Source organism: Sporosarcina sp. GTC18466 (assembly GCF_055389225.1).
The window spans coordinates 1663178-1893863 of record NZ_AP044037.1 but is presented as its reverse complement, the minus strand read 5'-3'; the positions used below and the strand labels follow the sequence as shown (position 1 = coordinate 1893863).

Here is a 230686-nt window from a genome sequence, read left to right as displayed (position 1 = left end):
AGAAATACTCGATCATCCCGCTTATTTTTCAAGTATTTTAGTGTTTTTGAAGCAGGCAGGCAGTGATTGCTACAAGGAGGCAATGCCGGTCATAGGATTGCCCGAGAACACATTACCTCCCTTTACATATGAATGGCTCGAAGAATTGTTGACAGGGCTTCTATTTGCAGATGAAAGAATCGAGGATGTTTCCAATTTCCGGAAGCGCTTGAAACAGCGGTTGTGGCAAATTGGTGCCATCGAGAGAAGAAGGGTCAAGCTGCGTGCCACAGAAAGCATGAACAGGAAGCTGACTCATAGCATTTCCAAGCTGACGGGCATTTGTGAAATCGTGAAATCGGAGAAAGACCTGCTGCAAGAGAAGCTGCGGATGGTTATCCTGGCCGATTATATCCACCTTCAGGACTTGCCTGCTGCTAGCGGAGATGAAATGCCGCTCCGTCGTATCGGGGTTGTACCGATCTTTGAGAAAATCAGGCGGGAGCTTGGCGATGATGTGAAAATAGGGATTCTCACGGGCTCGCTGGTCGTCCTGCCGAAAAGCGGGTTGCGGATCGCGGAGGATAGAGCAAAGCACCATGGGGTAGAAATCGTATGGAAAGAGATGGCGCATGATCCCTCGTATATGCGTGCCGATCTGACGGCCGGAAATCGCCAAAGAATCGTGGCGGTCATGACGGACATCTTCTCTTCAGGCGGCGTTCATGTCTTGATCGGAACAGCGGCATTGCTTGGAGAGGGCTGGGATGCGCCTTGTATCAACTCGCTGATCATCGCGTCCTATGTCGGCTCCTTCATGCAATCGAACCAGATGCGCGGGAGGGCCATCCGGGTAGACAGGGAGAACCCGGGCAAGACCTCGTCGATCTGGCATCTCGTCTGTGTCGACCGGGACGCGGACGATCCGGGGCATGACTATGCGCTGCTGTCCCGGCGGTTTCGCTCGCTTGTCGGGGTGAGCGAGAAAGAGGATGTGATCGAGACGGGGCTGTCGAGACTGGATCTTGAAGAAGCGCCTTATACGCTAGATGCCATCCAGTCAATGAATGAGCGGACACGCGAGAGGGCGACTGGGCGGAACCGGCTATTTGAAAGGTGGCAGCGCTCCATAGCAAAAGGCATCGGGATGGAGATGGAAATCCGTACAGAGCGACAATCGCTGCCCCGGCCTTACTATCTGCCTCATTCCCTGAAAGCGATGACCTACTTGGCAGGCTTCGCGGTGGCAGGCGAACTGTTCGATGCGGTGCGTTTTTTTATGAATTTCCGGGACATTCCGATAGGCGCCGGGTTATGGCTAGGTCTGATTGTCGGGATGGCATTTGGCCTTCCGTCCATAACGAAGGTCGTAAAATTATATATGAGACATCCGTCTGTCGAATCCAGCATGGCGGAAATCGGCAAGGCGGTCTACGTGGCACTCCATCATGCCAAAGTGGTGCACACCCCTTTTTCGGAAGATATGGTCCGCGTGACAGCAGACCGGATGGGTGCATACACGTGCTGGCTGATGGAAGGGACGGCGCATGAGAAGAACGTGTTCATGAGTGCCTTGCAAGAGTTCATCGACCCGATTGAAAATCCGAGATATCTCATCGTCCGCCGTACAGGGGGATTGCTGAAACGTAAAGACGTTCACGCTGTCCCGTATGAATTAGCAAGGAAGAAGGAATACGCGCAGTTCTTCCATGCGGAATGCGAAAAACGCCTGGGCGATTGCGAATTGATCTATACAAGGACATTTGAGGGAAGACAGGACCTGCTGCGCGCGCGGGTGGGTGCCTTATCTGCGGCGTTCGTGAAGAAAGCGGAACGGATTAGTGGTTGGCGGTAAATGAGAACAGTAAATGCGTTCAGGGATTACTGCCTTACATAAATAGCCTAAACGGGGGATTGTACATCTGATAACACATAGAGGGTATGGTGAAGTGATAGTATCGGTTTAAAATCAGAAGCAATATGTGAAGTGAGGTCTACCACATGAAAAAACTACTGCTGCTCATCCTTCTTCTCCTAATCAGTATAGCAGGCTGCTCAGGTGAACCGATGTACACAGAGGAAGAGCTGTCGACCAGTTCCATCCGCTATGGTCCGGCTGACCCGCAGTATGTGATCGAGGCGGACTATGACGATGTGGCGCACCAGGTAGATGCGCGCATGGAAGTGAGTTGGAAGAATCAGCTTGATCAGCCGTTACAAACAGCAGTCTTCAATCTGTGGCCGAATGCGGTTGATGGCGGAGAAATCGAGGTGCAGAACGTCTTTTTGAATGGAGAGGAAGCAGAGTTTTCGACCAGTGACACGTCCATGACCATATCGGGAATTTCCGTAAAATCCGGTTCCCGGGCGGCTGTAGAGATGGAATTCACCGTCATCCTGCCTGAACTGAAGTACCGGTTCGGCTGGTCGGGGCGGCAAGTGTCCCTAGGGAATTGGTTTCCAACCCTTGCAGTACATGACGGTAAGGGCTGGATCACGCATCCGTATTTCGAGACAGGTGAATCCTTCTTTTCCGTGGCAGGCGGCTTTGACGTGACATTCCGCGCACCGGCCGATTTGGAGATTGTTGCAACCGGTGAACGGCAATCGACTGAAATCCAACAGGGCGTACGGGCAGTCCGGTTCACAGCGGAACGCGTACGTGATTTTGCTATGCTGCTGAACACGCCGTACCAGTCCGTCCACGAGAACATCGGCGGAACAGCCGTCACTGTCTATTTCCGTGAAGGGGAAGAGGAGGCGGCGTACATCATGATTGATGCTGCCAGGAAGGCGTTCCCGGCATATGAAGAATGGTACGGCGAGTATCCGTGGAAGACGCTCGGCATAGCCAGCGTCGACTATGGCTCCGAATTTGACGGCGGCATGGAATACCCGCAGCTCGTCATGATCAACACGCCGCATATCGAGGACGCGGAGGAACTGGGCGTCACAATTGCACACGAAATCGCCCATCAGTGGTTCTACGGAATCGTCGGAAGCGATCCCTCAAGTGAACCTTGGCTCGATGAATCACTGACCACGTACGCCTCCTACGAAGCCTATTACGGGCAGGATGGCCTAGGATGGCTCAAAGACAGTGGTTCCGCCTACACCATCACTTCGTCGGTCAACGATTTTGAAGAGGAGGACCTGGAGCAGTACGGCGATGTCATGTATGATGACGGAGCAAAGATGCTGCTCGACCTGCGCGAGCATCTCGGGGAAGAAGTGTTCATGGAAGGGCTGCGAAAATACGTCGATGACAGGCGGTTCGGTATCGCTACCACTGCCGATTTCATCCGTAGCATGCAAGAGGTGTCAGGGGAGAACCTGAAACCGTTCTTCACGGCGCATCGTGTAGTTTTGGAGGAGACGAAGAGGGAGTAGACTCGTGGAGTCGCTCCTTTTTTTGTTTACCACCGAGTTGAGGGGCGTTACCAACGATTTAGTTGAGTTTACCACCGCCTCTATCGAAAAGGTACCTGTTCGCGATTGAATTCAGATAATACAACAAAACTACATATTTGAAGACGAGTAAACGCTTCTTCACTGATGTGAACATTTTTTCGTTGTATAGTTACCCATTGAGCTGAATTGACATAAAAGCACCTTGCTCAGGTACCGATCACTATCCGACAATCCTAGTGACAGGTACCACCCCTCCCACCTTAATCTCCTGCGTAAACAAACAGTACTGAATAATATGTTTAACCCAGACAATACAACACAATTGTATAAAGCCCCTAAATGAAATGAATGGTATAATGTATATAACGAAATAAAAAGTAGAGAATGATCGGGGAATTAGAATGTTAGAGACATTTCAAGTATGTTATCATGGCACGGTAGATATCAAGGGATTGATGATCCGCAACCATGGAATAGATCTTTCCATTCCGGTACCTGGAACTGATTTTGGACAGGGGTTTTATCTTACAAATAATCGAGAGCAAGTTGAAGAATGGGCACGAAATAAAGCTCGAGACGCGAACGATCGGAATAACTGGATCAATGCCAAACCAGTTGTACTGCGGTATCTATTGGATATTGATAAGCTTTCAAATCTCGTTGGAAGGAACTTTTCTGCTGCTGACCAGCAATGGGGAAAATTCATTCTGAATAATAGGCAAACATCACAAATGTATTATGACTTGCCTTATGATTATGCAGCTGGCCCCGTGGCGGATGGTTATATGAGAAGCTTACTGAATGCTGTAAAGATAAATTTGATTTCCAAAGGGGAATTTTATAAGGAAATTGCACCGAAAGGCAGTATGTCGGCATACAATCAACTATCGGTACATTCAGTGGAAGCAGTGAATTGTCTTACATTAGAGGAGGTGGAGTACATTGAAGAAGTATGAAGACTACGACCGGTTAGAACAAATGTTTTTTGATGAAATTTTAGAGGTTGTGCGAAAGAAGCATGGCGGTGAGCCAAAAGAAATGATGGAGGCATCGACATTTTTCAAACGGTATGAGGAAAATCCGAAATACGTCCAACATTACCCACCTGTTTATTGGGCAGATTTTATTATCGATCAAATGTCTCATAGCCGTCCAAATTGGGAAGACCGTGGGGAATCCGCTTTCTTTTAAACGGTTACCTATGCACGATCGAATTCAGACAATACACTGAAAATGCATATATGAAGCCGATTAGCCGCTCAAAGCAAGTGTGAGCGGTTTTTTGGTGTATAGATTTAGTTGAGTTTACCACCGCCTCTCAACCAGTTACCACCGACTCGCCAAAATAAAGTCCAAAACCCCCACATTCCCCTTCGAAAAATGAAACCAATATCCATATTGACACGTATATCATTAAACGATATACTCCACTCATTGATATATCACTTAACGATATATGGGAGGAAGCTATGGCGAGAAGTCGTTCTTTGGAAATGGGAGAGCTTACTGACACGGCGTATTATATTTTGCTGTGTTTCGTGGAAGAGAATCATGGATATGTCGTCATGCAGACGGTAGCGGAGCTGACGGACGGCCAGTTTTCCATCGGGCCGGCTTCGTTGTACTCGACGATTCAGAAACTGGAGTCCGCAGGGTTGATTGAGATGACGGCGCTTGGTGATAAAAAGAAGAAGACGTACCGGGCGACGGAAGAAGGGCTTTGCTTGCTGCGGCAGGAAATGCAGCGCAGGCGGGAGATGGTGCAGCATGCCGAGGAGATGTTGAAGAAGGCGGGGAAAGAATGATGACGGAGACCAAATACATTAACAGCGGGGGGCTGGCATTCACGGAGCAGCACGACATGGAGCGCTTGCGCCAGCTTGCGAAAGAGGGTTGGATCCTTGATCGCATGCAAGGTCTCGGCTATTTGCTGAAGAAAGGCGAGCCGCAAGACATCGAGTATGCGCTGGATTATCAGAAGGCGCCGGATGAGGATTATTTCGCCTACTTCGAAACTGCCGGTTGGACACATGTCTGTTCCGGGGGGAATGAAATCCATATATTCAGCGCGCCGGCGGGAACAATGCCCATTCATACCGATCCGATGACAATCGTGGACAAATATCAAGACCAAAGAAAGCGGGTGGGCAAAATCGCGCTGCCTGCTCTGTGTATCACAATCGTGCTATTCATCCTGTCCGCCTTCGGCAATGCCGGCATACTTCCTGTGTTTATCGGAAATACGGCAACTTTTCTCAGCTACGTGGCAATGATCGTACTCGTATTCACCGGTTTGCCATTCATCGGCTACTGTTATAAATTGAGCAGGCTTCAGAAATAAACGAATAGATAAGGGAAATGGGAGGGGTTCACAATGGAAACGGTTCTGACTGTGACAGGTCTAGGCAAATCATTTAAGAAGAAACAGGTGATCGAGGATATCTCCTTTGAGGTGAGAAAAGGGGAAATCATGGCGGTGCTAGGTCCGAACGGGGCGGGCAAGTCGACAACCATCCGCAATATCATGGGCATCATGTATCCGGACGAAGGCACCGTACAGTTCCACGGGTGCCGTCCCGGCGACATTCCGCGCCAAAAAATCGGCTATCTGCCGGAAGAACGCGGACTTTATAAAAATGTGAAAGTGATGGACATGATCCTCTATTTGGCGGAGCTGAAAGACTATCCAGTCAAGAAAGCCAAGCAGCGGGCGCTTGCCTATTTGAAGAAGCTTGGGCTTGAAGGGAAAGGGAATGTCTCGGTGGAGGAGCTGTCCAAAGGGATGGGGCAGAAAGTGCAGTTCATCGGCTCCATCATCCATGAACCAGAACTGCTGATTTTGGATGAACCTTTTTCCGGCCTCGATCCGGTCAGCCAGGAAGTGTTCAAAGAGGAAATTCAGGAACTCGCAAGAAACGGCACCGCCATCCTGCTCTCTTCCCACCAGATGAACATGGTGGAGCAAGTATGCGACCGGCTGTTCATGATCCATCAAGGCAAGAAGGTCATTTACGGATCGCTGGAAGAAGTGAAAGATGCATATGCCAACTTCAAATGTACGATCCGTGGGCGAAACGAGATGGGCATCCTGGAACGGATTCCGCACGTCGCGCGGGTGGAGACGAGAGAAGGGGAAGCTGTGCTGTATTTGGACCAGGACGTCCACCCGGCAGCCTGGCTTCGCTCGTTGCCGGAACAACTTCAAATTCAGGAACTATCCATAGACAGGATTTCTTTGCACGAGATATTCATCGACGTAGCGACGGGCCGTCACGCACAAACGGGAACTGGGGAAGGGGCTGGCGTTTTGGGATCAGGAGGAACTTGAATTCACGGAATTAGCGCATCCACTCCTTGAAAATCCGGTGCGGAATTCCGCGGATCTGGGCAAAACCATTTTAATCACCGGCTCCAACGCGTCAGGGAAATCGACATTCATCAAAGCCGTCGCCATCAATGCGATTCTCGCGCAGACGATCCAGACGGTTCTGGCTGACACGTGGACCATGAAGCCAAGTTACGTCGTTACCTCCATGGCCATCCAGGATAGCGTGCTTGAGGGAGACAGTTATTTCATTGCGGAAATCAAATCCCTGAAGCGCATCATCGCAATCAGTGAAGAGAAGAAGCCCGTCCTTTCGTTTATCGACGAAATCCTGAAAGGAACCAACACGATCGAACGCATTGCCGCTTCCGCCGCCATCATGGAAAGACTCGCCCAAAATCCCGGCATGACCATTGTGGCGTCCCATGACATTGAACTGACGGAAATTGCAGGAGCTAAGTATCGCAACTACCATTTTAGAGAATCGATTACAGACAACGCCGTCTCCTTTGATTACCAAATCCATAATGGTCCGTCCACGACGAGAAACGCCATTAAGCTTCTCGACGTGCTCGCCTACCCGAAAGGCGTGACCGCGAAAGCGAATGAGCTGGCAGAGAATTTCACGGAGAAGCGGGAGTGGGGAGTTATTGGCGCGCGATAAAATGAAGGCCTGCCCAGATAATCAGGGAGAACTGATTATAGACAGCCCTTATGTGCCCAGGGAACTGAATTGTCATAAAAGCACCCTGCGCAGGTATCGATCACTTCGTGTCCAACTAGACTTGCACAGGCATGTAACGTTGTAAAATAATAAATTAATTGGAAATTTGTGTGGTATGATGAGCTCATTACCTAAGGAGGTCCAATCATGAGTCTGTATTGTGCTCTTGTAGCAAACGAACCGTTGCAGGAAATCGATCATTCTGGGATTGAAGAAGTGACGGTGGGGGAATTAAAGAAGTTATATCCTATTGCTGAAGCGACAGTTGAACAGCCTTGGCATTCAATGGACGATGATGTGCGGATGTTACATGTGCCGGATCAATCCGCGTTTGGCCGTCTGAGCATATTTAAATGGAATAATCCTCCGTATGATTTGGAAGATTACAGTGACAAGAAGTACAGATATGGGGTTGAAGGCAACTGGGACTCCGAATTCTTACAGGACTTGTATCATTATCTCAAAACAACGCTTACACAAGACCGGAAAGCTGAGCTCATTCGGTTTTGGACGGGAGATATGGAAGCTGATCGATCGCTAGTTGAACGGAAATTGTCTATTAAAGACCTTGAATTATCACACTTGGAGAGCGTACAGGATGAAAGGTATTTACGTCTGGTTTTTGAGTGAAAAAGTATGTGACTAAGGGAGTTTTGAACAACTCAACACCTGCGCTAAGCCGAGAGTTTAGCGCTTTATTTGTTGAAATAAGTGCCTGATAAAATCCATGGTAAACTCTCGCGGCGTTACCACCGACTTATCCCACTGCAGCCTCGTACCTGCATTTTGGCTGAATCAAAAAACGAGAGCCTCCCATCCAGGCTCTCGTTTCTTTTATTTCAGCGGCAGCTCCACGACTTGATCGACATACTCCGTAATCATGTACCCATCAATCATCAGCATAGCAGGGATGAAGTCGGTGGAATCCTGCCCCATCAGGCTGAGCTGGGATTCCGTTGAGTACATGATGGGCTCTTCCAATTCATCGAGACGGTAGAAGACGTCGGAGGCTTTGTAGCGTGCTCCGTTTTTATCGACGACCACGCCATCGCTATTCCCCGATGAGGAGGGGCCCGTACCTTCTTTATCCGCGAAGTGGTAGTTCAGGACTTGGTATTTACGTCTCTTGTCCATAGATTCCGTCATGGTAAGTTCAGTGGGCTGGCCAATCTTCACGTCTTCGATGGTAATGGTGGTGCCCAAGTATTCAAATGACTGCGGAAATGGCTTGGATAGATCAATCGGATATTCGGCTTTCTCCTGGACACTATAGGATACATTTCCAAAATGGACTTTTACGTCGGCCGGATCCTCGAAATAGAGCGATTCAAAGGTGGCGTTCACTTCGTTCCATCCTGAACCGCCTGAGGATGAACTGCCGACCCCCGCTAACCCGAATGTGCCACCTTTCACGTAGGTGCCTTTTTTTGTCTCGAGCCCGTCAATCCCAATGTGCATCTGGTTTGGCCGATCATCGAGATCCATCTTTTGATATCGGTACGTCAGCACAGTCACGGTCGGCGCGATCATCAGCTTGTCGAAGATGACCCGATTTCCTTCGTATTCCGTCTCCACATGCAAGTCATGGACGATGGCTTTGTGCTTTTTCACAGGGATCTCGAATGTCCAGTCGCCGTCGATGAACTCAGGTGCTTCCGAATTCGCAACAATCTTTTGTGCTTTTTTCAAGGAGAGGTGAATGCTGCCTTGTTCTGATTGGAGAGGCGCCATACCGAGCCTTCCCTTTGTCAGATACCCCTTCTCCACAGGGAACGTCATTTGACTGGTCACAGGATAACCATCTTCTGAACCGAAGATGTCCTTTTTATTCTCTACTGAAAGGCCATTGGTATAATTGATTGCGTATGCATGCTGTTTTTTGAGATCCTCCACTTCATAGTAGACGAGCGTCTGCATATCATCCGCCACCACGTTCGTGATCGTGATTTTGACACCGTTGCTTTCAGCAGACACATTCACCTTGTCCCCGAGGCCTTGCTGCACAATATGCTCCACTTGTTCCTCTTGTTTATTGCCGAAGTCCTTCCACCAGTCTATAAACCCTGAAAATCCGTTTGTCGCGATGGCGGTCCCCACAAAAACTGTGAGGAAAACCGCTGCGGCTGCTCCGATCAATGGGAGTCGTCGAAATGGCTTGCCTCTTCTTTTTTGAGAATTCTTCACGGACGCCCGTACGTTTTTCATGAAATGGCTTGGCACATGGATGGCGTCCGATTCCTCCTCCAGCGAGGTGATCACTTGCTGGAATTTCCGGTATTCCTCCCGGCACGCCCCGCACGTCTCCAGGTGGCGTTCCATTTCTTGCTGTTCATCCTCGTTCATCGTGCCTTCCAGGTAGTCGATCAGCTGCTCCTCGAAATGCTTACAGTCCATTCCCCTCACCGCCTTCCAGTAGTTTCCGAAGCTTTGCCAGGCCCCGGTACAGCCTCGATTTCACTGTCCCGACCGGTACGCCCGAGATGATAGCGATCTCCTGCTGGGAGTAACCTTGGATATATTTCAGCAGGATCGCTTCCTTCTGGTCGCTGTCCAGCTTCTCCATATGTTCCATAAGCTCCAGTCTGCTGCCTGCCGGACTCTCCTCTGCCGCGTCAGGCGGATCTTCCATGACATGCCTGCCCCGCTTCCTATAGATCGCCCTGCATTCATTCAAAAATATGGATGTCACCCATGTCTCGAAGTACCTGTCCTGCTGCAGCTGGCCGATGTTGTCATGGACTTTGAGGATGGCGTTGTGAAATACGTCCTCTACATCATGATGATCTTTCAAATAGGCCCAGCCGATTTTATAAAATTTGGACTGTCTCGCGTCGAACCAGTCCAGCAATGCCTGCATATCTTGCTTTTTAATCCGTTTGAGGAGGACTGGCTCCTGAATTGTCGTCTCCACGAATACGGCTTCCCCCTTTCCGAGCGGCTCTTCCCCAATTAGAGCAGCGGGGATGCCGAAAAGTTCCCCGGTTTCAAATTAAATACGATTCGTCTCCCTGATTGTATACAATTGGATGACTCTGGCAAGCATGGATAGAAAGCAATTAGTCATTTGAGGAGGCATACGACATGACAGAAAAACAGACGGATCCAAAAACAAACGGCATGAGCCGGCGGGCATTTCTGAAGAATTCAGGTCTCGTGGCGGGCGGTCTCGTCGGAGGCGGCTTGATTGGCGGATTATTGACGAACCAGGTGCAGAAGAAGCCGGAGGTGGCGCCCGCCCATGAAAGCGGCGGACCGCAGGAGGCGCGGGTATTTTTCAGCCGGGGCGAGGACTTTGACATTCTGTCAGCTGCGACAGAGCGCATATTCCCGAAGGACGACCTGGGGCCGGGAGCGATTGAACTCGGCGTTCCGTATTTCATCGACAAGCAGCTGAATACGGACTGGGGCAGCAACGCAAAGGAATATATGAAAGGTCCGTTTGTCCTGAACATGAAGGATGCCGGCAATCATAATAGTTCGAAGGATCAGGACAGCCAGGGGCCGAATGCGGATACGCAGATACCGGTACCGTCCCCGCGCTACCAGACGAAGATGACGCGTGCGGAAATCTTCACGCTCGGTCTGCGTGAAATGGACCGTGTTTCACAAGAGTCCTACGGCAAGCGGTTCGTGGAAGCTTCTCCTGAGCAGCAAGACGAAATCCTGACCGACTTTGAAGCCGGCAAATATGCGCTCGCAGGTGCAGGTTCTCAGAACTTCTTCCATCTCTTGCGGGCCTGCACGATCGAAGGCGCGTACTGCGACCCGGTCTATGGAGGCAACAAGGACATGATGGGCTGGAAGATGAAGGAGTACCCAGGTCCGCGCGCAAGCTATGCCGCACAGGTCGAAGCGGAGGAATTTGTCGTACTGGATCAGCAAAGCTTGCGGAATTATCAAGGACATTAAGGGGAGGCATTTGACATGGTGACGAAACTGAAAAAAGTGGATGTTGTAGTCGTTGGGACTGGCTGGGCCGGCGGAGTGGTCGCGGCGGAACTTTCAAAAGCGGGCTACAAAGTGGTCGGACTTGAGCGCGGGAAGAATATTATCCGGGAAGATTATGTCGGCGTGAAAGATGAGCTGCGTTATACGAACCGATATGAAATGATGCAGAATTTGAAATCTGAAACCGTCACATCACGCAATTTTTTGGATGAAGTGGCGTTGCCCGTGCGGACGCGTCACGAATTCATGGCAGGGACGGATCTCGGCGGAGGCAGCGTGCACTGGGCCGGCGCAACATACCGGTGGAAACCATATGATTTTGAGATGCGATCGAAGACCATCGAGCGGTACGGGAAGGACAAGATTCCGGAAGGCATGACCATTCAGGACTGGGGCATCACGTATGAGCAGATGGACAAGTACTACGATAAATGGGAAAAGACGGCGGGCATCTCAGGCGAACCCGATCCGCTCGGGCCGGAGCGCTCCAGCGACTATCCGAATCCGCCGATGAAAGAATCCGTACCGATCAAAATGTTCAAGGAAGCGGCAAAGAAACTTGGCTACCATCCGTATCAAGTGCCGGCAGGAAACCTGTCGCAATCGTATACGAACCCGGATGGCGAAAACATGAATGCGTGCATGTACTGTTCATTCTGTACACAGTACGGGTGCGATTTCGGCGCGAAATCCGATCCGCTCGTCACCGTGTTGCCGACCGCGACGAAGACGGGTAATTTTGAAGCGAGAGTTTCATCGAACGTTCGCAGGGTCCTTTATAAGAATGGGAAAGCGACAGGCGTCCTCTACGTCAATACGATGACGGGTGAAGAGTTCGAACAGCCGGCGGATGTCGTCGTGCTGGCGGGATTCTCCATCACGAACAACCGCCTTCTTTTCCTGTCGGAGATCGGCGAGCCGTATAATCCGAACACACGAAAAGGCGTCATCGGACGGAACTTCAATGGGCAGTTCGGCAACACGTTCCTTGGCGCGAGAGGCTTCTTCAAGGACAAGAAGTTCAACTACTATGCGGGCGCCGGTGCACTTGGCGGCACGCTCAGCGATTTCGCGGGCGACAACTTCGACCATACGAATCTGAAGTTCCTGAATGGCGGCGGTATTGAGATGCGCCAGTATGGACAAGGCGCCATCGCCGGCAACCATGTGCCGAAAGGGACGCCGGGCTGGGGTGCGGAATTCAAGAAGAACTCCATCTTTTATACGAACCGGACGCTGATTGTCTGGTACACCCAGGCGGTCATGAGCTGGTGGCATAACTATACAAGCCTCGATCCGACCTATAAGGATGACTACGGCGATCCATTGCTCCGCATCACGAACCGCTACACCGAGTATGACAAGGAAGCGGCCTTGTTCGGCATCAAGAAGTGCCGCGAGATCATGGAAGCGATGGGTGCAGACATTATCGATGAAGATGAATTCCCGGAACAATTCGATCACGTCTATGACGGCGGCCATTATGCGGGAGGCGTCATCATGGGCGCGGACCCTTCCACATCCGCCGTCAACAACTACTTGCAAATGTGGGACGTCGACAACCTGTTCGTCGTTGGCGGCTCAGCCTTCCCGCAATTCGGCGGCCACCATCCGACCGCAACGATCGGCGCACTCGGCTACCGCGCAGCAGAAGGCATTGAATTATATTTGAAGAACGGCGGCCAGCTGGTCCAGCGTTCGTCGGAAAGCCAAATCGTATGACATGTGCACACTTCCTGAGGGGAGTGTGTTTTTTTGTATCGAGTCACAAGAAGTAAGTTTGATTTTTCTGAAGTTGCGATAGGTTTTGGCTCGGCAAGAATGGTACACTAGTGGAAAGAGAGGGTCGGCTTGACTGACGAGGGGGGAGAATATGAACAACTGGATGTATTCGCTGTACGCCCTGTTACTGGGGATCGTTTCGTTCTTTACGGGTGAGCTTGTCACCTTCATCATGCTTGGTTTCATATTGATTGCGTTATTGAATATCAATAATACGCTGAAGAGGATATTTTTGAAGAATGGCAAGGGAGAGTTTGAAAAGTGAAAGGTAAGAAGATCGTTCGGCTATCGTTTATCGCAGGGGGAACTGCACTGCTGGCACTGAACCTGTTGCAGGGGATGGATACGCTTAGCGACCAGATCAGTATAGGGTTTGTATCTTGGTTTTGGCAATAGGGCTACTTGTTCCGATCGGTGTGTTTAAAGATGATTCTGTACCTAAGTGAATGTGTTGTTGGAGGAGAAGTAGATGAAATATAGAGCGCTGTCCGCATTCTTGTTGGTTGTCCTCCTTCTGACCGCGTGCAGCGACCGTGAAAGAGCCGCGGGGAATTTGGAGGAACTCTATGCCCTTGCCCTGGATTCCATTCTCGAAACCGATGAGGAACTGAACAGCGGCTTGGACTTCATCGCGGTGGATATGAGTCGTCTTGACGGGGTGAAAGACGAAGGGAAGCAGGAAATCTTGAACAACTTAGAAACGAAATATGGCGTCAAGGCAATGGACGCAACGATGGAGACATTGAAGGAAAACGGGCTCTATGGCGAAAATACGCTATCAGATGGCATCCTCTTGAAGATTGATACGATTACCATCAAGTCCACTAACAAGGTCATAGTCGAAGGATCGAAATATAAGTCATCAAAAGGGGCGGTCGGCGTCAAAAGTACCCTTCATTATAAGAATAAAAGGTGGAACATTAAAAGAACGGATATTGTTTGGCAAAGCTAGATGCCAGGAAGGGGCAGGCGGATGAACAGCATAGAAGAGTGCATATATCCCGACTGCCCGGCCGTCACTCGGACGGTTGAAATCGGCGGTCATACAAAACAAGAGCTTCTGCAAAAATTACACCAGTATGCCATCTCCGTGAATGAAATGGGGGATCGGCTGCTAAAAGATGAGAGATTCGCTGTGTCAGGTACAGCATATAGCGTAACCACCGTGGAACTCAAAGTCCGTCATCTTGGATTTCCGGAAGGCGCCACGATACCGGCCGTCTATCAGAAAGCGGAGCAGCTTGGACTAGGTGTGTGTCCGCTAGAGCTTGGCCCTTACTTGCGGCTATCATATCCGGATCAGCCGGAAGGAGCTGCAGGAAAGCCCGTACGACAGCATCGCTCCCCGTACGGAGCCATTACAGTCGCAACGGCCAAATTGTCCGAGGACATCAACTTTCCAAGGGGTTTTTATTTACGGAAAATCGACGGTGTCCTCTGGCTGCGCGGGTACATCGCAGATGATCTGCATGTGTTGGATCCGGATGACTGCCTGGTTTTTTGTCGAACATAATCGGCAAAGGGGATGGTGTTCATGAGATTGCCCTGCTGGTTTTGGTCAGTAGGAAATGTTACAAGAATGAAGGATGATATATGAAGCTAACGACTTATATGAAAAATCAATTCCCCGGCTTACGTTTAAGGCCACCCCTGTTTTACTCGTGGAACGCAAGTATTCGGTTTGAACTCGGGGTGAACGAAAGCTCTGTGGGTATCCATAAAAACCCTTTCTATTTGCTAGGAGCATACCGGCGTGCGGTCACTTTATTCGAAGCCTTGCACACGCCAGAGGATGAACTTTATCTGGTGGTCGATGTCCATGACTTCGGTATTGGTCATACCCTGCCGCATAAGTTGAATATCTTTAAGAAATATGTGAAGGACTATTCCGTACTGCGTCGGCTGCAGCATGAAAACTTGCCGTATGTGTACCCGGAAGAGGATGAGAACGGAACGTATCGCACCCATCGTTTCAGCCTTCCATGCAACCGAACGGATTTCAGGTATGTGGCGCTTCTAAAGGCGATTTGCAACCGGGATATGGGAGTGCGTCCGAGCCTTCACTATCCTGTCTACTTTGTGAACCGCACGAAAGGGACAGTTTATTACGTATATGACGATAGAGGCTGCGATTTGCTGGGAGTAAATCCAGAATCGATTTGCTGGATGTATGAGCAGTTCAACGATTGGATTCTGGATTATGACCGGGCGGAAATTGATCAGGTGTTTACTGGCACCAGCTTATTGCGCCATGTAGAGGAGTGAACATATGGGCGTATGGGGAGTAGCGATATTATCCGATGATATTGCGGAGGATGTCAGCTTTAGATACAAGGATTTATTGGGAGACAATTATTCAAATGAAGAAGCCAGCAAGATAGTGATTAAGGAATTTCACAATGAGTTAGATGGTGAAAAAATTATAGTCTTTTGGTTGTCATTCGCTTTGATACAGTGGAAATTAGGAAGACTGCAAGAGGAAGTTAAAACGAAAGCAATTGAAATGATTGAGAGTGGTGTGGATCTTGAACGTTGGAATGAAGATCCTAAACTACGTAAGAAACGTGAAGCTGTTCTTCTGAAACTAAAAGAACAATTACAGTCCCCGCAACCCCAAGCTAAAAAAGTACCAAAGAGGTTTGTCATGGATACGTATTTAAAAACGGGTGATGCAATTAGCTATGAATTAGGTTCAGGGGATTTTATTATCCTTAAGGTCATCGGAATTATTGAACAAGGGACTGGAGACAGATATCCACTCTTTGAACTATGCGATTGGATAGGGAAAGAGATTCCTTCAAAAGAACAGATCAATGCAATGACATTAAAAAAGTGGACGTGGGAAAACGGTACGCAAGAGCTGAACGCACTAGCTATTTTCCCAGCTGGCAAGAAAGATGACCCTCTAAAAAGGATACAAGTGGTAGCCGAAGGAGTGCAAATCGAGATGGCTATGGAAGACTCCTTCATCGCATTAACGTGGAAGGCATTCGATGATAATTTAAAGAGGTTTTATTGTTTCGAATGATGCTTCTTACGTTGTCATGGACTATGTTTTAAAGTTATTTTGTGATAAAAATATAATGAGAGTAGTGAATGGAAGTGTTTGTGTGTATTGTGGATTTTGCGCAGAAGGAAAGACGTTCACTTTAAAAGTGGAAGGTGACGTTGGCGCAGACGCTATCTGGTGTGATGAGTGTTTGTGTAATTTAGACATATACGATTTTCCAATTTCAAAGAGTTTGAAGAAACAACTTATAACGTGGGCACAGCAGTATGGGGAATGGATGGATTGGAGTAACGATCTGCTATATTCGAATGGCGTTCAAATGGAGGAAGAACATAATAAAAAGGGTGAATTGCTTACTGCAAGAGTCCGTAAAGAGCTTGGAGAAGAATGTAAAGTGAGGTTTTCACCGTCTTCATCCGCAAGAATGTATGCTAACCGAGATTGTTAAAGAACTATTTTTGCATTGTAAGGGAAGGGAAAGATCATATGACTGCGTTCAGTTTCTTTATACTGCCTGAAAAAAGTACAATGATTGAGAAAGATAGATTTCTTAAACATGCCTTTGTTAAAACCGAAGGAAAGTACTATATTTTTGCCCGCCCGCACGCAGGGGGACTTATCGAAGGCAAAAGACTAAGTCCAGATTATTTTAGTTTCGTTTGTTCCATTGCGGATGAAATGGAATCCGCCATCTATCTTGTAGTGGAAGAACTTAAGAATAAGGAAGGCGAACAAGATTTTTCTATTAAGAAACACTTAAACTCCATCCAGACTATAGACAGTGAGAAGGCTTTCGTTTTTAACAAAGAGACCGTGCTATCTTATGATAGATTGTATACGTTTCCATTTAGTAAAGAGGAATTTGAAAAGAACCGATTTTGATCTGTGCTACTGCTTATGAAATGGAAACACAAAGTCTGAAACCACCTCCTCCCTGCATACATATAAGAAGTTCGCGCTTCGAAAGGAGGGAAGGGGATCAACGTCCGCATGCTGCTGCTGGGCGAGCAGCTTTGGAATGGGTATTGGCTCGTGGGCATAGTTAGCCTCGCTGCTGTTTACGTGTATCTTGTCCGCCGGTTTGCCAGGCGGGAAACGGGCCGCTTGCAGCGGATCTCCTTCCTTCTTGGGTGTCTGCTACTGGTAGTCCTTCTGGGCAGCCCGTTCGCTGTCTTGAGCCATTTGTCGTTCGCGCTGCATATGACGCAGATGAGCCTGCTCTATTTCTTCGTGCCGCCGCTGCTGATGCTCGGCATCCCGGAGAAGGCTCCGCCGCTTGTGGCTATATTCCTGAAACGTCTATCCCTGCGCACATTCTCGATATCCCCTCGCGTATATCTCAGCTCGTTCGCCATCCTATTTTTCGCCTACCATCTGCCACAGATTCTCTCCTTTCTCGTTGCCCATCCGTTCTTCCGCATTACCTATCTGGCCCTTCTATTCGTACTTGCGTTTGGCATATGGCGTCCGCTCGCTTTTCCTGATCCGCTTTTTCGTCTCTGCTTGTGCAAGATGAAGCGGTTTGCGTGGTGGAGCGGTGTTGCAATTACGCCGGCGTGCTTACTTTTTCTGCTATCGGCACTTTTCGAGGGGCAGACAAACCCCATGGCCACCCAGTTCGTAGTCCATCTTTGCGGACCTGAACTCGCCAGACAACTGACCGATTCGATTGGTATCCCGGCGAAGCTTGACCGGGTGTTGGCCGCTTTGTTCATGCTCGTTCTGCATAAGGCGTCACTCGTCCTGATCGTGTGGCTGCAAGGCCGTGTCTCCAAAAAGTTTTATGAGGAAATCGGAAAATGTGCACAAAAAAACCTTCCGCTATAACGCGCGGAAGGTTATCTTATTTTATTCGTTATCGTACGCCTGCTTTTCGGCAATCAAGTCTTCCAGTCTTTCTTTCTGTGCTACAAGCTCTTCGATGGAAGGGGCAGACGGGTTGCCACCGCCGAAACCGCCGAAGTCAGCTGCAGGTGCTTGCTGGATCAGTTGCTTCAATTGGCCGCTGTTTTGTTCATAGAGACGGTAGCCGACTGCACCGACGACTGTACCTGAAACGAATCCCATTAGAAAGTCCTTGTTTAGTGCCATGCGTGATCTCCTCCAATTATACGATGATAGGTTTGTTTTTCACTCTGATTATATCACTTACAACCTCGATGAGATTCACAACCCACGTCAAAAATGAGATTTTCAAAATGTTTTGTGCGCCGAGGGATACCATGGAAATGATGCCCGTCAAGACATCGGGGTGGCTGAGCCGGTTCTTCCCGTGGGACAGGACCGTGTACGATGTTGAGATGACGACCAGGTAATCAAACACATCAGGACGCAATGCTCCCGTTTTCCGCGTGAATGCGACGAGCAGCAACAGTCCGGAGATGATGGATTTAAGCAGGTCCCCGCGCAGGCTCCCCGCCTCGTCACCCGCCACTTTCATATCTTCCGAGATTTGATGGAAGAAGAGGCCGACGTTCCGCAGTACGACCCGCTTGTCGATTTCGCTTGGATCATACTGGATGACCATCGTCTGGATGATAGGTTCTATTCTAACATGATGGACCCCTTTAATCGATTCAAACAACTCTGATATTGCGTCGTACTCCTCCATTTCCGATAGGATCGGAATGGCGAGCCGGAGCCGCCCGGGGATGGCGTGCACGACCCTGTATTTGAAATACATATAGGCGTTCTCCTCTCTGCCTTAGAAGGCCAGCGTCTTTTTCTTGTTTGCAGGATCATTTTTGACAAGCAGCTTGGCGCTGTTCAGGACGACTCCGATCGTAGCGGCGTTATGGACGGCGGCGCCGACGACAGGCGGGATGATGCCGAATGTACCGAGCACGATGGCGCCGGTGTTGATCAGCAGCGTCGTCGTGATGTTCTGCTTGATGACCCGCATGGCGTTCTTCGATAGTTGGACAGACTCATAGATGAGCATCGGGTTATCAGAATGGACGACGACATCAGCCGTTTCCATCGCGATATCCGTCTTTTTCGCACCCATCGTCAGGCCGATGTCCGCATAGGCGAGGGCAGGTGCGTCGTTGATGCCGTCGCCGACCATCATGATCATCCGCTTGCCGTCTTGTTTCAGTGATTTCACGAAGTCTGTCTTATCCGCCGGCATCGCGTCCGCAACAAAGTGATCGATGTCGGTCTCTTCCATCACTTTTTTCGCAGAGTCCTCATTGTCGCCGGTCAGCATGACACATTCTTTGAGGCCGTCCTGCTTCATGCGGCGGATGAGCGGATTGATGCCGGGGCGGACTTGGTCTTTAATCTCCAGGATGCCGATCAGCTGCTTCCCTTTGGCGAGGTACACGCCGCTCGGTGCCTCTTGTGGAACGGAAATGTCATGCTCTGCCATGAAGTTCAAGCTGCCGGCCAGGATGTCCTCCTCGTCAATTTTCACCAAGATTCCTTTACCGACATAGTTCTCAAGCGTTTCATCCTGATGAGGAAACGGCTCGATGCCTTGCTCTTCCGCCTCTTCCAGGATGGCGTGTGCAAGCGGGTGGGTCGAATGTTCTTCAACAGAAGCTGCATACGCGAGGACGTCACGCGTTGTGTGCCCGCCGTATGTGTGGATGTCTGTCACAACCGGGCGGCCCTCTGTGATAGTACCCGTCTTATCGAAGACGATCGTATCGACTTTCGCGAGCTTCTCGAGTGTCTGGCCGCCTTTGACAAGAATGCCCTGCTGCGCGGATTTTCCGATGGTCGCGGAAATGGCGGTCGCTGTCGACAGCTGGACGCCGCATACATAGTCGATGACGAGCATGTTCAGCACCCGGTTCCAGTCGCGTGTCAGCAGGAAGATGGCACCCGCGAGAAGGAAGGACATCGGCACGACCTGTTTTGTGAACTTATCAGAAATCGTCTGGATGGATGCCTGTTTCTCTTGCGAGTCTTCGATGAGTCTGATCATCCGGTTGACGGTCAGATCCTCCCCGACTTTATCCACGCGAAACGCAATTTTCCCTTCCGTGACGACGCTTCCAGCAAACACGTAGGAGTTCTTCTTCATATGGACAGGAAGATATTCGCCTGTGATCGCCGACTGGTCGACTTCTGCTGCATGATCTGTCACTTCACCGTCAAACGGTACTTTTTCCCCTTGGAATACCATCACCAAGTCGCCTGGCCGAACCTCTTCGACGGGCACTTTCTTTTCAGAGCCCGATTCTGTGATCCGCCATGCAAATTTCGCATCGACTTCCATCATGTCGCGGACGAAGCCGCGGGTCTGCTGGATCGTGTACTCGTTCAGCAATTCACTGACCGTCGACATGCCAAAAATGATCAGCGCCGAACTCGGGCTTCCTTTGAGCAGGGAGGCGAGTAGGGCTGCGGTCGTCAACGTATCTTCATTCGGCTTGAAAATCGACCGCAAGCCGTTTTTGATAATATCCCGGCTCGCATATAAAGTCGCGAGCGAAATCGGTCTCAGCAACGTCATATAGCCGATCGGCGTCGTGCTGAACAGCAGTTTCTGCGCGATAGCGGAAAGAGCGACGAGCTGCAGGTCCTTCATCTTCGGGTGATGCAGGATCAGCTCCCTCGCAGATGGCCGAGATCCTGTTTCGGCTGGCTGCAGCCCCTTGACATAGGCTTGCCAGTCGACAGCGAGCGACCGGCCCGTGTGATGCAGGACAGCCGTGCCGGTCACCGGTGAATAGACAGCGGAATAGACGCCTGGAATGGCGCGCAGTTCCGACTCAAGGGAGGCTGCGCGTTGAAGGCCTGCCGGCAGCGAAATACGGGTGCGCCCTGGCACGGAATGGAGAATCATGCCCCTATTCAAAAGTCATCACTCCCTTTTCCGTTTTACGTGTTTTGCCGTTTGATGAGCGAATATGCCCAATACCACATGCTTGCGGCGAAGGCTGGGTTGACCGGCAGAGTATTGACACCGCCGATGATCAAACCGAGCGACAGCAGTGCGTCCAGATCCAAGTGTCCGCCGCTCTGCTTTTTCAAAGTCACATCAACCGTACGCACAGAGTTCTGAAGGACACGGTCTAGGCTGGACGGCAGCTCCTCGAATGTCGATACGGATGTCTGGACCGCCTTTTTAATCAGGGTATCAAACTGCTCTTCCGTCAATGTCGGTGTGTTGAACTGAAGGAGCAGGCTTCCTGTCACAGGTGAGGTCTGCACACTTCTGACAATCGGGATGCCAGAAAAAACGACTTTCAAGTTCCGCGCGGTCGGCTCATTTTTCCATTTATCACACTGCAGCCGAACGCGCCCTGGACTTGCATGGACGACACGCACTTTCTGGTCGGTGACGTTGCTCATGATTTTTGGCGCGAGCATGGTGGCGCCGAATGCGACGAGTGTATTCATAGTGGGACCTCCCCTTTGCGTTCATCCGAAATAATGGGTGAAAATTTTTTGCCAGCGTGCAAAAGTCGCTGGCTCCGTTATGGCTTCTTTTTTGTAATGGATGAGAATGGAACCTGTTTCCTCCGTAAAGGCGACAGAGTCGATTGCCGCATCCTCCTGGATGTCATCCAGCAGTTTCATGAGTAATCCGCGGTTCTCTTTCCAGTTATTGATCCGTACCCGCACTCTCCCGGGAACATGGTGCAAGACGTCCAATTGATACTGTTTCGCGAGGGAATGCACCTTACGTTCAATCACCGCGTTCTTCAGCATTGTCAGCAATAACCCCACCTGCCTTACATTATCCTATTCAACTATCATACGAATTCAGCAGCGGCAATTCAACCTGTAGCCTTATGCAATGGCATAATCTTTTAGAGAAGCGGAGCCGGTTTCCTTGTCATTCCAATTTAAGTCGTGTACGATTTAATTAACAATAAAACAGGAGGGGTCAAGATGACGTCAGTATATGATTTTGAAGTGAAGAAGACGGATGGGGAAACGGTGTCATTGAAAGAGTATGAAGGGCAGCCGCTGGTCATTGTCAATACGGCCAGCAAATGCGGATTTGCACCACAGTTCGGCGGACTTCAGTCGCTGTATGAAAAGTATAAGGACGACGGGCTGATGGTGCTCGGGTTCCCGTGCGACCAGTTTAACAACCAGGAATTTGACGACAGCCGCAAGGCGACCGAATTCTGCCAGGTCAATTACGGGGTGACGTTCCCGATGTTTGCAAAGGTAGATGTGAAAGGGGAGCAGGCAGATCCGCTTTTCGAACATTTGGTTTCTGAGAAGAAAGGACTTCTGACGAACACCATCAAGTGGAATTTCACAAAGTTCCTTGTCGATAAGAACGGGAATGTCGTAGAACGCTATGCGCCGCAGACCGATCCAGAGAAAATTGGAGACGACATCGAAAAAGTGCTATGAGCAGCGGGTACCAGTCATTAGATAAACAACTGTGTTTTGCCGTGTATGAAACAGCGAGCGAATTCACGAAACTGTATACAAGCGTGCTGCAGCCGTTCGGTTTGACATATACCCAATATACGGTGCTTCTGGCGCTGTGGGAACAAGACGGGGTGCCGATGAAGGAGCTGGGTGCGAAATTGAACCTGGGTACAGGCACGCTGACCCCGATGGTGAACCGGATGCAGGAAAAGGGATGGCTTCGCAAAGAGCGTTCCGCGGAGGATGAACGGAAAGTGATCATTCATCTGGAGGAGAAAGCGGAGCGGAAGAAAGACACCATCCTGCAGCGGGTCGAGGAAGAGATCCGGCTTTGCCATATCAGCTTGCCGGAATATGAGGAAATCATGGCAGGCCTGAAGAATCTATATACAAAATTGACGGCCCGTTCTAATTGAAGAGAGAGTCCCGGCATAAGGCCGCGGACTCTCTTTGTCATTGGAAAAGGTGATGGAGCAAGCGGTCTTTGTCCTCGAAAAATTGCTTCATGACCTTGTAATGGTCTGTTTCTTCCAGTGCTGCTTCTTGAATCCCCTCTTCTGTAATCTGGATGATGGAAGAAAGGGGATGCGCCATGACAATCGGCGAGTGGGTGGAGATGATGAACTGGGACCCCTCGTGAACCAGTTCGTTCATGCGCGCAAGCAGGGAAATCTGCCGGAGCGGGGACAGGGCGGCTTCCGGTTCGTCCAGGATATACAGGCCGTTCCCTCTGAAGCGTTCTGTAAAGACGGCAAAGAAGGATTCGCCGTGCGATTGCTCATGCAGGGAGACGCCGCCGAATGAATCGATAATCCGCGGGGAGTTGGCGGGTTCTCTGTCCAGTTCCTCGATATTGGTTGCCACGTTATAGAACGATTCAGCGCGGAAGAAGAAGTGATCGCGAGGCCGCTCCACGCCTTTCACGAGCCGGATATATTCGTCCAGCTTGGAGTGGGAATCGTAACTCGCGAAATTGAAATTCAATGTGCCGCCCTCCGGATTGAATCCGTATGCGATGGCAATCGCTTCAAGAAGTGTCGATTTGCCCATCCCGTTCTCGCCGACGACATAGGTGATATTCGGATGGAAAGGCAGCTCATCCAAGTTGCGTACGAACGGAAGGGTGAACGGAAACGCGTCGTCTCCCGGCATCTCCTCGCGCTTCAGACGCACGGAGCGTATGTATTGAGTGGCGGATTCTAGCAGCGTCATAGAATAATGACCTCCAGTCACATGCAGTTGTGTACTAGTATAGGTGACAGCCAGAAACCTTTCCACAAAAAAACCGCACTTCCCTATGAAGATGCGGTTTCCTGATCACTGATCGATGACTTTCAGCAGTTCGCGGATGTCTGTGCGTTCTTTAGGCGCCGGCACATGTTTCGGATACCCGATCATGAGCGTCGCCACCACTTTTTCACCCGGTTTTGCTCCGATGGCTTCGCGGAAGACGGGATCGTATACCCAGTCATTCGTGCGCCAGATCATTCCGATGCCGCGTTCCCAGGCGGCAAGCTGGAAATTCTGGATCATTGTCGAGACGGCGCCGTAATCCTCGTCCCATCTTCGCTGACGCGGGTCTTCAGGCATCAGGACGACAAGATGGATCGGAATCTCGCGGAAGTATTCCGCCTTGTTTTGTACCCGGTCCGGCACCTCGCCATCCTTGGTCTTTTGCGAATCGACATAGGCCTGAACAAATTTGTTCTTCCCTTCTCCTGCGTACAACTGGAAGCGCCAAGGTTCCGTCAATTTGTGATTGGGCGCCCACTTCGCCACGTTTAGAAGCTCGATGATTTCGTTTACCTCAACCGGATCCGGCTTAAAGGATTTGATGGTCCGCCGTCCGATGATATTCTGTTCCACCTCGTTTTTCCCTTCGTATTCCAAGTCTGCATACCCCTTCCGATGTTTTTGATTGAAAATGAAACTCATTATCAATGATAGCATGAATTCGAGATACGTGCAGACCACATGAAAAACCACTGCAAAGGATGAAACCGTTACAGTGGTTTTAGAAAACTAACCGATTTTATCCTCTTCCACGATATCTGTCGGTTCTTCTGTCAGATAATACTTGCCTTTCGTCATCATGGCGATGACAACTGTCAAAACAGATGCCAGCACGGCGGCAAAGAAAGCGGCTGTGGATTCAAGGAACATGCCCATATAGCCGAGAGCCGCAACCGTGCCGAGAAGGCTTGCGATAATGAGCGAAACACTGCCGACCGGATTCCAGCGATGTAAGTACTCCTGACGAGCAACATAATACGTCGGCCCGATTTTCAGCAGCTTCTTGACGACTAACGCATCCGTCACGAGGACAGCCGCCCAGGCGAGCAGGAATACACCTTGGAACGTCATCAGTTTATCGACATGATCCGTAATGTTCAGCAGCATCAGAACAATGGCTGTAATTCCCGTGAACACGACCCAGAACCTGCGCCCAGGCGTGAAATGGAAGATGTTCTCGAAGAAATTGGACAGCGAGAGCGAACTGCTGTAAATGTTCGTCACATTGATGCGCAGCTGTGTCAGCATCGTAAAGAGCGCACCGCCGATGCCGAGCAAGAGAACGATATAAACGCCCGGATCCGACTCCAAAAAGCGGACGCCGAACCAGATGCCAAGTCCTCCCATGATCCCGAAGCAGAAGATCTGCGGAATGAAACCGATTGCAACAGAACCGACCTTGATGTCGGACGGTTTCAAGAAACGAGCATAGTCTGAAGCAAGCAGCGCGGTCAATCCCATGATGCCGTGGTGCATGCCGATGCAAAGTAAAAGTGCTTCACCGCCGATATGAACGCCATCCGGCATATAGGTGAAGACGGAGCCTTGGTAGATGGAAGGCTTATAGAGGGAAACGGCAATCGCCGTCAGCAGAAAAATAATGAAAAGAGGAAGTGACCATTTCTGCAATTTGTCCAATTGGTCAATTCCAAACCAGTTGAGAGGGATAACAATCGCTCCAAAAAAGACGATAAGCGTCCATTTCGGTATAGAAGGGAGAAAATGATGAACCGCAGAAACTAAAATAAGCCCTTCGAACGCACAATACATAATAAAATTTGAAGCGTAAATCAAAGACGTCAAGGACGATCCGATATAGCCGAATCCGCCTCCCCGAGAAAGAAGATTGACATTCATCCCGGATTTCGCCGATAAATAGGCGATCACTGTCCCGAGCAAGCCTGCGACTACAATCGCATAAGCAGAAGAAATCATCGCATTGATGGCTCCGAACTTGAGTGCCATGACGCTCCCCATCTGGAAATAAAAAATGGCGGTTGCAATCCCGAATGTAATATTCGTAATGCTCAACCAGCCTTTGGTCCGGTCCTTCCGTGGAACACGGTCCAATGAATAATCATTAGTAGGTGCAGCAGTCGTCGTATTATTTTGTTTTTCAGTCAGTTGGATACCCACCCAACTCCTTTCTGATTGAGTGTCAAATCAATGGTTTTCTATAGTCGCGACTAAAAACCGCCGTTAACTAGCATAACAATTTAATCGAATAAATTCAACCTTTCGGCCTACGAACTACATAATTTGGAGTTGATTTATCAAGAGGGGAGGGATGAATACAGTAATAAAATAAGGTAAAAACACTAGTTTAAAACATGGCAGGCCATCATCATATAAGTATTGTACCTGCATTTGCTGTTTTTAAACATGATGGCTGGCGTGAGCGGGAGGGATGCCGGAGATGAGGGCTTGGCAATGGATGTTTGATGGCAGATGATGGGCAGCTGGTTGTAGGGACGGATTGTCCTGACGGGGTAACGGTCGTTTGCACGGCTGAATGGATTGATCGGCTGGCTGGATGAATCGGTCATATAGCTAAGTGAATTGCTTTGCGAATAAATGGCTTGTTCCCCAAGTTAAATGAATCGTTCCCGCGGTTAAATGATTCGATAAGGTGGCTAAATGGATCGTTCCTCCGATTAAATGATTCGATCGGGTGATTAAATGAATCGATCTCTTGACTAATCGGTCGTTAGTGAGGCTAAACCAATCACACCGTCGCCTAATCGGTCGCTTGCGAGGCTAAACCGATCACTCCGTCGCCTAATCGGTCGTTAGTGGATCTAAACCGATCACTCCGGTGCCTAATCGGTCGTTTGTGGGTCTAAACCAATCACTCCGTCGCCTAATCGGTCGCTTATGGCTCTAAACCGATCACACCGCCGCTTAATCGGTCGTTAGTGAGGCTAAACCGATCACGCCGTCGCTTAATCGGTCGCATGCGGCACTAAACCGATCACACCGTCGCCTAATCGGTCGTTAGTGAGGCTAAACCGATCACACCGTCGCCTAATCGGTCGTTAGTGGGGTTAAACCGATCACACCGCCGCTAATCGGTCGCATGCGGCACTAAACCGATCACACCGTCGCCTAATCGGTCGTTAGTGAGGCTAAACCGATCACACCGTCGCCTAATCGGTCGTTAGCGAGGCTAAACCGATCACTTCGGCGCCTAATCGGTCGTTAGCGTGTCTAAACCGATCACACCGTCGCCTAATCGGTCGTTAGTGAGGTTAGACCGATCACACCGTCGCCTAATCGGTCGTTAGTGAGGCTAAACCGATCACACCGTCGCCTAATCGGTCGTTAGTGAGGCTAAACCGATCACACCGCCGCTTAATCGGTCGTTAGCGTGTCTAAACCGATCACACCGAAATCTAATCAGTCGCCAGCCACCTGAATTACCATCTATCGCCAGCCGCCTGCTCTATGGTACGATGTGCTATAAAGTGCGGCGAGGGGGCGGTCATCATACATATTCATCAGACGTTCGAAAGGCACCGGTTTTGGATTCTGGTCCTCATCGTGTCGGTTGCGGGGTTTTCACAGGGAATGCTGCTGCCGCTGATCTCGACAATTTTTGAGCGGGAAGGGCTCTCCAGCACGCTCAACGGGTTGAATGCGACCGGCTTGTACATTGGCACGCTGCTCATCTCCCCGTTCATGGAGGCACCGCTCCGGAAATACGGATACAAACCGATTATCATTCTCGGCGGCATCTGCTTGACAGTCTCTTTGCTTGCGTTTCCGCTTTGGAAAAGCGCAGTGTTCTGGTTTATCCTCCGGATGATTGTCGGCATTGGCGACCATTCGCTTCATTTTGCGACGCAGACCTGGCTGACGAGCACTGTGCCGCAAGAGCGGCTCGGCCGCAGCATTTCGATTTATGGATTGTCGGTCGGGCTTGGGTTTGCGGTGGGCCCGCTGTTTGTTCCGCTCGTTGATATATTTGAAGGGTTGCCGTTTATTTTGTCCGCGGGGCTTAGCCTGCTTGCGTGGTCGACGGTATTCTTGCTGCGCAATGATTTTCCGGATATCCTGCCAGGGGACGCCGCAAAAAGCAGGCCTGGCTCCAATTTCAAAGCCGCGCTTCTCATCGCCGGCATTGCGTTCCTCGGCCCATTCGGCTTCGGGTTCCTGGAATCGTCGCTGAATGCGATGTATCCGGTATATGCACTGCGGAGCGGCATCCCGCTTGCGATGATCTCTATGATTATCCCCGCCTTTGCGCTCGGCGGCATCATCACCCAGCTTCCGCTTGGCATATTGTCGGACAGGCACGGCAGGAAAAAAATTCTGCTAATCGCCTTTGCGGGCGCCAGCCTTTCCTTCTTCGGCGCGGGCCTTGCGGGTGACCACGCGGCGGCTGTTATGGTGATGTTTTTCATCGCCGGCATGTTCGCGGGCTCGATTTTCTCTCTCGGCGTTTCCTATATGTCCGACTTGACGCCGAAAGCCCTTCTGCCGACCGGAAATTTGCTGTGCGGCATCTTCTTCAGCATCGGCAGCCTGTCCGGCCCGATTCTGGGCGGCCTTTATTTGGAAATGAACAGCGGGCTGAGCTATCTGTACATATTTGCACTCGTGCTCGGCATACTGTTTCTCGCCACGCTTTTTGGAAAGACATCACATGCAAAAGAAGCCTAGGTATATAAAGGTTTTAACATTGGTTTGGGATGTTCAGTAGCCTGTTAGGCACCTTAACGCCAGAGCTTGGGATGTTAAGAAGTTCCTTTGCAACATTCACGAGCCTCTTCGCAACGTCAGCAGAAAAAAGCGTGGCTTCCGAAACGGAGGCCACGCCATTCCTTATGAAATCAAGCTCTTAACAACCTTCGACATCGTCGCGCCGTCTGTTTTACCAGCGAGGAGCGGCTTTGCGATCTTCATCGCGTCGCCCATGTTCATGCCTTTTGTGACGCCGGCTTCCGTAAGAGCAGCAGAGACTTCCTCTTCGCTCATCTGTTTCGGCAGGAAGGTTTTCAAGAGGGCCAGTTTCTTCTCCTCGGATTCGATCAGATCATCGCGGCCCGCTTGCTTCGCGCCTTCAAGTGCCTGGTTTGTCTGTTTGATCTCCCGGTTGACGATCGCTGTCTCTTCTTCAGGCGACAGCTCGGCGCCTTTTTCCTTTTCGGCGAGGTCGAGTGCCGATTTGAGGAGGGTGAGGACTCCTTTTGTGAGGGAATCCTTGTCTTTCATCGCTTGCTTCAGCTGGCTGAACACTTCAGTTTTGAGCATCCGTAACGCCTCTCTTTCAAAAACATTTTGTGTAAAAAGTATAGAAGAGCCACATCGGAAAAGCAACTGTATAAACCCGATTGTAAGTGACCAGGCTATTTGGTATAGTAGTGATAATATGGAATCCATGAAGTGGCCCAGTAGATGGAAATTGTGATACAGAAAGCATAGTGCGTGCTGAGAGCTATGCCACCGCTTTTCATTGAACCCTACCACGGAGATGTCATGCAAACATGACCGGCACCGCCACGTTATTGGCGGCTTGAGGGCTTATGCAAATAGGCCGAAGTAAGGTGGTACCACGTCGATTCAGCGCGAAGACGTCCTTTTATAGGGACAGCTTTGCGCTTTTTAGTATGCAGAAGGAGGAAACATGATGAGCAATCAGCAGAATGATTTCACAAAATGGTATATCGATACGATCCAGAAAGCGGATTTGATGGATTACACGCCGGTCCGCGGCTGTATCGCGTTCAAGCCGGACGGGTTCGAGATCTGGGAGCATATCCAGGAGGAGATGAACCGCCGTTTTAAAGAGACGGGCCACCGCAATGCGTACTTCCCGATGTTGATTCCCGAGTCGTTCTTCCAGAAGGAAAAGGACCATATCGAAGGCTTCTCGCCGGAACTTCCTTGGGTGACGGAGGCGGCAGGAGAGCAGCTGGAGGAACGGCTTGCGCTCCGTCCGACGTCCGAGACGATGATCGGTCATCTGTATTCCGATTGGATCAAGAGCTACCGCAATCTGCCTGTTTTGATCAACCAATGGGCGAACGTGTTCCGCTGGGAGAAGAAGACGCTGCCGTTCATCCGGACGTCCGAATTCCTCTGGCAGGAAGGGCATACGGCGCATGTGGATGAGGAAGAAGCACGTCACGAGACGATGCAGATGCTGAACATCTATAAGGAAGTCGTCGAAGAGCTGCTTGCGATTCCGGTCTATGACGGGCAGAAGACGCCGTCCGAGCGTTTTGCGGGAGCAGTCGACACATATTCCATCGAAGCGATGATGAAGGACGGCAAGGCAGTGCAGGCGGGGACGTCGCATTACCTCGGCACGAAGTTCGCGGAAGCGTTCGATATCAAGTACTTGACGAAAGAGAACCGCCACGAATTCGTCCATACGACATCTTGGGGTACATCGACGCGCCTCATCGGCTCCGTCATCATGGTGCACGGGGACGAGCAAGGGCTCATCTTGCCGCCGCGTATCGCACCGACGCAAGTCGTCCTGATTCCGGTCGGTCCGTGGAAAAAGAACCCTGCGATCATGGAGAAGCTCGACGAAGTGTTCGCACAGCTGAAAGCGAAAGGCATCCGCGTCCGACTCGACGATTCCGACCAGTCGCCAGGCTTCAAGTTCAACGAGTGGGAACTGAAAGGCGTGCCGGTCCGCATCGAGCTTGGACCGCGTGACTTGGAAAACAATCAGGCGCTTCTCAAAGCACGCGATGAAGCTGAAAAGATCGCAGTCGATCTTGCGGATGTCGTCTCACGCATCGAACAGGAACTCGAAACGATGCAGACACGCCTGCTTGAAAAAGCACGCAAATTCCGCGACGAGCACAGCCATACGAACATCGACACGCTGGACGAGCTGAAGCAGCATATCGAAAGTTCGCAGGCAAACGGCGAAATCCCAGGCTGGATCCTCGCTGGCTGGTGCGGCGACGACGCGTGTGAAGAACACGTGAAAGACGAAACGAAATTTACGACACGCAACATCCCGTTCACCCCGCCAGTTGAAAAGCACACATGCATCAACTGCGGCAAAGAAGCGAAGCATACGGTTTGGTTTGCGAGAGCGTATTAATAGGGAAACAGGCAAGCTTCCTGGCGGTGGGTCCGCTGGGGAGCTTGTTTTTTGTATTGGTAGAAAGGAGTTGAGGAGAAGACTTGTCAGACAAATGGTCGCGATTGTTGATCCTTCTGAAATCTCTCTAAACCACAAAAATAAAAAAAGAGCGAAACCTGACTGGACAGAGTCAATATCAGCTTTCGCACTTCCCAATTATACTGATCTATTCGGATAGATTCGTTTTATGTCAGCTTGTTGCTTTAATATCTTGTGTAACGTTCTTTGAATGAATTTTGTCTTCTTGGTAGCATATCTCGGATGTGCTAGATTTTCTTCCTCGAGCGGGTCATTTGTGAGGTTATAGAGCTCGTATTGTTCCGTCGCCGGTTCTGTTTTGGTGGTGGTTATGCGGAGAGATGCTTGATTGTGGTGTGGCAGATGCAAGGATTGCTCTTTAATGGTAATCTCATCGCTTTCTCCGGGGCTGCTCCAAAATTGAGGATTGTCATAGTAACGGCTGAACTTCCAAATCTCTTCTTCGTTGGCTTTTCCGGTTTTCATCTTTACGATGACAGTTTCTACATGATTAGGCTGGATCACCGGTTCATAAGGACGCCCCGCCAGTGTCTGTTGATGAAGCCCTTTTGAGAATTCATCATCTGTCATGAAGAATAAGGGGTCATTTACCAAGGTTGATTCCATTGTACCGTTTACAATTGACGACAAGTCCCTTCCCACAAACGGGTGAACCTCTGTGTGGTCCTTTTTTAGTTTTTCTTGAACGTCCTGTATGTTGATGTCCGCTAAACCTAATAATGTTGGAATTATATCAACATGACTCGACAACATTGACGTTTGCCTTCGTTTTCTAATAAGTTTTGGATTGTGGATGATAAAGGGAACATGAATGGACTCCTCATAGGCGTTATGCCATTTTTGAAATAATCCGCCATGTGCACCCAGCATATCGCCGTGATCTGATGTGAAAACGATGATCGTGTTATCGTAAAAGCGAGACGCCTTCAACGCTTGGAATACTTTATTCAACTGCTGGTCTACTTCTTTTTGCAATGAATAATAGAGCCTCCGCATGTCTTCGGTGTCTTTTGTCGGCTGTAACGCCTTCTGATACACGTCCCTGTAGCTTTTCTGAGCCGACGGTTTTGTGTTGAGTGTTTCTTCTGCAGTGGGAGCTTTAGGAATGTCAGGAACCGTCTCATCTATCGAAAAATCGAATGCAGGTAAATGTTTTGTCACTTCTCCATATAGTGTGATGTCATGCGGATTGACAAATGAAGATACGAGTAACCATGGAGCACTTTCTTTCGATTGCGCGCTTTCAAGTTCTTTTAATAACGCGATTACATCTTCTGCATAGATTTCGTCCCGCCCTTTTACGTCAGTTGCTGCAACTGATCCTGAGTTTCTTGGATCAGATCCATGGGGCTCAGGGCCGATCCAGCCTGAAAAACCGAACTCTTCTAAACGATTCGCGTTATGATAGATTTCTTCTTTTTGTGAATCTCTAGCGCCGGTCTTCACATTATAACTATTCAATGCATCTTTTGTGCCAGGCACTAGAATATCTTCATCTGAAATATGCCATTTGCCTTTCCAGAATGTCTGGTACCCGGCCGCCCGGAAATAATCGCCTAGTGTCGGCACCGTACTGGGATCAAGCCAAAATAAATCCGCGTCAAATGAACCCTTTGCAGCCCCTGGGGTCTGTGTTACGCCATGCAGGGAAGGATACTGCCCTGTGAATAGAGTGGTCCGGCTTGGTGAACAAGCGGAGCTGCCAATATAATGATTTTCGAAACTGAGCCCATGATCCTTCAGAAGCTCCTGTGTGCATAAGTTATGCTTTCTCCATTCCTTCAGCTCTGCATTGTCATACACCATCGGAGCTCGCTGTTCATCTACCATGAGAAATAAAATATTCGGCCTGTTTATATTATTTTCCAACACATTCCCCTCTTACGTAATAAATTTGGATACAGTAGTGTATGATGTCAGTCAGTGAATGGGTACGTGTCAGAAAAGGTGCCATCTATAAAGGAAAAAAGGCAGCCAGCGCTGCCTTTTTTGATTCCGCCATATCACCCATAAAAATGCAACCACGCCTCATGAATACCTGCAGCACACGGCGCCTTTGCCCGGTACAGCTTCGGATGGTCTGCCATCGCGATCAGCTCTTCTTGGGCGTTGCCGACGATGACGGCAGGATGGCCGAGCGCCAGCATGTCGATGTCGTTCCCCGAATCTCCTGCAATCAGGACGCGCACATCGCTTGCGGCAAAGGTGTCAAACACATAGCTGAGTGCCTTTCCCTTTCCCGCTCCCTCCGGCAGCACGTCGATATCCCTTCCGGAACTGTAAACAAAGGAATGCCAGATGCCTTGGTCCAGCAGAGCGTTCTTGAAATCTGTGACGGCCTCCTCGTCATCTGTCACTGTAAACGATATGCGCTTTTCATCGGGGAGATTTTGCCGGACGAGCGCAGGGAACTGCGCCGCGATCCCCAGAATCCGATCAGGCGCCCAGTTCTCCTCCATCTTCGCCTTCCACTCCGGATCCTCGCAGCCGTTCACGTAAATGGCCGTGCCGACGTCCGTTACGAGCAGGTCAGGCTCCGGCAGGTTCTCCGCCTTGATCAATCCCCGGGCTGAAGCGAAATGGCGACCCGTCACATAGACGAGGGCCACGTCTTCTGGCGATTCGTCGTAGTGACGGAGCAGCCTGCGCAGCCCTTCTTCATCGCCGACGAATGTTCCATCCAGATCAGTCGCCAGCATATACTTTTTGCGTTTCACGTCTGACCACCTCATAGATCGAGGCCATCTGTTTTGCGATGGCTTCCCAATTGAATTCCTGCTTGGCGCGTGCTGCCGCCTTTCTGCCGAGCAGCCGCGCGAAGTCTTCGTTGGCTGCCAGGAACTTCATCGCAGCCGCGAGACTCCTGTCATGGTCCACTTCCACGTGAAGTCCTGTCTCACGGTGCCGGACGACATCCTGCAGCCCTCCTACACGCGACGCAATGACCGGACAGCCGCACGCCTGCGCTTCCGCGGCTACCATTCCGAACGATTCATATGTGGAAGGGACGATGACGGCCGTCGCCCGGTTGAATAACTGCGCAAGTTCCGCCTGGCCCTGTCCGCCGATGAACTCGACGTGTTCCTCGATATCCTGGATGGCCGCTTTCAGTTTAGGCGTTGTCGGCTGCTTGGCAACGGGGTCGACTTGGTCAGCACTGCCGCCAGCAATGATAAGTTTAGTGGAAGGAGGAAGGTCGTTGTGCTTCATGAGCTTCCGGAAGACGCGCAGCAGCGTGAAAAGGCCTTTGGTGGATTCAAGCCTGCCGGCAAATGCGAATAGGGGCTGCCCGGAAGCCGGCTTATGCAAGTCAGGTTGGAAGCTGTCATCTACGCCGATGGAAACGACGCGGATCGGAGCCGGTTCTTTGACAAACTTGCTGATGAGGGATTTCTCCGTCTCCGTCGTAGCGATGACCACATCTGCATGGCTAAGGATATATTTTTCCGCCATGATGCGCTTCTCTTCCCGGACGCCAGTCGCCTGTTCCTTTGCCACGCCGAGCGAGTGGGACGTATGGATCCAAGGGATGGCATAGTTCTGCTGAAGTTTGGCCCCGAGCAGCCCTGATAGCCAGTAGTGTGTATGGATGAGCTCATATCCGCCTATGTCCAGCATCTCTTCCATCTCATCATAAAAGTCATATAGCATCTGATAGAGCTTGCTCTTCTGTACGAATCCCTTATGGCCGGCTGCAATCCGGATGACGCGGCATTTATTGCCGAACGTCTCGGTGCGAGGAGTGTTCTCATCCGCCCAATGGGTTGCTACGTCGACTGTATAGCCTTGCCTGTCGAGCGCGAGAGCCAGTTGTTTCACATAATTGTTTTGTCCGCCCGCCTGTTCGCTTCCAAGCGGCGCAAGCGGGTCGCCGTGATCGGAAATGAATAAAATTCTCTTGTGCACTTGATAACCCCTTTTCCCGTTTTGGAATCTAGCGAACTTCTTCTAATAACTTTAATTACCCTCTTTCTTGCTTTGTTATTATTACATTTCTGTTAAATTTCATTATCGGCTCTAGAGGGGAGTGATAAATACCTCTATTTTTTACAGAAAAAAACTAGAGTTGCCCCGCTTGGTAATGGGTAGAGAAAGAAAAGATAAATCTAGGCAGGGAGGATTGTGTATGAAAAGATCAACTGGATGGGTGCTCGGCCTCTTATTTGCAGGTTCTTTGGCAGTCATATTCTTGATGGCGCACCGGCTGGGCACGGTAAGTGAATTGGCTGCTGGCGGAGAAACAGTCCCTGCCGGTGAAAATCCGGCTGCGGAAGAAGGGGCCGTTTCCCATAACCCGCCATCCATGGATGATGTGCCGGAAGGGCCTCTTGGAGATGCGATCCTCCGCGGGCATGAACTGGTGAACAACACATCGGAAGCTCTGCGGGATGAAGCATCATCGACGGCGGAAGGGGAAGCGATGGTGAATGAACTGTCATGCGCCAGCTGCCACGCCGGCGCAGGTACAGACGAAAAGGCGCTGTCTCTCGTTGGCGTATCGACCGTCTATCCGCAATACAACTCACGTGCCGACAAGGTCCTTACTCTCGAGCAGCGGATCAACGGCTGCATGGTGCGGAGCATGAACGGCCAGGAGCTGGATGAAAAGGGCGAGGATATGGCAGCCATGATTGCCTATATGAATTACATTTCAGAAGACGTGCCTGTCGGAGCAGACCTTGCGTGGAGGAAAGGGAACGAGATGAAGGATATTCCAGAGCCGAACGTTGCGGACGGCGAAGCGCTGTATCAACAGTCCTGCATTGCCTGCCATGCTGCGGACGGTGCAGGCACCGGACCGAACTCGGGTCCCGCCCTTTGGGGAGAAGGTTCTTTCAATGATGGAGCCGGCATGGCCCGCATGTCCAAAATCACAAGCTTCATCCAGAAGAACATGCCGCTCGGCCAAGGCGGGACATTGACAGACCAGGAGGCGGCGGATCTCGCTGCATTCATCTTGTCAAAGGACCGGCCGGAATGGAAAGGGCATGACAAAGACTGGCCGAAAGGCGGCCGCCCGTCGGATACGATGAACAAGCAGCGCAGGGATGAGATCAAAGAAGGGACGATAGATTGGGATCAGGTGCTAGGAAAGGAATAAGCAAAAGGCAGCCCCGTACTATCAGATACGAGGCTGCCTATTTTTTGTTACTGGCCGGCTGCAGTTTCCAATCGTCTCAGCAGCTCTTCCGCCGATAAGGTCCGTTCACCGCCGCCTTGGACGAAAGCATCATTGCCGCCGCCTTTCCCGTTGATCGCAGGAAGGACGGCTGCGGACAGCTCTTTCATGCTTCCAGCTGCTGCGGCTCCACGGGCAGCGACGAATTGCAGCTTATCTCCATTTTCAGAGGAAAGCAAAACAATCACTCCATCATCTTCCGCAACGACAAGCCGGGCAAGCTTCTGGAGTTCCTGAATCGTACGATCTATGAATGATGCTTTTACAATAGTATTTCCGCTTTGGATGAGTTCCTTCGCTTCATAGCCGAGAAGAGTGCCTTTCGCGTCTTCCAGCGCTTTTTCAAGCAGGTGATTCGTTTCCAGCAGCTTTTCGATCGCTTCACTGGCACCTTCCTCGGGTGCGCTGAGTAGCTGTGAAGCGCGACGCAGCCTGTCGTTTTTCGCATGGAGCTGGGCGAGCACCCGGCCGCCGCAGACAAAGTGGATCCTTGTCTTCTTTTTCTGCCGTTCTGTCTGCAAAATACAGATGGAACTGACTTGTCCGGTCGTATCAGGGTGCGTACCGCCGCATCCGTTATAATCGTATTCAGGGATGATGACTAGCCTGATTTCATCGGTGACAGCTAGTTTCTTGCGGAGCGGGTACTGGTCGATCTCTTCCTCCGATACCCATTTCGTCATGATTGGACGGTTCTCCTGGATGATCAGATTTGCCAGGCGTTCCGCTTCCGCCAGTTCATCCTGTGATACCTCCTCGACTTCGAGATCAATGGAGACTTCCTCTTTTCCCAGATGGAAACTCACCGTCTGGTAACCGAACAGCTCGACGAAGGCGGCCGTCAGAATATGCTGACCCGCGTGCTGCTGCATATGATCGAAGCGGCGCTGCCAATCAATTTCCCCGCAGACAATGCCGCCAGCCTGCAGCGGTTGTTCCATGTAGTGCCGGATCGCACCGTCCACTTCCTCGACATCGATGACCTGTATCCCGTCGATCGTACCGGTATCATGAGGCTGGCCGCCGCCTGTCGGATAGAATGCCGTGTTCTCAAGAACTGCGTAGGGACGCCCTTCCACGTCTGCGCCCGTTTCCACGATTTCTGAACGGAAAGCGGTCTTGTATGTGTCTTGATAATAGTATCTGTTTTGAAGCGCCACGATTGTTCCACTCTTCTTTCTTTTTAAATTTGATTCCATTGTAACGCGCATACCGGTTGAAAGAAAGACGAAGCAGCCCCGAGCGGCAGAAACAAAAAACCATGCCGCCCGCGAAGGGACAGCATGGCAAGGATCAATGGAATGCCTTTTCGCGTTTCAAGGAAACGATCCGATTGACGATCTGGTCATATTGCGTATGCCAGAAGCGCTTCATGGCAAATGTCAGGAACAGGACAAAACCGATCAGGATGACGGAAGCAATCGCGGTGATTCGGAAGAATACCAATTCTCCAAAGCCGCCGAGCCCTGCTGCGATCAATACGCTTGTGACGAAAGTGAGCAAAAGTGCGGGCAATGTCTGCATGACTATATCGAAGTTTCGCTTTTTCATGGTTTTCATTAAGAGCGGCGTTAAAAAGCCTATAAGTGTTATGTACAGCAGTATGATGAGCGTATTGAAAAATATCATGATGACGTCCATCACTGTACCTCCTTTTCTTGGTGAATGTGAGTATACATATCAATCTATACCCTAACTCACTTGTATCTATGCATAATCTTTGTATTTTCATATTGTATGCAAGACAATGGCCGCATGTCTTACCCTACCTGTTATACTGGAAGGACAAGTGAGCAGGCCGGAGGGATTGGATGAGAGAAGATAAGAATGTGCTGATATACGGAGATGTTTTTGTGGATCATATTGCGGATGATCCTACGAACACGGCATTCACCGCCCATGTCGGCGGGACGACGGTGAATGTAGCTGCTGGGATTGCGCGGCTCGGAGGAAAAGCATCTTACATCACAGTGACAGGGGAAGATGCGACTTCAGATGAAGTGCGGCGGGTTCTGCGCGCTGAAGGGATCGATCTCACGTATGCGAAACAGGTTCCTGAGAAGAGGGTCAATGGCGTCATGGTCCATCTACAAGCGGGAAACGAGCGGGTCTTTCATTCGTATATTGACGAGACGCCACATATCCAAGTGAAACCAGGTGATTTGGAAGAGAAGGCATTTCAGCAAGCGGCCGTCTTCCATTTGGCTTCCGGCACGATGTTCCATCCCGTGGCGCTTGAGACGACCCGCTTGGCGGTCCGCTACGCCAAGCGTTACGACGTCCTTCTGTCTTTTGATGCGAATATCCGATTGGCCCGCTGGCCAGAGGAAGAGAATTGCAGAGAGACGATCCTGTCCTTCCTGCCGGATATCGATCTGCTTAAAGTGACCAAGGAAGAGCTTTTCTTCCTGATGCAGACAAGAGGAATGGAGGAGGCGCTTGCCAAGCTGGCCGCATACCAGATACCGGCTGTTTTCGTGACGATGGGGGAAGCGGGCACGCTTGCTGTCATTGGAACGGAATCTCATCAAATCAGCGCACTTCCTGTAAAAGCGATCGATACGACGGGAGCGGGTGATGCGTTCATGGCGGCACTGCTTCAGCAAGTGCAGGAAAAGGGAAAGCCGGTATCAGCGGAAGGCTGGTATCGCTATACACACGTTGCCAACCGGGCAGGCGCCCTTGCTGTTACGAGGCAAGGGGCGCTATCCGCAATGCCGGCACGGGAAGAGCTTCTATCAATGGAAAAATGTGAAGCGAGGGAAGACAGTGGATATTAGACAATTGGTTTCAACAGACGCGGAGGCGTACCGCTCCATCAGACTGGAGGCCTTACAATACAGTCCGGCCAGCTTCGCCTCGAGCTATGCAGAAGAACGTGAACAGGATGCTGAAAAATACCGCAAACGATTCACGAGGCCTTCTCATACATTTACATTCGGTGCTTTTGAGGATGACCGCCTGATCGGAGTCGTCACATTGATCAGGGAGCAATTGCTGAAGCTAAGCCATCGGGCAACGATTGTTGCGATGTATACATTCCCTACAAGTCGCAGATCAGGCGCTGGGAAGGCGCTTTTGCGAAAAGCGATTGAAAAGGCTGAGACGCTTGAAGGCTTAGAGCAAATCCATTTAACTGTTGTGTCGTCGAATACCGCAGCCAAACAGCTGTATCTCTCACAAGGTTTTCAAGTATGCGGCATAGAGAAGAAAGCTCTGAAAGATGAGGGTACCTATTATGACGAGGAGCGTATGGTACTATTTCTGTAAGCATAGATAGGAGGAGTTCACGTGTTGGTGCTGTTTGTCATCATCATTTTACTTGTTTTTGTCTTTGATTTCGCAAAGATGCGAGAACAGAACAAGACGATCATCGAGCAAAATAACAGGATCATTTCTCTATTGGAAGATTTTAAAGACAAGTAGGGTGCTGTTTTCAAGGAGAAGCCGGCAATCTGCAAACAAAAGCAGCACCCGAAATCGGATGCTGCTTTTTATTCAACCAGGAAATTTCTCTTCCGTGGACGAATCACTTTTTGTCTTATGGTGATTTTCCTGCTTTTCTTCATTCCACTCCATTTTCGCATCTTCCAGCGGAACGGTATCGACCGTCTGCATATCTTCATGCATATCGTAAATGCTTTCTTTATCCGTTTTCATGTTTTCTGGATTGTCCATATAAGGACCTTCAGCGTCTTTCCGGTCTTCCGCAGTGAAGACTTTCCTCTTGTCAGCTTTCTCCATGGAAACATACATCCTTTCGTCTGGATTATGCTTGCCGCACGAGCTTTAATAGCATGTGGGCAAGCGCGTGCTGCTCCTCCTTGTCGCCGGAGTCCCAGAGCGCCTGCAATAGGTATTGCTCCCGGTTTCGCGGCTCTTCGTGTTTCGCCAAGTAATTTGCTACGAATTCAGTCGTTTTGGCGAGCTGTTCTTCGCTCATACCGAGACTTTCGCCTTTGCTCACTTTATCCGACAAAAACTGTTTGAAGCGATTGAAGTTCTCAAGGATTTCGTCCTTTTTTTCTTCGCCCATATTATTCAATTCACTGTGTACCCGATCTTTTGCATCCACTGCAAGCACCTCTTTCCTTATGATGGGCTTAGTATCTGCGAAAGGAGCGCAGACATACATGGATGTGTGATCCGCCCGCTGCGGGGGTACAGTGTTAGAAAACAAGCAAAGGAGCATGCATATATGAGCAAAAAATACTTAGGAACTTTTCATTCCATTGATTCCGCCCTTTATAAGATAACGGAACTCACGTCAAACGGCTGCCCGGAAGAGGACATCCATGCAATCGCCAATACGGATGATGAAATCGCCCAGCTTCGCAATCAATCCTCCGTGGCTCTCGATGGACAAGGGGACAGCGGCTTTCTGAAACGGTTCACCGCCGATACGACTGGTACAGTCAATGCACTTGCCGAAATCGAAGGCATGGGATTCTCCGCTGAAGAATCAGGTTCGATCGTCGAAGAGATCCGCCATGGCGGCATTGCCTTATTCGTGGAAAGCGAATCCTATCCGACAAGTGGCGATCTTGCAGATGAACGGGACAGCCGCGCTTATATGACCGGCAGCGGGGAGCCGCTTGAAAATAGCGATGATCTAGAGCCGCGCAATGAAAATGAAGGGACCGTCCCCCGGCTCAATACGGACGGATTGTAAGGAAAAGGCCTTCCCTGCGGCGGATCGTCGCCGCGCGGGAGGCCATCCGCTTACCATTCTGTGCGATTGACATCGTCATTCCGATAGCGTTCTTCCATTTCGCCTTTCTTCTTTTGCGCCTCGCCTCTCGCTTTATCATACTGGCCTTCCGCTTGAAGCTCTGCATCATCCATCAAGTTGCCGAATTGATCTTTCATTTCACCTTTTGCCTTGTTAACGCCACCCTTGAACTTTTCAGAGAAACTATTATCATCTTTTTTCATATTGTAAGACCTCCAATTTAAGTTGTTGTAACTATATACCCGGTGCACGGATGCATAAACGCACACGGCATTTGGCAACTGGTTGGATTCAAAAAAGCGAATGGGGGGAAAGGACTATGCAAGCGCCTGGAAATATGCCTTACCAAACGTATATATTGAATTTTTATTCAGGTATACTAGAAGAAAGGGCGTAGAGAGGTGATGGATGATGATCCGGAAAGGACGCTACGCGATTTGGAACGGAAAGGAATATGAAATCGTCTCCCAAAAAAGGCAATATTATTTACAGACGGAAGATGGAACAGAATCGGCGAATGGATTTCAGCGCATGGGCGGCAGGGAAACGGTCTGGCACCGTCCCGTCACGTTGCAGGAACTGGAAGACGCCTTTGAAATCTTTCCGTATGCGATGATCAAAGGGTACCGCTTTGCCATCGAGGGGCAGAACAGAACGGACGGAGCAATTACGCTTATCACGAATAATCCCTTCGTAAGAGAGAAGATTGATGTCAGGCCTTACGGCAAGGATGAATACAAGATTGAATTGCCTGGGGATCAGGTGATTGTGCTGGAAGACAGGATCCCAATCCTTGGGTTTGAAGAATATGGCATATGAACCGGACGACGGGCTTTTATGAAGAGCCGTGTTGTCCGGTTTTTCCTTATGCAGTAATCTCTGTACGTGCATTTCGTAAGAAAAATGAGACAGCTGGTATAAAGAGGGCCGACATCATACAGACTTGATGAAAAGGCAGTTACCTCAAGTCAGGAGGAAGGCAAATGAATTTAGCAGCAATCGGTGTTCCCGGATTGATCATCATTTTAGTGATTGTGCTGATCCTGTTCGGCCCGCGCAAGCTGCCGGAAGTCGGTTCGGCAGTCGGTAAGACGCTGGCAGAGTTCAAAAAGTCGGCAAGAGACATCATGGACGAGGAAGAGAAGAAAGAGCAGCCGAAGAAATCGGATCAGGCCTAGGAGGTCGTTGCGGCATGGATCCAAAAGAGCAGCAAAACTCGAAAAACCCCGTCCCGCTTGAACAGAGACCGGAGGCGGGCAGGCCGGCTGATTTGGAAGGCCAAAAGGATGCAGCTGAGCCGGGAGACGTGCAGCCGGCTGGCAATCCCACTCTCACAGAGCATCTGACTGATCTTAGGAAGCAGATGGTCAAAAGCGTCGCTGTGTTTCTACTTTTTTTCCTGGCGGTGTTTTCAACAATCAATTACTGGTTTCCGTTCATGACAAGAGGGCATGAACTCATCGTGCTGGGGCCGCTGGAAGTGGTGACGTTCTACATGTCCCTTGCGGCAGCGCTGGCGTTCGGTTTATCGCTGCCGTTCTTATGCCATTTCCTCTGGCAGTTTGTCAAGCCGGGCCTCAACGAGCGGGAAAGCAGATTTCTGAGTCTCTACTCCCCTGTCATGTTTCTGTTGTTTCTGGCCGGGCTGGCGTTCGGTTATTTTGTCGTCAATCCGCTCAGTTACAATTTCCTGATTTCCATCGGAGCCGTCAATTTCTCGGTCATGGTGTCTGCTCAGGAATATGCCCGCTTTTTGCTGATGACGACCATGCCTGTCGGGCTGCTGTTCGAATTGCCGATTGTTGCGATATTCCTGTCGACGATCGGCATCCTGACCGCGCAGACGATGAAAAAAGTGCGGAAATGGTCATATGTCCTTCTCGCTGTCATCTCGGGGCTGATCACGCCGCCTGATTTTGTCAGCCAGCTGATTGTCTTGATCCCGATGATCCTGTTATATGAGGGAAGTGTATTTATCGTCATGCGGCTTGAAAAGAACACGGCCTTGCAAGATGCAACCGTCGAGTGAATAGGAAAGGACCGGAGAATCCATCGACTCTCCGGTCCTTTTTTGACGTCCTTATTGGGTTTTCATTCCCATTTTGTCCGTCAACGATCCAAATTGCTTCATCAGCTTGCTACGGGCATCCTTGCTGCGCATCAAATACGCCGCTCCCAATCCAATCGCGGCAATCGCCATCTTATTCATGGGGTGTTCGCCTCCTCGCCTCTGATTTTTGAATCGTTATAGATTGTGCAGTTTGCTGTTTACTATCCATCTTTGGATTAAAAAAACGTTAAAATTATTATACTTGGCCGATAAGAACCGATATATATAGCATGATTTATAAGGAGGATATTTTTATGAGAATGACAATTCGATCTAAAATGATCATTATTACAGCCATTCTCCTCATTGTGCCAAGCTTGACAATCGGTGTGTCAGGTTATGTAACAGCGAAGAAGAACTTGGATGATGTCGGATCTGACGGTTTGAAGAATAATGTCATGTCGGCCTTGTCGATGATTGATGTGCTGAATGGCGAGGTGGAAAAAGGGAATCTGACGCTGACGGAGGCGCAAAATCAAGCAAAGGAAAAGTTGATTGGAGCGCTTCAATCCGACGGCACACGTTCAATAGACAGCCGTGTCGATATGGGCAAGTATGGGTACTACTTCATACTGGATCAAGCTGGAAATGCACTCGGCCATCCGATGATGGAAGGGAAGAGCTTATATGATAGCCAATCTCCTGACGGAAGGTATACGACACGTGAAATGATTCAAGCGGCTGAAAATGGAGGCGGCTTTGTCACTTTTGATTTCAAAGTGCCTGGTGAGGAACGGATTGCTCCGAAGATCGTATATACGGAACAAGATCCGGACTGGGGCTGGATTGTCGTCTCGGGCGCTTATTTAATGGATTTCAACAGCGGGGCGAAGGCGCTTCTCTGGACGCTTGGAATTGTCTTGCTCGTATCTCTTATCCTTGGCGGAATTCTCATCATCTGGTTCTCAGGCCACCTGACGAAACCGATCCGGAGCGTCTGGACACATGTCGGAAAGATTGCGGAAGGCGATCTTTCTGCGCCTGCTCTCTCGGTGCGCAACAAAGATGAAATTGGCACGCTCGCTGAAGATGTCAACCGGATGTCCGGAAATCTGAAAGCGATGATCACCCAGGTGTCGAATGCGTCCATGCAAGTGGCTGCTACCTCTGAAGAGCTGTCTGCAAGCAGCGAAGAGACAAGCCATTCTGTCGAGCAGGTCGCAGGCTCCATCCAGGACATGGCCTTCGCTTCCGATAAGCAAATGGATAAGATGACCGAGTCGGACAATGCGATGACCCGCATTGCAGGTGACTTGTCGCAACTCGCAGCCGCTATGGAGCAGACGAACGAAACATCCAGGCATACGGCAGAAATCGCGGATAACGGTTCAGGCGTTATTGAACAGACAATCCATCAGATGCAGACAGTACAGCAGGAGACAAAATCCACCGCTGTTCTCATCAATGATCTGGGCAGCCAGTCCGCCGAGATCACTAATATCCTTTCCATGATCACGGATGTCGCGGAACAGACAAATCTGCTTGCGTTGAATGCGGCAATCGAGGCGGCTCGTGCAGGCGAACATGGCAGAGGCTTCGCCGTAGTGGCGGATGAAGTGCGTAAACTCGCCGAACAGTCGGCAGAATCTGCAAAACAGGTCGGTACGCTGATCCAGACGATCCAGCGGGGCATCGAGCATTCGGTTGTCGCCATCAACAAAGGCAATGAATCTGTCAATGAAGGATTGTTGCTGGTGAATGATGCCGGGCAGGCCTTCCGGGAGATTACAGAAGGGGTCGACGCCGTCCTGACTCAAATCGGCGATGTGGCAGCTACGTTGGAACAGAACGTAAATGCATTTGGCGGGGTTGCCACCCTGATTGAGGAAGCGTCGGCCATCTCAGCCGACTCGGCTCTCCATACACAGACCATCGCAGCCGCAGCAGAAGAACAGACCGCATCTATGGAAGAGATTGCGGCTGCATCCGAAACGCTTGCGAAAATGGCGGAGGATCTGCAAGAGACAGTGAAGACATTCCGACTATGAAAAAATGGAGAGAGGCAGCTGCCTCTCTCCATTTTTTTAGCTAAACATGCTGCCGAGCAAACCTTTCCGCCTGTCGGACTTCTCCGATGTGTGCGAGCTCTTCGATTTTTCTCCGCGCATTGGAGACGAACCGAATGAGTCGAACTGATTGGAAAGTTTTTCACGCGCTTCCTTGTTCCGCATCAAATATGCGGCGCCGAGACCGAGTGCAGCGAGTGCCATCTTCTTTTTCATGAAATGTCTCCTCCTTGTTTGTTTCGCAACGATGTGACCGTACTTTTCCCGGTTTGTGGAAGTCTAAACGTTTCACAATCCGCTGGCGCCCTCTCATACCTTACAAATAGAGGAGGAGGTGCGAGATGCTGCGGATTGAAGTGATCGTCTCAACAAGGCAATTAAAATTGTTCGATGGCCGGAAACTGATCAAGACATATCCGGTGGCAGTGGGCAAGATGGTGACAGCCACTCCGATTGGCACCTACAAGATCATCAACAAACAAAGGAATCCAGGGGGGCCGTTCGGAGCATTCTGGATGGGTCTGTCACGTCCCCATTACGGCATCCACGGGACGAACAACCCGGCATCCATCGGGAAAGCGGTGTCGCACGGGTGCATCCGGATGTATAACAAAGATGTGCTGGAACTTGCGGCGAAAGTGCAAGTGGGAACAGTCGTGAAGATCCGGCAAAGCTGAGGGGAACTTCAAGGTCGGTTTCCTTAAGGTGAGGGGGAACTGATAGAGAAACGGGCGTATATAGGAGTACAAAAGCGGCCCGGCAACATTGCGGTCGGCATCTAAAAAATAAAAAGGGAGCACGGAAACTGACGAGGTTCCCGTGCTTTCTTTGTGGGTAAAGCAAATTGTGGAACTTTCTTTCGACTTGTCTCGTAAGAAACCGTATACTTGTATAAAAGAATCTCCATTCGAAAGGAAGTGAGTCCATGACAAAAAAAGTTTGGTTCCAAGTCGGGGTCGGCACGCTCTTAGCCATCCTGATCATCAAGTATTTCATGGAAATCAGCTTTATCTTCTCACCGATTGTCGTCATCATCAAGACGATTCTCTTGCCGCTCTTGCTTGGCGGGGTGCTCTTTTACATAACCGAGCCGGTCCAGCGCAGACTGGAAGCGAGCAAAGTGCCGAGATGGGGCAGCATCCTGATCATCGTTGTCTGTCTCGCAGTCGTCATCTGGGCGTTCGTGTCCCTCATCGGACCGGTCATCACAAAGCAGGTGAACAATCTGGTCGACAATGCGCCGGCACTTGCAGAAGACCTGAATGACATGAAGGACAACATCTTATCGCACAAGGATGATCTGAAGCTCCCAGACCAGCTTCAGGATTCGGTCGATGGGGCACTCAAATCATTGCAGTCATTTGCCGTCAAATTCGGCTACTGGATCGTGCAGTTCCTGCAATCCTTTGTCCAGGCCGTCATCCTGCTGGTGCTCGTCCCGTTCTTCTTCATCTTCATGCTGAAGGACCACGAGAAATTCGCGCCGCGCATCTACAACCTTTTCTCCGGCACTCGCCGCGAATGGGTGAAGAAGACGCTGCATGATATCGACCATGTCCTTCGTTCGTATATCCAGGGCCAGCTTCTCATCAGTACAATCCTGGCAACGATCATTTTCATCGGCTACTGGATCATCGGCCTGAAGTATGCACTGCTGCTTGCGATTTTTGCACTGTTCATGAACGTCATTCCGTTCATCGGCCCTTGGATCGCCTTTGCACCGGCTGTCATCATGGCAGTCCTGCAGGATCCGAAACTCGTCATCTGGGTGTCTGTTGTCACACTTGTCGCTCAGCAGACCGACAGCCATCTCATCACGCCGAACGTCATGGGGAAAACGCTCGATATCCATCCGCTCACCGTCATTACAGTTTTGCTGACAGCCGGTAATCTTGCCGGTTTCCTCGGCATCCTGCTTGCAATTCCGACTTATGCGGTCATTAAGGTAATTGTGCTGAATGTCTATGAAAGACGGAAAGAGATTAAGCGGGCGGCGACGAAGACCGTCTAGCGGAATGTAGGAGAGACTGTCCAGAAAGCCGACATTTGCCGGTTCTTCTGCGACAGTCTTTTGCCGGAAAGACGCAGATTCGAAACCTTTTGGTGGTAAAAATCGTACTTCATGGACGATTAGGAAACCGGGGGTGTGATTCATGAAAAATAAAGCAAGGCGTCTGCCGACAGAGGAACAGAATAGAAAAGGATTGCGTCTTGTGATCCGCCTGCTCATCCCCTTTGGAGCATTTGTATTGTTAGGGACCGCTTTTATTACAGGAAATTGGTTTGTGAAGGATCTGTATACAGCATTTATTGTGGAGTTTATTGGGACATCATTTTTGTATGCTGGCGGCTTGATGCTGCTTTTCTTTTTCATCACCACATCCGCAATTATTGTTTTCAAGAATCCGCAGCAGATTAACAGCGGCTCGCGTCTGAATTTCGCCATCCTCGGATTGGGCTGTCTGATTCTTGCAGTTTTGTTGGCTTGGTTCAGTGGCAATGAAACGAAAAAAGCGGTTCAGGATATTAAAGCATACTCTGAAGGTGACTGGCATATTGAGGATTTGCAGGTTATCTCTATTTATAGGGGTTCAGATGCCTCGAATGGGATTCTGATCGAGACGGAAGCGGGTGAAATGTATGTACCTAACGAAAAGTTTTGGTTATACAAGGGGGAGACATACCGCTTCACCTATTTGGATAAGACAAGGACGGTTATTAACGTTGAGTCCATGCCAAAATAACAATTTTCAGCAAATCAGTTGATGATTTGATCATAGAGCCCACTTTTCAAAGTAAAGCTCCCAGTGCAGTCCGCAGCCTGGATTGAAAGACGCTTTGCAGGCAGGACATTCATAGAGGCAGTTTCTGTAATCATGGATGGATAATCCATGTCCGCAAGCGCCGCAAAGGATCGCTTTTTCATCGAATTTTTCGCTTGGCCAGACGGCAGGATGCCCGCAGCCGGATTCTTCATGGCACTCATAACATGGATAGTATTCGCCGCAGCAATAGAATTTGATGGCGATGATATCGCGTTTTGAATGATAATGGGCACAGCGCGTTTCATGATCTATCACGGTACCTTTTACATCATGTCCATGGCATTTCATATTTTTTGTCCCTCCCCGCATAAATTTCCGGTATCGCCGCATCCTACGTCTCAAAAAGGACTGATGCTGTTATGCTAACGGAATTTCCGACAATCCACACAAACATTTGGGATGCCATCTGGGCGGTGCCGGTCATTTTGATCGTCGTGTTGCTGGCAAAATGGGTGTTCAAGGTGCCATCGACCTGGCTCTCCACCGTCTCGACTATTTTTGCTCTGTTCTTATCCGTTTTTATCAGCCATCCGGGGAATCTTTCAGCAGGGATCTTCATGGGCTTCTTTTATAGCGCGGCTGCCATCGGCCTGCTGTATTCGCTCAAACATAGCTATCTGGCTTATCGGAAAGTGTAATGCGTGCGGAATCCTCTGACGGGGATTCCGCTTTTCATTTGAGCGGGCAATAACCGCATTGCATGAGTCCTGGCACATCCTTTGAAAAACAGCATGTTGTCCGGACGGTCGTGTTCAGCAAATCGGACGGCTCCGAGCCATTCAAGTATTTGGCGAACCGTGAATAAGGTGCGATGCCTTCCCAGGCGGCATCATCTTTCAGAATATCCAGACTTTCCCGAGCTTCATCTGAGGTAGCCGGATTGTTCAGCATGACATGATATTCCCAGAGCAGAAAGCCGAAAATATTCTCCCACAAGGTCAGCGGGGAGACGGGGGCGGCCGTGCGGATCTGGCGGATGAGCGAGTCCGCTTCCAGCAAAATGGCCCGGATGGCGTCTCGCTGGCTGTCCGCCGGCTGCCAGTCGGCTGCCTGGACGAACGTGCTGACGGTTTGATTGCCATATTCAGTGAGAGCTCCATAGACAAGCCGCTCTGGCGTCCCCTGCCATGTCTCCTCGTACGTCACCAGGTTCACGAGCTGCATACTGGCGAACATGCCGTACCGCCGCATGAAGAACGAGGCGGCCACGACATCATTCGGACTCTGGCTCACCGTTTTGACAACAGCCAGGCAATCTGCCGTCTTGCCCGCATCCAGCAGATCATGCAGCGTGAACACGCGGTGGGCCGGCGCTTCCGTATAAACACTGTAACTGTTCAGTTGTCTGATTTGCTCATTTGTTAGATTTCCCATGGCACCATTATAAGAGTTTCATAAACTTTCAACAAGTTGAGCGGGTGCGCGGTCGGGGGGGTCCCTTTTTACATGCGCGTCAGTTCCCCATCCGTGGCACTATGTAACAGACTGCCAAATCGCCTACATTATATGCAGCCCGCCCGGCGCTTGCCCATGGACGCCTGTAGGCAGATACATATGATTAGGTGAAGGGGTGGTGAAGTTGGAGCAGAAGGAAGTCAATGTGAAGCAGGACCCGTTTGAGATAGAGCGGCAGGAGTGGAGACGGAGCCAGTCGAAGGAGCGTTATAAGCAGCTGCTGACGATCGCTTCGCCCATCTTCCTGCTGCTGGTGTGGGAGCTGTTGTCGCGGACTGGGACGATTGATACGCGGTTTTTCCCGCCGCCGACCGCGATTCTTGGAACGTTTGTGGATATGGTGACGGACGGCGCGCTTGTGAAGCACGTCGGTGTCTCGATGTACCGGATTTTCGGAGGTTTCCTGGCAGGTGTCATTCCCGGCGTCATCATCGGCCTTTTGATGGGGCTGTATTCGCCGATCCGGCATTTCATGCAGCCGATTGTCATGGCGCTGATGCCGATTCCAACGCTGGCTTTACTGCCGATCATCATCATTTTATTCGGCATCGGGGATTTGTCGAAAGTCGTGACAATCGCGGGCAGCGTATTCTTCCCTGTCGTCATCAATACAGCGGCGGGCGTGATGAATATCGACCGGATTTACTTGGATGTCGCGGAGAATTACGGGGCAGGGAAACTTCAGTTCTTTATGAAAATCGCTCTTCCTGGGGCGCTGCCGGTCATGCTGGAAGGGATCCAGATGGGGCAGGCGATTGCCTTGCTTACGATTGTGGCGGCGGAAATGATGGGGGCGACGTCAGGGATCGGCTATTTGATCTGGACGTCGTATAAGGCGTTTTTGCTGCAGGAGATGTATGTCGGTCTCATTCTGATCTCGTTCTTCGGCTATCTGTTCTCGATCCTTCTGCGCGGATTCCAAAAAAAGCTGCTGCCGTGGAGGTGAAGAAATGGAGCAACCCGCAAAGATTGAAATACATGATCTGACGAAGGCGTTTTTTAAGAAGCAGGGCAGTGTGACGGCGCTTGATAACATATCGTTATCCATTGAAGAAGGGGAGTTTGTCTGCATCGTCGGACCGAGCGGATGCGGCAAGACGACCCTGCTCCGGATTTTAGCGGGACTTGAGCAGCCGAGCGTCGGTTCGTTCAGCATTCGCGCGGATGACGGGGAGGCTCCTCTGCAGTCGATGGTCTTCCAGGAGAGGGGTGTTCTGCCTTGGCTCACCGTCCGGGAAAACGTAGCTTTCGGCCTTAAGATGCGGCATGTGCCCAAACAGGTCATTGCAGAACGGACGGATTATTACCTGGAGAAGACGGGGCTTGCCCAGTTTGCGGGATTGTACCCGAGGGAACTGTCCGGCGGGATGAAACAGCGGGTGAGCATCGCGAGGGCATTTGCGAATGACCCGGAGATCCTGCTGATGGATGAACCGTTTGCAGCACTTGACGAACAAAACAAATTCATCCTGCAGGAAGAGCTGCTGTCGATCTGGTCGGAAACGAAAAAGACCGTGCTGTTCATTACGCACAGCATCGATGAGGCGCTGCTGCTAAGCGATCGGATCCTTCTGATGAGCGCACAGCCAGGGAAGATCATCAAGGAGATCAAGGTCTGCACGCCGCGCCCCCGCTCCATCGAGGACATCCGGAAAGATCCCGAGATGGCGGAGCAGTTCATTGAGGTGTGGCAGCATTTGCAGGAAGAAGTCCAGCGGTCAAGGCAAGGATAGAGGAGGATAGCCGATGAAAAAGCGGTTGAAGATAGGGTGGATTATGCTGCTGAGCTGTGTTTGGATTCTCGCAGCATGTACCAAGAATGAAGCGGCTCCTGTGAAAAATGAGCCGGTGAAGGAGCCGGCGGGCGAGGCGGCTGCAGGGGAACTAACGCCGCTTGAAACACGCACAAAAGTGCTCATTGCAGAAGACGGCGCGGCTTCTGGAGCGGGTTTCTATATCGCGAAAGAAAAAGGGTACTTTGAGGAATTCAATATTGAAGTGGATTTTGCGGATTTTGCAAACAGTGATGACATGCTGCCGGCGCTTGCTGCGGGTGAAGTCGATATCGCAGGAGGCGTCTCGACAGCCTCTTTCTTCAATGCGATCGCGCAAGGCATCGACGTCCGGATCATTGCAGATAAAGGCCATAACGTGCCGGGCAAATCGTATTTCACCTTCGTCATCGGCAACCATATGGTCGATGAAATCAAAGAGTACAGTGACTTTAAAGGGAAGAAGATTGCCGTCTCCTCCCGCAACTCGATTGACGGGTATATCTACGAAGAGATGCTGAAGCATGCCGGCTTGACGGAGGACGACGTCGAGTATGTGCATATCGCAGACTTTGGCGCGATGCTCGGCGCCATTAATTCCGGTACGGTCGATGCGGCCCTCAACATCGAGCCGCTCATTGCGCAAGGCGTCGATAATGGTTTCCACGTACGCTTCAAGGATGCGACGGACTATGCGCCGGAGTCCCAGATCGCCATGGTGCTGGCATCGCCGAAGTTCATGGCGGATGAGGACTTGTCGCTTCGGTTCATGGTCGCCTACCTGAAAGGATTGCACGACTATAACGATGCCTTCTTCAAGGATATCGGCAAAAAGGAAGTCGTCGATATCATGGTGAAGCACACAGCTCTGAAAGACCCGGCGCTTTGGGATAAAGTGAATGTCACCGGCTTGAATCCGAACGGGGATATGTATGTCGACGATATCAAAAAGCAGTTTGAATCGTACAAAGCGAATGGTGCCATCCTCGGAGACATCGATTTCAATGTGGCGATCGATACATCGCTCGCAGATAAGGCTGTGGAGATTTTAGGCGAATATGAGTGACCGAAAGCCCGCGGAAAGCGGGTTTTTTTAGGCAGGACAAGCTGCCCGGCAGGAACTTGCACATCGATTACCGAATAACAGGGAAATGGATAGTTGATGTGCTGGCTAGTGAAATTCTTGTTTCTTTATAAATAAATGAAAGACAAGAATCTTGGGTGGAGATTCCTGTCTTTTTTTTCTTCAATGCTGCCATACTCTCACTGTCTTTTTCTCTGCGTCCACTTCAACCTCCCCGCCGATCGGGAACGTGAATGTAGGCTGGGTATGGCCGAAATCGACGTCATACAGGACGGGGATCTCCTTTAGCATGGGATGTTTGCCAAGGATGAAATGCAGCTGCTCCTCCGTGATGTTCGACTCTCGCTGGAACCGGCCAAGGACCAGGCCCGCGATGGAAGATGTGTTTTGCATAAGAGATGCCAGATCCCTCGCGAATGTTTCGGGTATGCTCATTCCATCGTCCTCCAGAAAAAGGACAGCCCCCTCAAGATCCGGCATGTATGGGGTTCCCTGCAGCAAGTTCAGCGTACAGAGATTGCCGCCCCACAGCTGCCCTCGCGCGGTGCCGGCGTTATATGTCTTCCAGGATGTCTTTGTGAAATTCCGGTTCTCCTGATCCAGGTACCAGGCATCGTCGCTCCACTCTGCAGATGGCCGAAGATCGAGCGGTCCCACCTTCGTTACACAATCCAAGAAGCACTCCATCTGATACTCATTTTCCTTCTCCATTGAGAAGCTGGAAAAATGAAGGCCCGAATACGTCACAAATCCTGCCTGCGTCGCAATGGCTGTGCCGATTGCTGTAATATCGCTGTAGCCGCAGAAGACTTTCGGGTGGTTTGTAATGAATTCATAATCAATATAAGGCAGCAGCTCATTTGAGTTGAATCCGCCGATCGCGGTTAGAATGCCTTTCACCTGCGGATTCCGGAAGGCCTCGTGGAGATCATCCAAACGCTGCTGGATGGATGAAGAATTATGCAAATCCATGTCAAAGAGATGTTCGCCAAATGATACAACGAACCCCAGCTGCTCCAGCTGTGCTTTTGCATACTCCACGCCTTCCTCAGATAAGATACCGCCACTGCGGCTGGGCGCGATGATCCGCAGTTCGTCGCCTTTTTTTAATTTCTCGGGTATGATCATTGCTTTCCTCCTCCTTTCATCCGGATACCGCTTCCTGTTTCCGTCCCGCCAGCGCAGTCTGATAGCTATGCAAGCCCATGCCGATCACGATGACGGCGATGCCGGCGAGGGAAAGCGAACCGGGCAGTGCGATGTGAAGAATGATGATTTCACCGATCATCGCGAAGATGAGTTCTGCCGACTGGGTCGCTTCGACGGCTGCGAGTTTGCCTTGATCATCTTTCACTAGATCGGTCGCCATGAAGAACAATGTGGTCGCAATGACGCCTGAGCTAATGGCGACTATGAAAGATTGGCCGATTTGGCCGGCGGAGGGCGGCCCGGCGGTCAATAGCGCGTAGCCGGCAAGCAATAACCAGATCGGAAGCGTCATCAGCGTCATCCCAAGAACCCGCTGAAAGGTGTCGAGCCTGCCGCCGAGCAGGTCCATCATCTTCCGGTTGCCGAGCGGATAGGCGAATGCCGCGATGACGACCGGCAAAATGCCAAGAAGCAGGGTACGCATATCAACGCTCTGCGCATTCGGAATTTGGATGAGGACGACGCCCATCAGGATGATGAGAGAGATGCCAAGCGAGCGGAGCGGAATCCGCTGCCGTGTTTTTGATTCGCATGTATCGGTCTGGACGACCAGGACGAACAGCGGGGCTAGCAGGACACCGGCAACAATGGTGAGCTGCCAAGTTCCCGCAAGCAGCCAGCCGGGACTATAGGCGGCTGCAAAGGTGAGCGGTCCGTAAAAGAGGACGAATGCCACCATGCTCCAAAGGAAGAAAGGTCCCGGAGATCTGGTCATTTCGCGTGTCATTGAACCAAGTCCCTTGCGGCTGGCAACGATGATCACTAAAAAAGGCACCATGAAAAAATAACGGAGGGAGGCGCTCCAAAGCCAGCTGCCTCCCGAAAGTTCCATCGACCGGTTCAAGACGAACGTCACTGCAAAAAAGAGGGACGAGAGGATGCCGAGCCAGATCGCTTTCATCTGAGGGGCCCCTTAACCGCGTTGTTCGTACAGCTCTACAGCCTTGATGATGACATCTGTCGCCTTGACCATATTGTCGATCGAAATGAATTCATATTTTCCATGATAATTTTCGCCGCCTGTAAAGATGTTCGGCGTCGGCATGCCCATGTAAGAAAGCTGGGAACCGTCCGTACCGCCGCGCACGGGCACGATATTCGGCTCGATATCGAGCTCTCTGAATGCATCCCCGATAATATCGACGATCTCCATGACAGGTTCGATCTTTTCCCGCATGTTGTAGTAGGAATCTTCCATCTCAAGCTCCACTGCATGGTCACCATGCTTCTCTTTGAGTGCCGCTGCAGTATCCTTCATGAGCTGCTTGCGCGCCTCGAACTGCTCGCGGTCGAAATAGCGGATGATGTAGTCGAGCGTCGTCTTCTCCACAGATCCACTGACGTCCATCAGATGGATGAACCCTTCATAGCCGTCCGTCTCCTGCGGAATCTCGTGTGGCGGCATCGCAGCCTGAAATTCATTGGCAATCAAAATGGAATTGACCATCTTGTCTTTCGCAGACCCCGGATGCACATTCGTCCCGCGGAACGTCAATTTCGCGCCAGCCGCATTGAAGCTCTCATATTGCAGCTCGCCAAGCGGGCCGCCGTCCATGGTATATGCATATTTGGCGCCGAATGCTTCGACGTCGAACTTATGAGGGCCGCGGCCGATCTCCTCGTCCGGCGTGAATGCGACGCGGAGTTTACCGTGTTTAATCTCCGGGTGGGCAATCAAATACTCCATCGCTGTCATGATCTCCGCAATACCCGCTTTGTTGTCAGCACCAAGCAGCGTCGTGCCGTCTGTCGTCATCAGCGTGTGGCCGATATAGCTTTTGAGGTCCGGGAACGTTTCCGTGCGCATGACCGTGTCTTCATTCAGCTGGATGTCCTTGCCGTCATAATTCTCGACAAGCTGCGGCTTGACGTTCTTGCCCGTATAGTCGGTTGCCGTATCGACGTGCGCGAGGAAGCCGATGACCGGCAGATCCTTATCCGTGTTCGCCGGGAGTGTCGCGAACAGGTAGCCGTTCCCGTCCAGCGTGATGTCTTCCATGCCGATCGATGCCAGTTCTTTTTGCAGTTCGTGGAGCAGGTCCCACTGGCCGGGCGTCGACGGGGTCGTCGTGCTCGACGCATCAGATTGCGTGTCTATTTTTGCATAGCGGGTAAGCCGTTCAATTAATTTGTCTTTCATTCCAAGACCTCCTGAAAGTTGTGTCGTGATTCTTTTATCTTATCAAATTGTTTAGACATACGGAATAGATGCGCCGTAATTCTCCCGGCAGGCGGGGTGGTAGATTACTGTTAATCAGGCGGTCGCATGTCTGGTCCGGCTGGCAGAATCGTTCGGGCGTTTAATCGGTCGCACGCCAGGCTAAACGGATCGCTCCGTCGTTTAATCGGTCGCGCGTCCGGCTAAACGGATCGCTCCGTCGCCTAATCGGTCGTATGTCCGGCTAAACGGATCGCTCCGTCGTTTAATCGGTCGCACGTCCGGCTAAACGGATCACTCCGACGCCTATTCGGTCGCGCGTCCGGCTAAACGGATCACTCCGTCGTTTAATCGGTCGTTCGTCCCGCTAAATAGTCGTTCAGTCCATATAAATAGGCGTTCAGCCTTGCCGGATCCTCACCCGCCGTCATGCGGGGAGGCGAGTTCATAATTTTGCAGAAGATCGATGAAGACTTGCTGCGCTTTTGTGCGGAACGGGCTGCCGGTGACGATAGAGAAGGTGCGGGTGTAAGGCATGCCTTGCACGTCAAGTACGGCCAGTTCGCCATGTTTCAGCTCTTTTTGGATGGACCAGTACGACAGCAGGCTGATGCCGAGCCCTGCTTCCACGGATTCCTTGATGGGCTGCGTGCTGCTGAAGCGCATCATGGAGGATGGCGAAATGCCTAGTTTACGGAAGACCGCATCTGCGGCTTCCCTCGTCCCGGAACCGTGCTCCCGGACGATCCATGTTTCATGTTCCAGGCGGACGGGCGAAATGGGACCCTCCTCGGATGCCAAAGAATTTGCGGGCGAGCAGACGATGACCATTTCATCGTGGGCGAGTGTTTCTGTAATTAATTCAGAACGGGAAAAAGTCCCTTCCACGATGCCGACATCGAGTTTGTGGCTGGCGACGTAATCGGCGATGGTCGCGGTATTGCCGATCGTGATCGAGGGTATGATAGCGGGGAACACCCGCTTCATCTCCGCGATGATGTGGGGCAGCACGTACTCGCCGAACGTATAGCTGGCGCCTATTGAAATTTTTCCAGCTGCCTTGTTGGTCAGGTCATCGAGCAGGCGCTGCATGTTGTCGTATAAGGCCAAGATATCTTTCGCATGGTGATAGACAATTTCTCCGGCTTTGTTCAAACGCACATATTTGTTCGTCCGTTCCAGCAGCTTGACGCCGAGTTCCTCTTCCAGCGCCCGGATGTATTGGCTGACCGCAGGCTGTGTCATATGATGCGCTTCCGCAGCGCGGGAGAAGCTTTTCTTTTCAGCGACTGAGACGAAAATTTGCAGATGCTGGTCCATGGTCAGACCCCTTTCTTATAATGGTTTGCTTATCGTAATCATTATTATAATTTATTTTACTTATCGTTTGGAAGGGATTACCCTAGATACAGGAGGTGCAGTTCTATGACGAATAGAAGAACCATGTGGATGGCGGGTGTCGCATTTACTTTTTTTATAGCACTTTTAGGATTTTATCTGGCGAAGGTTCCGGGCTTTGACCATATCGGGCAATTGGCGAGCGCCATCATCATCGCTGTCGCCTATCGGCAGTTTTTCGGCTATCCGGAAGCGATCCGGCAGGGAATTACCTTCTCCTCGAAGAAGCTGCTCCGTGTTGCGATCATTCTCTATGGATTAAAGCTGAACATAGATGTCGTTTTCCGTGACGGCCTTGGACTGCTTGTGCGGGATGCTTTCATCATTGCGCTGGCGATCACTCTCACTGTGCTCATCGCAAAATGGCTGAAGGCGGATGAAAACATCTCCCTTCTGCTAGGCGTCGGGACAGGTGTCTGCGGGGCGGCGGCCATTGCTGCTGTCGCGCCGATTTTGAAGACGAAGGACGAGGACACGGCAATCGGCGTCGGGATTATTGCCATGATGGGGACCGTTTTTGCGATCGGTTACACATTGCTGCGCCCGATCTTGCCGCTCATCCCGACGGATTACGGCATCTGGTCGGGCATGAGCCTGCATGAGCTTGCGCACGTCGCCATCGCGGCGGAACCGGCAGGAGAAGATGCGCTTGCCATCGCCTTGCTCGCTAAACTCGGCCGGGTCTTCCTGCTTGTGCCGCTCTGTTTCATATTCATTTACTTCATGAAGCGGAAAAGCAAAGGGACGGCAGAAGGAGGGGAAAGCAAGGTCGAATTCCCTTGGTTCCTCCTTGGGTTCATCCTGCTCAGCGTGCTCGGCAGCTACGTTCTTGGCCATTCCATCCCGGTATCGGAAGGATTTACGACCGGTGTCAATACGCTGACAACATGGCTCTTGACCGCGGCCATGGTCGGCCTAGGCCTGAATGTCAGCCTGCGCGATCTTCGTGAACGCGCCATGAAGCCGCTTCTCGCCATGACGATTACGTCAATTGTCGTATCGGTGGTTGCATATTTTATTATCTGAATCAGAGAGGAGCTGTCCAGAAAGTCAGTGAAAACTGAGTTTCTGTGGCAGCCCTTTTCTTGTTGAAACGATTACCCGACGAGAGCTCTCCGAACCCGTTGCTTTCCGTTCCAGGCGGACGCGTTCCTGGGGGCGTGCGGTGAGCCTCCTCGTCGCTGCGCTCCTGCGGGGTCTCACCTGACACGCTGATCCCCAAGGAGTCGCCGCCTTGCACTCCAAGCAACTGGCGACCCGTGTAAAAGACTACAAAAAAATCGCCCTTTCTAGTAAGATGAAGTCACCACAACCCATCAAAGAAAGGACGATTCTTATGTGTAACCCGAAGATTACTTGTGATGAGTATACCACAAAACAACTCCACTTTTCCATTGAAGAGACAGAACCTATTTCCCCGCAATCAAGCGTACGTACACGGACGTTCAAACCCTACAATAACCGTCAGGCATTCGCCATCTTCGATGTCGAGGGACTTATTCCGGCACATCATGTCGCGCGAGTGGTCGATGAGATGATCGAATCCATCCCGGACGAGCAGCTTTTCGCCTATTACTCCGGTGGAGGGAGAAGCCCCTTCCACCCGAAGATGATGCTTAAGGTCATCCTCTACGCCTATTCCCAGAAAGTCTACTCCAGCCGCAAAATCGAGACGCTGATCCAGGAGAACCTGCCTGCCATGTGGCTGGCCGCCTGTCAGACACCCGACTTCCGTACACTCAATGAGTTTCGGAGTGTACGCATGGCCGCGATGATGGATGAGTTATTCGAGACGATGATCCTAAAGCTGATCGAGGAGAACTATATCACAATGGAGAACTATTTCCTGGACGGCACCAAGATGGAGGCCAATGCCAATAAGTATTCGTTCGTCTGGAAGAAGTCGACAGAGCGGTACGAAGGGAAACTGAAGGAGAAGATCCAGGAGACACTCGCGTCCATCCATGAAATCGCGCAGGCAGAGGGCATGGAACTTGGCGAATTCCCCAAGGAAGAAGCGAAACCGGAAGAGCTCCAGCAGCTGGCGGAAAGACTGGAGGAACAGGTGGACATCCTGACAGCGGAAATTGAGAAGACAGAGTCGGTCCCCGATCGCAAAGCGCTTCGCAGTCGACGCAGTCTCCTACGGAAGCCGGCCAAACTGATCCGGGAAGATTTCCTGCCGCGTCTACAGAAGTATGCCCGTCATCATGACCTCTTCGGTGATCGCAACAGCTTCTCGACAACGGACCCGGACGCCACGTTCATGCGGATGAAAGAGGACCATATGAAGAACGGCCAGCTGAAGCCTGGCTATAATGTACAGATGGCGACCGAGAATCAGTTCATCGTGTTCTATACGATACATCAACGGCCGACCGATACCCGCTGTTTCGTCCCGCATCTTGAGAAACTTGCGGCATCCCGGCTTCCGATGCCGACACGTGTGGTGGCCGATGCCGGCTATGGCAGTGAAGAGAATTATCTATACGCCATCGGCGAGGAGAAGGAATCCCGTTTCGACTTCCTGATCCCCTATTCCACGTATCTGAAGGAGCAGACGCGGAAGTACAAAAAAGACATCAAGAATGCGAAGAACTGGACCTACGAGGAAGCGGCCGACCAGTTCATCTGTCCGCAGGGACGCCGTGTCCCCTTCAAGAAATACCAGGACAGGAAGAATGCATCCGGCCTTGTGCAGAGCTATAAGATCTATGAATGTGAAGATTGTGCCGACTGTCCTCTTAAAGCGCAGTGTACAAAAGCGAAAGGCAACCGGCAGGTCCATTGGAATCCAATCTACGAAGAAATGAAAGCGAAAGCCAAGACAGCCCTTGAATGTGAGACGAACAAAGACATCTACGCCAAACGGAAAGTGGAGGTCGAAAGTGTGTTCGGTCATATCAAGGGCAATCGGTCGTTCCGCGGATTTCTCTTGCGAGGCCTCGAGAAGGTCAACGCGGAATTCGGGATCGTGGCACTGGCCCACAACTTCCTGAAAGTGGCTGGCATCCGCCAGCCGCTTTCAGGAGGACCGGATGGAAAACCAAAAACAGGTGGAGAAAAACGATTCGTTTTTCTCCACCTGTTTTATTTTAGGGACTTATTGGACAGCCCCTTTTTTTCTCCATTCATCCGAACGTTCAGAAAGATTTTTGTTTTTCCTCTTGACTTTCAAAATATGAGTCTCTATACTGTTCAACAAGATGAAAAACTGAATTAACCCATACTCTTATCAAGAGCGGCGGAGGGACTAGGCCCTGTGATGCCCGGCAACCGGCAAGTGACAAACTTGCAAAGGTGCTACTTCCTACAGAACGTGCGAACGGTCTGAAAGATAAGGGGAGGAATACGCGTAAGCATACCCCTCTTCCTTAGCGAAAGGGGTATTTTTTATTCCAATTAACCCCTGAACGCCTCCGCACAGCAAGCCTGCTGCCTTTTTCATCTGACTACTACATTTTTGGAGGTCATTCACATGTCAAACAACCCACTCAAACCCGAAACACTACTTCTTCACGGCGGCCAGCAGCCGGATCCTGTCACAGGTTCCCGCGCAGTGCCGATCCACCGCACTACATCCTTCGTGTTCCGCGATACGGAGCATGCGCAGAATCTCTTCGCGCTTGCCGAGGCGGGCAACATTTATACGCGCATCACCAATCCAACTGTCGCTGTGTTCGAAGAGCGGATTGCCCTGCTGGAAGGCGGGACGGCTGCTGTCGCGTTGTCATCCGGCATGGCGGCGATTGCATTTTCCATTTTGAATATCGCAGGAGCGGGCGATGAAATTGTTGCTGCCAGCAATCTATACGGCGGCACATACAATCTGTTTGCGGTGACGCTGCCGCGTTATGGCATCACGGTGAAGTTCGTCGATGCTACGGACCCTGAAAATTTCCGGGCAGCGATCACGGATAAGACGAAGGCGCTGTTCGCCGAAACGATCGGAAATCCGAGCCTCCATGTCCTTGATATTGAAGCGGTCGCGAAGGTGGCCCATGAGAATGGCATCCCGTTCCTCATCGACAGCACATTCGCTTCCCCATACGGAGCGAACCCGATTGAGCACGGTGCGGACGTCGTCATCCATTCCGCGACAAAGTGGATCGGAGGGCACGGGACAACGATTGGCGGTGTCGTCGTCGATGCCGGCAAATTCGACTGGACGCAAGGGAAATTCCCGGGCTTCACAGAGCCGGATGAAACGTACCACGGACTTCGTTATGGCATCGATACGGCAAACGCCGCGTTCGCCACAAAGCTCCGCGTACAGTTGCTGCGCGATTTCGGCCCTTGCCTCGATCCGGACAGCGCGTTCAACTTCCTGCAAGGCCTGGAAACACTTCATCTCCGTGTAACGCGGCACAACGAGAATGCGCAGAAAGTGGCGGAGTTCCTGCGTGACCATCCGGCCGTCGACTGGGTGACATATGCAGGATTCGAAGACCATCCATCAGCCGCTAATGCGAATAAATACTTGAAAAACGGGTCAGGCTCCATCATCGTCTTCGGCATCAAAGGCGGACGGGAAGCAGGCCGCAAGGTAATTGACAACGTGAAGATCTGGTCACATGTGGCAAACGTCGGCGACGCGAAATCGCTCATCATCCACCCGGCTTCGACAACCCACCAGCAATTGTCTGCCGAGGATTTGAAGAACTCTGGCGTCTCGGAAGAGCTCATCCGCTTGTCCATCGGCCTCGAGTCTGCTGACGACATCATCGAAGACTTGAAGCAGGCGATTGAAAAAGCAGTGCCTGTTGCTGCAGGAAAGTAAATTCTTTTGTTGGCAGGAAGTCCGGACGGATGGATGAGGCCTCATTCGGCAATCGGGCTATCTCATTCGATAGCCATCCGACCGGGTTCATCGATTCAGAGTTGATTAATGTTTGGAATAGGTGTTCTTAGTTGTAAGTAATGGATTGATCGGCCGGCTAAATGAATTGATAGGCTGGTAAAATGGATTGTTCGGCAGGTTAAATGGTTCGAACAGCCGGTTAAATGAATCGCTCGCCGGGTTAAATGAATCGATCTGCCGGCAAAATGGTTCGCTCACCCGGTTAAACGGTCGCTCATCTGCGATTACAAGGATGCGAGACTAGCGGGATGCGGCGGAAAACAGTTTCATCGTCCGAAACGGGCGCTCGAAGGTGGTAAATAGGCGTTCATCAGCCGAAACGGGCGCTCGAAGGTGGTAAATAGGCGTTCATCAGTCGAAACAGGCGCTCGCGAGTGGTAAATAGGCGTTCATCAGCCGAAACAGGCGCTCGCGGGTGGTAAATAGGCATTCATCATCCGAAACAGGCGCTCGCGGGTGGTAAATAGGCATTCATCATCCGAAACAGGCGCTCGCGGGTGGTAAATAGGCGTTCATCATCCGAAACGGGCGCTCGCAGGTGGTAAATAGGCGTTCATCATCCGAAACAGGCGCTCGCGGGTGATAAATAGGCGTTCATCAGTCGAAACGGGCGCTCGCGGGTGGTAAATAGGCGTTCATCAGCCGAAACAGGCGCTCGCGGGTGGTAAATAGGCGTTCATTATCCGAAACGGGCGCTCGCGGGCGAGAAATAGGCGTTCATTATCCAAAACGGGCGCAACCAAATAATCAACAGGAATATGCAAGCATCCGGCCGTCTCATTCGACTGCCGGTTGCTTCGTTGCTGGCAGTATGAGGAAAGGAGTGGTGGTATGCCGTCCATCAAGGTGGCGCTGCTGGGCTTCGGCACAGTTGGAGAGGGCGTTTATCGAATATTGCAGGAGAAGCGGGAGCAGATCCGTGCGCATACCGGATATACGATTGAGGTCGATGCCATTTTGGTGAAGGATGTGGCGAAGAAGCGAAAGGCGGCGTCTGGGGTCCTCGTGACGGATTCAATTGACGAGATCCTCGCGAGACCCGGCATCGAGGCTGTTTTCGAGGCAATTGTCGGCGAGGAACCGGCGTATACGTATGTATCTCAAGCGATTGAAGCCGGGTGTCATGTCATTACTGCGAATAAAACGATGTTTGCGAAACACGGCCCAGCCCTGTTGAAGCATGCCGAATTCCGGGATTTGACGGTCGGATATGAGGCGACTGTCGCGGGCGGGGTGCCGATCATCCGGACAATCCGCAATTTGCTGGCGGGCGATCGGGTGCGCCGGATCCAGGGCATCGTGAATGGGACGTCGAACTTCATTTTGACGAAGATGCGGGAGGATGGCATTCCGTTCCATGGAGCTCTTAAGGAAGCGCAGGCGCTAGGTTATGCGGAGGAGGACCCGGCGGACGACGTGAGCGGGATGGATGCGTTCCGGAAAGCCATGATCCTCAGTTCCCTTGCGTTTGGCCGGCAGCCGGAATGGGAGCGCGTCCAGGCAGCCGGCGTGGACCACATTAGCATCGAGGATATTGTGGAAGCGAGGGAAAGCGGCTTGCGGTATCGGCATATCGCGGATATTTGGACGGATGATGATGGGAAGCCGCATGCCGAGGTCGGCCCTGTCCTCCTCGGTCCCGATCATCCGCTCTACAGCATCGATGGCGTCGATAATGCGATCATCACGGAAACCGAGTATCTTGGCGCTCTGACGCTCGTGGGACCGGGTGCCGGCATGTACCCGACCGGGAATGCGATGGTCAGCGACTTGCTGCATGCCATCCGGATCAAAGAAGGGGCCGCGGTACTGGCATAATCAATCATACGAAAAGGCATTGCACGGATGACCGGTGCAATGCCTTTTTCTTATTGTTTCTTTGGTTTGGTAATCGGAGTTTCGTTGTTCAGCGCCTTGAGAAGCGATATGACCATCAGCAGCATGACGAACGAGAACGGCAAGGCCGCGATGATGATCGTATTCTGCAACGCATCCAGGCCGCCGACTGACAGCAGGATCAAGGCGATGGTCGACTGGATGACACCCCAGACAATCTTGACGTTGTTCGCTGGTGTCAGGGAGCCGTATGTCGACTGCATGCCGAGTACGAATGTCGCAGAGTCGGCACTCGTGACGAAGAACGAAGCGATCAGGACAATGGCGATCACCGAGATGATGAATGACAATGGCATCTGGTGGAACATCTCAAAGACGACAAGTTCTGTTTTGGCGCTTGCGATATCTGCCACGCCGTTTCGCTGCATGTCGATCGCAGTCGTCCCGAATGTCGAGAACCAGAACGCACAGAGCAGTGTCGGCGCAAGCAGCACACCGACCATGAACTCACGGATGGTACGGCCTTTCGAGACCCGCGCGATGAACATGCTGACAAATGGCGCCCAGGAAATCCACCAGGCCCAGTAGAAGATCGTCCAGCCATCGAGCCACTCCCGGTTGCCTTCGTTAAGCGGCGCCGTGCCGAAGCTCATCTGGATGATATTGGCCAGGTAGCCGCCGATCGAATCCGTGAACATGTTCATGATCAGGAGCGTAGGCCCTAAGATGACGACGAACGCAAGAAGCAAAACAGCCAGGATCAGATTGGTATTGGATAGATACTTGATGCCTTTGCTTAGCCCTGACCAAGCCGACATGATGAAGAGGACGGTGACTACTGCAATGATGTAAAACTGCGATAGTGTTCCGATCTTCAAGCCGAATAGATAATTCAGCCCCGCATTAATTTGAACAGCACCGAAGCCGAGAGTAGTGGCGACGCCGAACGCAGTTGCAAAGACAGCAAGGACGTCGACGAGAATACCCCACGGACCATCCATCTTCTTGCCAAAAATCGGCTTCAATGTTGCTGAAATTAAACCCGGTGCATCTTTTCGGAATTGGAAATAAGCAAGTGACAGTGCGACGATTCCATACATCGCCCAAACATGAAGACCCCAGTGGAAGAATGACTCACGCATCGCTTCCTTAAAGGCAGCAGCTGTATTCGGATCCTTCGTCGCTGGCATGACCGCATAGTGCCACAGCGGCTCCGCAGCACCGTAGAATACGAGCCCGATCCCCATTCCAGCTGAAAACAGCATGGCGATCCAAGTGACAGTAGAAAAGGCTGGCCGGTCGGTATCCTTGCCGAGCCGGATCTTTCCGAACGGGCTGAAGATCAAGAAGATGCTCAGCAGCAACAATACAGACATCAGCAGCATGTAATACCAGCCAAACGACGATGCAACAAAGTTCTTGATGTTTGTCGTGACTGCCTCGAAACTATCCGACGCAAGTACTCCGTAGCCGACTGCTACGATAATGAGCGCAATCGTGATGTAAAAGACACTAGAAATTTTTTTCATGGTTCCCCCTTGGTAAAGCAAAAAGTTTTGTCAAACGACTATCAACTATACCAATCCTATTCAGTGAACGCAAAAGGGATGAAAATAGAAAAAGAGTGTAGAATCTCGAGTTTTATTTTTTTATAAACCTCGCTGAACATAGACTGTCTATAAGCTGAGCAGGGGATGAGGATGCTGGTTTTTTTCTGAATTCTACTGGCGTTGAATAAATTAATTGAGCCCTTATACCTAATGAAAGCGCTATCTCAGTCTTCATCCTTGATATCCCGGTCAGGAGGGATCGGCTCGTTCCAATACTCTGCCATCTGCCGCTTTGCGAGCTCCAGTTGTCTGAAATAGGAGGCGAACTGATCTTGATTCACCAGAAACTGCTCGCCATCATGCACACTGCGAATGCGTCCTTCCAGCACGTAGCCGCGCACCTGGGATTCCGGCATGCCGAGGTATTCGGCGGTTTGTTGAATGGTCATATACATACCAATATCTCCTTCGAATTGTTGAGATGAAAAAATTTCAAACTGTGGGGCACTCTAAGTGTACCAAATTTTAAATGGAGGTATCAGGTTGTATGAATGAATCGAATGTAAATCATGTTCGGGCCATCATGATAAAAGCTGCCATGATTTTTCCGGTTGTCTGGATTGTGTTGACATGGATTTACAATGTGTCGTTCCTGTCTTCCACTGTGACTGGAATTGCTCTGTTAGTTGTTTCGTACGTGCTTGGGGATCTGATGGTATTGCCAAGGTGGGGCAATATCGCGGCGACTTCATCTTACTAGAAAGGGCGATTTTTTTGTAGTCTTTTACACGGGTCGCCAGTTGCTTGGAGTGCAAGGCGGCGACTCCTTGGGGATCAGCGTGTCAGGTGAGACCCCGCAGGAAAAGCGAAGCGTTAGGAGCACCGGATGCCTTAATTTCTGCAAACAACGCAGAAATACGGCAAAGCGAACCCTTTGCTGTTCGCTTGGCTCACCGCACGCCCCCAGGAACGCGTCCGCCTGGAACGGAAAGCAACGGGTTCGGAGAGCTCTCGTCGGGTAATCGTTTCAACAAGAAAAGGGCTGCCACAGAAACTCAGTTTTCACTGACTTTCTGGACAGCCCCTTTTTTATATGAGTTTATCCAACTGAAGGCGTTTGTTCAGCGCAGCCATCACCGGAATGCCGACCAGCATGACGACAAACTCGCCAACCGCGACAAATCCCCAAGTGATCAGGAAGGGCAGTTCCAGAGCGATGTTCAATTCCCAGGCGATCAAGAACATGGTCGCCGTGAAAACCAGCGTGTTGACCAGCATCCGCTGGTACATCCCCTTAATGAACCTCGCTGAAAAAATCGTAATCGACAAGGCGATGACCGATTGGCCGACGCCGAAAACCAGGTCGATTGGCCCGAGCTCCGAGAACAGCAGATTGGCGACAAACACGCCAAGCACAACGCCGATCATATACTTTTTGTTGAATACCACAAGGTGGTTGAACATTTCCGACAAGCGGAACTGGACGTTCGTGAAGCCGAACGGGGCAATCAAAAACGTCACAGCGACATAGAGCGCAGCAATGATCCCGCTCGTCGCCATCGTTTTTACTTTCATATTCTCTTCTCCCTTAGTTTTTTTACGTGGGATGGTCGCGAACCACGTGGCATGGAAGCCGGCTAATAGTATAGCACGGCCGTGGCTTGTTGTCAGCAGGAAATGAAAGAGTGGATGACGGAGATGGGAATGCGTTTTGGGACGCGCATGGGTATGGGACACTCACTGGAACGCTGGCGGATCCGAAAAGCGAAAGAGGGATTGGATTTTAATTTCCAGTAAACGGGGTATAGGGCAATTGTTAGCTCTTATTATAGAAGGGAGGTGGATGAAAGTGCACCCTGAAGAAACGGCTGAATATGAAGTCGGCGCGAATTTGCGGAAAGGGATCGAGTATGTCGGCGGTCTGTTGACCCTCACGAACGAAAGGCTGCTCTTCCAGCCGCATGAAGTGAATATCCAAAAGGGGGACGTTGAGATTCCGATGAAGGATATTGAACAGGCCGAGATGTCGAAGAGTCTCGGAGTGGCTCCCAATGGCATGAAAGTCAGGACGGTGGTTGGCAAGACGTATACGTTTGTCATTGAAGTCGCCTGGATGAACAAGCGGGAACGGCTAGTAGAGTTCATCAATAGCCAGTCTGCTTAGATGAAGGCAATTTGTTGTATACTTGGCGTATAGCCTTATGATCGGGATGATAGGTCATGAGGCTTTTCCTATGGAGAAGGAGAGAAACAATATGCGTAATATAGAAAAGCAAATAGAAGTGGATATGGCGATTGAAAAGGTATGGCCATACGTCTCCACAGCAGAAGGGATTGGCGCCTGGTTCATGCCGAGTGATCTGGAGCCGGTTGTCGGGTCTTCATTTGAATTGCAGGCAGGCCCGTGGGGGAATTCCAAGTGTGTAGTGACTGCCGTCGAACCTGGAAAGTGCTTTGCGTTTGACTGGGGCAAGGATTGGAATTTGTCATTCCAGCTGGAAGATAGAAGCGGCAAAACAAGAGTAACTGTTGTCCATTCGGGATGGCGTGATGGTGGAGAGACGGAATTCGGCCAGGCGCATGAGGTTGTCCAGCCCCGCATGGACGGCGGTTGGTCAGGGCTCATCCAGAAGCTGAAGCAAGTGGTGGAAGAGTCGCGGTAAAACGGCCGGCAGACCCATATACCAAATCCCTCCAGCGTGCTATAGTCAATGGAAAAGGGGGAGGGATTTCCAATGTCTCAGCGGCTTGCGTATGCATTCGTGCTGCTTGGTGCGATGCTGTGGGGAACGACCGGCACGGCCCAGACATTCATGCCGCAGACGGTGCATCCGCTGGCAGTGGGTGCATCCCGTCTTGCGGTCGGGGGATTTGCATTGCTCATCATCTTATTGCTGATGAAGAAAATCAGTTTCCGAGGATGGCCCTGGAAGGCGACCTTGTGTGCGGCCCTCGCCATGGCGGTCTTCCAGTATTGTTTTTTCACCTCTATCCGGCTGACAGGCATTGCAATCGGCACGGTTGTGGCAATCGGCAGCGCCCCGATGTTCTCGGGCGTCATCGAGTGGCTGGTGACGAGGCGGAAACCGTCCCGTGTCTGGCTCTTAGCGACGACGCTAGCGATTGTCGGCTGTGTGCTCTTATTCTCGAATAAAGAGGGGATTACCGTTAATCCATCGGGCGTCCTTCTGTCGCTATGTGCCGGCATGCTGTTCGCCGTGTACACGCTGTTCAATAAACAGGTCCTCGAAAAAGCGGACGCCATCCCATCCGTCGCCGTCATCTTCTCCGTGAGTGCGGTCATGCTGCTGCCGTTTTTATTCATTTTCGAAACGGAAGGGCTGCTATCGGGGCGGGGCATTGCGTCGGTGGTGTTCCTCGGCATCGCGACGACAAGCGTGGCGTACACGTTGTTTTCATACGGCCTGCGGAACATCCCTTCCTCTTCTGCGGTCACTTTGTCGCTGGCGGAACCGCTCACTGCCGCTGTCCTGAGTGTCGTGGTGGTCGGGGAACGTCTCGATTTGATCTCTTGGACAGGAATTGTGCTGCTGGTCGGCGGGATTTTGGTGCTGACGCTGGGCGGGCGTGACAAGAAGCGGACGGAAGAGATGATTGCGTAAGTGGATTGCTGTCTTGCAGCTGTTTATTGCTTCGTATCAAAAGAGTCTTGCTCCGTTTGCAGATGAGTTGCTTCTATTCTTAATACGATTGCTTCGTTTGCTGATTGCATTGCTGCCAATCACGGGCAAGTTGCTTCCGTTTGGTTGCCCGCAAACAAAAAGGCCTTCCCGCACTAGAGGGGAAAGCCTTTTATTTGTTAGGCGGCCGGCTTCATCTTCACATACAACCGGGTCGCAATAAATCCGAGAACGATCAGCAATGTCGCAAGCAATCCGCCTTCAAGTCCGAATGCCCCGCCGGTGAGCCAATCGTTGCCGCCCTCGACGGAGACATTGTAGATCCCGTATGGGGTCGTGCCGCTCACTGCGAATCCAAAAACATTCCCCTGGAAATAATTCCAGGTAATATGATAGCCAATTGGAAGCCACAAGCTGTTTGTCTCCATGAACATATAGGCGAACAGGACTCCGACGAGCATGATGTTCAAGAGTCCAAGCCAGCTGACATTCGGATTCAGTCCATGCGCCAAGCTGAAAACGACGGCCGAGACCACGTAGATCGCCCATTTCGGATTGCCGCGGCTGTGCATGGTGGACATGACATAGCCGCGGAAGAACATTTCTTCGGACAGTCCGACAAGGATGAAAAGCAGCAGGTAGGCGGCGGTATGCGCCGTGAATTCCGGCGCGCTGAACGAATTAAGCATTGTTACATTCCCAGTCGAGAGCAGGAGGAAGAAGATGATGGCGATGGAAGCTGCTCCGAGAAACAGTCCATATGCCAAATCGGACATCGACCAGCGGAAACCGAGGCTTCTCAATGATCCTTTATTCATAAAACGCCAAAAAATGTAAGTTACGACGATGCTTCCGAAGACTGCCCCGCCCTGTGTGAGGAAGAACAGCCATGGGTGGCCGTCAAATGCGTTCATGACATCGATTTCATAGGAATCTCGCATGCCAGGAATTTCCTGGACCAGCAACAGGATGGCCCCGGGCAGCGAAAAGATCTGCTGCGCTGCAAGCATGGCGAGAAACGCAAGAAGGATGAGCCATCCCGCGCGGATTTGTCCGTGTTTATTTCTCAAGTGAGTGAGTCTCCCCTTTCGATAACGAACGTTTCTTTGGGCACGTTTTTCCGAATGCTATGGACGAGGACCAGGAAGCCGATGTCCATGAAAAGAATGGCGATGCTGCTGGCAAACAGCAGCCATTTTGCCGTTTCAAATGACAGATTCGGTTCGAATGCAATCAGCAGCAAAGTGACGAGATGGATCAGCAGATACAGGCGGAACAGGAAGTCAGTGCGGCTTGCAAGAAGCGCTTTTCCAGGTTCCTTCATTACAATCGCCTTAAGGACGCCAAATAGATAGAACGTGACGATCAACTTCAGCACGAGCAGCAAGGTGGTATAGCCATCCAGCAGCCGCCCCTCAGGAAACCAGGCCAATACAATTGAGGGAAGGGCGATTAGGATTCCGGCACCCGCAAAGACTCTCGCTTTCCGCGCAGCAGGGTGGATGTCAGCGAGCTGCGTAACTCCTCTGTAAATGAACAGATAGCCGATTGCGTCGGGCAGCCAGTCGATGAGCAGGTTGAAGCTGAACCAGATCATGAAATAGCCGATGAATAGATCTTTCAGCGCTTTGTTCATTGTCCGCGGACCCCCTTCCGCTTGAGGATCGCCTGTACGTCTTGCTCGGTCAAGTAGGGCTGGATATAGAAATTAAAGCCCTGCCGTGTAAATGATTCGCCGCCGGCTGTCGCGCCGGAAAGGTCATAGCCGCCTTCGATGAAATCGACGGACTCCTTGGAGAGACTGTGGCTTCTGATCTCGAATTTTTCACCTGGCTCCATCGAGAAAGGGAAAACCGCATCTTCAAGAGGCATCCATGTATCCCCAGCCGATTGCCGGTCCGGTTTCACTGCGGACAATTCAAAGGTGTACAAGCCGAGCAGCCGGTCCGTCGTCACGCCGATGGAATGAACTTCAAGCTTCTCCGTCGCATGCAAACGCTCCGTGTGTACGCCGGGATTATCATAGCCGGTCGTATCCGGGCGAAGAGGAAAATCCTTCGGCCGCTGTTTTCGTACAGTGACCTTGCCGATCTCCGCTTTCACATCCCGATACCCTTCGAAGAAAACATCCATCTCGGTGAACGTGAAGTCTTCACCTGCCGAAAGCTGCTCAAGCGCGCCTTCATTCGGCATCACTTCCACTTTACGCAGGACATAGTGCCGGAATGACTGCACATCTACTGGCCGGGCAGTCGCAACGTTATAGTCGGTGTCCGCGTATCCCGAAACTCCATCCATATTGACATAACTCACCCTCGAATTGTCGTCTTTGTCGGTTAGATAATAAAACGTCAATACGCCGGGCAGTGTAGTTTCCACGTAATGATCCAAAAAAACGGGCCCATCCAGCCGCTTCGCATCCGCATATAGGAAGTTCGCCAGCCATGTGGCGGCAAACACGCCGATGCACACCCAAAACACTCTTTCTTTCATCCTGCCACCCTCTTTTCCAACCATTTCCTTACGTTAATTGTCTCAGAGAGTTTAGTGAATTGCACGAGTTTTTTACAGGGCAGCCGTACCTTTCTCGAGAAGTACACCGGCAGCCGGGATTCCCTGAATTGGAGCCAAGCGGTGATAAATTTGCGTTACCCGGTGATAAAGTACTTCCAAGCGGTGATAAAGTCACTCCAGCCGGTGATAAAGCGCCGCTACCCGGTGATAACCTCCTTGTAAGCGGTGATAACGCCTAAATAGTTCAACCTCCACCTCGCAAGAACAGCAAAAACCCCGCCCCTATCGTTAAATAACGATTAGGACGGGGTTTCGGGAAAACGCATGGGAACGATTGAAAATTTATCCATTCACCGGCGGACGCTGCGGATCGGTTTTCCCCTTTTTCTGCGGTTGTGGTTTCTGCTTTTTTGCCGCATCATTCTGACCGATCACGTCCATATCATTCGGACTGATATCAAATCCATACCCGAATTCCTCGCGGTCAAGGGTGTTGCTCTTTTTGATTTTCTTTTCATTTGCCAATGAAAACACCTCCTCTAGATGAGTTTGTACTGGCGAAGAAAGGTTATGCTAGTACATCTTAAGAATTTCTTCAGATTTCCACTCTACAGTTGTTAAGATTTACGCCCTATACTTGGTATCATAGAGAAAAGCGAGGTGCGGGCAGTGGCGAAGTTTACGGTTGTCGTGGCGGATGACGATAAAGAGATCCGGGATGGGATCGAGATCTATTTGAAGAACGAGGGCTATGAAGTGCTGAAGGCGGCAGACGGGCAGGAGGCGCTGGATTTATTGCGAAGCCAGGAAGTGCATCTGCTTATTCTGGATATCATGATGCCGAACTTGGACGGGATCTCGGCAACGTTCAAGATTCGCGAGGCGCAGAACGTGCCGATCATCATGCTGAGTGCCAAAGCCGAAGATACGGATAAGATCCATGGTCTGTCGGTCGGCGCGGACGACTATGTGACGAAGCCGTTCCATCCGATGGAGCTGATGGCGCGTGTGAAGTCGCAGTTGCGCCGGTATGTGCAGCTCGGGACGTACGAAGGGCAAAAGCGCATTGAAATCGACGGGCTTGTGCTCGATGAAGATGCGAAGGAATTGACGGTGGATGGGAGCCCTGTCAAGCTGACGCCGATCGAATACAAGATCACCGAGCTGCTCATGAAACATGCGGGGCGCGTGTTTTCCATTAATGACATCTACGAACGCGTGTGGAATGAAGAGGCGTACAACGCAGAGAACATCGTGGCGGTGCATATCCGGAAAATCCGGGAGAAGATCGAGGCGGATCCGAAAAACCCAAGATACTTGAAGGTGGTGTGGGGCATTGGCTACAAGATCGAAAAGTAAGTGGGCCGTGTGTGCATCTGTCGCTTCGCTCGGCGTTGCAGCAGTGAGTATCGCCTATTGTTTCCCTTCCATACTGGAAATGGGTTCTGATTTCTGGGAGCGGTCCTCGCGTACAGTCGCCTTTTTCACACGCATCATCACAGGAGGAACAGCATGAGAAAACATCGTGGTTTTTATATGATCTGGGTGGCGCTTGCAGCAATCATTCTCATCGCCATCCCTTCCTTCATCCGTCTCGGACCTGAATTGATCGGTAAAAAGTTCACGGATTCACATGAATTCCAGTGGCAGATGGACGCTTTCTACCGGTATGTGGGCCCGAATGTGCTGAACCCGCTCGACCGCGAGGAAGCGGCCAAGAAAATAACGGTTTCCGAAGCGGAAATCGAGGAACACCGGGCACGCTTCGGGACACTTTCTGATCAGCTTGCCAGTATTCAAGATCAATACGACGAGCCAATCCGGGAGGCGAAAGAGGCGGGGAATGAAACCGTGCTCCAGGCGCTTGTGAAAGAACGGGACATGAAACTTGCGGACATCCAGCAGAATTTCGAGGACGATTCGCACGTGGAAGCAAAAATCCGTAAAGAGAAAACGCAGACGCTGAATCAGTATTTGGATGAAATCATGCAGGAGCGGCCGAATATCCCCGTCTACTATAAGCTTGTCGATGTGGACAGCGGCCAGGAATACGCAAAAGGGGATATCGACGTTCCTGCCCTGTACCGAATCAAATTCGGTCCCGCAAACCTCTACCAGGCCAGGAGTCTTCCTGCCGGCATGGAAGACTCCGAGTATATCAACTACGGAGACAGCTATTTTGACCTGAAGACATCGGTTCTGCAAAATCCGGTAAAGGAATTTGAAGGCGTTATCGTCGTACCGAAGACCGTTATTTCGGAAGGCGGCCCGCTGGTGTATGACTACAAGCGGTTCACGAGGTCAGCCTATATGATGTATGCATTCTGGGCCATTGCCCTTTTGGCGCTGATCCTTTTGCTGACAGGTTTGAAGTTCAGGAAGGACTGGGTTCTGGACAATCGCCTGTCGGATGCATATGACCGGTTGAAAATTGATGGAAAGGCTGCCATATTCCTTATCGCTCTTTTGTTGTTCGGTGATTATCTGGATTCCATTTCCTCAAGCTTAGCGAATGTCTTGTCCTCTTTCAGGCTGGAGTTCTGGACAATGGCAAGCATCCGCTTCGTGCTTCTGGGAATGCTTCCGATAGGCATCATTGTATTTCAGATTATAAGCGGCATCGAACGCTGGAAACAGCCCGGCAACTTTGCGAAAGACGCAGCAGAAAGCTATACCGCTCAACTCTTCCAAGCTTTTCAGAATATGTTCCTGAATGCGAAAATCGGCACGCAGGCGTTCATTCTGCTGATCGGATTTTTCCTTGCAGGCATCGGCTTTGTCGCGAGCTTTATAGACCCGATCTTTACAGTCCTGTATATATTGTGCGTCATGTTCCTAGGATTCCCGGCACTCTTCCTGTTCGTCCGGAATTCCGCGTACCTGAGCAAAATTCTCGTCGCAACCGAAGCGATGGCAGCAGGCAGGCTGCATGAGGACATCAAGGTCAAAGGAAAGTCGCCGCTCGCAGAACATGCGCGGAACTTGAACAATCTGCGGGAAGGCGTGCGCGTCTCCATGACCGAACAGGCGAAAAGCGAACGGCTCAAGACGGAATTGATCACAAATGTCAGCCATGATCTCAGGACACCGCTTACGTCCATTATCACCTACACGGACTTATTGAAGAATGAAGCATTGTCGCCGGAAGAGCGGGCACAATATGTGGATATTCTCGATAAGAAATCGCAGCGCCTCAAGACACTCATCGAGGACTTGTTCGAAGTGTCGAAAATGGCGAGCGGCAACATGGAGCTTACGAAACAGCGCGTGGACCTTACGCAACTGCTGCAGCAGGCAATGGCAGAACATGCGGAAGACGTCGTGAAGTCGAATCTTGACTTGCGGACGGATCTGCCGGAAGAGCCGGTGATCGCCTATGTGGACGGCCAGCGCTGGTGGCGCGTTCTCGATAATCTGATCGTCAATGCGATCAAATATTCACTCCCCGGCACGCGGGTCTACGTGACTCTGCGCAAAACAGGGGGCGAAGCGGAATTTGTCGTGAAGAACATCACCAAATACGAGCTCGGCGCCAATGTCGACGAGCTGTTCGAACGGTTCAAACGAGCAGACGCGGCGCGGCACACCGAAGGCTCCGGCCTCGGCCTCGCCATCGCCCAATCGATTGTTGATATGCACCACGGCACGATGCGAATTGATCTCGACGGGGACCTGTTCAAAGTGACTGTAACAGTTCCCGTTAGCTGATTAGCACCCTGGAGAAATGTCTCCAGGGTGTTTTGGGCGTAATTGGCGCGCCGTCAACTGGCACTTCCAGCTTGGGCTGCGCCATTTACTTCCAACTACCTGCACGCTGGTTTGCGCTTGCCGGCAAGGTGGAATACTGAAAGAAAAAAGCGGAGGCGGTCGTGTGCTGAAACGGTGGTTGGATATTCAGATCAGGTACAGGCGCATTCTCATCATTATCGGCATCACCGCATTGCTGCTCATCGGATCGACTATCGGTTTCATGCATCTCGAAGGGCTGTCCGCATTCAATGCGTTTTGGATGACCGTCGTCTCCATCATGACGATCGGCTATGGGGATATTTATCCGACCACGCAGGAAGGCCGGTGGTTCGCGCTTCTTTTGATTCCCGCAGGGGCAGGGCTTGTAACGTATGCGCTCGGGGTCGGGGCTTCGTATCTGATTGAAAATCAATTATCGAAGAAAGTGTGGAATCGGCGGATGAAAAAGCAGATCAGCAAACTGGATGACCATATTATCGTCTGCGGGTTTGGGCGTGTGGCGCGGCAAGTGTATAAGCAGCTGCTCGAAGAGGATGAGGAAGTGGCGGTGCTCTATATATGTGAGGACGAGAGTGATATGCTCGAGATTGTAGAGCAGGGGACGCTTCGCCTGATCGGGGATCCGACGGACAAGGAGATGCTCATAAAAGCGCGAGTAGACCGAGCGAGAGCACTGATCGCGGCGCTTCCGAAAGATGCAGACAATGTGTTCATCACCTTGACCGCGAAAGGGATGAATGAAGACATTGAGATTGCTGCACGTGCACAGCGCGAGGATTCGGAGGATGTCCTGAAACGGGCGGGCGCGACACATGTCATCAATCCGTCGAGCATCGGGGGACGGGAGCTGGCGATGTCAGTTTTGAAGCCGAAAGGGACCAAGTATATCAATGACCTGATCCGGTCGGAGATGAAAGAATTTACAGTGGAGGAAGCAGTGATTGCGGCAGATTCGCCGTTGATCGGGAAAACGGTGGAGACGGCTGATATCCGCAGGACGTATGGGGTTACACTGGTTGCCATCATGCGCGGGGAGCGACTGCTCAGCAATCCGGATTTCGAGGAGATGTTCCGAGCCGGGGATACGCTGATCGCCATTGGAGACCCTTCCCGAATCGAGGAACTTCGCGAAGCCGCCGGCGAGAATCCGTGATGTACATAGTTTCGAACCGGCTGGGGACTCTATAAATGCCGGTTTTTTTATTTTTTTTTGGTTTGCATGTTTCGTAAGTGGCAAAAGAGGGAAAAGAATAGGACTACTCTCGCGGCTACGCGCGGGGAACAAGGAGGAATCCGTTATATGACAACCATCGACGGTAAGTATCCTAACAAAAAGGACCTGGAACCTAAAATCCTATTTCCCGGAAAAGGAGTCGCTCCGACGCATGAACTGCCTCTAGCGGATCCGGCCGACTCGAATTGGACAAAAGAATTCCGTAAAAACGCGGAAGACAAGACGGGTGAACACGCACCGTCCGCCTATGGAAAGAACAAAAAAGGCAGTACGAACTATCATGTCCTCAAGCCTGGCGAGCGATTCCCTTTTGGCGACCAAGAAAAATATAACCGTGAATTCAACAAGGAAGCGCACGAACGTTGGAATGCACATAAAAAGAAACCGGCAAATCAGAACGCCTAAACGGCGCCCGCTTTTTGGGCGTCGTTTTTTGCTGTAAGGCTTTCCGTACGGGTTCCCAATTGCGAGACTAATAGGTTTAATCCCCTCCATTAATAGGAATAGAGGAACTAGACTATTAAGCGATTGGAGGCTATGCCGTGTATAGGGATTTATATGTAACGAATATGATGAGTTGGCTGCCGGAACTGCTCCTAGGCCTGCTGGTCCTGCTCATCGGGTTTATTGTCGCAAAGGCTGTAGAAAATGCAGTGTACAAGCGGCTGAGGAAGTCACGTGTGAATGAACGGCTTGATATCAAAGACTCGAAGTGGAACATGGAGAAAATCATCGGCAAGGTCGTGTTCTTTGGCATCTTGCTGCTCGCGTTCTTGCTGTTCTTCAATATCATGAACGCATCCATGATCGCTGCGCCGTTCATGTCGATGTATTCAGGTATCGGCCATGCGGTCCTTGGGATCGTGAAAGCGGGGCTCATCCTTCTGCTTGCATGGGTACTCGCAACTGTCGTCAAAAAAGTCATTATGATGGCAGGCAACAAGCTGAATTTGCATAAGTATGTCGAGAAGGCGGTTGCATCGCCGGGAGATGTGAATAAGACAAAGTGGATCGAGACGGCTGCGAATATCGCATTCTATATCATACTTCTTATGTTCATTCCTGCCGTATTCCACGCACTTGGCTTAAGCGGAATCGCGGGGCCGTTCGAGGGCATGCTCGCCAGCATCATGGCGTTCTTGCCGAAATTGATCGGTGCTGTGCTGATTTTCCTTGTCGGCTGGCTGGTCGCCAAAATCGTGCGGACCATCGTCACGAAGCTGCTGGAATCCGTAGGTGTGGACCGTGCTGCCCATAGGCTGAAACTTTCTTCTTATGTGAAAGGCACAAGTGTTTCCGGTGTAATCGGCACCATCGTCTTCATCCTCATCATGATTCCGATCACCATTTCGGCGCTTGAAGTGCTGGACCTGGAAGGCATCTCACAGCCGGCCATCGCCATGCTGAATGATATTCTAGTCATGATTCCGCGGATCGCTGTCGGCATCTTGCTGATCCTGATCGGCGTCATGGCGGCGAAGTGGGTCAAGAACATCGTCGTTTCGCTGCTCGATAATCTTGGCGTGAATTCCCTGTTTGGCAAGATGGGCGTGCGTACGACGGGTACCGCCGTGCCGTCGCTTTCGCATATTATCGGTACAGTCGTGCAGATCATCATCATCCTGCTGTTTACGGTGGAGGCACTGCAAATCGTCAACCTGCACTTCATGGTGACACTAGCGACAGCGATCTTCGCCTACTTGCCGATGGTCATCGCTGCGCTTCTCATCCTGGCGGTCGGCTTCTGGCTCGCAAATCTTGCTGAGAAGTTCGTCGGCAGCATCATGACGACGAAAGCGGGCCACCCGCATGTGCTCCGATATGTTGCGAAGTATGCAATTCTGGCATTCGCCTTCTTCATGGCGCTCAGCCAGCTCGGCATTGCACCAGCGATCATCAATGCTGCGTTCATCCTGATCCTAGGCGCTGTCGCACTCGCATTCGGCCTGGCATTCGGTCTAGGCGGACGCGACCATGCGGACCGTTATCTGTCGAAGATGGAAAATAGCCTCAAGGAGGCAGGTGTGACCAAGGAGAAGTGGGAAGCGAAGAAGGAAGAGATGAAACAGGAAGCGAAGCAGAATATGCGCAAGGCGCAATCTGCTGTAGACGAGGCGGCCCGTGATAACGATCCATCCCGCCAGGCCGGAACGACCGGCCCTGTTGAACCGTATCCGGGAACAGGCTTCCCGTCTGAACCGGCCGGAGGGGGAACGCATTCATCCGAGCCGTATCCAGGCACGGGCTTCCCGTCTAAGCCGGCTGATCCGAACCAGACTGGAAGGCCGTATCCAGGAAACGGATCTGCACCACATGGCAATCCGACAGAGTTCAACGAATCGACCCGCTATAATGATCCGTCTCAATTTAATGGCGGCCAAGCGGGGTACGGAAATCCAGGCAATCACGGACAGTCGCCGGGCTTGGGAGATCCTGGCTACACTGGCCCGGCAACCGGTCCTATACACCAGCCAGGACCAGAGTCATATGGCAATCAACCCGGCCAGAATCCGGGAGATCCAGGCTATCCGCCAGGCTATGAAAACCAAGGTCCTGCCCAGCCGCCAACCTATCCTGATCAACAGAATCCAGGAAACCAAGGTGCTCCAGGTGCCCCAGGTGCCCCGGGCGCTCCAGGGAATCCGGGTGCTCCAGGCAATCCAGGCGAGCCAGGCAATCCGCCAGGATACGCAGGTCCGACCCGTTCGGAACGCCACCGGGAAAACCCGGATCCGACCAAATTCAATCAGACAAACCAGGACGGATACAATGACACGGAACCGGGCGAAGATTATCCATTCGATCCGAACCGCGGCAACGATCCGAACCGGCCATAACACAAAACAAGCCAGCCCAGACATCCTGGGCTGGCTTTTCCTATGCCAAGTAAGCAATGAAGAGTGGAAAGTAAGCAACGAGCAATGCCAAGTAAGCAATGATGGGTGAAAAGTAAGCAATAAGTAATGCCAAACAAGCAACGATAGTCGGTAAATAAGCAATGTAAGGTGAATAGTGAGCAACACAAGGCGGAATGCGGTGAGAGGTGCCAAGTAAGCAATGAAGGGCGGAAAGTAAGCAACGAGCAATGCCAAGTAAGCAATGATGGATGGAAAGTAAGCAATAAGCAATGCCAAGCAAGCAACGATAGTCGCTAAGTAAGCAATGTAAGGTGAATAGTGAGCAACACATGGCGGAATGCGGTGAGAGGTGCCAAGTAAGCAATGAAGAGCGGAAAGTAAGCAACCAGTCCGCCAGAAGAAGCAATCGTCATGGAATAACAAGCAACACGGTTTGATTCACAAGCAATCAAGCATTGGAATGAAGCAATGATGCCCGTTATGTAAGCAATGCTTGTGCCCTTGGCTAGTAAAAGTCCTTGCCGCATCCCCGTCAAGCCCAGACACGTACCACAAAGCTGGCGGTCTCGCGCAAAATCAATCACTACACCCCGCCATCCGCCGTCCCGCCAGCAAAAAAAGCCCGCTCACGGCGGGCGCAGGACTGAATTCTATTTCACCAATTCATGCTGGAACGCATAGATGACTGCCTGGGTGCGGTCCTGCACTTCCAGCTTGGACAGCAGGTTGCTGACGTGTGTTTTCACGGTTTTCAGCGCGATGAACAGGTCGTCGGCGATTTCCTGGTTCGTCTTCCCTTTGGCAAGCAGGAGCAGGATCTCCATCTCACGCTCCGTCAATTCATCGTGGGGATGCCGGGCGTTGCCGGTGCGCATTTTCTGCATCATTTTGCTCGTCACTTCCGGCTCGAGGACGGTTTGGCCTTTGAGCGTCTCCCGGATGGCTTCGGCAATGCGCTTTGCGTTGGAGGTCTTGAGGATATAGCTGATTGCTCCGGCTTCGAGCGCCGGGTACACTTTATCATCATCGAGGAAACTGGTGACGACGACGATTTTCGCCTCGGGCCATTCCTTGATGATGGCAGCAGTGGCTTCGGCCCCGCTGAGTTCCGGCATCACCATATCCATGAGGATGATGTCCGGCCGGAGTGCGAGCGCCTTTTCCACCGCTTCTCTGCCGTTCACCGCTTCCCCGATTACTTCCATGTCAGGCTGTGTCCCTAAATAGGCGGATACCCCAATCCGCACCATTTCATGGTCATCCGCCAGCAAGATCCGTATCATCTGGTTCCTCTCCTTTCCGTGCGGGCACTTTCACTTCGACAATCGTCCCTTGCGACGGCACGGAGACGATTTTGCAGGTGCCGCCGATTTCAATCGCCCGCTCTTTCACGTTCTGCAATCCGTACGATCCGCCGCTCGTGCCGTCTTCGTCTTTGAAGCCTACTCCGTTGTCCTGCACGCGAAGGATGACGAGGCTGTCCCGCTCGACGAACAATACATCGACTTCGGTCGCTTGCGCATGGCGGAGCGTGTTCGACAGCGTCTCCTGGGCGATTCGGAATAAATGATCCTCGGCGCCTTTGGAAAGGGACACTTCTTCCAAGCGGTAACGGATATCAAAGTTCACTTTCTCTTTTAATTCAACAAGCAAGTCCTCAAGCCCTTCTGTGATGGACTTGTCATGCAGCGCGGCGGGCCTTAGGTGGAGGAGCAGCGCACGCATTTCGAGCTGCGCCTGCTGCACCATCTTTTCCACTTGGAGAAGCGGTTTCTGCGCCGGTGCTTCCCGGTCCGCCTGTTCGTTCACCGCAGACAGCAGCATGGAGGCGGCGAACAGCTGCTGGGAGACGGAGTCATGGAGTTCCCGGGCGAGCCGCTGCCGCTCCTTTACGAGCCGTTCCTGGATGATTTTATCTTGTGCTTCCGCCCGTTCGTCCGTGATCCGCTGCAGGCTCTTCCGCTGGGTGACGAGTACGTTGGAGACGTCTTCGATCGTCCGGTCGATCCGCGGCGGGAAACGCCTGGACGGTTTGACGACCTCCTCGGAAATCATGAGCTGCTTCAATTGCCCTTCGAGCGCCTTGTCTTTTGAACGTCCGATGGAGCCCATCCAGAAGGCCAGATAGCCGCCGAGCAGGACGCAGCTTGTAATGATCCACACGCCTAACGGGACCTCCGCATAGGAAATATCGACAAAGATATGCCAGCTGTCTTCTAATGGAAGGCCGAGGAACAGATAGAAAAATGCCGCAGTAATGGCCGCAAACAATAGGACCAGAAACAGGAATCTGCCGATGAATGCCCTCATTTCCGGTTCACCTCGACATCCCCGATCCAAGTGGTGAGCGAAATGATCAGTTCCGGACCATCCTGCGCGGCGGTCTCATATCCGTCCTTGAAATGAAGCGTTTCATTGACCATCCGCTTAGGAGTCAAATCGAACACTCTTGCTTCCCCGAGCAGCGTCGTGTAATGAAGACGGATGGGGATTTCGTATGGAATGTCGATTTTCACACGGCCGATCCCCTGGCGGACGGCAATGAGAGATGTGTCTTTTGGCAGGACGGTATCCGTCACATCGACATGGATATCGCCGATAAACCCTTGAATATGGACGTCCTCCCACTCATAAGCAGAGAACGGAGAGGACTGTACCGAGAAGAATTTGTTCTTCCAGATGCCGTTCGGCGTCGGTGTTTTCAAGTCTTTCAGCGGCCGCATGATCGTTTCGGCCGGCACGCCTTTCCACAGCTTATGGAGGACATACGCGAGCAATGCCAGGATCAGCAGGCGCAAGCTCCATAGGTTCAACAATGCCGTTATGATGAAGACGATTCCGACAACCGCCAGCCATTTCGACCGGCGCTTCACTCCGAAATAAAGCCCTCCGGCGCCAAAAAAGAGGAACATAATATTGCCGTTATGCAGGAACGCTGCTTCGATGAACACAAGCAGCCCGAACGCCACGATCCAAAATGCCGTCCGGTTCGTATCTGGATGCCTCATTTGCTGTACCCCTTCCTTGATGCCGGAAATGAAATGAATGGCCGGCAGGAACCTGCCTGCCGGCGAGTGGTCATCATTCTTCTAGTTTACACAATTTCCGCGTCTTGTGGCCGGTTTTTCTCAAGCATATCCAGCCGCTGCTCCATCGAGGACGCGGTTTCCGGCTCGCTCGATGTCCGCTTGCCGCCGAGACCGTCGATATATGCTTTCATTTCATCTGTATTCGTGATGTCAACCCCATGGCTCGCAGGAGAGATGACCTGATCCATCCGGCTGTTTGCACGGCGGACATTCTCTTTCCCCATGAGCTGAAGCTGGCGGACTTTCATATCTTTCACTTTGTGTTTCATTTCTTCGAATTTGCGTTCCAGTGCGCTGAGTTCATGCGCTGCTTCCTCCACGCTGCGGGACAGTTCTGCGGTGCGCAGTTCGTATGTCCGGACTTCCGCTTCTGCGAAGGCAGTCAGATCTTCTTCGCCTGCCTCGCGGGCAAGCTCCAGCTGGCCGCTCCGCTTTTCCGCCATCCTGCGCGCTTCATCCAATTCTTTTTGCAGTTCCTCTTTCAGTTTCCGCTGGCGGTCGAGCAGCGTGCCGATGGAATCTGTCTGTTTCTCCGCTTCTTTCACGTATTGATTGAGCAGCTTGATGGGGTTTTTCTCTTCTTTTTTATCAAGCAGACTCTCAAGATCCGCCTGCACGGCATATTTGAACCGGTACCATAGTGAGTTCATTTCGGTTTCCTCCTTATTTCGTGATGTTGTGCCATTCGCGTTCGAAGTTTACAAATGGGTCATCGCTTTGTTCAATGACTTTATCTTTCCCCGGACGCTTATCCCAGTTGCGCCAGACCCAATAGATCGCAAGGATTGCGACGATGCCGATGAAGGCAGGGATGTTTGTGAGCGCAGTGATCAATCCGATGATCACAACCATTCCCCAAAACAGTTTCAGGAATGTGGAATCTGATTTCCTGTAATAATGGATGCCGGCGAAAGCGATAGCCGCCGAGATGGCGAGACCGATCATGGATCCCAGATTTCCGAGGACAACGATCGCAGCGATGATGCCTAGCAATGCAAGTGCAAATTTTTTCATGTTGTTGTTCCTCCTTTCGTGATGTCTTTATCTTATGGGATAAACCGTTTCTGCCAAACCGGCGAGGAGCGGATTTCCCTCTACGACTTTAGACCGATTCTGCCTCAGCCCCGATGGACGCATAAAGCGCTTTCATGTAAACTGTTAGTATATGAAAAGTTGCTTAATTCAGAAGAATGAGGTGGGACCATGAGAGAAGTAGTCATAGTGGAAGGTGTCCGGACCGCTGTTGCGAGGAGAAAGGGCGGGTTTTCCGGCTATCGACCAGATGAGCTGGCAGCTAGGGTGCTGGATGGGCTTGTCAGGCGGGCCGGTATTGAAAAAGGAGAAGTTGAGGATGTGATCCTGGGCTGCGTCACGCAGGCGGGCGAGCAGGGCGGAAATATCGCTAGGACTGCCGCGCTTATCGCAGGGTTTCCGGTCCATGTGCCGGGCGTCACGATCGACCGGCAATGCGGTTCAAGCCAGCAGGCGGTCCATTTTGCATCGCAGGCAATCGCATCAGGAGATATGGATATTGTCATCGCAGGCGGTGTCGAAAGCATGACCCGCGTGCCGATGTTCTCGAATATGGGGGAGTCGAAACCAAGCAGCCAGCTGACAAGCAGGCATGAAATCATCAACCAGGGATTATCGGCGGAACGAATTGCAGCGAAATGGGGATTGACCCGGGAGGAACTGGATGCGTTCTCCTATGACAGCCACCAGAAGGCGCTTGAGGCGATTGCATCCGGCCGTTTCGACGAAGAAATCGTACCTATCGAAGTGACAGGCGAAGACGGGACATCGCATCTTTTATCCAAAGACGAGGGCCCCCGTGCTGATACGACGAAGGAGAAGCTTGCGGAGCTGAAGACGGTTTTCGATCCGGAAGGCGTCATCACGGCAGGAAACGCGAGCCAGATGAGCGACGGAGCGTCCGCTGTTCTTCTCATGTCCCGGGAGAAGGCGGAAGCGCTGGGCCTGAGACCCGTGGCCCGCATAGTTGCCCGGTCTGTCGTCGGATCGGATCCGACGCTCATGCTGACGGGTCCGATTGAAGCCACGCGGAAGGTGTTAGAAAAAGCGGACCTCTCTATCGATGATATGGATACGTATGAAGTGAATGAAGCATTCGCACCTGTCCCGCTCGCATGGCTGAAAGAGACGGGAGCGGATCCCGCCAAATTGAACCCGAACGGAGGGGCGATTGCGCTCGGCCATCCGCTAGGGGCAACAGGGACGAAGCTTCTTGTTTCCATGATGAATGAACTGAAGAGAACGGGCGGCACCTATGGCCTGCTCGCCATCTGTGAAGGGATGGGAATGGCGAACGCGACAATTATTGAAAGACTTTAGAGAACGGCAGCATGATTGGGGGAGAGACAGATGGAGATGAAGCAGGTCTTCGCAATTGTAACTGGGGGAGCTTCGGGACTTGGGGAAGCGACAGTACGCCGGATTGTGACAGGAGGAGGCAGAGCGGCGATATTCGATCGGAACGAAGACCGGGGCGAGTCGCTGGCAGAGGAGCTCGGTTCAGAAAACGTACTCTTTCTGAAGACGGATGTTTCGGATGCTGCTGAGGTAGAAGCGAATGTGGCGCGTGTCGTTAAGGCATTTGGCCGGCTTAATGTCGTCGTCAATTGCGCTGGCATCGCGACGCCTGGCAAGGTCGTATCGAAAGACGGACCACTGCCGCTTGCCGAATTCGAACGGGTTCTCAAAGTGAACCTCGTCGGCACATTTAATGTCATCCGCGTGGCGGCGGCTGCCATGCAGGAAGGGGAACCGGACGAGGATGGGGAGCGTGGCGTGATCATCAATACCGCATCCGTCGCGGCATTCGAAGGGCAGATCGGCCAGGCGGCCTACAGTGCTTCGAAAGGGGGAGTCGCAGCAATGACATTGCCGATCGCCAGGGAATTTGCACGATCGGGAATCCGCGTCATGGCGATTGCTCCTGGGCTTGTCGAGACACCGTTATTCGCAGGTTTGCCCGAGCCAGCCCGTGCGTCGCTGGAAGCACTTGCTTTATTCCCGAAGCGTCTTGGAAAGCCCAGCGAATACGCGCAGCTCGTACAGAGCATCATTGAAAATCCGCTGCTCAATGGCGAAACGATCCGTCTTGACGGCGCCATCCGGATGCAGCCGAAGTGAGGTGGAACCATGAAGCGCTATCGATTTGAAACTGACGAACACGAGCTGTTCAGGGAGACGTTGCGTAAATTCCTCGAAAAGGAGGCGGTGCCCCATTATGACGAGTGGGAACAGGACCGGATTGTCCCGGTTTCATTCTGGAAAAAGCTTGGGGAGTTGGGATTCCTGTGTCCGCAAGTCGATGAAACGTACGGCGGTCTTGGACTGGATTTCAGTTACGGGGTCATCATCGGGGAGGAACTAGAGCGCGTCGGTGCAGGGCTGACGGGTGTCGGTTTGCACAATGACATCGTCGTTCCCTATATCGAGTCCTATGGCAATGAAGAGCAGAAGGCGAAGTGGCTGCCGGGCTGCGTGACCGCAGACCGCATCACGGCTGTCGCGATGACGGAACCAGGGGCGGGTTCTGACCTCGCAGGCATCAAGACGACTGCGCGGAGAGACGGGGACCACTATGTTGTGAACGGCCAGAAGACCTTTATCACAAACGGCATCAACGGCAATCTCTTCCTCGTCGTCGTCAAGACGGATCCGAAGGCGGAACCGAAACATAGGGGCATCAGCCTGCTGATGGTTGAAGAAGGCACTCCCGGATTCACGAAAGGACGCAAGCTTGATAAAGTCGGCATGCATTCGCAAGATACGGCGGAACTCTATTTCGAAGACTGCCGGGTACCAGCCGCGAACCTGCTTGGCGAAGAGGGCAAGGGCTTCCGTTATCTGATGGAAAAGCTGCAGCAGGAGCGGCTGATTGTCGCATTAGCCGCCCAGACGGCTGCAGAGGATATGCTTGACATGACGATTGAGTACGTGAAAAGCCGGGAAGCATTCGGCGTGCCGGTCGCCTCGTTCCAGAACACCCAGTTCAAGCTCGCGGAAATCGCAACCAAAGTGGAACTCGGCAAGACGTTTCTGGAATCGCTCATCGAGGACCATCTTGCCGGCAAGGACGTCGTCAAAAAAGTGTCCATGGCAAAATACTGGATCACCGAGACGGCGCAGGAAATATCGGTCGAATGCATGAAACTGCATGGCGGATACGGGTATATGGAAGAATACAAGATTGCTCGGCGCTTCCGGGATATACCCGTCGCATCGATCTATGCGGGGACGAACGAAATCATGAAAGTCATCATCGCGAAACATTTGGGGCTCGGCTGAATGCGCTGCTGCTGGGGGGCATATGATGTAGCGTTTGCCGGAAACAAAGGTACAAGCTTTACAAAATAAAGGGAAGAAAAGGGGAGCGGTTCACATGATGCAAACACCATTACTTTTATCGTCGTTCATTAAGCGGGCAGAGCAATTTTTCCCGGATAAGCTGATCATCTCGCGCACAGCGCCGGAAACGATTCACCGGATCACCTACCGCGAATTCGCGAAACGGACTAGGAAACTGTCAAATGCACTAGAAACGCTCGGCATGACGAAGGGCATGAAAGTAGGTACGTTCGGCTGGAACCACCACCGCCATCTGGAAGCCTATTTCGGCGTTCCCAGCACAGGCGCCATCCTGCATATGGTCAATATCCGGCTGTCACCTGAACACTTGGCATATGTCATCAATCATGCGGAGGATGAGATTCTCCTCGTTGACGACAATCTGTTCCCGCATCTCGAGAAGCTGGCGCCGCTGCTGAAGACGGTGAAGCACTATGTCATCATGGGCGACAGCAAGGAAGTACCGGAGACGTCCCTCGAGAATGTCCATTCCTATGAGGCGCTGCTCGAGGCGGCTTCCGATGAATACGATTACCCGCAAGACCTTGACGAGAATGCGCCGGCCGGCATGTGCTATACGTCTGCGACGACCGGCAACCCGAAAGGCGTCGTCTACTCGCACCGGGGCATCGTCCTTCATAGTTATGCTTTAGGGCTGGCGGATGCGATGGGCCTGAACAACCGCGATGTCGTCATGCCAGTCGTTCCGATGTTCCACGTCAATGCATGGGGACTGCCGTTCGCCAGCGTCTTCTTCGGCGCCACGCAAGTGTTGCCGGGACCGGGCTTTACGCCGCAGCTGCTGCTGGATTTGATCGAACAGGAAAATGTGACGATTACAGCAGGCGTTCCAACCATTTGGCTGGCCGTGCTGAATGAACAGGAAAAGGATCCGCGCGACCTCTCCTCCTTGCGCGCCATCGTCTGCGGCGGCTCCGCTTCGCCAAAGGGACTCATCCGCGCATTCGAAGAGAAATACGGCGTGCCGTTCATCGTCGGCTATGGGATGACCGAAACGTCGCCGCTCGTCAGCCTGTCCGTCTACACACAAGGCATGGAAGACCTGCCGCTTGAGGAACGGATCGATATCCGTGCGCTGCAAGGCCTCATCATGCCGGGGCTTGAGGTGCGGGTCGTAAATGAAAACGGAGACGTGCCGTGGGACGGGCAGACAATGGGCGAGCTCGCCGTCCGCGGTCCATGGATTGCGGACGAATACTACAAAGACGAGCGCACGGAAGAAGCATTCAAAGACGGCTGGCTGTTCACAGGTGACATCGCCGTCATGACGGAGTTCGGCTATCTCAAGGTGACCGACCGGACGAAAGATCTGATCAAGAGCGGCGGCGAATGGATCTCCTCCGTCGATCTCGAAAACTCGCTCATGACCCATGAAGATGTCTTCGAGGCGGCCGTCATCGCTGTGCCGCACGAGAAATGGCAGGAGCGCCCGCTCGCATGCGTTGTACTGAAAGAAGGCCGTACGGCGGACGATGCCAAGAAAGCCGAACTGCTGTCTTATCTGGAAAGCCAATTCGCCAAATGGTGGGTTCCGGACGATGTCGTCTTCCTGAACGAAATCCCGAAAACCTCCGTCGGCAAATTCCTGAAAGCCGCCTTGCGCGAGCAGCTGAAAGAGCATCAGGTCGAAGTGTAAGAGAAGATGGAAATTGAGTGCGGCCGCTATCTCGAAGGAGATGGCGGCTTTTTGAGGTTGGCGGGTGTTTGCGGCGGTAAATGGATCACTCGTCCGCCTAATCGGTCGCACTCCGCGGTAAACGGATCACAATGCCGTCTAAACGGTCGCTCCTCGTGGTAAACGGATCACTCGTCCACCTAATCGGTCGTTCCCTGCGATAAACGGATCACTCTGCCGCCTAAACGGTCGCACCGCCAGCTAAATGGATCTTACCTCCATCCAATCCGGTCGCCCCACATGCTAAACGGGTCGTTGGTGAGGGTAAATGGATCGTTCGATCGGCAAAATGCATCATTCGAGTGTTTAAATGAATCGTTGAAGCGGCTAAACAGATCATTCGTACAACAAAATGCATCGTTCGCGTTTCTAAATGAATCGTTCCCATGCCAAACAGCCTGCCCGAAAATTCTAATGCTTGATTCCATAAAAAACGGGAATAGGGTAGAAGGGCTCAAAATCGGGTTTGCGTTCAATACTAGGAGGAAGTGGTCCTAGCTACATATTATTTGGGAGGTTTTACAATGCCGACACCTATTTCTACGTCGAATGCAACAGCTTGTTCACTTACTGTTTATAACGATGGATTTGCGCTGGTGAAAGATACGCGGAATGTGCCGGAGGTGAGCGAGGATGGCATGATCCATTTCAGTGACGTGGCCAGGCGCGTGAAGACGGATTCGATCATCGTGGAAGGAATGGATGTTTCGGAGCTGGAGTATTCGTTCGATCTGTTCGATCAGCAGCGCCTGCTGGAAAAGTATATCGGGCATGAGGTGAATGTATATACAGGACCAGGACAGCCGGGCAGGCCGTATCGGCTTCTTCGCGCGGGGGCGCATCTGGTCATGCAGGACGTGGAGACGCGGGAGATTGTGCTGGATCCACGCGGAGAGATCCGCTTTCCGGAGATGAAGGAGGATCTGCATCTGAAGCCGACGCTTGTCATGAAGGTGGCGGAGCAGCGGGGGCCGCATGTGTGTGTGTCGTATTTGACGGAGGGCGTTGAATGGGAGGCGGACTATGTCATTTCGCTGCATGGCGGCAAGTTCGATCTGTCCGGCTGGCTGACGATGACGAATTCGTCGGGCGTTGCGTATCAGGATGCGACGCTCCGGCTGATTTCCGGCACGCTCGGCAAAGCGGGGAACGAAGACGGGGGGAAGTCGAATGAGGTGCTGACGAACGGGGAGAAGCGGAGCGAGTCGTATTCCGATTTCCATACGTATACGTTCCCGACGTCTGTCACGCTTGAGAACCATCAGAAGAAGATGCTGCGCCTCTTGTCGTCGGTCGGTTCGCAGGCGCGAATCGTCTATGAAGTGAACGGCGAGTCGAAGAATCCGGACATCTATATCGAATTCGATAATACGGAAGAGAATGGTCTCGGGTTCCCGCTGCCGGAAGGCGTGTTCCGGATGTACCGGACGAATCCTGATGACGGCAGTGCGGAGTTCATCGGCGAGGACCATATCAAGCATACGGAGCCTGGCCAAAAGGTGAAGCTGAAATCAGGCGAAGCATGCGATATCAAAGTTGAGAGCAAAGAGGCGGGCAAGTATAAGGAAGGCGGGTATGAATACACCGAGTATCAGTACAAGATCTGCAATACGAAAGGCGAGCCGATTGAGGCGCTCATTCGCCAGCAAGTGCCGGGCAGCCTGTGGACAGTCGATGAATCGACCCATGAATGGGAGAAGAAGAAAAATAACATCCTTCTTCCGGTGAAAGTGGCGACCGACAAGGAAGAAGTCGTGAAATTTACGATCCGCCACGACCGGGCAGCGCGCCGGACGATCGGATTCTAATAAAAAAAGGGACGGGCAGCGGCTTACAGCCGGGCACCGTCCCGTTTTTATTCGGCAACCTTGATCAGTTCATCCAAAAGTCTCAGCACTTCGTTTGACGCCTGTTCGAGCTGCCTCAAATCATCTTCGGCGCTTGTCATGTTGCCGGCTGCATAGTGCTGGGCCGCCCGCTTAGCAGACACATGCACCCGCTCATGGTGGCTGTCGAGTTCCTTGAATTCCGGCAAGCTGCCAAAACGCTGCTGCGTCGCACTGTTGGTATACCATTTGCCGAGCCGGCAGGCGGTATGGGCGGCGACATCTTCCGGTTTGATCGTCTCAAGGCCGATCAGCATGTTGTAAATGCGCCATTTCCACAGGATATGATCCGTTTTGGACAGATGCAGCAAGGTGGAAGGCGACAAGGTGGTGGCATTCTCCTGCACAGCCCGAAGCCGGAAGCTGTCGATCTGCTTGCTGAGATCATGCAGGGAGACGGATGTCTGCTTGCTGAGCGTCCGGATTTCCTCTTGCAGGCGGGCCATCGTCTCCATCCGTTTTGCGATGCCATCGATGGCGGCGGCCTGCTGGTGAGATGCCTCCGCCATGCCTGTCATGTCCGAATGTACCCCTTCTGTCGACTGTGCGATTGCGGCCAGCATCGGCAGGGAGGATTCCGCTTTTTCGGTTGCCGATGACAGGATGGCGTTCGTTTCGTCAATGGACTGGGAGACGCCATCCGTGTAGGACTTTAGGTAGCGTACATTATCCGATACATCGGTCAGCGCGGATACAGTGTGCTCCGCCAGTTTTTTCACTTCCTGCGCGACGACCGCAAACCCTTTGCCGTGCTCACCGGCGCGTGCGGCTTCAATGGAGGCGTTCAGCGCCAGCAGATTTGTCTGGGAGGCGATATCGTTGATCAAGGTGACGACATTGTCGATGTCGTCGACACGCTTTTGAAGAACGGTGAACGACTCGACAATTGCGCCGAATGTGTCACTTGTCTTGAAGAAATCACGGATCGTCTGCTCGAGCGTCTCTTTGCTGCGAGTCGCTTGGGACGCGGCCTCTTTGGTCTTGTCCGCCAATTCAACCGTGGAGCTAGCAGTTTCAAGGATGGAAGCGGAAATGCCTTCTGTCGCTGACGTCGTTGACGCCACCTCCTCGGACTGCTGGTCAAGTTCTGACAGCAAGTCCTTCATATACATGATCTTCGTGTTCGAATCCACCAATGAATAGATATCCTTTACGACATTGCCGACGATATGCTCTGAAATGCCGTCGACGAACAGCTGCTGCTCTACACTGATCCCTGCCTGCAATGATTTGACGAACCCCCACGATTTCGCAGGCTTCCGGCCAAACCGGTTCCAGATCAGAGTTGCTGTGTAGAAGGCGAATTTATTATAAAGAATGACGACAGTTCCTGAGTCGATCTTCTGTTTGCGAAGCAATGTGAAAAAAGCCTGTGCTTCCTCTTCATACATGGAATCGCGGGATTGCGTGAAGAAAAGATCCAGATAGGCTGTTGTATCTGCATGTGAAATTGCCCCTTCGGCCAATTCGGCCAAAGAGTCATGGAAATGACCCGTCATCTCCTCCCATTGATCATCCAGCTCCTCTCGGAGAATCCGTAAATTTGTCCCATCTTCATCACAGAAATGATTGGCTTGCAAAATCCGCCTGAACTGGCTGGACGTATCGATATCTGTCCCTTGTTTATAAATCAAGGAGCCGTCCCGCTTGGTTTTAAAGAGAACCATTCGTATCTCCTTCCTATTCTAATATAGTTACTTTAGTCTATCTATAAAAATTATGATTAGTTCCTAGTAATCATAACATTACCCATTCTATGAGGCAATACGAAATACACATGTTGATAACTTTAATTTCCAAAACCGAAATTTCGGACTTTATGAACAGATATTGCAAGTTGCGCACAGATAATTGTGGATAACGTCGTATAATGCATATTTATCCACAAGCGATGGCTTACATATTCCTCGGCTGGCAGGCATAGAGTGGAGAAGTGGGGAACTCGGACGCCCCAAACTGCGTCTACGAGTAAGGGAAATGCGCTTAAGCAGTGGATAAAACAGAGCGCCGGGGGTGTTATGGAAAACTGGATCACTGATTTCATGTCCCATTATGGATCTGCGGGTATTTGTTTTTTAATTTTACTAGAGAATGTGTTTCCTCCGATCCCGTCCGAGGTCATCTTGACGTTCGGCGGTTTCATGACGACGTTTTCTGGCCTGACGGCGCTTGACGTCATAATCGCGGCGACAGCCGGCTCCGTCGTTGGAGCGATGGTGCTGTACTGCATCGGCACTCTATTTGACGTGGAAAAGCTAGAACGTCTTGTGGACAAGCGGGGGCGTCTTCTTCGGATTTCCCGTAAAGATATACACAGGGTCGATGCGTGGTTCCGGCGGTTTGGTGTATGGGCCGTGTTCTTATGCCGCCTTGTGCCGCTAGTGAGAAGCCTGATTTCCATTCCTGCTGGGATGGCGAGGATGAATTTCCTGCTGTTCATCCTTTTGACGGCGCTCGGCAGTCTCATCTGGAATACAGTTCTGGTCATGACAGGCGTGAAACTTGCGGAAAATTGGAATACAGTCCTTTTGTATATGGACGTCTATTCTACAATTGTGTATATTATTTTAGGAATTAGCGGTTTGGCGGCCGTGATCATGTATGCCCGCCTCCGCAGAAAGAGAGCTAATTGACGCATGGATTTATTTGAATTTCTTAAAGCGCTCATCCTCGGCTTCGTCGAAGGGATGACGGAGTTTGCGCCGGTTTCTTCGACCGGCCATCTGATCATTGTGGATGATATGTGGCTGAAAACGGAGGAGTTTCTCGGCAAGTATCCGGCGATCACCTTCAAGATCGTCATCCAGCTAGGTTCGATCCTCGCTGTCGTTGTCGTCTTCTGGAAGCGGCTTCTGAGCCTGGTCGGCCTGTACAATGTCAATGGCAAGAAAATGAGTAAAAGCTTCAATCTATTGCACGTCATTATCGGTATGCTGCCGGCAGTCGTGATCGGGTTCGCGTTCAAGGACCTGATCGATGATTATCTGTTCGGCGTCAAGACGGTCATCTTCGCCCTCGTCGCAGGGGCGCTCCTGATGATTGCGGCGGACAGGTTCGGCCCGAAACGGCCGCGCGTGCAGACGCTTGACCAGATTTCATACGGGCAGGCATTCGTCATCGGTCTCGTCCAATGCCTCTCCCTCTGGCCAGGTTTCTCCCGGTCGGGGGCGACCATTTCAGGAGGGGTGCTGTTCGGCCTTAACCACCGGACAGCAGCAGACTTCACGTTCATCATGGCGGTGCCGATCATGGCAGGCGCCAGTCTCGTCTCCGTGATGAAGAACTGGGAATACATGTCGATGGACCATATCTCGTTCTACATCGTCGGCTTCCTGAGCGCTTTCATCTTCTCGCTCATCTCGATCCGCTTCTTCCTGAAGCTGATCTCAAAAGTGAAATTGCTGCCGTTCGCCATCTATCGTATAGTGCTGGCGATCATCCTTGCGGCCATTGTCTTCCTATAAGACATGAATGGACCCCTTTGCAGAAGCGAAGGGGTTTTTTGCATGCAAATTTCATTCTCATCAATTTCTAATACTTCTCTTCCTATCTTCTCAGATTGCCCGGGTAGTATAGGAGTAAGACAATACGAGGTGGAAGGAGTGAATGCTTCTTGAAGAAGTGGATGTTGATTCCCGCGTTGGCGGGGGTTGTGGCAATCGGCGGCGTGGCCCTGGCGGATGGAACTTCTTCCGCGCCGAGCGGAACTGCCGCGAAACAGATGCTGACGCTTCAGCAGGCAAAGGAGCTCGCGATCCAGGAAGTCGGCGGATTCGTAAAGGAGATCGAGCTGGATAAACGCAAATCAGGTCCGGTGTTCGAGGTGGAGATCGATTCCAAAGGCGTGGAGTACGAACTGGATATCGACGCGCTTTCAGGCAAGGTGACGATTGTGAGCCAGGAATCACAAGTTTCAGATTCCATCAAAGCCAAGCTCATATCTGAGGAGCAGGCGCAAGCAGCAGCAAAACAGATGGCTGACGGAAACGTAGTCAGCATCGAACTCGATGATGATGACGATCATTACTATTATGAGACCAATATGAAAGACAGCCGATTCGTCTATAAGGTGAAAGTAGACGCGGTTTCCGGTGAAGTTGTGAAATTCGACCGCCGTTCATTGAAAGCCCAAGAAGAGCAGCAGTCATCCAAGACACTCACTGCTGATGAGGCGCTGGCCATTGCGAAAAAACGGGCGGCAGGCGATGTGGAATCCATCGAACTGGATCGGGAAGATGGCAGACGTGTATATGAAATTGTCATGCGGGATGATCAGTATGAGTACGAAATGACAATCGACGCAGCGACGGGCGAGTGGATGGAGTTTGAGAAAGAACTTGTCTCGACAAAAGAGAAGCGGGTGCAGGCGGTCAAGCCGGCTGCAGGCAATACTCTTCAAGTGACGCAGACGCCAGCTACGCCTAATCCGGTAGTTTCTGCGCAGCCGCCGTCCCAGCCGCAGAAGCAAAAGCAGGAAGCGAAGCACCACGAAAAGCAAGAGAAGCAACAGGAGAAACAGTATAAGAAACACCAGGAAAAGCTAGAGAAACAACAGCGTAAGCAACAGAAACAAGAGCAGAAGGCTGCGAACAAGAAAGCGGCCATCTCCAAAGACCAGGCCATCGCCATCGCCCGCCAGCATGCAAGCGGCAAGGTGACGGACATCGAGCTCGATGATGGTGTCTGGGAGATTGAAATGGAGGACGGCGACGTGGAATACGAGCTTGAAATCAACGCTTACACGGGCGCGCTCCTGTCTTTTGAAATGGATGATTGACCAACAGCTGCAGTCAGCTGGCGAATTGTTATTTAATGAAGGCCTCCCATCCTTCATTGAATATAAATGAAATAAGCATAAGCATGATGCATGCCCGGCAGGCGATAGCCGGGCATGTTTCCTTCGTTATAGAGGGAGGAAGCCTGATAGACTGCACTGGCCAAGTCCGGTAGAATAAGAGGAAAAACAGACAGGTGAGCTGCATGAAAGAACGGATATTGGTCATTGAAGATGAAGAGAGCATCGCGCGCGTTTTGCAATTGGAACTGGAATTTGAAGGGTATGAAGTCGGCATCGCCTATACCGGCACTGACGGGCTTATCACGTACCGCGAGCAAGAGTGGGATCTCATCCTGCTCGACCTGATGCTGCCGGGGCTGAACGGCCTGGATGTCTTGCGAAGGATCCGTGCGACGGAGGACGCGACCCCGGTCATCTTACTGACTGCGAAAAGTAACGTCGAAGATAAAGTGGCGGGGCTCGACCTCGGGGCGAATGACTATGTGACGAAGCCGTTCGAGATCGATGAACTGCTGGCCCGCATCCGCTCCGCCTTGCGGAATGCAAAGCGGGGAAGCGCGTCTCCTGCCGCGAAGGAAGAACAGCATCTTTTCGAATACGGCGGCCTTTCCATCCATGACCAGACCCGCGAAGTGAAGCGGGACGGCGCGCCGATCGATTTGACGCCGCGGGAGTATGACTTGCTGCTGCATCTATTGAAGCATCCGAACCAGGTGTTGACGCGCGAGCAGCTGCTGGACGCGGTATGGGGGTATGATTATTATGGCGACACGAATGTTGTCGATGTATATATCCGGTATGTGCGTAAAAAAATTGACGATGGCGATCCCGCTACCTCGATGATCCAGACGGTGCGCGGGGTCGGTTATGTATTGAAGGAAGCCATTCAATGAAACTGAAGACGAAGATCCACCTTTTTTCCACTCTTCTCATGCTGGTCGTGCTGATTGTGGCGAACAGCGGCATCTACTTCCTGTTCGAGAAGATGTCGCATACGACGGAATACAAGCAGCTGCTCAGCCGGTCGAAAGAACTGACGACCGCGCTCAGCGGCATCGACGACGAAAGGGAAGTCGGCATTGTCCTGAGGGCTTACATCCCGGCGAACGGAGCGATCCGCATCAAGAACGGAGCGGGGGAAGTCACGACGTTCATCCGGTCGGTTGAGACGCTCGCGAAAATCCATTCTGTCCCGGAACCTGACGAAAAATATGCGATTGGTGAATATGATGGATTTGATGCGCTGACCATCGACATACCGATCATCTGGCCGGGAGGCGAGGTCGTAACGCTGGAGATGACGCAGCTGCTGACCGACGTGGCCGCCAATTTGAAGACATTGAAATATGTCCTTTTCGGCGTGACATTCCTCGCGATGCTGGTCGGCATCCTTTCCAGCATGACCCTCAGCCGCATTGTCATGCAGCCGATTGAGAAGCTGCTGGCGACGATGTCGGAAAGCCGGAAGGAAGGGACGTATGAAAAGATCCATACGTCTGCAAAAGGGAACGACGAACTGGCTCTTATGGAGCGTTCCTTCAATGAAATGATGGAGCAGCTGGAGCGCAATTACCTCCAGCAGGAGCAGTTCGTCTCCGATGCGTCCCATGAACTGAAAACGCCGCTCACCGTCATCGAGAGCTATGCGCGGCTGCTGAAACGGCAGGGGTATGATAATCGGGATGTGGCACTTGAAGCGACGGATGCCATCCTGAATGAAGCCGTCCGCATGAAAGAGATGATCGCCCAGATGCTGGAGCTTGCAAAAAGCCATAAGGACCGTACCTTCGACAGGCGGCCGATTCATCTGCTCGCTTTGCTGGAGTCGGTCGTCCCGCCGCTGCAGCAATCGTTCAACCGGAACATACGGATCGAGGCAGGCGGCGAGCTGATCGCTGTGACGGATGAGAAGTATCTTCGGCAGCTGCTGTTCATCTTCCTCGACAATGCAAGGAAATACAGCGACGGGGAGATCATCGCTGGCTTGCGGCGCACTGAAGGCGGCAATGAAATCTATGTGGCGGACTATGGACGGGGCATCCCCGCGAAAGACATTCCCAATCTGTTCAACCGGTTTTACCGGGTGGAGACGGACAGGAGCCGGAAGACAGGCGGTACGGGCCTCGGGCTTGCCATCGCAAAGGAGATTGCTGATGCACTCGGCATCGAATTGACAGTGGAAAGCATCGAAGGGCTGGGGACGACATTCCGCCTGACTTTTCCCGAGCCTGAGAAAGACGGAAGGAGGGAACATGCATGAGACAATGGATACGGAAGCCTTGGTTTCTGCCGATCCTGTTGACCCTCGTCATCCTGGCAGGCAGTGAGCTGTATACAAAGACTGTCATGTCAAAGAGCGATCCGCTCTCAAAAGAGGAAGTCAAAGATCAGCTCGGCACGATGTATGGCAGCCGCGTCCTAGGTGTCGAAGAGCGTGACGGCGTCTTCGAAGTGGAGTTATCGAGAAAAGGGGCCGAATATACGGCGACGGTCGATCCGGATACCGGACAGGTCCTTGAATTGATCCAGACGAAGGAAGTGGCGCGGGCGGACAGCGGGAGCCAGCCGCAAGCTGATGAAACAGAGAAGCCGAAAGCTGAAAAACCGCAGGAACCGGAAGAACCGGCGAAGAAGCCGGATGCTGGAGCGACGAAGCCTAGTGAGAAGCCGAAAGACCAGGCAGGCACTGCAAAACCTGAAAAGCCGGCCAGCAAGCCGGCTGCACAAACATCATCGAAACCTGCGCAAAAGCCGTCTGCCCCGAAAAAGACCGTCCTGATTTCGGAGAAGATGGCTGCGCAAATCGCGGTCTCCCAGCTGAAGACAAGCGCCCCGTATGAAGTCGATGACATCGATTTCGTCAAGACGGAAGGCGGGGGGTATTATCTGGTCAATATCGAACTCGATACGGATGACGACCGGGACGAAGTGACCTATCAGATCCATGCCATCTCAGGAGCTGTGATGTCCGTGGAATGGGACGATTAAAATGATGAAACATGCATCCATTGTGCCGGATGCATGTTTTTTCACACGGTATACGTTTTCCCGGCTGCTGCCAGCTCGACCGGCCCCGTAAAACGGGACGCGGCCGCTTCCCGGATCTCCTCGAGCGATCCATATTGCGGAAGATGGGTGAGAATCAGCCGCTCGGCGCCTGCCTCGTCTGCCAGTTGTCCGGCCTCGCTGCCCGCCATATGCCCTGGTGATTTGCCGATGTGTTCCTCATGCAGATTCGCTTCCGAGACGAGCAGATCCGCGCCTTCAGCAAATGCGGCCAGTTCATCGGACCACTCCGAATCCGCAGTGAAGACGACGGTTTTCCCTTTTGCCCTGAGCTTCATTGCCAGGCAATATACCGGATGGATGGTCGGGCAGAACGTTGCCAGGAATGGGCCGATCCGGACGGCGGAGTCCCCGGTGATCTCCAGCGCCTCGGTCTGCCCCTTATAGGTAAGTTTCTCAAACTGCTCTGCGTCTTCCTTATGACCGTAAATCGGCAAAGCGGGCATCGGGTTCCCGGTATAATAGTTGATCAGCCTGCTGTATTGCAGGCTGCCGATATCTGCAATATGGTCGGCGTGGTAATGACTGATGACAACAGCATCCAGCTTTTCGAGCGGCAGATAGTTCTGGAGGGATGCAAGTACGCCGCTGCCGCAGTCGAACAGCAGATGGAACCCGTTCTCTTCGATCAAAAAAGAGGACGTCGCACCGTTCGCTTTCGGATACCCGCCCCAAACGCCGACTGTCGTAATATTCATGGAAGCACCTCCGGAAGTAAGTGAGTTCCCCCCATCATACTCCGTTTTTCAGGTTCTTGCAGTCAATACCATCTCTGATACGACTGCATGAGCTGCGTGATCTGTTCCAGGATGAGCTCAGGTTCGCTATCTTCCGGCGCACCGGTCAGCCGGTCCACATAGGTCTCCAGTGTATGGATCAGTTCGCGCTGGGCTTCGGTCAGCTTTTTCTCGTTGCTGAGCGCCAAGCGCAGGCTTTCTTCGGTTTCCGTTGCTGCTTCCTGCCGCTTCATGATTCCGAGAAGCTCGTCCAGCTTGCGGTTTGCATTCTCTGAGCCGGGTATCAATGCCTCCAGTCCTTCCGGAACACCCACCGCGAGTCCGCCACTCATCCCTTTCGCAAGGCTGCTGAGCAGCAGATGCAGTTCGTTGCGGATTGCATGCAATCGGCTGGTTTCCATTTCCTTCTGCTGGAGCTGTATATCCCGAGCGCGCAGCCTTTTCTCATACAGGACAAGCCGTTTCTCGAGTTTCCGGTTCGTATGCTGCAGCTGCCTTAGCTGCTCGAGCAGCCGGTCATGTTCCGTTTCCAGGCCGGCGAGAAGGGCAGCGGCGGAAGAAGGGTCATTCTTTCTGTATTTATTCAATTCGGACCGCAGATAAATGATTGTCTGCTGCAATTGTACGGGGTCGCTCTGCTGCGTCAACCGCATCCCTCCTCTGTCATTTCTTCAAGCCATCTAAAATCTCCGTGAACACCGTCTTGTTCTCTTCGATCATTGTCTCAATCTCGTCCACGAGCGTTTTCTGCAGGACGGCAGGCATGTTGCGGTTTGCCTGTCTCGTAAGCTGCAGCTCTTTATTCATCAGAATATAGAGAAGGACCAGATTGATGGTCTTGCTGTCGAGATACATGTAACTGCCCGAGTCCTCGGATAAAGGCTGCCTGGACGTGTGCAGGCTTCCAGTGAGCTCGCCTAGGACTTGTTGCAGTGCTTCGCTTACGTTGAATGGTTCCGTCACGCAAGTTCCCCCATTTCCGGCAGGCTGCCGTTGATATTGATGGAAGTAAGAGCTGGAACGCCATCCGGATATTCATCACAGAAGACGGCCGCTGTCAGGCTGCCCGCATATTCCGCGAGGGGGCGCCAGGTCAATTGGAAGTTTGTGAATGAAAGACTGCCGCCTGGTTCGATGGACGTGACTCCGATCGGCCGCAAGTGGAAACGGGAACGGTCCGTCCGGTCGTTCAGCCGTTCCCAGCCGTTTGTCAGCTGGGAGGGACGGGCGGACTCCTGGTGAAAGAACTTTCCGTGCAAGGAGAAAGGGGCGCCTTCCGACATTGTCAGATGGATCACCGGATTCGTCAGCGGCCGTGCGCCGGTGTTCCGGATGTGAAACGACCCGAGTACAAAACTGTCCTCTTCCGCCTGGTGCGCAATATGAATACCATATGTAAAGTGGCTGACGCAATGCGGTTCCTGCGTGCGGGGCGGCAGCACTTCTTTCAGTTCAAGCAGAAATGACTGCGTTGCCTCGTGCAGTTCCTTTAATTTCTCTTCTATTGGGTTCATCTGAAAACCTCCTGATACAGCAAAATAAAGGGAGAGGCGTCTGCCTTCTCCCTTCATGGTATGTGCCTACTTGTACAAATAGCACTGTCGGTAGTCCTTTTCTCAGTCCGGGAAGATGACCGGGCATTGCGGCGGCATAGCTGGAAGCGGGCAGGACCCGATCGCAAGCTCAGCACGCGGCTCGCAGAAGTCTGCGAGGAATTCGACAGTGACCGGGAATGTGGATTGGATGCTTTGACAGATGGACACGGTGACAACGAGGCCGGAGAATGTGACATTGCGTCCGCCTGGTACCTGACTGTCTGTAACCGCTCTGCCGGAACTGACGAAGCAATCAAGGTCAGTGTATGTGACAGTCACTTCTGTTTCGTCTGGTGCGCACATGATGACTTGTTCTGACCCGGATACTGGAATTTCGGCACTGCGATGTACTGTCCCATTCGGAAGTGTAAGGATTACACGGATCACGAAATTCTTGCGGATGGTCAGCTGCTGCAAGCAGACAGTCTGGCCATCGATCGTAAATTGACGATTCTCTCGTCGCAAAATGACGACCGGGTCCATTTCCGCTGGACGCACGCGGCAAGTGATTTCTGCAGCGCGTAGTTGATCGTCATCTATATTGTGTACGCCAGGGAAGAAAATTGGACTGCTGAGCGGAAACGTGAACGTATTCTCTTTCATCACCCAGTCATACACCTTGTCGACATTAATGCAGATCAGTTCCTGTGCGGGAAGTTGACGATTTTCTTGCATTAGTATCACCTCCATTATTTTATTGCCTTGCATACGTAGCATATGTGCCGAGGACTGCGCCGCGTAGGCAAAGGGAAGGCTTGCCTTCATTTTACAGAGTGGTTTTTCGCGGATGGGCAAGCTTCCTAAGTCACCACATGCTTTTTATGGCAATAGGATAGAAAGGAGAAGAACAAGGGGGAAGAGGTGTTTCAGGTGGATGAGACAGCCCGGGAAGTGGAACGTCTCCAAAAGAAGATTGAGCGGTATCGCGAAGCCCTTTCGACGATGAAAGAAGAGGTGGTGGAGGGCGATGGCCAGCTGCGTAAGAGGGTGGCAGAGGTGGAACGGAAAATGGGACGGATGGAAGGAGAGTTCCATGAGCTGGTCCTCTTAATAGAAGAAAGTCTGGCAAATCTGCGTGAGCAAGCGGTACGGCGCGAGGATGTGCAGGTGAGGGGAACCCCACAACGTTCACGCCCGCAACAGTTGGAACCGCCGCGCCGCCAACATACGCAGGCGGCACCATCCTTTAGAAATTTACAGAACTTAGCGGGCCAGCCGATCCAAAGCGGCATGGCAGGCAGAAACAAGACGCCGCTCTTCCAGCTGCCCGCTCAATCGTACGGGGAATCGTTGCCGGATCAGGCGGCTGACCTGCCGGAGACCCCGGCAGAGTCACCGAAGAGTCAGGCAAAACCCGCCCAGCAGCCGCCAGGCATTGAATCCCCTTCCGAAACTGCGTTTTGGAAGCGGTTCAAGAAAAAGTAATACCTCAGAAGGCTGTGCATTCCGGCAAACATGGTTGCCAGCCCGTCCTTCTCCCATTCGAATGAATAGAATAACGGAGAAGGGAGGTGTTCCTATGTCTTGCTTCCACCGTGGCGGATGCGGAGGCTCACATCATTGCCATTGCCACCACTGCCACCACCACTGTCATTGCCACCACCATAGAAATTGCCGTCGGTTAGGTCCGTTTGTCGCAAGGGATGCCGAGTGTATGCATCATCATCATCATTATCCGGCACCGCCGCCGTATCCATGGCCGCGATCTGCTGCCGAAGAGACTGTAGAAGGGTGAGAAACCCAGTAGAATTGCCCACTTTTTTTTAAGGTGGGCACTTTTTTTGCAGGCGACTAGACAAGCCGTGAACGGGAGAAGGATGCCGGTTGTCTGGTGGGTGTTGCTGGCCAGGACTCGAGGGGGGATAACGTCTTTCTAAGTAATGATAAATCCACTGACTAGCTGCTGAAGAGCTTTGAGTTGTAGCCAGGCGGTGTTAAACACGTGCTAGCCGGTGATAACCTCTGCGCAGCCGGTGATAAACCTCCTTTACCCGGTGATAAAGTGCGTCTAGGCGGTGATAAACCCCTTTTACCCGGTGATAACCCTTGCCTACCCGGTGATAACACCCCATCACCATCCAAAAATCCCCGCCAGGCGTCCTCGCGCGGGGCGGGGATTCCTTCCATAAGACGCCTGAGATTGTCACAATGGAGTTCGCTGCAACGCTTAAAAACTTTGCGTTCTCGTATTCGAACGGGATGCTTGTGCTCGGAGTATACACGGTTCTACTGCTCATACTCGCATATATATTCTCGAAAATTGAGTACAAGAGACAGAGTTAAGGGGGGATTGAAATGATTGTACATGTTAGCGGTTTGAAAAAGCGATATAAGAAACAAGAAGTGTTAAAAGGGATTGATATAGCAATCGAAACACCGCGCATCATCGCGCTGGTCGGGCCGAATGGGGCGGGAAAGACGACGCTGATGAACTGCATGATGAACTTGCTGCCCTTCACTGAAGGGAGCGTGGAGCTGCTTGGGAAGAAGCATACGGATCCTTCCATTTTCTATGATGTCTCCTACTTGCAGGACAACCGGATTTTATATGGCGACCTGACGGGGTACGACCATTTGAAATTCATTTGCAATGTGCAGAAAATCCCCCTTTCCAAAATAACAGCAGTCACGGACCGGGTCGGCATGACACGCTATATGAAGAAGCGTGTCCGCAATTACTCGCTCGGGATGAAGCAGCATCTGCTCCTCGCCATGGCGATCATCAACGATCCGAAACTGCTGCTGCTGGATGAACCGCTCAATGGGCTGGATCCGACGAGCGCCATCAATATGCGGAATATCTTGCTGGAGCTTTATAGGGAAGGGACGACGATCATCTTATCGTCTCATAATCTGGATGAGATCGACCGGTTGACCGATTTGATTTATTTCATGAAGGACGGGGCCCTTCTCAAAGAATCGCTTGAAGATTTTTCGACAAACCATTACTTTGTGAAGGTCGACCAGCTGGAAAAGGCGGATCGCATCTTGCAAGCGGCAGGCATTCCGCATGCGGTAAGCGAGGATGGACGGATTGCATTTTCGGAGTCCGAAGTCGTGCTGCAGCGCTTTCTGGATGTGATGAAGACGAACGGCCTTACCATCCAACAGATCGAAAACAAGAAGCTCGGGGCGGAAACGCGGTACCAGGAACTGTTTGCGGAGGAGAAAGAACATGAAGCTGTTCGTGTTTGAATGCAAAAAGCTCTTTTTTAGCAAAAAGTTCCTTTATCTTCTAGTGCTCCTAGCCGCAGGCGTCGCCCTTCTCTTCACCCGCAATGTCGTCTTTCAGCCGTACATCCAGAAGGAAGCCATCCAAGCGATTGAAACACAGATCAAAAAGAGCCAGAGCAATTCGAATCTCCATCAATATGCGCTGGAACGGGATCCGAAGGACGAAGAGCAGCTCCGCCTTCAGAAGATCAACGAAGGAATGCTATCAAAGTTATATGAGCTTTTCACCATTGCGCCAGCCGATGACTGGCAATCGAAACTGAAACTGCAAAATGAGATCTATGCAGATACGCTCGCCTATAAGGAAGCGGGCGGCGATCATCCGCTGTCTGAGGAGGAGATCGCGCAGACGATGGCGATGAACGAAAAGCTTCTTGCGACTGGCATTCCGCCTGAGCATCCGGTGTACAGCATCGCATGGCCGAACTTCATGAAACAGATTGTGGACTTGCTGATCCATTTCGGGGCGCTCCTCATCCTGCTCATGATGATCGGGGAGTCCATGTCCGGAGAATATGAAAACCATTCGATCCACATGCTTTTCACGCAGCCGCTCAAGAAACGCTGGATTGTCGTCAGCAAGTTTTGGAGTGCTGTGCTCCTCTATATTGTCATGATGGGGGTCGTCCTGCTTCTGGCAGCTGTGGCGGGGTTCCTTTTCGGCAAGGGCGGATCGCTTCACTATCCTGTTTTGATTGAAAAAGGCGGAGTCTTTGAATTTATAACGATAGCGGATTATATGGGGAAAGGCTTGCTCCTCGCGACGGTCACCATCCTGCTCGTCATCCCGCTCTATCTATTGTACAGCCTGCTGTTCAAGCAGACGCTACCAACACTCGGGATGCTGCTATTGACATTCGGCGCAGGTTACTTGCTTTCCACCTTTGTGCCGATCGGTTTCTTCGCTTGGGTCAATCCGTTCATGAACTTGCTGCCTGGTGACATGATCCTCTTCCAGAACGATTATATCTGGTATCAGGCCATTCCGGTGACGCTCGTTCTTGCGGGGGTTCTGTACCTTCTTTCGTCATGGAAGATCAATACGGCGAAAATCACCTGACGACAGGCCTGCTGGTACTCCCAGCGGGCCATTTGCCATGCGATTTATCGAAAAAGGTCGTGATGATTACAGTACTTGTTCCCGGTACAGCCGCTGGAACGTATGGTACAACCCGACATCAGCAAAGCGGGAGATCGGTCCTTTGTCAAGAACCGTTCCGCGGTCCAAAAACAGCACTTCGTCTGCAATCAACCCGGCGGTATGGAGGTCGTGTGTCGAGAAGACGACGGTCTGAGACGCAGCCAATGCGCCAAAAGATATCGGCTGAGGCGGATTTTACCGTTCTCTTTTGATAGCGAACGATAATAATCGTTTTGTATCTTTACATGGTAATTGACCCAGAAAACCCAAAAACCAAAAAAAATTAAATCTAGAAGAACAAAAAGTGTTAGATTGTTTTCGTTATAAAAGATGGTAACTCGGTTGGTTGATAACAAATTGAATAAACTTCCACTCGTTAGGAGTAGCCATTGATATACACTCAAAGTAAATCCATGCCAAAGCACAGTTAGGGGCAATAGTAATCAGATAATGCATGAAAGCCAATGAGAGGCATGCAAGGACAAGCTGTCATTTTTTATGCAGGCTTGAGATGGAAGAGGCTAGGAGAATTCCAGACAACGGATGATCTCCTAGCCTCTTTTTGTTAATCTAAGCTAGCGTAGAAAAAGCCAAACTAAAAACTGAGTTGTTTACGGAATAGAACATTCTATCTCGGGCTATTAATATACGAATTCTATTGATTCAAACAATCCAGAGGTGTATGAATCCGAATAAGATAAATTATATTTAACTCCCTTTTTCGTAAAATCGTATCCATACTGCGTTTGATGAGGTAAATATACAGCAATATATTCCCCAGGTGCTGAAGGTTTAAGAATACCATAGTAATTATTTACTGAGACGATTCCCTGACTGCAACCTATACATTGGTATAAATTCCCAAAGTAATTTTTACCGTTTGTAAGTGGGACTTGCCCCTTTCCGCGTCCTGTCATTTGATGTTTTCGACCAGTTCCCTCACAAGGAATATATAAAGGATTTATTTCGCCATCTTGCATTGATAATTCATCCGTGTGCGAATGAGCCGATTTATCAGCTTTAGACTGTGATATTTCATCATTTTGTGAATTAAGAATGGCTGTTGATGCACTTGCTGACGAAACATAAATAATATTGAACAAGAAAATGACAGCAACTAAACTTAACAACTTTTTCATATTACTCTATCCCTTCATATATCATTTTGTTCTAAGAGCGTTTTTGCCAGTTAATCATGTTTCCTCCTCTCTACAATACATGGATAGGCTACACTTAGTTGGACAAAAAAAATTAAGGTCTTGTAGAATACATCTACCAGAAACGGAGAGATCTACAATGACTGAAAAAAGACTGAGACGAACATATACGCAAGAGTTTAAAAAACAAATGGTTCAACTTTATGAAAATGGTAAATCGAGAGCAGATATTATACGTGAATACGATTTGACCGCGTCAGCCTTCGATAAATGGGTGAAGCAGTCTGCAACCACAGGTTCATTCAAGGAAAAAGATAACCGGACACCGGAAGAGAAAGAGTTGCTTCTACTCCGAAAAGAAAACCAGCAGCTGCGGATAGAGAACGATATTTTAAAGCAAGCAGCGTTGATCATGGGACGAAAATAGATGTGATCCGCAATAACGCTCACCTCTATTCGGTATCAGCAATGTGCGACGTCCTCCAAACTTCAAGAAGTACCTATTACGCCCATCTTCAGGCTGAGACCCAAGTGAAAATAGAAGAAGATGAACAAAAACTGGTGAAACTGATCCGTGAGATCTTCTTTACGAGCCGAAAGAACTTCGGTACTCGAAAGATTAAAGTTGAACTAAAAAAGAAAGGTCATATTGTCTCCAGAAGGCGGATTGGCCGGATCATGCACGAGGAAGGGCTTGTTTCAAATTACACGATCGCCCAATTCAAGCCGCATAAAAGCAAGTCTAATGAAGAAAAAGTGGAAAACGTTCTGAACCGGGAGTTTAACGGGCAAGAGGAACTGGCTGTCGTTGTCAGCGACCTGACATACGTCCGGGTCGGCTACAGGTGGCATTATGTTTGTCTATTCACCGACCTTTTTAACCGGGAAATCATCGGCTATAGTGCCGGTCCACATAAGGATGTCCAGCTTGTCTATAAAGCCTTGTCACGTATTGATCGTCCGCTCAATTCCATTCAACTGTTCCACACCGACCGTGGGAGTGAATTTGACAATCAACTCATCAGCGAAGTGCTGGAAACATTCAACATCAAGCGATCGCTGAGTATGAAAGGATGCCCTTATGATAATGCGGTCGCTGAGGCAATGTTCAATGTGGTAAAGACGGAATTTATCAAGCAAATGCGTTTTGAAGGCCAGCAGCAATTGGATCTGGAACTTGATGATTATGTGAACTGGTACAACAATTTTCGCATACACGGCACCCTTGATTATCTGACGCCAACGGAATACCGTAAGGCGGCCATAGGGAGCTAAGCGGATATCGTGCAAGGGGCGTTGCGCCTTTACAGTGAGGGGCAGGCATGATAGCCTTGGGGGCTTGGCCAGATACCTTTGAATCTGGCGTCCTGGCCGGAAAGTCATGCCTGCAGAGGCTCGCTGTCAAGTCGCAACATCAAATGGGCAAGGACCTTAAAAATTTTGTGCGGTTTAGTGTTGACAATCCATACAGTATTCTACAAACTAAAAATTTTCAAGCAGAAAATCACGGACAATACAAACTTGAATCCTTTTTTATGAAAAATAAGTATAATGTAATAGGAGGTGTTATTATGATAAAAAATATCGTGAAAGCTCAGGTTTTGAATTTATTATTCTTAAGTTTGATACTACTGTCGGTGCTAGTATTGTCTGCTTGTTCAAAGGATAAAGCAGAAGACGTAAATGGCAGTATTGTAAAAAAAGTTCTCGAGCTTCAGTTCAATGGGCCAGACCCAGAGTTTATGGGACTTCTTCACAATCCAACATATACGACTGTAGTAGACAATCAAGAAGTGAACAAGGAGTTGGATGAGTATGTGTATAAGGTTTATGGTCCTTATTTTACAGAGTTCTATCTCAAAACTTTTCTCAATACAACTGGATATCATTATCCTGTTTCCGCTTATACATATGGCTATAAGCTGAATTTGAAAGATGTGACGGTTGAAAAGCCTAAAGGGGATTCTAATCGATATACTTTCACAGCAACGGTTGGTTATCGGAAAGAGGGTGAGAAGGAAAATACAGCAGATGTGTCAGGTGCGGTTCTATTCTCAACAAAGGAAAAAGGGAAGATCGGCAAGTTTGAGTACATTGACGACACTGGATTGTCAAATGAACTACTGAAATGACGCACAACTATAAAATGTAAAAGCAGGCCTTTACTATTAAAGAAGAAAATGAGACGAAAAAACAATTTTCGATGAAAACAGGTATTGAACTACGAGACGCAGTATAGGGAGAGGAAGACTAGCGACAAGTTGATGAAATAGGTTTAATTCCCGGGCGTGCTGACATTTGGAAGCCTGCATGAATTTTCTTTTTGAGTGGTTTTATCCGTTAAACTGTTTAAACGCGAGAATCGTACCTTTGGTAATACCCCTCAATCGTCCATGAGGAAGGAATATAAACAGGGTTTCAAGAAATAAAAGGGGATGATATCTGAAAGAGAGTTAAATCGTGAGGTGAATACATCAAGTGAGAACCATCGAAGTCCTGCCGTATTCAGATGAATGGCCACTTGCATTTGAAAGGGAAGCGGATCAGCTTCGTGCTGTATTCGGTGGGGAGCTGCTTGCAATGCATCATATCGGAAGCACGTCGGTGCCGGGTCTCTCTGCGAAGCCGATCATTGATGTCATGCCTGTCGTGCGGGAGATAGCGGCGGTTGATTCCCTGACTGATAAAATGAAAGAACTTGGCTACGAAGCAAAAGGGGAGAACGGGCTGCCGGGGCGCAGGTATTTTCAAAAAGGCGGCGATGCCCGGACGCACCACGTGCATGTATATGCGGAAGGGGCAGATGATATCGAGCGCCACCTCGCGTTCCGCGATTATTTACGGATGCATCCAGAGCGAGCAAGGGAGTACGGGGAATGGAAGGAGCGGCTGGCGAGGCGGCATCCGGCTGATATGGCTGCATACATACGAGGGAAGGATGGGCTCGTGCGTGAAATAGAGAAGGAAGCGTTAACGTGGAGGGATATGTGGAATGACAGCGGAAAATCTTGAGAAATATGCAGATCCGGAACTGTATGATCATCTGTATGATCGGTATCAAAAGGACTTGGACCTGATTGTGAAATGGGCTGGGGAGAGTGAGCGGATTCTGGAGCTTGCATGCGGAACGGGCCGGCTGACGATTCCGATGGCTCGGATGGGCTACCGGATGACAGGCATTGATCTGCATGAAGGGATGCTGGAACGGGCGAGTCGGAAAGCGGAAGAGGCCGGACTGTCTATTGAATTCTTTCATCAGGATTGCGTGCAGCTGAATTTGCCGTCCCGGTTTCCTGTTGCATTCATGACGGGAAATTCATTCCAGCACTTTCTGACGAATGAAGCACAGAATGCCTTGCTAGAGGCAGTGCAGAGGCATTTGGAGAAGGATGGAATATTTATTTTCGATACTCGGAATCCTGTGCTCCGGGAGCTTGCGGCAGTGGAAGAGTATGAAGAGCGTTTCAACGATCATGCCGGCAATGACATCGTGGAGGCGCATTGCGATACATATGATCATCTGACACAAATTTTGGACTGCCGGACGACGCGGCAGGTTTTGAAGAATGGCGTTTTCCTTCGAGCAGAGGAAGACAGTATCCGGCTCCGCTATTCATTCCCGCAGGAGATGGCGCGGCTGTTTGAGGAGAACGGATTTGAGATCGCCCGGCAGTACGGCGATTGGGACGGGAGCGCGCTGCATGCGGAAAGTGTGTCAATGGTCTATGTGGTGAGGCGGATTTGAAAATCTTCATAATGGGCATCGTCGCGAGCGGGAAGACGACGTATGCAAGACAACTGTCCGCAGAACTCGACTTGCCGTTCATTGAATTGGATGCGGTCGTGTACCATGAAGTGGACGGGGAACGGGTGAAGCGGCCGCCGGAGGAGCAGATGGAGGTGATTCGCGCGTTTGACGCGGCGGGCGGCTGGATCATGGAAGGGGTATACCGCCCGTCGTATCATGAGCTGTTTGAGATGGCCGATTTGGTTGTATGGCTCGATCCGCGGCTTGCTTTGAGGAGGTATCGGATTTTCAAGAGGCACCTGAAACAAGTGCTGGGACTGGAGAAATGCGCATACCGGCCCGATTTTCGCATGCTGCTGAATATGTATAACTGGACGGATGACTTTGAGCGGAAGCGGCCTGTTTTGCTGGAGCAGTTGAAGCCCTATCAGCCGAAGTTGGTGGTCGTTCGGGGGAATCCGGCGGGGGATCGGAAACTGCAATGTCGTTTGACTGAATGTTTTAAACTTGGTAGAGTGTGAATGTAAGAGCAGAAAGGGTGATGGCATTCATACACAAACAGAGAAGGGTCCCAATTTTGTTGGAAGGGTTGGCAGCCGCGATCCGGCGCTTGCCGGAATATCACGAAGCATTGCCAGTTTTGCAAACGAAGCTGGCAGTCGTCAAAGCTGGTTTTGGCGGGGAGCAAGAACTCGATAAGGTGTTAGAAAGATATTCTTTTTCAATGAATCACGCCGTCTTACAAGATGTCTCTCTCGTCTCCAGTGCTCCCTTTCAGATCGACACGCTATTTCTAACCCCCTCATTTGCAGTGATCTTTGAAGTGAAAAACATCGCGGGCGAGCTGACCGTCACTGAAAACCCGCCGCAGCTCACAAGGTTGTCGGAGTCAGGGAAAATCAGCCGCTTCCAAAGCCCGCTCGTTCAGCTCGAAAGCAACAGCCGCCTGTTCGAAGACTGGCTAAAGCAGCGCAGATGGACACTTCCCGTATACGGAGCAGTGGTGCTCGCTTACCCCAAGCAGCACATTCAAGTGTTCAAAACAGACATTCCGATCTTATTCCCTAATGCGGTCCCCACTTTCATCCGCAAATTACCTCTTTCTCCAAATGTTCTTCCTGCCCCAGAATTCCATGACTTACTCCATCAAATAACAAACGCGCACCAGCCGTTTGTGCCAGCGCCGATCTGCACCGCCTATTCGATTCCTCGGAACGATATCCGCACAGGCGTCATCTGTCCAAATTGCGGTCGCTTCGGAATGGCGAAATACATGGGAGGCTGGCGGTGTAACGCATGTAACAGTACAAGCAGTAACGCACACGAACAGGCTTTGCGAGAATGGTTCCTCCTGTTCGGCGGTGGCATGCGGAATCGTGACTGCCGCCACTTTCTGCACCTTGATCGTCAACAGACGGCACATCGGCTGCTCACCTCCATGCCGCTCAAAAGAGATGGCGCCTGCCGAAATCGGACATACACCATAGATTTGACGATGGAAGACAAAAAAAGCACTTAACCGTGCGTTTTTTTGATGTGTGGGCGGACGAACCGGCGGTAACGAGTGCCGAGTCGGTGGTAAGGAGTGCCAAGCCGGTGGTAACGAGCCGAACGTCGGTGGTAAGGAGTGCCAAGCCGGTGGTAATGGCCCGAGTCGGTGGTAAGGAGTGCCAAGCCGGTGGTAACGGCCCGCGTCGGTGGTAACGAGAGCCAAGCCGGTGGTAAGGAGGGCCAAGCCGGTGGTAAAGTCCCACGCCGATGGGAATCGGCCAAGCGCCAGCGCCACCCGGCCGATCCCGCAGCTCAGCCTCTCCCCACCTCACGCAGTTTCTCCGCCACCCGCCCCAAATCCTCCACGAGCAGCTTGTACAAATTCGGACGGCGCCGGACGGCCAGGGGATGGTAGCCGACTGTCGTCTCGATGCCATTCACATCGTGCCAGCTGCCGCGCAGCCCTTTGACATCCACTTCGCTGTCTCTGAAATACGATTGGACCGCAACGTTGCCGAGACAGATCATGAGCGCCGGCCTGTGGCGTTCGAACTGCTGGCCGAGGTGCCGCAAGCAGATCGTACGCGTTTCCTCCTTGTCATACGCACGGACAGGGCGGCGTTTTACGACATAGGTCACATAGAGATCTTCTGGATGCAGACCGGCTTCATGGGCGGCCTGCTGCAGAGATTGTCTCGTGCCGCACAGCATGGGCTTCCCTTCTTTATCCTCAAGGGCACCGGGGTTGTCGAGCAGGATCATGACGGGCGCTTCCGGGTTTCCTTCTCCCCACACCATACGGGTCCCTTGTCTGTAGAGACCGCAGTCTGTGCAATCAAGTTCACAGGCAGGCACAGGATCTTCGGGCCAGCGCACTGGGCAAAATTCGTCCATGCGGAAACCTCCTTCCTCCATAGAATACCCCTATTCGCGAAGGCCAATCGGATTGCCGGTAGCTATCTAAAAGCAGGGCAATCGGGGTACAGTGGTAAAAGGACCTTATTGAAAGGGTGTGACCTATGCAATTCTTGAAAAAACAGGCGAGGGATCTGTTCCCTGGTTATTTCGCGCTTGCCATGGCGACAGGCGCCTTGTCGATCGGCTCATCATTGCTGGAAATGAATGAAATTGCCAAGGCACTGCTTTATATCAATATCGCGGCGTACCTCATCTTATGGATTCTTACCTTCATCCGCCTGTTCCACTTTTTCCCGCGTCTTCAGGCAGACTTGATGAGCCACCGGAAAGGGCCGGGTTTTTTTACGCTTGTCGCCGGGACTTGCGTATTTGGCAGCCAGCTAATTGTTGTCGGCGGGCATTACAAAGTCGCAATGGGATTATGGGGACTGGCCATTTTCCTCTGGCTGCTGATCATGTACACCTTTTTCACAGCTGTCACGGTGCGGCGGAATAAGCCGTCGCTGGCAGAGGGGATCAATGGCGCTTGGCTGATCGCTGCGGTCGGCACCCAATCCCTCTCCATACTCGGCACTCTCTTTGCGCCTCATCTGGAAGCGGGCCGTACGGTCATCCTGTTTTTCGCGCTGTGCATGTATTTCCTCGGGTGCATGCTGTATCTGAATATCATCACGCTGATCTTTTACCGATTTACGTTCGTCAATTTTAAATATGACGCACTGACGCCCCCGTATTGGATCAACATGGGTGCGGTCGCCATCACGACGCTTGCCGGGTCGACATTGATCCTGCATGCGGAGTACTGGTCGATGCTCGTAGAGATCACGCCATTCCTCAAAGGATTCACATTGTTTTTCTGGATCACCGGCACCTGGTGGATCCCGCTGCTTTTCATCCTCATGATCTGGCGGTATTTCGTGCATCGTTACCCGCTCAGCTACGATCCCCAGATTTGGGGGATGGTGTTCCCGCTGTCCATGTATACGACCGGCACCTTTCAGCTGTCAAAAGCACTTGGCGTTCCCTTTCTGGAGATGATTCCGAAAGCGATGGTATTTGTCGCCCTTGCGACTTGGCTTGTGGCGTTTGGGGGATTGCTGCACCGGATTTATTCCAAAGTGAAGAAGGAAGTCTAGCGGGCCGCCGCGAATAGGGTAGGAAAAGGGGGAATTATAGATGGAAGCGCTGCTGGTCATCGATGTACAGAATGGGATTGTAGAGAACGGAGATTTTACGGAGGAATTAGCGAAGATCGAGAAGATGATCCTTCATTTTAAGGAGCAGGACAAGCCTGTCATCTTCATCCGGCATTTCGACCGGGAGGAAGGCAGCCCCTTGCATGAAGGGTCGAGAGGGTCGGAGCTTCACGAATCCATTGCGAAATATGCCGGCCCGGTCATTGAGAAGCGGACGCCAAGTTCGTTCCATGGAACGGATCTCGCGGAGAGGCTGAAAGAAAACGATGTCGATCATCTGTATATCACGGGCTTCATGACGGAATTCTGCTGCCTGTTCACGTCCATCGCGGCGTTCGACCGAGGCTATCAGGTGACGTTTGTGGAAGATGCAACCGGCACGACGAACAGCGGGGAGACGTATGAGATGGCGGACCTCGACATCCGGGATTTTGTCGGGACGGTGCTGCATTGGTCTGACGTCGTGCGTGTTGTGGATTTTGAAGAGCTTGGGGTGTGACGATGAAAGATGCTTATTGGCTGACAAATGTGAGACTCGAAACAGGATGGATCCGTGAAGGCGGACAAGTCACCGGGACGGAAACGGGTCTCTTCCATATCCTGGTGGCCGGAAAAGAGTTCGCTGAGATGATTGCGGCGGATCAGAAAAGGGAATGCGGCCTGCCGGTTTATGACTGCCAGGGATCGCTGATGGTCCCGGCCTTCGAGGAAGCCCATATCCACTTGGATAAGACATATTTCGGAGGGCCTTGGAAAGCGGTCCGCCCTGTGTCCGGCTTAGGCGGACGGATAAAAGAGGAGCGGCACCTGCTGCCGGAGCTTTTGCCGACGTGCCAGCAGCAGGCCGAACATATTCTGCACACCCTCCAGCAATATGGGACAGCGCATGTCCGGGCGCATTGTAATATTGAGCAAGTCAGCGGGCTCCGCAGACTGGAGGCGACCCGCCAGGCGTTTGATACATACCGCGGACGGCTATCCGGTGAACTGGTCGCATTTCCGCAGCATGGTTTACTGGGCGGGGATGTCCCGCGCCTGATGAAGGAGGCCATGTCGGCAGGAGCCACCCATGTCGGCGGCCTGGATCCTGCGGGGGTGGACGGTGATGTCGAGAAGTCGCTGAATCTCACGTTCGAGCTTGCAACCGCGCATAATGCAGACATCGATATTCATCTGCATGAAGCAGGCGAAGCCGGTGAGCGCGTATTGACGCGAATCGCCGATTTGACGGAAGACGCGGGGCTGCAAGGAAGAGTGACAGTCAGCCATGCGTTCTGGTTTGCGGGTGCAGATCCATCAGAAGCGGAAGAAATGGCGGGCCGGCTGGGTTCCCTTGGAATATCGGTCGCCTCCACCGTGCCGATCGGCCGCAGGGTCATGCCGCTGCCGATGCTTAGCCGAAACGGCGTGCGCGTGAAGCTCGGAACGGACAGCCTGACAGATCACTGGTCGCCCTTCGGCAATGGGGACCAGCTGGAGAAGGCCGGGCGGTACGCGGAGCTGTATGGCTGCTCCGATGAAATGTCACTCGCCCGAACATTGCAGTTCATCACAGGGGGACGGACGCCTCTGAGTGAAGACGGAAAGAAGATCTGGCCCCGGCCAGGAGATGCGGCGACGTGTGTGCTTGTTGGGGCCAGCTGTTCCGCGGAAGCGGTGGCCCGGAGGTCTGCGCGGAAGGCTGTGTTGTTTGAGGGGGAGCAGGTTGTATGGAAGTTTAACAGTTCCGACGATTCTATGGTAGACTAGGAGGAAACGGCAGATAGGGGTTGATGTCATTCATTTGTAAAAAAAGAAAGGCGCCGCTCATGCTGGAGGGACTGATGGCGGCGGTCCAGCGGCTGCCTGTGCATCATGAGGCATACCCGGCCGCCTCAGCCAAACTGGCCGCTGGAAGAGCTGGCTACGGCGGCGAACAGGAGCTGGACAAAGTGCTGGAAGCCTATCAGCTGCCAATGGAGCATCGCATCTTCCACGACTTGTCGCTGTATTCCCATACCCACTTCCAAATCGATTCCCTTTTCGTCACCCCATGGTACGCCGTTGTCTTCGAAGTGAAGAACATCTCCGGCGAACTCACCGTCCTGCACAACCCTCCCCAGTTGATCAGGACGAACGAAAGCGGGCAAGTCGCCGGCTTCAAAAGCCCGATTGCCCAGCTCGACAACAACTGCGAACTGCTCCGCGACTGGCTGCATGCCCGGCATATGGCGCTGCCTGTATATGGCGCGGTCGTCCTTGCATACCCCAAGCAGCGCATCACTCTTCCTGATTCCAACACCCGATTTCTGTTTCCTAGTAATGTGCCAAGCTATCTGCGTTCTCTGCCGCGGGAGGACACGCCCTTTCTGGAAAGGCATGAGCTGGACGCCTTCTCAGCCGAACTGCTCCGCGGGCATCGCGACTATATCCCTGCGCCGATTAGTGAGATGTATAGCATTGCGAGACGTGACATCCGGCCGGGTGTGGCTTGTCCGGAATGCGGGCGGCTGGGGATGGAATGGTATCTAAAAGGGTGGAAATGTCCTGCCTGCCTCTGTACAAGTCGTACTGCACACCACCAGGCAATCCGTGATTGGTTTCTTTTGTTTGGCGGCAAGATGAGAAATCGGGATTGTCGAGAGTTCTTAGGGATAGAACGGCAGCAAACTGCCCACCGTCTGTTAACAGCAATGGATTTGAAAAGAGAGGGAGCCAATCGGAATAGAACATACACCTTGGTTTTGGGTGAGGGAAAGCACACATGATTGTTTGTGTGCTTTTTTAGTGTCTATATTGTAGTCAAGCGGTGATAAATTCAGTTTAGCCGGTGATAAAGTGAGGTTACCCGGTGATAAGAGTGATCTAGGCGGTGATAACTGGCGTCTACCCGGTGATAACCAAGGATGGATGTGTGGAGAGCTATCACGCTGCGGCATTATCGAGCCAACAGGCGGGGGAAACCGTCTGAATTGTAGCCAAGCGGTGATAAATTCAGTTCAGCCGGTGATAAAGTGAGGTTACCCGGTGATAAGAGTGATCTAGGCGGTGATAACTGGCGTCTACCCGGTGATAACTGGCGTCTACCCGGTGATAAAGCCGCCCCGCGCGTGCATGCCCACCCCGCCCCACATTTCCGCTATACTATCCCTATAGACAAGGGGGACGGGCTGATGGAGATGAAGATTTTCATAGTGGAGGACGATGAGGCGATCTACAATTCACTGCGGGAGCGGCTTATGCAGTGGTCGCTGAAGGCGGTGCGGCCGGAGGATTTCCATGATGTGATGGGGGCGTTCATCGAGGAGGCGCCGCAGCTGGTGATCCTTGATGTGCAGCTGCCGGCGTTTGACGGGTTCCATTGGTGCCGCGAAATCCGCGCGGTCTCAAAGGTGCCGATCATCTTCCTGTCATCGCGGGATCATCCGCTGGATATGGTGATGGCGATGCAGCTCGGGGCGGATGATTATGTGCAGAAGCCGTTTCACCTCGATGTGCTGCTTGCGAAGATCCAGGCGATGCTGCGGCGGACGTATGCGTATGGGGAAGAGGCGGCGGATGTGCTGGAGTGGAACGGGGCAGTGCTCGACTTGAAGCGTGGCGTTATCCGGCGCGAGGGAACGGATGTCGAGCTGACGAAGAACGAGTTCTTCATTCTCACGGTGCTCGTGGAACTGAAGGATACGATCGTCTCCCGCGATGAATTGATCCGCAAGCTTTGGGACGACTCGCATTTCGTGAATGACAACACATTGACGGTGAACATCACGCGACTGCGGCAGAAACTCACAGAGATCGGCCTCGGGGACGCCATCGTGACGAAGAAGGGGCTCGGGTATATGGCGGTGACGGTATGAGTTCGTTATTTGCAGGGTATGTCAAAGACCGCGTCAGCTGGATTCTGCTGTTCCTCGTCAGTCTTGCCCTCACCGACGCGCTCATCTGGCTCGACAAAGGGCTCAGCTTGTCGCCCGCTTCACTCCTTTACTTGAACGGACTGCTGCTCATACTGTTCGCCGGCTTCTTCGCCTGGCGATACCGAGCGGAGACGGCTTATGTGCGTGCGCTCCGAACCATCCAAGAAAATCTCACGGCGGACTGGCAGGAGTCTCTCCCGCAGCCGAGTTTCGAAAGTGAGCGTCTTGTGAATGAAGTGCTTCGCGATGCCGCTGACTCAAATGCCGCGAAGCTATCCGATCAGCGCTCGCTCAGTATGATGGAAGCCGACTATATGGCGTCATGGGTGCATGAGATGAAGGCGCCGCTCACCGCAATGAAATTGACAATTGACGCACACCGGAGCGATCCCCGGATGCGCAGGCTGGAGTCGGACTGGCTGCGGCTGCATCTGCTGCTCGAGCAGCAATTGTACATGTCGCGCTTGCCGGCGATGGAGGCGGATTTTGTCATTGAACGGACAAGCCTTGCGGAACTGGCGATGGAGGAAGTTCGTGAACTCGCGTCGTGGTGCCTGGAAAAGAATATCGCCGTCGAAATCGATGGGACAGGTGATGCGCTGACAGACCGGAAATGGAGCCGATTCCTTATCCGCCAGCTCCTGACGAACGCTGTGAAATACAGTCCGCCAGACGGTATGATTACGATTGCCGTCAAACCGGATACAGCGGGGCGGATGACGATGTCCGTCCAGGATGAAGGTCCTGGAATTCCTTCCCATGAGCTGCCGCGGATCTTCGACAAAGGCTTCACGGGCGGTACCGGGCGCTTGCATAACGCAGCGACGGGTCTCGGGTTGTACCTGGCGAGACGGATCGCGGAGACGATGAATATCCGCATCCAAGCGGAAACCGAAGAGGGTATCGGTACCCGCATGGTTCTCGTGTTTCCGCATGAAAATGAATTTGACATGACCCGAACATGACGACATTGTCACATTGCACCCCTGTTTTGTCATGAACTTCGAACGACCCGTGCGCCGCTCCGGGTGTACGATGAGGGTACGAAAAAACAGGGAGGCTACTATAAATGGAACGAAAAACAGTGCTGCACGCGGAAAATGTCCGCAAATCATTCGGGACGCGCGGGAATGTGCAACAAGTATTGAAAGGGATCGATCTCCGGGTGATGGAAGGGGAATTCGTCGGAATCATGGGTTCGTCGGGTGCCGGAAAGACGACGCTTCTTAACGTTCTCGCGACCATCGACCGGACGACGGAAGGCTCCATCCGGATCGGCGACGCAGATATTTCGAAGATGAAAGACCGGGAGCTGTCTGCATTCCGCCGCGACCAGCTCGGGTTCATTTTCCAAGATTACAACTTGCTCGATACGCTGACGGTGAAGGAGAACATCCTGCTGCCCGTCTCGCTCGGCAAGATGCACAAGCGCGTGGCGGAGGACCAGTTCAAAAGCATCGCGGGCATTTTGGGGATCCAGGACCTTGCGGATAAATACCCACACGAATTGTCGGGTGGTCAGAAGCAGCGGACATCCGCCGCGCGGGCGCTCATCAACAAGCCATCCCTCGTCTTTGCGGATGAACCGACAGGCGCGCTTGATTCAAAATCGGCATCCGCTTTGCTTGGGACGCTTGAAGATGTCAACGAGCAGCGAGGCGTCACGATCATGATGGTGACACATGATCCGGTCGCGTCGAGCTACTGCAGCCGCGTCGTCTTTTTGAAAGACGGGAAGCTATACACCGAACTGTACCGCGGCGATAAGACGAGACAGGCCTTCTTCCAGGAAATCCTGAAAGTGCAAGGCGTGCTCGGGGGTGACAGTGTTGACGCTCTTTGATCTCGCGCTGCGCAGCATGCGGAAAAACATCAAACATTACTATCTATACTTTTTCGCTCTCATTTTCAGCGTCGTCCTCTACTTCGTGTTTGCGACGCTCCAGCATGATTCGGCGATCATGGACGCGACCGGCGCATCGGCCAATATGGCGTCCTCCTTCAAGGCGGCAGGCATACTGCTGATCTTTATCGCGGGTATTTTTATCGTCTATGCAAACTCGATCTTCCTGAACAGACGGAGCCGGGAAATCGGACTGTATCAGCTGATCGGCTTAACCAAAGGGGCTGTCGCGCGCCTTCTGTTCATGGAAAACATCGTTCTCGGCGCAGGCGCTTTGCTGTCCGGCATCCTGATCGGCATGGCAGTATCCCGGCTGTTCCTTCTGCTCTTCATGAAGCTGGTCGGCTTCGAAGGTGACATCACCCTCAGCTTTTCGGCAAGCGCAGTCGTGCAGACAGCAATCGTCTTTGCGGTGCTTCTTCTGCTCACAACCGTGCAGATGATCTTCAAAGTGCGCCGCAGCACACTGCTCGGCTTGTTCAATGCGGAAAAGGCGGGCGAGCAGCCGAAGAAGCCGAAGACCGGCATCTCCGCCCTGCTTGCCGTGCTGGGTGTCGGACTCATCCTCTTCGGCTATTGGCTCTCCGGCCGGATGCTGAATGAGCTGCTGTTTGTCAACATGCTTGTCGTCCTTGCATCGACCATCCTCGGAACATACTTGGTGTTCCGCGTGACGATCGGTTATGCGCTCTACCGCATGCGGACAGGGAAAAAAGGGCATCTTGGCCTGACTGGCAGCCTGTCGATCGCGCCGCTCATGCACCGGATGAAAGGCAACGCGAACTCGCTGACAATCATTGCGGTCATGTCTGCGGTCACCCTGGCGATGATTGCGGGTGCCTACTCGCTTTATTATTCAACGGAGAAAGATACGCAGAAGATCATGCCGTTCTTCATGACGGTGGATGCTTTGAATGACCAGGAGATGCAGCAGTTCTCCGCATACGAAAAAGCGCTGGATGAGAAGGGCATCGGCTATTCTGCGCATCCGCTCAATATGCTTCACATGAATGGGACGATCGACAGTGGCGATTTGAACCTTCTCATGGCAGGCAGCATCAACGAATGGGGCACGATGATCATGAACCGCTCCGAATTGGATGCCGCCGGATTCCATGAACAGGACGGAGCTGCCGTTCTTCACGATGCTTCACTTGAATGGATGCTCCGGGACATCCAAACGCCGTTCCCGATTAGACTCACATCGGACGGGGGGAAATCTGCGGAAGTTCAAGTGGAAGCGATGGGCAACGGGAATGCCCTCAATTTCCCTGCGCCGGGCATGCAGCTCGTAGTGGAAGAAGGAGTGTTCGCGGACCTTGCGGAGAGCCTGGATGGATCAGCTGTACCCATGCAATTCACAGCGCTTGTACTGGATGAGAAGCATGACATGGCCGCTGCCTCCGCCTTGCGGCAAGAGCTGCGCTTCGAGCAACTGCCGCGTGATTACTACGCAGAGTACAGGCGCTCGATGCAAGACAACGGCCTGCTTATCTTCATCGCCGGCTTCCTCGGCCTTGTGTTCCTGATCTCAACGGGCAGCATCCTGTACTTCAAGCAGATGACGGAAGCCGAGCAGGAGAAGCGCAGCTACCGAACATTACGCCAGCTTGGTTTCACCGTGCCTGAGATCATGAAAGGCGTCACGCGCAAGCAGCTGTTTGTCTTCGGCCTGCCGCTCCTTGTCGGCCTGGCCCACTCGATTTTCGCCGTAAAAGCCGCGTCGTTCATCTTCATCTCAGACATCAAACTGCCCACCGCCATCGCGATGGGCGTGTACATCCTCATCTACCTGGTATTCGCCGTCTTGACCATCGGCTACTACCGGAGAACGGTGAATGAAGCACTATGATAGAAGGAACGGGCCGAGGGGAACTATCCTCTCGGCTTTTTCATTTGTATCAGCCAGGAAAGCCCGAATTGTAGCCGAGCGGTGATAAATTGACGCTACCCGGTGATAAAGTGCGTTTACCCGGTGATAAACCCTGGCTAGCCGGTGATAACCGCTGATTACCCGGTGATAACTGACGCCCACCCGGTGATAACTGCGCCAAAAGCGTCTTCCCCCTAGATCCTTCCATTGATGCCACCGTCTCAAAATGATAAACTTCTTTAATCAAGTAACGCAGTAATTCGCAAGATGATGTATGAAACGGGGCTGTCCGGGTAAAGACCTAGTGTATGTATTTAGTTAGAAGGGGAGTGGATCATGTGAAGGTGCTCGAGTGGCTGGTTGGACCAGCGAATAATTTCATTTGGACGTACATATTGATCGGATTCTTATTGTTGATCGGGTTTTATTTCACCTTCCGGACGAAGTTTGTGCAGTTCCGGCTGTTTGGCGAGATGTTCCGGCTGATTACGGAGAAGAAGGACAGCAATGATGGCGTGTCGGCGTTCCAGGCGTTCACGATCAGTGCAGCGTCGCGTGTCGGTACGGGGAATGTGACGGGGGTCGCGCTTGCGATCGGCATCGGCGGTCCCGGGGCGGTGTTCTGGATGTGGGTCATCGCGATCATCGGTATGGCGACGGCATTCGTTGAGAGTACGCTGGCGCAAGTGTACAAGGTGCGCGACGGCGACACGTTCCGCGGCGGACCGGCGTATTACATGCAGAAGGCGCTTGGCATGCGGAAGCTCGGAATCGTATTCGCGATTTTGCTGACGCTCTGCTTTGGATTCATCTTCAATGCAGTGCAGTCCAACACGATCAGCCAGTCATTCCATGATGTGTTCAATATTCCGTTCTGGCTTGTCGGGCTGCTCCTTGTCGTCTTGACGGCCATCATCATTTTCGGCGGCGTGAAGCGGATTGTCAAAGTGACGCAGGCGATTGTGCCGGTCATGGCGGTGTTCTATCTGCTCATCGCGTTGTTCGTGCTGATCGTCAATATCAAGGAAATTCCAGGCATGATCGCGCTAATCTTTGAGCATGCGTTCGGCATTAAGGAGATGGCGGGCGGCGGTATCGGCGCTGCAATGATGCAAGGCGTGCGGCGCGGGCTGTTCTCGAACGAAGCCGGTATGGGTAGTGTGCCGAACGCGGCGGCGACGGCGAATGTGTCGCATCCCGCGAAGCAGGGTCTTGTTCAGAGTCTCGGCGTGTTCTTCGATACGATCATCATCTGTTCGGCGACGGCGTTCATCATCATTCTGGCGGGCCTCTATGACAAAGGGGAGGAGAGCGGTATCCTGTTGACACAATCCTCATTTGCCGAGCATGTCGGCTCATGGGCGCCGTATTTTGTCGCGATCGCAATCCTGTTCTTCGCCTTCAGCTCCATCATAGGCAATTACTATTATGGCGAGACGAACATCGAATTCATCAATGCCCATAAAGCATGGATGTCGGTCTACCGGATCCTGGTGCTTGCGATGGTCATGTTCGGCGCGATGGCGAAGGTGCAGGTCGTCTGGGATATGGCGGATCTGTTCATGGGCTTGATGGCCGTGCTCAACCTTGCAGTCATCCTTGTCCTTGGCCGGGTCGCCTTCAAGGTGCTGGATGACTTCACGAGGCAGCGCAAAGCCGGCAAGAATCCTGTTTTCAAAGCGAAATCCGTGCCGGGCCTAAAAGGGGCGGAGTGCTGGGAGGATGAACGGCGGTAACTGAAATGTATATACACCAAAAGCATTCCACTATTCGGAATGCTTTTTTAATGGTTGTTTTCTTAGAATAACTATAAAAAGGGCTAGGTCTTCCGATATAAAAAGTATATGGACTTTTGGGAGGTTACACCTATTGAAGAAGCAAAAGAGCATCGCGCGGAAGCTCTCCGCAATCATCATCGGCCTATTTGTTGTGCTGTTCGTCATCTATGCCGCCGCGACCAGCACGATTCTGCGTGCCAGCAGCATTGATGATGCCGAAGACTTCGCGATGGAGAACACGCGCTACAACGCGACGCTGTTAAGTGAGCGTTTTAACAAGACGAATGAAATGCTGCGGACGACGAAACGCATGTTTGAGACATTGAGCGCAAGCGGCGACCTGACGCCTGACGAAGTGATCAGCGTCATTACAGCCAATCTGAAAGGGAATGAAGACGCCATCGGCATGGCGGCCGTTTTCGAGAAAGGCTCAATTCCCTTGGACGGCTTGTCCCGCAACAGCCTGACCGACGCGGCTGACCGGTTCATCCCCTATTTGTATGAGACCGATTCGACCGTGGAAGTCGAAGCACTCAGCGGATATGAGAGCGAGGGCGAAGGGGATTGGTATTTGATTCCGAAAAATGAAAAGCGGGCTGTCATGACGGAACCGTATGATTATGATTTAGGCGGCACGACAATCCAGATGACGACGATTTCGGTGCCGCTGATTGACGGATCAGGCCAGTTCTTTGGCGTCTTGACGACGGATATTTCGATCGACTTCATGAATGATCTGACGCAGACGATCAAACCGGATGGCGGCTATGCGGCAATCATCACGGATCGCGGAGTTGTCACCGCCAACAGCATCAAACCGGGAATGAACGGGTCCAATATGAAAGACGCCATCGACTGGCAGCCGGTGAAAGAGAAGATCGACAGCCACGAGATCGGCACACTGTATGTCAATTCCCAGAGTCTCGGGGAGCTGTCATTCAACGCGATTGCACCGATTTCGATGACCGATATAGATGAGGTATGGGCCGTGCAAACTGTATTGCCGCAGTCGCAAATCCTATCTACATTCAATACGATCCTCTGGACGACCATCATCGCTGGCCTCGTCATGATTGCGGTCATGGCCGGTGTGACGGGCTGGTTCATCTACAGGCAGCTGAAGCCCCTGTCGGTGATCAAGTCTTCGATCGAGCAGGCCGCTTCCGGCGATATGACCGATTACGTGGACGCCCGGTATTTGAAGAACGATGAAATCGGAGCAGTCGCTAGCGCCTACAACGATATGCTGCGCCAGACGAACGAAGCGCTGCATGCGGTGAAAGGCTCCTCCGCGGAACTGAATGAGTCGTCTGGCCGCGTCCATCATGCATTCGAAGAGATTGTGGCATCCAGCGAGGAAGTGTCGCTGGCGACGAACGAAATTGCGCAAGGCGCTTCCAAGCAGTCGGAAGATACCGAGGAGACGAGCCGGATCATGGCAGATCTCGCGGAACAGATCAACGAACTGTCGTGCCTCGCTGAAAACATGGATGAGCTGTCCCGGATGACGGTCGAGTCGACGGAGAACGGCATGCATGAAATTGCGACGCTGCGGAATCACAATGAGTCCGCGAACGAGATGAATGCCAAGGTGCAGGCCCAGATGGATGCCTTGTCGAACCGCATCGAAGCGATCAACCAAGTGATTACATCGATCCACGACATCACCGCGCAGACGAATTTGCTTGCGCTGAACGCAAGCATTGAAGCGGCGCGCGCCGGGGAGCATGGCAAAGGTTTCGCGGTCGTTGCGGAAGAGGTGCGGAAACTTGCTGAGCAGTCGCGCGTCGAGACGGAAGTGATCCAGCAGACCGTCAGCGAAATCCTGGAAGAGTCCAGGCAGACTGTCGCTGTCGTCGAATCGAACCTCAAGACACGGGAAGGCATCAATGCATCGTTCACAAGCACGGAAGAGGCATTCGAGCAGAACGCGGAGCTGACCGGCAAAATGAGCAAGGCAATCGCCAAGCTGAATGAAGAGCTTACGCAAATGCTGACGAACAAAGATGAAGCGATGATGTCCATCCAAAGCGTCTCCGCTGTTTCGGAAGAGACCGCTGCCTCCGCCGAGCAGGTGAGCGCATCCTCTGTCGCCCAGCAGACGGAACTCGAACGTGTCGCGGATTCCACGACACGCATGAAGAATATTGCAAATGAACTCCAGGAGATCGTCGACCGCTTCACTTTGCAAGCGGACTGACGACGAAGAGCCTGCCCATCAACTGACGGGCAGGCTCTTTTTCACATCTCTTCAGGCGCCTGCATGCCGAGCAGCCGCATTGATTCGGCGAGCACGGTCGCGACCGCTTCGACCAATGCCAGCCGGAACGATTGGTTGGCGGAATCGGACAAGATATGGACATTGCCATAGAAGGAATTGAATGACTGGGCGAGGTCGATCGCAAATCGGGCGACGATGGATGGATCGAGCTCTGATGCAGCCCGGCCGATTGCTTGCGGAAATTGTTCAAGCTGCTTAACGATCTCCCACTCCAGGTCATTGACACCTTCTGCTTGGAAATTACCTTTTGTGCCTGCTTTTCGCAAAATCGAGTGGGCACGCGCGCATGTATACTGCAAATAAGGTCCCGTCTCGCCTTCCGTCTGCAGCATTTTGGCAAGATCGAACTCGATGTCATGCTTGCGGTGCTGCTTCAGGTCGCTGAACAGGATCGCACCGACGCCGACTGCTTTTGCCACATGCTCCTTGTCGGCGAGATTCGGGTTTTTCGCCTCGATGTTTTGCTTCGCTAGCTCGATTGCCTCGTTCAGCACTTCTTCCAGTAAGACGATCTTCCCTTTCCGCGTCGACATCTTCTTGCCGTCTTTCAGGATCAGGCCAAACGGTACATGTTCGATCGCATCCGCCCATTCATAGCCCATCTTGCCGAGCACTTGCTTCAACTGTGTAAAATGAAGGCTCTGCTCGTTGCCGACGACATAGATCGATTTGACGAAGTCATACGTGCGCTTCCGGTCGATCGCAGCGGCGAGATCCCGCGTTGCATACAGTGTGGCGCCGTCCGACTTGGTGATCAGGCAGGGCGGCATCGAATCGCCGAGATCCACGACGCGGGCGCCATCTGATTCGGACAGCAGATCTTTCTCTTCCAGCTCTTCGACGACCGGCCCCATTTTGTCATTGTAGTACGCTTCGCCGTTATACGAATCAAACGATACGCCGAGGAGCTCATAGATCCGCTGGAATTCCTTCAGCGACTCCTCCTTGAACCATTTCCACAGCGCAAGAGCCTCCGCATCTCCATCTTCCAGCGACTTGAAAGCGGCACGGCCTTCATCGTTCAAGGACGGATCTGTTTCCGCTTCTTCATGGAACTGGATGTACAGCTTGAGCAGCGTCTCGATCGGCGCCTGCTCGACCTCTGCCTGGCTGCCCCATTTCCGGTAAGCAGTCAGCAGCTTGCCGAACTGCGTGCCCCAGTCACCAATGTAATTGATCTTCACGGGGCGGTAGCCGGTCTTTTCGAGCAATAAAGCGATTGAGTTCCCGATGATCGTCGAGCGCAAATGGCCCATTGAAAATGGCTTCGCGATATTCGGCGACGACATATCGATCGTGACAACGCCCCCATTGCCGATATTTGCCGACCCGAAGCCGTCTTGCTTACTCAGGATCTCTTCAATAACCGGTTCTGCCATCTGCCCTCGGTTTAGAAACAAGTTCACATAGCCCCCAGCCGCCTCTGCTTTCTGGATGGCAGGGTGCTTCACACTAGCTGCAATTTCCTGTGCGATTAAAGCGGGAGACTTGCGCAGCTCCTTTGCGAAGGGAAAACAGGGCAGCGCGAAATCGCCCATCTCTGCGTGCTGCGGCCGTTCAATCATCTGCTCTGAGACAGCGACCGGGCAAACCGGCGCCAGCGCTTCGACAATCATCTTTTTCATTCCGACATCCTCCTCCGAAATACAAAAAAGCTCCCGTCTCAATTCAATGAGACGGAAGCTCGTTCCGCGGTACCACTCAAATTGCCCCTTGCTTGAAGAGGCCGTCTTCCTCCTAACGGCGAGACACCGGCTTTTCCTACTGCAGTTCGAAAAAGCATCTCGGAAGTGCGTTTCATGCATCCATTTCCGCCAGGCTTCCACCATCCCCGGCTCGCTATCAGGAAAGAAAGAGCATTACTCTCTTCGTCAACGATATTGAGACTGAGTGTAGCAAAGGGGGAGGCCGGATGTCAATGGGCAAATGCCTCATCAGTTTCCCCGCAGCCTGCTTACCCTTCGATCAACCCTTTTTCAATGAGGAATTCCTTTGCGACCCGTTCCACCATCATGCCGTCGTTATCGACTTTGGCATTCATCTTCTGCATGGCCTCTTCGTCAATCTGGCCTTCCAGCTGCCGCAGGATGCCTTCGACTTCCGGATATTCCTCCAATGTCTCCTTCCGGACGAGCGGGAGGGCGTGATACGGAGGGAAATAGGACTTGTCATCTTCAAGGACGCGCAAATCGAATTCCTGAAGCTGCCCGTCTGTCGTGTAGGAATTGATGACATCCACTTCATCCGCGTTGATGGAGCGATACATGATCCCGTGATCCATTCCTTTGACGTTCTTGAACTTCAGTCCATACTCTTTCTGGAAACCGGGAAGTCCATCGGGACGGTCGATGAATTCAAAGACGGCGCCAAGCCTGAAATCCTGTGAGTGCTTTGCAAAATCGCTGAACGTCACCACGCCCAGTTCCTCGGCTTTCGATTCGTCGAGCGCGAGCGTATAGGTGTTGTTGAAGCCGAATGTATTGAAGGCGATCACTCCGTCACCGTCTACGAGCTCTCTTGTCAGGGCCAGTGTCTCATCTGCGTCGCCCGGCTCCTCATGATAGTAATTGACGACAATGGTTCCCGTGTAGTCCGGGACGACGTCGATCAATCCATTTTTCACCGCATTCCAGACAACATTCGATCCTCCAAGATTCTCTTTGTACATGACGTTGATGTCGGATTTCTGCTCAATCAATTCCCCCATGATATGGGATAGGATGATACTCTCTGTATTGTTGCGGGATCCTAACACTAAAGAGTCCTTCTCGTTGAAGATGCAGCCGGACAGCAGGACCATCGCCATGCCGAGGGTCAGGAAGAACAGGATGGTTTTCCTCATTCCGTTTTCAGCCCTTTCGGCGTCGTCCAGCGTTCCACGGAACTGAAGAACACCTCGAGCAAGATTGCGAGCAATGCAGCCGGGATGGCGCCGAGCAGGATCAACCCGTCAATGCCGCGTGTGATGCCGAGGAAGATGAAGTCCCCGAGCCCGCCAGCACCGATGAAAGCTGCCAGTGTCGCATTACCGACGTTGATGACGGCAGCAGTCCGGATGCCGGCCATGATGACCGGGATGGCGAGCGGCAATTCCACTTTGAACAGGATTTGCGCACTGGTCATTCCCATCCCTTTGGCCGCCTCCCGCGTTGCCGGGTCGACGTCACTGATCCCCGCGTACGTGTTGCGGGCGATCGGCAGCAGCGAATAGAGGAAAAGAGCGGCGATGGCTGTTTTGACGCCGATCCCGAAAATAGGGATCATGAAGCCGAGCAGGGCGAGGCTCGGAATCGTCTGCATGACTCCGGTCCCTCCAAGCACGATGGTGCGCAGTTGCGGGACCCTTGTAACAAGGATGCCTAGAAAGACGCCCAGGACGATGGCGATCAGCATAGAGAAGAACACGAGCTGGATATGCACGGACGTCGCCTCCAGCACTTCCTTCCAGCGCATTTGGGACTGATCCACCAATTGGCTCCAGATGGACATGTTATTCATATGGCGACCACCTCTGCTTCCGTCCATTGGCTGGAGAGGGCGGATAATAAGGATCCGCGTGTCACAAGTCCTGTCACTCGCTGATTCTCATCAACGACAGGCAAGAGGCCGAACGGCGATTCTTCCATCATGATGATTGCATCTTTGGCGGAAGAAGTGGTCTGCAAGTAATGATTCACTGGCAGCATGACCTCTTCAATCATTTGGATGGATGCCATTTTTTTGATGACATCGTAGGCAGACACGATGCCGAGCAATTCCTTTTCTTCATTCACGATGATGAGATCGGTAATCTTCTTTTGACGGATATGGTTGATCGCTTTTTCAGGAGAAGATTGGGGAAGAGCCGTGATGACCGACTCCGACATGATATCCTGGACCGGCATCAGTTCTGGGTTCTGGATGATCCGGTGTTTCCCGATGAATTCTTCGACGAAGCCGTGGGCGGGTTCATGAAGCAGCTTTTCTGGAGTGTCCAACTGAAGTAGCTTTCCGTCTTTCATAATGGCGATCCGGTCGCCCATTTTGAGTGCCTCATCCATGTCATGCGTTACGAAAATGATCGTCTTATTCAATTTTTTATGCAGTGAAATAAGTTCTCCCTGCAATTGTTCTCTAGTAATGGGATCGAGCGCACTGAAGGGCTCATCCATCAAGATGATGTCCGGGTTCGAAGCAAGGGCGCGTGCAATGCCGACCCGCTGCTGCTGGCCTCCGGAGAGTTCTTTCGGATAGCGTCCCGCATAAACGGCAGGGTCCAGTCCGACCAAGTTCAGAAGTTCCTTCACCCGGGCTTTGATTGCCGCTGGGTCCCATCCATTCAGCTGGGGAACCGTCGCAATGTTTTTTTCAATCGTATAGTGCGGAAACAAGCCGATCTGCTGGATGACATATCCAATGCTCCGCCGCAGCTCCGACGCTACATATGAATTATTGTCTTTCCCGTCAATCAGAATAGTCCCGCTTGTATGCGGTTGCATCCGATTGATCATTTTCATCGTTGTTGACTTTCCTGAACCACTCGGTCCGATGAGTACAAGCAGTTCACCTTTCGCAATCTCAAGACTGATCGAATCGACCGCCTTGAAACCGTCTTCATACACCTTGCTGACATTCTGAAACGTAAGCATACATACCTCCTAATATTTTTCATGATATTTTTTGCCGATAAATCAGAGTGAAAAAATCAAATATCGGCAAAAAAAGTAAGACATTCCGGTTTCCGAAAAGTCCGGAAGCCGTGTCTCTATTTACTAGTATACCATATTCAGTGAAAGATGCAGCTATTCTTCTGAATTTCATGAATTGCACCCGTGTGGTGATAAATTCAATCTACCCGGTGATAAACTCTTCCCAGCCGGTGATAAAGCAGCTTTATCCGGTGATAAACTCCTTCTAAGCGGTGATAAACAGGCTCCAGGCGGTGATAACCTCTCTACGCCGTTTTCCCGCCACTCTCCTGGGTATGCTACAAGTAGAGAGGAGTGACAGGAATGTCGAAGAAAATGAGGGCGGCGATCGGGGAACATGGACTGCCGCTGGATGAAACGTCGCTCGCTAAAGTGGTCCAAGCGGCTTCGGATGCGGAAGTGGTGATGATCGGCGAGGCGACGCACGGGACGAAAGAGTTCTACGAAATCCGGGCGGAGCTTTCGAAACGGCTGATCGAGGAACATGGTTTCACCGCTGTTGCCGTGGAAGGCGACTGGCCGGCCGCCGAAGAGGTCAACCGGTATGTGAAAGGGTATGGCGACGGCGGTTCCGCGCGGGACGTGCTGCAAGAGTCGTTTAACCGCTGGCCGGAGTGGATGTGGCGGAACATGACGGTCGCGAATTTTGTCGAATGGATGAAAGACTACAACAAAACTGCGAGGCAAAAAGCCGGTTTCTATGGCATTGATATGTATAGTCTGTACGAATCCATCGATGAACTGCTCGGCTTCCTTTCAGAAAATCCGCAGTACGGAGCCGACCTGGATCTTGCGAAAAAAGCGTTCTCCTGTTTCGAGCCATACAACCGGATGCCGGAACACTATGCCTTATCGACGGCCCATTTCACGGATGAGTGCATCGGGGAAGTGTCCAAACTGCTGTCATCCATCCGGGGGAATGAAGAAAGGTATGGAAGCGAACACGAGGCAGACCTGAATGTGGTCATGAATGCACTGGTCGCTAAAAATGCGGAGGCGTATTATCGGGAGATGCTTCAGGATGACGCCGTCTCTTGGAATACCCGTGACCTTCATATGGTCGAAGCGATCAAGGAACTCAAAAACTATCATAACGGCGCAAAATTGATCGTTTGGGAGCATAACACCCATATCGGTGATGCGTCCGCAACGTCCATGAAGGATGAAGGCATGATCAATGTGGGTCAGCTGATCCGGGAGCAGTATGGCAAGGACAAAACGTACGCAATCGGATTCGGAACATACGAAGGGGAAGTCATTGCAGGGGAAAGCTGGGACGCGCAGTTTGAGCGGATGACGATCCCGCCCGCCAGGCTGAATACATGGGAAGGGCAGATGCATGCGGCGGGAGCGGAGGATAAGGTTCTGCTGTTCACAGATGAAAACCGGCAACTGTTCAATGAATGGATTGGGCACCGGGCGATCGGCGTCGTCTATAATCCGGAGTTTGAAGCGTATGGGAATTTCGTCCCATCAAAAGTCGGCAGCCGGTATGATTCATTCATTTTTATCGACCGGTCTTCCGCACTTGAACCGTTTTGATGGCCGTGTCGAAAGATAGAATATTATGTGTTGGGCCGTCTTTATTCACACCGTGATGGCAAAGTCCTATAATGGAAGTAGCGAGCGGCCGTTCCGACGGCCGCTTTTTCCATTCCCTGATTTTCAGGTCGAAAAACTTGACAACGTAATTTAATCTTTTAGCCCCTAGACGATTAGAACACAACATGTTAGGGTAGTAAGAGTACATAAGACACTATATGTAGTGTTAGCCCGCCAGGCGGCTCAATGCAGCTTGATGGCGGAGATGAGTGGATTTGAACCCCTGCAAGCTCTGTATAATACCCAATTATCCATGAGACCCTGCGATCGCCCTCTATCAATAAGGGCATCGCTATTATAATAAATTCCACGAGAGGAGCCATGAGGCATGACGTTGATTCGTGAAAAAACGACAGTAAATGACATTGTAGGACGATTGAAGGAGGAATTCGGTGAAAGCAGGATTGCTCCGCTTCTTGAAGCGAGTGCAAAATGGCAGGAGCGCAACCCGGAAGGCAGCAAGGAGAGCTGGACGAAAGCGATGATCCTTGAGGCACTCAGCCAGATTGACGAAGCATCGACGCATTGGACATTTGTCGCTTCCCGCATTTATCTTGATTCCGTATATGAGCAGCAGCGCTCCATCCGCGGCAAGGAAGTGTATACGGATTTCGCAGGTCACGTTCATCGCCTTGTCGGCGAAGGCCTCTACACGGCGGACCTTATCGATGCATATTCGAAAGAAGACTTGGACGCAATCGGTGCTCTACTTGAGCCGGAGCGGGACAAGCTGTTTACATATATCGGCCTGAAGACGCTCATGGACCGCTATGCGGCAATTGATTTTAATAAAAACGCGGTGGAGCTCCCGCAGGAACGCTGGCTCATCATCGCGATGACGCTCATGCAGAAGGAAACGGAGAACCGCATCGGCAAAATCGCTGAAGCCTACTGGGCGATGAGCAATCTCTATATGACGGTCGCGACACCGACGCTTGCGAACGCTGGGAAGCCGCACGGACAGCTGTCCAGCTGCTTCATCGATACGGTCGATGACTCGCTGCAAGGCATCTACAACAGCAACACGGACATCGCGAACTTGTCGAAATACGGCGGCGGCATCGGCGTCTATATGGGCAAGGTCCGCTCCCGCGGCTCCTCGATCCGTGGTTTCAAAGGCGCGTCAAGCGGCGTCCTTCCATGGATCAAACAGCTGAACAACACAGCGGTCAGCGTCGACCAGCTCGGCCAGCGCCAAGGCGCAATCGCGGTGTATCTTGATGTCTGGCATAAAGACATCTTCACGTTCCTAGACCTGAAGCTGAACAATGGGGATGACCGGCTTCGTGCACACGACATTTTCACAGGCGTCTGCCTGCCGGATCTGTTCATGGAGCAAGTGGAAGCGCGCGGCGACTGGCACTTGTTCGATCCTCACGAGGTTCGTACGGTTCTCGGCTATTCATTGGAAGATTTCTATGATGAATCCAAAGGGAACGGTTCATTCCGCGAGAAATACGAGGAGTGCACAAACCACCCTGAAATTACAAAAGAGACGGTCCCGGCGATCGAGATCATGAAGCGAATCATGCGCAGCCAGCTTGAGACTGGCACGCCATTCATGTTCTACCGCGACGAAGTGAACCGGAAGAACCCGAATAAGCATGAAGGTCTTATCTATTCAAGTAACCTCTGTTCAGAAATCATGCAAAACATGAGCCCGACGCAGTTCGAATCGGTCTCACTAGAAGACGATCTCGTCGTCACTCGCACGAAGCCGGGCGATTTCGTCGTCTGTAACTTGTCGTCCATCAACCTCGGACGCGCAGTTCCGGCGGATGTGCTGGAGCGTTTGATCAAAATCCAGGTGCGTATGCTCGACAATGTTATCGAGCTCAATAAAATCCCGGTCGTCCAGGCGCAGCGGACGAACTCCCGCTACCGGGGAATTGGCCTCGGCACATTCGGCTGGCATCACCTGCTCGCACTGAAGAACATCCAGTGGGAGTCCGATGAAGCTGTCACGTATGCGGACAAGCTATATGAAAAGATTGCATTCCTGACGATCCAATCTTCCATGGAGCTTGCGAAAGAGAAAGGCGCGTTCCCGCTGTTCGAAGGGTCCGACTGGCAGAACGGCAACTACTTTGAAGTGCGCGGCTACGAGTCGGATGCGTGGCATGAACTGCGCAAAGAAGTGGGCGAGAACGGCATCCGGAACGGATATCTGATGGCGGTTGCACCGAACAGCTCGACATCGGTCATCGCGGGATCCACCGCTTCGATCGATCCGGTCTTCAAGCCGTTCTACCATGAAGAGAAGAAAGACTACAAGCTGCCGGTCGTCGCGCCGGATCTTGATCACAATACGTACGATGTGTACCGCCGTTCCGCGTATATCGTCGACCAGCGCTGGTCGATCAAACAGAACGCGGCGCGCCAGAAACATATCGACCAATCGATTTCATTCAATATTTATGTACCGAATAATATCCGTGCTTCCGTTCTGCTCGACCTCCATATGAAAGCGTGGGAATCCGGCATGAAGACGACGTATTATACGCGTTCGACCGCATCGGACATCGAGGAATGTGAATGGTGTCATTCCTGATCGCCTACGCATCATGGAGCGGTAACACGGAGGAAGTAGCGGAATTGATTCAAGAAAACCTGGAGAGGGCAGGGGTCCGGACGGCCATGCACCGGATCGGCCTCGGCCCGGTGCCGGATCCACGCGAGTTTGACGCCATGCTCGTCGGCACCTTTACATGGGATAAGGGAGCCACGCCGGACGAAGTGAAGGATTTCGTATTGGACGTCGGCTACAAACCGGACGACGTCTATGTGTTCGGTACGGGAGATACGCAGTTTGGTGGAGACGATCTGTTCTGCCATGCTGCGGTCAAGCTCGCCCGGTTCTATGCATCGAATTATCCGCCGCTCAAGATTGAACAGAGTCCGCGCGGCACCCAGGAAACGAACGTTATCGAATGGACGAAAGGAGTCTATGAACATTGGTTACACTTACACGAGTTAAAGTGCTGAATCCAGCAAACCCGAACAAGGCGACAGCGATTTTTGGCGGCAAGGCGAGCGGCATCCTGAACTGGAACGACCTCGCGCACCCGCATTTCTATACACTCCGGCAGCGGATCCGTTCGCTGTTCTGGACGGCGAATGAAGTCGACATGACACAGGACGTGAAGCAGTTTGCGAACCTCTCGAAAGCCGAGCAGGACGCATTCCTGAAAATCATCGGCCTCCTCGCGACACTCGACGGCCCGCAAACGGTCGTGGCGATGAAGATCGCCGATTTCGCAACGGACCCGTCCGTCAAATCGATCATGGCGACAATCGCGGACCAGGAAAGCGAGCATAATCATAGCTACGCGTACGTCCTATCGTCCGTGACGACGCTCGACAAGCAGAACGCTGCATTCGAGATGGGCCGTTCCGATGAAGTGCTCATGAAGCGCAACGAGCGTATCGTCGACATCTACAATGAATTCGCGGAAAACCCGACAATTGAGACAGTGCTCAAGGCGATGGTCTATACGACGCTGCTCGAAGGCCTCTTCTTCTACAGCGGTTTCGCGTTCTTTTACAACTTGGCGCGCCACCAGAAGATGGTCGGCACATCGACGATGATCTCATACATCAACCGGGACGAGCTCCAGCACGGAAAAGCGATCAGCGATATCTTCCGCGCAGCGCTTGCGGAGAATCCGGAATACAACACCGAAGAATTCACCGAGTGGATCTACGACCAATTCCGCCACTCCGTCGAGCAGGAAATCATCTGGAGCCGCTATGTCCTCGGCGACATCGATGGCATCGACCTCGACGAGATGGCAGGTTACGTGAAATACCGGGCGAACAAAATGCTCCGCATGCTCGGCCTCAGCGAAATCTATCCGGAGTTCACCGACAACCCGATGAAATGGATCCGCGCGTACGTCGACAACTTCGACGACACGAAAACAGACTTCTTCGAACAGACCTCCCGTCAGTACACGAAGACGAGCGATTTGAACGGGTTTGATGATTTGTAAGTAATGTGTGGCGAACTTAATAAAAGGCCATCCAGAATCAGTGGTAATTGATTCTGGATGGCCTTTTTGTATTATGTAGAATGGTTGTTTACTGCTATCAAGACAGTACTCTATTCTTTATTTGAAATTCATTTCTAAAGCCTAGCAAATTCCCCCCTGGTGTGGAGTACATATTCTACTAATAACTGTTTGTTTTCATTTCCCCGCCAGCCGCTCACTTGTATCTACCTCGTCACCCGCCAGCCGTTTCGTAAACGTCTTCCGCCAGCTTCCTGACAATTCGGCGACGTCCAGTAACCTACGAATTCCTTCGTAATCCTCCTTGTCATGATGCATCAGCCGGTTTGCTTCCGCTACGGTGATTTTGCTTGGATGCGGCTCATGCGGCTGCAGTTCATCGGAAGGGGAGACAAGCCCCTCTTTGAGGACTCTGAAATAAAACCCGGTGTAGCCGGAATCCTGTACAAGCACTGGCATGTCTTTGCGGCCGTACAGCAGTCCAAGTTTGAAACAGGGCTGGCGCGGCTGGCTCACTTGTACGACTGCTTCTCCGATCGTGAATATATCGCCGATGCAAACATCCTTTTCTGTTAAGCCGGACAACGTAAGATTTTCACCGAAGGCACCTAGTGACATAGCATGACCAAGCGTTTGCTCCCAATACGGATAATGCTCAAACGGATACACGCAGACCGCCTTGTCGATGCCTCCGTGGTGTTTCAGGTCACCTTGGCCATCACCCTCGAAATTCAGCTGCGCCAAAAAAACCGGTGCATCCACCGGCTTTTTGCGAATGCCTGTCAGTACTTCTTTGTTTCCGAACTTTACGTCCTCCGGCTTGCCGACGTTCAGTGAACGGATTTCAATACGTCCCATTCCTATCACTCCTGACCGTTGTTGGTTGTTTCTATTATCGGCCATTCAGAGATCGCTGGCAATTTCTCAGCTGAAAAACATCTTAAACATGAACACAATAGCAATGCCCGCTAGAAATCCTAAAAACATGCGTCCGAATTGTTTCATTGAAGTTTCCCCCATTCCTTTTAGTCCATCGTCCGTTTTCGGTACACCATGACCGCAACTGTTACCATGGCAATGCCCCAGGCTGCAATTACGGCAAGCGGGAGGAGGATATCTCCGAACCCTGCGCCCGTTTCCACTTTCGTGCCAATCTCTAGAAGCTGGATGTTCGGCAAGTATTGCAGCGCCTTCAAAATCGGATATTTATCAGCGATTAACGGAATGAATGTACCAAATGAGAAAAGAAGAATTACTGGTGTCACATAAAGCGACGCTTCCATGACGGATTTCGCATACAGACCGAGCATCGTTCCGAGTCCAATATAAAAGAGTGTGGACAACAGGATGGCGATGGCGATGATTGCAATATTCGCCGGGTTGTAGCCTGCGAAAAACATGCTGAGCAGAACTGTGAAAAGTGTCAGCACAAACGTCAGCGAGCTCTTTCCGACGAGGATTTCTGTTGTACTGGCAGGGGACAGCATCAGCCCGCGCAGCGTGTTCTTCTCTTTTTCCTCTGCGATCAAGCAGCTTTGGACGAATGCGGCGACCATGGCCAGCGCCATATTGATCAGCATGATGTGCGAATCGATGGAACCGCCCATCCGGCCGTACAGGGCTGCTAAAGCAGGCGGCATGAAAATGATGATGGATACCGCCAGATTCCGAGAGAAGTCCTTGTAGTCTTTCATAAAGATTGCATTCACGCGTTTCCAAGAAAATGTCATGCCAGTTTCCTCCCTGTCACTTGAATGAAAATATCGCCGAGTGTCGGCTCGTTTGAATGGATGGTCGATACCTGATCACTGTTCATCAATTCATAAAGCTGTGCGGCTCCTGCTGTTCCCGCTGGAATAATGACCTTTTCCTCGCTCGCCAATTCCACAGTGATAGTAGAGTCCGAGTACTGCTTCTTCAGTCTGTCCGGGCGATCGAGCAGCTGGATGCTGCCTTTATCCAGAAAAGCGACACGGTCACAAAGTGTTTCAGCCTCCTGCATGTCATGGGTTGTCAGGAAGATTGTCGTCCCTTTTTTGTTGAGCGCCCGGAGCCCTTCATATATATGAAGCGTATTCACGGGGTCCAGGGCTGATGTCGGTTCATCCAGGAACAGCAGCTCGGGCTCATGCAGCAATGCGCGCGCTAGCGTCACCCGCTGCGTCATCCCTTTTGATAAGGCGGACACCCGCTTTTTCTGGTTTTCCTTTAAATTTACAGTTTTTAACACTTCGTCAATCTTGTCATAGGGGACATCATAGAGGTCGCAATACAGCTTCAGATTGTCATAAATCGACAACCTGCCGTATAGGCCGCTGTTGTCTGTCAGAACGCCGAACCGCTTGCGGTATGCAGGCTGCTTCAATTTGGTGACGGACTCCCCGAACACTAAGGCATCTCCGCTCGTCGGCACCAGCTGGCCGGTCAATATTTTAATTGTCGTAGTCTTACCTGATCCGCTAGGGCCGAGGAAACCGAATATCTCGCCTTTCCTGACTGTGAAATCGACATGCTCCAGTGCTATTTCATTTCCGAACAGTTTGGCAAGACCTTTCACTTCGATAATGTTTTCCATTTTCATCCTCCTGTTATTGAAGTCGCTGTTTTGTATTTGCATCTTCAGATTACTAGGGAATCGGGAAAGGGGCATTATAATCCGGTTGAAAAGAGTATCAGCAGCCTTAAGTGGAGCTATGGCCGGTTGAATGGAACATGAAAATGAGTGGAAGACATCATTTTGAAGACCGGAAGCCACGGGCGGGAAGCTGAGTTAAGAAAAGTAAGGCGATCGCACACGCAATCGAAGCATTTCCCGCTTGGACAAGCGAAAAAAGCCGAAATATTTCCGGGGAAATAATCGGTCATTCTACATTTTTCGTGTTTATTTCAATCCTAGCATCTCTTTCAACTCCGTCATTTTAGATTTGGAGAGGGGGATAGTAGACTTCGCGGCATCCTCTAGAACGAGACTATAACTATTGCGTGTCCACGTAATCACTTCGCGCACTTTTTGCAGGTTCACAATGTAAGAACGGTGGCAGCGGAAAAATCCGAAGGGCAATAGTCTTTCCTCCAGTTCAGAAAGCGTAAAGACACAAGGAAAATGCTCTCCCTTTATATGTAAATTAGTCTGCCCTTCACTGCTTTCAATATAATCAATTTCGGGTGGATTGAATAACACAATCTTTTCGTTCACTTTTGTTGGAATCTTTTCGAAGCGTACGGGCTGCACCTGTTCCGTGTCATCTTGGCCCGTATTCTGCATCGGCTCGTCCGTTTCCATCTGGATGAGTTGCAAGCCGTTATCATCCAGCTTGCAAACGAGATCTGCCGCAGTGACAGCACTTTCCATGTTTCCTGTCAACAGGAGTATGCTTTTGCCTTCCCTTCGAAGATGCTGCAAAATCGCTAGATAGATCCGTTTTGATTCAAGATCCATATTCTGGTCGGGTTCCTCAAGAATATATATGGAGGGGTTCTGTATGAGCAAGCAGGCGAGCTGCACTCGCTTCTTCTCTGAATAAGACAGCTCTTTAATCTTTACATTCTGCTTGGCGGCGAGCTGCACAAGCTCTAGTACGCCGTCCGGTGTAATCTCGGAGCTATGGAGCCGCTTGGTGAAACGGATCATTTCTTTGATGGACAGCCGTTCATACAGGCCATGATGCAAAAAATAAAAGCCGGGCCGGCCCGTTCCGTTCAATTTCACTTCGCCATGTGATAGAGATGTTCTGCCGAGCAGCAGCAGGATGAGCTGCTCACGCACATTTACGCTTGAATGTACGGCGACGACTTGGCCTCTTTGAACGGACAAGTCGAATGGCGGGAATATTAATGAATCATGAAGGCGTTTTTCAGCTTGAATAAATTCCAGTGCCAAGTAGCAGTCCCCATTTCCGTAATAGTTTGTCTACTGGCATTATACCAGTCTATTTGCTATCGTGGTTGATTCCAAAGAAACAACTGGCGCCCAAAAACGTCATACCTATGTCATACTGGAACTATCAAAACGAATATGCAAGGAGAAGGCAGAGATGGACGAACTCACAAAACAATACATGGCTGGATTCCGCAATGTCGGCAATGAACTGAAGCGGTTTTCCATGGTCTATAAATTCGCGCTGGATGAGATGAACACGAAAATCAATATTTTGAAAGAGGAATTTCTTCATATACATGACTACAATCCAATTGAACATTGCGGATCACGGCTGAAGTCGCCTGAGAGCATCCTGAAGAAAGTGCACCGCAAAGGTATCGGGTTTTCCCTTGCCGCCATCAAGGAGAATATAAAAGATATTGCAGGCATCCGTATCACATGCCCGTTTGTATCGGATGTGTTTGAGATTAGCAGGATGATCGGCAACCAGCAGGACGTGGACGTAGTGGAAGTGAAAGATTACATCACGAATCCAAAGCCGAATGGCTATCGGAGCCTTCATTTAATCGTAAAAATTCCGGTCTTCATGTCCGACCGGGTGGAGGATGTCTATGTTGAACTCCAGATCCGGACAATTGCCATGGATTTCTGGGCCAGCCTGGAGCACCGGATTTTCTACAAATACGAAAAGGAAATCCCCGAGCGCATCAAAAAAGATTTGAAAGAAGCCTCCGATGCCGCGACGGCGCTTGACCGTAAAATGGAAAGCATCAATAAAGAAGTGGCGATGATCAAACGGAGAAACAGTGAAGAGTTGTTTCCAAGCGATACCTTGAACATCCCAAGCGCCATGCTCGAATCAATGCTGCATGGATTCTTGGATGCTGAAGATGAAGTGAAAGGCCAGCCGGTCAGAAATAAATGACAGAAACACGCACAGAACAATTGTGCGTGTTTTTTTGATTGGTGAAATCAGCGACTGAGTCCAGCCGATCAGTAAGTGGTGATGGGGGCAGCGTAAAGTAAGCAATCTGACGCTGCAAGTGAGCAATGCAGTCCGCAAAGTAAGCATGTCCTATCAAAAGTAAGCAACACGGCTCTGAAAAACGCAATCTTCGCCCCGTAAGAAGCAATCATGTCACGAAAGTAAGCAATGTCCGCACCCGCACCTCTTAAACTGCTGCCCGAATATCTAGAAAGCCGAAACAAACTTAGCGAAAGTGCACCAAACCATCGCAATCTCCACTCATTCCAGCACGCCAAACAACCGAAATAGGGAATTCCCTATATATAAATCTATGAAAATAAGGGTATGCCACAGCATAGGGGCATGAACTTAACGTAATAGGGATTCCCCTTATGGTTAATTGTGTGATTACTCGATAACATTAAGGGTATAGGGAACAAAGGCAGTTTCTATTGTTTTTTTATCATTACAAGAGAAGGAGTGGGAATCGTGGCGCAGAAATTCGGTATGAAGTACTTCAAGCCGGTCGAGCGGTATTCGGGCAACTGGTCGGTTCTTGAGGAGAAAAGCAGGGATTGGGAGAATATGTACCGGCAGCGGTGGTCCCATGACAAGGTTGTCAGGACGACACACGGCGTGAACTGTACAGGGTCGTGCAGCTGGAAAGTGTTTGTGAAGAACGGGATCATCACGTGGGAAAACCAGCAGATCGACTATCCATCCTGCGGCCCTGATATGCCGGAATTCGAACCGCGCGGCTGTCCGCGGGGGGCTTCGTTTTCGTGGTATGAGTACAGTCCGCTTCGCGTGAAATATCCATACATACGGGGGAAATTGTGGCGTATGTGGAGTCAGGCTCTATCGGAATTCAAAGATCCGCTGAAGGCCTGGACAAGTATCGTGGAAGATCCGGCGAAGATGGAAGAATACAAGAAAGCCCGCGGAAAAGGCGGTCATGTGCGCATTCATTGGCGCGACGCTTCGATGCTTATTTCGGCGCAATTGATCTATACGATCCGTAAATACGGACCGGACCGGATTGCGGGCTTTACGCCGATTCCTGCGATGTCGATGGTCAGCTATGCGTCCGGCGCCCGTTTCATTTCGCTGCTCGGCGGCGAGATGCTCAGTTTCTATGACTGGTATGCGGATCTTCCGCCGGCTTCGCCGCAAATTTGGGGGGAGCAGACGGATGTGCCGGAGTCGAGTGACTGGTTCAATGCCGGCTATCTCATCATGTGGGGATCGAACGTGCCGCTTACCAGGACGCCGGACGCCCACTTCATGACGGAAGTGCGCTACAAGGGGACGAAGACGGTCGCAATCGCGCCGGATATGGCGGAAAACACGTTCCATGCGGACAACTGGATCGCCCCGCATCCGGGAAGCGACGCTGCACTCGCACAGGCGATGACGCATGTCATTCTTGACGAATTTTATGAGAAGAAGCAGGAACCGATGTTCATCGACTACGCCAAGCAATATACCGATATGCCGTTCCTCATCACGCTTGACGAACACGAAGGCGCGTACAAGGCAGGCCGTTTCGTGCGGGCGAGCGATCTCGGGCAGGAGAGCGAGCATGCGGACTGGAAGCCAGTCATCTTCGACAAGACGAAAGAGGAGATTATGGTTCCGAACGGCACGATGGGGCAGCGCTGGGAGAAGGATGTCAACTGGAATCTGATCCTTGAAAACGAGGACGGCACGAAAGTGGAACCGTCGCTTACTGTGCTGGAACACGGAGGCGAGTGGCAGGATATCCATTTCCCTTATTTCGATAACAATCAAAACGGGATCTTCACGCGTTCCATCCCAGCGAAGAAAGTGGCGTTCGCTGACGGCACAGAGCGCCTCGTCGCAACCGTCTATGATGTCATGATGAGCCAGTACGGCGTCAAGCGCCCCGGCAGTACACATCATGCGAACGGATATGACGATTCGGATTCTTTGTACACACCTGCATGGCAGGAGAAAGTCACAGGGGTCAAACAGGAGCTCGTCCTCCAGATTGCACGTGAATTCGCACAGAACTCTGTCGATACGGAAGGCCGTTCCATGATCATCATGGGCGCCGGCATCAATCACTGGTTTAATAGCGATACCATCTATCGGGCGATTTTAAACCTCGTGACGCTCACGGCTTCCCAAGGGAAGAACGGCGGCGGATGGGCGCATTACGTAGGACAGGAGAAATGCCGTCCAATCGAGGGCTGGAGCACCATTGCGTTCGCCCGCGACTGGCAGGCGCCGCCACGGCTTCAGAATGGAACATCGTTCTTCTACTTTGCGACAGATCAGTGGAAATACGAGGAAGGCAATATCAGCTCGCTGCATTCGCCGCTCGGCAGTACACCGCGATATGAGCATCCGGCAGACTACAATGTCCTCGCGGCCCGTCTCGGCTGGCTTCCGTCCTACCCGCAATTCAACCGCAACAGCTTGCAGGTGACAGAGGAGGCGGCAAAAGCCGGCAAGACGACGACGCAGGAAATCGTCGAGTATACAGTGGATCAGCTGAAGACAGGCAAAATGAATTTCGCCGTGGAGGATCCGGATGCACCGGAAAACTTCCCTCGCTCGCTCTTCGTCTGGCGTTCGAATCTCGTTTCGAGTTCTGCGAAAGGCCAGGAGTATTTCATGAAGCATCTCTTCGGGGCTTCCTCGGGCTTGCTCGCACAGCCGAACGAAGACATGAAACCGGAAGAGATCGTCTGGCGGGATGAAGTCCAAGGCAAGCTCGATCTGCTCGTCGCTCTCGATTTCCGGATGACGGCGACGCCGCTGTATGCGGACATCGTGCTGCCGGCTGCCACGTGGTACGAGAAAGTCGACTTGTCTTCAACCGACATGCACCCGTTCGTCCACCCATTCAATCCTGCGGTCAATCCGCTCTGGGAATCGAAGTCGGACTGGGACAGCTTCCGGACGCTTGCGGAGACGTTCTCCGAGATGGCAAAGACTTATCTTCCTGACATTTACAAGGACATCGTCGCCACTCCGCTCGCGCATGACTCCGTCCAGGAGATCGCCCAGCCGTTCGGCGAGGTGAAGGACTGGAAGAAGGGCGAAGTCGAAGCGATTCCGGGCAAGACGATGCCGGGCATGACGGTCGTTGAACGGGATTACACAAAGGTGCACGATAAATACATTACGCTTGGACCGCTTCTTACAACCGGAAAAGTCGGCGCACATGGCGTCTCGTTCTCCGTAGCAGAAGAATACGAGCTCATGAAAGGCATCAACGGCGTCTATTCGGACGGGTCGATCAAGGACGGCCTGCCGAAGCTGGAGACGGCAAAGCAGGTGGCGGAAGCGATGCTGACCCTTTCCTCGGCTACGAACGGCCGTGTCTCGCAGAAGGCATTCATTTCTGCCGAGAAGGACACGGGTGTCGAGCTGAAGGACATTTCAGCAGAGCGTGCTGCGGAACGGTTTACATTCGCCGGCATCACAGCGCAGCCGCGGGAAGTCATTCCGACTCCGGTGTTCAGCGGCTCGAACAAACAGGGACGGAGATATTCGCCGTTCACGACGAACATCGAACGCCTTGTGCCGTTCAGGACATTGACCGGCCGCCAGCATTTCTACTTGGATCATGAACTGTTCCTCGATTTCGGGGAATCGCTGCCGGTCTACAAACCGACATTGCCGCCGATGGTGCTCGGCCCGCGCGACCGGAAAGTCGAAGGCAGCGAGGATGCGCTTGTCCTCCGGTATTTGACGCCGCATGGCAAGTGGAACATCCACTCGACATACCAGGATAACCAGCATATGCTCACGCTCTTCCGCGGCGGCCCGACTGTCTGGCTGTCGGATCTTGACGCAGCGGATCACGGCATCGACGACAATGCATGGCTCGAAGTCTACAACCGGAACGGCGTCGTGACGGCGCGCGCGGTCGTCAGCCACCGGATGCCGAAGGGCACGATGTTCATGTATCACGCGCAGGATAAGCATATCCAAGTGCCTGGTTCCGAGATCACGGAACTCAGGGGCGGCAGCCATAACGCACCGACCCGGATCCATATGAAACCGACGCAGATGGTCGGCGGATATGCGCAGCTCAGCTATGGCTTCAACTACTATGGCCCGATCGGAAACCAGCGGGACGAATATGTCGCGGTACGGAAGATGAAGGAGGTCGACTGGCTTGAAAATTAAAGCACAGATCGCAATGGTGATGAATCTGGATAAATGTATCGGCTGCCATACGTGCAGTGTCACGTGCAAAACGGCATGGACGAACCGGGAAGGCGCCGAGTATATGTGGTTCAATAACGTGGAAACGAAACCGGGGATCGGCTATCCGAAGCGGTGGGAAGACCAGGAGATCTACAAAGGGGGCTGGCAGCTTGCGGACGGCAAGCTGCAGCTGAAATCAGGATCCAAGCTTTCCAAGATTGCGCTCGGCAAAATCTTCTATAACCCGGATATGCCGGAACTGAAAGATTACTATGAGCCCTGGACGTATGATTATGAGAAGTTGACAACTGCGCCGGATCAGGAGCATACGCCTGTAGCGCGTGCGAAATCCGTAGTCTCCGGTGAATACATGGATCTTGAATGGGGCCCGAACTGGGAAGACCAGCTTGCAGGCGGTCATATCACAGGTCCTGAAGATCCGAACATCAAGAAGATCGAAGAGGATATCAAATTCAACTTTGAGCAAGCGTTCATGATGTACTTGCCGCGCCTTTGCGAACACTGCCTCAACCCGAGCTGCGTCGCATCGTGCCCAGCCGGCGCGATCTACAAGCGCGACGAAGACGGCATCGTCCTCGTCGACCAGGAAGCCTGCCGCGGCTGGCGCTACTGCATGACAGGATGCCCGTACAAGAAAGTGTACTTCAACTGGAAGACGAACAAAGCGGAGAAGTGCACATTCTGTTTCCCTCGAATCGAAGCCGGCATGCCGACTGTCTGCTCGGAGACATGCACAGGCCGCATCCGTTATCTCGGCGTATTGCTCTATGACGCGGACCGTGTACTTGAAGCGGCATCGACGCCTGACCCGCAGGATCTCTATAAAGCGCAATGCGATCTGTTCCTTGATCCGCATGACCCGGAGATCATCGAACAGGCGCGCAGGGATGGAATTTCTGAGGATTGGATTGAAGCAGCGAAGAACTCGCCTGTCTATAAGCTGGCCATCGAATACAAGTTGGCATTCCCGCTCCATCCGGAATACCGGACGCTGCCGATGGTCTGGTATGTGCCGCCGCTCAGCCCGATCATGAACTACTTCGAAGGAAAGGATTCAATCAAGAACCCTGACATGATCTTCCCGGCGATTGAAGAAATGAGAATACCGATCCAGTATCTCGCGAACATGCTTACTGCGGGAGATGCGCAGACGGTGAAGGAAGGATTGCAGCGTATGGCAATGATGCGTTCCTATATGAGAGCATTGTCATCCGGCAAGGATTTCGACGAATCGAAACTTGAGCGTGTCGGCCTCACGGCGCAGCAGACGAAGCAGATGTACCGCCTGCTCGCAATCGGAAAATACGAAGACCGCTTCGTGATCCCGACAAGCCACAAGGAAGGCCAGATGAACGTCTACCGTTCGCAAGGATCTGCTGGGTATGGCGACCAGATGGGAACATACGGCGGCAGCCCTGCGGATACAGGCGGCTACAATTTCATGATGGGAGCAGATGGCGGCTGTGACGGCTGCGGACCAGCAAGTCCGGGCGCGCCGGTGAAGTCAGGCAAGGAAATCTACGAAGAGAACTTCTATGGGGGGATCTGGCGTGATTGATTTGAATCGGCTATATGACGAGAAATCCGTCTTCGGTTTTTTCGCACACCAGCTTTCCTATCCGGAGAAGCTGACGTTCCATCCGGATGTGCTATCTGACATGGTGGCGCCGTCCGACCCTTCATATCCGCATGTGAAGAAATACTGGGAGCTGATGCATGAATACAGCCTCGATGAGATCCAGGAGATGTATTCCGCCACATTCGACTTCCAGAAAGACAGCACGCTGTATATGACATACGTAAAATACGAGGACTCCAGGGAGCGCGGGCAGATGCTTGCCCGCCTCAAGGTCCTCTATGAAATGTTCGGCCTGAACATGGAGGATACCGAGCTGTCGGACTTCCTGCCGCTCATGTGCGAGTTCATCAGCATCGCGGAGTGGCGCGGCGACCCGCGGGCGGAGCAGAGCTTTTCCATGCTGCTCGCTGTGCTTGAAGACGGTTCCTACCATTTGATGAAAGCGCTCGAGAAGCACAACAGCCCTTACTTCCATCTTGTCAAAGGGATGAGGGAGGCATTCAAGGCTTGTATCAAGCAGGAGGTCTCAGCCAATGATTAACCAATTCCTATGGGTCATCTTTCCGTATATTTGCATCGCGGTGTTCATCGTCGGCCATATTTTCCGCTATCGGTACGACAAATTCGGCTGGACGGCAAAATCCAGTGAATTCATTGAGAAAAAACAGCTCATGGTCGGCAGTCTTCTGTTCCACCTCGGCATCATACCGGTCATCCTCGGCCATGTTGCGGGTCTTGGCATTCCGAAAGAATGGACGCGTGCGCTTGGCGTAAGTGACCATATGTATCATATGGGGGCTGTCTACGGCGGCGGTTTCTTCGGTGTCGTGACGCTGGCCGGCATGTTCATCCTGACAAGCCGCCGGATCACTAACAAGGATGTGCGCCGGCTTTCTTCCGCTTCCGATATGATCGTAAACGGGCTTCTTCTGTTCATCGTCTTCATCGGTGTTTATGCATCTTTGATCACGAACAACGTGGTGCCTGGCTTCGACTACCGGGATTCCATCTCGATCTGGTTCCGTTCGCTTCTGACATTCCATCCGGAAGCGGGGTATATGGGTGCGGCACCGATCACGTTCAAGCTGCATATCCTGGCCGGGTTCCTCATTTTTGCGATGTGGCCGTTCACGCGGCTTGTCCATGTGTGGAGCGTTCCGTTGAATTACGCAGGCAGGAGTTATATTCTGTATAGAAGATCGCCGGGCCGCACGCATAAACGGGAAAGGGTCCGGTAACTAGTAGAATAGGAGAAATGTGTATGGAAGACCGGATCACGTTCAACTTCCAGCGTGAAATTGAACGGCTGCGTTCCTTATGCGGCGCCGACTATGTGGCGCTGGCGACTGTGCAGCCGGCGGAGCGCCGGTTCGAATTGAAATGGACCCATGTGGCGGGCAATTTGACTGACCGGCACCGCCGCATCAAATTGCAGTCAGGCAAAGGGGTCGCGGGCCTTGTCTTTAAAACAGGGAAAGCGCTGTTCGTCGCGGACGCCGAAATGGAACTCGGCAAAGAGAACCTTTACCAGTATCCGATCACGGTGGCTGAAAAGCTTGTAAGCTTCGGTGCCATTCCACTCTATAAGTATAACCGGGTCGGAGGTGTCCTTTTGATCGGTTCACGCAAGAAAGACGGGCTGACGGAGGAGCATTTCCGGGAATTCAGGGATCACGTCGGAACGGAATTCGGCCCGTTCTATAGTAAGGAGATGGTGAAGGAGTGAATGAGAACCTGCTCGGTTTCCTTGAAAAGCTGTATGACAACTCAAGCGAAGCCATCTTCTTCTTCAATCAAGAAGGAAAAACACTTTACATGAACGAGGCCGCGAAATCGATCATGGCGGCAGACGTCTACGAGCAGCTGCTTGCGGGCAGGGAGGGCGCCATCTGCAGGATCTGCCGCGGGTTCACGAGCGAGGAGGAGCAGAGGACGTGCGTCGCCTGCTATATGTCCGACCCTGCGATGGAAGTGAGTTCATTCCAAGTATACTTCGAAACAGAGGGAAGAGGGATGATCCCATATTCCGCGAGCATCGAGACGATCGATGAAGAGAGAGGCATCCGTGTCTTCATGCTGCGTGATTTGACGGAGCAGCAGCGGACGCAGGAGGAGCTGCATCAGAAACTCATGCTCAAACGGGTCATCAAGGCGCAGGAGGATGAGCGGAAACGGATCTCCCGTGAGCTTCATGACAGCGTCGCCCAGGAGATGCTCAGTTCGCTTGTCGATCTGCGTGTTCTGAAATACATGAACCTTGATGAGGAAGCGATGAAGAAGCTGCGCCAGACGGAAGGGTCGCTCATGCGGCTCCTGGATGACATCCGCCATCTCTCCGTCGAGCTGCGGCCGGCGACGCTTGACGACCTGGGACTCGAAGCCGCGTTCCGTACGCATTTCAAATCCATTGAAAAAAACTACGGAATTGCGGTCCACTTTCATCCGGAACTGGAATCGAAGCGATACGACAGCGAAATTGAAACGGTCGTCTACCGGGTCTGTCAGGAGGCCGTATTCAATGCTGTGAAATATGCGGGCGTCGACGAGATCATTGTCCGGCTGCATGAAGCAGATGGATCCCTGCATTTGCGGGTAGCAGATGATGGAGTCGGCTTTGACGTAGAGGACGGGACACCAATTGGCACCGGGCTCGGCCATTATGGCATGCGCGAGCGGGCGGATTTAGTCGAAGGCAAGCTTGCGATCCGGTCGGAACCTGGAAAAGGTACTGTCGTCGAACTGGCGGTTCCGGTTGAAAGGGAGGATGGAAGATGAAGATTGTGATCGCGGACGATCATGCTGTCGTCCGCAGCGGATTTATGCATATTTTGAATTTCCAGCATGATATGGAAGTTGTCGCGACGGCTGCAGATGGCCTCGAGGCGTATGAGATGGTGGCAAAGCATCATCCCGATGTCCTGCTCATGGACCTCAGCATGCCGCCGGGCGAGAGCGGCCTGATTGCGACAGGGAAGATCAAAGAGGACTTTCCCGAAACGAAAATTGTCATCTTGTCGATGTACGATGACGAGGAATACCTCTTTCATGTTTTGAAGAACGGTGCGTCCGGGTATGTGCTTAAAAACTCGCCAGATGAGGAACTGCTCACGGCCATCCGGACCGCGTACGACGGCGGTACATACATCCACCCGTCCATGGCGACATCCCTCGTCCGTCAATTCGTGACAAAAGATTTCGAGGAGATGGAAAAGGATCCATATAAGATCCTGTCAAGACGGGAAATCGAAATCTTGCCGCTCGTAGCCAAAGGATATGGCAATAAGGAAATTGCCGAAAAGCTGTTCATTTCCGTGAAAACGGTAGAAGCGCATAAAGCGAAAATGATGGAGAAGCTCGGGCTGAAAAGCAGGCCGGAACTTGTCGAATATGCATTACGCAAGAAATTCCTGAATTTTTGATAAGGAAGGAAGGTGACAGTCATGGAAACCCCTGTGAAACGGTTCAAATTCGACCTGCCGGCACTGCGGGTGCTGGAAAATGAACACCAGTACCTGTCCTATCTGATGGACGGCTGGCATGCGATCGTCCTCGGCTTCGAGCGGGATATCTATACAGAGGTCGAGGCGCGGGAAGCGCTCGGCACGCTCCGCAAGATGCTCATGGACTTCATCGAACCGCTGAAGAACCATACAGAGAAGGAAGAAGAGCATCTGTTTCCGCTGCTGGCAAAATACGTAGGCGACGAACAGGGCCCGGTCCTAGCAGTAGAAGAGGAACATGAAGAGATCGACGCCTACATCGGCCACTTCTTCCACCACACGATGGGCAATCTGGCAGATATGTCGCTTGCATATATGAAAGCAGTCGTCAAAGACGCCGGCGAAGCGTTTGAAGTGATCACCATCCACTTCGTCAAAGAGGAGTCAATCATCTTCCCGATGGTCCTGAACATCCTCCGCGCAGCGGAACAGGACCAGCTGTTCGAAGATCTGTATACGCCGATTGTGTAACAGTATTCTATTACTCTCAGAAACGGACTGATGACAATGATCAAAAAAGCGCAGTTACCACTGCAAACGGCTAACCTGGTCGTCGGATTCATGGTGTGGGTCCTGCTGTCCTCCCTGCTGCCGTTCATCCGCGAAGACATCAATATCCCGCCTGAGCGGCTCGCAATCGTAACCGCAGTGCCTGTCGTGCTCGGCTCGATTCTCCGGCTCCCGCTCGGCTACTATGCGAACATCTTCGGAGCCCGTATCATATTCATGATCAGCTTCATCCTGCTTCTCTTCCCGGTCTATTTCATCAGTGAGACGGCTTCTTTTACCGGTCTCATCATCGGGGGCACGTTCCTTGGAATCGGGGGAGCGGTATTCTCGGTCGGTGTTACGTCGCTGCCGAAATACTTCCCGAAAGAGAAGCATGGCCTTGTCAACGGGATCTATGGTATGGGGAACGTCGGAACCGCGGTCTCGACGTTTGCAGCGCCTGTCATTGCAACCCAGATCGGCTGGTCTTCGACAGTCAAGCTGTATCTGATCTTGCTCCTCGCGTTCGCCGCGCTGAACTTCTTCCTCGGCGACCGTAAAGAGGTCAAGGTGAAAACGCCGATGTTCGAGCAGATCAAAGGTGTATACAAAAATGAGAAGCTATGGTTCTTCTCCCTGTTCTACTTTATCACGTTCGGTTCGTTCGTCGCGTTTACGGTCTTTTTGCCGAACTTCCTAGTCACCTATTTCGAGCTTGAGAAGGTCGATGCAGGCATCCGGACGGCGGGCTTCATCGTTGTGGCAACAATTTTGCGTCCCGTCGGCGGATGGCTTGCGGATCGCTTCCAGCCGCTGTTCCTGCTGATCGGCTGCTTTGCAGGACTTACGGTCGCCGGAATCATACTCGCGTTTTCCCCGGACATTGCGCTATACACGGTCGGCAGCATGCTGATCGCATCAATGGCGGGAATCGGCAACGGGGTCATCTTCAAGCTCGTGCCGTTCTATTTCAATAAACAGGCGGGCATTGTGAACGGAATCGTTTCGATGATGGGCGGACTCGGCGGATTCTTCCCGCCCCTCCTCTTGTCGACAATCCATTCGATGACCGGCTCGTATTCGATCGGGTTCATGGCATTCTCGCAAGTGGCGCTCGTCAGCCTGGTCCTCGTTGTCTGGCTGTATTATATGGACCGCGTGGCACTCTCGAGGGAAGTGTTCGATTCGACAGGCCAGGGCATTCTCGTAACAGATCCAAAGGGGACCATCTTGTCGGTGAACCCTGCATTTACACGCCTGACCGGTTATACTGAAGAGGAGATCGTCGGAAGCAATCCGAACGTCCTCAGTTCTGGCCGCCAATCCAAAGACTTCTATACGACGATGTGGAATGTGATCGGCGAGAGGGGTTCGTGGCAAGGCGAAATGTGGAATAAAAAGAAGGACGGAGAAGAATATCTGGAAATGCTGACGATCAATGCGGTGCGCGATGAAACAGGCGAAGTCGTCCGCTACGTCGGCACATTTGTCGATATCACTTCTCCTGAGGGCGTCCGGTCTTGACCGGAAGCCCTCGCTTCATTACATAAAGAGGTGCAGGAATGGATAACCGGTATTCACGCCAGACGCTCTTTCAGCCGATCGGCGAAGAGGGGCAGCAGAAACTGAAGGAATCGCATGCGGTCATCATCGGCTGCGGGGCGCTTGGTTCACCGATTGCGGAAACGCTTGTACGTGCCGGGATTGGCAAGCTGACAATCGCGGACAGGGATTACGTGGAAGCATCGAATCTCCAGCGCCAGCAACTGTTCACCGAGCAGGATGCAGCAGACGCCATGCCGAAAGTGGCAGCGGCAGAGCGCAGGTTGAAGGAAATACGAAGCGATGTCGAGATCCGCACAGTGCTCGACCATGTCGACGGGCCTTTGCTGGAAGAGCTTGCAGAAGACGCAGATCTCATCATGGATGCGACGGATAATTTCGAGACGCGCCTGCTGATCAATGACGTAGCATATAAGCGCGGCATTCCCTGGATTCACGGTGCCTGCGTCGGCAGCTCAGGGACCGTCTTTCCGTTCATCCCGGGAAGAAGCGCTTGTTTCCGCTGTCTCTTGCCTGTCCTGCCTGCCGTGAATGAAACATGCGACACTGCGGGCATCATTGCGCCTGCAGTCCAAGTGACGGCGGCCCGGCAATCGGCCGAAGCGCTCAAATGGCTGACGGGCAACCGGGACGCCATGATGACAAAACTGCTGCACTTTGATATTTGGAATAATACGCAAGTGGAAGCCGGGATTTCCCGGATTAGGCGGGATACGTGCGAAACTTGCGGGCATGAGCCGACCTACCCGTCGCTCTTTCAAGCGGAAGGGACGAATTATGCGGTCCTGTGCGGCAGGGAAACGGTTCAAATCATCCCGGACGGCGGCCGCTCCCTGACGATTAAAGACGGCGAGCGCATCGCCCGGCGGCTTGGCAGCGAATGGCGTACGACGCCGTTCTTTGTCGAATTCCAGGCGGAGGGCTATCGCTGCGTTCTATTCCAGAACGGGCGCCTGCTGATTCATGGGCTTAAAGATATGAACAAAGGAAGGAAGCTGTACCATCAACTGTTTGGTTAAGGGGGAGCGGTATGTCTGAAGTAGTGAAACTTGCGAAGGGGAAACGGCTTGGGGTCAGCATTCTGACAGTAAGCGACACGAGAACTCTGGAGGATGATAAAAGCGGATCTGTCATTCAGGATCTCGCAGAATCGGCAGGGTTTACTGTTCACAAGCGGGATATCTGCAAGGATGACCATGAAGCGATCGAGGGTGTGCTGGAGAATTGGCTGCAGGAACCTGGAGCCGACGCGATTATCTTGACAGGCGGAACTGGGATTAGCACGCGGGATATCACCATTGAAACGGTCACGCCCTATTTCACGAAACCAATTGACGGATTCGGCGAGCTGTTCCGCTTTCTCAGTTATACAGAGGATGTCGGGTCGAAAGCCATGCTAAGCCGGGCCGCTGCAGGAGCGGCTGGAGAGAAAGCGATGTTCGCGCTGCCGGGTTCGTCGAAAGCGGTGAAGCTGGCAATGGAGAAGCTCATCATCCCGGAGCTTCCCCATATTGTCTTCGAGCTGACCAAGCATAGGGCGCAGCAGGATTAATCCTCGCTGCCCCGCTTGTAATCGCCGTTCTTGCCCCCTGTTTTTTCGAGAAGCATCGTCGGTCCGATGACCATGTCCTTGCCGGCCGCCTTGCACATGTCGTAAATGGTGAGGGCGGCTGCAGATGCGGCGGTGAGCGCCTCCATTTCGACACCCGTGACGCCTTTCGTCTTTACTTCTGCTTCGATTTGAACAACATAATGGTCCATTTCCTCATCGATGTCCCATTCGAAATGAACATTGACCCCGGTGAGCGCAATCGGATGGCACATCGGTATGATGGAGGATGTGTTTTTCGCGGCCATGATGGCGGCGACTTGTGCAACAGCGAACACATCGCCTTTCTTGTTCGTCCCTTCTGTGATCTGTGAATGGATGGTTTCATTTACCGTGATGGAAGAAGCGGCGACCGCTGTTCGGGTGGTCACGGATTTGTCGGATACGTCGACCATTTTGGCACGTCCCTGTTCGTTAAAATGGGTAAGTTCAGTCATGAGAATCAATCCTTCCTGGGTAGTCATGTTATGATGAATACAGTAAAAAAGAACGTTTCTGTCAGTATATCAAAGAGAGGGGCAGGTTCACATGGTGGAGATGAGAAAACCGATTCTTGTAGGAGAAGCGGTGCGGCAAGTCATGCAGCATGCAGAGCGCCTGGGTACAGAGAAAGTACGGCTGGAAGAAGCGTATGGCAGGGTGCTGGCTGAACCGATCATTGCAACAAATGATGTACCGCCTTTTGACCGATCGCCTTATGATGGGTTTGCCATCCGTGCGAGTGATTCCGCCGGCGCTTCTGGAGACATCCGCATTCCGTTTCGCGTTATTGGCGAAATCGGGGCAGGCCATGTCGCAGGCGAGCCGATCGGTGAAAAGGAAGCATATCGGATCATGACGGGAGCGCAGATTCCAAAAGGCGCTGATGCGGTCGTCATGCTTGAACAGACGGTGGAAGGGGATGAATCGTTCACACTGCGCAAACCGTTTGAACCGGGCGAAAATATCTCATTCCGAGGAGAAGACGCGAAAAAAGGCGAAGAGCTGATTGAAGCGGGCAGTCTGATTCACCCGGGGACGATTGCGCTGCTTGCGACATTCGGCTATGCGGACGTCTCCGTCGCGAAGCTGCCTAGAGCGGGTGTACTGTCTACGGGCACTGAATTACTTGATGTCAGCGAGGAGCTGGTGCCAGGCAAGATACGGAACTCGAACGGCCCGATGATCAAAGCGCAGCTAAAGCGGATGGGCATCCCCTATCATTCTTACGGACAGCTGGAAGACGATCTGGATAGTTGCACAGCCCTCGTTGAAAAAGCGATTGAGGAAAATGATGTCCTGCTGACGACGGGCGGCGTTTCTGTCGGAGATTATGATCATCTGCCCGCAATTTACGAACGCCTTGGCGCAAAGGTGTTATTCAATAAAGTGGCGATGCGCCCGGGAAGTGTGACGACAGTCGCCGTCCTCGGAGATAAACTATTGTTTGGACTTTCCGGCAATCCTTCCGCCTGCTTCACTGGTTTTGAGCTGTTCGCGCGTCCTGCACTGCTTACGATGATGGGCGGGAATAGGCCGTATATGCCGCGGATGCGCGCAACGCTAGGAGAGGATTTCACGAAGCCGAACCCGTTCACCCGATTTGTACGTGCCAGCTGGTCTTTAAGAGGAGACAGAGTAATTGCATCTCCGGCCGGATTCAATAAATCGAATGCCGTCTCTTCGATCGCACGCGGCAACTGCATCATTGTCCTGCCGAGCGGGACGCGCGGGTACACGGAAGGTGATGAAGTGGACATCTTGCTCCTTGGCAGTGAGCAGGGCGCAGCGGAATGGGAATTGTGAAGACGCTGCACGTAGTCGGCTATAAGAACAGCGGCAAGACAACGCTCATTGCGCGGTGGGTGCGGCTGCTGAAAGCCGCAGGAAAGACGGTTGCTGTCCTGAAGCACCATGGCCACGGCGGACAGCCCCAGCTGCCGGATGACGGTACGGACACAGGCAAGTTCATGGCGGGAGGGGCGGACGCCGCACTGGTCGCTGGAGGCGGCGCGCTGCAGTTCGTCTGGAAAGAGGAGCCGGGATTCCGGGAGTTAAAGGAAATGGCTTCACGCGGGAATCCGGATGTCTTACTCATTGAAGGGTATAAAAAGGAACAGGGAGATAAGGTGATCCTTTTGCGAAGCGCGGAAGACTGGTCTTCCCTGCGAAAACTAGAGGACCCGCGGCTGGTCATTGGCTGTAAGGAAATTAAGACAGAGTGCAGGCATATTGATTCCCGGGAAAAGGAAGCGGAACTGGACGAATGGTTCGTGAGTTGGCTGGAAGGGGAAGAGTCTGATGAAACAATATGAGATCGTGGAAGAACCGATTGATGTGAAAGCGTATATGGACTATGTGTTGCATCCTGCAGCGGGTGCGGTGACAGTTTTCACAGGGAATGTACGCGAGTGGACGCATGGGGTACGGACGCTCTATCTCGCATATGAGGCGTATATTCCGATGGCAGAGAAGAAGCTGGCGGAAATCGGGGCGGAGATGGAAGAGAAGTGGCCGGGCGTCCGCGTTGCGATGGCGCATCGGATCGGCGAGCTCCACATTTCTGACATTGCGGTCGTCATCGCCGTTTCCTCGCCTCACCGGAAAGCGGCATATGAAGCGAATGAATATGCGATCGACCGTATCAAGGAAGTCGTCCCGATCTGGAAGAAGGAGATCTGGGAAGACGGGGAAGAATGGATCGGTGCGCAGAAGAAATATCCATCAAAAGGGGTGAAGTGAATTGATTACACTGAAATACTTTGCAAGATTGCGTGATGTGACGGGGAAACAGGAAGAGACGATTCAGAGAGAGGGCATGACGGTCGCCGAACTGCTTGAATGGGCGGATAAGACATATGACGGTTTTGGCGCAGATACAGTGCAAGTCGCTGTAAATGAGGAATATGCGCTGAAAGACGATAGGATCCAATCTGGGGATGTCTGTGCTTTCATCCCCCCAGTGAGCGGCGGCTGATGAAAACGGCAGGCATTGTCCTTGCGGGAGGGCTTTCGAGCAGGTTTGGGTCCCCAAAGGCGTTTGCAGAATTTGGCGGCCGGCGGTTTTATGAGATTTCGCTGCATGCTCTGTCCGCTGTCTGTGATACATGTGTCATCGTGACGAGACCGGAGCTCGCCGCCCTGTTTCCGGAAGGCCAACACGTGATTACAGATATTGAAGCATTTCAAGGGCAGGGACCCGTTGCAGGCATCTTGTCCGCAATGGAAGCACTGGAAGCGGACCGGTACGCCGTGCTGCCGTGCGATATGCCGTTCATGGAGCCGGAAGTGATGGAACGGTTGGCGGCATTGCATGCGAAGGGCGTGACGGCAGCCGAGCTTGACGGGAAGCTGCATCCGCTCGTCTCTATCTGGGACGGCGGGGAATCTGTCCGAATCGAATTGCGGAAGTCGCTCGAAAACGGAAACAGACGGGTGATGGCTGTCCAGGAAAGAATCGGCGTCACTTGGATGGACGGCCGCAAGCTTGCGACGGATGCAAAACACATCTTAGAGAACGTCAATACACCGGATGTATTGGAAAGGAGAGGATCACATGGAACCGATCATCGATAAGCTGGGCAGGCCGATACGGGATTTGCGGATCTCTGTCACCGACCGTTGCAACTTCAGATGTTCATACTGCATGCCGAAAGAGATTTTCGGAGACGATTATGTATTCATGCCGAAGGATCAATTGCTGTCATTCGAGGAAATCGAACGGTTTGCGAAGATTTTCGCATCCCTTGGCGTGAAAAAGCTCCGTCTCACAGGAGGCGAGCCGCTCATGCGCCGCAACTTGCCGGAGCTGATCGACAGCCTGACAAACATCGAGGGCATCGAGGACATCGGTTTGACGACAAATGGCGTGCTGCTTGGGCAATATGCACAGCCGTTGTATGACGCGGGACTCCGCCGGCTGAACATGAGCCTCGATGCGCTCGACCCGGAGCTTTTCGGGGAAATGAACGGCCGCGGTATCAAGCCGGATCTCATCCTTTCCAATATTGACCGGGCGCAAAAGATCGGTTTTGAGATCAAGATGAATATGGTCGTCCAGAAAGGCGTCAACGAAGGGGAAATCCTCCCGATGGCCGCCTATTTCAAAGAGCGCGGCATCACGCTTCGTTTCATCGAATTCATGGACGTCGGCAATGATAACGGGTGGAGCTTCGAGAAGGTAGTGACGAAAAAGGAGATCTACGACATGCTGAGCGCTGAATATGATCTCGAACCGTCTGAAGAGGCATACTTCGGCGAAGTTGCAAAACGGTATCGCTACAAGGATACTGGAGCAGAAGTCGGCTTCATCACGTCCGTATCGGAATCGTTCTGTTCCTCATGCACGCGGGCCAGGCTTTCGTCGGAAGGAAAACTGTACACGTGCCTGTTCGCTTCCAGCGGGTATGACCTCCGGGAACTGATCCGCAGCGGATTGACGGATGAAGAACTGCGCGAGCGGATTGTTTCTGTCTGGGAACGCCGTGGGGACCGGTATTCGGACGAGCGGACCGAACAGACCGCGAAGAACCGGAAGAAGATCAATATGAGTTATATAGGCGGATAAAAGCATCCTATCGGGTGCTTTTTTTATTTGCTTATAAATGAGTCAATTTCATAATTGCTCTTTTTAAAAATGCAAAGACTTTCCCGATGAGAATTTTGCATTTCAAAAAACAGAAATCATGCGACTTTTTGTTGTTGTAACGATACGTTAATACGATCGGCTGCTAGCTTTGAGGCATTATAAATTAAGACAATGGCGTCAAAATGGACTTTCGCTCGTTTTCCAGTTCGATACCGTACATTGTTAAGTTGATAGAATTCTTTCAGATAGGCATTGACACGTTCAACCGCAGTTCGGCGGGCGAAGACTTTCTTCCAAGCTTTTGATCCGCGCGCTGGCACCGTGTACTTGCGAAGGTCTGTGGCACTTTTAACCTTATATACTTTCTGGCATTGGCCTTGGTTGGCGAGGGGACAATCTTTACACTCGAGTGGTTGCGTGTATTTCAGGGTTCCATATTTCGGGTCATAGCTGTCATAGCGATAGGAATGCTCCCTAAAACAGGTCGGTGCAAAGTGTTCATCATAGCCGATCATTTCACGTTCGTTTCGCTTATTATAAGCAATGTTTGACTGATGTCCCATCCGATGGATTTGCTCATAAATCGGTTCAAAGTCATAACCGGCATCCATGGAGTGATGTTGAATGGTAGACAGCTGGAACTGCGCCAACCCTTTCAACAGCGGAATGGCCGCTTTTCCATCATTCAAATTCCCAGAGGACAGAATGGACTGCAGGATGTATTGACTGGTCGCACCCACAGCTAAATGGCCTTTGTAGCCAAACCAAAAGACATTTTTCCCTTCGCTGTTCTTTTTAATGCCCCATTTAGGGGCTTGAGGTATTTCTGAGCGTAACTTATGAAGAGGCGCATCAAGCTGAGCTTCAATCTTCTTTTCATAAAGAGACAAATTCGCTTCCTCTTGGGCCTTGTCTGCCAACCATTGCTCGCGCTCTTCTTTCTTTTTTCGTCCCCGTTTTTTGGGCGTTTTCTTGGTATCTGCCTCCTTCGGAGGCGCCTGGTCCCGAGCTTCAAAGTGAGTGGCGTCAATTGCGATTGTTTCATCGGCAATAAACCCTTCGCAGATGGCTGTCTCGATGACTGTTTGTTGCACGCGCTCCAAGATATTTGATTCACTTAACTTTGTGAGAAGTCGGCTGTAGGATGCTTCGGAAGGAATCGAATCGGACACCTTGAAACCGCAGTCCAGTTTAAATGATAGATCCCGTTTCAGCCGTTTTACTAAGTCGGCAATCGTAGGAATTCGTTCAACGTACCGAATAAAAAAGCTGACAAGCATAGCTCCATAATTCAGCTCTACAGGCGCACCAAGACTGGATTTCTTATTGATCGCAAAGAAGATTGCATCCAGATCGAGCGCACTTATAATCTCTTGATATTGTTGGGTAGGTTCCATGTCGTATAATTCTTGGATGCCAAATAGGCTTTGTTGTCGTATAATGGTCAAAGGGAGTACCTCCAGTCTTTTGGGATGTTTTAGTCGACTACCATTATACAAGACTTGGGGAGGTACTTCTTTTTTGATGTCTTGAAACCCTTGATAGATAAGGGCTCGGAATTATGAAATTCACTCAAATGACTGAATTATGATACGATAGATACAAAGAATGGGGGACTGCTCAATGAAGCCAGGCGTATTCATTACGAGAAAATTGCCGGATGAGGCAGTGGAGCCGCTGCGGCATGACTATAACGTGAGGATGTGGGAGTCGGAAGATAAGCCGGTGCCGCATGAAACGCTGCTTACGGAAGTCCGGCAGGCGGCTGCTCTTTGGACAGTTGTCTCCGATCCGATAGGCGAGGACGTCATCGAAGCGGGTGAAAACCTGAAAGTGATTGCAAATCTTGGCGTCGGTTTTAATAATATCGCGATTGAAACAGCACGTAAGAAAGGGATTGTGGTGACGAATACGCCTGATATCCTGACAGCTGCGACTGCTGATTTGTCATTTGCCTTACTGCTGGCCACTGCCCGCAGGCTGAATCAGGCGGAGGGCGAGCTGCGCAGCGGGGGCTGGCAGTCCTGGTCGCCGCTCGGATTCACGGGAATGGACGTATCCGGTACGACGCTCGGCATCATCGGCATGGGCCGGATCGGCGAAGCGGTCATGCGGCGGGCAAAAGGGTTCGACATGAAGGTGCTGTATCATAATCGGAGCCGCAAGATGGCGACGGAAAAAACATATAGATGTGAATATGCGGATCTTGATTCATTGCTGGAGCGGTCGGACCACGTCCTGATGCTTGCGCCATTCACTGAAGAGACTGCGGGAATGATCGGAAAGAGGGAGCTCGGCCTCATGAAAAAGACGGCGACGCTCATCAGCATGTCAAGAGGGGGCATCATCGACGAAGCGGCGCTCTATGATGCATTGAAAGAGGGAACGATCTTCGGTGCGGGCCTTGACGTGTGGGAGAAGGAGCCGGTCGCTGCGGATCATCCGCTTTTGACACTGAAAAACGTGACGGCGCTGCCCCATATCGGCAGCGCCACGCTAGAGACGCGAAAAGCGATGATGCGGATGAATGCAGAAGCGATCATGGACGTGCTGGCGGGCAGAGACCCGAAGAACCGGGTAGTCTGAATGAAAAAGGGAGCTGCTTTCGCTCCCTTATCTGTTCATAAAACCCGCAATTGCTTCATTTACAAAGTACGCCCCAAGCTTCTGAGTACGTCCATTCTCGTCAAGCGGCGGGCTCACTTCGGAAATATCGAAGGAGCCGGTTCTCGGATGGGACACGACCTGGCGGATGATGGCGCGCACTGCCGAGGGATCGAGCCCGAAAGGCGATGGCGCGCTGACGCCTGGGGCAAATGCGGCGTTCAGGACATCTGCGCACAGGGTCAGCATGATTGTGTCGTGACGTTCCATGAATTGCTCAAGCGAACGGAGGGTATCTTCCAGATTGCCAAGTGGATGGATGTTTTCCTCCAGTTCATATCGGACGCCGAGCTGATCGGCTCGGTCGAATAATTCCTGCGTATTCCCGTAACGCTGGATGCCAAGCACATAGTAGCTGGCGTACGGATCACTTTCAAGGATCTGACGGAACATTGTGCCTGACGACGGCTGTTCATCATACGGACGGAGGTCGAAATGTGCGTCGATATTGACGATGGCGATTGACGCATCTGGCCCGTGCTGTTTGCGGATGCCGAGATAGTGGCCATATGCCGTTTCGTGCCCTCCTCCTAGGATGATCGGTGTGCTTCCGGCTGCCAGAATGCGCTGGACCGCGCCGCCCAGTTCTTGCTGGGCGGTTTCAAGGCGGTCGCCTTCACAAGCAACATTTCCTGCATCATATAAGCGACGATTTTCCGAAAAGCGCCAGGCGAGCTTCGCAAGTTCAGAACGAAGGGCATTCGGGGCCTCGGCAGCACCGAGTCTTCCCTTGTTCCGCCGCACGCCTTCTTCACATTCAAAACCGACGATGGTGCAGGAGTCAGGTGTAACCCCTTCAATATCGGCAATTTCAACGACTTGATGATAGCGGAACGCGGCCCGGTCTTCCGAGTGGTCGGTCCGGCCTGTCCAAATAGTGCGGTCGACTGCTTTCATAGGAATCATCCTTTCTGAAATGAAGGAGCTGTATTGTAATTAGTATAAAGGTTGTCGGGCAATTTCGCCAATTTGCAGGGTGGTTGCAAGCGAATGACGATGCGACAAGAATTATAGACAGGAGGCTCGCAATGAACATACATATGCTGATCCAAGACCAATTGGAAGGCCAGGGGATAAAATGGCTGCTGACCTCACAATGGAATGACGTCCAAGTAAAACTGATTGCCACGCCTGGGAGCTTGGATTTTGATCATGCTGATTTTTACATAATCGACATGAAATTCATTTCGGAAGGGAAGGTGGCGGTTCCGCGTCATGTAGAGTGGCTCGGCCTATCGTCGGAACGCACTTTCCGGACCATCTACCAGGCGCTGTCCATGAAAGCGGAAGACGTTTTGTTCAGGCCACTGCAGCCTGAACGGCTCATTGCACATGTTCAGCAGCTCCGCTTCCGCCTGCGCAATCGGGCAACACCGCTCAAGCAACGGGATGTGGGCGCATCCTCTCTTGCGTATGAGGATTTCTTGGTAGGCAATACCTATCCGGAAACAGCCATCTTCTATAGCCTGATCGTCCCTTCACAAGAAACGGGAATCAGCCGGCTCGTAGCCGAACTGGAAGCCTGTGATTTCCCGCCCCACATGGCCATCTTCCCCTTTTCCAACTTTGTGCTTGCGGTCCATCCTGCTGAGGACAAGGATAGCTTGTCTGAAGCGTACCGTGCCTTTTTCAATGAATGGAAACGGCAGTCTGATGTGCTGCTTGCGATTTATTTGTATAAGGGCAGTAAAGGGGACAGCTACCGGCAGCACTATAAGACGATGCGGCGCTTTTATGAGCGGGTGTTCTATGACGGGTACGATATTCTTTCCTGGGAAGAGGAGGACATCGGCTGGCAGGAAATCGATCCATTCCTGTCACCGCTGGAACAGCGGAAATGGATTGAAATGCTGGAGAAGCGGCAGGCGGCTGAAATCCGTGGATGGATGGAACAGGACTTCCTGACCCTTGCGGCTCCATATCCGAACCCGGAAATGGTGCGGGTGCGTTTGACGAGCATCTTGGCGCAAGTCCGGCGGTATATGTCCGCGAACTCACTTGCCTCAGGCGGGACAGAGGAGGCCTACCATGCGCTGTTTGAGACAATCGTCCGCGAGCCGGTCGTCTACCGGATTGTCGAGACATTCATATCATATATTACAGAGCTGTTTGGATCGGTGCGGGCAAGTTCTGATATGGCCGCTCGGTTTGGAGAGAAAGTACGAGAACGGATTGCCGCGAATTATTGGGATTCCACTTTCAGCCTCGCTGCTTGCGCGGAGGACATGAAGATCCATAAAAGCACGCTCAGCCGTAAATATACGCAAGAAACAGGAGAATCATTCACGGATTCGTTGCTTAAGAAACGGGTGGAAGAGGCGGCGCGGTTGTTAAAGGAGACGGACCTCTCGATCAGCGATGTGGCTGCGGCAGCAGGTTTTACGCATGCAACGTATTTCAGCAAGCGGTTTAAGAAAGTAGTGGGAGTGACGCCGTATGGGTATCGGCATCTGTAATCCTTAGAAATAGTACAGCCGAGAGATGCAATGAAAAAAGTCCGGCTCACGGCCGGACTTTCGGAGATGCATAGTGTTCTCATAACTTAAAAGTGGATACTTGTGTATTCAGTTCACCTGATAGCTGTGCCAGTTGCTCCGCACTGTTTGTAATCTCCATCATGGAACTGCTGGACTGCTGCGCAGAAGCGGCGACTTGCTCGATGCCGGCTGCAGATTCCTCAGCGACAGCGGAAATCTCTTCAACAGATTGATTCATGTCATCGCTGCTTTCAGCAAGCTGCTGCAAATGGGCAGATATATGTTGTACCTTCTCGACAACTGATGAGACTGATTGGTTGATGACAGCAAACGTCTGACCTGTAGAACGTACCTTCTCCGCACCTTCTTCGACTTCTGCATAGCTGGATTCCAGTGCGTTCACGGCTTGATCCGATCCGCTTAGAACGCGTTCCACAATGGTAGTGATCTCCCCTACAGATTCGGATACCTGTTCGGATAGTTTCCGCACTTCAGATGCCACGACCGCAAATCCTTTTCCGTGTTCGCCTGCCCGTGCCGCTTCAATCGCCGCATTCAAAGACAGTAGATTCGTCTGTTCGGCGATGCTTTGGATGACTTGGATCAATTGTGGAATATCGTTTGTCTCTTTGCTCAGTTCCTTGACACTTCCTACAGCCAAGCGGACTTTTTGATGGATGGCCTCCATTTGCGTGACCGAGTTATCCATCAGCGACTTTCCTTCTTCAGTCATGGTCAAGACCTCGATGGCCGCTTCGGAAATCTCCTCGCCATTCCGGTTGGCTTCCACGATTTTTGAGTTGAATTCACTCATCGCATCCTTCAGCTGCCCCGCGTTCAAGGCCTGTGTTTCTGATCCGGTCGCAAGTTCGCTCATCGTCAAGGCGATTTGTTCACCGCCTATATTGACCTCCGCTGCAGTCTTCGTAAAGCTGTCACTTTGGTCAGTTAAGATAGCCGACGCATGGGACACGTTTTCGATAATGGCCCTCAAGCTTTCTTTCATTTGGTCCATGGCTATAGAAAGCTGTCCTACTTCGTCTTTGGAACGGATCACAACTGATTCTTGTGATAAATCTCCTGCAGCCAGCTGATTCATCTGTCCTGTCACAAGCCGGATCGGTTTTGAAATATAGTTGGCGAAAAGCCAGATGATCGCAGTTCCGACCAACAATGAAATCCCTGTAACGATGGCGACGAGGCTTAGGATCTGCTTCGCTTGCTGGTTGAAATCCATCTTGTATGTGCCGGCTACGATATTCCATCCCCAATGTGGATCGCGGTTGGAATAAGCGACCTTTTCACCGATCCTGCTTTCATCGTTTGGCAATGTCCAATAAAAATAGGTGAGTCCACCACCGTCTTGTGCGGTTTTAATGATAGCCTGTGTCGATAGGAAGCCTTTCGGATCTTTGGATTCCCAGTTGTTCTTGCCTTCTGCGCTTGGGTGCAACAGCAATGTACCGGTATCGTCAAGAACAAAGATATAGCCGTTTTCCCCTAGATCAATTTGAGGGTTCAGCGCACGCTTTCCCGATTCATCTTTCTTATCAAGCAGAAGCTCTTTCACTTTTTCCTGAGCTTTCTCAAGTGTCAGATGGCCGTTTTCCACTTCATCATTCAGCACATCGATGAATTGAATGGTCATTTCAACACTGCTCTTTAAGTTGTTTTCTCCTAATTTATCAAGGCTGTCCGTACTCTTGTTATACGAAAGCGTCCCCAGAATAAGCAGTGGAATGGATAATAGCAAAAATGAGATCGTTATCAATTTTGTTTTGATGGACGATTTAAAGGTGAACATTGAACGGATGCGCGACAAGTTGATTCTCCTCTTCAGTTATCAATTCTATAGTCGGTTTTTAAAGTCAAGATAAATAGGTAATATATTCCGCATTAATGATCCCTAAGAACTTTATTCAAAATAGCATACTATAGTACTTTAATATTAATATATTAGAGTCCTTATGACTATACCTTTTTATATCAATTTATTAAGTGAAATACTTTTTATTTCAGCTAATATTGTTTAGTGAAGTATAATTCCGTCGTCAACAAAATATATATGTAACAAAAAAGTATAAACAAGTAACTGAACATTACCTATAGAATGAAAGTATCGAAAAGGGGGTTGCTGAATATGAAAGCGGTTGCAGCAGATAAGGTCGTTCAGTATAGGGGTTCGGAATTGAATACGAAAGGGTGGCAGCAGGAGGCGGCGCTGCGGATGTTGATGAACAATTTGCATCCGGACGTGGCGGAGCATCCAGAGAATCTGGTGGTCTATGGGGGGATCGGCAAGGCGGCGCGGAACTGGGAGAGTTTTGACGCGATTGTCAAGTCGCTGAAGGCGCTGGAGAATGATGAAACGCTCCTTATCCAGTCCGGAAAACCGGTCGCTGTATTCAAGACGCATGACAATGCGCCGCGCGTGCTGATTGCGAACTCGAATATCGTGCCGGCGTACGCCAACTGGGATACTTTCCATGAGCTTGATAAGAAGGGTCTCATGATGTATGGCCAGATGACGGCGGGCAGCTGGATCTACATCGGATCGCAAGGAATCGTGCAAGGGACGTATGAGACGTTCGCGGAACTTGCGAAGCAGCATTTCGGCGGTTCGCTGAAAGGCACGATTACCCTGACGGCAGGTCTTGGCGGAATGGGCGGCGCGCAACCGCTTGCGGTCACAATGGCGGGCGGCGTCTGTATCGGGGTGGAAGTCGATGAATCTCGGATCGACCGCCGGATTGATACACGCTATACCGATGTCAAGACGGATTCACTTGAAGAAGCGATCCGCCTTGCAGAAGAGGCGAAGGCCGAAGGGAAGGCACTGTCGATCGGGTTGCTCGGCAATGCGGCAGATGTGTTGCCTGAAATGATTGCACGCGGCTTTAACCCCGATGTGCTTACCGATCAGACGTCCGCACACGATCCGTTGAACGGATATATCCCGTCAGGCATGTCGCTTGAGGAAGCGGCAAAGCTCCGCGAATCAAACCCGGAAGAATACGTGAAAAAGTCGAAGGACTCGATGGCGAAGCATGTCTCCGCCATGATCGAGATGATGGATAAAGGCGCAATCACATTCGACTACGGCAATAACATCCGGCAAGTGGCAAAAGACGAAGGGGTCGGACGGGCATTTGATTTCCCTGGATTTGTCCCTGCTTACATCCGCCCGCAATTCTGCGAAGGGAAAGGGCCGTTCCGCTGGGTGGCGCTGTCCGGCGATCCGGAAGATATCCGGAAGACAGACGAAGTGATCCTTCGTGAATTCAGCTATAATACGCATCTTTGCAACTGGATCAAGATGGCGCAGGAGAAGATCCAATTCCAAGGGCTTCCGTCGCGGATCTGCTGGCTCGGCTACGGGGAGCGTGCGCGGTTCGGAAAAATCATCAACGACATGGTGGCAAGCGGTGAAATCAGTGCGCCGATCGTCATCGGACGCGATCATCTTGACTCCGGCTCCGTTGCGTCTCCGAATCGTGAAACAGAAGCAATGAAAGATGGGTCGGATGTTGTATCCGACTGGCCGATCCTGAATGCACTCGTGAACGCAGTCGGCGGTGCAACATGGGTGTCCGTCCATCACGGAGGCGGCGTAGGCATGGGGTATTCGCAGCACGCCGGCATGGTCATTGTCGCGGATGGCACGAAAGAGGCGGAAGCGCGACTCGAGCGTGTGCTGACGACAGATCCGGGCATGGGCATCGCGCGCCATGTTGACGCAGGATACGATCTCGCGATCAAGACGGCAAAGGAAAAAGGTGTACAAATTCCGATGTTAGAAGGTGAGAATTCTTGAAACCGGTTTGGATCAAACATGCAGCACAACTTGCAACGATCCGCGGAGAAAACAGCCCGCGGAAAAAGGAGCAAATGTCGGAGCTTGGCATCATCGAGGACGGCAGCGTCTGGATCGAGAATGGTACGATCCAAGCAGTCGGCACGACAGAAGAACTCGAGCGGGACTTCGGACATCGCTCCAGTGAGGCGGAGGTCGTCGATGCTACAGGGAAACTGGTGACGCCAGGCCTCGTCGATCCCCATACCCATGTCGTCTATGGCGGCAGCCGGGAGCGGGAGTTTGAAATGCGTCTTGAAGGCGCGACCTATATGGACATCATGAATGCGGGCGGCGGCATCCACGCGACAACCCGTATGACTAGGGAAGCTTCGGAGGATGAGCTGGTCGAACAGGCTACGCGCCGGCTCGACTCGTTCCTCAAGCACGGGGTAACGACCGCCGAAGGGAAAAGTGGCTATGGGCTGGATCTTGAAACGGAACTCAAACAGCTGCGAGCCATGAAACGGCTGAATGAATGCCACCCGGTGGATCTCGTTCCGACGTTCATGGCGGCGCATGCCGTTCCCATGGAGTATAAAGGCAAGGAAGACGAATATATTGATAGCATCATAAACGATATGCTGCCGGTCGTCGCGGAAGAGAAGCTTGCGATGTTCAATGATGTGTTTTGTGAAGTCGGCGTGTTCACACCTGAACAGTCAAAGCGGATTCTAGAGGCGGGAAAGAAGCACGGGTTGATTCCGAAAATCCATGCTGATGAAATTGAATCATATGGTGGAGCGGAACTGGCTGCTGAAGTGGGTGCGATATCAGCGGAGCATTTATTAAAGGTATCCGATCAGGGAATCAAGGATATGGCGGAAGCGGGTGTCATCGCCTGCCTGCTGCCGGCGACCGCCTTGTTCTTACGGGAAGAGGCTGCGAAAGGGCGGCAGATGATTAATGAAGGAGTTGCGGTCGCTATTTCGACGGACTGCAATCCAGGGTCATCACCGACGACATCCATGACGCTCGTAATGAACCTCGCGTGCATCTCGATGCGCATAACGCCTGCGGAAGCACTTGTCGCAGCGACGATGAATGCGGCGTGCGCAATCAGGATGGAGGAGAAGGTCGGCTCACTTGAAGTCGGCAAGCAGGGCGATATTGTTCTATGGGATGTATCGAGTTATCAGGAATTGCAGTATTTATTCGGCGTGAACCACGTCCGGTCTGTTTGGAAAAAAGGGAAACGGGTTGTCGGCTGACAGGATGCCGTGAATGCGAGAAGCCATTCACGGCTTTCTTGCAACGAAAGTAGTGGGAATATTCAAATGAGGGGTGAGAGGTATGGCTCAGTTAAGGGAAGATGTGAAAACGAAATCGACGCCGGGTATGTGGAAGTTCTTTGTGTATAGCGCAATCGGTGCATTTATGTTCTTCGTGCCGGTGACAATTGGGGAAAAGAACTCAATCATGCTTGACCATATGGTAACGTGGCTGCAGACGAATGTGAGCGGGGCGCTGCCGTATTATGCACTGCTTGTCATTTTGGCGGGGGCGGTGTATCCCTTTGTTTCAGGCACATGGAAAAAATCCAATGTCAATATGGTCTTTTCATTCTTTAAAGTAATCGGTTTGATTGTCGGGATCATGCTCGTATTCGATTTTGGACCTGCATGGCTATTTGAACCAAGCATGGGACCGTTTTTATTGAATAAACTCGTCATTCCAGTCGGGCTGCTCGTGCCGATCGGAGCGGTTTTCCTAGCAATGCTCGTCGGTTATGGCCTGCTTGAATTCATCGGCGTCCTTGTACAGCCCATCATGCGGCCGATCTGGCGCACGCCGGGCCGTTCCGCGATTGACGCGGTCGCGTCGTTCGTCGGCTCCTATTCTCTGGGGCTGTTAATCACGAACCGAGTGTATAAGGAAGGGAAGTACACGGCGAAAGAGGCGGCCATAATCGCGACAGGCTTCTCAACGGTCTCCGCTACATTCATGGTTGTCGTCGCAAAGACGCTCGATCTCATGAGTATTTGGAATCTGTACTTCTGGGTGACATTGCTTGTGACGTTCATCGTGACAGCAATTACCGTCCATCTATGGCCGCTTCGGTCAATTAAAAACGAATACTATGAAGGTTCCACGCCGCAGCCCGAGATGAAACCAGCAGGGAAACGGTTCCCGGCTGCATGGGGCGAGGCGATGGAGACAGTATCGAAGTCTCCTGCAATCGGTCCGAACATCGTAATGAATGTTCGCGACGGATTGCTCATGGCAATGGCGATTTTGCCATCTATCTTGTCCATCGGCTTGCTTGGCCTTGTGCTTGCTGAATTCACGCCTGTCTTTGACTGGATCGGTTATATTTTCTATCCGTTCACATGGGCACTGCAGCTGCCGGAACCGATGCTTGTCGCGAAAGCGAGCGCACTCGGTATCGCGGAAATGTTCCTGCCGGCGATGCTCGTCGTGGAATCGGCGCTTGTCGTCAAATTTGTCATTGCAGTCGTGTCGGTATCGTCGATCATCTTCTTTTCGGCTGTTGTACCATGTATCGTCTCGACGGAAATTCCGATTTCCATTCCGCAGCTCATCGGCATTTGGGTGCAACGTGTCATCCTCACAATCATAATTGTGACGCCGATCGCCTTTTTATTATTGTAGAAACCATGCATCCGGATGCCTGAGCGCATCCGGATGTTTTTGCGCGTGGTCCAGGGTTTGGTAAGATGGAGACAGTACATACAGAGGGGGACGGCGAGATGGTGAGACGGAACGATCCTTGCCCATGCGGAAGTGGCAAGAAATATAAAAAGTGCTGCGGTAAGGAAGGGACAGACCTACTTGAATTGATTGCCAATGAAGAACTTGAGCAAGTGTTATCGGGGTTCTTTGAACTGCGTCTGCCGCGTGAGAAACAGGAACAGCTCACGCGGATGATCCGTGAATGGCTGGATCGGCTGGAAGGCATGTGGAACAAGGAAGATATCGAAGAGGCGGCAGCAGAGCAGTTTTTATTCGTGCAACATCCAGAGAGATGGAACGCATATGTGCAGGAGCGAATGCGGCTGGCGGGCCGTGAGTCCGTGCGCGAGGTGCTGGCGGCATGGGGGCGGCCTGTGCAGCTGCTTGCGGAAATTACCGGGTTTGACGAGAAGACACTGACCGTCCGCCAACTGTTTTCTGAGGATGAATACCGCCTTGTGCGCATTGAAGGCATGCCGGCTGAAGAAGGCGGGCTGCTGTTCGGACTTGCCCTGCCTGACCCGCGGAAAGGGGAAAATACGGTTGCACCAATTTCGTCGATGATGTTCCTCGCGAAGTGGAGCAGGCAGACGAAACGGTCTCTTGTGAAGATGGACGATGAGCTGGACGGGCTTTCGGCGGACGGCCTTAACGGGGAGCAAGCGCTTGCAATCTACGAGCTGTTCGTTTCCCGGAATATGGCGAGCCTTGACGAAATGGTGAAAGAGGTGCTGGATCCGCTGCAAGTCGAGTCGCTTTCGCTGCTTGAGACCGCACTCCGGGAGCTTGGCCAGGACGCAGATGCGCGGGAGATGCTGCATAAGCTTTCCGTCGCCTATTTCATGAATGAACCGCGTGAACTCAAGTCGGCCGGCGATTTCGTTGCAGCAGCGCTATGGGCGGGAAGCCAGACCGGCATTGTCCGGGATCTGCGCACGGCGGAAGTGGAACTCGCGGAAAAGCACGGAGCGGAGCCGGGCAGCATGCAGCTGTTTGCGCGTGACTTGGCCGTGCTGTATGACGAGATGCTTGTCGGTTTTGATGAGCAGGTGGCGGAACGTGCCTATGAAATCGGTACCGACCCGCGCGAAACGGAGAAGGAACTGTGGGAGACGGCGATGACGACGGCGGGCGTCGTGCAGCCGGAGCGCAAGCCGGGCATTGACGCAGCACGGGCGCAGCGGATCGCGTATGAGGCGTATGCAGCGGAGTCTGATGATGTCCGGCACATGCTTGTGGAAAAGGCGGCGGAACTGGCACCGGAACTTCCGGATGCCATCCTGCTGCAAGCGGAGCGCATGGAGGGTGACGCGGCATCCAAGCTGTATGAAAAAGCCATCCGCGAAGCGAGTAAGACATTCGAGCCTGGCGACAACCCATGGATGAACATCCCGAACCGGCCATTCATGCGCGCCGCATTCGCGTATGGGGTCCATCTGTTCATGAACCGGGAATTCAGCGAAGCCGCCGATGTCTTCAAAGACCTTGTGCGGATGAACCGGACGGACAATCAAGGCGCACGGTATGAGGCAGTCGCGTCCATGATCCATGCAGAAAGGTATAACGAGGCAGCCGAACTGCTTGTGCGTTATGGCAAGGGGGCGGAGAGTGACGCTGTCTACCTGTACCTGGACTGGAAGCTCGAGGAGGCGGCTTCGGGCGGAGAATCGGAAGAAGCGGCAGCGATGCTGGAAACGGCAAGTAAAGCAAACGGGCATGTGCGCCATCTGATGACTTTCAAGGCCAAGCCGATCCCCTACCCGCAGCATCTCTCCATCCAGCCGGGTTCAGTGGAGGAGGCGCGGTATATCTGGCTGCTGCTGCAGGGGCCTGATGCATAGGAGCCGGGCGGATTGCGCTGTTTCCGGCAGGTGCTGCGCAGAACTTGAGAAAGCTGCTTCTTAGAAGGGGCGGATTGCGTCAAACGAGATCCGGTTGCTTGTTTGCTGGACTGCATTGCGCGTTAGTGCGTGCGGATTGCTTTTTTTGCAGGCTGAGCTGACGTGCTTCACCGATTTACGTGGCAGGATACTTCGGCAGTCTGCTGTTTCACCACCGCGCTGCATGCAGTTGACATATAAAGTGGTTTCCAGGAGGGCGGCGTGCTTTATGATGCCGTCCTTTTTTGATTGCCGCCTTACGTCCGGAGTGCAATATGAAAAAAGGGAACCGCGCGCGGTTCCCTTCATTCACCCATCACATGATCTACATATTCCCACAGCATTGAAACAATTTCATTCACCCGGATCGCCTGGCAGGAGCCAGTGAAGGCTTCGCGGAAGGAGCGGGCGACGGCTTCGATGATGAACCGCTTCGGCTTTTCCGCCTGCAGTTCATCAAGAAGATAGTCGATATACTCAAGTCCCGCTTGCTGTCCGTCTTTTGCAGCAGCTTTCCGGAACTTCTGCAAGGCATCGATCAATTCGGCCTTCAGCTTCTCGCTAGGCACGGAGGCCGTGTGGACTACGGCGAGGATGTCGGCGCCGAACAAGGTGTCCTCATGCTCGATCATATCGTAGATCATCGCATCGACCCGGCGGATGGTGAAGTGGACGAGTTTCTTGATATCCGGCGCTTCCTGGTTCTGCGACGCCCAAAAATGCAGCAGCTGCTGGATGACGCCGAGAATCATGATCGCACAATCGAGTGCATACCGCTCCGCCTCCTCTCCGTACACATCGGTAAGCCGGCTCGTCAGCCACTCGAGCTCCTTCATATGATGACTGGCGACAAATTGGCGAAGTTCCGCATCCCCCGAGTAGAAGACCGCTTCATAGATGGGCAGCAAATTCTGTTCCCGGTTCACTTGCATGCGCACGAGAATCTGCTCGGCCAGGATGTTCTTATCGTCTTTCGGCTGGCCGATGAGCAGCTCACGGCGCCGGATGGTCGAGACTTCGTATGCATTTTCCATAATGGCGATCAGGCATTCATTTTTTGATGTGAAATAATTATAGAAGGTCCCTTTGGAGATCTTCGCTTCATCGAGTATGTCCTGAATGGATGTCGCGGTAAATCCTTTATCGGTAAACAACCGCTGGGCGGTCAAAATGACTTGCAGTTTTCGTTCATTCATTCCTGGTAACTCCTTCATCCCAAATGGAAGATTACTGTTTTGGACTGCCAGTACAATTTTATACTACAAATAAAACGCCTTAGAATCAATGATAAAAACTTTTTTTATATGAAAGCGATTTCCAATATTGATTAATTTGGACTGTCGGTATAAAATGGTGAACATGTTGTTAAAAAGAAGGAGGACACAACATGGAGATGGATATCAAGAAAATGCATGAAAAGCCGCCGTATGGCATGATTGCCATCCTGTTTTTCGGGGCTTTCGTTGCTATTTTGAACAATACATTATTAAATATTGCACTGCCGTCCATTATGAATGAATTTGAGGTGAAGCCGTCCGCTGTCCAGTGGCTGACGACCGGTTTCATGCTGGTGAACGGAATCATGATTCCGGCGAGTGCGTTCTTCGTACAGAAGTTTTCAAACCGCAAGCTGTTCATAACGGCAATGATTCTGTTCTCGGCAGGTACAGGACTTGCGATTGTTGCCCCTTCGTTCGGCCTGCTTGTTGCTTCCCGGATGATCCAGGCGTCAGGCTCCGCGCTTATGATGCCGCTTTTGATGAACGTCATGCTTGTCGCATTCCCGATTGAAAAACGGGGATCTGCGATGGGACTTTTCAGCCTCGTCATGTTCACAGCACCTGCGATCGGGCCAACGCTGTCCGGCTGGGTTGTCGAACATTACGACTGGCGCATGCTGTTCAAGATCGTCTTGCCATTCGGCATCCTGTCGATCCTCATTGCCATCTTCAAGCTGAAAAACATCACACCGAATCGCAATGTCGGTCTCGACTTTGTGTCGCTGATCTTCTCCAGCATCGGATTCGGCGGACTCTTGTACGGTTTTAGTTCGGCAGGGGATAAAGGATGGGATTCTGTATATGTCTACGGAACCATCGCAGTCGGTGCCGTATCATTGCTCATTTTCATCTTCCGCCAATTGCGGATGAAGGATCCGTTGCTCGATTTCCGGATCTACAAGCATCCGATGTTCGCCCTTGCGTCCGTCATTTCGATCATCATGAGCGTCGCGATGTTCTCCGGTATGATCTTGACGCCGCTTTACGTACAGAATGTCCGCGGCATTTCGCCATTCGACGCGGGGATTCTCATGTTGCCGGGTGCGATCATCATGGGCTTCATGTCGCCGATCACAGGTAAGATCTTTGATAAATACGGACCAAAATTGCTGTCCATCACAGGCCTTCTGATCACGATCGGCAGTACGTATTATCTCAGCCGCCTGGAATTGACATCAGGCTACTATTATCTGATGGCCCTCTATACGGTTCGGATGTTCGGGATGTCGATGGTCATGATGCCGATCATGACGAACGGCATGAACCAGCTTCCGATGAAGTCAAACCCGCACGGTACTGCCATCAATAATACGATCCAGCAAGTGTCCGGTGCAATCGGTTCTGCACTTCTGCTGACTATCATGACGAAGCGTATGGAAAAATCCGGTGCGGAACTTGCGCAACAGGCAGCAGCCAGCGGCCAAATGCCGACAGATCAGACGGCAGCTCTCCAGATGCAGCAGGAAATCGGTCTGCAGGCGATGCTTGACGGCATCAACCATGCGTTCTTCATCTCGACATTGATTGCGGTGGGCGGCCTCATCTTGACGCTGTTCATCCGACGTGTCAAACCGCCGACATTCAATGTCGAGGAAAAGCCGGCTGTCAAAGAAACGTTCAATGAACAAGCGAAAATCCCCGTCCAGGAATGATTCCTGGGCGGGTTTTTTCTTGGCAGCAGGGAATTGGAGGCGTAGTGTAGAATATAGAAATAAGCATATAGAGTGAAGGATGTGGGGAAATGATCGGGCGGAATGATCCTTGCCCATGCGGCAGCGGCAAGAAGTATAAAAAATGCTGCGCACAAAACGAAACAGTATCGAGCGATCAGCTGGTCAAGGAAGAGGCCGAACGTGTCATTGGGAGCTATTTTGAAAACGGCGTCACCAGTCATGCGGATTTTGCCGATTTTGAGCGGTATGAAAGGGCATGGAACAGCACGGTCGGCCCTGAGTTGAACAGGCAATACTCGAAGAACGCCATGATTGATGCATTCCTGTTCATCGAGCGGAACGATCTATGGAACCGTCACTTGCTGAAGTCACTGAATGGCCCACTTCGTTCCGGGACGCGCGAGGTGCTGGAAGGGTGGCGTGAGCCGGTCGTGCTGCTTGCGAAAGTGAGCGACGTACAGAACGGGCGGATAATCTGTGAGCAGCTGCTCGACCATGGCGTCCACGAATTTGAAATGATGTCCTATATGGATGCGCCTCCTAAGAAAGGCGAGTATGTGCACGGATTTGCGCTTCCGGACAAGTCGCTGTCGGAACGGGGCGTGCGCATCATCAATACGCTTCAGCTGTCCCGCCATCCGGAAGGGATGCTGGAAGAGCGGCTCAGCAGGCTTGCCGAGGAGAGCGGGCTTGCGAGCAGCCGGGACTTTTACCGGAACTTTGCGGCGGAGATATACCGGCTGTTCAATGAAACGATTGAACTCGATGTGCAGGAACTGCTGACACCGCAGCAACAAGAGGCATTTGCGCTCCTTGAAAACGAGATCCAGAAGCATGGAGGCGACAGGCTATGCGTGGAATTTGCGGAAAGCCTGATGGCCGGCTATTACCAAGAATATCAGCCGAATGTCAGGAAGCATGAAGGCGTAGCCGCGGCCATCTTCCTCCTGCTGAACGAATTTGGAATGGTATCAGGCCGCCCGATGACACAAAAAGAGATCGCCGCGCTGTTCGGCGTCTCGGTATCGTCGATGACGAGGCATCTCGATCCGCTGGAAGAGATGCTCGAAGAGGCGGAGCGAGAGACGCAGCATATGGAGGGGCCGTCGGACAGCTATTATGTCGGACTGGATCCGCGACCGACTGAACGGGTCAACTGGGAGATGAATCAGAAGATGGCGGGAAGGGTCTTCCAATCGGATGAGGAGGTGCAGCGCTTTTTCATGGAAGAGGCGAACAAGCCCTTTTTCCCTGAAACAGATGTGCAGCGAGCCCAGATGCTCTGTTATAACGGGTTTGACGCACTGGACGATGAGAAAAAGGCGGCAAAATTTGCGCGGCAAGCACTCGAGCTGGATCCGGAGTCAGTCGATGCGCAGCTTCTGCTGGCGGAACTCTTGCATGATGACACTGGAAAGGCGGAGTTCCATCTGGAAAAAGCGGTGCGGCTTGGTGAAAAGACATTTGAGCCTGCTGAAATCGCCTGGGCGCTTGTGACGAACCGTCCGTATATGCGGGCACTTCTGGCCCTGGGCGTCTTGCGATACGAAGAGGAGCGCTTCGGAGAGGCGGCGGAGTTATTCGAGAAATTGCTTGTGCTGAACCCGTCCGACCATCAGGGAGCCCGCTATCTTGCCATTAGTTCCCGGCTGAAAAACGGTGATCTTGAAATGGCGGAAAGCCTGCTTGCGTTCCATCGGCCTGAAGGAGAGGATGCGGCGCATGCGTTCCTGACTTGGAAGCTCGCTGACCTGCAAAGACGCCCGGAGGCACACCGCCTCTTCGAGGAAGCAGGCATGCAGAATCAGTTTGTCTCCACACTTGTTGAGAACGGGCTGCCGAAACTGCCATACCCGAATGAAATGAGCGTAGAAGCCGGAAGCATCGAAGAAGCGATGTACATCTGGACGCTGCTGTAAAAATGACGGAGAAAGGGACCTCTCGTGGAGCCTTTTCTCCGGTTTTTTTATGCGGGAGCTCTTTTATCATTTATTTCAGAAATAAAAGAAGGATTTACCGCGTTCGTGTCGAATAAGAGTAGTTGTAAGCGGTTCCAGAACGTTTTGAAGGGAAAGGGGAAATGGTGCAATGCAATTGAACAATTACATCGGAGGTTCTTGGCAGGAATCAGGGGGCGGAGAGTACACAGCTGTCACAAACCCGGCAACTGGAGAGAAACTGGCGGATGTCCGTCTTTCGACAAAAGAAGATGTCGCCCAGGCGGTGGAAGCGGCAAAGAAAGCGCAGAAGGAATGGGCGCTTGTGCCGGCTCCGAAGCGGGCGGATTACTTATATGCAATCGGGAACTTAATGAAGGAAAAGAAGGAACACCTTTCACAAGTGCTGACGAAAGAGATGGGGAAGGTAATCGAGGAAGCTCGCGGAGAAGTGCAGGAAGGCATCGACATGGCCTACTATATGGCTGGCGAGGGGCGCCGTCTGTTCGGAGAGACTGTGCCATCCGAATTGAAGGATAAATTCGCCATGAGCGTCCGCGCGCCGATCGGGGTCGTCGGACTGATTACGCCGTGGAACTTCCCGGTCGCAATTGCCACATGGAAGTCGTTCCCGGCCATTGTCGCGGGGAACACATTCATCTGGAAGCCTGCGACGGAAACGCCGATGATGGCGTATGAGATGGCGCGCATCTTCGAGGAAGTGGGACTGCCTTCGGGGGTTGCGAATATCGTGTTTGGCTCCGGCTCCGAGGTCGGAACAGCGATGATCGAGCACCCTGACGTGCGGGTCATCTCCTTCACGGGTTCAACGGAGACGGGCCGGCATGTGGCTGAGCTTGGAGGACGCCATCTGAAGAAAGTGTCGCTGGAGATGGGCGGCAAGAATGCGGTCATCGTCATGGATGATGCGGACCTTGAGCTTGCTGTTGAAGGCATCCTGTGGAGCGCATTCGGAACAGCCGGCCAGCGCTGTACGGCATGCAGCCGGGTCATCGTGCATAAAGATGTCAAGGAGGAGCTGGAGCAGAAGCTGCTAGAAGCGATGAAAGATCTTTCCATCGGTAACGGCTTGGACGAGTCCGTCAAGATCGGGCCGGTCATCAACGCGAAAGCCCTTGAAAAGATCGAGAAGTATATCGGTATCGGCAAGGACGAAGGGGCGAAACTTGCGGCAGGAGGCAATGTGCTGAAGGACGGCGACTTTGCAAACGGCCATTACTTCGAGCCGACATTGTTCACGGATGTAAAGTGGGACAGCCGTCTTGCGCAGGAGGAGATCTTCGGGCCGGTCGTGTCATTGATCGAAGTCGGCAGCCTGGACGAGGCGATCGAAGTGAACAACAGCGTGCTATACGGCTTGTCGAGCTCGATTTTCTCGCGTGACGTGAATACGATCTTCAAGGCGCAGCGTGACCTGGATACGGGGATCGTCTATGTGAACGCGGGTACGACGGGCGCGGAAATCCACTTGCCGTTCGGCGGAACGAAAGGCACGGGCAACGGACACCGGGATTCAGGCGTCGCGGCTCTCGATGTCTTTACAGAGTGGAAGAGCATCTACGTCGACTTCAGCGGGAAATTACAGCGCGCACAAATTGATACGGAGTGATTTTGGGGGAAGTTGCCTGCATCAACGGGAATTCATACAAAAGGGGATGTTCATATGAAAGTGGTCGTACTAGGCGCTGGTCTTATGGGGAAAGAGGCTGTCCGGGATCTTGTGAAAAGCGATAACGTGGAAAAAGTGTATTTAGCGGACGTGAACACGCGGCAGGCGGAGGAGTTCGCTGAGAACCTCTTTTCCGATAAACTGGATATTCTGCAGCTTGACGCAACGAACGACTTGCAGCTTAAAGAAGTGATGGCGCTTGGGGACGTCGTCATCAATGCGCTGTTTTATTCATTCAATGAAAAGGTAGCGAAGACGGCTGTTGAAATCGGCGTCCATTCCGTTGACCTCGGCGGCCATATAGGCGGAGCAACGGATGCGGTGCTTGGCCTCGCCGAAGCGGCGAAAGCGAAAGGGGTCACGATCATACCGGATCTGGGCGTTGCGCCAGGGATGATCAATATCCTCGCGGGTTATGGAGCGAGCAAGCTCGACAAGACGGAAAGCATTAAGCTGTATGTCGGGGGAATTCCGGTCAAGCCGGAACCGCCGCTCAATTACAATGTCGTCTTCAGCTTGGAAGGGGTATTCGATCATTACACGGATCCGTCCCATGTACTCCGCGGCGGCAAACTGCTTGAAATTGACTCGCTTTCCGAAGTGGAACCGATCCATTTCGAAGAATTCGGCGAGCTGGAGGCATTCCATACATCCGGCGGCACGTCCACACTTTCGAAAACGTTCCCGGATATCGAGACGCTGGAATACAAGACAATCCGGTATAAGGGACATGCGGAGAAATTCCAGCTGCTTGTCGATCTTGGCCTGCTTTCGAAAGACAGCTTCGTGGACATCGACGGAAAACAAGTCAGTGTCCGGGAAGTCATGCACAAACAGCTGTCTCCTCAATTGAAGCTTGGGGATAAAGTCGATGCTGTCCTGCTTCGCGTCATCGTCAGCGGCGAGAAGGATGGCGAGCCTGTTACGTATGAATACAATCTAGTGACGGAAAAAGATCAATCAGTCAACGAAACCGCCATGGCTCGCGCGACAGCGAACACGATTTCCGTCGTCGCCCAGATGATCGGTGACGGCAGGATCACAAAGCGCGGCGTCCATCCGCCGGAAACGATCGTGCCGGGTGCTGCGTATATCGAGGAAATGAAAAAACGCGGCGTGGAAATCAACGAGACGGTGAAAATGCAAGAAGCGCATGTGTGATCAGGGGGAGGCGGACGCCTCCCCTTTTCCAGAAAGGAAAGGGGATTGGGAGATGAATTTCGAATTCACGGAAGAACAGAAGATGCTTCGCAAGACGGCACGGCAGTTTGTGGATGAAGAAATCATGCCGCATATCCAGAAATGGGATGCGGAAGGCGGCTTTGACCCGGCCATATGGAAAAAGCTTGCGGATCTCGGCTTCATGGGCGTCTGCCTGCCGGAAGAATACGGCGGCAGCGGCATGGACTATAATTCGCTCGCCATCCTGTGCGAGGAACTGGAACGCGGGGACACAGCGTTCCGGACAGCGGTATCCGTCCATATCGGATTGAACTCGCTCACTCTTCTGCAGTGGGGGACGGAAGAGCAGAAGCAGAAGTATTTGACTCCTCAGGCGGAAGGCAAGAAGATCGGCGCATTCGGCTTGACGGAACCAGGCGCTGGCTCGGATGTCGCAGCGATGGCGACGATTGCAGTACTGGATGGCGACCATTACGTCATCAACGGGCAGAAGACATGGATTTCCCTTTGCGACGTCGCAGATCATTTCCTCGTTTTTGCCTATACCGATAAATCGAAGAAGCACCACGGAATCAGTGCGTTCATCGTGGAACGGACATACCCGGGCTTCTCCTCGAAAGCGATCAAAGGGAAGTACGGCATCCGCGCCGGCAACACAGGCGAGTTGTTCTTCGAAGACATGCGTGTGCCGAAAGAGAATCTGCTCGGCAAAGAAGGAGAAGGGTTCAAGATTGCGATGGCGGCTCTCGATAACGGCCGTTTCACAGTCGCGGCTGGTGCCGTCGGGCTGATCACCGCATGCCTTGAGGAAAGCGTTAAGTATTGCCACGAGCGGGAGACATTTGGCAAGCCGATCGGCAAGCACCAGCTCGTCCAGCGCATGCTCGCGAACATGGAAGCCGGCTATCAGATGAGCCGCCTCCTCGTCTATCGCGCAGGCGAACTGAAGAACAAAGGGGTCCGCAATACGCGTGAGACATCGCTCGCGAAGTGGCAGGCATGCGATTTCGCCAATCAGGCGGCAGACGATGCATTTCAGATCCATGGCGCCTACGGTTATTCCGACGAATACCCAGTCGCGCGTTTCCTTCGCAATTCGAAAGCGCCTGTCATCTATGAAGGCACGCGCGAAATCCATACGATCATGCAGGCGGAATACGTCCTCGGCTACCGGGAGGACAAACCGCTCAACCACATGCTGCCATCCTGGCCGTTTGATGAAAACTAATTGATCCACGCCAAGAGCTTAAGACTCTTGGCGTTTTTTGTAACTTTTCATCCGTTCATCCGGACTACTGGATAAGGAGGATGAGGCATATGAAGAAACAGGCAATTGCCATCATGCTTGGCGTCTCCCTGCTCGGAGCCCTTGCCGGCTGTGGAGCGGATCATGACGAAGGACGCCTTGAAGTTTCGAAAGACGTGGAATTTGGGGAAAAGGACTATGAACGCATTGTCGGCGGGGTCAACGAACTCGGCTTCAAACTGCTGCATGAGGTGGATCCTGATGAAACAGGCAATCTATTCATATCGCCGATGAGCCTGATGATGGCGCTCGGCATGGTCTATAATGGAGCGGAAGGTGAGACGAAAGAGGGTATTGCAAAAGCGCTGCAGCTGGAAGGGATCGACCCGGCAGACTTAAACCGGGCGAATGCCTCGCTGATGAATGTCTTGGCGCAGAAGAAGGACGGAATCCAGCTGTCCGTTGCGAATTCTATCTGGCTGAATGACAGCTACCAATTCCAGGAGCAGTTCGCTGCGCGCAACGAAGACTATTTTAATGCAGAACTGCAGGAAATTGATATTCAGAGCGACGACGCTGCACAGCGCATCAACCAGTGGGTCAGCGATAAGACGAACAAGAAGATCAATAAGATGGTGAACAGTCCGCTGGATCAAGACCTTGTCTCCTTGCTGCTGAACGCAATTTATTTCAAAGGGGACTGGGCGTACCCGTTCAAAGAGGAAGATACCGAAGAACGGACCTTCCACACTGGGGACAGCTCAATCGAGGTGCCGTTCATGAAGCTTTCCGAACGCCTGGACTATATGGCTGGTGATAGGTTTGAAGCGATCCGCCTCCCATATGGGGAAGGTGAGATGAGCATGACTATCGTCTTGCCGGATGAGGACACCGACTTTGCGGAATTCCAGAGCACCTGGGATGGGGAAGGGTGGAAATCGCTGAATGACGGACTCGAGAAGAGGGAAGGGACGATCCTCATGCCTAAGTTTAAAATGGCATATGCGACGGAGTTGAATGAGACCCTCCAGGCCCTTGGAATGGACCAGGCATTTCAGGACGATGCAGACTTCAGCCTGATGGTGGAAGGGGATGCGTCTCTTGCAATCTCCAAAGTGCTGCAGAAAACCTATATAGATGTGAATGAAAAAGGGACGGAGGCAGCAGCAGTGACAGGCGTCTCAGTCACGGAATCTGCGCCGGCTGAGGAGCCGTTTGTGATGGAAGTGAACCGCCCGTTCTGGTTCGCTATCCAAGATGGCCAAACAGGCACCATTCTCTTTACCGGAGCTATTCGGGAACCCGTCATAGAGTGAGGACATGTAACCGGCAGGAGGGCTCTTGCCGGTTTTTTTATGGAACGAGGTTGCAGTTTCTTTTTGATTGGTATATGATATTGACTTAATGACCGTATCTGTTTTTCAGTCACACGATGCAGGAGGTGAAGAAGTGGATCGGAGACAGGAGATATTGGAGGCGGCGGCGAAGTCGTTTTCCATGTTCGGATACAAGGCGACGACCATGGACCAAGTGGCGAAGATTGCAAACGTCGGCAAAGGGACGATCTATACGTTCTTCAAGAACAAAGAAGAACTGTTCAATGCCATTGTCCTGAAGATGATGGAGGAAATGCGTGCTGCATCGAATGCGGCAGCGGTGGAAGGCGGTACATTCGAACAGAATGCCCACGCCCGCTTGATGGAAATGCTGAAGTTCCGCAACACCCATCATTTGTACGCGAAACTGATCGACGAAGAAAACGAGCTTCGTACGCCTGCCGTGACGGAAGTGCTAATGCAAATCGAGAAAGAGATCGTTTCGTACATACGCCAGAAGATCGAAAAGGCTGTCGAGAAAGGTGAACTCAAACCTTGCCAGCCGGAGCTGGTCGCGTACCTGCTGTTCAAGTCCTACATGGCGCTGATCGTGGATTGGGAAAAGACGCATGACGAGGAATTGACAGAGGAACAGATTGCCACGCTGCTGAGCGATACGATCTTTAAAAGTCTCTTGCAATGAGACTTCTTTTTTAGAATTGAATGACCGTTTGAGAGAAATGGTCAATACGTTTTAGGAGGAGATGCAACATGAAAAACGGAAAGACGATGACGGGCGCGGAATGGAGGCAGCTGCTGACATCACGGAAAATGCTCGTGCCCTTGATTGCGATCTTGTTCATCCCGGTATTATATGCAGGCATGTTCCTATGGGCATTCTGGGATCCGTATGATCATCTGAAGTCCCTGCCGGTCGCTGTTGTTAATATGGATGATGGCGCTGAACTTGATGGCGAACAGCTGGCTCTTGGGGAAGAATTGGTCGATAAATTAGTCGACAGCAAGCAGTTTGATTTCCAGGGCGTGACAAAAGAGCAAGCAGAACGCGGCCTGAAAGATCAGAAATACTATATTACTATTGAAATACCGGAAAACTTTTCACAGCATGCGACAACACTGCTTGACGAAAATCCGGAGAAGCTGACAATCATTTATAAACCGAATGAGGGCTATAACTTCCTCTCCGCACAGATCGGGGAGACGGCAATGGGCCGGATTCAGGCGGAAGTGAATGAACAAGTGTCCAAAACCTACGCTGAGCAGATGTTCGCGTCCATCGAAAAGATGGGTGAGGGTTTCGGCGATGCTGCTGAAGGTGCAGGCAAACTACATGAAGGTACTGTCGATCTCGCGAATGGCGCGGATGACATGCAGGGGTATCTGGTGCAGCTCGCAGCAAGCACGGTGACACTCAAAGACGGCACAAACAAGCTTGCGCAAGGAGCACGGGATGCAGCAAAGGGAGCGAACGATCTTAACAAGGGCGTTGGCACAATTGCTTCCGGCGCTGCCGATCTCCACCAAGGCGCTCAAAAAGCGGCGAGCGGTGCAAACGATCTGCAAGCCGGCGTATCAGAGTACACGGCATCGGTAGCCAAGTTGAAAGACAGTTATGCAATGATCGGTCAGAAGGAGACGGAATTTGGAGCGTCTCTTGGAACATTGCACCAAAAAGCAGGTGAATTACATGGTGCGGCAACAAAACTGACAGATGGCGCGCAAAGCGTCAATACAGGACTCGCTAATCTGTCCGACCAGCTCGCACCAATCCTCTCATCGTTGCCGGAAGAACAGCAGGCCGGGCTGAAAGGTGCACTGGCGCAGCTTCAGCAAGGCAGTGCGCAAGTCGCCGGCGGCATGAAAGAACTTTCGGCCGGCACAGCTGCACTTCAAGAAGGGGCAGGCCAGTTGAATGGAGCGGCAGGACAGCTGCGTGACGGCCACGCCCAGGCGCTTGCCGGTCTTGATCAGCTAAACAGCTCTTCTTCGAAACTGCAAGCCGGTGCTAGTGCACTTGCGGAAGGCAATGGCGCGCTGAATGCGGGCCTTGCGAAATTGTCCGAAGGGGCAAACGCCGCAAAAGCCGGTGCTGGCAGCCTCGCTGCAGGGTTGAATGAATTGAACACGGGTTCCGGCACTCTCGCGTCGGGAACAGGCACGCTTGCTTCAAAATCCCGTGAACTGGCAGACGGCTCTACGAAGCTGACGGACGGTGTCCAACAATTGAAGGACGGTTCTTTGACGCTTCAGGAAAAACTTGCGGAAGCGAACGAAACCGCAAGTGAAGTGAAGCCGACCGACAAGACATATGAAATGGCGGCAGCTCCGGTAGATGTCGACAAGGAAGGCATCAATGAAGTGCCGAACTACGGAACCGGCTTCACGCCGTACTTCTTATCCCTCGGCCTGTTCGTCGGTGCATTGCTTCTGTCGATCGTCTTCCCGCTCGTCCAGCCGGCCATCAAACCGACGGGTGCGTTCAGATGGTTCGCGAGCAAAGTGTCTGTCTTGGCTGTTGTAGGTCTCATCCAGGCTTTGGTTGCCGTTGCGATCATCAAATGGGGACTTGGACTTGAAACAGAGAATCTGGGATTATTCGTTTTGACGGCGGTCATTACAAGTTACACATTCATCGCTCTCGTCCAATTATTCGTCTCCGTTCTCGGCGACGCAGGACGTTTTGTCGCGATTCTGGTTTTGATCATGCAATTGACAACGAGCGCAGGAACATTCCCGCTCGAATTGATCCCGGAACCGCTTCAAGTATTCAACACTCTACTGCCGATGACGTATTCCGTCCAGGCATTCAAAGCGGCGATCTCGACAGGCGATATCGCTCATCTCTGGGCAAGCAACGGCGTCCTCCTCGGATTCCTCGCCGCCTGCCTCATCCTTACATTCGGATACTTTGCGCTCCTGTTCAACAAGCGCTATTCGAAAGGTATGCCGGCTGAAACTGCCGAAGCATAAGAAAAAAGCGTTCCACGGGCTTCGGCCTGTGGAACGCTTTGTTTTTTGGTCCAAAGTAAGCAATGGATGCTCCGTAAGAAGCAATCATGCCGTCATGGTAAGCAACAGTTCCGTCTTATGAAGCAATCAGCTTCTCTTACGAAGCAACGACGCTTCTACAAGAAGCAACACCAGTCTGTTAATAAGCAATCCAACTGCGCACTGCCATTCACGTCAGCAAAACGCTGTCCCGGGCTCGTCCGTTCCGTAGTCCACAACGACCTTCTTGCACGCCTCACACAAATACGCATCCGCGTAGTTAATGGAGAAACGGCTTTGGCCGGACAATAGGACGGCGCCGGGGATCATGCTCGGCTCTACGGTCAGTTTGGATTTCTTCGGAACCCAGGCAAGCCGCGTCCCGCTCTGGATATAGCCTTTCCGCATATCACCCTCGCAGAATGGACATGAAAGATTCATCTGGCCAGTCATTATGATCCGACGTAGTCTCCGCCGTCGACGTGGATCGTCTGTCCTGTCATATAGCTCGAATCGCTGGACGCGAGGAATACATAGGCAGGCGCATTTTCAGCCGGCTGGCCGCGGCGCTTGACCGGCGTGTCGGAGCCGTGCTGTTCCACTTTCTTCGCATCGAACGTCGCAGGAATGAGTGGTGTCCAGATCGGACCAGGTGCGACAGCGTTCACCCGGATCCCTTTATCTGCAAGGTTCAGAGCGAGAGAACGGGTGAATGTCGTGATGGCGCCTTTAGTCGCGGAGTAATCGATCAGGCCGGGCGAACCGTTGTATGCAGTGACAGAGGATGTATTGACGATGCAATCGCCGTCTTTCATATGGGCGAGAGCGGCTTTCGACAGGAAGAACATGCCGAAGAAGTTGGTCTCGAACGTCTCCCGCAGCTGATCCCCTGAGATGTCCGCGATATCGTCCTGCGGGAACTGCTTTCCGGCATTGTTCACGAGAACATTCAAGCTGCCGAACTCGGAGACGACTTGGTCGATGAGCTTCTCGCAATTCTCCTCTTCACTAATGTCGATGCGCACTTTCAACGCCTTTCCGCCGTAATTCTTGATGAGTTCGACCGTCTTGTCGGCGTCTACGTCCTCTTCCTCATCCAGATAGGCGATGGCAACGTTCGCACCCTCTTTCGCAAAAGCTACCGCGACTGCACGGCCGATTCCGCTGTCGCCTCCTGTGATGAGCGCATTCTTGCCTTTCAGTTTCCCGGATCCCCTGTAGTTTTCATCGTCAAAAATCGGAGCCGGATCCATTTCGGCTTCGACGCCGGGCTGGTGGCTCTGCGTTTGCGGTGGAACTTTCTCATCCACTTTTTCAAATTTATCCATAATCATCTATTCCTCCTTCATAACCTATGCTATAGTGAATCATTCCCTGCAAACGCGCGAATAAACGCGGAAGTTATGCTTGAAATCTAGTAGAATAGGGGAATGGAAGAATAGATAGAAAGGTGGGATGTTGGATGACTAAAGGAACCTCCGTCTTCAGGCAGTGGCAAATGCCCGCGGCCGCCCTCGTCTGGCTTGTGACAACGCTTCTGCTCATCCTATTTACATACAATGAAATCAACCACTATGCCTATGCGGCGCTGGGGCTTCTCGTCCTTCTTTTCTTTGCAGGCACTGACAGGCTGGCGTTCTTTTTCTATGTGCTGCTGACGATCGGCACGGTCTTCAGCTTGTTGTTCCTTGCGTTCCGGGGGGAATGGAAAGCGATGGAGCAAGCCGCCGCAATCGGCCTTCATTTCCTGTTCCTTGTGCATCTTTTCGCCCTGTATTCAATTGCAAAGTATGTCTATCAGTACAGGACGGAGAATGAAAGACTGCGTGAGCAAGTGCTGTTATTGGAAGATTACATTTCCGAGGAAGGCGTGCTGACGAAACACGAATTTGAAAAGCAGGCTGCCAGCATCCTGTCCATGATGAGACGGCGGAAGGAACCGGGCTACTTTATCAAAGTGGATCTGTCCGGCGTCCCGAGACATGCACTCAAGAAAGCGATGCTGACAACAGGGAGTGCACTTCATCAGGCCATCCGGAAGTATTACGACATCGCGGGCCAGTACGACAGCAATACTCTGATCATCCTCGCCCAGAATACGAACCGGGACGGGCTGCAAGTGATCGAGCGGCGGATCAAAGAGAAGCTGTCGGAGCGTCTTGAAGAGAAGACCATCGCGAAGCTGCGCTTCATGGTCGAGGAGGCGGATACGGAGCGGACGGTGGAAGAGCAGGTGATGTCCAGGTGAAACCTAGAACGATCGGCCTCCTCGCAGGGTTTGTCCTGTTCATCGTATTGATTATTGCAGCAATCATTTACAATGTGGTGTACCTTCTGCTGTTTACGACGATTCTGTTCCTGCTGCTGCTCGGCTACTACTCGCTGCTCATGCTAGCGGGCCTGTATAACCGGCTGAAGATCGACCGGATACCCGAGCTTGAGCATTATCCGGGCGTCGATATCCTCATTCCGGCACATAATGAAGGGATTGTCATTAAAGATACGATTGAAGCAATGGTCGCGCTGAAGTACCCCGGCGACCTGCAAATTTACGTCTTGAATGACAATTCGACGGACGAGACGGCGGAAATCGCCCAGGATTTTGACGATACCTATAAGAATGTGCATCATATCAAAGTGCCGCCGGGCGAGCCGAAAGGGAAATCCCGCGTCTTGAACTACGGGATCAGCATTTCGGGCAATGAATACTATTGCGTCTATGACGCGGATAACCAGCCGAATCCGGATGCCTTGAAGAAACTTGTCGCAGTGTCGGAAACGAATCCTAAATCTGCGGGCGCGGTCGGCTACGTTCGGACGTTGAATGAAGACGCAAGCTGGCTCACCCGCATGATTTCGATCGAATTCCAAGTGTTCCAGCTGCTCATGCAGTCGGGGCGCTGGCAGCTGTTCAAGACAGGGTCACTCACCGGAACAAACATGCTTGTCAAACGGTCTGTCATCGAAGAACTGGGCGGATATGATCCATATGCCATCGCGGAAGATGCCGAATTGACGCTCCGTATCACACAAAAGGGGTATTATTTGCCGATTGTCCCGTCATCGATCACCTGGGAACAGGAGCCGGAGACACTGTCCGTCTACCTGAAACAGCGCACACGCTGGCTGCAGGGGAACCTGTATATCGTGGAGAAGACTCTGACGGAACCCGGCTATTTCCGCGGAAAGCTGCTTGTCCACTCCATTCATCAGCTGATGGTCTATGTCATCTTCTGGCTGTTCCTGATCGTTTCGTACATCTGGTTCCTGCTCGGCATCCTGAACATCTTTTCGGTCCAGTACACCTATCCGCTGCTGTTCATCTGGTACGTCGCCTATATCGTTTATACGGCGCAGCTGTTCGTCGCCCAGTCGACGCAGCGGACCTTCACGCCGATCAATGTGTTCATCAGTATCATCATGTACTTCACCTATGCCCAGCTCTTCTCATACCTGTTTGTCCGCAGCCTCATTCTGTACTTGAAGGCGAAGAAGAACCGCCAAGTGATCGGCTGGGACAAAACACAGCGCTTCAAATCGAAGTGACAGTGTTATAATGGGGCAAAGGGGGATGAGGAGATGAAAACATTACTGCTGACGGGGTTTGAACCGTTTTTGAACTACCCGGTCAATCCGACGGACCGGATTGCGCGCGAACTGCACGGCCGGACGATTGGCGGATATACAATCCATAGTGAGATTCTCCCCGTCGATTTCAGCGAGTCGGGGAAGCAGGTGCTCGCGCACATCGAGAAGATCCGGCCGGACGCCGTGCTGTCACTCGGTCTTTCCGGCGGCCGCTTCAAGATCACACCCGAACGCATTGCCATCAACGTAAGCGACGGTCCAGTCGACAACAATGGCTACAAGCCGGTCGACGAACCGATCGCTGAAGACGGAGCGGACGGCTACTTCACCAACATGCCGATCCGGAAAATGGTAGACGCACTGAAAGAAGCGGGACTGCCTGCCGACATCTCCAATACGGCCGGCGCCTATCTCTGCAACAACGTCATGTACCAGGCGCTCCATTATGTGAATCAACAGCGGCCTGACATGCTCGCCGGATTCATCCATATCCCGGCATCCCACGAACTCGCGGCCCAGCACGGCAAAGTGCCAAGCTGGTCGCACGAAGACCTGAAGCGCGCGATCGAAATCTGCATCGATGTGCTGGAAGGGGAATGAAAATGGAAAACCCGCATGGCTGGAGGCCGATGCGGGTTTTTGTTATTGATGTTTTATATAGTCTTAGCTGTTCTCAATGCGGCGAATTTGTAAATCGTGAAGGGCAGTTTTTTGATACGTGAACTCAATATCTCCGCTTATGATGTCCAGCTTCTTGTATGTTTCTTTGAACCGTTGAGTCAGTTCTTCCCGGAAACCCTGTTGTCCTGTATGGAGAATTACCAAAGATGTATTTGTCTCTTCCCGGAACTCTTTCAATTCTGTTCCAATGGAGGTAACACGTTTATCCAAAGACGCGGCACGCATATCCAAAGACTCGACGTGCTTATCCAAAGACTCGACGCGTTTATCCAGAGAATCAACACGTTTATCCAGAGAATCGACCCGTTCAAAAAGACGTGAAACATCAACTTTAATTTCCTTGATTTCATGTTCAATCCCAGTTAAACGATGATTAGTTGTTTGGATCTCTTCCAGGATTGTGTGCAAAAGTTTTTCCATCTGTTACACCTCCCGTATACTGGTAGAATAGCTGGGGAATTTAGTATCAAACAGTGATTGGGGTTAATAAAGAGGTTGACTATATGATACCACAAACAGATCCTGCCCACACGTTGTCTTTGGATTTTAAAGATAAGCAGATGGATACGTCAGCACACATACATATGGTTGTAACAATTTCTTGAATGTTGTAACTAAACCGTTTCTGATGAGTCTAATCGGATAAGAAGGCAAATTGGAAAGGGTTGGTTCAATTGAGGAAAACATACGGTTGGCTGGCGGTTGCCGGGCTGATTGCTGCGGTTGTGCTGGTGTTCGCGTTTCTCATAGAGAAAGTGGAGGTGGCGGCTTCCGGTTCGGCGGCGGAGAAGCATGGGTGGGTTGCCTATTTTTCATCACCTTTAGCACAGAAAGCGATTACAGATGGAATCGTATTTGTGGCAGACCGCGATGGAAAGAGAGTGGAGGCGAAACTGGCTCTCGAACAGGATGGCAAGCAGCTGCGCGTGCAAGGACTGGCGCCGGGCAAGTATACGCTCCATGTAGAGGATGATGCGCTGAGCAGGACTTTCCTTTCTTCCTTGAAGCAGAATAAGCTCGACTTTACGGTGTATCAATCCGTTCACTCCGTCACGTCTGCAGAGGAGTTGAAATCCTATTTTGAACATGCGAAAGCAGCGCTTCAGAAAGGAGGCGGCCCTGAATTCTACAGCTCTGCGGGGGACGCTACAGAAGAAAGCTCGGATAAGGCATCGAGCGGCGGCAGTGCCGATCATTCCACAACCAATCATCAGGTCGACGGAGTGGATGAAGGGGATCTCGTCAAAACGGATGGCGATTTCATTTATTCCATCATCGACGGCAGCAAAGTGGCTGTGACTGATATTCGCAGAGGGAAGCTGGCACAGGCCGCTTTCATTGATGAAGATCAGTCGTTTTATCCATCGCAGCTTTATTTGCATGGCAAGATGCTTATCATCGTCGGTGACCGGATGATGGCCTATGAAGAGGAACAAGAGGCCGCGGACCGGATTATGCCGCTGGAAAGCATGACAGCGGTCCTGTTCTATGATGTGTCAGACCCTGAAAAACCGGTGCTTGTCCGTGAAATTAGGGCGGAAGGCTATATGAACAGTTCCCGGAAGACCGATGACACCTTCTATTTGGTGACGAATATGCATCCAAGGCTGTGGGCGATCGATGAGATCGAGGGCGATGCAATGCGGCCGCGCCTGTTTGATTCCACTCAGGGGGAATCGTATATGGCGTACAGCGAAATCGGCATTCTGCCGGGCAGCGAGGAGCCGTCGTATACGATTGTGACGTCAATCGATCTGGGGTCGCTGAAGACGGGGAACGTGGAGACAAAAGGCTATCTCGGCAGCAGCGGGCAGCTGTATATGTCGAAAGAGAACCTGTATCTGACAGCGGTCGACTATGGAAATCCGGCTGCAGGAGGCGCGAAAATCGCCTGGAATCCTGGAGATCTGCAGACGCAGTTCTTTAAATTCAGCCTGGACGGCACGAAGGTGAAGTTCACAGGTTCTTCGGCGATGAAAGGCATGGTGCTCAATCAGTTCTCCATGGATGAACATGACGGTCATTTCCGCGTCGTCATGACTGAAGGGGAAGCCTGGAACCGGGAAGGGGAGCCGTCCAAGAACCATCTGTACATTCTTGATGAAACCATGTCACTCACAGGCTCGGTCAAGGATCTGGCGAAAGGCGAACGTATCTATTCCGCGCGGTTCATGGGTGACAAGGCGTATATGGTGACGTTCCGCGAGACCGATCCGCTCTTTGTCATCGACGTGGCAGATCCTGCGAAACCGGAAGTGCTCGGTGAACTGAAGATTCCAGGGTTCTCCAACTACTTGCATCCGCTCGGTGAGAATCATCTGATCGGATTCGGCTATGAGACAGAGGTGCAGAAAAATCCGTCCGGCGGCGAGCCGCTGATCCTGACTGGCGGGATGAAGATTTCGCTCTTCGATATTACCGATTTTGCGAATCCGAAAGAGGCCGACACGGAAATTATTGGCGGAAGGGGCACGTATTCCCCGATCCAGTATGACCACAAGGCACTGCTCGTGCATCCTGGCAAGAATCTGTTCGGCTTCCCGGTCAGCTTGTATGATGAAAAGAGCGGACAGCGGATTTCCTTTACTGGATCGGGTGCAGCTGTGTATGAAATCTCTCCTGAAAAAGGGATTGTCCTGAAGGGCGACCTGATCGAGAAGCCGGCGAAATATCAGCAATACGAAGAGTGGGAGACGCAAATCCAGCGGCTCGTCTACAGCGGCGGCCGGCTGTTCACCATTGCACCTGGCGAAATCAACAGCTACGACCTTGCAACGTTCAAAAAAGCTGGCCAATTAAAGATGAAATAAGCGAAAAGAGTCTTGCCGCACGGGCAAGGCTCTTTGGCTTTGAGCATGAAAGAAGCAACACGTCCTCGAAACGAAGCAATGCAGCGCCCGAAAGAAGCAACAGGCAACGGAAAAGAAGCAATCAAGCCAACAAACGAAGCAACGCTGCCTGAAACGAAGCAATCCTATGCTGAAAAGAAGCAACGACTCTCCCAGCCGCGTGCAGCGACTGCCATGCCGAACGAAGCAACACGTCCTCGAAACGAAGCAATGCTGCGCCCGAAAGAAGCAACAGGCAACGGAAATGAAGCAATCAAGCCAACAGACGAAGCAACACTGCCTGAAACGAAGCAATCCTATGCTGAAATGAAGCAACGCCTCTCTCGGCGGCCGCGTGCAGCGAGTGCATTGCCGAACGAAGCAACACGTCCACGAAACGAAGCAATGCAGCGCCCGAATGAAGCAACAGGCAACGGAAAAGAAGCAATCAAGCCAACAAACGAAGCAACGCTGCCTGAAACGAAGCAATCCCGCGCTGAAATGAAGCAACGCCTCTCTCGGCCGCCGCGTGCAGCGACAGCATTGCCGGAAGAAGCAACACGTCCTCGAAACGAAGCAATGCAGCGTCCGAAAGAAGCAACAGGCAACGGAAACGAAGCAATCAAGCCAACAAACGAAGCAACGCTGCCTGAAACGAAGCAATCCCGCGCTGAAACGAAGCAACGCGCTTCTCAGCCCCCGCCCGCCAAAATGAAATTGTGTTTTCCTCGCACCTCCGATAAGATGGAACTACGAATGACGAGGGGGTACGACGCAAGATGACGGATGAAGAATTAGCGTACGAGTGCTGCCTGCTTGCCGGGAGGCTGATGATGGAGGCGGGGGCGGAGACGTACCGGGTGGAAGACACGATGGACCGGATGGCACGGTCGCAGGACTTGCCGGCTGCCCACAGTTTTGTCCTGCCGACCGGCATCATTCTGTCGCCGGGCAGTCCGCATCACTCCAAGCTGATCCGCATACCAAACCGGTCGACGGACCTCGAGAAAATCGCGCGGGTCAATGCGGTGTCCCGCCAGCTGGCCCTTGGCGACATCACGCTTCCGGTCGCCTATGAGCGGCTGCAGGAGATTGAGACGGCAAATGAGGCGTTTCCGCTATGGCTGCAGATTGTGGCGGCGGCGATTGTGGGCGGTTCATTCCTCATCATGTTCGATGGCGTATGGGGTGATCTGCTGCCGGCGTTCATTGCGGGCGGTGCAGGCCACCTGTTTGCATATCTGGTACAGGAGCTTACTAAGGTCAAGTTTTTCGCGGAATTCGTGGGGGCGCTGGCCGTGGGGCTTGCCGGGTTCCTAGCGGTCCAAGCAGGGATCGGCACGGAACTCGACAAGATCATCATCGGCGGTGTCATGCCGCTTGTACCTGGGCTGCTGATCACGAATGCTGTCCGGGATCTCATGGCGGGCCACTTCATGTCGGGTCTTGCCAAAGGAGCCGAAGCATTCTTGACGGCCTTTGCGATTGGCGCGGGAGTTGCGCTTGTTTTATCTTTTTAGGTGGTGAACGTGATGATATGGATTGTCCAGGGGATTTTCAGCTTCTTGGCGGCGGTCGGCTTCGGCGTCCTGTTCAATGCGCCGCGCAAGATGCTTTTATATTGCGGCATTGCGGGAACAGCGGGATGGCTCATTTATTACTATAGCGATATGCTGTCGGGGGATGTGGTGAAATCCTCGTTCCTCGGTGCGTTTGCCGTCGCGTTTGTCGCGCATCTATTCGCGAAGCGCTATAAGACGCCGGTCATCATCTTCAGCGTCGCCGGCATCATCCCGCTTGTTCCGGGGGGCACGGCCTACAGCGCGATGAGGTATGTCGTTGAAAATGATTATTTGCAAGCGATCGCTTTCGCTTCCAAAGCGCTCATGGTTTCAGGCGCGATTGCGATGGGTCTCGTATTTGCCGAAGTGATCATCCAGCTTGTCTATAGAGGACGGACAAAAAGACGGAAGGCCGCATAAGGCTTTCCGTCTTTCTTTATGAATTAATTAAAAATAATATCCTCCACAGGGGCAGGCGCGCCGATGTAATAACCTTGGATGGCGTCGACGCCCATCTCCTTCAGCGCTTCGAATTGCTCTTCCGATTCCACGCCTTCCGCGGTAACACAAAGCCCCATCGACTTTGACAGCATGATCATCCCTTCGACGAGCTGCCGTGTTTTTGGGTGCGTAAGAAGCGATTGAATGAATACCTTATCAATTTTCACAAAAGAGATCGGCAAGTTCTGCATGTATCTAAAAGAAGCATACCCTGTGCCGAAATCATCCAGGACAAACTGTACGCCCGCATCACGCAAGCCCTTCATCTGACGGATGATCGAGTTCTCCGTTTCCGCCTCAAACGCAAACTTTTCCGTGATTTCCAGCTGCAGCCGGTCGGCAGGACAGCCGGTCTCATGCAGAATGTGCAGGATGCTGTCTTTCATTTCCGATTTGCTGAACTCCCGGACGGACGAATTGATGGAGATTTTAACATTCTGGTTTTCCTGCGCAAGCCGTGACGCAAGTTTGGCCGCTTCTTCGATGACAAACGTGCCAATCGCGTGTATCAAACCGTTTTCTTCCGCAATGGGAATCAACTCATCCGGCATGACATAGCCGAGTTCCTCGTCTTTCCAGCGGACAAGCGCTTCATACAAATTCACTTGTCCGGTCGCGACGTCATATTGCGGCTGATATACGACCTGCAAATTACGGTGGTCGAGTGCCGTCAGCAACTTCCGGTCGATGATCGCGCGGCGGTTCAGCCCTTTATGGGAAGCGGCGGATAGGGAAGCGATCCGGCCGCCGCCGCTATTCGTGATTTCTTTCATCGCGGCGAGTGCAGCGGTCACAAGCTGTGTGTATGTCTGCTGATCTTCCGGATAACGGACAATCCCTCCGCTGATCGACAGCGGCAATGCGGAATGGTCGATATAGATCGGCTGCTCTTTCAAGAAACTGAGGAATCCTTGGATATACCAGTCACCGAAAGGGGTCAAGAGCGCGAATTGGCCGACGCCGACACGCGCAATCGGACTGTCCTGGAAGTAACGTTTCAAGCGGTTCGTGAACTCTTTGATCAGTATGGATTCCGAATCGTGCGAGCTATGGTCCTTCAGCGTGTAATAATGATCGATTGAAATGTAGACGAATGAGAAATGCCGGTCATTTTCTATGTAGTCGCCTACAAGCGATTCGAGTTTGTGGCGGCTCATGAGGCCAGTCTCGTAATCAATGAAGGCAATCTGCTGAAGCTTCTCTTTCATTTCTACATCTTCCGTCACATCGAGTTCGAGGAATGTAGCCGTTTTCAATGTCCCTTCACTCATTTCAGGAATAGCGACCATCTTGACAAAGTATGGCTCCCCTTGCCGAGAGAGCTTTTTCGCTGTGCCAAACCATGACCTGCCAGAGGCGAGCCGGCTCCAGATGGCATGTGACTGATCTTGTCCCTCCTCATCGGAAGGGAACATCTGCCAGAAGGTCTTTCCGAGCACCCGCTTTGGCGTCCATCCGCTTGTCTCGAGGAAGTTGTCGTTGACAAATGTGATGAGGCCGTCGCTATCCGTGCGGGTGACCATATAATATTTTTCCAGGCTGTCCATAATGCCGGGTATGGCGAGCCTGTTTTGCTCATGTTCCGAATCCATCCTTAAGTCCCCCTTCACCTGCATGTATCTATATATTTATGCTATAGATAGTATACAGCATAAATTCCCTAGATAACTAGTCCATCCGGTTAAATGTTAACAATTAGTCAAAATGGTTATAGGGCGTTTAGAACAGAGAAACTTGAAAACATCAATAAATCAAAAGAGGAGTTCTATAAATAGGAGTAATGAATCATCATTCAGGAAATGAATTTCCGCTTCTCAACAGTAAAAACACTTGGACTTCTGAGGACTCAGCTAAAAGAGGATGAATGCAAAAATGAATTTTGCTTATCGATTCTTTCTATATCTATGAACTTGATCGGAATGACTGTCTGATTTCAAGAAATCTCAAACCATTCAATCTCCATTCTATACAGGAGTAGAATCCTATGGCATAATAGGAATCAGTTGAAAAGTAATTCGTAAAACGAAAGAGTTTCTGGGGGTTGGAAGTATGAAAACTGTCTTTTCTTATGCTAAGCCATATAAATGGCCGATTTTGATCGCCTTGGTTCTCATGCTGATGGAACTTGCGGTTGAATTGATCCAGCCGCTTCTCATCGCAAAAATCATTGATGACGGAATTTTGGCAGGAGAGGCCAATGTTATCTGGACATGGGGAAGCGTCATGATGGGACTGGCGTTTGTCGCCTTGATTGCAGGGGTCGTGAATTCCTATTTTGCATCGCATGCGTCGCAAAGTTTCGCATATGACTTGCGGCGGGCGCTGTTCCGCCAAGTGCAGGCCTTCTCGATGGCGACATTTCTGAAGTTCCCGACGTCCGGGTTGATCACCAGGCTGACGAGTGATGTGACTCAGGTGCAGAATACATTATTCATGGGGCTGCGGATCATGCTGCGTGCGCCGCTGCTTGTAATCGGAAGCCTTGTCATGGCGTTCCTCGTCAATGTCAAGTTAGCTATGTATCTCGTCATCGGAGCGCCGTTCCTGTTTGTATTCTTATTTATCATGGCACGCCGCGGCGTCAAGCTTTTCGGAAGAGTGCAGCGGCGTCTTGACCGGGTGAACCGGGTCATACAGGAAAACTTGCAGGCGGTCCGTCTGATCAAAGCGTACTTGCGCGGCATGTATGAATCCAGCCGCTTCTCAAAAGTGGCCGATTCCTTGCGTAAGGACACGGTCACTGCCATGCGGAACATGGAGCTGATTTTGCCTGTGCTCATGTTCATCATGAATCTGAGCTTGCTCGCCGTCCTTTGGTTCGGAGCGGCGCAAATACGCGAAAGCGGGGCGCAAGTCGGGGAGCTTGTCGCGGTTGTCAACTATGCACTCCGGATGACAGGTGCGTTCTCGATGTTCGCCTTCATCATCGTGGCGTTCTCCCGGGCGAAAGCCTCATCGGAACGGATGGAGGAAGTGCTGCTTGCAACTGACGATCTTGAGACGAGCGTTTCGGAGAGCTCCGGTTTCCTCAGCCAGGAAGGGGATCTGCGTTTCAAGCATGTCTCCTTCCGGTATCCCGGGAAGGAGGAACCCGTGCTGGATGATATCTCCTTCCATGTGAAACCGGGTGAGAAGCTTGCAATCATGGGGGCTACAGGAGCAGGGAAATCGACATTATTGAACTTGATTCCGCGGATTTTTGATTCGACTGAAGGGGAAATCCTAGTCAGCGGAGTGGATGTGAAGGAATGGCCACTGAAGGAGTTGCGGGATACGATCGGCCTTGTGCCGCAGCAGTCGATCCTGTTCACCGGCTCGATCCTTGAAAACTTGGCGTGGGGCGATACGGAAGCGCCGCCTGATGAACTTGAAGGAGCCGCGCGTAAAGCGCAGATCCATGAATCGATCGATACGTTCCCGAAAAAGTATGAAACACGTGTCGGCCAAAAAGGGGTCAATCTGTCAGGCGGCCAGAAACAGCGGCTGTCAATTGCACGAGCGCTCGTCCGTAAACCGTCGATCCTCATTTTGGATGACAGTACGAGTGCGCTCGACGTCAAGACGGAAAACGCCCTGTGGGATGCGCTGGAAGGCGAGAAGGCGACCATGCTCGTCGTCACGCAAAAGATCCAGACGGCCCGGGGCGCTGACCGGATCCTTCTGCTAGAACAAGGTAAAATGGTCGGCTACGGCACTCATGATGAGCTGATGAAGCAATCAGCGCTGTACAGGAAAATTGCGGAATCGCAATCGAACGAGGAGGTGGATCTGGATGCCGCGAGCAATTCATGAACCGTTCGGCTATGAACCGGTCATAAAAAAGGAAGATATCAAAGGGCCTGGCCGTAAGAAAGTGGAACGGGCAAGCGACTGGAAGTCCGTGCTTTTGCATATCTGGAGACTTGTCGATGAGCAGCGCGGCCTTCTGATCACAGTGCTGGCGCTCGTGTTTGTCAGTTCCGCGCTGACGCTCCTGGGGCCGCTGCTGATCGGTAAGATTCTGGACAACTATATTATCCCGATGAAATTTGATGGCCTTTCAACTGTCATCGGCCTGCTGATTGCCATTTACATCGGCCAGTCGCTCGCACTCTACTTCCAGAGTTTCTGGATGGTCGGCATTGCGCAGCGTACAGTTTACCGCCTGCGCGCCGGCCTGTTCGAACACCTGCAGAAGCTGCCGGTATCGTTTTTCGACAAGCGGCAGCACGGGGAACTGATGAGCCGCGTGACGAATGATATCGAAAACGTGAGCCAGACGCTGAATTCGTCGTTCATCCAAGTGTTCTCAAGTATCCTGACGCTCGTCGGAACACTCGCTGTCATGCTCTACCTGAGTCCGGTTCTGACGCTGATTACAATGATCATCGTACCGGTCATGTTCACGGCGATCAGGTGGATCACCCGCCGGACGGGCCTGCTGTACAAAGAGCAGCAGCGTGCAGTCGGCGTCCTGAACGGCATGATAGAAGAGACGGTATCAGGCCAGCGGATTGTCAAAGCATTCTCGCAAGAACAGCGCGTCATGGATGAGTTTGCGGAAAAAAGCGGGCATTTGCGCCGCACAGGGTTTTGGGCACTGACCTATTCAGGGTTCATCCCGAAAGTCATGAATATGCTGAACAACGTCAGCTTCGCGCTTGTCGCAGGTGTCGGTGGATTGATTGCTCTAAAAAGCGAGGGGCTCGTGACGATCGGTACGATTGTCGTCTTCTCGGAATATGCCCGCCAGTTCACGCGGCCGCTGAATGATCTTGCCAACCAGTTCAATACCGTCTTATCCGCGATTGCTGGAGCAGAGCGCGTCTTCAATATCATGGATGAGCCGATTGAGAAGGATGAAGCGACGGAGCACTCGGACACAGTGCTGAAAGGGGACGTGGAATTCCGACATGTGTCGTTCGGCTATGCACCCGAGACGGATGGCTATACGATCGACGATGTCTCTTTCCATGTGAAGCCGGGTGAGACAGCCGCATTCGTCGGGGCGACCGGAGCCGGAAAGACGACGATCATGCAGCTGTTGGCCCGTTTTTATGAAGTGAATGAAGGGCAAATCCTCATTGACGGCATACCGATCAACGAACTGCCGCGCCACACATTGCGCAGCCAGACGGCATTCGTTCTGCAAGATCCGTTCCTGTTCGAAGCATCCGTCATGGAGAATATCCGCTATGGCAGGCTCGATGCAACGGACGAGGAAGTGATCGAGGCGGCGAAGAAGGCGAATGCCCACTCGTTCATCTCCCGTTTGGATGACGGTTATGAGACGATCCTGACGGCGGACGGAGGGGAAATCTCCCAGGGGCAGAAACAGCTGCTCTCGATTGCAAGAGCCCTTGTTGCGGATCCTGTCCTCTTGCTTTTAGATGAAGCGACGAGCAGCATCGATACGGTGACGGAACTGGAAATCCAGGAAGCACTCGATCGCCTGATGGAAGGGCGCACTAGCTTCGTCATTGCCCACCGGCTGAACACGGTGAAGAAAGCGGACACGGTATATGTCATGGGCCATGGTAAGCTGATCGAATCTGGCAGCCAGGAAGACTTGGTAAAGCGCCAAGGGGTCTACTACAATATGCTGATGGATTCTCAAGTTTAAAAAAGCTGCGGAGCAATGGCTCCGCAGCTTTAATGCGTTCATTATTTTGTATCTTCGACGTCCAGTTCGTTGCCATCGTCAAAATCGACATCCAGGTCGAATTTCGAGTAGTTGTCGAGTCCGTACCATTGAAGAATTTCGTCAGTCGCCTCTTTTTTAGATGTATCTTTTGTCAGCATGAGTTTCTTGAAGAGTTTATCCAGCTCATTCATCGCTTCATCATCTTTCAAGTCGACGCCTGTCAATGTATTGATATAGATTGCTTCAAGTGTCTTATCGATTTCGTACTTCGCTTTGATGGCCTCTTGTCCGTCAACCTCAATCTCAAGATCGAAGTTATCGAATCCGTACCCGTCTCCTGTGTTGAGTGAGCCGCCGTCATCATCGGTGACGTTCGTTACACTGTCCTTGCTTGGGTCGTTGCCCTCTGTTTCATCTTTTTTCTTGTCGCCGCACGCTCCAAGGAACAACGCAGACATCAAAAGAAAGATACCGAAGACTGTTAACTTTTTCATATCCGCACAACCTCTCCTTCACTGATTTCCTACTGTATAGTTTTCCTTAATTGCTGGAAAGTAAACCAGTGACTTTGGAAGGAGAAATGTTCAGTGTATGTAAAATAAAGAATCCTTTACCACTTTACTTTATGCTCTTCCGCAGTGCCAAGGAGCTGCCGGATCAGAAGGATGGCACCGTCCTGAAGCGTTACCTGGCCGTTGAAATATCCGACAAGCTGCCGGGCGCTGGTCTTGAGCAGGCGGATATCGGACGTGGCATGCCGCTCAAAGAACGGGATGAAAGACAAGTTGACGGAGCCCGAGAACTTCGTCTGGATGCGCCATGGATCCATATAATTGGCAGGATTATAGGTGAAGATGACGTCCTCGTGTATTTTGGTCATCCGCCCGTCGACGAACACCGCGTTTTCGGTCATCCCGGTGCCGTCCGTCCATTTGCCTCCGAAGTTCAGACCGATCCGCTTGCCGCCTGACCACTGGGATGCCATCGCCCAGTTCCATTCCGCTTGCCGAGGCCAGACGCCGCGGCTGAAGTCGAGGACGGCAAAGCTGTAATCCGGATTGAAATCATACCGCTTGCTGCCGAGTTTCACAAAGCCGTTCACAGGCAGCGAGTGATGCTTGGCAATCAGCTGAAAGACGTCCCTGTTCCGAGGAATGACGACGTTTAGCGAATCGTCATCCGGCGGGTGTGTGATATGCAAGTCGGCGTGCAGCCCTTCATTGTCAAAATCCGGAATAGTGACGGACAGATGGGTTTTGCCTTGCATATGCACTAGCTGGACGGATACCTGGTCGTTGACGAATTTCAGATTGCCGTGAACCTCCTCCGGCATCTTCAGCTTCTTCATAGCAGGCAGCACAAACTGCTTCTCCGAAAAACGCTGCGTCTCATAATCGAGAAGATATACGAGGCATACGACCGCGTAGTCGAGATGGTTAATAGAAGCGGAAAAGAGGAGGTCCTCCCCGAACACGCACCAATAATTCCACTTCTTCTTCCGCATGAAATGGCCTCTGAGATTGCTGCTGATCAGCGGCTGCCGCGCATAGCCGATCGCCGCCGGATTCAACTGGCCTTTTGTATCACAAAGAAGCACCGGTTCCGTAATTTCCCTCTCCGCATGCTGCATGGAAACCTCCCCCAATCCCTATTGTCTTTTTAAAACGTCCTTGTTATAATGACATTGTAGCAGATAAACGGGGCATTAGCTCAGCTGGGAGAGCGTCACGCTGGCAGTGTGAAGGTCACCGGTTCGAACCCGGTATGCTCCATCTTACGGAAACCCTTTCAACTCAACGTTTGAGAGGGTTTCTTTTTTTATGCTTATTTTTTCGGAAACAAATTGTCACCATATGGCTTCTTCAAGTGTGTTAGTAGTGAAAGGAGTTGAAGGACGTTGCAGCAGGTCTGGTCGGCTGAACTGGATATGGAGCGTGTTGTGGATACATACGGCAATATGCTTTTTAGGTTATGCCTTGTCATGTTATCCAATGAGATAGATGCAGAAGATGCTATGCAGGACACTTTGATTACATATCTGACGAAGGCTCCGGTTTTTGATGACTCTGAACACGAGAAAGCCTGGCTTCTGACGATAGCGACAAATCGATGCAAGAATATGCGAAGGTATAACTTTATCCGTAAACATATCGATATTCATGAGTTGCAACTCTATAGCAGGAACGACGAAACCCATGGCATGCTCGATCATCTCATGAGGTTGCCCGCTAAATATAAGGCGGTCTTGTTACTTCATTATGTAGAGGGCTATAAAGTCGATGAAATCGCGAAAATCCTTACTATTACGGCGTCAGCTGTGAAAAAGCGTCTGCAGCGGGGGAGGGATCTTCTTCGCGAGAGATATCGAAAGGAGAATGAAGATGGACTTTGAAAAGATCAAAGATGTTGTTACTTCTATTGAGATGTCACCAGATATGGAGAGGCGTGTGAAAGAGAATATGGGTAAGAGGAAAAAAACAACTTTTAGAAAGTGGATCCCAGCAGCAAGTACATTTGCGGCACTTTTGGTAATCATGGCGGGACTTTCTACATTTACGTTTAGTGGAGAAATACAAGGCGTGAATTTCGCAATCACAGCTTATGCAGTGGGCGAGGATACAACAATTACACCAGATCAAGCGACGATTGAATTAGGAACTGAAGATAGAATGGGTATTGTAAGTATAGGCGGTGATGGGGACAAATATATGTTTACAGATGTTATGCTCAAAATAACGGGTGAACAGATTGACTCCATTACGTATACAATGAGCGATGGTAAATTTGTAGAAGACGTTACAATTACATCTGATAAGCACCCAAGCACTGAATGGCTACAAAAAGAGAACATCAATTTCGTTCTTAGTGAGCCGGATTCCGGTATATATGAAGGCGTAAGGGAAATCGGGAAAACCTACACTGTACCATATACGGAACAGGAAAAGAATAAATATACACTTGCCATTCCGCACGATGGCAATAATGGAATGGTTAACGACGTCATGATTAATGTGAGTGTAAAATATACAGATGGCAGCTCGGAACAACAAGATATCATTGTAACGCAAGAATCAGATTCGATTTTATTAAAGCTTAAGTGAGTCAATTTCATAATTGCTCTTTTTAAAAATGCAAAGACTTTCCCGATGAGAATTTTGCATTTCAAAAAACAGAAATCATGCGACTTTTTGTTGTTGTAACGATACGTTAATACGATCGGCTGCTAGCTTTGAGGCATTATAAATTAAGACAATGGCGTCAAAATGGACTTTCGCTCGTTTTCCAGTTCGATACCGTACATTGTTAAGTTGATAGAATTCTTTCAGATAGGCATTGACACGTTCAACCGCAGTTCGGCGGGCGAAGACTTTCTTCCAAGCTTTTGATCCGCGCGCTGGCACCGTGTACTTGCGAAGGTCTGTGGCACTTTTAACCTTATATACTTTCTGGCATTGGCCTTGGTTGGCGAGGGGACAATCTTTACACTCGAGTGGTTGCGTGTATTTCAGGGTTCCATATTTCGGGTCATAGCTGTCATAGCGATAGGAATGCTCCCTAAAACAGGTCGGTGCAAAGTGTTCATCATAGCCGATCATTTCACGTTCGTTTCGCTTATTATAAGCAATGTTTGACTGATGTCCCATCCGATGGATTTGCTCATAAATCGGTTCAAAGTCATAACCGGCATCCATGGAGTGATGTTGAATGGTAGACAGCTGGAACTGCGCCAACCCTTTCAACAGCGGAATGGCCGCTTTTCCATCATTCAAATTCCCAGAGGACAGAATGGACTGCAGGATGTATTGACTGGTCGCACCCACAGCTAAATGGCCTTTGTAGCCAAACCAAAAGACATTTTTCCCTTCGCTGTTCTTTTTAATGCCCCATTTAGGGGCTTGAGGTATTTCTGAGCGTAACTTATGAAGAGGCGCATCAAGCTGAGCTTCAATCTTCTTTTCATAAAGAGACAAATTCGCTTCCTCTTGGGCCTTGTCTGCCAACCATTGCTCGCGCTCTTCTTTCTTTTTTCGTCCCCGTTTTTTGGGCGTTTTCTTGGTATCTGCCTCCTTCGGAGGCGCCTGGTCCCGAGCTTCAAAGTGAGTGGCGTCAATTGCGATTGTTTCATCGGCAATAAACCCTTCGCAGATGGCTGTCTCGATGACTGTTTGTTGCACGCGCTCCAAGATATTTGATTCACTTAACTTTGTGAGAAGTCGGCTGTAGGATGCTTCGGAAGGAATCGAATCGGACACCTTGAAACCGCAGTCCAGTTTAAATGATAGATCCCGTTTCAGCCGTTTTACTAAGTCGGCAATCGTAGGAATTCGTTCAACGTACCGAATAAAAAAGCTGACAAGCATAGCTCCATAATTCAGCTCTACAGGCGCACCAAGACTGGATTTCTTATTGATCGCAAAGAAGATTGCATCCAGATCGAGCGCACTTATAATCTCTTGATATTGTTGGGTAGGTTCCATGTCGTATAATTCTTGGATGCCAAATAGGCTTTGTTGTCGTATAATGGTCAAAGGGAGTACCTCCAGTCTTTTGGGATGTTTTAGTCGACTACCATTATACAAGACTTGGGGAGGTACTTCTTTTTTGATGTCTTGAAACCCTTGATAGATAAGGGCTCGGAATTATGAAATTCACTCAAGTGAGTCAATTTCATAATTGCTCTTTTTAAAAATGCAAAGACTTTCCCGATGAGAATTTTGCATTTCAAAAAACAGAAATCATGCGACTTTTTGTTGTTGTAACGATACGTTAATACGATCGGCTGCTAGCTTTGAGGCATTATAAATTAAGACAATGGCGTCAAAATGGACTTTCGCTCGTTTTCCAGTTCGATACCGTACATTGTTAAGTTGATAGAATTCTTTCAGATAGGCATTGACACGTTCAACCGCAGTTCGGCGGGCGAAGACTTTCTTCCAAGCTTTTGATCCGCGCGCTGGCACCGTGTACTTGCGAAGGTCTGTGGCACTTTTAACCTTATATACTTTCTGGCATTGGCCTTGGTTGGCGAGGGGACAATCTTTACACTCGAGTGGTTGCGTGTATTTCAGGGTTCCATATTTCGGGTCATAGCTGTCATAGCGATAGGAATGCTCCCTAAAACAGGTCGGTGCAAAGTGTTCATCATAGCCGATCATTTCACGTTCGTTTCGCTTATTATAAGCAATGTTTGACTGATGTCCCATCCGATGGATTTGCTCATAAATCGGTTCAAAGTCATAACCGGCATCCATGGAGTGATGTTGAATGGTAGACAGCTGGAACTGCGCCAACCCTTTCAACAGCGGAATGGCCGCTTTTCCATCATTCAAATTCCCAGAGGACAGAATGGACTGCAGGATGTATTGACTGGTCGCACCCACAGCTAAATGGCCTTTGTAGCCAAACCAAAAGACATTTTTCCCTTCGCTGTTCTTTTTAATGCCCCATTTAGGGGCTTGAGGTATTTCTGAGCGTAACTTATGAAGAGGCGCATCAAGCTGAGCTTCAATCTTCTTTTCATAAAGAGACAAATTCGCTTCCTCTTGGGCCTTGTCTGCCAACCATTGCTCGCGCTCTTCTTTCTTTTTTCGTCCCCGTTTTTTGGGCGTTTTCTTGGTATCTGCCTCCTTCGGAGGCGCCTGGTCCCGAGCTTCAAAGTGAGTGGCGTCAATTGCGATTGTTTCATCGGCAATAAACCCTTCGCAGATGGCTGTCTCGATGACTGTTTGTTGCACGCGCTCCAAGATATTTGATTCACTTAACTTTGTGAGAAGTCGGCTGTAGGATGCTTCGGAAGGAATCGAATCGGACACCTTGAAACCGCAGTCCAGTTTAAATGATAGATCCCGTTTCAGCCGTTTTACTAAGTCGGCAATCGTAGGAATTCGTTCAACGTACCGAATAAAAAAGCTGACAAGCATAGCTCCATAATTCAGCTCTACAGGCGCACCAAGACTGGATTTCTTATTGATCGCAAAGAAGATTGCATCCAGATCGAGCGCACTTATAATCTCTTGATATTGTTGGGTAGGTTCCATGTCGTATAATTCTTGGATGCCAAATAGGCTTTGTTGTCGTATAATGGTCAAAGGGAGTACCTCCAGTCTTTTGGGATGTTTTAGTCGACTACCATTATACAAGACTTGGGGAGGTACTTCTTTTTTGATGTCTTGAAACCCTTGATAGATAAGGGCTCGGAATTATGAAATTCACTCAAGTAATAAATCAATACGATGGAGCAGGAAATTCTAGGTGGGAAAAGCTGCATGACGGATCACCGGTTTGTTCCTGGTATGCTTCATTATATGGAAACCTCGTTAACGAAACGATTGACGGGGTTTCTTTTTTGGTTCCGATTTTCAGGAAGGATTGAAAAATTGAAATGGGGTAATACTAAAGATAACTGAATGTTCGTGAAAAGAGGAGAACGCCATGAAGTGGAAGCTGAGAAGAGATACCCCTGCCGCTGCAACCGGCACGCGTGTGACATACTATTTCACGGTCATCTTCACGGCGCTCGGCACCGTGCTCGCTTTCTATTACCTCTATCAGGCGATGGACAAGTTCACCGTGTTCCATCTGATTGTCTCGATTTGCGGGGGCGGCATCCCGGTAGGCCTCGCCGGCGCGTTCCTGGATTACCGGCTTTTGAAGCGGAGAATAAAAACAGAGAAACGGCCTGCTGCTGAGTCTGTCCTTATCAGGAATTGGAGAGCGGTAATTGAAAAACGCATGACGCGCCATCCTCGGTCATAGGATAATGCCGAGGAGGCGTTTTTTTATGTATGACCGGGAAGCGGCGGTCCGGTATGCGCGGCAGTGGTGGAATGGACGGAATCCGGCATACCATTCATTTGATGTCGACTGTACGAATTATATTTCGCAGTGCCTGCATGCGGGCGGAGCACCGATGTATGGGTATCCGGATCGGTCGCGGGGCTGGTGGATGCAGGGCAACTCCTGGAGTTTCAGCTGGTCGGTCGCCCATTCGATGCGCTGGTATCTGTCAGGTTCTAAAAAAGGACTGACGGCGCGGCAAGTGGGATCCGCGGAAGAACTCGATATCGGCGATCTGATCTGCTATGACTTTCAAGGCGACGGCCGGTTCGACCATACGACCATGGTGACGTCGAAGGACGGCGATACGCCGCTCGTCACTGCTCACACGTATGACGCAATCGATCGGCACTGGGATTATAAGGATTCCTATGCATACTCGCCGAATGCCAAGTATCTTTTCTTCAAAGTGAATGACCATTTTTCGTAAGGAAGGCTCCCGTTGATTCCAGGCATGAGACCAGGGTTTCATGTGCAATCCGTAACCATGGTATACTAGTCACTAGAATCATATAAAGGGGAGTCATAGCATTATGAATGAACAAGCTTTGTCAGTCCGGGACGCCATCGTCAACCGCCGTTCCGTCAAGAATTTCAATGGACAGCCGGTGGATCTCGATGACATCATGGCGATCCTGGAAGACGCTCGCTGGGCGCCGAACCACGGCAACCGCAATCCGTGGCGGGTCATCGTCGCGGCGAATCAGGAATATGTGCAGATGCAAGAACTGCTAAAAGAATACGGGCTTCCGAAGTGGAAAGAACTGTCCGATGAGGATCTGGAGAAGCAGATGAAGAAATTCACGACACCTGGCGCAGCCATGTTTGTCATCGTGCCGGAGGATGTCCGCCAAAAAGAACGGCTGGAAGATTACGCAGCAGCCAGCGCCTTCCTGCAAAACGTCATGCTGCTCGCCTGGGATAAAGGGATCGGTACCTGCTGGAAAACTCCGCCATTCATCGACAACCCCAAATTCCGCGACGCACTCGGCGTTAAACCGGAAGAACGCATCATCAGCATGTTCCAATTCGGCTACTACGACGACATCCCGAAAAACCGCGTCCGCAAACCGCTTGAGGAGTTCGTGACGTTCTACGGAAAAGAAGAAGAGTGAGTGGAAGGCACCCGGCGTACCGCTGGGTGTTTTTTCATCTTGATATCGGTCGTTTTACTGGTTAAGCGGATCACTCCGCCAGGTAATCGGTCGTTCCTCGAGCTAAACGGATCACTCTGTCGCCTAAACGGTCGTTCCTCGAGCTAAACGGATCACTCTGTCGCCTAAACGGTCGTTCCTCGAGCTAAACGGATCACTCTGTCGCCTAAACGGTCGTTCCGCCAGCTAAACGGATCGCTCGGGCAGCTAAACGGTCGCTCCGGTGGCTAAATGGATCACTCGGCCGGCTAATCGGTCGTTCCTCGAGCTAAACGAATCACTCGGCCGGCTAAACGGTCGTTCCGGTGGCAGGCCGCATTGTATATGTTAGGTAGTAACCATCTAATCGGATGCTCTAAAATAATGCGAACTCCTCCCTTGAAATGCCAAGGACAAGTTAGATTTTTGTAACAATCTTTTAGATACCTGGCTGCATTGGAGTAAGGCGAATTGCCGAAATTGCTTATTTGTTATTGTAGGACCGATTAATAGGAACCAGTCCTCAATTAGATCTTGATGAGCTAGGTGAGAATGCTGGCCGCAATGAGGACATAACCACTTTTTAGTATGACGGATCATCCCGATTACAGAACATGCGGGACAGATCACTCCTGGTTGAATGGAATCTATAGGTAGATCGAAAACTTGAAGAAGGGGTTTAGATATATACTCTTGATGTGCTTTGAGGATGGCAGATGCAAGTCTGTGCATGCTCTCTGAAGAGATTATTTCACTTGAATCTTTACAGTTATATAAAATAATTGGAACTTCTGGAGCGGTCAAAACTTGCTTTGCTGGAGTTTCTGCAATACTAATTTCGTTTGAAAAGGCAAGTACAACCATCCCGACGATCGGCAAGTCTATATCTCTTTGCAGTAACCATTGCCTAAGAAATATCTCTTTGCGATCCAACTCTAGAATGGGATTTTGGATGACTTTTCGCTCTTGATTGATTTCCTGGATGAATTGCGTTGGATGGGACGTAATTGTTATCTTGCCCGCTAGATTTTTAACTTCAAATAAGATGATTTTACTGGTTGTCAACAACATGGAATCTATCTGAAAGTAAATCCCCTTTTGTTTTAGACAGACATCGTGAAGAATAACGTGTGGTTCTGATGGTCGATATTCGTTCATATGTTTATCGAAAAATGTTTCGCCTGAAAAACCAGCAGCTCGTTTGCGATACTCTTCTGCAATTTGGCTGTATTTTTCATGTGACGCTGGCAACCTTTTCAATAAACGACGCAGTGCATGAAGCGTGGAAGGTTCTCTTCTAACTTTTTTAATCAATTCACTCACCTCAACTGCACTATAACAAAGTTAATTACTTTCTCAAAACATGGAAAACGGTGATTTGACCCGGAAAAGTACCTCAAATCCAGGATTTCAATTCAGCAAAATCGAAGAAACAGCATAGGTATCATGTTTTGTAAAAATCAAATCACGAATTTGGCATATTGTATTATATAAGTTAAACAGATCACTCTGCCGCGTAATCGGTCGCTCCGCTGGTTAAACAGATCACACTGCCGCGTAATCGGTCGCTCCGCTGGTTAAACAGATCACACTGCCGCGTAATCGGTCGCTCCGTGGGCTAAACAGATCACTCCACCGTCTAATCGGTCGTACCGCCGGCTAAACCGATCACTCCGCCGTCTAATCGGTCGCTCCGCGGGCTAAACCGATCACTCCACCGCCTAATCGGTCGTTCCGCTGGTTAAACCGATCACTCCACCGCCTAATCGGTCGTTCCGCTGATTAAACAGATCACACCGCCGCTTAATCGGTCGCTCCGCCGCCTAATCGGTCGTTCCACCGGCTAAACAGATCACACCACCGCGAAATCGGTCGTTCCGCTGGTTAAACAGATCACACCGCCGCGTAATCGGTCGCTCCGCTGGTTAAACAGATCACACCGCCGCGTAATCGGTCGTACCGCTGGTTAAACAGATCACACCGCCGCCTAATCGGTCGTTCCGTCGGCTAAACGGATCATTTCGCCGCGAAATCGGTCGTACCGCCGGCTAAACAGATCACACCGCCGCGAAATCGGTCGTTCCACCGGCTAAACAGATCACACCGCCGCGTAATCGGTCGTTCCACCGGCTAAACGGATCGTTCCGCCGTCTAATTGGTCGTTCCGCTGGTTAAATAGATCACACCACCGCCTAATCGGTCGTTCCGCTGGTTAAACAGATTACTCCGCCGCGAAATCGGTCGTTCCGCTGGTTAAACAGATCACACCACCGCCTAATCGGTCGCTCCGCGGGCTAAACGGATCACTCCACCGCCTAATCGGTCGTACCGCCGGCTAAACCGATCACTCCGCCGTCTAATCGGTCGCTCCGCCAGCTAAACAGATCACTTCACCACCTAATCCGGCCGTGGACGCATACCAAAAAACCGCTGCCCCAGCAGCGGTTCCTCATCATCATTTCTTCAGTTCATCCACCGGCAGGTCGGCGAGTTCGTAGTAGTAGTCGCCGATGACGCGCAAGCCGTTGTCGAAGTTTTCGAGGTGGAAGTGCTCGTTCGGCGCGTGGAAGTTTTCGCTCGCGAGTCCGAAGCCCATGAGGACGACAGGCAAGCCGAGAATTTCGTCGAAAGCGGCGACGATCGGGATCGAGCCGCCCATGCGTGTGTAGGCAGTTGGCGTGTCATACACTTTTTCGTATGATTTCCCTGCTGCCTGGATGGCCGGGTGGTCGAATGGTGTGATGAACGGTTTCCCTTTGTCGAATTCGCTCACTTCTACGGTGACGCAGGCCGGCTTGTGTTCGTCAATATGCGCTCTCAATTTCGCGACGATGTCATCCGGATCCTGATCAGGCACGAGGCGGCATGTGATCTTCGCGCCTGCTTCTGCCGGCAGGACGGTTTTGATGCCTTCGCCGGAGAAGCCGCCGAAGACGCCGTTCACTTCGAGGGTCGGGCGTGTCCAAGTGCGCTCCAGGTATGAATAGCCTTTCTCGCCGAACAGTTCCGGTACGCCAATCTCTTCTTTCAGTGCTTCTTCGTCGAAATGGAGGGCTGCGTATGCGTCGCGTTCCTCTTGCTGAAGAGGGCGCACGTCATCGTAAAACCCTTCGACTGCGATCGTGCCTTCTTTATCATGGAAGGAAGCCAGAATGTCCGCAATTGCATGGATCGGGTTTTGAACGCCGCCTCCGTAAATGCCGGAGTGGAGGTCGCTATTCGCGCCTTTCACATCGATCTGGATGCCAGCAAGGCCGCGGAGACCGTAGCAGATCGCCGGTTTCCCGGGACCGTACATGCCTGTGTCGGAGATGACGATGATATCAGCGGCAAGCTTTTCTTTATTCTCCTGAATGTATTTCTCGAGGTTCGTGCTGCCGACTTCCTCTTCGCCTTCGATGATGAATTTCACGTTGACCGGCAGGCTTCCGCCGTTTTCATGCATGAGCGCTTCAACCGCCTTGACGTGCATGAACACTTGTCCTTTGTCGTCGCTTGCTCCGCGGGCAAACAGCTTACCGTCGCGGACTTCCGGCTCGAACGGCCCGCTTTTCCATAGATGGAGCGGGTCGACCGGCTGGACGTCGTAATGGCCATAGATGAGCATCGTCGGTTTGCCTTCCGCATGAAGCCAGTCGGCGTAGACGACAGGATGTCCTTCCGTTTCGTCGATGGAGGCGTTTTCAAGACCCGCCTTTTCGAATGAATCCTTCAGCCATTCGGCCGCTTTGCGCATATCGCCTTTATGTTCGGAAAGGGCGCTGATGCTTGGGATGCGCAAGAAATCCTTCAATTGATCCAAATGCTCTTCGCGGTGATCTGCAAAATAGGTGTTCAGTGAATCCAAGTGTGTCATTGCAATCCCTCGTTTCCATATTTGTATGAAACATAGTATAGCAGAAAATAGAAGAATAGAGGTGTGTGAAGCAGACGCAAACGATCATATTGTGATATGATATGTATCAATTCATACATGAACGGCTGCATGAAAACAATTTCGGGAGGAACCGCTTTTGTTTATCGCTTTGGCATTCTTTTTATTCACTTCATTCTTCTTATCTGGGAGTGAAACCGCTCTCACCGCTGTGAACCGGATGAAAGTCCAGCTTCGCGCGGATTCAGGGGACCGCAAGTCGGTACGGCTGCAGAAACTCATTTCGAAACCGGACCGGATGATCACGGCTATCCTGATCGGCAATAATATTGCGAACATCATGATGCCGACAATCGTGACGATGATCGCGATCGACAAAGGCCTGAATGTCGGTTTGTTGACAGGTATCCTGACGGTGGTCCTGATCATTTTCGGCGAGGTGCTGCCGAAGACGATCGCCGCGACATTTGCCGACCGGATCGCCTATGCGGTCGCTCCGACGATCAATGTCCTCGTCAAGCTGCTGACACCGCTCACCGCGCTGCTCGCGATGTTCACTAACATATTCATCCGCATCATTTCGAAAGGCGCTGTCACCGAGGCGACGCTCACGAAAGAGGAGCTTAGGTCGATGGTCGATATCGCATCGACGGAAGGGACGTTTGAGCAGGAGGAATCCCAGCGCCTGAAAGGGATCCTTGATTTTCCTGAAAAGGACGTTTCGGATGTCATGGAGACCCACCGGACAGATGTTGTCGGCCTGCCGATCGAGTCTACATACGAAGAAGTGCGGGATACGATTCTGGAGTATTTCTACACGCGTTATCCTGTCTATGAGGAAAGCATCGATAAAGTGGTCGGTGTCTTCTATTCAAAAGCATTGATTGAATGGTCAATGAACCCTGAGATGAAACTGTCCGAACTGATGGACCGCAGTCCTTTGTTCGTCGTCCAGACGGCAAGCGTCGAGAAGGTGTTCAAGCTGATGCTGGCGCGGAAAAAGCACCTTGCAATCGTGCTGGATGAATACGGGGGAACTCTTGGGATCGTCACGCATGAGGATATCATTGAAGAGATGATCGGCCAGGACATCGAGGACGAAACCGATATTGACGAAGAAGTCCTTGTTTATAAGCAGGACGAGCTTCAGCTCATTTGTCATGGCCGCCTGGAAATTGTCGAAGTGATGCAGATGCTGCATGTCGAATTGCCGACAGACCACGAGACGATCGGCGGGTTCGCAATGCAGGAGCTCGGCCATGTACCTGAGCCCGGGGAACGGTTCACGTATGAGAATCTATTCTTTGAAATAGAGGAAATGGACCGGAGCCGGATTGTGAAAATGAAAATCACGAAGCGGCCTGAGGAAAACGATATGAGCCCGGATGCATAAAGCGTCCGGGTTTTTATTATTTCAAGCATGAAAGTTTTACCTTACACAATTGTAAGGAAGGTGAAAGGGAAAGCGATAGTTTGTAAGAGAGTTTTGTCTGATAATGAGGATACAAGCAATAAGACGGAGGCGTTTTCAGATGAAATTCGATTTGACTGAACTTCACGACCAATATGGAAGATACATATATCATTTATGCCTGAAATTGACACGCAACAAGGAAGAGGCGGAGGATCTGATGCAGGATGTCTGGCTCAAAGTCGTCCGGTACGGATCGAATATGGACAATATCGACCGCGTCAAAGCATGGCTTACCACTATCTGCATGAATACTTTCCGGGATCGCTACCGGAAAGATGTTCGTCGGAGCAAGCACGTGATGAACCAGCCTGATACATTGGACGTTCCGCTTCTCGATTTGGTTCCCTCGGAAGAACTTTCTCCGGTGGAACTTGTCGAACAGACGGATATCCAAAAGATGGTGCAACAGAAGATCGGCGAACTGGATGCAATTTACCGCAAGACGATCGAGTATTTTTACGTCCACCAATACTCGTTGATTGAGATTGCAGACTTGATGAAAGTGTCGATCGGTACAGTGAAATCCCGCCTGTTCCGCGCGAAGAAGTATTTGAAAGATATGATGGTCGTCGATTCGGCCGCGATGGATTATGTGATGGCTTAATTTCATAAAAGGAGGAAGCACAGCTGCGGCTGTGCTTTTTCGTGCGTTCCGTGCATGTTTGCGCTCGCCGGCTTACGGGAATTTCAGTAGCATCATAGCATGGACGGGACTGAGAGGATGAAAAAGAGGCGAGGGAAGAAGAGGCTTATATGGCCGGTGGTCATCGTTTTTCTTCTTATTTATTTCACGGTGATCGGCTGGAACGAATACAAACCGCTGCCGGATGGTATTCCGTATGAAGGCGGTCTTCATTATACAGATGACGTGCATATGTACACGGACTTGACCTATGCGCAAAACAAGGACGGGGATGGCATTGTTCATGAGCTTGAGATTTTCCGGGAAGTCTACCGGATGATAGAAGAGGCAGAGTCGTTCATTGTGGTCGATTTCTTCTTAATGGACCATTATTCGGATGAGGCGATCGACTTTCCGGATGTCGCGGAGACACTGACAGGGAAATTGATCGGCAAAAAAGAGGAGAACCCCGATATGCCGATCGTCTTTATTACCGACCCGCTGAACACGGGGTATGGCTCGTATGAATCGGATTTATTTAAAAAACTGAAGGAGGCGGGCATTGAGGTCGTCTATACCGATTTGGATCGGCTGCGGGATTCGACCCCGATCTATTCGGGTCTGTACCGGGTCTTTTTCCGTTGGATGAACCCCGGAAAGGGCGGCTGGATTCCGAACGCTATGGCTTCGAATGCGCCGAATATGTCGGTGACCTCCTATTTACGGCTGCTGAACGTGAAAGCGAATCACCGGAAAACAGTCGTGACGGAGAAGGAGGCCCTTGTCACATCGGGCAATCCGCATAACGCGAGCGGGCTCCACGGCAATGTTGCGTTCACCGTAGGAAGCGGCGGCATTCTCGATGATATTTTGGAATCCGAGGAAGCCATTCTTCGCTATACAAATGGCGGATCGCTCCCGCGGGCAAACGCGCAGGATCCAGCTGACGGCGAATATGGCGTGCAGTATGTGACAGAAAAAAAGATCATGGACCGGCTGCTGGAAGACATCGGCCGCGCGGGGAGCGGCGACCGTATTCGTATGGGAATGTTCTACATTGCGACGCCCGCTGTTGTGAAGGCGCTGGAAGATGCGGCGGAGAGGGGCGCTGATGTGCAGATGATACTCGATCCGAACGAGAACTCCTTCGGCAATGAAAAGACCGGCTTGCCGAACCGGCCGGTCATGCAGAAAATGATGAAGGAGACGGACGGACGGATCGGTGTCCGCTGGTACAATACGGTCGTCGGCCAATATCACACGAAGCTCGTCGCCGTGGAAGCGGATGACCACGTCTACATTACGAACGGCTCCGCAAACCTGACCGACCGGGCGCTCGAGAACTATAATCTGGAAGCGAACATCCGGATCATCGCGCCGGACGACAGCGAATTGGCGGAACAGATCGATTCGTATTTTGACCGTCTCTGGGAAAATGAAGACGCCATGTACACGCTCGATTTCGAGGAATACCAAAACACCTTCACCTTCTTCCAGCGCGGCATCTACCATTTGCAGGAATGGCTGAAGCTAACGACATATTAAGCGTAATGGACGGACGCCGGGCTTGCGATGATTGGTTTTACGGGCAGGGTAATGGGCGTTCGGCGGTCTGAAATAGGCGTTTAACGTTCTAAATAGGCGGTCGTTAATCAGGAATGGGCGTTCAACCGGCTAAATGGGCGCTTGGTGTGATAAAAGGACGTCCAGCGGCGATAAACAGGCGTCCGCCGGCTGTAAATGGGCGTTCATCATCAGGAATGGATCGTTCCGCGGTTTAATCGAGCGCTCGCGAGGCTAAATGGATTGTTCCATTGCCTAATCGGTCGCTCCGCGTGCTAAACGGATCACTTCGCCGCCTAATCGGTCGCTCGCAATGCTAAATGAATCGTTCCGCCGCCTAATCGGTCGTTCCGCGTGCTAAACGGATCACTCCACCGCCTAATCGGTCGCTCGCAATGCTAAATGAATCGTTCCGCCGCCTAATCGGTCGTTCGCGAGGCTAAACGGATCACTTCGCGGTCTAATCGGTCGTTCCGCGTGCTAAATGGATCACTTTGCTGCCTAATCGGTCGCTCCGCGTGCTAAACGGATCACTCCGCCGCCTAATCGGTCGTTCCGCGTGCTAAACGGATCACTTCGCCGCCTAATCGGTCGCTCGCCGCGCTAAATGAATCGTTCCATCGTCTAATCAGTCGCTCCCCAGGATAAACGGAGCGCACCCAAACCAAAACCCGCCTGGCGGTTGCGTGTTGCAACGGCCGGGCGGGTTGATTAGTCTTCTGCGTTTTCCAGCTGCTCGTTCAGATCCTTCAGCCGTGTTTCCATGGCGGCGAGGCGCTGTTCGGCTTTGTGTACGGAGTCGGCGTGGCCGGTGGATTCGAGTTTTTCGATGTCTCCTTGCAGGTTCATGTAGTCCATTTTCAGTTCGGCGATTTCGTTTTCCAGCTGGCGTTTGTTCATGGTGCAGGGGCCCTCCTATTCGTTTTCCTCAGTGTAGCATATCTGAAGTCGCCTTACCCTTTTTCGGATATTCGAGGTGATAGCGGATCGCTTCGAGGACGGTGTCCAGGCCGCTGCCTAGATTCAGTTCGGTCTGCCGGCGGATGGCCCGTTTGCGCAAGGGTTCATGCAGCAGCGGTTCCATGATGGCGTTCAGCAGATTGGATTGCTTCACTTTCCGGCCGAGGCCGAGGTGGATGAAGCCGTGTTGCTCTTTCGGAAATCCAAGCCCGAGCTCGAATTCGTCCTGGGCGAGGACGACGCATGGAACACCGATGACGGCGGCTTCGAATGGCATGTAACCGGATGCGCATAGCAGTACATCTGCAGTGGAATAGAGTTCAGCCGTATCATACGGAGGTTCCAGGACGGTCGTGTTGCGCCGAGCAAGTGCCATCATTTTGACGGTACTGACATCATGTCCATATTTTTCACCGATCAGGAGCGTCACCCGCAAAGGAATCTGCAGCTGGGAGACGTGCCGCATCGCACGATATGACAAGTTGCCGGGGTCCTCTTCTCCAAATGAGATGACCAGGTGGGGGAGCGGGCCGGGCCGGTCTTTTTTCAGACCGAATTTGCGGTAGGACGCAAAGGCATCATCCGCGATATAGAGATTCCGGTCGGTGACGCAGTGGTCGGGTACGCTTTTCGGCTCTTCCTCATACAATGTTTGCAAAACGAGGTCTGCTGACAGACCGCCGTCGCCGAAGTCGTCAAAATGGATGAGGGAGGGGACAATCGGCCTGATTTTGTCCACCTCTTCCGGGATGGTCGATCCGCTGTCTCGGATCAGCATATCAGGTTTCAGGACCGCGACCGCATCTGCCAGCGTCGACTGGCGCCCGATTTCGATTGTCCGGAATCCTTCGGGTGCGTCAGGGGACTGTTCGCCGATAATGAAAATGATGGTTGCCTCTTCCTTGAGGACATTTGCCAAGACGCTTGCCCGGCGCGCGGGATAGGTCCCTTTCGCATGTGCCCGGGATACGTAGATCGCGATTGTTCTCTTTTTTATTTCCAATAGTTTCACCCTTTCTGTTCCCTATGAAGCCAATAATCTCCCTTTCACTCTATGAAAGGAAAAAAGCAGTTATGCCGAAAACGCTTGCTTCACAAAAGGACTGTGTTACACTAGCAATTATTCCAAGGAGTGAAGAGGTGCTTCCTTTGTTTGATTCGTTACTATTCGACCTGATGTCCGTCATTTTGATCGGCATGCTGTCGCAATGGATTGCATGGCGTTACCGGATGCCGGCGATTGTCATCATGTCTGTCATGGGCCTGCTCGTCGGCCCGGTTTTCGGGTGGATCAACCCCAAGGAGACGATGGGTGAACTGTTCAGCCCGATCATCAGTTTTGCGGTCGCCATCATCCTGTTCGAAGGAAGCTTGAATCTGGATGGCCGCGAGATCAGGGGATTCAGTAAACCGGTTGGCCGTATTGTCACGATCGGGGCTGTCATCGCTTGGATTGCCGGATCACTTGCCGCCCATTATTTAGCGGGACTTTCGTGGGAAGTGGCGTTCATCATTGGCGGATTATTCATCGTGACCGGACCGACCGTCATCCTGCCGCTGCTCCGGCAGGCCCGGTTGAAGCCGCGGGTCGCCGCCATCCTGAAGTGGGAAGGCATCATCGTCGATCCATTCGGCGCGCTGCTTGCGGTCTTCGCTTTCGAATTCATCAAATTCCTGTATGGGGAAGTGACTCTGAAGTCGCTCGGCCTGTTCTTCCTTGCGTCCGCTTTTGCTGTCTTCATCGGGTGGGCAGCTGCGCGGCTTATGGGGTGGGCATTTGAAAGAGGCACCGTCCCGGAGTTTCTGAAAGCGCCGATCCTGTTCGTCGTCGTACTGTTCGCCTTCGTCTTTTCAGATGAAGTGATGCATGAAACCGGGCTTCTCGCTGTGACAGCGATGGGGATCGTGATGGCCAACATGCGGCTCACGACACTTGAAGATGTCCGTCACTTCAAGGAGAATGTCTCTGTCCTTCTCATCTCGGGCATCTTCGTCATGCTGACGGCTTCGCTCAATCCGCACATTTTACTGGAAGTGTTCAATCCGCGGATCATCATCTATGTATTGGCGATGCTGTTCGTAGTACGTCCGCTGTCGATCTGGATATCAACAATCGGCACTGACCTGAACTGGCGGGAGAGGACGCTGGTCGGCTGGATTGCGCCGCGGGGCATCGTCGCCCTGACCGTGTCCGGGTACTTCGCCTCCATCCTGCTCGATAACGGCTACCAGGACGCGGAAATGCTGACCGCCCTGACATTCGCTCTTGTGCTCTCAACAGTCGTGCTGCATGGGTTCTCCATCGGTTTTGTCGCGAAGAAATTGAATTTGACGATGGCGGGCGGGGAAGGCGTCCTCGTAGTAGGAGGCTCCCGGTTCCCTTCGGAATTGGCCCGTTCAATCCATGAGAATGGAAATGAAGTGATGCTCACTGACCGTTCCTGGGCAGCCCTTTCGGAAGCGCGCCAGCTCGGCATACCGAATTATGTCGGCAATCTTTTGTCGGAGCAGATCGAATATCATCTCGACCTCTCGCCGTACCGGCTGATTGCAGCCATGACCGACGATGATATCTACAATGCGCATATCATGGCGGACTTCTCGCCGGAACTCGGGAAAGAGAATCTATTCCGCTCCTGCCACCATAATGCAGAAGAGGATCTGTCTGTGCCGTTCGGCGGGCGCACATTGTTCACGCCTGCCGTCACGCTGTCCGAACTGAACGACAGGGTGCATAAGGGGCATGTCATCCGAAAGACCTTGATTACGAAACAATACAGCTACACCCAGTACTTACGGGAACGCGATGATACATCGATCCTTTTGTATATCTACCGGGCGGATGGAACGATCGATTTTTATACGCCGAAAAAGGAACTGCAGGCTGTAGCGGGGGATTCCGTCTTGGCTCTTGTGTCGCCTGCAAAAAATATTGCGCGGATCAAGGAGAAGCTTGAGGAAAATGGGAATACCGAAATGTCGGAGGATACGATCAAAGCGAAACTTGCCGAAGGGGAAACGGCGGATAAACCGAATATTCCTGGGGAAGCGCCAATCTCCATCCGGTGACATACGATAGTAGAAAGCGGCAAGCCCAAATACGGGAAACACGCCGCTTTCTTTGATACGATGGAACATGGATAACTATGAAGGAGGATTTCCCCAGTGAAGGTTTTGTTAGTGGACGGGACTGTGATCGGCAGCAAAACAGGCGCAGTGCTTGAAACCGCGCGCGCTTATGTGGAAGCGACCGGTTGTGGATATGAACTTGAACATTTACGTTTTGCGGATTACGACCATCAATTCGTCGATGGCCGGAGTGCCGATCAATATAATGAAGACATGCAAAAACTGATTCGCGCGTTTGAAGAGGCGGATGCCTACATTATCGCGACGCCTATTTTCCAAGGATCGATTCCAGGCGTCTTGAAAAACGCGTTTGACCTTCTGCACCCTCATGCAATGCGCTATAAGCCGGTATCGATTGTTGCAAATGGCGGTACATATCAGCACCATTTAGTTGTCGAAAACCAGCTGAAACCCATTTTGGACTACTTCCGCTGCCTCGTCACACCTAACTATGTCTACACACATTCGGATCATTTCGATGAGAAGAACAGGATTATCGATGAAGATGTGCAGGACCGCCTGAAAGAAATGGCACGGGTGTTTGTGCAGTATGTTGAAATGAGTCGGACTCTTTCAAAGGAAGCGATTGATAAGGAGTAACATAGTAAGGCCTTCTTGCTCAAGCGGCGAGGAGGCTTTTCTATATTCATTCGTCCCGTGAATAACATCTTATTAGTAATATACTACTGCATTTATTTTTACCATGTAGTAAAATAGGTTCTATATATAGAAACGGCTCATAGAGAGAAAGAAGCCGAAAATGAGAATGAATTGTCCAATCGGGGGGAACGGAGCATTACTATGAGAAGAGCACCATATAATTTATTGGACAGGCGTTTATTGCTGCTTGTTGCTGCTGTGGTCATTTTGCCGGCTGTGCTGGAGGAGTCGATTGGCAGGTTATTTGGCTGGCAATTCGAAAATGAAATCTGGTATGAAGTACAAGACACAGCCATCTTCCTGCTATTCGCGACACCGATCTTCATGGTTCTGATCAGGCGGATGGATCTGTACGCAAGCCAGCTGGAACATCAGCTGGCAGTCAATTTGGAAACGGGCGAGAAGCTCCGGTTTATGAACGAGGAGCTGCAGCATAACGCGTATCATGATGATCTGACAGCGCTGCCGAACCGGCGGCAGCTGTTCCGCACACTTGACGCCGTCACGAAAACGGATGACTTGCATGCTGTACTGTTTTTGGATTTGGATCGCTTTAAGGTGATCAATGACACGATGGGCCATTTGTACGGTGATATTTTCATCCGGCAGGTGGCGGCAAGGCTCCGGGAGCAGATTCCGGCGGAGCATTCGGTGTTCCGTCATGGAGGGGATGAGTTCATCGTCCTGCTGAAGCGCCCGGAACAGACTGAGGCGGAGCAGATGGCGACATCGCTTCTTGCGATTTTGGCGGAGCCCTTTGTGATCAAAGGCGAGGAGATATTTACGACGGCGAGCATCGGGATCGGCTTGTATCCTGAACACGGGGAGAATGCGGAAACCCTTCTGAAGAATGCGGATAAGGCGATGTATGAGGCCAAGGCGCGCGGAGGGAATATGTATTCCTTTTATTCCGAGGAGGAAGCGGAGGATGATGTCCGCAAGATGAAGCTGGAAAACGGACTTCGTATGGCCGTGGACTTGGATCAGCTGATGCTGCATTATCAGCCGATCATCGATTATCAAAAGGGCAGGATCACGGGTGTCGAGGCGCTTCTGCGCTGGAACCATCCAGAACTTGGGCCGATTCCGCCAAATGAGTTCATTTCATTGGCCGAAAAAACAGGTGTGATCGTACCAATCGGAAAATGGGTAGTAGAGACCGCCTGCAGGCAAGTGAAAGAGTGGCAGGACGTGTGGAATACGGATCTGAGCATTGCGGTCAATGTATCCATCCGGCAAATCAATGAGGGTGGTTTTCCTGCATTTGTTTCTTCGGTGCTGGAGGAAATCGGACTCGCGCCGGAGTATGTTGATATTGAAATTACGGAATCGATGATGCAGGATAACGAGACATCGATTGCCGTCCTGAATGAATTGAAAGCGATTGGCGTGAAGATTTCGATCGATGACTTCGGGACGGGCTATTCGTCGCTAAGTGTGCTTGGCAGTTTGCCGATCGACCGCCTGAAAATCGATCAATCGTTCACAAGGGAAATGCTCAGCAGGCCGGCGACAGACTCGATCGTACGTACAATCATCGACATGGGGCATAATCTTGGGCTTGCGCTGATTGCGGAAGGTATAGAAGAGAAGGGGCAGGAAGAAGTATTACGGAAGTATGGATGCGAGTATGGCCAAGGCTACTTTTACAGCCGGCCGCTGCCAGCTCAGGAACTCGCATCGTTATTGCATGAGGATGAATTGATCGCGCAATAAATGGGAGAGGGGAGATTCGGTACATGTACAGCACAGGGGACTTGCTGAATCGGTTTTTAATGGATGGCATACGTGACCTGTTCATGGTCATCAGGGTTGCGGAAGATAATGAGCTGTTCTATGAATATTTGAACCGGGCCGCGATGGAACGGACATGGCTGACGGAAGACGCGATCGGAAAGCGGCTTCGGGAAGTGGATCCGCCGGAACGTTTCGAAGTGTTCCAGGCAAATCACTTCCATGTCATCCGGACGAAGCGGGAGTTTTATTATGAGGACACCTATGTGAATGCAGATGGGCAAATCCTTTATTCTGCATGCCGTCTCGTTCCGCTTCTGGATGAAAGGGACGATGTGCGATACATCACGGTTCTTGTCCATGACATAACAGCGCAGAAGCGGGCGGAATTGGAACTCGCCCAGTCCCGTGAACGCCTCCATGCGAGTGAAGACCAGTTTAAGATCATCGCTGATCATTCCCGTGATTTGATTGCCATCCTCGATATTTACGGGAAAGTGGAGTATATCTCACCGTCCTGCACCGTTGCTCTTGGTTACACCGAGGAGGAGGTCAAGGCGAAGCCGTTTCCGTATTTCGTCCATCCGGATGATATAGAGGGACTAGTCGATGCGTTTACGGATACCTTGCGACAGCAGCGGCACTTCAAAGTGAAATACCGCATGCGTCATAAGACAGCCGGCTGGATCTGGTACGAGATTTACGGCAGCCCGGTGTTCAACGATCAGCAGCGCATCAACCGGGTGGTCGGCATCGCCCGTGATATTTCGGCTGACAAGCAGGTGGAGGAACGGCTGACCTATTACGCCTATTACGATGCGCTGTCCGATCTGCCGAACCGCCGCCTGTTTTATGAACAGCTCGGGGCAGCTTTGTACAATGAGAGGGAAGGCCATGCGGGGGTAGCCCTTTTGCTCCTCGACATTGACCGGTTCAAGTGGATCAACGACCAGAATGGCCATGACGTGGGTGATAAAGTCATCGGGGAGTTCGCGAGACGCGTGAAGGGCACCGTCCGCCGCATCGATACGGTATCGCGCTTCGGCGGTGACGAATTTGCCGTCCTTCTGCCTGCCATCGCATCAGTAGCCGAAGCGGAGGAAGTCGTAGAACGCATCCGCCAGGCAATCCGTGACCCATGGGAATACGAAGACCGCTGCATCCTTGTCACGAGCAGCATCGGACTAGCCCTTTCGGATGGGACCATGACAGGCGACGAATTGATCAAGCAGGCAGATAATGCGCTGTATGCGGCAAAGGAAGCCGGACGGAATTGCTATAAATGTGCAGTGCCGCAATGAATGTAAGCGCACCCAATGGGGGGGGCCCCGTTCTGCATGCATCAAGGGACATTCTCCCGTATAATTGATGTATGAAGAAAGGGGATTTTGTTATGTCCAAATCAGTCGTTTTAGCCGAAAAGCCATCTGTGGCGCGGGATATCGCCAGGGTGCTCGGCTGCAATAAGAAAGGGAACGGATTCCTCGAGGGGCCGGCATACATCGTCACGTGGGCGCTCGGCCATCTCGTTACACATGCTGATCCGGAAGGGTACGGCAATGAATATAAGGAATGGAAGATGGATGTGCTGCCGATCATTCCGGAGCCGTTCAAACTGACCGTCATCCGCCAGACATCAAAGCAGTTCAATGCAGTAAAGGCGGTGCTGAAACGGGATGACGTTAAGGAAGTCATCATCGCAACGGATGCGGGGCGCGAAGGGGAGCTTGTCGCAAGATGGATCCTGGAGATGGCGAAAAACCGCAAGCCGGTGAAGCGGCTCTGGATCTCCTCGGTCACCGATAAAGCCATCAAGGACGGCTTCCGGAACCTGAAAGACGGCAAGCAGTATGAAAACCTGTACGAGGCGGCGGTCGCCCGTGCGGAAGCCGACTGGGTCGTAGGCATCAACGCTACGCGCGCCCTCACGGTGAAATACAATGCGCAATTATCGACCGGCCGCGTGCAGACGCCGACGCTTGCGATGATTGCTGAACGCGAGAAGCAGATTAAAGAATTCAAGCCGAAGTCCTTCTATGGCCTGCAGGCGATGACGGAAACTGCGCGATTTACATGGCATGATAAACGCGGGATGGCGCAAGTGTTCGACAAGGGGGCCGTGGAATCGGTGCTTTCGAAGCTGGACGGGGTTCATTCCGGTAAGATTACGGACGTCAAGACGGCCGGCAAGCAGCAGCCGGCACCGCCTTTATTCGACTTGACCGAACTGCAGAAGGAAGCGCACAAGAGATGGTCATGGTCGGCGAAGGAGACGCTGTCGACGCTGCAGAATCTGTATGAACGCCACAAAGCGGTGACGTACCCGCGAACCGATTCGAAGCATCTGACATCCGACATGGAAGGGACGCTGAAAGAGCGCATCAAGGCAGTCGATATCGGGGCCTACCGGAAATCGGTGAATGCGCTGCTCCGCAAAGGGGCGGTGAAGCCGCAGAAAGGCGTCATCGACGACAAGCGCGTCTCCGATCACCATGCAATCATCCCGACGGAGGAAACGCCTGTCATGCAGGATCTTTCGGACAAGGAGCAGCGGCTGTACGACCTCATCGTCAAGCGGTTCCTCGCCGTGTTCTTCGGCCCGTTCCGCTATGACCAGGTGACCGCGGAGATGCAGGCGGGCGGCGAGATGTTCAAGGCGAAAGGCAGGACCGTCACGGATGAAGGATGGCGCGCCGTGTATTCCTCAGGCGATGAAGAAGAGGACAGTGACCGGCTTCCGGCGTTCAAGAAGGGCGACGATATATCGATCAGGGCCATCGCCATGACGGAAGGCCAGACAAAGCCGCCGGCGCGGTTCAACGAAGGCACGCTGCTCGCTGCGATGGAGAATCCGTCGCAATTCATGGCGGGAGAATCGAAGGATCTGATCAAGACGGTAGGGGAAACAGGCGGGCTCGGCACCGTGGCGACGCGGGCGGACATCATCGATAAGCTGTTCAGTTCATTCGTCATCGAGAAGAAGGGCAATGACATCTACACGACGTCGAAAGGCCGCCAGCTTCTGGAACTCGTGCCGGAAGACCTGAAATCCCCTGCGCTCACCGGCGAGTGGGAACAGAGCCTGACGAAGATCGCGAATGGCAAGATGAAGAAGCAGGCATTCATGAAGGATATGGTCGCGTTCGCGAAGCAGGCGGTCAGCGAAATCAAGACGGACGACAAGAAATTCCGCCATGACAACGTGACAGGGAAGATGTGCCCGGACTGCGGCAAGCCGCTGCTCGAAGTGAATGGCAAGCGCGGGAAGATGCTCGTCTGCCAGGACCGCGAGTGCGGACACCGCCGGAACGTCTCCACGCTGACAAACGCACGATGCCCGAACTGCAAGAAGAAGCTCGAACTGCGCGGCGAGGGCGATGGCCGGATCTTCGTGTGCAAATGCGGCTACCGGGAGAAGCTTTCCGCCTTTGAGAAGCGGAAGAAGAACTCGGGCAGCGGTAAAGCGGATAAGCGGGATGTCCAGAAGTACTTGAAGAAACAGGAAGAACCGGAGAACACCGCCATGGCGGATGCGCTAAAGAAACTATTTGAAAAATGAAATTTAGCGCTTTCGGCGGATGGCTGCTAATGAAAATAATGGATATAATTCTGGTACAAGATCGAACGGAAACGGGAGGATTGTGCCATGAACGCCATATTGACATTCGCCAGTGCCGCCGAACAGCGGCAGCGCTATGATTCCGTCCGGAGACGGAGCGCCGAACAGGCCTATGACAAACAATCGGCCTACAACGGACGCCACCAGAAAGCGCTGTCTGATCTCGAAGCGCTTCTTCTAGGGAAGACGGATGACGCGCCAGAACGGGCGGCGCGGCAACAGTCGCCGCTCAGCGAACCGGACGCATCAAAGCGGGATGCAGCTGCATCTGATCAGACACTCGGCGGGGGCCAAGTGGAGCAGGTCAACCCGCCCGTTGGAAAAACACTGGAAGAAACGATCGATATCTGGCGGGACGTCCGGAAAACGGCAAACTCAGTGCCGAGCCCGACGACTGCGGACCGGCAGCTCGCGGCAACAGCCACCGCCAAAATCCGGGACATCGAAGGTCGGCTCGTCCTCCAGAAAAAAGCGGAACGCCAGCTGGCCGACCTGAAACTCCAGGACGCGGCTGCCCAGGCTCCAGGCCGGGAGGAACGCCAATTCGCACGCGCCGTCTCCGCCTACTCGATGCAAATGGAAGCAAAAGCGAACGGCTACACAATCAGCCGCACGAAATACTATGTGAGCGCATGAGAAGGAAGGCCGCCCCGCTGGATGGGGCGGCCTTTTGCATCTGGCCTGCGGAGTGGAAGTCAGTGAGTGGTTCGGAGTTGACGATGCTAAATGGATCGTTGCGCCGGCTAAACGATCGCTCGCTGGGCTAAATAGATCGTTGCGCCAGCTAAACGATCGTTCGTCAGGCTAAATGGATCGTTGCGTGATCTAAACGATCGCTCGCTGGGCTAAATGGATCGTTGCGCCGGCTAAACGATCGTTCGTCAGGCTAAATGGATCGTTGCGTGATCTAAACGATCGCTCGCCGATTAAAATGAATCATCCTGCACCCCTCGGAAGTACAAAATTGATTACCAGTAAGGAGGAATGCTCTCATGGCTAAGAAAAAACATGTCAAAACGAATGCGGTGCGGCTGCTGGAGACGGCGGGCGTGGCGTTTAAAGTGATTGAATATGATGTCAAGGACGGCCAGGTGGATGGCGTTTCGGTTGCGGCGAAGACCGGGCAGTCCGCGGGGGAGGTGTATAAGACGCTGGTGACGATAGCGGCGCCTGGGGAGCTGTATGTGTTCATCATCCCGGTCGGAGCCGAGCTGGATCTTAAGAAAGCAGCACGAGCAGCCGGGGTGAAAAAGCTCGAGATGCTGCCGCTCAAGGAGCTGACGAAGGAGACGGGGTATGTGCGGGGCGGCTGCACGGCAATCGGCATGAAGAAGGATTTTCCGGTTTGGATCGATACATCCGCGGAAAGGCTCAGCGAGTTCGTCGTCAGCGCAGGGAAGCCCGGCCATCAGATGAAATTATCGCCGCTTGATTTTGCAGGGATCGCCCGCGCAAAGTTCTGCGAAATTCTGAAAACCTAGGCGAAACGCATATATCCGCAAGGCAGCCCATCTGCTACAATGAGAGAGAGTACGCTCTTTTCAGGCAGAGAGGAGCACGGAGAGAAGAATGCATATGAGAAGGATTTTTGTTTGGCGATGGGTGTTCTACCTAGTCGGCATGATGATCTTGTCGCTTGGAATTTCAATGACCATCAAAGGGGAGCGGCTCGGCATCGGGCCGTGGGATGTCTTGCATGTTGGATTATACCGGAATATTGGGCTGACAATCGGGTCGTGGAGCATTATTACCGGACTTATCATCATTTTGACAACCGCCGCAGTGCTGCGGAAATGGCCGCAAATCGGCACGTGGCTGAACATGCTGCTAATGGGGCTGTTCATCGATCTGTTCAACTGGCTGCTGCCGGATGTCACGACGCTCGCCGGCCAAACTGCCATTTTCATCCTTGGCGTCCTCGTCATGGCATACGGGGTGGGCGTGTATGTGTCTCCTAATGTCGGCGCAGGTCCGCGTGACAGCCTCATGCTGATCATCGTAGAAAAGACGGGGCTTAGCGTAAAAAAGGTGCGGACGATGATCGAAGTGATTGTTGCGATTGCCGGATGGCTGCTCGGCGGCCCGGTTGGCATCGGGACGGTCGTCATCGCCTTTTTGATCGGCCAGATTGTCCATATCGCCATGCCGCAGTGCAAGCGGTTATTGCTGTGGGTCGCAAAGGAAGAGAATGATGAGGTTTTATTGCAAAGATGACAAGAAACGCCGCTCGATGAGAGGCGTTTTTGTTTTGCTGTAATTCCGATATTCTTGTACAAGCCGTGCATTTTTCGGGCCGCTGGGCATAAGGTAGACTCATAGGAAGGCAGTAGAATCGAAAGGGTGATTACGATTTACGGCACAATTACGGATTACATGGGAACCGCCTACACAGGGGGAGGAGTCTCCCATAAATATGACAAGCTGGTTGATGCGGCATCCACGGCGATCTTCCTGAAGTGCCCTCCGACAAATGCGCTCGCTCCCGTCCTGAATGAAATTGCGTCGCATTTCGTCAAAAGAGGATTTGCGGTTGACCGCTTCATGAATCCGCTCCAGACGGACATGGCGGATGCAGTGTATGTGAACGAAATTGGCCTGCTCGTGTTCCAGGCGTCTTATCCGGTCGCCATTGAACCGGTCGAACTCGGCGGATGCCACCGGATCATCAGCTTTTACGATATGTATGATGAGGGGAAATTAAGCACGTCTTCCGGCGATCTGGCGTCCCTCCGCAAGGAAGCTGACCAGGCGATCGGAAAAACGCTTGCCGCCTTGAAGGAGGCGAAGCGGATCCATGATGACTGGGAATCTGTGAATATCAACCGGATGATGTGGAAGGAGCATGAGGATCTGATCGGTTCCCTGAAACAGGAATTGTTCGGTACGATGAAGCTGCACAAGGAGTCGCGCACGGCTCACCGGATCATCGGCTCGCTGTCAAAAGGAGGCGCCCATGACTTCATTCCGTCCATCACGGGCCGCATGGAGCGGCGCATTTTGATCAAAGGCTTATCGGGCTCTGGCAAATCCACGATGATGAAAGCGATCGGGGCGGAGGCGGAGCGCCGGGGGATCGATGTGCTCTACGGCTGGTGCGGCCTTGATCCTTCGAGTGTCGATCTCATTCAGTTCCCTGAGCTGTCCGTCAGCCTGTTTGATGCGACAAAACCGCATGAATACGAGCCATCCCGGGCAGGCGATGAAATTTTAGACCTCGTCCCGCTATGTTCGGAAGATCCTGAGGCAGAGCAGAAACTCGCCCCCATCCAGGTGGCGTATAAAGAAAAGATCCTCGATGCGACGGGGTATGTCCATGCCTACGCAAATGCGGTGAACGGAATGAAAAAGATCTTGGACGCGGCCATTGACCAAAAGAGATTGGCGGAACGGACAGCCGCCTTATGGAATATGCTACCTTCCTGACCTCCTTCACTCGGCGAAACGGCCCCGACTATGCTAAAATGAGGGCATTACCCGTTTGAAAGGAAGATCAACTTGTCGAAAGCACTTCATTCATTCTTAGAAGAAAACTTGCAAGAACTCCGCGACCAAGGGCTCTACAATGAAATCGATCCGGTGGAAGGCCCGAACGGCCCGGTCATTACGATACGAGGCAAGCAGCTCGTCAACTTGTCTTCGAACAATTATTTGGGGCTTGCGACGAACGAAGATCTGAAGAAACTTGCCATCGCTGCAACTGAAAAATATGGTGTTGGCGCAGGAGCGGTCCGTACGATCAATGGCACGCTCGATATCCACGTAGAACTCGAAAAGAAATTGGCTGAGTTTAAAGGGACAGAAGCGGCGATTTCCTATCAATCCGGATTTAACTGCAATATGGCAGCAATTTCTGCGGTCATGAATAAGAACGATGCGATTCTTTCCGATGAATTGAACCACGCTTCGATCATCGACGGCTGCCGCCTGTCCGGCGCGAAGATCATCCGCGTGAACCACCAGGACATGGACGATCTGCGGGCGAAGGCGAAAGAAGCGACGGAAAGCGGTCAGTACGGCAAAGTGATGTACATCACGGACGGCGTCTTCTCAATGGACGGCGATATTGCGAAACTGCCGGAAATCGTTGAGATTGCGAAAGAATTCGATTTGATCACATATGTGGATGATGCACACGGATCTGGCGTCACTGGAAAAGGGAAAGGAACTGTGAAGCAATTCGGCCTTGAAAAGGAAATCGACTTCCAAATCGGCACCTTATCCAAGGCGATCGGCGTTGTCGGCGGCTATGTCGCTGGCACGCAGGAACTTATCGACTGGCTGAAAGTCCGTTCCCGCCCATTCCTGTTCTCAACTGCGCTTCCTGCGGGAGACGTAGCAGCGATCATGGGCGCACTGGATAAGATCATGGAATCTACGGAGCTTCATGACAAGCTGTGGGACAACGGCAACTACCTGAAAGAGGGCCTTAAAAAGCTCGGCTTTGACATCGGCCACTCAGAAACACCGATCACGCCATGCATCATCGGCGAAGAAAAGCTTACCCAGCAGTTCTCCAAGCGGCTCATCGAAGAAGGGGTCTACGCAAAATCAATTGTATTCCCGACTGTGCCAAAAGGAACTGGCCGCGTCCGCAACATGCCGACAGCTGCTCATACAAAAGAGATGCTTGACGACGCACTTGCCATTTACGAAAAAGTGGGCAAGGAACTCGGCGTAATCCAATAGTAAGAGGAATACCCCGTCCCGCCTGAGGAACGGGGTATTTTCTTGGTGTCGTGACAGCTGAAGTCCCCTCTTGTAACAACTCTGTTACATTACATGAATATTTTTTCCTAAAAAGTTGCACGTGAGATGCATATTTTACGAGGAAGCGGGTAAGTATGAAATATAAATACCTGATGAGGTGACATATGCGATACAACGAACAAGTCCAGCTGCTCCAAGGGAACGGCGAAAAAGGACCATCCATCATAAAGTTCAGATACGACAAGATAAAGAAAGCGATGCTATCTGCAGTGGACAGCGAAGATTGGATCTTATTCGACGACGTCAAACAGCAGACGCTCAAGCGACTCACGCCATTCGACCGGAACAGCCTTTGGTACATGGACGCACTCGCCACGGACCTGGAAGAACGCGGCATTTTTGAAACCCGCAAGATCAATGGAGATAAATATATCCGCACATCCGGGCGCCTTGTGTAATGCAGGCGTTTTTTTCTGTTGGTGAAATGGTGTGTGAGGACGGGGCGATTAACGGGAATGATAGGCGCTTAAAGAAGAGCTGTGCGAATTCATGAGGTTGCGCGCCTGTTGATGCGGGCTTCGCGTCAATCATCTAGGTCGATTGCCAATTAAATATCATCCCTCGCCAACCAGACGGCCAGCCAATAGCCGACATGAAAAAAGAACGGAACCCATCAAAGGGCCCGTTCCTTTTCCTGCTTCAGTGCTCCGGCAGATGTATTTCCTGCAAGACTTCGGCGTGGTACACGGTGGTCAGTTCGCCGTTCGGCAATTCGACGTCGTACCTGGTCTGTTCTTCCGGCCGCACCATCACGATCAATCCGCGTCTGCCGCCTGGTAGCTCGACAAATGCCTCTTCCACGAATTCCATCGCTTCGCACCTCCTTCGCCGGATACCGGTCAGAGATCACCTTCGCGGAATCTGCGCATCATATGGAAGGTGACATATCGCTGCATGCCCGCGCAGTGGCGCACGGCCTGATCGGCTTCCCGCTGGAATGTCTCCAGATCCTTTTTCCTGCGGGCAATCATCGCTTT

At 51.9% G+C, this 230686-nt stretch carries 221 protein-coding genes, 1 tRNA gene, 2 riboswitches and 1 other annotated feature (2 of these 225 cut by a window edge); of the genes, 147 read left to right on the top strand and 75 right to left on the bottom strand.

Annotated features, from left to right (window positions below):
* The 9 genes from ACZ5FK_RS09170 to ACZ5FK_RS09130 form a co-directional block, all read left to right on the top strand.
* Positions 1–1834: the 3' portion of a DEAD/DEAH box helicase family protein gene (locus ACZ5FK_RS09170; RefSeq protein ID WP_464804628.1), read on the top strand. Its footprint begins 848 nt before the window's first position; 1834 of the gene's 2682 nt are visible here — the last part of the coding sequence; its start codon lies beyond the left edge, outside the window; it ends in the stop codon at positions 1832–1834.
* Positions 1835–1980: 146 nt separating this feature from the next.
* Positions 1981–3369 carry a M1 family metallopeptidase gene (locus ACZ5FK_RS09165; RefSeq protein ID WP_464804627.1) on the top strand — a complete coding sequence of 463 codons (1389 nt, stop codon included), beginning with the start codon at positions 1981–1983 and terminating at the stop codon, positions 3367–3369.
* Positions 3370–3791: 422 nt separating this feature from the next.
* Positions 3792–4346, top strand: a complete 555-nt coding sequence (locus ACZ5FK_RS09160) for a DUF3990 domain-containing protein (protein WP_464804626.1) — start codon at positions 3792–3794, stop codon at positions 4344–4346.
* Positions 4333–4581: a hypothetical protein gene (locus ACZ5FK_RS09155; RefSeq protein WP_464804625.1), complete on the top strand. Its 249-nt coding sequence runs from the start codon at positions 4333–4335 to the stop codon at positions 4579–4581. Before ACZ5FK_RS09160 ends, ACZ5FK_RS09155 begins: the two co-directional genes overlap by 14 nt.
* A 278-nt stretch (positions 4582–4859) precedes the next feature.
* On the top strand, positions 4860–5195 hold the full coding sequence (locus tag ACZ5FK_RS09150) for a PadR family transcriptional regulator (RefSeq protein WP_464804624.1): 336 nt from the start codon (positions 4860–4862) through the stop codon (positions 5193–5195).
* The gene (locus ACZ5FK_RS09145; protein ID WP_464804623.1) at positions 5192–5731 is read left to right on the top strand and encodes a DUF2812 domain-containing protein; all 540 of its coding nucleotides are present in this window, start codon (positions 5192–5194) and stop codon (positions 5729–5731) included. Before ACZ5FK_RS09150 ends, ACZ5FK_RS09145 begins: the two co-directional genes overlap by 4 nt.
* A 33-nt stretch (positions 5732–5764) precedes the next feature.
* Positions 5765–6718: an ABC transporter ATP-binding protein gene (locus ACZ5FK_RS09140; RefSeq protein ID WP_464804622.1), complete on the top strand. Its 954-nt coding sequence runs from the start codon at positions 5765–5767 to the stop codon at positions 6716–6718.
* A gap of 37 nt (positions 6719–6755) precedes the next feature.
* The gene (locus ACZ5FK_RS09135) at positions 6756–7379 is read left to right on the top strand and encodes a MutS-related protein (RefSeq protein WP_464804621.1); all 624 of its coding nucleotides are present in this window, start codon (positions 6756–6758) and stop codon (positions 7377–7379) included.
* A 207-nt stretch (positions 7380–7586) separates the two neighbouring features.
* Positions 7587–8069, top strand: coding sequence for a hypothetical protein (locus tag ACZ5FK_RS09130; protein WP_464804620.1), 483 nt, complete (start codon positions 7587–7589; stop codon positions 8067–8069).
* A 204-nt stretch (positions 8070–8273) separates the two neighbouring features.
* On the opposite strand, the gene ACZ5FK_RS09125 is transcribed toward ACZ5FK_RS09130, so the two are convergent.
* Together ACZ5FK_RS09125 and ACZ5FK_RS09120 are read right to left on the bottom strand one after the other, a co-directional pair.
* Positions 8274–9833 carry a DUF4179 domain-containing protein gene (locus tag ACZ5FK_RS09125; RefSeq protein WP_464804619.1) on the bottom strand — a complete coding sequence of 520 codons (1560 nt, stop codon included), beginning with the start codon at positions 9831–9833 and terminating at the stop codon, positions 8274–8276.
* Positions 9823–10350: an RNA polymerase sigma factor gene (locus ACZ5FK_RS09120; protein ID WP_464804618.1), complete on the bottom strand. Its 528-nt coding sequence runs from the start codon at positions 10348–10350 to the stop codon at positions 9823–9825. Before ACZ5FK_RS09120 ends, ACZ5FK_RS09125 begins: the two co-directional genes overlap by 11 nt.
* A 170-nt stretch (positions 10351–10520) precedes the next feature.
* On the opposite strand from ACZ5FK_RS09120, the gene ACZ5FK_RS09115 reads away from it, so the two are divergent.
* From ACZ5FK_RS09115 to ACZ5FK_RS09075, 9 genes are all read left to right on the top strand, one after another.
* Positions 10521–11348, top strand: coding sequence for a gluconate 2-dehydrogenase subunit 3 family protein (locus ACZ5FK_RS09115; RefSeq protein WP_464804617.1), 828 nt, complete (start codon positions 10521–10523; stop codon positions 11346–11348).
* A 15-nt stretch (positions 11349–11363) separates the two neighbouring features.
* Complete coding sequence (locus tag ACZ5FK_RS09110) at positions 11364–13109, top strand: GMC family oxidoreductase (RefSeq protein WP_464804616.1); 1746 nt, start codon at positions 11364–11366, stop codon at positions 13107–13109.
* A gap of 151 nt (positions 13110–13260) precedes the next feature.
* Positions 13261–13434, top strand: coding sequence for a hypothetical protein (locus ACZ5FK_RS09105; protein ID WP_464804615.1), 174 nt, complete (start codon positions 13261–13263; stop codon positions 13432–13434).
* Between the two features lie 204 nt (positions 13435–13638).
* The gene (locus tag ACZ5FK_RS09100) at positions 13639–14121 is read left to right on the top strand and encodes a peptide ABC transporter substrate-binding protein (protein WP_464804614.1); all 483 of its coding nucleotides are present in this window, start codon (positions 13639–13641) and stop codon (positions 14119–14121) included.
* Positions 14122–14142: 21 nt separating this feature from the next.
* Positions 14143–14682: a helicase gene (locus tag ACZ5FK_RS09095; protein ID WP_464804613.1), complete on the top strand. Its 540-nt coding sequence runs from the start codon at positions 14143–14145 to the stop codon at positions 14680–14682.
* Between the two features lie 80 nt (positions 14683–14762).
* Complete coding sequence (locus tag ACZ5FK_RS09090; protein WP_464804612.1) at positions 14763–15434, top strand: DUF3885 domain-containing protein; 672 nt, start codon at positions 14763–14765, stop codon at positions 15432–15434.
* 4 nt (positions 15435–15438) lie between these two features.
* Positions 15439–16197, top strand: coding sequence for a hypothetical protein (locus tag ACZ5FK_RS09085; protein WP_464804611.1), 759 nt, complete (start codon positions 15439–15441; stop codon positions 16195–16197).
* 468 nt (positions 16198–16665) lie between these two features.
* Positions 16666–17061, top strand: a complete 396-nt coding sequence (locus ACZ5FK_RS09080; protein ID WP_464804610.1) for a hypothetical protein — start codon at positions 16666–16668, stop codon at positions 17059–17061.
* A 108-nt stretch (positions 17062–17169) separates the two neighbouring features.
* Positions 17170–18006, top strand: coding sequence for a cytochrome c oxidase assembly protein (locus ACZ5FK_RS09075; protein WP_464804609.1), 837 nt, complete (start codon positions 17170–17172; stop codon positions 18004–18006).
* Between the two features lie 21 nt (positions 18007–18027).
* Here the strand turns inward: ACZ5FK_RS09075 and ACZ5FK_RS09070 are convergent, their stop codons facing one another.
* The 5 genes from ACZ5FK_RS09070 to ACZ5FK_RS09050 are packed head-to-tail and all read right to left on the bottom strand — an operon-like array spanning position 18028 to position 21843.
* The gene (locus ACZ5FK_RS09070) at positions 18028–18270 is read right to left on the bottom strand and encodes a hypothetical protein (protein WP_464804608.1); all 243 of its coding nucleotides are present in this window, start codon (positions 18268–18270) and stop codon (positions 18028–18030) included.
* Between the two features lie 16 nt (positions 18271–18286).
* Positions 18287–18862, bottom strand: coding sequence for an HMA2 domain-containing protein (locus tag ACZ5FK_RS09065; protein ID WP_464804607.1), 576 nt, complete (start codon positions 18860–18862; stop codon positions 18287–18289).
* 21 nt (positions 18863–18883) lie between these two features.
* Positions 18884–20986, bottom strand: coding sequence for a heavy metal translocating P-type ATPase (locus ACZ5FK_RS09060; RefSeq protein ID WP_464804606.1), 2103 nt, complete (start codon positions 20984–20986; stop codon positions 18884–18886).
* Between the two features lie 23 nt (positions 20987–21009).
* Entirely contained in the window at positions 21010–21531 is a 522-nt protein-coding gene (locus tag ACZ5FK_RS09055) for an HMA2 domain-containing protein (protein WP_464804605.1), read from the bottom strand.
* A 21-nt stretch (positions 21532–21552) separates the two neighbouring features.
* Entirely contained in the window at positions 21553–21843 is a 291-nt protein-coding gene (locus ACZ5FK_RS09050) for an HMA2 domain-containing protein (protein WP_464807410.1), read from the bottom strand.
* 183 nt (positions 21844–22026) lie between these two features.
* On the opposite strand from ACZ5FK_RS09050, the gene ACZ5FK_RS09045 reads away from it, so the two are divergent.
* Both ACZ5FK_RS09045 and ACZ5FK_RS09040 read left to right on the top strand, forming a co-directional pair.
* Positions 22027–22503 (top strand): glutathione peroxidase, encoded by a 477-nt coding sequence (locus ACZ5FK_RS09045; RefSeq protein ID WP_464804604.1) that lies wholly within the window; start codon positions 22027–22029, stop codon positions 22501–22503.
* A 41-nt stretch (positions 22504–22544) separates the two neighbouring features.
* Positions 22545–22940, top strand: a complete 396-nt coding sequence (locus tag ACZ5FK_RS09040) for a MarR family winged helix-turn-helix transcriptional regulator (protein ID WP_464804603.1) — start codon at positions 22545–22547, stop codon at positions 22938–22940.
* 37 nt (positions 22941–22977) lie between these two features.
* Here ACZ5FK_RS09040 and ACZ5FK_RS09035 read toward each other — a convergent pair whose 3' ends face one another.
* From ACZ5FK_RS09035 to ACZ5FK_RS09025, 3 genes are all read right to left on the bottom strand, one after another.
* Positions 22978–23736 (bottom strand): AAA family ATPase, encoded by a 759-nt coding sequence (locus tag ACZ5FK_RS09035; protein WP_464804602.1) that lies wholly within the window; start codon positions 23734–23736, stop codon positions 22978–22980.
* A gap of 105 nt (positions 23737–23841) precedes the next feature.
* A complete protein-coding gene (locus ACZ5FK_RS09030) occupies positions 23842–24414 on the bottom strand; it encodes a nitroreductase family protein (RefSeq protein WP_464804601.1) in 573 nt (190 codons plus the stop codon).
* Between the two features lie 132 nt (positions 24415–24546).
* The gene (locus tag ACZ5FK_RS09025; protein ID WP_464807409.1) at positions 24547–25947 is read right to left on the bottom strand and encodes a purine-cytosine permease family protein; all 1401 of its coding nucleotides are present in this window, start codon (positions 25945–25947) and stop codon (positions 24547–24549) included.
* A 1314-nt stretch (positions 25948–27261) separates the two neighbouring features.
* Between ACZ5FK_RS09025 and ACZ5FK_RS09020 the strand changes: the two genes are divergently transcribed.
* A complete protein-coding gene (locus ACZ5FK_RS09020) occupies positions 27262–28479 on the top strand; it encodes an MFS transporter (RefSeq protein ID WP_464804600.1) in 1218 nt (405 codons plus the stop codon).
* 162 nt (positions 28480–28641) lie between these two features.
* Here the strand turns inward: ACZ5FK_RS09020 and ACZ5FK_RS09015 are convergent, their stop codons facing one another.
* A complete protein-coding gene (locus ACZ5FK_RS09015) occupies positions 28642–29070 on the bottom strand; it encodes a GatB/YqeY domain-containing protein (RefSeq protein ID WP_464804599.1) in 429 nt (142 codons plus the stop codon).
* Between the two features lie 376 nt (positions 29071–29446).
* Here ACZ5FK_RS09015 and proS point away from each other — a divergent pair, with 376 nt between their 5' ends.
* A complete protein-coding gene (gene proS / locus ACZ5FK_RS09010) occupies positions 29447–30883 on the top strand; it encodes a proline--tRNA ligase (RefSeq protein WP_464804598.1) in 1437 nt (478 codons plus the stop codon).
* A 198-nt stretch (positions 30884–31081) separates the two neighbouring features.
* Here the strand turns inward: proS and ACZ5FK_RS09005 are convergent, their stop codons facing one another.
* The 3 genes from ACZ5FK_RS09005 to ACZ5FK_RS08995 form a co-directional block, all read right to left on the bottom strand.
* Positions 31082–32794: a sulfatase-like hydrolase/transferase gene (locus ACZ5FK_RS09005; RefSeq protein ID WP_464807408.1), complete on the bottom strand. Its 1713-nt coding sequence runs from the start codon at positions 32792–32794 to the stop codon at positions 31082–31084.
* 173 nt (positions 32795–32967) lie between these two features.
* Positions 32968–33681, bottom strand: coding sequence for an HAD-IIB family hydrolase (locus ACZ5FK_RS09000; protein WP_464804597.1), 714 nt, complete (start codon positions 33679–33681; stop codon positions 32968–32970).
* The gene (locus ACZ5FK_RS08995; RefSeq protein ID WP_464804596.1) at positions 33650–34870 is read right to left on the bottom strand and encodes a glycosyltransferase; all 1221 of its coding nucleotides are present in this window, start codon (positions 34868–34870) and stop codon (positions 33650–33652) included. Before ACZ5FK_RS08995 ends, ACZ5FK_RS09000 begins: the two co-directional genes overlap by 32 nt.
* 220 nt (positions 34871–35090) lie before the next feature.
* Between ACZ5FK_RS08995 and ACZ5FK_RS08990 the strand changes: the two genes are divergently transcribed.
* The gene (locus ACZ5FK_RS08990) at positions 35091–36065 is read left to right on the top strand and encodes a c-type cytochrome (protein ID WP_464804595.1); all 975 of its coding nucleotides are present in this window, start codon (positions 35091–35093) and stop codon (positions 36063–36065) included.
* 47 nt (positions 36066–36112) lie between these two features.
* On the opposite strand, the gene ACZ5FK_RS08985 is transcribed toward ACZ5FK_RS08990, so the two are convergent.
* Positions 36113–37342, bottom strand: a complete 1230-nt coding sequence (locus tag ACZ5FK_RS08985) for an alanyl-tRNA editing protein (RefSeq protein ID WP_464804594.1) — start codon at positions 37340–37342, stop codon at positions 36113–36115.
* Between the two features lie 94 nt (positions 37343–37436).
* The gene (locus ACZ5FK_RS08980) at positions 37437–37784 is read right to left on the bottom strand and encodes a hypothetical protein (protein ID WP_464804593.1); all 348 of its coding nucleotides are present in this window, start codon (positions 37782–37784) and stop codon (positions 37437–37439) included.
* Positions 37785–37954: 170 nt separating this feature from the next.
* Here ACZ5FK_RS08980 and ACZ5FK_RS08975 point away from each other — a divergent pair, with 170 nt between their 5' ends.
* The 3 genes from ACZ5FK_RS08975 to ACZ5FK_RS08965 are packed head-to-tail and all read left to right on the top strand — an operon-like array spanning position 37955 to position 39569.
* The gene (locus tag ACZ5FK_RS08975) at positions 37955–38923 is read left to right on the top strand and encodes a carbohydrate kinase family protein (RefSeq protein ID WP_464804592.1); all 969 of its coding nucleotides are present in this window, start codon (positions 37955–37957) and stop codon (positions 38921–38923) included.
* The gene (locus tag ACZ5FK_RS08970) at positions 38913–39413 is read left to right on the top strand and encodes an N-acetyltransferase family protein (protein ID WP_464804591.1); all 501 of its coding nucleotides are present in this window, start codon (positions 38913–38915) and stop codon (positions 39411–39413) included. Before ACZ5FK_RS08975 ends, ACZ5FK_RS08970 begins: the two co-directional genes overlap by 11 nt.
* Before the next feature lie 21 nt (positions 39414–39434).
* A complete protein-coding gene (locus tag ACZ5FK_RS08965) occupies positions 39435–39569 on the top strand; it encodes a hypothetical protein (RefSeq protein WP_464804590.1) in 135 nt (44 codons plus the stop codon).
* Between the two features lie 72 nt (positions 39570–39641).
* Here the strand turns inward: ACZ5FK_RS08965 and ACZ5FK_RS08960 are convergent, their stop codons facing one another.
* Positions 39642–39887: a hypothetical protein gene (locus ACZ5FK_RS08960; protein ID WP_464804589.1), complete on the bottom strand. Its 246-nt coding sequence runs from the start codon at positions 39885–39887 to the stop codon at positions 39642–39644.
* A gap of 25 nt (positions 39888–39912) precedes the next feature.
* Complete coding sequence (locus ACZ5FK_RS08955) at positions 39913–40179, bottom strand: DUF3243 family protein (protein WP_464807407.1); 267 nt, start codon at positions 40177–40179, stop codon at positions 39913–39915.
* Positions 40180–40341: 162 nt separating this feature from the next.
* On the opposite strand from ACZ5FK_RS08955, the gene ACZ5FK_RS08950 reads away from it, so the two are divergent.
* Positions 40342–40815 (top strand): hypothetical protein, encoded by a 474-nt coding sequence (locus ACZ5FK_RS08950; RefSeq protein WP_464804588.1) that lies wholly within the window; start codon positions 40342–40344, stop codon positions 40813–40815.
* Positions 40816–40865: 50 nt separating this feature from the next.
* Here ACZ5FK_RS08950 and ACZ5FK_RS08945 read toward each other — a convergent pair whose 3' ends face one another.
* Complete coding sequence (locus ACZ5FK_RS08945; RefSeq protein ID WP_464804587.1) at positions 40866–41078, bottom strand: CsbD family protein; 213 nt, start codon at positions 41076–41078, stop codon at positions 40866–40868.
* 208 nt (positions 41079–41286) lie between these two features.
* Here ACZ5FK_RS08945 and ACZ5FK_RS08940 point away from each other — a divergent pair, with 208 nt between their 5' ends.
* The 3 genes from ACZ5FK_RS08940 (at position 41287) to tatC (ending at position 42904) form a co-directional block, all read left to right on the top strand.
* The gene (locus ACZ5FK_RS08940) at positions 41287–41694 is read left to right on the top strand and encodes a hypothetical protein (RefSeq protein WP_464804586.1); all 408 of its coding nucleotides are present in this window, start codon (positions 41287–41289) and stop codon (positions 41692–41694) included.
* Positions 41695–41858: 164 nt separating this feature from the next.
* Entirely contained in the window at positions 41859–42053 is a 195-nt protein-coding gene (tatA, locus tag ACZ5FK_RS08935) for a twin-arginine translocase TatA/TatE family subunit (protein ID WP_464804585.1), read from the top strand.
* A gap of 14 nt (positions 42054–42067) precedes the next feature.
* Positions 42068–42904 (top strand): twin-arginine translocase subunit TatC, encoded by an 837-nt coding sequence (tatC, locus tag ACZ5FK_RS08930; protein WP_464804584.1) that lies wholly within the window; start codon positions 42068–42070, stop codon positions 42902–42904.
* Between the two features lie 51 nt (positions 42905–42955).
* Here the strand turns inward: tatC and ACZ5FK_RS08925 are convergent, their stop codons facing one another.
* Complete coding sequence (locus ACZ5FK_RS08925) at positions 42956–43084, bottom strand: hypothetical protein (RefSeq protein WP_464804583.1); 129 nt, start codon at positions 43082–43084, stop codon at positions 42956–42958.
* Positions 43085–43239: 155 nt separating this feature from the next.
* Between ACZ5FK_RS08925 and ACZ5FK_RS08920 the strand changes: the two genes are divergently transcribed.
* Complete coding sequence (locus ACZ5FK_RS08920) at positions 43240–44973, top strand: methyl-accepting chemotaxis protein (protein WP_464804582.1); 1734 nt, start codon at positions 43240–43242, stop codon at positions 44971–44973.
* Positions 44974–45009: 36 nt separating this feature from the next.
* Here ACZ5FK_RS08920 and ACZ5FK_RS08915 read toward each other — a convergent pair whose 3' ends face one another.
* Positions 45010–45207 carry a hypothetical protein gene (locus ACZ5FK_RS08915; protein ID WP_464804581.1) on the bottom strand — a complete coding sequence of 66 codons (198 nt, stop codon included), beginning with the start codon at positions 45205–45207 and terminating at the stop codon, positions 45010–45012.
* Positions 45208–45332: 125 nt separating this feature from the next.
* Here ACZ5FK_RS08915 and ACZ5FK_RS08910 point away from each other — a divergent pair, with 125 nt between their 5' ends.
* From ACZ5FK_RS08910 to ACZ5FK_RS08900, 3 genes are all read left to right on the top strand, one after another.
* A complete protein-coding gene (locus ACZ5FK_RS08910) occupies positions 45333–45668 on the top strand; it encodes a L,D-transpeptidase (protein ID WP_464804580.1) in 336 nt (111 codons plus the stop codon).
* 248 nt (positions 45669–45916) lie between these two features.
* On the top strand, positions 45917–47002 hold the full coding sequence (locus ACZ5FK_RS08905; RefSeq protein WP_464804579.1) for an AI-2E family transporter: 1086 nt from the start codon (positions 45917–45919) through the stop codon (positions 47000–47002).
* Between the two features lie 142 nt (positions 47003–47144).
* Complete coding sequence (locus ACZ5FK_RS08900; protein WP_464804578.1) at positions 47145–47735, top strand: hypothetical protein; 591 nt, start codon at positions 47145–47147, stop codon at positions 47733–47735.
* Positions 47736–47765: 30 nt separating this feature from the next.
* Here the strand turns inward: ACZ5FK_RS08900 and ACZ5FK_RS08895 are convergent, their stop codons facing one another.
* Complete coding sequence (locus ACZ5FK_RS08895) at positions 47766–48104, bottom strand: CHY zinc finger protein (RefSeq protein WP_464804577.1); 339 nt, start codon at positions 48102–48104, stop codon at positions 47766–47768.
* Between the two features lie 71 nt (positions 48105–48175).
* Between ACZ5FK_RS08895 and ACZ5FK_RS08890 the strand changes: the two genes are divergently transcribed.
* Positions 48176–48454, top strand: a complete 279-nt coding sequence (locus ACZ5FK_RS08890; RefSeq protein ID WP_464804576.1) for a hypothetical protein — start codon at positions 48176–48178, stop codon at positions 48452–48454.
* A 34-nt stretch (positions 48455–48488) separates the two neighbouring features.
* Here the strand turns inward: ACZ5FK_RS08890 and ACZ5FK_RS08885 are convergent, their stop codons facing one another.
* Positions 48489–49190 carry a hypothetical protein gene (locus ACZ5FK_RS08885; RefSeq protein ID WP_464804575.1) on the bottom strand — a complete coding sequence of 234 codons (702 nt, stop codon included), beginning with the start codon at positions 49188–49190 and terminating at the stop codon, positions 48489–48491.
* A gap of 205 nt (positions 49191–49395) precedes the next feature.
* On the opposite strand from ACZ5FK_RS08885, the gene ACZ5FK_RS08880 reads away from it, so the two are divergent.
* The 3 genes from ACZ5FK_RS08880 to ACZ5FK_RS08870 are packed head-to-tail and all read left to right on the top strand — an operon-like array spanning position 49396 to position 52109.
* Positions 49396–50217, top strand: coding sequence for an ABC transporter permease (locus ACZ5FK_RS08880; protein ID WP_464804574.1), 822 nt, complete (start codon positions 49396–49398; stop codon positions 50215–50217).
* A 4-nt stretch (positions 50218–50221) separates the two neighbouring features.
* The gene (locus tag ACZ5FK_RS08875) at positions 50222–51004 is read left to right on the top strand and encodes an ABC transporter ATP-binding protein (protein ID WP_464804573.1); all 783 of its coding nucleotides are present in this window, start codon (positions 50222–50224) and stop codon (positions 51002–51004) included.
* Between the two features lie 13 nt (positions 51005–51017).
* The gene (locus ACZ5FK_RS08870; RefSeq protein ID WP_464804572.1) at positions 51018–52109 is read left to right on the top strand and encodes an ABC transporter substrate-binding protein; all 1092 of its coding nucleotides are present in this window, start codon (positions 51018–51020) and stop codon (positions 52107–52109) included.
* 180 nt (positions 52110–52289) lie between these two features.
* On the opposite strand, the gene ACZ5FK_RS08865 is transcribed toward ACZ5FK_RS08870, so the two are convergent.
* The 4 genes from ACZ5FK_RS08865 to ACZ5FK_RS08850 form a co-directional block, all read right to left on the bottom strand.
* A complete protein-coding gene (locus ACZ5FK_RS08865) occupies positions 52290–53255 on the bottom strand; it encodes a S66 family peptidase (protein WP_464804571.1) in 966 nt (321 codons plus the stop codon).
* Between the two features lie 16 nt (positions 53256–53271).
* Positions 53272–54237, bottom strand: a complete 966-nt coding sequence (locus ACZ5FK_RS08860) for a DMT family transporter (protein WP_464804570.1) — start codon at positions 54235–54237, stop codon at positions 53272–53274.
* A 12-nt stretch (positions 54238–54249) separates the two neighbouring features.
* Positions 54250–55476 (bottom strand): peptidase T, encoded by a 1227-nt coding sequence (gene pepT / locus ACZ5FK_RS08855; RefSeq protein WP_464804569.1) that lies wholly within the window; start codon positions 55474–55476, stop codon positions 54250–54252.
* A gap of 435 nt (positions 55477–55911) precedes the next feature.
* Positions 55912–56814: a LysR family transcriptional regulator gene (locus ACZ5FK_RS08850; RefSeq protein WP_464804568.1), complete on the bottom strand. Its 903-nt coding sequence runs from the start codon at positions 56812–56814 to the stop codon at positions 55912–55914.
* A 105-nt stretch (positions 56815–56919) separates the two neighbouring features.
* On the opposite strand from ACZ5FK_RS08850, the gene ACZ5FK_RS08845 reads away from it, so the two are divergent.
* The 4 genes from ACZ5FK_RS08845 (at position 56920) to ACZ5FK_RS08830 (ending at position 63571) form a co-directional block, all read left to right on the top strand.
* Entirely contained in the window at positions 56920–57918 is a 999-nt protein-coding gene (locus tag ACZ5FK_RS08845) for a YeiH family protein (RefSeq protein ID WP_464804567.1), read from the top strand.
* A gap of 208 nt (positions 57919–58126) precedes the next feature.
* Positions 58127–60115 (top strand): IS1182 family transposase, encoded by a 1989-nt coding sequence (locus ACZ5FK_RS08840; RefSeq protein ID WP_464804566.1) that lies wholly within the window; start codon positions 58127–58129, stop codon positions 60113–60115.
* A gap of 6 nt (positions 60116–60121) precedes the next feature.
* Positions 60122–60236, top strand: a riboswitch (SAM riboswitch).
* A gap of 134 nt (positions 60237–60370) precedes the next feature.
* Positions 60371–61672, top strand: coding sequence for an O-acetylhomoserine aminocarboxypropyltransferase/cysteine synthase family protein (locus ACZ5FK_RS08835; protein WP_464804565.1), 1302 nt, complete (start codon positions 60371–60373; stop codon positions 61670–61672).
* Between the two features lie 912 nt (positions 61673–62584).
* Positions 62585–63571 carry a homoserine dehydrogenase gene (locus ACZ5FK_RS08830; protein ID WP_464804564.1) on the top strand — a complete coding sequence of 329 codons (987 nt, stop codon included), beginning with the start codon at positions 62585–62587 and terminating at the stop codon, positions 63569–63571.
* Positions 63572–63621: 50 nt separating this feature from the next.
* Here ACZ5FK_RS08830 and ACZ5FK_RS08825 read toward each other — a convergent pair whose 3' ends face one another.
* Positions 63622–65118, bottom strand: a complete 1497-nt coding sequence (locus tag ACZ5FK_RS08825; RefSeq protein ID WP_464804563.1) for a glycine betaine uptake BCCT transporter — start codon at positions 65116–65118, stop codon at positions 63622–63624.
* A 245-nt stretch (positions 65119–65363) separates the two neighbouring features.
* A complete protein-coding gene (locus ACZ5FK_RS08820) occupies positions 65364–65594 on the bottom strand; it encodes an excisionase family DNA-binding protein (RefSeq protein WP_464804562.1) in 231 nt (76 codons plus the stop codon).
* Between the two features lie 92 nt (positions 65595–65686).
* On the opposite strand from ACZ5FK_RS08820, the gene ACZ5FK_RS08815 reads away from it, so the two are divergent.
* Complete coding sequence (locus ACZ5FK_RS08815; protein ID WP_464804561.1) at positions 65687–65899, top strand: DUF2512 family protein; 213 nt, start codon at positions 65687–65689, stop codon at positions 65897–65899.
* A gap of 329 nt (positions 65900–66228) precedes the next feature.
* On the opposite strand, the gene ACZ5FK_RS08810 is transcribed toward ACZ5FK_RS08815, so the two are convergent.
* Positions 66229–66714 carry a QueT transporter family protein gene (locus ACZ5FK_RS08810; RefSeq protein ID WP_464804560.1) on the bottom strand — a complete coding sequence of 162 codons (486 nt, stop codon included), beginning with the start codon at positions 66712–66714 and terminating at the stop codon, positions 66229–66231.
* A 7-nt stretch (positions 66715–66721) separates the two neighbouring features.
* Positions 66722–66766, bottom strand: a riboswitch (PreQ1 riboswitch).
* 216 nt (positions 66767–66982) lie between these two features.
* Here ACZ5FK_RS08810 and ACZ5FK_RS08805 point away from each other — a divergent pair.
* The 3 genes from ACZ5FK_RS08805 (at position 66983) to ACZ5FK_RS08795 (ending at position 68762) form a co-directional block, all read left to right on the top strand.
* Positions 66983–67303: a GRAM domain-containing protein gene (locus tag ACZ5FK_RS08805; RefSeq protein ID WP_464804559.1), complete on the top strand. Its 321-nt coding sequence runs from the start codon at positions 66983–66985 to the stop codon at positions 67301–67303.
* Between the two features lie 91 nt (positions 67304–67394).
* Entirely contained in the window at positions 67395–67802 is a 408-nt protein-coding gene (locus ACZ5FK_RS08800; protein WP_464804558.1) for an SRPBCC family protein, read from the top strand.
* 72 nt (positions 67803–67874) lie between these two features.
* Complete coding sequence (locus ACZ5FK_RS08795) at positions 67875–68762, top strand: DMT family transporter (RefSeq protein WP_464804557.1); 888 nt, start codon at positions 67875–67877, stop codon at positions 68760–68762.
* A 197-nt stretch (positions 68763–68959) separates the two neighbouring features.
* Here ACZ5FK_RS08795 and ACZ5FK_RS08790 read toward each other — a convergent pair whose 3' ends face one another.
* The 4 genes from ACZ5FK_RS08790 to ACZ5FK_RS08775 form a co-directional block, all read right to left on the bottom strand.
* Entirely contained in the window at positions 68960–69850 is an 891-nt protein-coding gene (locus ACZ5FK_RS08790) for a CPBP family intramembrane glutamic endopeptidase (protein WP_464804556.1), read from the bottom strand.
* Positions 69847–70416: a hypothetical protein gene (locus ACZ5FK_RS08785; protein WP_464804555.1), complete on the bottom strand. Its 570-nt coding sequence runs from the start codon at positions 70414–70416 to the stop codon at positions 69847–69849. The genes ACZ5FK_RS08790 and ACZ5FK_RS08785 overlap by 4 nt, the downstream gene beginning before the upstream one ends.
* On the bottom strand, positions 70413–71273 hold the full coding sequence (locus ACZ5FK_RS08780) for a hypothetical protein (protein ID WP_464804554.1): 861 nt from the start codon (positions 71271–71273) through the stop codon (positions 70413–70415). Before ACZ5FK_RS08780 ends, ACZ5FK_RS08785 begins: the two co-directional genes overlap by 4 nt.
* Before the next feature lie 363 nt (positions 71274–71636).
* Positions 71637–71828 (bottom strand): hypothetical protein, encoded by a 192-nt coding sequence (locus tag ACZ5FK_RS08775; RefSeq protein WP_464804553.1) that lies wholly within the window; start codon positions 71826–71828, stop codon positions 71637–71639.
* 135 nt (positions 71829–71963) lie between these two features.
* On the opposite strand from ACZ5FK_RS08775, the gene ACZ5FK_RS08770 reads away from it, so the two are divergent.
* From ACZ5FK_RS08770 to ACZ5FK_RS08745, 6 genes are all read left to right on the top strand, one after another.
* The gene (locus ACZ5FK_RS08770; protein WP_464804552.1) at positions 71964–72653 is read left to right on the top strand and encodes a response regulator transcription factor; all 690 of its coding nucleotides are present in this window, start codon (positions 71964–71966) and stop codon (positions 72651–72653) included.
* On the top strand, positions 72631–72810 hold the full coding sequence (locus tag ACZ5FK_RS08765) for a hypothetical protein (RefSeq protein WP_464804551.1): 180 nt from the start codon (positions 72631–72633) through the stop codon (positions 72808–72810). Before ACZ5FK_RS08770 ends, ACZ5FK_RS08765 begins: the two co-directional genes overlap by 23 nt.
* Positions 72807–75002, top strand: a complete 2196-nt coding sequence (locus ACZ5FK_RS08760) for a sensor histidine kinase (RefSeq protein WP_464804550.1) — start codon at positions 72807–72809, stop codon at positions 75000–75002. The genes ACZ5FK_RS08765 and ACZ5FK_RS08760 overlap by 4 nt, the downstream gene beginning before the upstream one ends.
* A gap of 163 nt (positions 75003–75165) precedes the next feature.
* Positions 75166–76197 (top strand): potassium channel family protein, encoded by a 1032-nt coding sequence (locus ACZ5FK_RS08755; RefSeq protein ID WP_464804549.1) that lies wholly within the window; start codon positions 75166–75168, stop codon positions 76195–76197.
* A gap of 147 nt (positions 76198–76344) precedes the next feature.
* Positions 76345–76683, top strand: coding sequence for a hypothetical protein (locus ACZ5FK_RS08750; RefSeq protein ID WP_464804548.1), 339 nt, complete (start codon positions 76345–76347; stop codon positions 76681–76683).
* 137 nt (positions 76684–76820) lie between these two features.
* The gene (locus ACZ5FK_RS08745; protein ID WP_464804547.1) at positions 76821–79115 is read left to right on the top strand and encodes a mechanosensitive ion channel; all 2295 of its coding nucleotides are present in this window, start codon (positions 76821–76823) and stop codon (positions 79113–79115) included.
* 671 nt (positions 79116–79786) lie between these two features.
* Here the strand turns inward: ACZ5FK_RS08745 and ACZ5FK_RS08740 are convergent.
* From ACZ5FK_RS08740 to ACZ5FK_RS08720, 5 genes are all read right to left on the bottom strand, one after another.
* Positions 79787–80419, bottom strand: a complete 633-nt coding sequence (locus ACZ5FK_RS08740; RefSeq protein WP_464804546.1) for a response regulator — start codon at positions 80417–80419, stop codon at positions 79787–79789.
* Positions 80394–81446 carry a sensor histidine kinase gene (locus ACZ5FK_RS08735; protein WP_464804545.1) on the bottom strand — a complete coding sequence of 351 codons (1053 nt, stop codon included), beginning with the start codon at positions 81444–81446 and terminating at the stop codon, positions 80394–80396. Before ACZ5FK_RS08735 ends, ACZ5FK_RS08740 begins: the two co-directional genes overlap by 26 nt.
* A complete protein-coding gene (liaF, locus tag ACZ5FK_RS08730) occupies positions 81443–82144 on the bottom strand; it encodes a cell wall-active antibiotics response protein LiaF (protein ID WP_464804544.1) in 702 nt (233 codons plus the stop codon). Before liaF ends, ACZ5FK_RS08735 begins: the two co-directional genes overlap by 4 nt.
* A gap of 86 nt (positions 82145–82230) precedes the next feature.
* On the bottom strand, positions 82231–82875 hold the full coding sequence (locus tag ACZ5FK_RS08725; RefSeq protein WP_464804543.1) for a PspA/IM30 family protein: 645 nt from the start codon (positions 82873–82875) through the stop codon (positions 82231–82233).
* 13 nt (positions 82876–82888) lie between these two features.
* The gene (locus ACZ5FK_RS08720) at positions 82889–83239 is read right to left on the bottom strand and encodes a lmo0954 family membrane protein (protein WP_464804542.1); all 351 of its coding nucleotides are present in this window, start codon (positions 83237–83239) and stop codon (positions 82889–82891) included.
* Between the two features lie 189 nt (positions 83240–83428).
* Here ACZ5FK_RS08720 and ACZ5FK_RS08715 point away from each other — a divergent pair, with 189 nt between their 5' ends.
* The 5 genes from ACZ5FK_RS08715 to ACZ5FK_RS08695 all read left to right on the top strand — a co-directional run bounded on the left by ACZ5FK_RS08715 (position 83429) and on the right by ACZ5FK_RS08695 (position 90103).
* Entirely contained in the window at positions 83429–84577 is a 1149-nt protein-coding gene (locus ACZ5FK_RS08715) for a thiolase family protein (RefSeq protein WP_464804541.1), read from the top strand.
* A gap of 30 nt (positions 84578–84607) precedes the next feature.
* Positions 84608–85378, top strand: a complete 771-nt coding sequence (locus ACZ5FK_RS08710; RefSeq protein ID WP_464804540.1) for a 3-hydroxyacyl-CoA dehydrogenase — start codon at positions 84608–84610, stop codon at positions 85376–85378.
* Positions 85379–85387: 9 nt separating this feature from the next.
* Positions 85388–86539 (top strand): acyl-CoA dehydrogenase family protein, encoded by a 1152-nt coding sequence (locus tag ACZ5FK_RS08705; protein WP_464804539.1) that lies wholly within the window; start codon positions 85388–85390, stop codon positions 86537–86539.
* 94 nt (positions 86540–86633) lie between these two features.
* The gene (locus tag ACZ5FK_RS08700) at positions 86634–88256 is read left to right on the top strand and encodes a long-chain fatty acid--CoA ligase (RefSeq protein ID WP_464804538.1); all 1623 of its coding nucleotides are present in this window, start codon (positions 86634–86636) and stop codon (positions 88254–88256) included.
* Between the two features lie 563 nt (positions 88257–88819).
* Positions 88820–90103 carry a DUF4139 domain-containing protein gene (locus ACZ5FK_RS08695; RefSeq protein ID WP_464804537.1) on the top strand — a complete coding sequence of 428 codons (1284 nt, stop codon included), beginning with the start codon at positions 88820–88822 and terminating at the stop codon, positions 90101–90103.
* Positions 90104–90150: 47 nt separating this feature from the next.
* On the opposite strand, the gene ACZ5FK_RS08690 is transcribed toward ACZ5FK_RS08695, so the two are convergent.
* Positions 90151–91848, bottom strand: a complete 1698-nt coding sequence (locus ACZ5FK_RS08690) for a methyl-accepting chemotaxis protein (protein ID WP_464804536.1) — start codon at positions 91846–91848, stop codon at positions 90151–90153.
* A 351-nt stretch (positions 91849–92199) separates the two neighbouring features.
* Here ACZ5FK_RS08690 and ACZ5FK_RS08685 point away from each other — a divergent pair, with 351 nt between their 5' ends.
* The 6 genes from ACZ5FK_RS08685 to ACZ5FK_RS08660 all read left to right on the top strand — a co-directional run bounded on the left by ACZ5FK_RS08685 (position 92200) and on the right by ACZ5FK_RS08660 (position 97967).
* The gene (locus ACZ5FK_RS08685; protein WP_464804535.1) at positions 92200–92814 is read left to right on the top strand and encodes a DedA family protein; all 615 of its coding nucleotides are present in this window, start codon (positions 92200–92202) and stop codon (positions 92812–92814) included.
* Positions 92815–92817: 3 nt separating this feature from the next.
* Positions 92818–93645, top strand: a complete 828-nt coding sequence (locus ACZ5FK_RS08680) for an undecaprenyl-diphosphate phosphatase (RefSeq protein ID WP_464804534.1) — start codon at positions 92818–92820, stop codon at positions 93643–93645.
* A 149-nt stretch (positions 93646–93794) separates the two neighbouring features.
* Positions 93795–94958 carry a PepSY domain-containing protein gene (locus ACZ5FK_RS08675; RefSeq protein ID WP_464804533.1) on the top strand — a complete coding sequence of 388 codons (1164 nt, stop codon included), beginning with the start codon at positions 93795–93797 and terminating at the stop codon, positions 94956–94958.
* 203 nt (positions 94959–95161) lie between these two features.
* Complete coding sequence (locus tag ACZ5FK_RS08670) at positions 95162–95872, top strand: response regulator transcription factor (protein ID WP_464804532.1); 711 nt, start codon at positions 95162–95164, stop codon at positions 95870–95872.
* Positions 95869–97239, top strand: coding sequence for a sensor histidine kinase (locus tag ACZ5FK_RS08665; RefSeq protein ID WP_464804531.1), 1371 nt, complete (start codon positions 95869–95871; stop codon positions 97237–97239). The genes ACZ5FK_RS08670 and ACZ5FK_RS08665 overlap by 4 nt, the downstream gene beginning before the upstream one ends.
* A complete protein-coding gene (locus tag ACZ5FK_RS08660) occupies positions 97236–97967 on the top strand; it encodes a PepSY domain-containing protein (RefSeq protein ID WP_464804530.1) in 732 nt (243 codons plus the stop codon). The genes ACZ5FK_RS08665 and ACZ5FK_RS08660 overlap by 4 nt, the downstream gene beginning before the upstream one ends.
* Before the next feature lie 41 nt (positions 97968–98008).
* On the opposite strand, the gene ACZ5FK_RS08655 is transcribed toward ACZ5FK_RS08660, so the two are convergent.
* The 5 genes from ACZ5FK_RS08655 to ACZ5FK_RS08635 form a co-directional block, all read right to left on the bottom strand.
* Positions 98009–98743, bottom strand: coding sequence for an MBL fold metallo-hydrolase (locus ACZ5FK_RS08655; RefSeq protein WP_464804529.1), 735 nt, complete (start codon positions 98741–98743; stop codon positions 98009–98011).
* Positions 98744–98805: 62 nt separating this feature from the next.
* Positions 98806–99429, bottom strand: coding sequence for a hypothetical protein (locus tag ACZ5FK_RS08650; protein WP_464804528.1), 624 nt, complete (start codon positions 99427–99429; stop codon positions 98806–98808).
* Between the two features lie 16 nt (positions 99430–99445).
* Positions 99446–99745, bottom strand: coding sequence for a hypothetical protein (locus ACZ5FK_RS08645; protein WP_464804527.1), 300 nt, complete (start codon positions 99743–99745; stop codon positions 99446–99448).
* Positions 99742–100296 carry a hypothetical protein gene (locus ACZ5FK_RS08640; protein WP_464804526.1) on the bottom strand — a complete coding sequence of 185 codons (555 nt, stop codon included), beginning with the start codon at positions 100294–100296 and terminating at the stop codon, positions 99742–99744. Before ACZ5FK_RS08640 ends, ACZ5FK_RS08645 begins: the two co-directional genes overlap by 4 nt.
* A gap of 102 nt (positions 100297–100398) precedes the next feature.
* The gene (locus tag ACZ5FK_RS08635) at positions 100399–101052 is read right to left on the bottom strand and encodes a BMQ_0737 family morphogenetic spore coat protein (RefSeq protein ID WP_464804525.1); all 654 of its coding nucleotides are present in this window, start codon (positions 101050–101052) and stop codon (positions 100399–100401) included.
* A 195-nt stretch (positions 101053–101247) separates the two neighbouring features.
* Between ACZ5FK_RS08635 and ACZ5FK_RS08630 the strand changes: the two genes are divergently transcribed.
* From ACZ5FK_RS08630 to ACZ5FK_RS08620, 3 genes are all read left to right on the top strand, one after another.
* A complete protein-coding gene (locus ACZ5FK_RS08630) occupies positions 101248–101802 on the top strand; it encodes a hypothetical protein (protein WP_464804524.1) in 555 nt (184 codons plus the stop codon).
* Between the two features lie 870 nt (positions 101803–102672).
* Entirely contained in the window at positions 102673–103572 is a 900-nt protein-coding gene (locus ACZ5FK_RS08625) for an ABC transporter ATP-binding protein (protein ID WP_464804523.1), read from the top strand.
* Positions 103553–104671, top strand: coding sequence for an ABC transporter permease (locus ACZ5FK_RS08620; protein ID WP_464804522.1), 1119 nt, complete (start codon positions 103553–103555; stop codon positions 104669–104671). Before ACZ5FK_RS08625 ends, ACZ5FK_RS08620 begins: the two co-directional genes overlap by 20 nt.
* Before the next feature lie 66 nt (positions 104672–104737).
* On the opposite strand, the gene ACZ5FK_RS08615 is transcribed toward ACZ5FK_RS08620, so the two are convergent.
* Together ACZ5FK_RS08615 and ACZ5FK_RS08610 are read right to left on the bottom strand one after the other, a co-directional pair.
* A complete protein-coding gene (locus ACZ5FK_RS08615) occupies positions 104738–104917 on the bottom strand; it encodes a hypothetical protein (RefSeq protein ID WP_464804521.1) in 180 nt (59 codons plus the stop codon).
* A 476-nt stretch (positions 104918–105393) separates the two neighbouring features.
* A complete protein-coding gene (locus tag ACZ5FK_RS08610; RefSeq protein ID WP_464804520.1) occupies positions 105394–105891 on the bottom strand; it encodes a hypothetical protein in 498 nt (165 codons plus the stop codon).
* Positions 105892–106048: 157 nt separating this feature from the next.
* Between ACZ5FK_RS08610 and ACZ5FK_RS08605 the strand changes: the two genes are divergently transcribed.
* The 6 genes from ACZ5FK_RS08605 to ACZ5FK_RS08580 all read left to right on the top strand — a co-directional run bounded on the left by ACZ5FK_RS08605 (position 106049) and on the right by ACZ5FK_RS08580 (position 111176).
* Positions 106049–107184, top strand: a protein-coding gene (locus ACZ5FK_RS08605) for an IS3 family transposase (RefSeq protein WP_464804519.1) whose coding sequence is annotated in 2 segments (ribosomal slippage) — positions 106049–106301 and positions 106301–107184 — 1137 coding nt in all. Because the reading frame shifts where the segments join, the coding sequence is not laid out codon by codon here.
* 47 nt (positions 107185–107231) lie between these two features.
* Entirely contained in the window at positions 107232–108041 is an 810-nt protein-coding gene (locus ACZ5FK_RS08600; protein ID WP_464804518.1) for a hypothetical protein, read from the top strand.
* Between the two features lie 346 nt (positions 108042–108387).
* Positions 108388–108921 carry a GrpB family protein gene (locus ACZ5FK_RS08595; protein WP_464804517.1) on the top strand — a complete coding sequence of 178 codons (534 nt, stop codon included), beginning with the start codon at positions 108388–108390 and terminating at the stop codon, positions 108919–108921.
* A complete protein-coding gene (locus ACZ5FK_RS08590) occupies positions 108902–109654 on the top strand; it encodes a class I SAM-dependent methyltransferase (RefSeq protein ID WP_464804516.1) in 753 nt (250 codons plus the stop codon). Before ACZ5FK_RS08595 ends, ACZ5FK_RS08590 begins: the two co-directional genes overlap by 20 nt.
* Positions 109651–110178, top strand: a complete 528-nt coding sequence (locus ACZ5FK_RS08585; protein ID WP_464804515.1) for a P-loop NTPase family protein — start codon at positions 109651–109653, stop codon at positions 110176–110178. Before ACZ5FK_RS08590 ends, ACZ5FK_RS08585 begins: the two co-directional genes overlap by 4 nt.
* Positions 110179–110234: 56 nt before the next feature.
* The gene (locus ACZ5FK_RS08580; protein WP_464804514.1) at positions 110235–111176 is read left to right on the top strand and encodes a nuclease-related domain-containing protein; all 942 of its coding nucleotides are present in this window, start codon (positions 110235–110237) and stop codon (positions 111174–111176) included.
* A 284-nt stretch (positions 111177–111460) separates the two neighbouring features.
* Here ACZ5FK_RS08580 and ACZ5FK_RS08575 read toward each other — a convergent pair whose 3' ends face one another.
* Entirely contained in the window at positions 111461–112042 is a 582-nt protein-coding gene (locus tag ACZ5FK_RS08575) for a uracil-DNA glycosylase (protein WP_464804513.1), read from the bottom strand.
* Between the two features lie 125 nt (positions 112043–112167).
* On the opposite strand from ACZ5FK_RS08575, the gene ACZ5FK_RS08570 reads away from it, so the two are divergent.
* The 10 genes from ACZ5FK_RS08570 to ACZ5FK_RS08525 all read left to right on the top strand — a co-directional run bounded on the left by ACZ5FK_RS08570 (position 112168) and on the right by ACZ5FK_RS08525 (position 124912).
* Positions 112168–113202: a tellurite resistance/C4-dicarboxylate transporter family protein gene (locus ACZ5FK_RS08570; protein ID WP_464804512.1), complete on the top strand. Its 1035-nt coding sequence runs from the start codon at positions 112168–112170 to the stop codon at positions 113200–113202.
* Between the two features lie 40 nt (positions 113203–113242).
* Positions 113243–113761, top strand: coding sequence for a cysteine hydrolase family protein (locus ACZ5FK_RS08565; protein ID WP_464804511.1), 519 nt, complete (start codon positions 113243–113245; stop codon positions 113759–113761).
* Between the two features lie 2 nt (positions 113762–113763).
* Complete coding sequence (locus ACZ5FK_RS08560) at positions 113764–115011, top strand: amidohydrolase (protein WP_464807406.1); 1248 nt, start codon at positions 113764–113766, stop codon at positions 115009–115011.
* A 23-nt stretch (positions 115012–115034) separates the two neighbouring features.
* Entirely contained in the window at positions 115035–116009 is a 975-nt protein-coding gene (locus ACZ5FK_RS08555) for a nuclease-related domain-containing protein (protein WP_464804510.1), read from the top strand.
* A gap of 411 nt (positions 116010–116420) precedes the next feature.
* Positions 116421–117098, top strand: a complete 678-nt coding sequence (locus tag ACZ5FK_RS08550) for a response regulator (RefSeq protein WP_464807405.1) — start codon at positions 116421–116423, stop codon at positions 117096–117098.
* The gene (locus ACZ5FK_RS08545) at positions 117095–118123 is read left to right on the top strand and encodes a sensor histidine kinase (protein ID WP_464804509.1); all 1029 of its coding nucleotides are present in this window, start codon (positions 117095–117097) and stop codon (positions 118121–118123) included. The genes ACZ5FK_RS08550 and ACZ5FK_RS08545 overlap by 4 nt, the downstream gene beginning before the upstream one ends.
* Positions 118124–118227: 104 nt before the next feature.
* On the top strand, positions 118228–119001 hold the full coding sequence (locus tag ACZ5FK_RS08540) for an ABC transporter ATP-binding protein (RefSeq protein ID WP_464804508.1): 774 nt from the start codon (positions 118228–118230) through the stop codon (positions 118999–119001).
* Positions 118985–120913: an FtsX-like permease family protein gene (locus ACZ5FK_RS08535; protein WP_464807404.1), complete on the top strand. Its 1929-nt coding sequence runs from the start codon at positions 118985–118987 to the stop codon at positions 120911–120913. Before ACZ5FK_RS08540 ends, ACZ5FK_RS08535 begins: the two co-directional genes overlap by 17 nt.
* Before the next feature lie 359 nt (positions 120914–121272).
* Positions 121273–122670 carry an alanine/glycine:cation symporter family protein gene (locus ACZ5FK_RS08530; RefSeq protein WP_464807403.1) on the top strand — a complete coding sequence of 466 codons (1398 nt, stop codon included), beginning with the start codon at positions 121273–121275 and terminating at the stop codon, positions 122668–122670.
* A gap of 133 nt (positions 122671–122803) precedes the next feature.
* Positions 122804–124912, top strand: a complete 2109-nt coding sequence (locus ACZ5FK_RS08525; RefSeq protein WP_464804507.1) for a methyl-accepting chemotaxis protein — start codon at positions 122804–122806, stop codon at positions 124910–124912.
* Positions 124913–124953: 41 nt separating this feature from the next.
* On the opposite strand, the gene argS is transcribed toward ACZ5FK_RS08525, so the two are convergent.
* The 4 genes from argS to ACZ5FK_RS08505 form a co-directional block, all read right to left on the bottom strand.
* A complete protein-coding gene (argS, locus tag ACZ5FK_RS08520; RefSeq protein ID WP_464804506.1) occupies positions 124954–126618 on the bottom strand; it encodes an arginine--tRNA ligase in 1665 nt (554 codons plus the stop codon).
* Between the two features lie 44 nt (positions 126619–126662).
* Positions 126663–126877, bottom strand: a binding site (T-box leader).
* A 70-nt stretch (positions 126878–126947) separates the two neighbouring features.
* Positions 126948–127835: a glycine betaine ABC transporter substrate-binding protein gene (locus ACZ5FK_RS08515; protein ID WP_464804505.1), complete on the bottom strand. Its 888-nt coding sequence runs from the start codon at positions 127833–127835 to the stop codon at positions 126948–126950.
* Positions 127832–128491 (bottom strand): ABC transporter permease, encoded by a 660-nt coding sequence (locus ACZ5FK_RS08510; protein ID WP_464804504.1) that lies wholly within the window; start codon positions 128489–128491, stop codon positions 127832–127834. The genes ACZ5FK_RS08515 and ACZ5FK_RS08510 overlap by 4 nt, the downstream gene beginning before the upstream one ends.
* A complete protein-coding gene (locus tag ACZ5FK_RS08505; RefSeq protein WP_464804503.1) occupies positions 128488–129621 on the bottom strand; it encodes a betaine/proline/choline family ABC transporter ATP-binding protein in 1134 nt (377 codons plus the stop codon). The genes ACZ5FK_RS08510 and ACZ5FK_RS08505 overlap by 4 nt, the downstream gene beginning before the upstream one ends.
* 363 nt (positions 129622–129984) lie before the next feature.
* On the opposite strand from ACZ5FK_RS08505, the gene ACZ5FK_RS08500 reads away from it, so the two are divergent.
* The 4 genes from ACZ5FK_RS08500 to ACZ5FK_RS08485 all read left to right on the top strand — a co-directional run bounded on the left by ACZ5FK_RS08500 (position 129985) and on the right by ACZ5FK_RS08485 (position 135275).
* Positions 129985–131223: an erythromycin esterase family protein gene (locus ACZ5FK_RS08500; protein ID WP_464804502.1), complete on the top strand. Its 1239-nt coding sequence runs from the start codon at positions 129985–129987 to the stop codon at positions 131221–131223.
* Positions 131224–131611: 388 nt separating this feature from the next.
* On the top strand, positions 131612–133834 hold the full coding sequence (locus ACZ5FK_RS08495) for a ribonucleoside-diphosphate reductase subunit alpha (protein ID WP_464804501.1): 2223 nt from the start codon (positions 131612–131614) through the stop codon (positions 133832–133834).
* On the top strand, positions 133819–134268 hold the full coding sequence (locus ACZ5FK_RS08490) for a flavodoxin (RefSeq protein ID WP_464804500.1): 450 nt from the start codon (positions 133819–133821) through the stop codon (positions 134266–134268). Before ACZ5FK_RS08495 ends, ACZ5FK_RS08490 begins: the two co-directional genes overlap by 16 nt.
* On the top strand, positions 134238–135275 hold the full coding sequence (locus ACZ5FK_RS08485; protein ID WP_464804499.1) for a ribonucleotide-diphosphate reductase subunit beta: 1038 nt from the start codon (positions 134238–134240) through the stop codon (positions 135273–135275). The genes ACZ5FK_RS08490 and ACZ5FK_RS08485 overlap by 31 nt, the downstream gene beginning before the upstream one ends.
* Positions 135276–135470: 195 nt before the next feature.
* Here ACZ5FK_RS08485 and ACZ5FK_RS08480 read toward each other — a convergent pair whose 3' ends face one another.
* From ACZ5FK_RS08480 to ACZ5FK_RS08465, 4 genes are all read right to left on the bottom strand, one after another.
* Positions 135471–136151: an MOSC domain-containing protein gene (locus ACZ5FK_RS08480; protein WP_464804498.1), complete on the bottom strand. Its 681-nt coding sequence runs from the start codon at positions 136149–136151 to the stop codon at positions 135471–135473.
* Positions 136152–136318: 167 nt separating this feature from the next.
* Positions 136319–137023, bottom strand: coding sequence for an ABC transporter permease (locus ACZ5FK_RS08475; protein ID WP_464804497.1), 705 nt, complete (start codon positions 137021–137023; stop codon positions 136319–136321).
* Complete coding sequence (locus ACZ5FK_RS08470) at positions 137020–137868, bottom strand: ABC transporter ATP-binding protein (RefSeq protein WP_464804496.1); 849 nt, start codon at positions 137866–137868, stop codon at positions 137020–137022. The genes ACZ5FK_RS08475 and ACZ5FK_RS08470 overlap by 4 nt, the downstream gene beginning before the upstream one ends.
* Positions 137869–138174: 306 nt before the next feature.
* Positions 138175–139173: a LytTR family transcriptional regulator DNA-binding domain-containing protein gene (locus ACZ5FK_RS08465; RefSeq protein ID WP_464804495.1), complete on the bottom strand. Its 999-nt coding sequence runs from the start codon at positions 139171–139173 to the stop codon at positions 138175–138177.
* 154 nt (positions 139174–139327) lie between these two features.
* On the opposite strand from ACZ5FK_RS08465, the gene ACZ5FK_RS08460 reads away from it, so the two are divergent.
* The 12 genes from ACZ5FK_RS08460 to ACZ5FK_RS08405 all read left to right on the top strand — a co-directional run bounded on the left by ACZ5FK_RS08460 (position 139328) and on the right by ACZ5FK_RS08405 (position 153029).
* A complete protein-coding gene (locus ACZ5FK_RS08460) occupies positions 139328–140098 on the top strand; it encodes a GTP pyrophosphokinase (RefSeq protein ID WP_464804494.1) in 771 nt (256 codons plus the stop codon).
* Between the two features lie 549 nt (positions 140099–140647).
* On the top strand, positions 140648–144304 hold the full coding sequence (locus ACZ5FK_RS08455; RefSeq protein WP_464807402.1) for a nitrate reductase subunit alpha: 3657 nt from the start codon (positions 140648–140650) through the stop codon (positions 144302–144304).
* Positions 144294–145904: a nitrate reductase subunit beta gene (gene narH, locus ACZ5FK_RS08450; protein ID WP_464804493.1), complete on the top strand. Its 1611-nt coding sequence runs from the start codon at positions 144294–144296 to the stop codon at positions 145902–145904. The genes ACZ5FK_RS08455 and narH overlap by 11 nt, the downstream gene beginning before the upstream one ends.
* Positions 145897–146466 (top strand): nitrate reductase molybdenum cofactor assembly chaperone, encoded by a 570-nt coding sequence (gene narJ / locus ACZ5FK_RS08445; RefSeq protein WP_464804492.1) that lies wholly within the window; start codon positions 145897–145899, stop codon positions 146464–146466. Before narH ends, narJ begins: the two co-directional genes overlap by 8 nt.
* The gene (gene narI / locus ACZ5FK_RS08440) at positions 146459–147163 is read left to right on the top strand and encodes a respiratory nitrate reductase subunit gamma (protein WP_464804491.1); all 705 of its coding nucleotides are present in this window, start codon (positions 146459–146461) and stop codon (positions 147161–147163) included. Before narJ ends, narI begins: the two co-directional genes overlap by 8 nt.
* 23 nt (positions 147164–147186) lie before the next feature.
* On the top strand, positions 147187–147651 hold the full coding sequence (locus ACZ5FK_RS08435; protein ID WP_464804490.1) for a GAF domain-containing protein: 465 nt from the start codon (positions 147187–147189) through the stop codon (positions 147649–147651).
* Complete coding sequence (locus tag ACZ5FK_RS08430; RefSeq protein WP_464804489.1) at positions 147648–148700, top strand: sensor histidine kinase; 1053 nt, start codon at positions 147648–147650, stop codon at positions 148698–148700. The genes ACZ5FK_RS08435 and ACZ5FK_RS08430 overlap by 4 nt, the downstream gene beginning before the upstream one ends.
* Positions 148697–149344 (top strand): response regulator, encoded by a 648-nt coding sequence (locus ACZ5FK_RS08425; protein ID WP_464804488.1) that lies wholly within the window; start codon positions 148697–148699, stop codon positions 149342–149344. Before ACZ5FK_RS08430 ends, ACZ5FK_RS08425 begins: the two co-directional genes overlap by 4 nt.
* 21 nt (positions 149345–149365) lie before the next feature.
* A complete protein-coding gene (locus tag ACZ5FK_RS08420) occupies positions 149366–149896 on the top strand; it encodes a hemerythrin domain-containing protein (RefSeq protein WP_464804487.1) in 531 nt (176 codons plus the stop codon).
* Between the two features lie 36 nt (positions 149897–149932).
* A complete protein-coding gene (locus ACZ5FK_RS08415; RefSeq protein WP_464807401.1) occupies positions 149933–151438 on the top strand; it encodes a nitrate/nitrite transporter in 1506 nt (501 codons plus the stop codon).
* Between the two features lie 38 nt (positions 151439–151476).
* Positions 151477–152496, top strand: a complete 1020-nt coding sequence (locus ACZ5FK_RS08410; protein WP_464804486.1) for a ThiF family adenylyltransferase — start codon at positions 151477–151479, stop codon at positions 152494–152496.
* A gap of 11 nt (positions 152497–152507) precedes the next feature.
* Positions 152508–153029 (top strand): MogA/MoaB family molybdenum cofactor biosynthesis protein, encoded by a 522-nt coding sequence (locus tag ACZ5FK_RS08405; protein WP_464804485.1) that lies wholly within the window; start codon positions 152508–152510, stop codon positions 153027–153029.
* On the opposite strand, the gene moaC is transcribed toward ACZ5FK_RS08405, so the two are convergent.
* Positions 153026–153523 carry a cyclic pyranopterin monophosphate synthase MoaC gene (gene moaC / locus ACZ5FK_RS08400; RefSeq protein WP_464804484.1) on the bottom strand — a complete coding sequence of 166 codons (498 nt, stop codon included), beginning with the start codon at positions 153521–153523 and terminating at the stop codon, positions 153026–153028. The genes ACZ5FK_RS08405 and moaC overlap by 4 nt on opposite strands.
* 91 nt (positions 153524–153614) lie before the next feature.
* Between moaC and ACZ5FK_RS08395 the strand changes: the two genes are divergently transcribed.
* From ACZ5FK_RS08395 to moaA, 6 genes are read left to right on the top strand one after another with little or no spacing between them, the layout of a single operon-like run.
* Positions 153615–154871, top strand: coding sequence for a molybdopterin molybdotransferase MoeA (locus tag ACZ5FK_RS08395; RefSeq protein WP_464804483.1), 1257 nt, complete (start codon positions 153615–153617; stop codon positions 154869–154871).
* A complete protein-coding gene (gene mobB, locus ACZ5FK_RS08390; protein WP_464804482.1) occupies positions 154859–155380 on the top strand; it encodes a molybdopterin-guanine dinucleotide biosynthesis protein B in 522 nt (173 codons plus the stop codon). Before ACZ5FK_RS08395 ends, mobB begins: the two co-directional genes overlap by 13 nt.
* The gene (locus ACZ5FK_RS08385; RefSeq protein ID WP_464804481.1) at positions 155367–155807 is read left to right on the top strand and encodes a molybdenum cofactor biosynthesis protein MoaE; all 441 of its coding nucleotides are present in this window, start codon (positions 155367–155369) and stop codon (positions 155805–155807) included. Before mobB ends, ACZ5FK_RS08385 begins: the two co-directional genes overlap by 14 nt.
* A 1-nt stretch (position 155808) precedes the next feature.
* Positions 155809–156042, top strand: a complete 234-nt coding sequence (moaD, locus tag ACZ5FK_RS08380) for a molybdopterin converting factor subunit 1 (RefSeq protein ID WP_464804480.1) — start codon at positions 155809–155811, stop codon at positions 156040–156042.
* Positions 156042–156641 (top strand): molybdenum cofactor guanylyltransferase, encoded by a 600-nt coding sequence (mobA, locus tag ACZ5FK_RS08375; RefSeq protein WP_464804479.1) that lies wholly within the window; start codon positions 156042–156044, stop codon positions 156639–156641. The genes moaD and mobA overlap by 1 nt, the downstream gene beginning before the upstream one ends.
* On the top strand, positions 156622–157632 hold the full coding sequence (gene moaA / locus ACZ5FK_RS08370; protein ID WP_464804478.1) for a GTP 3',8-cyclase MoaA: 1011 nt from the start codon (positions 156622–156624) through the stop codon (positions 157630–157632). The genes mobA and moaA overlap by 20 nt, the downstream gene beginning before the upstream one ends.
* A gap of 116 nt (positions 157633–157748) precedes the next feature.
* On the opposite strand, the gene ACZ5FK_RS08365 is transcribed toward moaA, so the two are convergent.
* Positions 157749–159101, bottom strand: a complete 1353-nt coding sequence (locus ACZ5FK_RS08365; protein ID WP_464804444.1) for a transposase — start codon at positions 159099–159101, stop codon at positions 157749–157751.
* Between the two features lie 175 nt (positions 159102–159276).
* On the opposite strand from ACZ5FK_RS08365, the gene ACZ5FK_RS08360 reads away from it, so the two are divergent.
* On the top strand, positions 159277–160239 hold the full coding sequence (locus ACZ5FK_RS08360) for a 2-hydroxyacid dehydrogenase (RefSeq protein ID WP_464804477.1): 963 nt from the start codon (positions 159277–159279) through the stop codon (positions 160237–160239).
* 27 nt (positions 160240–160266) lie between these two features.
* On the opposite strand, the gene hutG is transcribed toward ACZ5FK_RS08360, so the two are convergent.
* Positions 160267–161214: a formimidoylglutamase gene (hutG, locus tag ACZ5FK_RS08355; RefSeq protein WP_464804476.1), complete on the bottom strand. Its 948-nt coding sequence runs from the start codon at positions 161212–161214 to the stop codon at positions 160267–160269.
* 131 nt (positions 161215–161345) lie between these two features.
* Between hutG and ACZ5FK_RS08350 the strand changes: the two genes are divergently transcribed.
* Entirely contained in the window at positions 161346–162773 is a 1428-nt protein-coding gene (locus tag ACZ5FK_RS08350; RefSeq protein WP_464804475.1) for a helix-turn-helix domain-containing protein, read from the top strand.
* Between the two features lie 79 nt (positions 162774–162852).
* Here ACZ5FK_RS08350 and ACZ5FK_RS08345 read toward each other — a convergent pair whose 3' ends face one another.
* Positions 162853–164442 (bottom strand): methyl-accepting chemotaxis protein, encoded by a 1590-nt coding sequence (locus tag ACZ5FK_RS08345; RefSeq protein WP_464804474.1) that lies wholly within the window; start codon positions 164440–164442, stop codon positions 162853–162855.
* 492 nt (positions 164443–164934) lie between these two features.
* On the opposite strand from ACZ5FK_RS08345, the gene hutU reads away from it, so the two are divergent.
* The 4 genes from hutU to ACZ5FK_RS08325 all read left to right on the top strand — a co-directional run bounded on the left by hutU (position 164935) and on the right by ACZ5FK_RS08325 (position 171182).
* Positions 164935–166608, top strand: coding sequence for a urocanate hydratase (gene hutU, locus ACZ5FK_RS08340; protein ID WP_464804473.1), 1674 nt, complete (start codon positions 164935–164937; stop codon positions 166606–166608).
* A complete protein-coding gene (gene hutI, locus ACZ5FK_RS08335; protein ID WP_464804472.1) occupies positions 166605–167858 on the top strand; it encodes an imidazolonepropionase in 1254 nt (417 codons plus the stop codon). Before hutU ends, hutI begins: the two co-directional genes overlap by 4 nt.
* A gap of 82 nt (positions 167859–167940) precedes the next feature.
* Positions 167941–169260 (top strand): YjiH family protein, encoded by a 1320-nt coding sequence (locus ACZ5FK_RS08330; RefSeq protein ID WP_464804471.1) that lies wholly within the window; start codon positions 167941–167943, stop codon positions 169258–169260.
* A 65-nt stretch (positions 169261–169325) separates the two neighbouring features.
* Entirely contained in the window at positions 169326–171182 is a 1857-nt protein-coding gene (locus ACZ5FK_RS08325) for an SEC-C metal-binding domain-containing protein (RefSeq protein ID WP_464804470.1), read from the top strand.
* Between the two features lie 344 nt (positions 171183–171526).
* Here ACZ5FK_RS08325 and ACZ5FK_RS08320 read toward each other — a convergent pair whose 3' ends face one another.
* A complete protein-coding gene (locus ACZ5FK_RS08320; protein WP_464804469.1) occupies positions 171527–172417 on the bottom strand; it encodes a TetR/AcrR family transcriptional regulator in 891 nt (296 codons plus the stop codon).
* A gap of 191 nt (positions 172418–172608) precedes the next feature.
* Between ACZ5FK_RS08320 and ACZ5FK_RS08315 the strand changes: the two genes are divergently transcribed.
* The 8 genes from ACZ5FK_RS08315 (at position 172609) to ACZ5FK_RS08280 (ending at position 184536) form a co-directional block, all read left to right on the top strand.
* Positions 172609–174153 carry a DHA2 family efflux MFS transporter permease subunit gene (locus ACZ5FK_RS08315; protein WP_464804468.1) on the top strand — a complete coding sequence of 515 codons (1545 nt, stop codon included), beginning with the start codon at positions 172609–172611 and terminating at the stop codon, positions 174151–174153.
* An 89-nt stretch (positions 174154–174242) separates the two neighbouring features.
* Positions 174243–176093 carry a tetratricopeptide repeat protein gene (locus ACZ5FK_RS08310; protein ID WP_464804467.1) on the top strand — a complete coding sequence of 617 codons (1851 nt, stop codon included), beginning with the start codon at positions 174243–174245 and terminating at the stop codon, positions 176091–176093.
* Positions 176094–176262: 169 nt separating this feature from the next.
* Complete coding sequence (locus ACZ5FK_RS08305; RefSeq protein WP_464804466.1) at positions 176263–177741, top strand: aldehyde dehydrogenase family protein; 1479 nt, start codon at positions 176263–176265, stop codon at positions 177739–177741.
* A 54-nt stretch (positions 177742–177795) separates the two neighbouring features.
* Entirely contained in the window at positions 177796–178962 is a 1167-nt protein-coding gene (locus ACZ5FK_RS08300) for a saccharopine dehydrogenase family protein (protein WP_464804465.1), read from the top strand.
* 52 nt (positions 178963–179014) lie between these two features.
* Positions 179015–180211: an acyl-CoA dehydrogenase family protein gene (locus ACZ5FK_RS08295; protein WP_464804464.1), complete on the top strand. Its 1197-nt coding sequence runs from the start codon at positions 179015–179017 to the stop codon at positions 180209–180211.
* 89 nt (positions 180212–180300) lie between these two features.
* Positions 180301–181545: a serpin family protein gene (locus ACZ5FK_RS08290; protein WP_464804463.1), complete on the top strand. Its 1245-nt coding sequence runs from the start codon at positions 180301–180303 to the stop codon at positions 181543–181545.
* Between the two features lie 133 nt (positions 181546–181678).
* The gene (locus ACZ5FK_RS08285; protein ID WP_464804462.1) at positions 181679–182248 is read left to right on the top strand and encodes a TetR/AcrR family transcriptional regulator; all 570 of its coding nucleotides are present in this window, start codon (positions 181679–181681) and stop codon (positions 182246–182248) included.
* A gap of 68 nt (positions 182249–182316) precedes the next feature.
* Positions 182317–184536, top strand: a complete 2220-nt coding sequence (locus ACZ5FK_RS08280) for a YhgE/Pip family protein (protein ID WP_464804461.1) — start codon at positions 182317–182319, stop codon at positions 184534–184536.
* Positions 184537–184749: 213 nt separating this feature from the next.
* Here the strand turns inward: ACZ5FK_RS08280 and ACZ5FK_RS08275 are convergent, their stop codons facing one another.
* Positions 184750–184962 carry a PF20097 family protein gene (locus tag ACZ5FK_RS08275; RefSeq protein WP_464804460.1) on the bottom strand — a complete coding sequence of 71 codons (213 nt, stop codon included), beginning with the start codon at positions 184960–184962 and terminating at the stop codon, positions 184750–184752.
* A gap of 44 nt (positions 184963–185006) precedes the next feature.
* The gene (locus tag ACZ5FK_RS08270; protein WP_464804459.1) at positions 185007–185888 is read right to left on the bottom strand and encodes an SDR family oxidoreductase; all 882 of its coding nucleotides are present in this window, start codon (positions 185886–185888) and stop codon (positions 185007–185009) included.
* A gap of 128 nt (positions 185889–186016) precedes the next feature.
* Between ACZ5FK_RS08270 and ACZ5FK_RS08265 the strand changes: the two genes are divergently transcribed.
* The 3 genes from ACZ5FK_RS08265 (at position 186017) to pcp (ending at position 188742) form a co-directional block, all read left to right on the top strand.
* Positions 186017–186802: a hypothetical protein gene (locus ACZ5FK_RS08265; RefSeq protein ID WP_464804458.1), complete on the top strand. Its 786-nt coding sequence runs from the start codon at positions 186017–186019 to the stop codon at positions 186800–186802.
* Between the two features lie 86 nt (positions 186803–186888).
* On the top strand, positions 186889–188100 hold the full coding sequence (locus ACZ5FK_RS08260) for a glycosyltransferase family 2 protein (RefSeq protein WP_464807400.1): 1212 nt from the start codon (positions 186889–186891) through the stop codon (positions 188098–188100).
* Between the two features lie 33 nt (positions 188101–188133).
* Entirely contained in the window at positions 188134–188742 is a 609-nt protein-coding gene (pcp, locus tag ACZ5FK_RS08255; RefSeq protein ID WP_464804457.1) for a pyroglutamyl-peptidase I, read from the top strand.
* A 63-nt stretch (positions 188743–188805) separates the two neighbouring features.
* Here pcp and ACZ5FK_RS08250 read toward each other — a convergent pair whose 3' ends face one another.
* Complete coding sequence (locus ACZ5FK_RS08250) at positions 188806–189243, bottom strand: hypothetical protein (RefSeq protein WP_464804456.1); 438 nt, start codon at positions 189241–189243, stop codon at positions 188806–188808.
* Positions 189244–189497: 254 nt separating this feature from the next.
* Between ACZ5FK_RS08250 and ACZ5FK_RS08245 the strand changes: the two genes are divergently transcribed.
* From ACZ5FK_RS08245 to ACZ5FK_RS08230, 4 genes are read left to right on the top strand one after another with little or no spacing between them, the layout of a single operon-like run.
* A complete protein-coding gene (locus tag ACZ5FK_RS08245; RefSeq protein ID WP_464804455.1) occupies positions 189498–191633 on the top strand; it encodes a beta-propeller domain-containing protein in 2136 nt (711 codons plus the stop codon).
* 39 nt (positions 191634–191672) lie between these two features.
* Complete coding sequence (locus ACZ5FK_RS08240; protein ID WP_464804454.1) at positions 191673–192434, top strand: hypothetical protein; 762 nt, start codon at positions 191673–191675, stop codon at positions 192432–192434.
* A complete protein-coding gene (locus tag ACZ5FK_RS08235) occupies positions 192431–193171 on the top strand; it encodes a threonine/serine exporter family protein (RefSeq protein WP_464804453.1) in 741 nt (246 codons plus the stop codon). The genes ACZ5FK_RS08240 and ACZ5FK_RS08235 overlap by 4 nt, the downstream gene beginning before the upstream one ends.
* 12 nt (positions 193172–193183) lie before the next feature.
* Positions 193184–193633 (top strand): threonine/serine exporter family protein, encoded by a 450-nt coding sequence (locus ACZ5FK_RS08230; protein ID WP_464804452.1) that lies wholly within the window; start codon positions 193184–193186, stop codon positions 193631–193633.
* 23 nt (positions 193634–193656) lie between these two features.
* On the opposite strand, the gene ACZ5FK_RS08225 is transcribed toward ACZ5FK_RS08230, so the two are convergent.
* Complete coding sequence (locus tag ACZ5FK_RS08225; protein ID WP_464804451.1) at positions 193657–195306, bottom strand: putative bifunctional diguanylate cyclase/phosphodiesterase; 1650 nt, start codon at positions 195304–195306, stop codon at positions 193657–193659.
* A gap of 457 nt (positions 195307–195763) precedes the next feature.
* Here ACZ5FK_RS08225 and ACZ5FK_RS08220 point away from each other — a divergent pair, with 457 nt between their 5' ends.
* Both ACZ5FK_RS08220 and ACZ5FK_RS08215 read left to right on the top strand, forming a co-directional pair.
* A complete protein-coding gene (locus tag ACZ5FK_RS08220; protein ID WP_464804450.1) occupies positions 195764–197506 on the top strand; it encodes an ABC transporter ATP-binding protein in 1743 nt (580 codons plus the stop codon).
* Positions 197487–199316, top strand: coding sequence for an ABC transporter ATP-binding protein (locus ACZ5FK_RS08215; protein WP_464804449.1), 1830 nt, complete (start codon positions 197487–197489; stop codon positions 199314–199316). Before ACZ5FK_RS08220 ends, ACZ5FK_RS08215 begins: the two co-directional genes overlap by 20 nt.
* A gap of 41 nt (positions 199317–199357) precedes the next feature.
* On the opposite strand, the gene ACZ5FK_RS08210 is transcribed toward ACZ5FK_RS08215, so the two are convergent.
* Positions 199358–199831: a YusW family protein gene (locus tag ACZ5FK_RS08210; protein ID WP_464804448.1), complete on the bottom strand. Its 474-nt coding sequence runs from the start codon at positions 199829–199831 to the stop codon at positions 199358–199360.
* Between the two features lie 116 nt (positions 199832–199947).
* Positions 199948–200967: a DUF2804 domain-containing protein gene (locus ACZ5FK_RS08205; protein WP_464804447.1), complete on the bottom strand. Its 1020-nt coding sequence runs from the start codon at positions 200965–200967 to the stop codon at positions 199948–199950.
* Positions 200968–201036: 69 nt separating this feature from the next.
* On the opposite strand from ACZ5FK_RS08205, the gene ACZ5FK_RS08200 reads away from it, so the two are divergent.
* From ACZ5FK_RS08200 to ACZ5FK_RS08190, 3 genes are all read left to right on the top strand, one after another.
* Positions 201037–201109: transfer RNA gene (locus ACZ5FK_RS08200), tRNA-Ala, on the top strand.
* A gap of 125 nt (positions 201110–201234) precedes the next feature.
* Positions 201235–201729 carry an RNA polymerase sigma factor gene (locus ACZ5FK_RS08195; RefSeq protein ID WP_464804446.1) on the top strand — a complete coding sequence of 165 codons (495 nt, stop codon included), beginning with the start codon at positions 201235–201237 and terminating at the stop codon, positions 201727–201729.
* Positions 201719–202438 (top strand): hypothetical protein, encoded by a 720-nt coding sequence (locus ACZ5FK_RS08190; RefSeq protein ID WP_464804445.1) that lies wholly within the window; start codon positions 201719–201721, stop codon positions 202436–202438. Before ACZ5FK_RS08195 ends, ACZ5FK_RS08190 begins: the two co-directional genes overlap by 11 nt.
* Positions 202439–202513: 75 nt before the next feature.
* Here the strand turns inward: ACZ5FK_RS08190 and ACZ5FK_RS08185 are convergent, their stop codons facing one another.
* On the bottom strand, positions 202514–203866 hold the full coding sequence (locus tag ACZ5FK_RS08185) for a transposase (protein WP_464804444.1): 1353 nt from the start codon (positions 203864–203866) through the stop codon (positions 202514–202516).
* A gap of 207 nt (positions 203867–204073) precedes the next feature.
* Positions 204074–205426 (bottom strand): transposase, encoded by a 1353-nt coding sequence (locus ACZ5FK_RS08180; RefSeq protein ID WP_464804444.1) that lies wholly within the window; start codon positions 205424–205426, stop codon positions 204074–204076.
* A gap of 343 nt (positions 205427–205769) precedes the next feature.
* On the opposite strand from ACZ5FK_RS08180, the gene ACZ5FK_RS08175 reads away from it, so the two are divergent.
* The 3 genes from ACZ5FK_RS08175 to ACZ5FK_RS08165 all read left to right on the top strand — a co-directional run bounded on the left by ACZ5FK_RS08175 (position 205770) and on the right by ACZ5FK_RS08165 (position 207289).
* Positions 205770–206093 (top strand): hypothetical protein, encoded by a 324-nt coding sequence (locus tag ACZ5FK_RS08175; protein WP_464804443.1) that lies wholly within the window; start codon positions 205770–205772, stop codon positions 206091–206093.
* Between the two features lie 25 nt (positions 206094–206118).
* Positions 206119–206604 carry an amidase domain-containing protein gene (locus ACZ5FK_RS08170; protein WP_464804442.1) on the top strand — a complete coding sequence of 162 codons (486 nt, stop codon included), beginning with the start codon at positions 206119–206121 and terminating at the stop codon, positions 206602–206604.
* Between the two features lie 103 nt (positions 206605–206707).
* Positions 206708–207289: a nitroreductase family protein gene (locus ACZ5FK_RS08165; RefSeq protein WP_464804441.1), complete on the top strand. Its 582-nt coding sequence runs from the start codon at positions 206708–206710 to the stop codon at positions 207287–207289.
* A 381-nt stretch (positions 207290–207670) separates the two neighbouring features.
* Here the strand turns inward: ACZ5FK_RS08165 and ACZ5FK_RS08160 are convergent, their stop codons facing one another.
* Together ACZ5FK_RS08160 and ACZ5FK_RS08155 are read right to left on the bottom strand one after the other, a co-directional pair.
* On the bottom strand, positions 207671–208621 hold the full coding sequence (locus ACZ5FK_RS08160; protein ID WP_464804440.1) for a nuclease-related domain-containing protein: 951 nt from the start codon (positions 208619–208621) through the stop codon (positions 207671–207673).
* A gap of 1141 nt (positions 208622–209762) precedes the next feature.
* Positions 209763–211163 carry a dipeptidase gene (locus ACZ5FK_RS08155; RefSeq protein WP_464804439.1) on the bottom strand — a complete coding sequence of 467 codons (1401 nt, stop codon included), beginning with the start codon at positions 211161–211163 and terminating at the stop codon, positions 209763–209765.
* Between the two features lie 157 nt (positions 211164–211320).
* On the opposite strand from ACZ5FK_RS08155, the gene ACZ5FK_RS08150 reads away from it, so the two are divergent.
* From ACZ5FK_RS08150 to ACZ5FK_RS08140, 3 genes are all read left to right on the top strand, one after another.
* A complete protein-coding gene (locus tag ACZ5FK_RS08150) occupies positions 211321–212574 on the top strand; it encodes a hemolysin family protein (protein WP_464804438.1) in 1254 nt (417 codons plus the stop codon).
* 139 nt (positions 212575–212713) lie between these two features.
* The gene (locus ACZ5FK_RS08145) at positions 212714–213259 is read left to right on the top strand and encodes an RNA polymerase sigma factor (protein ID WP_464804437.1); all 546 of its coding nucleotides are present in this window, start codon (positions 212714–212716) and stop codon (positions 213257–213259) included.
* Between the two features lie 117 nt (positions 213260–213376).
* On the top strand, positions 213377–214822 hold the full coding sequence (locus tag ACZ5FK_RS08140) for a phospholipase D-like domain-containing protein (RefSeq protein WP_464804436.1): 1446 nt from the start codon (positions 213377–213379) through the stop codon (positions 214820–214822).
* Between the two features lie 729 nt (positions 214823–215551).
* Here the strand turns inward: ACZ5FK_RS08140 and ACZ5FK_RS08135 are convergent.
* Positions 215552–215740: an SE1832 family protein gene (locus ACZ5FK_RS08135; protein WP_464804435.1), complete on the bottom strand. Its 189-nt coding sequence runs from the start codon at positions 215738–215740 to the stop codon at positions 215552–215554.
* Between the two features lie 28 nt (positions 215741–215768).
* The gene (locus ACZ5FK_RS08130; RefSeq protein ID WP_464804434.1) at positions 215769–216803 is read right to left on the bottom strand and encodes a hypothetical protein; all 1035 of its coding nucleotides are present in this window, start codon (positions 216801–216803) and stop codon (positions 215769–215771) included.
* A 146-nt stretch (positions 216804–216949) separates the two neighbouring features.
* On the opposite strand from ACZ5FK_RS08130, the gene ACZ5FK_RS08125 reads away from it, so the two are divergent.
* The 11 genes from ACZ5FK_RS08125 (at position 216950) to ACZ5FK_RS08075 (ending at position 230107) form a co-directional block, all read left to right on the top strand.
* Positions 216950–218869 carry a cation:proton antiporter gene (locus tag ACZ5FK_RS08125; RefSeq protein WP_464804433.1) on the top strand — a complete coding sequence of 640 codons (1920 nt, stop codon included), beginning with the start codon at positions 216950–216952 and terminating at the stop codon, positions 218867–218869.
* Between the two features lie 96 nt (positions 218870–218965).
* On the top strand, positions 218966–219529 hold the full coding sequence (locus ACZ5FK_RS08120) for an NADPH-dependent FMN reductase (protein WP_464804432.1): 564 nt from the start codon (positions 218966–218968) through the stop codon (positions 219527–219529).
* 201 nt (positions 219530–219730) lie between these two features.
* Complete coding sequence (locus ACZ5FK_RS08115; RefSeq protein ID WP_464804431.1) at positions 219731–221305, top strand: putative bifunctional diguanylate cyclase/phosphodiesterase; 1575 nt, start codon at positions 219731–219733, stop codon at positions 221303–221305.
* A 23-nt stretch (positions 221306–221328) separates the two neighbouring features.
* Entirely contained in the window at positions 221329–222624 is a 1296-nt protein-coding gene (locus ACZ5FK_RS08110; RefSeq protein WP_464804430.1) for a diguanylate cyclase domain-containing protein, read from the top strand.
* 92 nt (positions 222625–222716) lie between these two features.
* Positions 222717–224882, top strand: a complete 2166-nt coding sequence (locus ACZ5FK_RS08105; RefSeq protein WP_464804429.1) for a DNA topoisomerase III — start codon at positions 222717–222719, stop codon at positions 224880–224882.
* Between the two features lie 87 nt (positions 224883–224969).
* Positions 224970–225578, top strand: a complete 609-nt coding sequence (locus ACZ5FK_RS08100) for a hypothetical protein (RefSeq protein ID WP_464804428.1) — start codon at positions 224970–224972, stop codon at positions 225576–225578.
* Between the two features lie 356 nt (positions 225579–225934).
* Positions 225935–226423 carry a Cys-tRNA(Pro) deacylase gene (gene ybaK, locus ACZ5FK_RS08095; protein ID WP_464804427.1) on the top strand — a complete coding sequence of 163 codons (489 nt, stop codon included), beginning with the start codon at positions 225935–225937 and terminating at the stop codon, positions 226421–226423.
* Between the two features lie 94 nt (positions 226424–226517).
* Complete coding sequence (locus ACZ5FK_RS08090) at positions 226518–227156, top strand: YczE/YyaS/YitT family protein (RefSeq protein WP_464804426.1); 639 nt, start codon at positions 226518–226520, stop codon at positions 227154–227156.
* Positions 227157–227282: 126 nt separating this feature from the next.
* Complete coding sequence (locus ACZ5FK_RS08085) at positions 227283–228365, top strand: hypothetical protein (protein WP_464804425.1); 1083 nt, start codon at positions 227283–227285, stop codon at positions 228363–228365.
* 72 nt (positions 228366–228437) lie between these two features.
* Positions 228438–229628: a glycine C-acetyltransferase gene (locus tag ACZ5FK_RS08080; protein ID WP_464804424.1), complete on the top strand. Its 1191-nt coding sequence runs from the start codon at positions 228438–228440 to the stop codon at positions 229626–229628.
* A 185-nt stretch (positions 229629–229813) separates the two neighbouring features.
* Entirely contained in the window at positions 229814–230107 is a 294-nt protein-coding gene (locus tag ACZ5FK_RS08075; RefSeq protein WP_464804423.1) for a DUF6958 family protein, read from the top strand.
* A gap of 241 nt (positions 230108–230348) precedes the next feature.
* On the opposite strand, the gene ACZ5FK_RS08070 is transcribed toward ACZ5FK_RS08075, so the two are convergent.
* Complete coding sequence (locus ACZ5FK_RS08070; RefSeq protein WP_464804422.1) at positions 230349–230519, bottom strand: hypothetical protein; 171 nt, start codon at positions 230517–230519, stop codon at positions 230349–230351.
* 29 nt (positions 230520–230548) lie between these two features.
* Positions 230549–230686 carry the 3' end of a hypothetical protein gene (locus ACZ5FK_RS08065; protein ID WP_464804421.1) on the bottom strand. The gene runs 492 nt beyond the window's last position, so only the last 138 of its 630 coding nucleotides appear in the window; its start codon lies off the right edge, out of view; it ends in the stop codon at positions 230549–230551.

Excerpts from the sequence above, each read along its gene's own strand:
- ACZ5FK_RS08980 (WP_464804593.1), bottom strand. The coding sequence starts at position 37,784 with ATGGACGTCATCATGATATTTTTCAATACGCTCATCATACTGCTGTAC.
- ACZ5FK_RS08655 (WP_464804529.1), bottom strand. The coding sequence starts at position 98,743 with ATGAATATTACGACAGTCGGCGTTTGGGGCGGGTATCCGAAAGCGAAC.
- ACZ5FK_RS08405 (WP_464804485.1), top strand. The coding sequence starts at position 152,508 with ATGTCTGAAGTAGTGAAACTTGCGAAGGGGAAACGGCTTGGGGTCAGC.
- ACZ5FK_RS08495 (WP_464804501.1), top strand. The coding sequence starts at position 131,612 with ATGACGTTGATTCGTGAAAAAACGACAGTAAATGACATTGTAGGACGA.
- moaC (WP_464804484.1), bottom strand. The coding sequence starts at position 153,523 with ATGACTGAACTTACCCATTTTAACGAACAGGGACGTGCCAAAATGGTC.
- ACZ5FK_RS08850 (WP_464804568.1), bottom strand. The coding sequence starts at position 56,814 with ATGGACCAGCATCTGCAAATTTTCGTCTCAGTCGCTGAAAAGAAAAGC.
- ACZ5FK_RS08090 (WP_464804426.1), top strand. The coding sequence starts at position 226,518 with ATGAGAAGGATTTTTGTTTGGCGATGGGTGTTCTACCTAGTCGGCATG.
- ACZ5FK_RS08225 (WP_464804451.1), bottom strand. The coding sequence starts at position 195,306 with ATGGATTCGGAACATGAGCAAAACAGGCTCGCCATACCCGGCATTATG.
- ACZ5FK_RS08105 (WP_464804429.1), top strand. The coding sequence starts at position 222,717 with ATGTCCAAATCAGTCGTTTTAGCCGAAAAGCCATCTGTGGCGCGGGAT.
- ACZ5FK_RS09075 (WP_464804609.1), top strand. The coding sequence starts at position 17,170 with ATGCTGCTGCTGGGCGAGCAGCTTTGGAATGGGTATTGGCTCGTGGGC.
- ACZ5FK_RS08900 (WP_464804578.1), top strand. The coding sequence starts at position 47,145 with ATGAAAAATAAAGCAAGGCGTCTGCCGACAGAGGAACAGAATAGAAAA.
- ACZ5FK_RS08820 (WP_464804562.1), bottom strand. The coding sequence starts at position 65,594 with ATGTATATGACCATTCAACAAACCGCCGAATACCTCGGCATGCCGGAA.
- ACZ5FK_RS08555 (WP_464804510.1), top strand. The coding sequence starts at position 115,035 with ATGTCATTCATTTGTAAAAAAAGAAAGGCGCCGCTCATGCTGGAGGGA.
- ACZ5FK_RS08825 (WP_464804563.1), bottom strand. The coding sequence starts at position 65,118 with ATGAAAAAAATTTCTAGTGTCTTTTACATCACGATTGCGCTCATTATC.
- ACZ5FK_RS09065 (WP_464804607.1), bottom strand. The coding sequence starts at position 18,862 with ATGTATTTCAAATACAGGGTCGTGCACGCCATCCCCGGGCGGCTCCGG.
- ACZ5FK_RS08700 (WP_464804538.1), top strand. The coding sequence starts at position 86,634 with ATGATGCAAACACCATTACTTTTATCGTCGTTCATTAAGCGGGCAGAG.
- pcp (WP_464804457.1), top strand. The coding sequence starts at position 188,134 with ATGAAAACATTACTGCTGACGGGGTTTGAACCGTTTTTGAACTACCCG.
- ACZ5FK_RS08315 (WP_464804468.1), top strand. The coding sequence starts at position 172,609 with ATGGAGATGGATATCAAGAAAATGCATGAAAAGCCGCCGTATGGCATG.
- ACZ5FK_RS08170 (WP_464804442.1), top strand. The coding sequence starts at position 206,119 with ATGTATGACCGGGAAGCGGCGGTCCGGTATGCGCGGCAGTGGTGGAAT.
- ACZ5FK_RS08360 (WP_464804477.1), top strand. The coding sequence starts at position 159,277 with ATGAAGCCAGGCGTATTCATTACGAGAAAATTGCCGGATGAGGCAGTG.
- ACZ5FK_RS08550 (WP_464807405.1), top strand. The coding sequence starts at position 116,421 with ATGAAGATTTTCATAGTGGAGGACGATGAGGCGATCTACAATTCACTG.
- ACZ5FK_RS08865 (WP_464804571.1), bottom strand. The coding sequence starts at position 53,255 with ATGATCATACCCGAGAAATTAAAAAAAGGCGACGAACTGCGGATCATC.
- tatA (WP_464804585.1), top strand. The coding sequence starts at position 41,859 with ATGAATTTAGCAGCAATCGGTGTTCCCGGATTGATCATCATTTTAGTG.
- ACZ5FK_RS08640 (WP_464804526.1), bottom strand. The coding sequence starts at position 100,296 with ATGAACCCAATAGAAGAGAAATTAAAGGAACTGCACGAGGCAACGCAG.
- ACZ5FK_RS08420 (WP_464804487.1), top strand. The coding sequence starts at position 149,366 with ATGGAAACCCCTGTGAAACGGTTCAAATTCGACCTGCCGGCACTGCGG.
- ACZ5FK_RS08075 (WP_464804423.1), top strand. The coding sequence starts at position 229,814 with ATGCGATACAACGAACAAGTCCAGCTGCTCCAAGGGAACGGCGAAAAA.
- ACZ5FK_RS09115 (WP_464804617.1), top strand. The coding sequence starts at position 10,521 with ATGACAGAAAAACAGACGGATCCAAAAACAAACGGCATGAGCCGGCGG.
- ACZ5FK_RS09140 (WP_464804622.1), top strand. The coding sequence starts at position 5,765 with ATGGAAACGGTTCTGACTGTGACAGGTCTAGGCAAATCATTTAAGAAG.
- ACZ5FK_RS08975 (WP_464804592.1), top strand. The coding sequence starts at position 37,955 with ATGAGAGAAGATAAGAATGTGCTGATATACGGAGATGTTTTTGTGGAT.
- ACZ5FK_RS08785 (WP_464804555.1), bottom strand. The coding sequence starts at position 70,416 with ATGAACAAAGCGCTGAAAGATCTATTCATCGGCTATTTCATGATCTGG.
- ACZ5FK_RS09085 (WP_464804611.1), top strand. The coding sequence starts at position 15,439 with ATGGGCGTATGGGGAGTAGCGATATTATCCGATGATATTGCGGAGGAT.
- ACZ5FK_RS09145 (WP_464804623.1), top strand. The coding sequence starts at position 5,192 with ATGATGACGGAGACCAAATACATTAACAGCGGGGGGCTGGCATTCACG.
- ACZ5FK_RS09035 (WP_464804602.1), bottom strand. The coding sequence starts at position 23,736 with ATGACGCTGCTAGAATCCGCCACTCAATACATACGCTCCGTGCGTCTG.
- ACZ5FK_RS08210 (WP_464804448.1), bottom strand. The coding sequence starts at position 199,831 with ATGAAAAAGTTAACAGTCTTCGGTATCTTTCTTTTGATGTCTGCGTTG.
- ACZ5FK_RS08665 (WP_464804531.1), top strand. The coding sequence starts at position 95,869 with ATGAAACTGAAGACGAAGATCCACCTTTTTTCCACTCTTCTCATGCTG.
- ACZ5FK_RS09015 (WP_464804599.1), bottom strand. The coding sequence starts at position 29,070 with ATGCTCAAAACTGAAGTGTTCAGCCAGCTGAAGCAAGCGATGAAAGAC.
- ACZ5FK_RS08165 (WP_464804441.1), top strand. The coding sequence starts at position 206,708 with ATGAATGAACAAGCTTTGTCAGTCCGGGACGCCATCGTCAACCGCCGT.
- ACZ5FK_RS08205 (WP_464804447.1), bottom strand. The coding sequence starts at position 200,967 with ATGCAGCATGCGGAGAGGGAAATTACGGAACCGGTGCTTCTTTGTGAT.
- ACZ5FK_RS08810 (WP_464804560.1), bottom strand. The coding sequence starts at position 66,714 with ATGAAAGTAAAAACGATGGCGACGAGCGGGATCATTGCTGCGCTCTAT.
- ACZ5FK_RS08565 (WP_464804511.1), top strand. The coding sequence starts at position 113,243 with ATGGAAGCGCTGCTGGTCATCGATGTACAGAATGGGATTGTAGAGAAC.
- mobB (WP_464804482.1), top strand. The coding sequence starts at position 154,859 with ATGGGAATTGTGAAGACGCTGCACGTAGTCGGCTATAAGAACAGCGGC.
- ACZ5FK_RS08215 (WP_464804449.1), top strand. The coding sequence starts at position 197,487 with ATGCCGCGAGCAATTCATGAACCGTTCGGCTATGAACCGGTCATAAAA.
- ACZ5FK_RS09125 (WP_464804619.1), bottom strand. The coding sequence starts at position 9,833 with ATGGACTGTAAGCATTTCGAGGAGCAGCTGATCGACTACCTGGAAGGC.
- ACZ5FK_RS08175 (WP_464804443.1), top strand. The coding sequence starts at position 205,770 with ATGAAGTGGAAGCTGAGAAGAGATACCCCTGCCGCTGCAACCGGCACG.
- ACZ5FK_RS09020 (WP_464804600.1), top strand. The coding sequence starts at position 27,262 with ATGGTACGATGTGCTATAAAGTGCGGCGAGGGGGCGGTCATCATACAT.
- ACZ5FK_RS08915 (WP_464804581.1), bottom strand. The coding sequence starts at position 45,207 with ATGAAAAAGAAGATGGCACTCGCTGCACTCGGTCTCGGCGCCGCATAT.
- ACZ5FK_RS08830 (WP_464804564.1), top strand. The coding sequence starts at position 62,585 with ATGCCGTCCATCAAGGTGGCGCTGCTGGGCTTCGGCACAGTTGGAGAG.
- moaA (WP_464804478.1), top strand. The coding sequence starts at position 156,622 with ATGGAACCGATCATCGATAAGCTGGGCAGGCCGATACGGGATTTGCGG.
- ACZ5FK_RS08805 (WP_464804559.1), top strand. The coding sequence starts at position 66,983 with ATGAAAGTGCACCCTGAAGAAACGGCTGAATATGAAGTCGGCGCGAAT.
- ACZ5FK_RS08815 (WP_464804561.1), top strand. The coding sequence starts at position 65,687 with ATGAATGAATCGAATGTAAATCATGTTCGGGCCATCATGATAAAAGCT.
- ACZ5FK_RS08760 (WP_464804550.1), top strand. The coding sequence starts at position 72,807 with ATGAGAAAACATCGTGGTTTTTATATGATCTGGGTGGCGCTTGCAGCA.
- ACZ5FK_RS08480 (WP_464804498.1), bottom strand. The coding sequence starts at position 136,151 with ATGGGACGTATTGAAATCCGTTCACTGAACGTCGGCAAGCCGGAGGAC.
- ACZ5FK_RS08945 (WP_464804587.1), bottom strand. The coding sequence starts at position 41,078 with ATGAAAAAAGATGATAATAGTTTCTCTGAAAAGTTCAAGGGTGGCGTT.
- narI (WP_464804491.1), top strand. The coding sequence starts at position 146,459 with ATGATTAACCAATTCCTATGGGTCATCTTTCCGTATATTTGCATCGCG.
- ACZ5FK_RS08690 (WP_464804536.1), bottom strand. The coding sequence starts at position 91,848 with ATGGTTCTCTTTAAAACCAAGCGGGACGGCTCCTTGATTTATAAACAA.
- ACZ5FK_RS08600 (WP_464804518.1), top strand. The coding sequence starts at position 107,232 with ATGATAGCCTTGGGGGCTTGGCCAGATACCTTTGAATCTGGCGTCCTG.
- ACZ5FK_RS09045 (WP_464804604.1), top strand. The coding sequence starts at position 22,027 with ATGACGTCAGTATATGATTTTGAAGTGAAGAAGACGGATGGGGAAACG.
- ACZ5FK_RS08145 (WP_464804437.1), top strand. The coding sequence starts at position 212,714 with ATGAAATTCGATTTGACTGAACTTCACGACCAATATGGAAGATACATA.
- ACZ5FK_RS08490 (WP_464804500.1), top strand. The coding sequence starts at position 133,819 with ATGGTGTCATTCCTGATCGCCTACGCATCATGGAGCGGTAACACGGAG.
- liaF (WP_464804544.1), bottom strand. The coding sequence starts at position 82,144 with ATGAGGCATCCAGATACGAACCGGACGGCATTTTGGATCGTGGCGTTC.
- ACZ5FK_RS08670 (WP_464804532.1), top strand. The coding sequence starts at position 95,162 with ATGAAAGAACGGATATTGGTCATTGAAGATGAAGAGAGCATCGCGCGC.
- ACZ5FK_RS08500 (WP_464804502.1), top strand. The coding sequence starts at position 129,985 with ATGTCGAAGAAAATGAGGGCGGCGATCGGGGAACATGGACTGCCGCTG.
- ACZ5FK_RS08860 (WP_464804570.1), bottom strand. The coding sequence starts at position 54,237 with ATGAAAGCGATCTGGCTCGGCATCCTCTCGTCCCTCTTTTTTGCAGTG.
- ACZ5FK_RS08275 (WP_464804460.1), bottom strand. The coding sequence starts at position 184,962 with ATGCGGAAAGGCTATATCCAGAGCGGGACGCGGCTTGCCTGGGTTCCG.
- ACZ5FK_RS08705 (WP_464804539.1), top strand. The coding sequence starts at position 85,388 with ATGAAGCGCTATCGATTTGAAACTGACGAACACGAGCTGTTCAGGGAG.
- ACZ5FK_RS08305 (WP_464804466.1), top strand. The coding sequence starts at position 176,263 with ATGCAATTGAACAATTACATCGGAGGTTCTTGGCAGGAATCAGGGGGC.
- ACZ5FK_RS08570 (WP_464804512.1), top strand. The coding sequence starts at position 112,168 with ATGCAATTCTTGAAAAAACAGGCGAGGGATCTGTTCCCTGGTTATTTC.
- ACZ5FK_RS09105 (WP_464804615.1), top strand. The coding sequence starts at position 13,261 with ATGAACAACTGGATGTATTCGCTGTACGCCCTGTTACTGGGGATCGTT.
- ACZ5FK_RS08320 (WP_464804469.1), bottom strand. The coding sequence starts at position 172,417 with ATGAATGAACGAAAACTGCAAGTCATTTTGACCGCCCAGCGGTTGTTT.
- ACZ5FK_RS08835 (WP_464804565.1), top strand. The coding sequence starts at position 60,371 with ATGTCAAACAACCCACTCAAACCCGAAACACTACTTCTTCACGGCGGC.
- ACZ5FK_RS08725 (WP_464804543.1), bottom strand. The coding sequence starts at position 82,875 with ATGAACTCACTATGGTACCGGTTCAAATATGCCGTGCAGGCGGATCTT.
- ACZ5FK_RS08310 (WP_464804467.1), top strand. The coding sequence starts at position 174,243 with ATGATCGGGCGGAATGATCCTTGCCCATGCGGCAGCGGCAAGAAGTAT.
- ACZ5FK_RS08750 (WP_464804548.1), top strand. The coding sequence starts at position 76,345 with ATGACAACCATCGACGGTAAGTATCCTAACAAAAAGGACCTGGAACCT.
- ACZ5FK_RS08890 (WP_464804576.1), top strand. The coding sequence starts at position 48,176 with ATGCTAACGGAATTTCCGACAATCCACACAAACATTTGGGATGCCATC.
- ACZ5FK_RS08685 (WP_464804535.1), top strand. The coding sequence starts at position 92,200 with ATGGAAAACTGGATCACTGATTTCATGTCCCATTATGGATCTGCGGGT.
- ACZ5FK_RS08590 (WP_464804516.1), top strand. The coding sequence starts at position 108,902 with ATGACAGCGGAAAATCTTGAGAAATATGCAGATCCGGAACTGTATGAT.
- ACZ5FK_RS09090 (WP_464804612.1), top strand. The coding sequence starts at position 14,763 with ATGAAGCTAACGACTTATATGAAAAATCAATTCCCCGGCTTACGTTTA.
- ACZ5FK_RS09005 (WP_464807408.1), bottom strand. The coding sequence starts at position 32,794 with ATGGTAGATGAACAGCGAGCTCCGATGGTGTATGACAATGCAGAGCTG.
- ACZ5FK_RS08905 (WP_464804579.1), top strand. The coding sequence starts at position 45,917 with ATGACAAAAAAAGTTTGGTTCCAAGTCGGGGTCGGCACGCTCTTAGCC.
- ACZ5FK_RS08190 (WP_464804445.1), top strand. The coding sequence starts at position 201,719 with ATGGACTTTGAAAAGATCAAAGATGTTGTTACTTCTATTGAGATGTCA.
- ACZ5FK_RS08070 (WP_464804422.1), bottom strand. The coding sequence starts at position 230,519 with ATGGAATTCGTGGAAGAGGCATTTGTCGAGCTACCAGGCGGCAGACGC.
- ACZ5FK_RS08780 (WP_464804554.1), bottom strand. The coding sequence starts at position 71,273 with ATGAAAGAAAGAGTGTTTTGGGTGTGCATCGGCGTGTTTGCCGCCACA.
- ACZ5FK_RS08455 (WP_464807402.1), top strand. The coding sequence starts at position 140,648 with ATGAAGTACTTCAAGCCGGTCGAGCGGTATTCGGGCAACTGGTCGGTT.
- ACZ5FK_RS08940 (WP_464804586.1), top strand. The coding sequence starts at position 41,287 with ATGATCCGGAAAGGACGCTACGCGATTTGGAACGGAAAGGAATATGAA.
- ACZ5FK_RS08100 (WP_464804428.1), top strand. The coding sequence starts at position 224,970 with ATGAACGCCATATTGACATTCGCCAGTGCCGCCGAACAGCGGCAGCGC.
- ACZ5FK_RS08720 (WP_464804542.1), bottom strand. The coding sequence starts at position 83,239 with ATGAAAAAATTTGCACTTGCATTGCTAGGCATCATCGCTGCGATCGTT.
- ACZ5FK_RS08715 (WP_464804541.1), top strand. The coding sequence starts at position 83,429 with ATGAGAGAAGTAGTCATAGTGGAAGGTGTCCGGACCGCTGTTGCGAGG.
- ACZ5FK_RS08425 (WP_464804488.1), top strand. The coding sequence starts at position 148,697 with ATGAAGATTGTGATCGCGGACGATCATGCTGTCGTCCGCAGCGGATTT.
- ACZ5FK_RS08920 (WP_464804582.1), top strand. The coding sequence starts at position 43,240 with ATGAGAATGACAATTCGATCTAAAATGATCATTATTACAGCCATTCTC.
- ACZ5FK_RS08470 (WP_464804496.1), bottom strand. The coding sequence starts at position 137,868 with ATGGAAAACATTATCGAAGTGAAAGGTCTTGCCAAACTGTTCGGAAAT.
- ACZ5FK_RS08620 (WP_464804522.1), top strand. The coding sequence starts at position 103,553 with ATGAAGCTGTTCGTGTTTGAATGCAAAAAGCTCTTTTTTAGCAAAAAG.
- ACZ5FK_RS09055 (WP_464804605.1), bottom strand. The coding sequence starts at position 21,531 with ATGAATACACTCGTCGCATTCGGCGCCACCATGCTCGCGCCAAAAATC.
- ACZ5FK_RS08680 (WP_464804534.1), top strand. The coding sequence starts at position 92,818 with ATGGATTTATTTGAATTTCTTAAAGCGCTCATCCTCGGCTTCGTCGAA.
- hutU (WP_464804473.1), top strand. The coding sequence starts at position 164,935 with ATGAAAGCGGTTGCAGCAGATAAGGTCGTTCAGTATAGGGGTTCGGAA.
- ACZ5FK_RS08230 (WP_464804452.1), top strand. The coding sequence starts at position 193,184 with ATGATATGGATTGTCCAGGGGATTTTCAGCTTCTTGGCGGCGGTCGGC.
- ACZ5FK_RS08410 (WP_464804486.1), top strand. The coding sequence starts at position 151,477 with ATGGATAACCGGTATTCACGCCAGACGCTCTTTCAGCCGATCGGCGAA.
- ACZ5FK_RS08270 (WP_464804459.1), bottom strand. The coding sequence starts at position 185,888 with ATGATTATGGATAAATTTGAAAAAGTGGATGAGAAAGTTCCACCGCAA.
- ACZ5FK_RS08635 (WP_464804525.1), bottom strand. The coding sequence starts at position 101,052 with ATGCAAGAAAATCGTCAACTTCCCGCACAGGAACTGATCTGCATTAAT.
- ACZ5FK_RS08910 (WP_464804580.1), top strand. The coding sequence starts at position 45,333 with ATGCTGCGGATTGAAGTGATCGTCTCAACAAGGCAATTAAAATTGTTC.
- ACZ5FK_RS08460 (WP_464804494.1), top strand. The coding sequence starts at position 139,328 with ATGGACGAACTCACAAAACAATACATGGCTGGATTCCGCAATGTCGGC.
- ACZ5FK_RS08385 (WP_464804481.1), top strand. The coding sequence starts at position 155,367 with ATGAAACAATATGAGATCGTGGAAGAACCGATTGATGTGAAAGCGTAT.
- ACZ5FK_RS08955 (WP_464807407.1), bottom strand. The coding sequence starts at position 40,179 with ATGGGCGAAGAAAAAAAGGACGAAATCCTTGAGAACTTCAATCGCTTC.
- ACZ5FK_RS08345 (WP_464804474.1), bottom strand. The coding sequence starts at position 164,442 with ATGACCATTCAATTCATCGATGTGCTGAATGATGAAGTGGAAAACGGC.
- ACZ5FK_RS08740 (WP_464804546.1), bottom strand. The coding sequence starts at position 80,419 with ATGATACGGATCTTGCTGGCGGATGACCATGAAATGGTGCGGATTGGG.
- ACZ5FK_RS08795 (WP_464804557.1), top strand. The coding sequence starts at position 67,875 with ATGTCTCAGCGGCTTGCGTATGCATTCGTGCTGCTTGGTGCGATGCTG.
- mobA (WP_464804479.1), top strand. The coding sequence starts at position 156,042 with ATGAAAACGGCAGGCATTGTCCTTGCGGGAGGGCTTTCGAGCAGGTTT.
- pepT (WP_464804569.1), bottom strand. The coding sequence starts at position 55,476 with ATGAAAGACAAATTAATTGAACGGCTTACCCGCTATGCAAAAATAGAC.
- ybaK (WP_464804427.1), top strand. The coding sequence starts at position 225,935 with ATGGCTAAGAAAAAACATGTCAAAACGAATGCGGTGCGGCTGCTGGAG.
- ACZ5FK_RS08280 (WP_464804461.1), top strand. The coding sequence starts at position 182,317 with ATGAAAAACGGAAAGACGATGACGGGCGCGGAATGGAGGCAGCTGCTG.
- ACZ5FK_RS09070 (WP_464804608.1), bottom strand. The coding sequence starts at position 18,270 with ATGGCACTAAACAAGGACTTTCTAATGGGATTCGTTTCAGGTACAGTC.
- ACZ5FK_RS08560 (WP_464807406.1), top strand. The coding sequence starts at position 113,764 with ATGAAAGATGCTTATTGGCTGACAAATGTGAGACTCGAAACAGGATGG.
- ACZ5FK_RS08395 (WP_464804483.1), top strand. The coding sequence starts at position 153,615 with ATGGTGGAGATGAGAAAACCGATTCTTGTAGGAGAAGCGGTGCGGCAA.
- ACZ5FK_RS08250 (WP_464804456.1), bottom strand. The coding sequence starts at position 189,243 with ATGGAAAAACTTTTGCACACAATCCTGGAAGAGATCCAAACAACTAAT.
- ACZ5FK_RS08140 (WP_464804436.1), top strand. The coding sequence starts at position 213,377 with ATGAAAAAGAGGCGAGGGAAGAAGAGGCTTATATGGCCGGTGGTCATC.
- ACZ5FK_RS08435 (WP_464804490.1), top strand. The coding sequence starts at position 147,187 with ATGGAAGACCGGATCACGTTCAACTTCCAGCGTGAAATTGAACGGCTG.
- ACZ5FK_RS08415 (WP_464807401.1), top strand. The coding sequence starts at position 149,933 with ATGATCAAAAAAGCGCAGTTACCACTGCAAACGGCTAACCTGGTCGTC.
- ACZ5FK_RS08845 (WP_464804567.1), top strand. The coding sequence starts at position 56,920 with ATGACGAATAGAAGAACCATGTGGATGGCGGGTGTCGCATTTACTTTT.
- ACZ5FK_RS08800 (WP_464804558.1), top strand. The coding sequence starts at position 67,395 with ATGCGTAATATAGAAAAGCAAATAGAAGTGGATATGGCGATTGAAAAG.
- ACZ5FK_RS08660 (WP_464804530.1), top strand. The coding sequence starts at position 97,236 with ATGAGACAATGGATACGGAAGCCTTGGTTTCTGCCGATCCTGTTGACC.
- ACZ5FK_RS08950 (WP_464804588.1), top strand. The coding sequence starts at position 40,342 with ATGAGCAAAAAATACTTAGGAACTTTTCATTCCATTGATTCCGCCCTT.
- ACZ5FK_RS08135 (WP_464804435.1), bottom strand. The coding sequence starts at position 215,740 with ATGAACAAACGCCAGCTGGAAAACGAAATCGCCGAACTGAAAATGGAC.
- ACZ5FK_RS08515 (WP_464804505.1), bottom strand. The coding sequence starts at position 127,835 with ATGAGGAAAACCATCCTGTTCTTCCTGACCCTCGGCATGGCGATGGTC.
- ACZ5FK_RS08155 (WP_464804439.1), bottom strand. The coding sequence starts at position 211,163 with ATGACACACTTGGATTCACTGAACACCTATTTTGCAGATCACCGCGAA.
- ACZ5FK_RS08925 (WP_464804583.1), bottom strand. The coding sequence starts at position 43,084 with ATGAATAAGATGGCGATTGCCGCGATTGGATTGGGAGCGGCGTATTTG.
- argS (WP_464804506.1), bottom strand. The coding sequence starts at position 126,618 with ATGAAAAAGATGATTGTCGAAGCGCTGGCGCCGGTTTGCCCGGTCGCT.
- ACZ5FK_RS08695 (WP_464804537.1), top strand. The coding sequence starts at position 88,820 with ATGCCGACACCTATTTCTACGTCGAATGCAACAGCTTGTTCACTTACT.
- ACZ5FK_RS08885 (WP_464804575.1), bottom strand. The coding sequence starts at position 49,190 with ATGGGAAATCTAACAAATGAGCAAATCAGACAACTGAACAGTTACAGT.
- ACZ5FK_RS09165 (WP_464804627.1), top strand. The coding sequence starts at position 1,981 with ATGAAAAAACTACTGCTGCTCATCCTTCTTCTCCTAATCAGTATAGCA.
- ACZ5FK_RS08115 (WP_464804431.1), top strand. The coding sequence starts at position 219,731 with ATGAGAAGAGCACCATATAATTTATTGGACAGGCGTTTATTGCTGCTT.
- ACZ5FK_RS08290 (WP_464804463.1), top strand. The coding sequence starts at position 180,301 with ATGAAGAAACAGGCAATTGCCATCATGCTTGGCGTCTCCCTGCTCGGA.
- ACZ5FK_RS08265 (WP_464804458.1), top strand. The coding sequence starts at position 186,017 with ATGACTAAAGGAACCTCCGTCTTCAGGCAGTGGCAAATGCCCGCGGCC.
- ACZ5FK_RS08510 (WP_464804504.1), bottom strand. The coding sequence starts at position 128,491 with ATGAATAACATGTCCATCTGGAGCCAATTGGTGGATCAGTCCCAAATG.
- ACZ5FK_RS08875 (WP_464804573.1), top strand. The coding sequence starts at position 50,222 with ATGGAGCAACCCGCAAAGATTGAAATACATGATCTGACGAAGGCGTTT.
- ACZ5FK_RS08300 (WP_464804465.1), top strand. The coding sequence starts at position 177,796 with ATGAAAGTGGTCGTACTAGGCGCTGGTCTTATGGGGAAAGAGGCTGTC.
- ACZ5FK_RS08710 (WP_464804540.1), top strand. The coding sequence starts at position 84,608 with ATGGAGATGAAGCAGGTCTTCGCAATTGTAACTGGGGGAGCTTCGGGA.
- proS (WP_464804598.1), top strand. The coding sequence starts at position 29,447 with ATGAGCAATCAGCAGAATGATTTCACAAAATGGTATATCGATACGATC.
- ACZ5FK_RS08545 (WP_464804509.1), top strand. The coding sequence starts at position 117,095 with ATGAGTTCGTTATTTGCAGGGTATGTCAAAGACCGCGTCAGCTGGATT.
- ACZ5FK_RS08330 (WP_464804471.1), top strand. The coding sequence starts at position 167,941 with ATGGCTCAGTTAAGGGAAGATGTGAAAACGAAATCGACGCCGGGTATG.
- ACZ5FK_RS08625 (WP_464804523.1), top strand. The coding sequence starts at position 102,673 with ATGATTGTACATGTTAGCGGTTTGAAAAAGCGATATAAGAAACAAGAA.
- ACZ5FK_RS08350 (WP_464804475.1), top strand. The coding sequence starts at position 161,346 with ATGAACATACATATGCTGATCCAAGACCAATTGGAAGGCCAGGGGATA.
- ACZ5FK_RS09080 (WP_464804610.1), top strand. The coding sequence starts at position 16,666 with ATGACTGCGTTCAGTTTCTTTATACTGCCTGAAAAAAGTACAATGATT.
- ACZ5FK_RS08985 (WP_464804594.1), bottom strand. The coding sequence starts at position 37,342 with ATGGAATCAAATTTAAAAAGAAAGAAGAGTGGAACAATCGTGGCGCTT.
- ACZ5FK_RS09095 (WP_464804613.1), top strand. The coding sequence starts at position 14,143 with ATGAACAGCATAGAAGAGTGCATATATCCCGACTGCCCGGCCGTCACT.
- ACZ5FK_RS08540 (WP_464804508.1), top strand. The coding sequence starts at position 118,228 with ATGGAACGAAAAACAGTGCTGCACGCGGAAAATGTCCGCAAATCATTC.
- ACZ5FK_RS08960 (WP_464804589.1), bottom strand. The coding sequence starts at position 39,887 with ATGGAGAAAGCTGACAAGAGGAAAGTCTTCACTGCGGAAGACCGGAAA.
- ACZ5FK_RS08610 (WP_464804520.1), bottom strand. The coding sequence starts at position 105,891 with ATGAAAAAGTTGTTAAGTTTAGTTGCTGTCATTTTCTTGTTCAATATT.
- ACZ5FK_RS08220 (WP_464804450.1), top strand. The coding sequence starts at position 195,764 with ATGAAAACTGTCTTTTCTTATGCTAAGCCATATAAATGGCCGATTTTG.
- ACZ5FK_RS09100 (WP_464804614.1), top strand. The coding sequence starts at position 13,639 with ATGAAATATAGAGCGCTGTCCGCATTCTTGTTGGTTGTCCTCCTTCTG.
- ACZ5FK_RS08575 (WP_464804513.1), bottom strand. The coding sequence starts at position 112,042 with ATGGACGAATTTTGCCCAGTGCGCTGGCCCGAAGATCCTGTGCCTGCC.
- ACZ5FK_RS08110 (WP_464804430.1), top strand. The coding sequence starts at position 221,329 with ATGTACAGCACAGGGGACTTGCTGAATCGGTTTTTAATGGATGGCATA.
- ACZ5FK_RS09050 (WP_464807410.1), bottom strand. The coding sequence starts at position 21,843 with ATGCTGAAGAACGCGGTGATTGAACGTAAGGTGCATTCCCTCGCGAAA.
- ACZ5FK_RS08475 (WP_464804497.1), bottom strand. The coding sequence starts at position 137,023 with ATGACATTTTCTTGGAAACGCGTGAATGCAATCTTTATGAAAGACTAC.
- ACZ5FK_RS08295 (WP_464804464.1), top strand. The coding sequence starts at position 179,015 with ATGAATTTCGAATTCACGGAAGAACAGAAGATGCTTCGCAAGACGGCA.
- ACZ5FK_RS09160 (WP_464804626.1), top strand. The coding sequence starts at position 3,792 with ATGTTAGAGACATTTCAAGTATGTTATCATGGCACGGTAGATATCAAG.
- ACZ5FK_RS08895 (WP_464804577.1), bottom strand. The coding sequence starts at position 48,104 with ATGAAATGCCATGGACATGATGTAAAAGGTACCGTGATAGATCATGAA.
- ACZ5FK_RS08870 (WP_464804572.1), top strand. The coding sequence starts at position 51,018 with ATGAAAAAGCGGTTGAAGATAGGGTGGATTATGCTGCTGAGCTGTGTT.
- ACZ5FK_RS09130 (WP_464804620.1), top strand. The coding sequence starts at position 7,587 with ATGAGTCTGTATTGTGCTCTTGTAGCAAACGAACCGTTGCAGGAAATC.
- ACZ5FK_RS08325 (WP_464804470.1), top strand. The coding sequence starts at position 169,326 with ATGGAGACAGTACATACAGAGGGGGACGGCGAGATGGTGAGACGGAAC.
- ACZ5FK_RS09150 (WP_464804624.1), top strand. The coding sequence starts at position 4,860 with ATGGCGAGAAGTCGTTCTTTGGAAATGGGAGAGCTTACTGACACGGCG.
- ACZ5FK_RS08990 (WP_464804595.1), top strand. The coding sequence starts at position 35,091 with ATGAAAAGATCAACTGGATGGGTGCTCGGCCTCTTATTTGCAGGTTCT.
- hutG (WP_464804476.1), bottom strand. The coding sequence starts at position 161,214 with ATGAAAGCAGTCGACCGCACTATTTGGACAGGCCGGACCGACCACTCG.
- ACZ5FK_RS08235 (WP_464804453.1), top strand. The coding sequence starts at position 192,431 with ATGACGGATGAAGAATTAGCGTACGAGTGCTGCCTGCTTGCCGGGAGG.
- tatC (WP_464804584.1), top strand. The coding sequence starts at position 42,068 with ATGGATCCAAAAGAGCAGCAAAACTCGAAAAACCCCGTCCCGCTTGAA.
- ACZ5FK_RS08735 (WP_464804545.1), bottom strand. The coding sequence starts at position 81,446 with ATGAGGGCATTCATCGGCAGATTCCTGTTTCTGGTCCTATTGTTTGCG.
- ACZ5FK_RS08505 (WP_464804503.1), bottom strand. The coding sequence starts at position 129,621 with ATGCTTACGTTTCAGAATGTCAGCAAGGTGTATGAAGACGGTTTCAAG.
- ACZ5FK_RS09110 (WP_464804616.1), top strand. The coding sequence starts at position 11,364 with ATGGTGACGAAACTGAAAAAAGTGGATGTTGTAGTCGTTGGGACTGGC.